This is a genomic window from Dysosmobacter sp. Marseille-Q4140 (assembly GCA_018228705.1).
Classification (GTDB): domain Bacteria; phylum Bacillota; class Clostridia; order Oscillospirales; family Oscillospiraceae; genus Oscillibacter.
In genome coordinates this window covers 623,489-854,174 of record CP073694.1, presented here as the reverse complement: position 1 = coordinate 854,174, position 230,686 = coordinate 623,489, and the positions used below count along the sequence as shown (strand labels likewise).

Annotated in this window: 221 protein-coding genes, 4 tRNA genes and 5 pseudogenes (2 of these 230 cut by a window edge); 177 read left to right on the top strand and 53 right to left on the bottom strand. The window is 56.0% G+C overall.

Going from position 1 to position 230,686, the window contains the following annotated elements; all coding sequences use genetic code 11:
- The 5 genes from KFE19_04180 to KFE19_04160 form a co-directional block, all read right to left on the bottom strand.
- Positions 1 to 975, bottom strand: partial view of a phosphoribosylformylglycinamidine cyclo-ligase gene (locus KFE19_04180; protein ID QUO38712.1) — the 5' portion only. 63 nt of this gene lie to the left of the window's left edge; 975 of the gene's 1,038 nt are visible here — the first part of the coding sequence; the start codon lies at positions 973 to 975; its stop codon lies off the left edge, out of view.
- Between the two features lie 77 nt (positions 976 to 1,052).
- Complete coding sequence (locus KFE19_04175) at positions 1,053 to 2,474, bottom strand: amidophosphoribosyltransferase (GenBank protein ID QUO38711.1); 1,422 nt, start codon at positions 2,472 to 2,474, stop codon at positions 1,053 to 1,055.
- A gap of 3 nt (positions 2,475 to 2,477) precedes the next feature.
- Positions 2,478 to 3,191, bottom strand: a complete 714-nt coding sequence (locus KFE19_04170; GenBank protein QUO38710.1) for a phosphoribosylaminoimidazolesuccinocarboxamide synthase — start codon at positions 3,189 to 3,191, stop codon at positions 2,478 to 2,480.
- 49 nt (positions 3,192 to 3,240) lie between these two features.
- A complete protein-coding gene (purE, locus tag KFE19_04165; GenBank protein QUO38709.1) occupies positions 3,241 to 3,738 on the bottom strand; it encodes a 5-(carboxyamino)imidazole ribonucleotide mutase in 498 nt (165 codons plus the stop codon).
- Positions 3,739 to 3,753: 15 nt separating this feature from the next.
- A complete protein-coding gene (locus KFE19_04160; GenBank protein ID QUO38708.1) occupies positions 3,754 to 4,479 on the bottom strand; it encodes a GntR family transcriptional regulator in 726 nt (241 codons plus the stop codon).
- 196 nt (positions 4,480 to 4,675) lie between these two features.
- Between KFE19_04160 and KFE19_04155 the strand changes: the two genes are divergently transcribed.
- Positions 4,676 to 5,722, top strand: coding sequence for a hydroxyacid dehydrogenase (locus KFE19_04155; protein QUO38707.1), 1,047 nt, complete (start codon positions 4,676 to 4,678; stop codon positions 5,720 to 5,722).
- 100 nt (positions 5,723 to 5,822) lie between these two features.
- Here KFE19_04155 and KFE19_04150 read toward each other — a convergent pair whose 3' ends face one another.
- The 3 genes from KFE19_04150 to KFE19_04140 form a co-directional block, all read right to left on the bottom strand.
- On the bottom strand, positions 5,823 to 6,731 hold the full coding sequence (locus KFE19_04150) for an FAD-dependent oxidoreductase (protein ID QUO38706.1): 909 nt from the start codon (positions 6,729 to 6,731) through the stop codon (positions 5,823 to 5,825).
- Between the two features lie 66 nt (positions 6,732 to 6,797).
- Complete coding sequence (locus tag KFE19_04145) at positions 6,798 to 9,191, bottom strand: ribonucleoside triphosphate reductase (protein ID QUO38705.1); 2,394 nt, start codon at positions 9,189 to 9,191, stop codon at positions 6,798 to 6,800.
- Positions 9,192 to 9,339: 148 nt separating this feature from the next.
- Positions 9,340 to 10,053 (bottom strand): anaerobic ribonucleoside-triphosphate reductase activating protein, encoded by a 714-nt coding sequence (locus KFE19_04140; GenBank protein QUO39518.1) that lies wholly within the window; start codon positions 10,051 to 10,053, stop codon positions 9,340 to 9,342.
- Between the two features lie 325 nt (positions 10,054 to 10,378).
- On the opposite strand from KFE19_04140, the gene KFE19_04135 reads away from it, so the two are divergent.
- Positions 10,379 to 11,209 carry a C39 family peptidase gene (locus tag KFE19_04135; protein ID QUO38704.1) on the top strand — a complete coding sequence of 277 codons (831 nt, stop codon included), beginning with the start codon at positions 10,379 to 10,381 and terminating at the stop codon, positions 11,207 to 11,209.
- Positions 11,210 to 11,303: 94 nt separating this feature from the next.
- Here KFE19_04135 and KFE19_04130 read toward each other — a convergent pair whose 3' ends face one another.
- Positions 11,304 to 12,173 (bottom strand): DegV family protein, encoded by an 870-nt coding sequence (locus KFE19_04130; protein ID QUO38703.1) that lies wholly within the window; start codon positions 12,171 to 12,173, stop codon positions 11,304 to 11,306.
- Positions 12,174 to 12,468: 295 nt separating this feature from the next.
- Here KFE19_04130 and KFE19_04125 point away from each other — a divergent pair, with 295 nt between their 5' ends.
- Entirely contained in the window at positions 12,469 to 13,257 is a 789-nt protein-coding gene (locus KFE19_04125) for a TIM barrel protein (GenBank protein ID QUO38702.1), read from the top strand.
- Positions 13,258 to 13,322: 65 nt separating this feature from the next.
- On the opposite strand, the gene KFE19_04120 is transcribed toward KFE19_04125, so the two are convergent.
- The 3 genes from KFE19_04120 to KFE19_04110 all read right to left on the bottom strand — a co-directional run bounded on the left by KFE19_04120 (position 13,323) and on the right by KFE19_04110 (position 15,982).
- Positions 13,323 to 14,117 carry a hypothetical protein gene (locus KFE19_04120; GenBank protein ID QUO38701.1) on the bottom strand — a complete coding sequence of 265 codons (795 nt, stop codon included), beginning with the start codon at positions 14,115 to 14,117 and terminating at the stop codon, positions 13,323 to 13,325.
- Positions 14,118 to 14,413: 296 nt separating this feature from the next.
- The gene (locus KFE19_04115; GenBank protein QUO38700.1) at positions 14,414 to 15,763 is read right to left on the bottom strand and encodes a DUF4417 domain-containing protein; all 1,350 of its coding nucleotides are present in this window, start codon (positions 15,761 to 15,763) and stop codon (positions 14,414 to 14,416) included.
- A 143-nt stretch (positions 15,764 to 15,906) separates the two neighbouring features.
- A tRNA-Pro gene (locus KFE19_04110) sits at positions 15,907 to 15,982 on the bottom strand.
- 188 nt (positions 15,983 to 16,170) lie between these two features.
- Between KFE19_04110 and KFE19_04105 the strand changes: the two genes are divergently transcribed.
- Together KFE19_04105 and KFE19_04100 are read left to right on the top strand one after the other, a co-directional pair.
- Positions 16,171 to 16,258: transfer RNA gene (locus KFE19_04105), tRNA-Ser, on the top strand.
- Between the two features lie 16 nt (positions 16,259 to 16,274).
- Positions 16,275 to 16,367 (top strand) — tRNA-Ser (locus KFE19_04100).
- A 663-nt stretch (positions 16,368 to 17,030) separates the two neighbouring features.
- On the opposite strand, the gene KFE19_04095 is transcribed toward KFE19_04100, so the two are convergent.
- Positions 17,031 to 17,474, bottom strand: coding sequence for a hypothetical protein (locus KFE19_04095; GenBank protein QUO38699.1), 444 nt, complete (start codon positions 17,472 to 17,474; stop codon positions 17,031 to 17,033).
- On the bottom strand, positions 17,467 to 18,990 hold the full coding sequence (locus tag KFE19_04090; protein ID QUO38698.1) for a DNA methylase: 1,524 nt from the start codon (positions 18,988 to 18,990) through the stop codon (positions 17,467 to 17,469). The genes KFE19_04095 and KFE19_04090 overlap by 8 nt, the downstream gene beginning before the upstream one ends.
- A 117-nt stretch (positions 18,991 to 19,107) precedes the next feature.
- Between KFE19_04090 and KFE19_04085 the strand changes: the two genes are divergently transcribed.
- Entirely contained in the window at positions 19,108 to 20,325 is a 1,218-nt protein-coding gene (locus tag KFE19_04085) for an antirestriction protein ArdA (protein QUO38697.1), read from the top strand.
- 185 nt (positions 20,326 to 20,510) lie between these two features.
- Here KFE19_04085 and KFE19_04080 read toward each other — a convergent pair whose 3' ends face one another.
- Entirely contained in the window at positions 20,511 to 21,740 is a 1,230-nt protein-coding gene (locus KFE19_04080) for a hypothetical protein (GenBank protein QUO38696.1), read from the bottom strand.
- A 229-nt stretch (positions 21,741 to 21,969) separates the two neighbouring features.
- On the opposite strand from KFE19_04080, the gene KFE19_04075 reads away from it, so the two are divergent.
- The 16 genes from KFE19_04075 (at position 21,970) to KFE19_04000 (ending at position 34,138) form a co-directional block, all read left to right on the top strand.
- Positions 21,970 to 23,019, top strand: a complete 1,050-nt coding sequence (locus KFE19_04075) for a hypothetical protein (protein QUO38695.1) — start codon at positions 21,970 to 21,972, stop codon at positions 23,017 to 23,019.
- Complete coding sequence (locus KFE19_04070) at positions 23,016 to 23,999, top strand: DUF4314 domain-containing protein (protein ID QUO38694.1); 984 nt, start codon at positions 23,016 to 23,018, stop codon at positions 23,997 to 23,999. The genes KFE19_04075 and KFE19_04070 overlap by 4 nt, the downstream gene beginning before the upstream one ends.
- A gap of 32 nt (positions 24,000 to 24,031) precedes the next feature.
- Positions 24,032 to 25,222: a hypothetical protein gene (locus tag KFE19_04065; GenBank protein QUO38693.1), complete on the top strand. Its 1,191-nt coding sequence runs from the start codon at positions 24,032 to 24,034 to the stop codon at positions 25,220 to 25,222.
- A gap of 3 nt (positions 25,223 to 25,225) precedes the next feature.
- The gene (locus KFE19_04060; GenBank protein QUO38692.1) at positions 25,226 to 26,326 is read left to right on the top strand and encodes a hypothetical protein; all 1,101 of its coding nucleotides are present in this window, start codon (positions 25,226 to 25,228) and stop codon (positions 26,324 to 26,326) included.
- A gap of 24 nt (positions 26,327 to 26,350) precedes the next feature.
- Entirely contained in the window at positions 26,351 to 26,821 is a 471-nt protein-coding gene (locus KFE19_04055; protein ID QUO38691.1) for a DUF4313 domain-containing protein, read from the top strand.
- A 121-nt stretch (positions 26,822 to 26,942) separates the two neighbouring features.
- Complete coding sequence (locus KFE19_04050) at positions 26,943 to 27,257, top strand: hypothetical protein (protein QUO38690.1); 315 nt, start codon at positions 26,943 to 26,945, stop codon at positions 27,255 to 27,257.
- Complete coding sequence (locus KFE19_04045) at positions 27,238 to 28,230, top strand: DNA adenine methylase (protein ID QUO38689.1); 993 nt, start codon at positions 27,238 to 27,240, stop codon at positions 28,228 to 28,230. Before KFE19_04050 ends, KFE19_04045 begins: the two co-directional genes overlap by 20 nt.
- 58 nt (positions 28,231 to 28,288) lie before the next feature.
- On the top strand, positions 28,289 to 28,666 hold the full coding sequence (locus KFE19_04040) for a hypothetical protein (protein ID QUO38688.1): 378 nt from the start codon (positions 28,289 to 28,291) through the stop codon (positions 28,664 to 28,666).
- Positions 28,656 to 29,444 (top strand): DUF3849 domain-containing protein, encoded by a 789-nt coding sequence (locus tag KFE19_04035; protein QUO38687.1) that lies wholly within the window; start codon positions 28,656 to 28,658, stop codon positions 29,442 to 29,444. The genes KFE19_04040 and KFE19_04035 overlap by 11 nt, the downstream gene beginning before the upstream one ends.
- A gap of 8 nt (positions 29,445 to 29,452) precedes the next feature.
- Complete coding sequence (locus tag KFE19_04030) at positions 29,453 to 30,091, top strand: hypothetical protein (protein QUO38686.1); 639 nt, start codon at positions 29,453 to 29,455, stop codon at positions 30,089 to 30,091.
- Positions 30,092 to 30,094: 3 nt separating this feature from the next.
- The gene (locus tag KFE19_04025; protein ID QUO38685.1) at positions 30,095 to 30,451 is read left to right on the top strand and encodes a SpoVG family protein; all 357 of its coding nucleotides are present in this window, start codon (positions 30,095 to 30,097) and stop codon (positions 30,449 to 30,451) included.
- Positions 30,452 to 30,459: 8 nt separating this feature from the next.
- Entirely contained in the window at positions 30,460 to 31,371 is a 912-nt protein-coding gene (locus KFE19_04020) for a cell wall anchor protein (protein ID QUO38684.1), read from the top strand.
- A gap of 73 nt (positions 31,372 to 31,444) precedes the next feature.
- Complete coding sequence (locus KFE19_04015; protein QUO38683.1) at positions 31,445 to 32,242, top strand: class D sortase; 798 nt, start codon at positions 31,445 to 31,447, stop codon at positions 32,240 to 32,242.
- A gap of 393 nt (positions 32,243 to 32,635) precedes the next feature.
- Entirely contained in the window at positions 32,636 to 33,409 is a 774-nt protein-coding gene (locus KFE19_04010) for a CAP domain-containing protein (GenBank protein ID QUO38682.1), read from the top strand.
- Positions 33,410 to 33,480: 71 nt separating this feature from the next.
- Complete coding sequence (locus tag KFE19_04005) at positions 33,481 to 33,807, top strand: nucleotidyltransferase domain-containing protein (GenBank protein QUO38681.1); 327 nt, start codon at positions 33,481 to 33,483, stop codon at positions 33,805 to 33,807.
- Positions 33,797 to 34,138 carry a DUF86 domain-containing protein gene (locus KFE19_04000; protein ID QUO38680.1) on the top strand — a complete coding sequence of 114 codons (342 nt, stop codon included), beginning with the start codon at positions 33,797 to 33,799 and terminating at the stop codon, positions 34,136 to 34,138. Before KFE19_04005 ends, KFE19_04000 begins: the two co-directional genes overlap by 11 nt.
- Positions 34,139 to 34,177: 39 nt before the next feature.
- Here KFE19_04000 and KFE19_03995 read toward each other — a convergent pair whose 3' ends face one another.
- Positions 34,178 to 34,843 (bottom strand): hypothetical protein, encoded by a 666-nt coding sequence (locus tag KFE19_03995; protein QUO38679.1) that lies wholly within the window; start codon positions 34,841 to 34,843, stop codon positions 34,178 to 34,180.
- 170 nt (positions 34,844 to 35,013) lie between these two features.
- Here KFE19_03995 and KFE19_03990 point away from each other — a divergent pair, with 170 nt between their 5' ends.
- The 24 genes and pseudogenes from KFE19_03990 (at position 35,014) to KFE19_03875 (ending at position 60,251) form a co-directional block, all read left to right on the top strand.
- On the top strand, positions 35,014 to 39,783 hold the full coding sequence (locus tag KFE19_03990; GenBank protein ID QUO38678.1) for a hypothetical protein: 4,770 nt from the start codon (positions 35,014 to 35,016) through the stop codon (positions 39,781 to 39,783).
- Positions 39,784 to 39,842: 59 nt separating this feature from the next.
- Complete coding sequence (locus KFE19_03985; GenBank protein QUO38677.1) at positions 39,843 to 40,178, top strand: DUF3852 domain-containing protein; 336 nt, start codon at positions 39,843 to 39,845, stop codon at positions 40,176 to 40,178.
- Between the two features lie 83 nt (positions 40,179 to 40,261).
- The gene (locus KFE19_03980) at positions 40,262 to 41,167 is read left to right on the top strand and encodes a hypothetical protein (protein ID QUO38676.1); all 906 of its coding nucleotides are present in this window, start codon (positions 40,262 to 40,264) and stop codon (positions 41,165 to 41,167) included.
- A 294-nt stretch (positions 41,168 to 41,461) separates the two neighbouring features.
- Complete coding sequence (locus KFE19_03975; GenBank protein QUO38675.1) at positions 41,462 to 41,647, top strand: hypothetical protein; 186 nt, start codon at positions 41,462 to 41,464, stop codon at positions 41,645 to 41,647.
- 64 nt (positions 41,648 to 41,711) lie between these two features.
- Positions 41,712 to 41,975, top strand: a complete 264-nt coding sequence (locus tag KFE19_03970; GenBank protein ID QUO39517.1) for a hypothetical protein — start codon at positions 41,712 to 41,714, stop codon at positions 41,973 to 41,975.
- On the top strand, positions 41,972 to 42,571 hold the full coding sequence (locus KFE19_03965) for a hypothetical protein (GenBank protein ID QUO38674.1): 600 nt from the start codon (positions 41,972 to 41,974) through the stop codon (positions 42,569 to 42,571). The genes KFE19_03970 and KFE19_03965 overlap by 4 nt, the downstream gene beginning before the upstream one ends.
- A pseudogene (locus KFE19_03960) lies at positions 42,564 to 44,381 on the top strand (type VI secretion protein). Before KFE19_03965 ends, KFE19_03960 begins: the two are co-directional and overlap by 8 nt.
- 59 nt (positions 44,382 to 44,440) lie before the next feature.
- On the top strand, positions 44,441 to 45,283 hold the full coding sequence (locus tag KFE19_03955; protein ID QUO38673.1) for a hypothetical protein: 843 nt from the start codon (positions 44,441 to 44,443) through the stop codon (positions 45,281 to 45,283).
- Entirely contained in the window at positions 45,238 to 46,434 is a 1,197-nt protein-coding gene (locus KFE19_03950; protein QUO38672.1) for a hypothetical protein, read from the top strand. Before KFE19_03955 ends, KFE19_03950 begins: the two co-directional genes overlap by 46 nt.
- Before the next feature lie 22 nt (positions 46,435 to 46,456).
- Positions 46,457 to 46,723, top strand: coding sequence for a hypothetical protein (locus KFE19_03945; protein ID QUO38671.1), 267 nt, complete (start codon positions 46,457 to 46,459; stop codon positions 46,721 to 46,723).
- The gene (locus KFE19_03940) at positions 46,716 to 47,081 is read left to right on the top strand and encodes a DUF3846 domain-containing protein (GenBank protein QUO38670.1); all 366 of its coding nucleotides are present in this window, start codon (positions 46,716 to 46,718) and stop codon (positions 47,079 to 47,081) included. The genes KFE19_03945 and KFE19_03940 overlap by 8 nt, the downstream gene beginning before the upstream one ends.
- Positions 47,082 to 47,099: 18 nt before the next feature.
- Complete coding sequence (locus tag KFE19_03935) at positions 47,100 to 47,834, top strand: hypothetical protein (GenBank protein ID QUO38669.1); 735 nt, start codon at positions 47,100 to 47,102, stop codon at positions 47,832 to 47,834.
- A complete protein-coding gene (locus tag KFE19_03930) occupies positions 47,831 to 48,931 on the top strand; it encodes a hypothetical protein (GenBank protein QUO38668.1) in 1,101 nt (366 codons plus the stop codon). Before KFE19_03935 ends, KFE19_03930 begins: the two co-directional genes overlap by 4 nt.
- A gap of 374 nt (positions 48,932 to 49,305) precedes the next feature.
- Positions 49,306 to 49,743, top strand: coding sequence for a hypothetical protein (locus KFE19_03925; GenBank protein ID QUO38667.1), 438 nt, complete (start codon positions 49,306 to 49,308; stop codon positions 49,741 to 49,743).
- Complete coding sequence (locus KFE19_03920; GenBank protein QUO38666.1) at positions 49,725 to 51,743, top strand: SEL1-like repeat protein; 2,019 nt, start codon at positions 49,725 to 49,727, stop codon at positions 51,741 to 51,743. Before KFE19_03925 ends, KFE19_03920 begins: the two co-directional genes overlap by 19 nt.
- Before the next feature lie 18 nt (positions 51,744 to 51,761).
- On the top strand, positions 51,762 to 52,688 hold the full coding sequence (locus KFE19_03915) for a DUF3991 and TOPRIM domain-containing protein (GenBank protein QUO38665.1): 927 nt from the start codon (positions 51,762 to 51,764) through the stop codon (positions 52,686 to 52,688).
- Between the two features lie 38 nt (positions 52,689 to 52,726).
- Positions 52,727 to 54,484 (top strand): type IV secretory system conjugative DNA transfer family protein, encoded by a 1,758-nt coding sequence (locus KFE19_03910; protein QUO39516.1) that lies wholly within the window; start codon positions 52,727 to 52,729, stop codon positions 54,482 to 54,484.
- Positions 54,481 to 54,738, top strand: a complete 258-nt coding sequence (locus KFE19_03905) for a helix-turn-helix domain-containing protein (protein ID QUO38664.1) — start codon at positions 54,481 to 54,483, stop codon at positions 54,736 to 54,738. Before KFE19_03910 ends, KFE19_03905 begins: the two co-directional genes overlap by 4 nt.
- 263 nt (positions 54,739 to 55,001) lie before the next feature.
- Positions 55,002 to 55,532 carry an XRE family transcriptional regulator gene (locus tag KFE19_03900; protein ID QUO38663.1) on the top strand — a complete coding sequence of 177 codons (531 nt, stop codon included), beginning with the start codon at positions 55,002 to 55,004 and terminating at the stop codon, positions 55,530 to 55,532.
- A gap of 360 nt (positions 55,533 to 55,892) precedes the next feature.
- Positions 55,893 to 56,834, top strand: coding sequence for a hypothetical protein (locus KFE19_03895; GenBank protein ID QUO38662.1), 942 nt, complete (start codon positions 55,893 to 55,895; stop codon positions 56,832 to 56,834).
- 53 nt (positions 56,835 to 56,887) lie between these two features.
- Complete coding sequence (locus KFE19_03890) at positions 56,888 to 57,055, top strand: hypothetical protein (GenBank protein QUO38661.1); 168 nt, start codon at positions 56,888 to 56,890, stop codon at positions 57,053 to 57,055.
- Positions 57,056 to 57,093: 38 nt separating this feature from the next.
- Positions 57,094 to 57,801, top strand: coding sequence for an ABC transporter ATP-binding protein (locus KFE19_03885; GenBank protein QUO38660.1), 708 nt, complete (start codon positions 57,094 to 57,096; stop codon positions 57,799 to 57,801).
- Positions 57,794 to 59,365 (top strand): hypothetical protein, encoded by a 1,572-nt coding sequence (locus KFE19_03880; GenBank protein QUO38659.1) that lies wholly within the window; start codon positions 57,794 to 57,796, stop codon positions 59,363 to 59,365. The genes KFE19_03885 and KFE19_03880 overlap by 8 nt, the downstream gene beginning before the upstream one ends.
- A gap of 586 nt (positions 59,366 to 59,951) precedes the next feature.
- Positions 59,952 to 60,251 carry a hypothetical protein gene (locus tag KFE19_03875; protein ID QUO38658.1) on the top strand — a complete coding sequence of 100 codons (300 nt, stop codon included), beginning with the start codon at positions 59,952 to 59,954 and terminating at the stop codon, positions 60,249 to 60,251.
- 67 nt (positions 60,252 to 60,318) lie between these two features.
- Here the strand turns inward: KFE19_03875 and KFE19_03870 are convergent, their stop codons facing one another.
- From KFE19_03870 to KFE19_03860, 3 genes are all read right to left on the bottom strand, one after another.
- The gene (locus KFE19_03870; protein QUO39515.1) at positions 60,319 to 60,654 is read right to left on the bottom strand and encodes a helix-turn-helix transcriptional regulator; all 336 of its coding nucleotides are present in this window, start codon (positions 60,652 to 60,654) and stop codon (positions 60,319 to 60,321) included.
- Between the two features lie 154 nt (positions 60,655 to 60,808).
- On the bottom strand, positions 60,809 to 61,381 hold the full coding sequence (locus KFE19_03865; GenBank protein ID QUO38657.1) for a DUF1273 family protein: 573 nt from the start codon (positions 61,379 to 61,381) through the stop codon (positions 60,809 to 60,811).
- Between the two features lie 125 nt (positions 61,382 to 61,506).
- Positions 61,507 to 61,842, bottom strand: a complete 336-nt coding sequence (locus KFE19_03860; protein QUO38656.1) for a helix-turn-helix transcriptional regulator — start codon at positions 61,840 to 61,842, stop codon at positions 61,507 to 61,509.
- Between the two features lie 464 nt (positions 61,843 to 62,306).
- Here KFE19_03860 and KFE19_03855 point away from each other — a divergent pair, with 464 nt between their 5' ends.
- The 67 genes and pseudogenes from KFE19_03855 (at position 62,307) to KFE19_03525 (ending at position 116,501) form a co-directional block, all read left to right on the top strand.
- Complete coding sequence (locus KFE19_03855; protein ID QUO38655.1) at positions 62,307 to 63,422, top strand: hypothetical protein; 1,116 nt, start codon at positions 62,307 to 62,309, stop codon at positions 63,420 to 63,422.
- A 14-nt stretch (positions 63,423 to 63,436) separates the two neighbouring features.
- The gene (locus KFE19_03850) at positions 63,437 to 64,819 is read left to right on the top strand and encodes a hypothetical protein (GenBank protein QUO38654.1); all 1,383 of its coding nucleotides are present in this window, start codon (positions 63,437 to 63,439) and stop codon (positions 64,817 to 64,819) included.
- Positions 64,820 to 64,829: 10 nt separating this feature from the next.
- Complete coding sequence (locus tag KFE19_03845) at positions 64,830 to 65,672, top strand: DUF2262 domain-containing protein (protein QUO38653.1); 843 nt, start codon at positions 64,830 to 64,832, stop codon at positions 65,670 to 65,672.
- Positions 65,673 to 65,690: 18 nt separating this feature from the next.
- The gene (locus KFE19_03840; GenBank protein ID QUO38652.1) at positions 65,691 to 65,915 is read left to right on the top strand and encodes an immunity 17 family protein; all 225 of its coding nucleotides are present in this window, start codon (positions 65,691 to 65,693) and stop codon (positions 65,913 to 65,915) included.
- A gap of 12 nt (positions 65,916 to 65,927) precedes the next feature.
- Positions 65,928 to 66,467, top strand: a complete 540-nt coding sequence (locus tag KFE19_03835; GenBank protein ID QUO38651.1) for a hypothetical protein — start codon at positions 65,928 to 65,930, stop codon at positions 66,465 to 66,467.
- 41 nt (positions 66,468 to 66,508) lie between these two features.
- Positions 66,509 to 66,721 carry a hypothetical protein gene (locus KFE19_03830; protein QUO38650.1) on the top strand — a complete coding sequence of 71 codons (213 nt, stop codon included), beginning with the start codon at positions 66,509 to 66,511 and terminating at the stop codon, positions 66,719 to 66,721.
- On the top strand, positions 66,718 to 67,113 hold the full coding sequence (locus KFE19_03825) for a hypothetical protein (GenBank protein ID QUO38649.1): 396 nt from the start codon (positions 66,718 to 66,720) through the stop codon (positions 67,111 to 67,113). The genes KFE19_03830 and KFE19_03825 overlap by 4 nt, the downstream gene beginning before the upstream one ends.
- Complete coding sequence (locus KFE19_03820; protein ID QUO38648.1) at positions 67,104 to 67,691, top strand: hypothetical protein; 588 nt, start codon at positions 67,104 to 67,106, stop codon at positions 67,689 to 67,691. The genes KFE19_03825 and KFE19_03820 overlap by 10 nt, the downstream gene beginning before the upstream one ends.
- 12 nt (positions 67,692 to 67,703) lie before the next feature.
- Entirely contained in the window at positions 67,704 to 67,874 is a 171-nt protein-coding gene (locus tag KFE19_03815) for a hypothetical protein (GenBank protein QUO38647.1), read from the top strand.
- A 92-nt stretch (positions 67,875 to 67,966) separates the two neighbouring features.
- Positions 67,967 to 68,611 carry a hypothetical protein gene (locus tag KFE19_03810; protein QUO38646.1) on the top strand — a complete coding sequence of 215 codons (645 nt, stop codon included), beginning with the start codon at positions 67,967 to 67,969 and terminating at the stop codon, positions 68,609 to 68,611.
- A 112-nt stretch (positions 68,612 to 68,723) separates the two neighbouring features.
- The gene (locus KFE19_03805) at positions 68,724 to 69,866 is read left to right on the top strand and encodes a hypothetical protein (protein QUO38645.1); all 1,143 of its coding nucleotides are present in this window, start codon (positions 68,724 to 68,726) and stop codon (positions 69,864 to 69,866) included.
- Positions 69,867 to 69,892: 26 nt separating this feature from the next.
- Positions 69,893 to 70,972, top strand: a complete 1,080-nt coding sequence (locus tag KFE19_03800) for an ankyrin repeat domain-containing protein (protein QUO38644.1) — start codon at positions 69,893 to 69,895, stop codon at positions 70,970 to 70,972.
- 4 nt (positions 70,973 to 70,976) lie between these two features.
- Positions 70,977 to 71,597, top strand: coding sequence for a hypothetical protein (locus KFE19_03795; protein ID QUO38643.1), 621 nt, complete (start codon positions 70,977 to 70,979; stop codon positions 71,595 to 71,597).
- A gap of 13 nt (positions 71,598 to 71,610) precedes the next feature.
- Positions 71,611 to 72,201 carry a hypothetical protein gene (locus KFE19_03790; GenBank protein ID QUO38642.1) on the top strand — a complete coding sequence of 197 codons (591 nt, stop codon included), beginning with the start codon at positions 71,611 to 71,613 and terminating at the stop codon, positions 72,199 to 72,201.
- 14 nt (positions 72,202 to 72,215) lie between these two features.
- On the top strand, positions 72,216 to 73,055 hold the full coding sequence (locus KFE19_03785; protein QUO38641.1) for a DUF2262 domain-containing protein: 840 nt from the start codon (positions 72,216 to 72,218) through the stop codon (positions 73,053 to 73,055).
- Between the two features lie 10 nt (positions 73,056 to 73,065).
- Entirely contained in the window at positions 73,066 to 73,428 is a 363-nt protein-coding gene (locus tag KFE19_03780) for a hypothetical protein (protein ID QUO38640.1), read from the top strand.
- Between the two features lie 12 nt (positions 73,429 to 73,440).
- Positions 73,441 to 73,944: a DUF2004 domain-containing protein gene (locus KFE19_03775; protein ID QUO38639.1), complete on the top strand. Its 504-nt coding sequence runs from the start codon at positions 73,441 to 73,443 to the stop codon at positions 73,942 to 73,944.
- Entirely contained in the window at positions 73,934 to 74,371 is a 438-nt protein-coding gene (locus KFE19_03770; protein ID QUO38638.1) for a hypothetical protein, read from the top strand. The genes KFE19_03775 and KFE19_03770 overlap by 11 nt, the downstream gene beginning before the upstream one ends.
- Before the next feature lie 32 nt (positions 74,372 to 74,403).
- Positions 74,404 to 74,958 (top strand): SUKH-3 domain-containing protein, encoded by a 555-nt coding sequence (locus tag KFE19_03765; GenBank protein ID QUO38637.1) that lies wholly within the window; start codon positions 74,404 to 74,406, stop codon positions 74,956 to 74,958.
- The gene (locus tag KFE19_03760; protein QUO38636.1) at positions 74,955 to 75,959 is read left to right on the top strand and encodes a DKNYY domain-containing protein; all 1,005 of its coding nucleotides are present in this window, start codon (positions 74,955 to 74,957) and stop codon (positions 75,957 to 75,959) included. The genes KFE19_03765 and KFE19_03760 overlap by 4 nt, the downstream gene beginning before the upstream one ends.
- Before the next feature lie 16 nt (positions 75,960 to 75,975).
- The gene (locus KFE19_03755) at positions 75,976 to 76,521 is read left to right on the top strand and encodes a hypothetical protein (GenBank protein QUO38635.1); all 546 of its coding nucleotides are present in this window, start codon (positions 75,976 to 75,978) and stop codon (positions 76,519 to 76,521) included.
- Positions 76,522 to 76,537: 16 nt separating this feature from the next.
- Positions 76,538 to 76,864 (top strand): hypothetical protein, encoded by a 327-nt coding sequence (locus KFE19_03750; GenBank protein ID QUO38634.1) that lies wholly within the window; start codon positions 76,538 to 76,540, stop codon positions 76,862 to 76,864.
- A 341-nt stretch (positions 76,865 to 77,205) separates the two neighbouring features.
- Positions 77,206 to 77,988: pseudogene (locus KFE19_03745) on the top strand (DUF4241 domain-containing protein).
- Positions 77,989 to 78,002: 14 nt separating this feature from the next.
- Positions 78,003 to 78,962 (top strand): RhsIA family immunity protein, encoded by a 960-nt coding sequence (locus KFE19_03740; protein ID QUO38633.1) that lies wholly within the window; start codon positions 78,003 to 78,005, stop codon positions 78,960 to 78,962.
- Positions 78,963 to 78,970: 8 nt separating this feature from the next.
- Positions 78,971 to 79,225 carry a hypothetical protein gene (locus KFE19_03735; GenBank protein QUO38632.1) on the top strand — a complete coding sequence of 85 codons (255 nt, stop codon included), beginning with the start codon at positions 78,971 to 78,973 and terminating at the stop codon, positions 79,223 to 79,225.
- Entirely contained in the window at positions 79,222 to 80,703 is a 1,482-nt protein-coding gene (locus KFE19_03730) for a hypothetical protein (GenBank protein ID QUO38631.1), read from the top strand. Before KFE19_03735 ends, KFE19_03730 begins: the two co-directional genes overlap by 4 nt.
- A 12-nt stretch (positions 80,704 to 80,715) precedes the next feature.
- On the top strand, positions 80,716 to 81,315 hold the full coding sequence (locus KFE19_03725; protein QUO38630.1) for a hypothetical protein: 600 nt from the start codon (positions 80,716 to 80,718) through the stop codon (positions 81,313 to 81,315).
- 31 nt (positions 81,316 to 81,346) lie between these two features.
- Positions 81,347 to 81,946 (top strand): hypothetical protein, encoded by a 600-nt coding sequence (locus tag KFE19_03720; GenBank protein ID QUO38629.1) that lies wholly within the window; start codon positions 81,347 to 81,349, stop codon positions 81,944 to 81,946.
- Positions 81,947 to 81,956: 10 nt separating this feature from the next.
- The gene (locus KFE19_03715; GenBank protein ID QUO38628.1) at positions 81,957 to 82,826 is read left to right on the top strand and encodes an NADAR family protein; all 870 of its coding nucleotides are present in this window, start codon (positions 81,957 to 81,959) and stop codon (positions 82,824 to 82,826) included.
- The gene (locus tag KFE19_03710; GenBank protein ID QUO39514.1) at positions 82,823 to 83,272 is read left to right on the top strand and encodes a C_GCAxxG_C_C family protein; all 450 of its coding nucleotides are present in this window, start codon (positions 82,823 to 82,825) and stop codon (positions 83,270 to 83,272) included. The genes KFE19_03715 and KFE19_03710 overlap by 4 nt, the downstream gene beginning before the upstream one ends.
- Positions 83,273 to 83,295: 23 nt before the next feature.
- Entirely contained in the window at positions 83,296 to 84,012 is a 717-nt protein-coding gene (locus KFE19_03705) for a hypothetical protein (GenBank protein ID QUO38627.1), read from the top strand.
- 15 nt (positions 84,013 to 84,027) lie between these two features.
- Positions 84,028 to 84,978 (top strand): hypothetical protein, encoded by a 951-nt coding sequence (locus KFE19_03700; protein QUO38626.1) that lies wholly within the window; start codon positions 84,028 to 84,030, stop codon positions 84,976 to 84,978.
- Positions 84,975 to 85,670 carry a hypothetical protein gene (locus KFE19_03695; GenBank protein QUO38625.1) on the top strand — a complete coding sequence of 232 codons (696 nt, stop codon included), beginning with the start codon at positions 84,975 to 84,977 and terminating at the stop codon, positions 85,668 to 85,670. The genes KFE19_03700 and KFE19_03695 overlap by 4 nt, the downstream gene beginning before the upstream one ends.
- A gap of 9 nt (positions 85,671 to 85,679) precedes the next feature.
- Positions 85,680 to 86,345, top strand: a complete 666-nt coding sequence (locus KFE19_03690; GenBank protein ID QUO38624.1) for a hypothetical protein — start codon at positions 85,680 to 85,682, stop codon at positions 86,343 to 86,345.
- Positions 86,342 to 87,031, top strand: coding sequence for a hypothetical protein (locus KFE19_03685; GenBank protein ID QUO38623.1), 690 nt, complete (start codon positions 86,342 to 86,344; stop codon positions 87,029 to 87,031). The genes KFE19_03690 and KFE19_03685 overlap by 4 nt, the downstream gene beginning before the upstream one ends.
- A 16-nt stretch (positions 87,032 to 87,047) precedes the next feature.
- Positions 87,048 to 87,617: an RNA 2'-phosphotransferase gene (locus KFE19_03680; GenBank protein QUO38622.1), complete on the top strand. Its 570-nt coding sequence runs from the start codon at positions 87,048 to 87,050 to the stop codon at positions 87,615 to 87,617.
- A 127-nt stretch (positions 87,618 to 87,744) separates the two neighbouring features.
- A complete protein-coding gene (locus KFE19_03675; GenBank protein QUO38621.1) occupies positions 87,745 to 88,593 on the top strand; it encodes a hypothetical protein in 849 nt (282 codons plus the stop codon).
- 19 nt (positions 88,594 to 88,612) lie between these two features.
- The gene (locus KFE19_03670; protein QUO38620.1) at positions 88,613 to 88,963 is read left to right on the top strand and encodes a hypothetical protein; all 351 of its coding nucleotides are present in this window, start codon (positions 88,613 to 88,615) and stop codon (positions 88,961 to 88,963) included.
- A 15-nt stretch (positions 88,964 to 88,978) separates the two neighbouring features.
- Positions 88,979 to 94,570 carry a DUF2185 domain-containing protein gene (locus KFE19_03665; protein ID QUO38619.1) on the top strand — a complete coding sequence of 1,864 codons (5,592 nt, stop codon included), beginning with the start codon at positions 88,979 to 88,981 and terminating at the stop codon, positions 94,568 to 94,570.
- Between the two features lie 15 nt (positions 94,571 to 94,585).
- The gene (locus KFE19_03660) at positions 94,586 to 95,449 is read left to right on the top strand and encodes a CbrC family protein (GenBank protein QUO38618.1); all 864 of its coding nucleotides are present in this window, start codon (positions 94,586 to 94,588) and stop codon (positions 95,447 to 95,449) included.
- Positions 95,450 to 95,477: 28 nt separating this feature from the next.
- Positions 95,478 to 95,756, top strand: coding sequence for a hypothetical protein (locus KFE19_03655; GenBank protein QUO39513.1), 279 nt, complete (start codon positions 95,478 to 95,480; stop codon positions 95,754 to 95,756).
- Positions 95,753 to 96,865, top strand: coding sequence for a hypothetical protein (locus KFE19_03650; GenBank protein ID QUO38617.1), 1,113 nt, complete (start codon positions 95,753 to 95,755; stop codon positions 96,863 to 96,865). Before KFE19_03655 ends, KFE19_03650 begins: the two co-directional genes overlap by 4 nt.
- 53 nt (positions 96,866 to 96,918) lie before the next feature.
- Positions 96,919 to 97,308: a hypothetical protein gene (locus tag KFE19_03645; GenBank protein QUO38616.1), complete on the top strand. Its 390-nt coding sequence runs from the start codon at positions 96,919 to 96,921 to the stop codon at positions 97,306 to 97,308.
- A 36-nt stretch (positions 97,309 to 97,344) separates the two neighbouring features.
- Complete coding sequence (locus KFE19_03640; GenBank protein QUO38615.1) at positions 97,345 to 98,094, top strand: SMI1/KNR4 family protein; 750 nt, start codon at positions 97,345 to 97,347, stop codon at positions 98,092 to 98,094.
- Positions 98,095 to 98,148: 54 nt separating this feature from the next.
- The gene (locus KFE19_03635) at positions 98,149 to 98,499 is read left to right on the top strand and encodes a hypothetical protein (GenBank protein ID QUO38614.1); all 351 of its coding nucleotides are present in this window, start codon (positions 98,149 to 98,151) and stop codon (positions 98,497 to 98,499) included.
- A gap of 67 nt (positions 98,500 to 98,566) precedes the next feature.
- Positions 98,567 to 99,082, top strand: a complete 516-nt coding sequence (locus KFE19_03630) for a hypothetical protein (GenBank protein ID QUO38613.1) — start codon at positions 98,567 to 98,569, stop codon at positions 99,080 to 99,082.
- 18 nt (positions 99,083 to 99,100) lie between these two features.
- Entirely contained in the window at positions 99,101 to 99,460 is a 360-nt protein-coding gene (locus KFE19_03625) for a hypothetical protein (GenBank protein ID QUO38612.1), read from the top strand.
- Between the two features lie 35 nt (positions 99,461 to 99,495).
- Complete coding sequence (locus tag KFE19_03620; protein QUO38611.1) at positions 99,496 to 100,704, top strand: RtcB family protein; 1,209 nt, start codon at positions 99,496 to 99,498, stop codon at positions 100,702 to 100,704.
- Between the two features lie 18 nt (positions 100,705 to 100,722).
- A complete protein-coding gene (locus KFE19_03615) occupies positions 100,723 to 101,076 on the top strand; it encodes a hypothetical protein (protein ID QUO38610.1) in 354 nt (117 codons plus the stop codon).
- Entirely contained in the window at positions 101,067 to 101,372 is a 306-nt protein-coding gene (locus KFE19_03610) for a barstar family protein (protein QUO38609.1), read from the top strand. The genes KFE19_03615 and KFE19_03610 overlap by 10 nt, the downstream gene beginning before the upstream one ends.
- Positions 101,373 to 101,396: 24 nt before the next feature.
- Positions 101,397 to 102,176: a hypothetical protein gene (locus KFE19_03605; protein ID QUO38608.1), complete on the top strand. Its 780-nt coding sequence runs from the start codon at positions 101,397 to 101,399 to the stop codon at positions 102,174 to 102,176.
- Between the two features lie 11 nt (positions 102,177 to 102,187).
- A complete protein-coding gene (locus KFE19_03600) occupies positions 102,188 to 102,901 on the top strand; it encodes a hypothetical protein (protein QUO38607.1) in 714 nt (237 codons plus the stop codon).
- Positions 102,902 to 103,015: 114 nt separating this feature from the next.
- Complete coding sequence (locus KFE19_03595; GenBank protein ID QUO38606.1) at positions 103,016 to 103,891, top strand: spondin; 876 nt, start codon at positions 103,016 to 103,018, stop codon at positions 103,889 to 103,891.
- Entirely contained in the window at positions 103,888 to 104,766 is an 879-nt protein-coding gene (locus tag KFE19_03590) for a DUF4261 domain-containing protein (GenBank protein QUO38605.1), read from the top strand. The genes KFE19_03595 and KFE19_03590 overlap by 4 nt, the downstream gene beginning before the upstream one ends.
- 113 nt (positions 104,767 to 104,879) lie before the next feature.
- Positions 104,880 to 105,842, top strand: coding sequence for a WYL domain-containing protein (locus tag KFE19_03585; GenBank protein QUO38604.1), 963 nt, complete (start codon positions 104,880 to 104,882; stop codon positions 105,840 to 105,842).
- A gap of 138 nt (positions 105,843 to 105,980) precedes the next feature.
- On the top strand, positions 105,981 to 106,340 hold the full coding sequence (locus KFE19_03580) for a helix-turn-helix domain-containing protein (protein ID QUO38603.1): 360 nt from the start codon (positions 105,981 to 105,983) through the stop codon (positions 106,338 to 106,340).
- 14 nt (positions 106,341 to 106,354) lie between these two features.
- Positions 106,355 to 106,969 (top strand): ImmA/IrrE family metallo-endopeptidase, encoded by a 615-nt coding sequence (locus KFE19_03575; protein QUO38602.1) that lies wholly within the window; start codon positions 106,355 to 106,357, stop codon positions 106,967 to 106,969.
- Between the two features lie 111 nt (positions 106,970 to 107,080).
- A complete protein-coding gene (locus tag KFE19_03570) occupies positions 107,081 to 107,623 on the top strand; it encodes a hypothetical protein (GenBank protein QUO38601.1) in 543 nt (180 codons plus the stop codon).
- Between the two features lie 316 nt (positions 107,624 to 107,939).
- Positions 107,940 to 108,380, top strand: a complete 441-nt coding sequence (locus KFE19_03565; GenBank protein QUO38600.1) for a sigma-70 family RNA polymerase sigma factor — start codon at positions 107,940 to 107,942, stop codon at positions 108,378 to 108,380.
- Positions 108,381 to 109,045: 665 nt separating this feature from the next.
- Entirely contained in the window at positions 109,046 to 109,189 is a 144-nt protein-coding gene (locus KFE19_03560; GenBank protein QUO38599.1) for a hypothetical protein, read from the top strand.
- 87 nt (positions 109,190 to 109,276) lie between these two features.
- The gene (locus tag KFE19_03555; GenBank protein ID QUO38598.1) at positions 109,277 to 110,878 is read left to right on the top strand and encodes a recombinase family protein; all 1,602 of its coding nucleotides are present in this window, start codon (positions 109,277 to 109,279) and stop codon (positions 110,876 to 110,878) included.
- Positions 110,878 to 111,627, top strand: coding sequence for a recombinase family protein (locus tag KFE19_03550; protein QUO38597.1), 750 nt, complete (start codon positions 110,878 to 110,880; stop codon positions 111,625 to 111,627). Before KFE19_03555 ends, KFE19_03550 begins: the two co-directional genes overlap by 1 nt.
- Positions 111,624 to 113,273, top strand: a complete 1,650-nt coding sequence (locus KFE19_03545) for a recombinase family protein (protein QUO38596.1) — start codon at positions 111,624 to 111,626, stop codon at positions 113,271 to 113,273. The genes KFE19_03550 and KFE19_03545 overlap by 4 nt, the downstream gene beginning before the upstream one ends.
- Positions 113,270 to 114,019, top strand: a complete 750-nt coding sequence (locus tag KFE19_03540; GenBank protein QUO38595.1) for a metallophosphoesterase — start codon at positions 113,270 to 113,272, stop codon at positions 114,017 to 114,019. The genes KFE19_03545 and KFE19_03540 overlap by 4 nt, the downstream gene beginning before the upstream one ends.
- A gap of 94 nt (positions 114,020 to 114,113) precedes the next feature.
- Positions 114,114 to 114,524: pseudogene (locus KFE19_03535) on the top strand (hypothetical protein).
- 67 nt (positions 114,525 to 114,591) lie between these two features.
- Positions 114,592 to 115,068, top strand: coding sequence for a low molecular weight phosphotyrosine protein phosphatase (locus KFE19_03530; protein ID QUO38594.1), 477 nt, complete (start codon positions 114,592 to 114,594; stop codon positions 115,066 to 115,068).
- Positions 115,065 to 116,501 (top strand): hypothetical protein, encoded by a 1,437-nt coding sequence (locus KFE19_03525; protein QUO38593.1) that lies wholly within the window; start codon positions 115,065 to 115,067, stop codon positions 116,499 to 116,501. The genes KFE19_03530 and KFE19_03525 overlap by 4 nt, the downstream gene beginning before the upstream one ends.
- A 119-nt stretch (positions 116,502 to 116,620) precedes the next feature.
- Here KFE19_03525 and KFE19_03520 read toward each other — a convergent pair whose 3' ends face one another.
- The 5 genes from KFE19_03520 to KFE19_03500 all read right to left on the bottom strand — a co-directional run bounded on the left by KFE19_03520 (position 116,621) and on the right by KFE19_03500 (position 121,930).
- On the bottom strand, positions 116,621 to 117,838 hold the full coding sequence (locus KFE19_03520; protein ID QUO38592.1) for a VWA domain-containing protein: 1,218 nt from the start codon (positions 117,836 to 117,838) through the stop codon (positions 116,621 to 116,623).
- A gap of 3 nt (positions 117,839 to 117,841) precedes the next feature.
- Positions 117,842 to 118,654, bottom strand: coding sequence for a MoxR family ATPase (locus tag KFE19_03515; GenBank protein QUO38591.1), 813 nt, complete (start codon positions 118,652 to 118,654; stop codon positions 117,842 to 117,844).
- 153 nt (positions 118,655 to 118,807) lie between these two features.
- Positions 118,808 to 119,917 (bottom strand): electron transfer flavoprotein subunit alpha/FixB family protein, encoded by a 1,110-nt coding sequence (locus KFE19_03510; protein QUO38590.1) that lies wholly within the window; start codon positions 119,915 to 119,917, stop codon positions 118,808 to 118,810.
- Positions 119,918 to 119,934: 17 nt separating this feature from the next.
- Entirely contained in the window at positions 119,935 to 120,735 is an 801-nt protein-coding gene (locus tag KFE19_03505) for an electron transfer flavoprotein subunit beta/FixA family protein (GenBank protein QUO38589.1), read from the bottom strand.
- 16 nt (positions 120,736 to 120,751) lie between these two features.
- Positions 120,752 to 121,930 (bottom strand): acyl-CoA dehydrogenase family protein, encoded by a 1,179-nt coding sequence (locus KFE19_03500; protein ID QUO38588.1) that lies wholly within the window; start codon positions 121,928 to 121,930, stop codon positions 120,752 to 120,754.
- 242 nt (positions 121,931 to 122,172) lie between these two features.
- Here KFE19_03500 and KFE19_03495 point away from each other — a divergent pair, with 242 nt between their 5' ends.
- The gene (locus tag KFE19_03495; GenBank protein ID QUO38587.1) at positions 122,173 to 124,056 is read left to right on the top strand and encodes a sigma 54-interacting transcriptional regulator; all 1,884 of its coding nucleotides are present in this window, start codon (positions 122,173 to 122,175) and stop codon (positions 124,054 to 124,056) included.
- 56 nt (positions 124,057 to 124,112) lie between these two features.
- Here the strand turns inward: KFE19_03495 and KFE19_03490 are convergent, their stop codons facing one another.
- From KFE19_03490 to KFE19_03480, 3 genes are all read right to left on the bottom strand, one after another.
- Positions 124,113 to 125,429: a GntP family permease gene (locus KFE19_03490; GenBank protein ID QUO38586.1), complete on the bottom strand. Its 1,317-nt coding sequence runs from the start codon at positions 125,427 to 125,429 to the stop codon at positions 124,113 to 124,115.
- A 76-nt stretch (positions 125,430 to 125,505) separates the two neighbouring features.
- Entirely contained in the window at positions 125,506 to 126,717 is a 1,212-nt protein-coding gene (locus KFE19_03485; protein QUO38585.1) for a CoA transferase, read from the bottom strand.
- 43 nt (positions 126,718 to 126,760) lie between these two features.
- Positions 126,761 to 127,543 (bottom strand): enoyl-CoA hydratase/isomerase family protein, encoded by a 783-nt coding sequence (locus KFE19_03480; protein ID QUO38584.1) that lies wholly within the window; start codon positions 127,541 to 127,543, stop codon positions 126,761 to 126,763.
- A 442-nt stretch (positions 127,544 to 127,985) separates the two neighbouring features.
- Here KFE19_03480 and KFE19_03475 point away from each other — a divergent pair, with 442 nt between their 5' ends.
- The 3 genes from KFE19_03475 (at position 127,986) to KFE19_03465 (ending at position 131,430) form a co-directional block, all read left to right on the top strand.
- On the top strand, positions 127,986 to 129,605 hold the full coding sequence (locus KFE19_03475) for an AMP-binding protein (GenBank protein ID QUO38583.1): 1,620 nt from the start codon (positions 127,986 to 127,988) through the stop codon (positions 129,603 to 129,605).
- Between the two features lie 45 nt (positions 129,606 to 129,650).
- A complete protein-coding gene (locus KFE19_03470) occupies positions 129,651 to 130,634 on the top strand; it encodes an MBL fold metallo-hydrolase (protein QUO38582.1) in 984 nt (327 codons plus the stop codon).
- Between the two features lie 64 nt (positions 130,635 to 130,698).
- Positions 130,699 to 131,430, top strand: a complete 732-nt coding sequence (locus KFE19_03465; protein QUO38581.1) for a DUF554 domain-containing protein — start codon at positions 130,699 to 130,701, stop codon at positions 131,428 to 131,430.
- A 97-nt stretch (positions 131,431 to 131,527) separates the two neighbouring features.
- On the opposite strand, the gene KFE19_03460 is transcribed toward KFE19_03465, so the two are convergent.
- The 3 genes from KFE19_03460 to KFE19_03450 all read right to left on the bottom strand — a co-directional run bounded on the left by KFE19_03460 (position 131,528) and on the right by KFE19_03450 (position 135,635).
- Entirely contained in the window at positions 131,528 to 133,354 is a 1,827-nt protein-coding gene (locus tag KFE19_03460; GenBank protein ID QUO39512.1) for an ABC transporter ATP-binding protein, read from the bottom strand.
- 74 nt (positions 133,355 to 133,428) lie between these two features.
- Positions 133,429 to 135,168 carry an ABC transporter ATP-binding protein gene (locus KFE19_03455; GenBank protein ID QUO38580.1) on the bottom strand — a complete coding sequence of 580 codons (1,740 nt, stop codon included), beginning with the start codon at positions 135,166 to 135,168 and terminating at the stop codon, positions 133,429 to 133,431.
- Positions 135,165 to 135,635 carry a MarR family transcriptional regulator gene (locus KFE19_03450; protein ID QUO38579.1) on the bottom strand — a complete coding sequence of 157 codons (471 nt, stop codon included), beginning with the start codon at positions 135,633 to 135,635 and terminating at the stop codon, positions 135,165 to 135,167. The genes KFE19_03455 and KFE19_03450 overlap by 4 nt, the downstream gene beginning before the upstream one ends.
- Before the next feature lie 169 nt (positions 135,636 to 135,804).
- Between KFE19_03450 and KFE19_03445 the strand changes: the two genes are divergently transcribed.
- Complete coding sequence (locus KFE19_03445; GenBank protein QUO38578.1) at positions 135,805 to 136,689, top strand: LysR family transcriptional regulator; 885 nt, start codon at positions 135,805 to 135,807, stop codon at positions 136,687 to 136,689.
- Between the two features lie 67 nt (positions 136,690 to 136,756).
- Here KFE19_03445 and KFE19_03440 read toward each other — a convergent pair whose 3' ends face one another.
- The 3 genes from KFE19_03440 to KFE19_03430 all read right to left on the bottom strand — a co-directional run bounded on the left by KFE19_03440 (position 136,757) and on the right by KFE19_03430 (position 139,460).
- Entirely contained in the window at positions 136,757 to 137,497 is a 741-nt protein-coding gene (locus KFE19_03440; GenBank protein ID QUO38577.1) for an amino acid ABC transporter ATP-binding protein, read from the bottom strand.
- Between the two features lies 1 nt (position 137,498).
- Positions 137,499 to 138,407 (bottom strand): amino acid ABC transporter permease, encoded by a 909-nt coding sequence (locus KFE19_03435; GenBank protein ID QUO38576.1) that lies wholly within the window; start codon positions 138,405 to 138,407, stop codon positions 137,499 to 137,501.
- Between the two features lie 135 nt (positions 138,408 to 138,542).
- Positions 138,543 to 139,460 (bottom strand): transporter substrate-binding domain-containing protein, encoded by a 918-nt coding sequence (locus tag KFE19_03430; GenBank protein QUO38575.1) that lies wholly within the window; start codon positions 139,458 to 139,460, stop codon positions 138,543 to 138,545.
- 516 nt (positions 139,461 to 139,976) lie between these two features.
- Between KFE19_03430 and KFE19_03425 the strand changes: the two genes are divergently transcribed.
- Positions 139,977 to 140,519, top strand: coding sequence for a phosphatase PAP2 family protein (locus tag KFE19_03425; protein ID QUO38574.1), 543 nt, complete (start codon positions 139,977 to 139,979; stop codon positions 140,517 to 140,519).
- Positions 140,520 to 140,567: 48 nt separating this feature from the next.
- Here the strand turns inward: KFE19_03425 and KFE19_03420 are convergent, their stop codons facing one another.
- Complete coding sequence (locus KFE19_03420) at positions 140,568 to 140,954, bottom strand: hypothetical protein (protein QUO38573.1); 387 nt, start codon at positions 140,952 to 140,954, stop codon at positions 140,568 to 140,570.
- Positions 140,955 to 141,041: 87 nt separating this feature from the next.
- On the bottom strand, positions 141,042 to 141,566 hold the full coding sequence (locus KFE19_03415) for a hypothetical protein (protein QUO38572.1): 525 nt from the start codon (positions 141,564 to 141,566) through the stop codon (positions 141,042 to 141,044).
- A 129-nt stretch (positions 141,567 to 141,695) separates the two neighbouring features.
- Between KFE19_03415 and polA the strand changes: the two genes are divergently transcribed.
- From polA to KFE19_03360, 11 genes and pseudogenes are all read left to right on the top strand, one after another.
- Complete coding sequence (polA, locus tag KFE19_03410; GenBank protein ID QUO38571.1) at positions 141,696 to 144,350, top strand: DNA polymerase I; 2,655 nt, start codon at positions 141,696 to 141,698, stop codon at positions 144,348 to 144,350.
- On the top strand, positions 144,347 to 144,847 hold the full coding sequence (locus KFE19_03405; protein ID QUO38570.1) for an AAA family ATPase: 501 nt from the start codon (positions 144,347 to 144,349) through the stop codon (positions 144,845 to 144,847). Before polA ends, KFE19_03405 begins: the two co-directional genes overlap by 4 nt.
- The gene (locus KFE19_03400; GenBank protein QUO38569.1) at positions 144,844 to 145,716 is read left to right on the top strand and encodes a DMT family transporter; all 873 of its coding nucleotides are present in this window, start codon (positions 144,844 to 144,846) and stop codon (positions 145,714 to 145,716) included. The genes KFE19_03405 and KFE19_03400 overlap by 4 nt, the downstream gene beginning before the upstream one ends.
- Positions 145,713 to 146,216 (top strand): ribosomal protein S18-alanine N-acetyltransferase, encoded by a 504-nt coding sequence (gene rimI / locus KFE19_03395; GenBank protein ID QUO38568.1) that lies wholly within the window; start codon positions 145,713 to 145,715, stop codon positions 146,214 to 146,216. Before KFE19_03400 ends, rimI begins: the two co-directional genes overlap by 4 nt.
- Positions 146,170 to 146,763: a GNAT family N-acetyltransferase gene (locus KFE19_03390; protein ID QUO38567.1), complete on the top strand. Its 594-nt coding sequence runs from the start codon at positions 146,170 to 146,172 to the stop codon at positions 146,761 to 146,763. Before rimI ends, KFE19_03390 begins: the two co-directional genes overlap by 47 nt.
- Before the next feature lie 15 nt (positions 146,764 to 146,778).
- Complete coding sequence (gene tsaD / locus KFE19_03385; GenBank protein QUO38566.1) at positions 146,779 to 147,786, top strand: tRNA (adenosine(37)-N6)-threonylcarbamoyltransferase complex transferase subunit TsaD; 1,008 nt, start codon at positions 146,779 to 146,781, stop codon at positions 147,784 to 147,786.
- A 644-nt stretch (positions 147,787 to 148,430) separates the two neighbouring features.
- A tRNA-Thr gene (locus KFE19_03380) sits at positions 148,431 to 148,506 on the top strand.
- Between the two features lie 706 nt (positions 148,507 to 149,212).
- Positions 149,213 to 149,377: pseudogene (locus KFE19_03375) on the top strand (sigma-70 family RNA polymerase sigma factor).
- 399 nt (positions 149,378 to 149,776) lie between these two features.
- On the top strand, positions 149,777 to 151,033 hold the full coding sequence (locus KFE19_03370) for an S-layer homology domain-containing protein (GenBank protein ID QUO38565.1): 1,257 nt from the start codon (positions 149,777 to 149,779) through the stop codon (positions 151,031 to 151,033).
- Between the two features lie 61 nt (positions 151,034 to 151,094).
- Complete coding sequence (locus KFE19_03365; protein ID QUO38564.1) at positions 151,095 to 151,334, top strand: helix-turn-helix domain-containing protein; 240 nt, start codon at positions 151,095 to 151,097, stop codon at positions 151,332 to 151,334.
- A gap of 236 nt (positions 151,335 to 151,570) precedes the next feature.
- Positions 151,571 to 151,810 (top strand): hypothetical protein, encoded by a 240-nt coding sequence (locus KFE19_03360; GenBank protein QUO38563.1) that lies wholly within the window; start codon positions 151,571 to 151,573, stop codon positions 151,808 to 151,810.
- 110 nt (positions 151,811 to 151,920) lie between these two features.
- Here KFE19_03360 and KFE19_03355 read toward each other — a convergent pair whose 3' ends face one another.
- Both KFE19_03355 and KFE19_03350 read right to left on the bottom strand, forming a co-directional pair.
- Positions 151,921 to 156,471, bottom strand: a complete 4,551-nt coding sequence (locus KFE19_03355; GenBank protein ID QUO38562.1) for a leucine-rich repeat protein — start codon at positions 156,469 to 156,471, stop codon at positions 151,921 to 151,923.
- A gap of 29 nt (positions 156,472 to 156,500) precedes the next feature.
- Positions 156,501 to 157,970: a helix-turn-helix domain-containing protein gene (locus KFE19_03350; GenBank protein ID QUO38561.1), complete on the bottom strand. Its 1,470-nt coding sequence runs from the start codon at positions 157,968 to 157,970 to the stop codon at positions 156,501 to 156,503.
- A gap of 897 nt (positions 157,971 to 158,867) precedes the next feature.
- Here KFE19_03350 and KFE19_03345 point away from each other — a divergent pair.
- The 18 genes and pseudogenes from KFE19_03345 (at position 158,868) to KFE19_03260 (ending at position 179,056) form a co-directional block, all read left to right on the top strand.
- Positions 158,868 to 159,767 (top strand): helix-turn-helix domain-containing protein, encoded by a 900-nt coding sequence (locus KFE19_03345; GenBank protein QUO38560.1) that lies wholly within the window; start codon positions 158,868 to 158,870, stop codon positions 159,765 to 159,767.
- 5 nt (positions 159,768 to 159,772) lie between these two features.
- Positions 159,773 to 160,255 carry a PcfB family protein gene (locus tag KFE19_03340; GenBank protein QUO38559.1) on the top strand — a complete coding sequence of 161 codons (483 nt, stop codon included), beginning with the start codon at positions 159,773 to 159,775 and terminating at the stop codon, positions 160,253 to 160,255.
- Positions 160,252 to 160,557, top strand: coding sequence for a conjugal transfer protein TraG (locus KFE19_03335; protein QUO38558.1), 306 nt, complete (start codon positions 160,252 to 160,254; stop codon positions 160,555 to 160,557). The genes KFE19_03340 and KFE19_03335 overlap by 4 nt, the downstream gene beginning before the upstream one ends.
- A 23-nt stretch (positions 160,558 to 160,580) precedes the next feature.
- Positions 160,581 to 162,455, top strand: coding sequence for a recombinase family protein (locus tag KFE19_03330; GenBank protein ID QUO38557.1), 1,875 nt, complete (start codon positions 160,581 to 160,583; stop codon positions 162,453 to 162,455).
- Positions 162,456 to 162,533: 78 nt separating this feature from the next.
- A complete protein-coding gene (locus tag KFE19_03325) occupies positions 162,534 to 162,728 on the top strand; it encodes a transposon-encoded TnpW family protein (GenBank protein QUO38556.1) in 195 nt (64 codons plus the stop codon).
- A gap of 133 nt (positions 162,729 to 162,861) precedes the next feature.
- Positions 162,862 to 163,158 (top strand): hypothetical protein, encoded by a 297-nt coding sequence (locus KFE19_03320; protein QUO38555.1) that lies wholly within the window; start codon positions 162,862 to 162,864, stop codon positions 163,156 to 163,158.
- Positions 163,159 to 163,343: 185 nt separating this feature from the next.
- Complete coding sequence (locus KFE19_03315; protein ID QUO38554.1) at positions 163,344 to 164,177, top strand: methyltransferase domain-containing protein; 834 nt, start codon at positions 163,344 to 163,346, stop codon at positions 164,175 to 164,177.
- Between the two features lie 131 nt (positions 164,178 to 164,308).
- A complete protein-coding gene (locus KFE19_03310) occupies positions 164,309 to 164,605 on the top strand; it encodes a DUF3847 domain-containing protein (GenBank protein ID QUO38553.1) in 297 nt (98 codons plus the stop codon).
- Positions 164,606 to 164,846: 241 nt separating this feature from the next.
- On the top strand, positions 164,847 to 166,355 hold the full coding sequence (locus KFE19_03305) for a MobA/MobL family protein (GenBank protein QUO39511.1): 1,509 nt from the start codon (positions 164,847 to 164,849) through the stop codon (positions 166,353 to 166,355).
- Between the two features lie 518 nt (positions 166,356 to 166,873).
- Positions 166,874 to 168,775, top strand: a complete 1,902-nt coding sequence (locus KFE19_03300; protein ID QUO39510.1) for an AAA family ATPase — start codon at positions 166,874 to 166,876, stop codon at positions 168,773 to 168,775.
- Positions 168,776 to 168,917: 142 nt separating this feature from the next.
- Positions 168,918 to 169,262: pseudogene (locus KFE19_03295) on the top strand (type IV secretory system conjugative DNA transfer family protein).
- A 26-nt stretch (positions 169,263 to 169,288) separates the two neighbouring features.
- Positions 169,289 to 170,215, top strand: a complete 927-nt coding sequence (locus tag KFE19_03290; protein QUO38552.1) for a sugar phosphate isomerase/epimerase — start codon at positions 169,289 to 169,291, stop codon at positions 170,213 to 170,215.
- A gap of 1,484 nt (positions 170,216 to 171,699) precedes the next feature.
- Positions 171,700 to 172,395 (top strand): VanR-ABDEGLN family response regulator transcription factor, encoded by a 696-nt coding sequence (vanR, locus tag KFE19_03285; GenBank protein ID QUO38551.1) that lies wholly within the window; start codon positions 171,700 to 171,702, stop codon positions 172,393 to 172,395.
- 79 nt (positions 172,396 to 172,474) lie between these two features.
- The gene (locus tag KFE19_03280; GenBank protein QUO39509.1) at positions 172,475 to 173,503 is read left to right on the top strand and encodes a HAMP domain-containing histidine kinase; all 1,029 of its coding nucleotides are present in this window, start codon (positions 172,475 to 172,477) and stop codon (positions 173,501 to 173,503) included.
- Between the two features lie 130 nt (positions 173,504 to 173,633).
- The gene (gene vanG / locus KFE19_03275) at positions 173,634 to 174,674 is read left to right on the top strand and encodes a D-alanine--D-serine ligase VanG (protein QUO38550.1); all 1,041 of its coding nucleotides are present in this window, start codon (positions 173,634 to 173,636) and stop codon (positions 174,672 to 174,674) included.
- A complete protein-coding gene (locus KFE19_03270) occupies positions 174,671 to 175,411 on the top strand; it encodes a M15 family metallopeptidase (protein ID QUO38549.1) in 741 nt (246 codons plus the stop codon). The genes vanG and KFE19_03270 overlap by 4 nt, the downstream gene beginning before the upstream one ends.
- On the top strand, positions 175,408 to 177,489 hold the full coding sequence (gene vanT, locus KFE19_03265) for a serine racemase VanT catalytic subunit (GenBank protein ID QUO38548.1): 2,082 nt from the start codon (positions 175,408 to 175,410) through the stop codon (positions 177,487 to 177,489). Before KFE19_03270 ends, vanT begins: the two co-directional genes overlap by 4 nt.
- A gap of 886 nt (positions 177,490 to 178,375) precedes the next feature.
- Entirely contained in the window at positions 178,376 to 179,056 is a 681-nt protein-coding gene (locus KFE19_03260) for a GntR family transcriptional regulator (GenBank protein ID QUO38547.1), read from the top strand.
- 161 nt (positions 179,057 to 179,217) lie between these two features.
- Here the strand turns inward: KFE19_03260 and KFE19_03255 are convergent, their stop codons facing one another.
- The 5 genes from KFE19_03255 to KFE19_03235 form a co-directional block, all read right to left on the bottom strand.
- On the bottom strand, positions 179,218 to 180,393 hold the full coding sequence (locus KFE19_03255) for a 4-hydroxybutyrate dehydrogenase (GenBank protein ID QUO38546.1): 1,176 nt from the start codon (positions 180,391 to 180,393) through the stop codon (positions 179,218 to 179,220).
- Positions 180,394 to 180,506: 113 nt separating this feature from the next.
- On the bottom strand, positions 180,507 to 181,901 hold the full coding sequence (gene lpdA / locus KFE19_03250) for a dihydrolipoyl dehydrogenase (protein ID QUO38545.1): 1,395 nt from the start codon (positions 181,899 to 181,901) through the stop codon (positions 180,507 to 180,509).
- Between the two features lie 10 nt (positions 181,902 to 181,911).
- Positions 181,912 to 183,633 carry a 2-oxo acid dehydrogenase subunit E2 gene (locus KFE19_03245; GenBank protein ID QUO38544.1) on the bottom strand — a complete coding sequence of 574 codons (1,722 nt, stop codon included), beginning with the start codon at positions 183,631 to 183,633 and terminating at the stop codon, positions 181,912 to 181,914.
- Positions 183,634 to 183,651: 18 nt separating this feature from the next.
- Positions 183,652 to 184,623, bottom strand: a complete 972-nt coding sequence (locus KFE19_03240) for an alpha-ketoacid dehydrogenase subunit beta (protein ID QUO38543.1) — start codon at positions 184,621 to 184,623, stop codon at positions 183,652 to 183,654.
- Positions 184,624 to 184,645: 22 nt separating this feature from the next.
- Positions 184,646 to 185,611: a thiamine pyrophosphate-dependent dehydrogenase E1 component subunit alpha gene (locus KFE19_03235; GenBank protein ID QUO38542.1), complete on the bottom strand. Its 966-nt coding sequence runs from the start codon at positions 185,609 to 185,611 to the stop codon at positions 184,646 to 184,648.
- Positions 185,612 to 186,124: 513 nt separating this feature from the next.
- Here KFE19_03235 and KFE19_03230 point away from each other — a divergent pair.
- From KFE19_03230 to KFE19_03180, 11 genes are all read left to right on the top strand, one after another.
- The gene (locus tag KFE19_03230; protein ID QUO38541.1) at positions 186,125 to 186,886 is read left to right on the top strand and encodes an SDR family oxidoreductase; all 762 of its coding nucleotides are present in this window, start codon (positions 186,125 to 186,127) and stop codon (positions 186,884 to 186,886) included.
- A 287-nt stretch (positions 186,887 to 187,173) separates the two neighbouring features.
- Complete coding sequence (locus tag KFE19_03225; GenBank protein QUO38540.1) at positions 187,174 to 188,406, top strand: ABC transporter substrate-binding protein; 1,233 nt, start codon at positions 187,174 to 187,176, stop codon at positions 188,404 to 188,406.
- Positions 188,407 to 188,497: 91 nt separating this feature from the next.
- Positions 188,498 to 189,376 (top strand): branched-chain amino acid ABC transporter permease, encoded by an 879-nt coding sequence (locus tag KFE19_03220; protein QUO38539.1) that lies wholly within the window; start codon positions 188,498 to 188,500, stop codon positions 189,374 to 189,376.
- Between the two features lie 19 nt (positions 189,377 to 189,395).
- Positions 189,396 to 190,379 carry a branched-chain amino acid ABC transporter permease gene (locus KFE19_03215; GenBank protein ID QUO38538.1) on the top strand — a complete coding sequence of 328 codons (984 nt, stop codon included), beginning with the start codon at positions 189,396 to 189,398 and terminating at the stop codon, positions 190,377 to 190,379.
- A complete protein-coding gene (locus KFE19_03210) occupies positions 190,366 to 191,121 on the top strand; it encodes an ABC transporter ATP-binding protein (protein QUO38537.1) in 756 nt (251 codons plus the stop codon). The genes KFE19_03215 and KFE19_03210 overlap by 14 nt, the downstream gene beginning before the upstream one ends.
- A complete protein-coding gene (locus KFE19_03205) occupies positions 191,121 to 191,846 on the top strand; it encodes an ABC transporter ATP-binding protein (protein ID QUO38536.1) in 726 nt (241 codons plus the stop codon). Before KFE19_03210 ends, KFE19_03205 begins: the two co-directional genes overlap by 1 nt.
- Positions 191,847 to 191,965: 119 nt before the next feature.
- Complete coding sequence (locus KFE19_03200) at positions 191,966 to 193,039, top strand: hypothetical protein (protein ID QUO38535.1); 1,074 nt, start codon at positions 191,966 to 191,968, stop codon at positions 193,037 to 193,039.
- A gap of 203 nt (positions 193,040 to 193,242) precedes the next feature.
- On the top strand, positions 193,243 to 194,772 hold the full coding sequence (locus KFE19_03195; protein QUO38534.1) for a hypothetical protein: 1,530 nt from the start codon (positions 193,243 to 193,245) through the stop codon (positions 194,770 to 194,772).
- 14 nt (positions 194,773 to 194,786) lie between these two features.
- Positions 194,787 to 195,830 carry an alcohol dehydrogenase catalytic domain-containing protein gene (locus tag KFE19_03190; protein ID QUO38533.1) on the top strand — a complete coding sequence of 348 codons (1,044 nt, stop codon included), beginning with the start codon at positions 194,787 to 194,789 and terminating at the stop codon, positions 195,828 to 195,830.
- Positions 195,831 to 195,976: 146 nt separating this feature from the next.
- On the top strand, positions 195,977 to 197,035 hold the full coding sequence (locus KFE19_03185; protein ID QUO38532.1) for an alcohol dehydrogenase catalytic domain-containing protein: 1,059 nt from the start codon (positions 195,977 to 195,979) through the stop codon (positions 197,033 to 197,035).
- Positions 197,022 to 197,897 (top strand): sugar phosphate isomerase/epimerase, encoded by an 876-nt coding sequence (locus KFE19_03180; GenBank protein ID QUO38531.1) that lies wholly within the window; start codon positions 197,022 to 197,024, stop codon positions 197,895 to 197,897. The genes KFE19_03185 and KFE19_03180 overlap by 14 nt, the downstream gene beginning before the upstream one ends.
- Positions 197,898 to 198,579: 682 nt before the next feature.
- Here the strand turns inward: KFE19_03180 and KFE19_03175 are convergent.
- Genes KFE19_03175 through KFE19_03165 form a run of 3 tightly spaced genes read right to left on the bottom strand, consistent with a single transcriptional unit; the run spans position 198,580 to position 202,249 of the window.
- A complete protein-coding gene (locus KFE19_03175; GenBank protein QUO38530.1) occupies positions 198,580 to 200,706 on the bottom strand; it encodes an ABC transporter permease in 2,127 nt (708 codons plus the stop codon).
- 4 nt (positions 200,707 to 200,710) lie between these two features.
- Complete coding sequence (locus tag KFE19_03170; GenBank protein QUO38529.1) at positions 200,711 to 201,454, bottom strand: ABC transporter ATP-binding protein; 744 nt, start codon at positions 201,452 to 201,454, stop codon at positions 200,711 to 200,713.
- Between the two features lie 21 nt (positions 201,455 to 201,475).
- Positions 201,476 to 202,249, bottom strand: a complete 774-nt coding sequence (locus KFE19_03165) for a fimbrial assembly protein (GenBank protein ID QUO38528.1) — start codon at positions 202,247 to 202,249, stop codon at positions 201,476 to 201,478.
- A gap of 251 nt (positions 202,250 to 202,500) precedes the next feature.
- Here KFE19_03165 and KFE19_03160 point away from each other — a divergent pair, with 251 nt between their 5' ends.
- From KFE19_03160 to KFE19_03140, 5 genes are all read left to right on the top strand, one after another.
- Positions 202,501 to 203,214: a response regulator transcription factor gene (locus tag KFE19_03160; GenBank protein QUO38527.1), complete on the top strand. Its 714-nt coding sequence runs from the start codon at positions 202,501 to 202,503 to the stop codon at positions 203,212 to 203,214.
- Between the two features lie 3 nt (positions 203,215 to 203,217).
- A complete protein-coding gene (locus KFE19_03155) occupies positions 203,218 to 204,489 on the top strand; it encodes a sensor histidine kinase (protein ID QUO38526.1) in 1,272 nt (423 codons plus the stop codon).
- Positions 204,490 to 204,799: 310 nt separating this feature from the next.
- Positions 204,800 to 205,162 (top strand): BlaI/MecI/CopY family transcriptional regulator, encoded by a 363-nt coding sequence (locus KFE19_03150; GenBank protein ID QUO38525.1) that lies wholly within the window; start codon positions 204,800 to 204,802, stop codon positions 205,160 to 205,162.
- Between the two features lie 3 nt (positions 205,163 to 205,165).
- Positions 205,166 to 206,638, top strand: a complete 1,473-nt coding sequence (locus tag KFE19_03145; GenBank protein ID QUO38524.1) for a hypothetical protein — start codon at positions 205,166 to 205,168, stop codon at positions 206,636 to 206,638.
- A complete protein-coding gene (locus tag KFE19_03140; protein QUO38523.1) occupies positions 206,614 to 207,516 on the top strand; it encodes a hypothetical protein in 903 nt (300 codons plus the stop codon). The genes KFE19_03145 and KFE19_03140 overlap by 25 nt, the downstream gene beginning before the upstream one ends.
- A gap of 257 nt (positions 207,517 to 207,773) precedes the next feature.
- Here KFE19_03140 and KFE19_03135 read toward each other — a convergent pair whose 3' ends face one another.
- Entirely contained in the window at positions 207,774 to 208,688 is a 915-nt protein-coding gene (locus KFE19_03135; GenBank protein ID QUO38522.1) for a LysR family transcriptional regulator, read from the bottom strand.
- A 231-nt stretch (positions 208,689 to 208,919) separates the two neighbouring features.
- On the opposite strand from KFE19_03135, the gene KFE19_03130 reads away from it, so the two are divergent.
- The 9 genes from KFE19_03130 (at position 208,920) to KFE19_03090 (ending at position 218,355) form a co-directional block, all read left to right on the top strand.
- Entirely contained in the window at positions 208,920 to 209,771 is an 852-nt protein-coding gene (locus KFE19_03130; protein QUO38521.1) for an FMN-binding protein, read from the top strand.
- 251 nt (positions 209,772 to 210,022) lie between these two features.
- A complete protein-coding gene (locus KFE19_03125) occupies positions 210,023 to 211,402 on the top strand; it encodes a glutathione ABC transporter substrate-binding protein (protein QUO38520.1) in 1,380 nt (459 codons plus the stop codon).
- 88 nt (positions 211,403 to 211,490) lie between these two features.
- Positions 211,491 to 212,429, top strand: coding sequence for an ABC transporter permease (locus KFE19_03120; protein QUO38519.1), 939 nt, complete (start codon positions 211,491 to 211,493; stop codon positions 212,427 to 212,429).
- 4 nt (positions 212,430 to 212,433) lie between these two features.
- Positions 212,434 to 213,309, top strand: coding sequence for an ABC transporter permease (locus KFE19_03115; GenBank protein QUO38518.1), 876 nt, complete (start codon positions 212,434 to 212,436; stop codon positions 213,307 to 213,309).
- Between the two features lie 34 nt (positions 213,310 to 213,343).
- Positions 213,344 to 214,399, top strand: coding sequence for an ABC transporter ATP-binding protein (locus KFE19_03110; GenBank protein ID QUO39508.1), 1,056 nt, complete (start codon positions 213,344 to 213,346; stop codon positions 214,397 to 214,399).
- Positions 214,389 to 215,378 carry an ATP-binding cassette domain-containing protein gene (locus KFE19_03105; protein ID QUO38517.1) on the top strand — a complete coding sequence of 330 codons (990 nt, stop codon included), beginning with the start codon at positions 214,389 to 214,391 and terminating at the stop codon, positions 215,376 to 215,378. Before KFE19_03110 ends, KFE19_03105 begins: the two co-directional genes overlap by 11 nt.
- A 48-nt stretch (positions 215,379 to 215,426) precedes the next feature.
- Positions 215,427 to 216,422, top strand: a complete 996-nt coding sequence (locus KFE19_03100; GenBank protein QUO38516.1) for a hypothetical protein — start codon at positions 215,427 to 215,429, stop codon at positions 216,420 to 216,422.
- A gap of 13 nt (positions 216,423 to 216,435) precedes the next feature.
- Entirely contained in the window at positions 216,436 to 217,377 is a 942-nt protein-coding gene (locus tag KFE19_03095; protein QUO38515.1) for an FMN-binding protein, read from the top strand.
- A gap of 33 nt (positions 217,378 to 217,410) precedes the next feature.
- Complete coding sequence (locus KFE19_03090) at positions 217,411 to 218,355, top strand: FAD:protein FMN transferase (protein ID QUO38514.1); 945 nt, start codon at positions 217,411 to 217,413, stop codon at positions 218,353 to 218,355.
- A gap of 369 nt (positions 218,356 to 218,724) precedes the next feature.
- On the opposite strand, the gene KFE19_03085 is transcribed toward KFE19_03090, so the two are convergent.
- The 5 genes from KFE19_03085 to KFE19_03065 all read right to left on the bottom strand — a co-directional run bounded on the left by KFE19_03085 (position 218,725) and on the right by KFE19_03065 (position 222,764).
- Positions 218,725 to 219,144: a DUF3298 domain-containing protein gene (locus KFE19_03085; GenBank protein ID QUO38513.1), complete on the bottom strand. Its 420-nt coding sequence runs from the start codon at positions 219,142 to 219,144 to the stop codon at positions 218,725 to 218,727.
- A gap of 228 nt (positions 219,145 to 219,372) precedes the next feature.
- Positions 219,373 to 220,008 (bottom strand): hypothetical protein, encoded by a 636-nt coding sequence (locus KFE19_03080; GenBank protein QUO38512.1) that lies wholly within the window; start codon positions 220,006 to 220,008, stop codon positions 219,373 to 219,375.
- The gene (locus KFE19_03075; protein ID QUO38511.1) at positions 220,005 to 221,405 is read right to left on the bottom strand and encodes a HAMP domain-containing histidine kinase; all 1,401 of its coding nucleotides are present in this window, start codon (positions 221,403 to 221,405) and stop codon (positions 220,005 to 220,007) included. The genes KFE19_03080 and KFE19_03075 overlap by 4 nt, the downstream gene beginning before the upstream one ends.
- 4 nt (positions 221,406 to 221,409) lie before the next feature.
- Complete coding sequence (locus KFE19_03070) at positions 221,410 to 222,066, bottom strand: response regulator transcription factor (GenBank protein QUO38510.1); 657 nt, start codon at positions 222,064 to 222,066, stop codon at positions 221,410 to 221,412.
- A gap of 137 nt (positions 222,067 to 222,203) precedes the next feature.
- On the bottom strand, positions 222,204 to 222,764 hold the full coding sequence (locus tag KFE19_03065) for a hypothetical protein (GenBank protein ID QUO38509.1): 561 nt from the start codon (positions 222,762 to 222,764) through the stop codon (positions 222,204 to 222,206).
- 219 nt (positions 222,765 to 222,983) lie between these two features.
- Here KFE19_03065 and KFE19_03060 point away from each other — a divergent pair, with 219 nt between their 5' ends.
- Positions 222,984 to 223,865, top strand: coding sequence for a M15 family metallopeptidase (locus KFE19_03060; GenBank protein ID QUO39507.1), 882 nt, complete (start codon positions 222,984 to 222,986; stop codon positions 223,863 to 223,865).
- A 130-nt stretch (positions 223,866 to 223,995) separates the two neighbouring features.
- Here KFE19_03060 and megL read toward each other — a convergent pair whose 3' ends face one another.
- The gene (gene megL / locus KFE19_03055) at positions 223,996 to 225,189 is read right to left on the bottom strand and encodes a methionine gamma-lyase (protein QUO38508.1); all 1,194 of its coding nucleotides are present in this window, start codon (positions 225,187 to 225,189) and stop codon (positions 223,996 to 223,998) included.
- A 355-nt stretch (positions 225,190 to 225,544) separates the two neighbouring features.
- On the opposite strand from megL, the gene KFE19_03050 reads away from it, so the two are divergent.
- Positions 225,545 to 226,510, top strand: a complete 966-nt coding sequence (locus tag KFE19_03050) for a LysR family transcriptional regulator (GenBank protein ID QUO38507.1) — start codon at positions 225,545 to 225,547, stop codon at positions 226,508 to 226,510.
- 66 nt (positions 226,511 to 226,576) lie between these two features.
- On the opposite strand, the gene KFE19_03045 is transcribed toward KFE19_03050, so the two are convergent.
- Complete coding sequence (locus KFE19_03045; protein ID QUO38506.1) at positions 226,577 to 228,004, bottom strand: Na+/H+ antiporter NhaC family protein; 1,428 nt, start codon at positions 228,002 to 228,004, stop codon at positions 226,577 to 226,579.
- Between the two features lie 729 nt (positions 228,005 to 228,733).
- On the opposite strand from KFE19_03045, the gene KFE19_03040 reads away from it, so the two are divergent.
- Together KFE19_03040 and KFE19_03035 are read left to right on the top strand one after the other, a co-directional pair.
- Positions 228,734 to 230,044 (top strand): MATE family efflux transporter, encoded by a 1,311-nt coding sequence (locus KFE19_03040; GenBank protein QUO39506.1) that lies wholly within the window; start codon positions 228,734 to 228,736, stop codon positions 230,042 to 230,044.
- Positions 230,045 to 230,506: 462 nt separating this feature from the next.
- A protein-coding gene (locus KFE19_03035) for a response regulator (GenBank protein ID QUO38505.1) crosses the window boundary here: on the top strand, positions 230,507 to 230,686 show its 5' end (the start). 885 nt of this gene lie beyond the right edge of the window; 180 of the gene's 1,065 nt are visible here — the first part of the coding sequence; it begins with the start codon at positions 230,507 to 230,509; its stop codon lies off the right edge, out of view.

Sequence of the window (230,686 nt, the reverse complement as noted above, 5' to 3'; positions counted from 1 at the left end):
TCCCTCACGCAGGGCGGAGAGGGCCTTGTCGGCGCTGGCGGCGGAGGCAATGACCACCATGCCCACGCCGCAGTTGAAGGTGTTGAACAGATCCCGCTCCGGGATATCCCCCATCCGCTGGAGCATGGGGAAGATGGGGGGGATCCGCAGGGCGGCTTTCTCGATCCTGGCGGTGAGCCCGTCGGGCAGGCACCGGGGGATGTTCTCGTAGAAGCCGCCGCCGGTGATGTGGCTGATGCCGTGGATCTCCGCCGCGGCCAGAGCCGCCAGCACGGGTTTGACGTAGATGCGGGTGGGGGTCAGCAGGGCCTCGCCCAGGGTCGTCCCCAGCTCGCCGCAGTAGGCGCCCAGGTCGGCGTGCTCCACGTCAAAGACCTTCCGCACCAGGGAGTAGCCGTTGGAGTGGAGGCCGGAGGAGGGCAGGGCCAAAATCACGTCGCCGGGCTTCATGGCGCTGTGGTCGACGATCTTGGCCTTGTCCACGATGCCGACGGAGAAGCCCGCCAGGTCGTAGTCGTCGGCGGCCATGACGCCGGGGTGCTCGGCGGTCTCGCCGCCGATCAGGGCGCAGCCCGCCTGGACGCAGCCCTCCGCCACGCCGGCGACCAGGGACGCCACCTTCTCCGGCTCGTTTTTGCCGATGGCGATGTAGTCCAGGAAAAACAGGGGTTTTGCACCGCAGCAGACGATGTCGTTGACGCACATGGCCACGCAGTCGATGCCCACGGTGTCGTGCTTATCCATCAGCTGGGCGATGCGCTGCTTGGTGCCCACGCCGTCGGTGCCGGAGACCAGCACCGGCTCCGCCATGCCGGCAAGATCCGGGGCGAACAGCCCGCCGAAGCCCCCAATGCCGGAGACCACGCCGGGGATCACCGTGCGGTCCACATGGGCCTTCATCAGCCGCACGCCCTCGTAGCCGGCCTCGATGTTCACGCCGGCGGCGGCGTAGGACGCAGAATGGGAGTTTTCCATCTCTTCAACCTCCAAATGAGTGGGTATTAGAAATCAGGTGCCGGGAATTTTAAATTTTGGAAAAACTGCCTCGGCCGTTACTCCTTGCCGGTCCAGCAGTAGGTACAGATCTTCTCACGATCGATGCCGATGGCTTCCAGCAGTCCCTCCAGGGACTGATAGCCCAGGGAGTCGAAGCCCAGCTGCCGGCAGATGGTTTTCAGCAGGCACTGGCCCCGCTCGGTGGAGGCGTCGGCATACTCCTCCAGGTGCTGCTGGCCCTCGTCGCCCTCCAGCTCTTGAATGGTGCGGCGGGACAGCAGGTCCATGTCGGAGTTGCTGCGGGAGAAGTTCAGGTACTTGCAGCCGTACATGATGGGCGGGCAGGCGGAGCGCATATGGACCTCCGCCGCGCCGCTGGCGTAGAGAAATTCCACCGTCTCCCGCAGCTGGGTGCCACGGACGATGGAGTCGTCCACGAACAGCAGCTTCTTACCCTCGATCAGCTCAGGGACGGGGATCTGCTTCATCTTGGCCACCTGGTTGCGCACGTCCTGGCTGGTGGGCATGAAGGACCGGGGCCAGGTGGGGGTGTACTTGACGAAGGGCCGGGCAAAGGGCTTGCCGCTGCGGTTGGCGAAGCCGATGGCGTGGGGCACGCCGGAGTCCGGCACGCCGGCCACATAGTCCACCTTGGGCAGCATCCCCCGGGCCACCTCGTCCCGGGCCATGATCTCGCCGTTGCGGTAGCGCATGACCTCCACGTTGACGCCCTCGTAGTTGGAGTTGGGGTAGCCGTAGTAGGTCCAGAGGAAGGCACAGATCCGCATCTGCTCCCCGGCGGGGGACAAGGACTCACAGCCGTCGGCGGTGATCTTCACGATCTCCCGGGGGCCCAGCTCATAGGCAGTCTGATAGCCCAGCTTCTGGTAGGCGAAGGATTCGAAGGAGACGCAGCAGCCGTCCTCGTTCCGGCCGATCAGCACCGGCAGGCGACCCAGCTTGTCCCGGGCGGCGATGATGCCGTCCGGTGTCAGCAGCAAAATGGTGGCGGAGCCGTCGATGAGATCCTGGGCGTGGCGGATGCCGTCCACCAGGGAGTCCGCCTGGTTGATGAGGGCGGCGATCAGCTCCGACTCATTGACCTTGCCGTTGCTCTGCGCCATGAACTGGTGGCCGTGGTGGGAGAAGTACTTTTCCACCAGGGCGTCCGCATTGTTGATGATGCCCACGGTGGTGATGGCGTACAGGCCCAGGTGAGACCGCACCAGCAGGGGCTGGGGGTCCGTGTCGGAGATGCAGCCGATGCCGCTGCACCCGTGGAACTCCGTCAGGTCCGCCTCGAATTTGGTGCGGAAGGGGGTGTTCTCGATGTTGTGGATCTGCCGCTGGAAGCCGGCGGCCGGGTCGTAGATGGCCATGCCGCCCCGGCGGGTGCCCAGGTGGGAGTGGTAGTCCGTGCCGAAGAACACGTCCAGCACGCAGTCCCGCCTGGAGATCGCGCCGAAAAAGCCGCCCATGGATTACTTGTCCCCCATGAGGCGGCGCATGACCTCCTCATAGGCCTCCTCGGCGCCGCCCAGATCCCGGCGGAAACGGTCCTTGTCCAGCTTCTCGTGGGTCTTTTCGTCCCACAGGCGGCAGGTGTCGGGGCTGATCTCGTCGGCCAGGACGATGGTCCCGTCGGCGGTCTTGCCGAATTCCAGCTTGAAGTCCACCAGATCAATGCCGATCTCCTTCATGAAGCCCTTGAGCAGGTCGTTGACGGCGAAGGCGTATTTCTTGATGAGATCGATCTCCTCTTTCGTGGCCAGCTTCAGCGCCAGGGCGTGGTATTCGTTGAGCAGGGGATCGCCCAGCTCGTCGTTCTTGTAGGAGAACTCGATGGTGGGCGCGTCGAATACGATGCCCTCCTCCACGCCGTACCGCTTGGCGAAGGAGCCGGCGGAGATGTTGCGGATGATGACCTCCAGGGGGACGATGGAGACCTTTTTCACCAGGGTCTCCCGGTCGCTGAGCTCCTCCACGAAGTGGGTGGGGACGCCCTGGGCCTCCAGACGGCGCATGAGGTTGTTGGTCATGCGGTTGTTGATGGCGCCCTTACCGGCGATGGTGCCCTTTTTCAGGCCGTTGAACGCGGTGGCGTCGTCCTTGTAGGACACGATGAACAGCTCGGGATCGTCGGTGCGGAACACCTTTTTGGCCTTGCCCTCATAGACCTGCTCTAACTTCTGCATGGTGGTAGTCCTCCTGTTTGATATATAATAAATCGTGTTTGACCGTCTCTTATTTCCGCTCCAGCTCCTCCTGGAGCCGGGCTTCCTTCTCCGCGATCTGGCGGGCCATGGCGGCGCGCTCCGCCTCCAGCCGCTCCGCCAGGGCGGCGTCCTCTACCGCCAGGATCTGGGCGGCCAGGACGGCAGCGTTTTTGGCGCCGTTCAGCGCCACGGTGGCCACGGGGATGCCGCTGGGCATCTGGACCGTGGCCAGCAGGGCGTCCAGGCCGTCCATGGCCCCGCCCTTCATGGGGATGCCGATGACCGGCAGCGTGGTGTTGGCGGCAAAGGCGCCGGCCAAATGGGCCGCCATGCCGGCAGCGCAGATGACGGCGCCAAAGCCCTCCGCCCGGGCGTTTTTGGCGAACAGTGCCGCCTGGCCGGGGGTGCGGTGGGCGCTGAGGATATGGGCCTCAAAGGGGATGCCAAGGGCCTCCAGCTGGGCGCAGGCGCCCTTGACGACGGGCCAGTCGGAGTCGGAGCCCATGATAACGGCAACTTTTTTCATGTGACGGGACCCTCCTTACAGCTTTTTGCGCAGGACCGTGTGACGGAAGAAGCCGTCGGCGAAATACTCCTGGGAGCAGAACACCGGCTTGCCGTCGATGTCGAAGTCCACCTCGTCCATATACAGAACCGGTGCGCCGACGCTGATCTGCAAAGTCTCCGCCAGGGTGGCGTCCGCCGTGATGGGCTTCAGGTCCGTCAGGTCCAGATAGGGGTAGATGCCGCAGAAGCGCTGCAAGAAGTGGAAGATGGGCAGTTTCAGGTCCTGGATGGTGTAATTGCCCCGCACCAGAGACTTGTCCACCACGTCCTCGCAGTAGATGGCGGGGCGGCCGTCGGCGGTGCACAGGCGGGCCACGCGGATCACGGGCGCTCCCTCTTCAATGGCCAGCTGCCGGGCGATCTTGGCGTCGGCGGTGCCTTCGGACACCCGCACGAAGGCCACCTCCGCCCGGTAGCCGCTCTGGCGGATCATGTCCAGGAACTCCACCTCGATGTCCATGCGGGCAGTGGCATCCAGCACATGGCGGTTGATGATGGTGCCCACGCCGTGGCGGCGGGTGATGAAGCCCTCCCGCTCCAGGGAGGCCAGAATGTCCCGCAGCTGGGTACGGCTGATACCCAGCTTTTCCGCCAGGACGCTCTCGCGGGGCAGGCGTTCGCTGTTGGCGTAGGCGCCCTCCTTCATGGCGGAGAGCAGCTGGAGCCGGATGGTCTTGGACTGGGACGGCTGCGTACTCATAAGCTCACCTCAATTTCAGTATGAAAAGGTAGTACTATTAAAGGTCGTACCTTATTGTACCGAATTTGCAGCCTTGCCGCAATAGACAAAATGGACAAGTTCGCCGCCGCCTTTTCCGCCGGGACTTGTAGAGCCTGGAACTGTGTTTTGAGTGGACCGGAAAAAATCTCCGCAGAAAAAGAATTTGTGGTATGATATGATAAGAAAAAATACCGCCCCGGCGGCGCCGGAGACGGAACAGAACAAGGAGGAGACGCCGTTGAAGATCGTGATTTTAGGCGCGGAAGCCCGTTACCGCCGGTATCTGCCGGACCTGCCCTTTGCCAGGGCCCAGGAGCCGGTGTATCTGGACAAGGACAGCACCGAGGAGCAGATCCTCGCCGCCGCACCGGACGCGGAGGCGCTGTTCGTGGACGCCATCACGCCGGTGAGCGGCGCTCTCATGGAGCGGATGCCCCGCCTGCGGCTGATCCACTCCGAGGGCGTGGCTTTTGACAGGATCGACCTGGCTGCCGCCCGGGCCCGGGGCATCGACGTGTGCAACAACAAGGGCTGCAATGCTGCTGCCGTGGCGGAGCAGACCGTTTTGCTGATGCTGATGCTGCTGCGCCATGCTCTGGAGGGGGACCGGATGGTCCGCCAGGGCCGCCAGATGGAGATGAAGGAGCGCTCCATGGTGGAGGGCATCACGGAGCTGGGGGCCTGCCGGGTGGGCCTGGTGGGCTTTGGAGACATTGCCAAGGCCACGGCGGCGCGGCTGGCGGCCTTCGGCTGCGAGATCTGCTACTATACGCCCCATCGCCGCGCACCGGAGGAAGAGGCCCGCTGGGGTGTCACCTACCTGCCTCTGGAGGAGCTGGCGGAGCGCTGCGACATCGTGAGCCTCCACTGTGCCGTGACGGATCAGACCCGGAACATGGTGGACGAGGCCTTCCTGGCGCGCATGAAGCCCACGGCGTATCTCATCAACACCGGCCGGGGGGACCTGGTGGACAATCTGGCCCTGCGCCGGGTGTTGGAGGAGGGCCGCGTCGCCGGGGCGGGCCTGGACACCCTGGCGCCGGAGCCGGTGCCGGCGGACCACCCCCTGGTGGACCTGCCCCCTGAGCTCCGGGACCGGGTGGTGCTCTCGCCCCATCTGGGCGGCATCACCGAGGGGGCGTTCCGCCGCAGCCACCTGCACATGTGGCGCGACGCGGAGCGGGTGGCCGCCGGGGAGAAGCCGGACAACATCGTCAACTGAGGGAGCGGGTGCCGGCGCGGTGTCATTTCCCGGGAAAGAAAAAAGGCGGAGGATCGGCCCTATGGGCGATCCTCCGCTTGTTTTGAGAAATCTTGCTTGTTCAGTGCCTCTCACACCAGGCGCAGGCGGCCAGGGCCGCCACGGCTCCGTCGGCGCAGGCGGTGGTCAGCTGCCGGACGGCCTTGGCCCGGCAGTCCCCGGCCACGAACACACCGGGGGCGGCGGTGCGGCAGTCCTCCCCGGCGGGCAGGAAGCCGTCGGCCCCCGTGAGACCCAGTGCCGCGGCCAGGGCCGTCTGGGGCTGCTGGCCCACGGCCTGGAACAGCCCGTCCACCGCCAGCTCCGACTCCGCGCCGGTGGCCGTATCCCGGAGGGCCAGGCCCGTCAGGGCCGTTTCGCCCCGCAGAGCGGTGATGACCGTGTTCATCCGCAGCGTCACATTGGCCCGCTTGGCCAGGGCCTCTGCCAGGATGGGATCACCCCGGAAGGCGTCCCGCCGGTGGACCACCGTCACGTGGCGGCACAGGTCCGAAAGGAACAGGGCGTCCTGGAGGGCGGTGTTGCCGCCGCCGGCCACGGCCACGTCCTTACCGGCGAAGAAGGCCCCGTCGCACACGGCGCAGAAGGACATGCCGCCTAAGGTCTCCTCCCCGGGCAGGCCCAATGTCCGGTGCTTCATGCCGGTGGCCAGAACCAGGGCGGAGGCGGTGTAGGCGCCGTAGTCGGTGGTGACGGAGTGGGGCGCGCCGGTCCGGATGGAGAGGACCTCCTCCAGCTCCACCCGGGCCCCCAGGGCCTCCGCCTGGGAGAACAGCCGCTCCGCCAGCTCCGCGCCGGAGACGCCGTAGCAGCCGGGGAAGTTGTCCACCCGGGGAGAGGCGGCGATCTGCCCGCCGAAGGCCTCCTTTTCCAGCACCAGCACGGACTTGCCCGCCCGGCGGGCGTAGATGGCGGCGGTGAGCCCGGCGGGGCCGCCGCCCACGATGACGATGTCAAAGTGTTCGTTCATACAGATCACCTGATAGAGAAGAATGAAAAAGGAGGGACCGGGGGTCCCTCCTTTTGGATTTTGTGCTTACGCGTGGGTGGCGGCAAACTTCTTGATGACGGAGGCGTTCACCAGCTTCTCCACCTGATCGCCGTGGCGGACGATCAGGGTGGGGGCCTGCTGGATGCCGTACCGGCTCACCAGGTCCATGTGCTCGCTGACGTCCATCACCTGGTAGCGCAGGCCCGCCTTCTCCAGCTCGCTCTTGGCAATCTTGCAGTTGGGGCAGGTCTTGGTGGTGAAGAGGAACAGCTCGTCCTCAGCGCCGGGGACAGAGGCGGATACGGCGGGCGCGGTCTCGGCGGCGCCGGCGCTCTCCCGGTCGCACAGGCGGCGGCCCTCCAGACGGGAGTTCTCCACTTCATACTCCCTGCGGTCCTTGAACTCCTGGACCTTGCCGTCGTTCCAGTTCTGGACGGGGCGGTAGTAGCCGGTGATTCGGCTCCAGACCTCGGTGGCCTTGCCGCATTTCGGGCAGGTGAAGTGCTCGCCGGAGATGTAGCCGTGGTCCTGACAGATGGAGTAGGTGGGGGACATGGTGTAGTAGGGCAGCTTGAAGTTCTCCGCGATCTTGCGGACCAGATTGGCGGCCGCCTTCCAGTCCGGCAGCTTCTCGCCCAGGAAGGCGTGGAACACGGTGCCGGAGGTGTAGAGGGTCTGCAGCTCGTCCTGAATGGCCAGGGCGTCAAAGATGTCGGTGGTGTAGCCCACGGGCAGGTGAGAGCTGTTGGTGTAGTACGGCGTGTCGCCGGGGTTCTTGGCGGCGGTGATGATGTCGGGGTACTTCTCCACGTCGTGCTTGGCCAGACGGTAGGTGGTGGATTCCGCGGGGGTGGCCTCCAGGTTATAGAGGTCGCCGTACATCTCCTGGTAGTCGCTCAGGCGCTCGCGCATGTGGTTGAGCACGTCCTTGGCAAAGGCCTGGGTCTCGGGGTGGGTCAGGTCCTTGCGCAGCCACTTGGCGTTGAGGCCCACCTCGTTCATACCGATCAGGCCGATGGTGGAGAAGTGGTTATCAAAGGTGCCCAGATAATATTTGGTGTAGGGATACAGGCCCGCCTCCATCAGGCGGGTGATGACAGTGCGCTTGGTCTTGAGGCTCCGGGCCGCCACGTCCATGATGTGGTCCAGGCGCTCATAGAACTCCTCGGGAGTCTGGGACAGGTACGCGATCCGGGGCAGGTTGATGGTGACCACGCCCACGGAGCCGGTGGACTCGCCGGAGCCGAAGTAGCCGCCGGACTTCTTGCGCAGCTCCCGCAGGTCCAGCCGCAGGCGGCAGCACATGCTGCGCACGTCGGAGGGCTCCATGTCGGAGTTGATGTAGTTGGAGAAGTAGGGGGTGCCGTACTTGGCGGTCATCTCAAAGAGGAGCCGGTTATTTTCAGTGTCGGACCAGTCGAAGTCCTTGGTGATGGAGTAGGTGGGGATGGGATACTGAAAGCCCCGGCCATCGGCGTCGCCCTCGGTCATGATCTCGATGAAGGCCTTGTTGACCATGTCCATCTCTTTTTTGCAGTCACCGTAGGTGAAGTCCTGCTCCTTGCCGCCCACGATGGCCGGCAGGTTCTCCAGATCCTTGGGGACGGTCCAGTCCAGGGTGATGTTGGAGAAGGGCGCCTGGGTGCCCCAGCGGGAGGGGGTGTTCACGCCGAAGACGAAGGACTGGATGCACTGCTTGACTTCCTTCTGGGAGAGGTTATCCACCTTGACGAAGGGAGCAAGGTACGTGTCAAAGGAGCTGAACGCCTGGGCGCCGGCCCACTCGTTCTGCATGATCCCTAAGAAGTTCACCATCTGGTTGCACAGGGTGGACAAGTGGCTGGCAGGGGTGGAGTTGATCTTGCCGGGGATGCCCAGGCCCTGCTGGATCAGCTGCTTGAGGCTCCAGCCGGCGCAGTAGCCGGTGAGCATGGAGAGGTCGTGGAGGTGGATATCGCCGTCCTTGTGGGCTCTGGCGATCTCCTCATCGTAAATCTCGCTGAGCCAGTAGTTGGCGGTGATGGCGCCGGAGTTGGAGAGGATCAGGCCGCCCACGGAGTAGGTGACGGTGGAGTTCTCCTTCACGCGCCAGTCGTTGATCTTCACATAGTTGTCCACCAGCTCCTTGTAGTCCAGCATGGTGGAGTTGAGGTTGCGGATCTTCTCCCGCTGCTTGCGGTAGAGGATGTAGGCCTTGGCCACATCGGCATAGCCGGCCTGGCTGAGCACATCCTCCACGCTGTCCTGGATCTGTTCCACAGAGACCTTGCCGTCATGGATCTTGTCCTGATAGTCCGCAGTCACCCGGAGGGCCAGCAGGTCGATGATGTCCGGGTTATATTCCTTATGAGTGGCCTCAAAAGCCTTGGTAATGGCCGCGCTGATCTTGGCGAGATTGAATTCCGCGACCTGACCGTCTCTTTTCACAACTTGATACATGAAGGTCCCCTGCTTTCTCTTTGAATTACACACCTACGGAGCCGTGCGCCCCGCGAAATCCATTGTACCACACGCTGTGGTAAAGTCAATGGAGGAAACCACAATATCTTGTGATGTCTTTCGTAGGAATCCACAAAGGAAACCAGAGTCACTCCACGCCCCGCAGCTCCGCCCGGGGCAGGAAGGGACGGAGGCTCTCAGAAAGAGCCGCCATTTCGACATCGCTGAACCCATGACAGCCGCCGGCGATCAGATTGCCGGAATCCACGAATTTCTGAAGGAAGAACCGGGGCGTCTGACCCTCCGGGAAAAAGCCTGCCACCCAGCGGCCCATGGCGGCCAGGTCCTCCGCCGTGTGGAGCTCCCGCACCAGTGTGGTGCGCAGCTCGAAGTCCACGCCGCTGCCGATGAGCAGCCTCAGGCTCTCCTCCACCGGGCCGGCGTCCAGCCCCGGCACGCCGCAGGTCTCGCCGTATCGCGCCGGGCAGTTCTTGATGTCCATAGCCACATAGTCTGCCAGCCCCCGGTCCAGGATCTCCTTCAGGGCCTGGGGATAGAAGCCGTTGGTGTCCAGCTTCACGGCGAAGCCCATGTCCCGCACTGCCGCCAGAAAATCCGCTGCGCCGGGGTGCAGCAGCGGCTCCCCGCCGGAGAGGACCACCCCGTCCAGAAGCCCCCGGCGCGTGCTCAGAAAGTTCAGCACGTCCTGCTCCGTCAGAGCAGGGCTCTCTGCCAGCCGCGTTACCAGCAGGGCATTGTGACAGAATGGGCACCGCAGATTACAGCCGCCAGTGAACACCGTGGCTGCCAGCTTTCCCGGATAGTCCACCATGGATAGTTTTTGCAGTCCGCAGATCCGCACGTTCCTCTCCTCCTTGACCTGCTCCAGATTACAAGATGTTGTTATTGTAAACTTTAAAAAACACAATAGGAAGTGGTGGTTGCAACAAAAGCCAAATAAAGAGGCCCGCCGCGGGAGGAGCGCCTCCCGGATGGCGGCGGAGTGGCCGCCGCAGGCAGGTGCCGGGTATGTTGCAATCTGCATGATTTTTCCTCCTTTTGCCGGCAAAAAACCGGCGCTTCCCCATCTTGAACAGGGGGGAGCGTGTTCTTATAATAAAGCCAATGCGCGCCCCGGCGGGGCGCGTAAAATCGGACGGGGGAATACCCCGAAAAGGAGATCGAAAATGAAAAAAACAGTCACCCTGGCGCTGACCCTGCTGATGCTGACCGGAATTCTCTCCGGCTGCGCCACTGACACACCGGCTGACAATGCCGAGGACACCACTGCGGCCGATGCCGCACAGACCCAGAGCACTGGGAATTTCACCGATGAAATGAAGATCCCCTACGCCATCGATCTGTCCGAAGAGGACGGGGCGGACAGCGTGGAGCGCGCCGGCGACCATGCCGACTCTCCCTACTTTGCCCATCCCGACGTGTACAACATGGAATCCACGGACACCCTGACCGTTCTGTCTCATTTCAAGACCCAGCAGCAGACCAGCGAGTGGTCCTGCGGTGTCACCTCCGCCCTGATGGTGCTGGAGTGGTATGACCGGCTGGGCGAGTGGAACGAGGAGAGCCTGGCCGCCCTGCGCCATTCCCTGGACAGCACGGAACTGGAGGGCTATCCCGGCACCACATTAAAGCAGGCCATGGACATCTTCGAGGGCGTGGGCGGTTTTGATATGATCACCACTTACGACTATCCCGACGGCATCTGGATGGAGGACATCCAGGGCTGGCTGGCGGAAGGCAAGCCGGTCATGATCGCCTGGAACGACTGGGGCGGACACTGGCAGATCATCATTGGCTACGACACCATGGGCACCGAGACGCAGCAGGACGATGTGTTCATCGTGGCCGATCCCTATGATACCACCGACCACAATCAGGACGGCTACGGCTTCTACCCCGCGGAGCGGCTGATGTACAACTTTACCATGTACGGCGCTTTCCCCGAGGAGGAGGGCGGCAGCGACATGCTGTTCCTGGTAGCCAGTCCCGCGGCGTAACCGCCGGATCGGAGACGAGCGCCAAAAAAGAGACCGCCGCCGGCACAGAAAACACTCTGTGCCGGCGGCGGTTTTTTCGGAAATAAGGAGCGGTTCAGAAGTCCTCCAGCACCTGGACCGCGGCGCCCAGAACTCCGTCGCCGATGTAGACGCTGAGCGTGCCGTCCATCTCTCCGTTCCACAGGTGATCGAAGTCCGGCAGGGCGGCGGCCAGCCGGGCCCGCAGGTCCAGCATCGCCTCCGGTGCGCCGCCGTTGGCCACGGCCAGATTATACCGCTTTCCGCCGTCCAGGGCCTGCTCTGTCAGTTCCACCAGCTTGGAGATCACCTGCTGGCGGCCCCGGACCTTGGCTACGGAACGCAGCTGTCCGTCGGCGGCGAAGGTGAGAAGGGGCTTGATCTGCAGCATGGTCCCCGCTACGGCGGTGATCTTGCCGATGCGGCCGCCCTTTTGCAGGTATTCCAGGGTGTCCACCGAGAAGAAGGGGTGGGTGTTCCGGATCAGGGAGGGGACCCGCCGCTGCGTCAGATCCTCCCAGGAGGCACCGGCGCGGATGTCCTCCGCCAGCTGCAAAATGGTCATGCCCACCCCCAGAGAGCCGCTGACGGAGTCATAGACCCGGACGCACAGGTCCCGCCGCTCCTCGGCCAGGAGCCGCACCATGTTGTAGGTGCCGGAGAGGCCGCCGGAGAGCATTACGGCAATGACGCCGTCGTAACCCTCCGCCGCAATGGCGTCCAGGGCGTCGGAGATATCCTGTCCCGTGGGCAGAGAGGTATGGGGCAATTCACCCTCCCGCAGGCGGCGGTAGATGTCCCGGGCGCGGATATCCACGCCGTCGCGGAACTCGCCGTCCCGGCAGCGGATGCGCAGCGGTACGATCCGGATATGGTGCTCCGCAGCGGCCTGGGGGGTCAGATCCGCACAGGAGTCGGTCAACAGGGCAATTTTATGGGGCGTCATCGTTCCATCTCCAAATCTTATTCGGCTCCGTTGTAAGCTGTCGGCGGCGCACGACGAGATACGGTCCACTGCGCCGCGAAAACTGTCGCATCCGCCTATGAAAGGCGGCTGGACAATGCAGATATATCGGTCTGATGCATCTTGTCATAAGACCTGCGTATCAGATGAAATAATCCCGACAGGATACAGTATACCGGAAACCCGGGAAAAAAATCAAGAGGAGATTGCAGAAAAGCCGCATGCACTTGACAAGAGCGGCTGCCTTGTGTAGGGTGAGGAAAAGGGGGCGTGGAATATGAAAAAATGGAGACGGTCGGCCTGCATCGAGACGCTGTACGGAGAACTGCCCTTCCTGGAGCGGTTCCGGGCGGCCCGGGAGGACGGGTTTGACGCCGTGGAGTTCTGGAGCTGGACCGACAAGGATCTGCCGGCAGTGAAGGCGGAGGCACAGGCGGCGGGTATCGCCGTCTGTGCGTTTGACGGGGACGCGGAACTATCCCTGGTGGATCCGGACCAGCGGCAGGCGTATTTGGCGTTTTTGGAGCGCTCGCTGGAGGCGGCCCGGTTCCTGGGAGCGGCCGGCCTTACCATCCACTCCAACGGTCTGGGAGAGGGCGGCCAGGTTCTGCGGGACTACCGGGAGTTGTCCCATACGGTGAAGCTGTGCGCCCTGTACGGCGGACTGGAACAGTGTGCCGCCCTGGGGGAGAAATGGGGCGTGACGCTGAGTCTGGAGCCGCTGAATGTGGTGACGGACCACCCCGGCAACTTCCTGACCCACACCCAGATGGCCGCGGAGCTGGTCCGGCTGATCGGTTCTCCCCGGCTGCGGGTGCTGTACGACGTGTACCATATGCAGCTCAACGAGGGCTGCCTCTGCGAGACCATAGCCCGGTACGGGGATACCTTCGGCCATGTCCACGTAGCGGATGCGCCGGGCCGCCACGAGCCCGGCACCGGCGAGATCTGTTACCGGCGGGTGTACGACGCCCTGGAGGAAGCCGGGTACGACGGCCTCCTGGGCTACGAGCTGTTCCCTGCGGCGGACACGGCAGCGGCGGTCCGGGCCATCATGGGCGAGTGACGGCGGGGGGGCCGGATATCAAAACAGCGGCGGGAGCATCCGGACCGATGCTCCCGCCGCTGTTTTTAGAAAAGGGCCTGCAGGGCGCCCAACACCAGGAGATGGGCCGGATAGTACACATAGAAGAACCATTTGGAAAAGGCGTTCCCGGCTCCGCGCCGCCCCTTGTAAAGGGACAGCAGCAGGATGGGGATGAATGCGCCCGCGTTTTCGATGGTATATGCGTAGTACTCCGTATCTATATAGAATACATGGTCGTAAAACAATCCGAAAAAGGGCGTTGTCAGCAAAGTGAGGACGTCCATGCCCAGCAGGACGACCAAGCAGTATGCGAAGGCCTGGTGCTTGAAGTTTCCGTGAAAATAGTCCAGCACAAGGATCATGAGGATGCCTGTGCAGCCCCAGTCCGCCGGGACGCAGAGAATGACCAGAGCAGTGATCAGCAGTACCTTGGCGGCCGGGTTTTGGATCCGCGTGCTTCTCCGGATCCGGATGCTCAGAACGCCCAGAAAGATCGTGTAGATGACGTTCGGACGCATAAAGGAAGCGTCCGCCAGGCTGCCGCCGTATCGGAAATACAGAAACGGGAGCCAGCTGACGGCGGCAAACGCGGCCAGCCGGAAGAGGTACTTACGGACACTGCGTGTGTGATGGTAGCCCTCGACCGCGGAAAAGAACATGACGGGACCGGTTATCCTGCCGATGATGTGCATGAGAATGGCGGGGGCGGTCCCACTGGGGACGAAGGCAAAGGCGATATGGTCGATGGTCATGGCAAGGATCGCGATGTACTTCAGGCTGTTCAGGGAGAGCCCTCTGTCCGCCGGTGCCTGCGGCGGTGCGGTGTGCAGATCGGTCATGAAGTTCCTCCGTTATGATATGCAGAAATACGTCAGGTTCCCGCACATTATAACATGAGAGAAAACGGAGCATTCCTTAAGAGTTTCTTAATCAAACGAAAAAGAGCAGGCGGAAAGCCGCCCGCAGATTCAGCGCTCGATCACAACGATAGAGTGGGAGTTATCTCCGCCTGCAAAAGGAAAACAAAAAATCGGAGTATCCCGAAGGATACTCCGATTGGTCCGAGTGTAATTATAGGACTTGGAAAAATCCGGTCATATCAATGGTTTTAACGCAGCAAGCAAGAGGTTTTATCTTAAACTGACCGAAATACAACAGTAACCTTCGTGATGATATCCCGCAACTGGCAAGAGCCTACATCATATGCAAGGATATCTCCAGATGTTGCAAAAGATCGCTCTGTTTCCTGAATCCCACTGTGGGAAATATAAATTCTTCCATTACGATGGGTAATACTGTAATGAACTCCATTCCAAAGAAATTCCACTTCTCCATGCCATCTCATGCAGGTTTGGAAATCACTTATAGTGGTAAAACGATTTTGCTCCAAGGAATTGGAGGGGACAATCGTGTTTTTCATATAAAACCTTCTTTCAAAGCTCTTAAACTCAGGCGCGCCGCCGGGATAATTGATTGGAGGCTGTGGATCAGGAAAACCAGCGGGATTATCCCAATTGATGAGATGATCGTGTGGATTTGTATGTGCCCAAGGTTGCTTGTGGTCAGTATAATGCCTTTCCAGCGCCGCTCGACCATCGCTTCCAATTTTTGTATCGACACGATAGCCGTTCTTGTATGTTGTTTTAATTTCTCCTGGTTCACCAAGGAAACGCTGGTCATCAGGCTTATTAGGACTGGGTTTCCATCCCCCGCCGTATGCACTTCCGCCGCCTTTTCCAGTTAGGTACGGCTCTATTGTATCACGATTCCCGCTTGATGAGCTACCAATTTTAAAGGCATCTAAATCTTCACGATGGAAACTTCGTTCATAGTTCATATACCGCCAGGAACTACGTTCATAATCCACATCAATGATATTACCTTGCATTTCGGGAAACGGTGTATTGTAGCAAATAATTTTTTCCGGCTCAATGCGCCGCAGCATCTCGTTGTATCCTGCCATGAACCATTCTTTCTGGTCACAGCGGTTGTCATGCTCTGAGGCCATATAAGTGGAGACAGCAACAACACTTCCTTTTTCAATCCCTTCAAAGCAGAAATCAAACGTGGATTCATCTCCCCAGTTGACGGTCGGAATGACCCGGAGCCCTTTGGATGCCCAGTAAGCGCCGCACCAGCGATTACGAAATACATTGTAGAGCTGCATAACAGGTGCCATCTCCAGGTACAGGCTGAAATCCGGCGACAGCACCGCACGGTAGCGGGAGAGTTTTTCAATGTCGTTGTCTGGATTCTTCCAGACCCGCTCAAAGCGATAGTCATATAGGAAGAAGTGTACCATGCGGTCGAGGTGATTCTGGTCCTCCAGATGGGTTTTGTCAAAACCGATCAACAAAAGATCATCAAAGTCTCCGGGACTTTCTTGGAACTTGGGAATGATGGGGATTTTTAACTTTCCTTTGCCGGGAAACTGGTTGCGAAGCAGTGTTTGACTGGTTCGGTAGTTGTAGTTTTCTTCGGTCATATGGACCCTCCTGTATGTAGTAAGGAACAAGTCCTTCTGCATACAGGCCCCCAAACAACGAAAGTCGCACATTTCTGTGCCACAACATAAGAAAATTTACAAATTGGCAACAAAAAATCGGAGTATCCCGAAGGATACTCCGATGGTCCGAGTGGCGAGACTTGAACTCACGACCCCTTGACCCCCAGTCAAGTGCGCTACCAACTGCGCTACACCCGGATATTCTCTTGTGCTGTACTTGTTGAAGTCAGCTTACATATACTAGCATAGCAAAAAAGAAAATGCAAGCTTTTTTTTGAAAAAATAAAAAATTTTAGGAGAGCCGAATCCAGAAATTTTTGGTTGACAAATAGCGGGGGGTTTGGTATCATACTAAAAGTGTTCGGACAGAGGGCTGAAATCACTATGGAGAGATGTCCGAGCGGTTGAAGGAACCGGTCTTGAAAACCGGCGAGGCGAAAGTCTCCGTGGGTTCGAATCCCACTCTCTCCGCCAAACTTTATATGGATCTGCAGAAGTACCCAAGAGGCCGAAGGGGCTCCCCTGCTAAGGGAGTAGGCTGGATAAAACCGGCGCGAGGGTTCAAATCCCTCCTTCTGCGCCATCAAGCCGCAACAATCTAGATCTCCTGGCCTGTAGGCTTAGGGTATCAGAGTGTTGCGGCTTTTTTTCTTTCAAAAAATAGCTTTTTTCCCAATAGATCGCTTGACGCGTTTTCAAGGTACTGGGGGGACTTGAACAGCGTTTTTGATGGAAGAAAGGCTAATTCTCAAGCCAGCGCCCTTTTTGAGAGCAAAAAGGGCGCTATTTTTTTCAAAAATCATATACAAATATTATGGCGCCGGATTGGTGGTTTCAGAGAATCACCTGTCCGGCGCCCTTTTTCATTTCAAGAGGAACAGGAAGTCCAAAAGGGAGGTGTTGCCTGGCAGAAACGTAGATGCGTAAAGCATGTATCAAAAAGGAGGAGCAAGACAAATGAAAAAATGTAGCAGTCATGGGAAAAAGGGCGCCGCAATCTCCGTCTCCAAGAGTCTGCCGCAAAAGAATTCAATCTGTAGATATCATGTCACCTTTAAACCTAGACACCCTAGAAGACCCAGGCAACGAGAAATCAAGGAGCAAAAGCCGATTTGCCGGAAGTTTACTCGATGCGAGGGCTGCCCCTATCCTGCCCATGGTTTCCTGTGCTGGGGAGAAGATGGCCGTTGTCTTCGGACGATTCTGGAAAGATCCAATTTGCAGAAAACGTAAACGGAGGCAATGCCTATAGGTCAAAGTCCATTCCCTTTTCAAGGAAAGAGAAGCAAGCTCCGTCGAGGGCGGCGATTGCTTCAATCGGAATTTGCGATCCATCCATCATGACCAGAAAGTTTTCACTGAGGAGAAACTTTCGAACAATACCGCTTGTGGTTCTGTATGTGCCACCAGCCTTTCGGCTATCCGGAAGAAAATATGTAATCGTCACCTCCGGTTGCTGGGGCATGAGCTCCAGAAGAAGCCGGAGTTTTTCATTGAGTTCTGCTTTGACGGATTCGTCCAATTCGGCCTTCTGGTCAGTCAGACGAGTTGTCTCCTGAATGAGGGCATCGTAGCCAACCAGGGCTGCAAAGGGAGCGAATTGCGCTGCCCGGTTTTGTATGGGCATTGCCGGCTGAACAGTGGAAGTATGGTGTGACAAGTTCAAAAGGTCATCGTATTCGCTACTCATGGTGCCCTCCCACCTGGCGGTTCCGTTCTATGGCGGTGGCGCCATCCTCCAGGTTCATTCCTTTGAGGATCGCGTTCTTTCCGTACTTTTTCTTGATGTCCAGCATAGCAGCTTGAATCTTTTTCTCACGAGTTAGAGCGGCTTCCCGGTGCATGTGTGTCTCTGCCGAAGGTCCGAAGTTCGAAAACAAATCCAGCTGCTCACAGCTGCAGTCATCCTCCACGCTGCCAGCGGACCGAACCCGGACTGCGGTGAGGTTGAGACGCCTGATCAGCAAACCCTGGTCCACGACCCGATCAAAAAGGCCGGAAGCCGCGCGGATGAGAGCTTTAGCAGAGGAGGTCTCAATTTCCAGATCGGCGGTTCCGTGGGCATGTTTGGGGATCTCCCGGCCATAAGGATCTCTGGTGACAGCCCCATGATACCGCCTCCGACGTTCTGGGTCCTGCAGATTTTCCCGGTCATATCCCACGGTCAATGTCAGCTGCTTGGTCACCAGCCCCTTATCCACCAGGTCCAGAGCAAGCTGGTCCGCCATTTCAGATACGACCAGCCTGGCCTTGGAAAAGGAATACGGCTCCTGCAGTACCTGGCCGGAGCCGATGCTGTTGAACTCCGGTTTGTAAGCCTTGATGTCTGCAATGGTGCAGGGCTCCCAGCCCCAGGCATGGTCGATCAGCAGTTCTGCATTGACTCCAAAGAGCTGGTACAGCATTTTCTCGTTGTAGTAATCCGTTGGTTTCCCGACCGAACAGCGGGCAATATCTCCCATGGTATACAGGCCATGGGCCTCAAGTTTCTTGGCATATCCGTGCCCCACCCGCCAGAAGTCGGTAAGCGGGCGGTGATCCCAGAGCAGCCGGCGGTAGGTGAACTCATTGAGCTGTGCAACGCGGACGCCGTTTTGATCCGGCTTGATGTGCTTTGCCATGATGTCCATGGCCACTTTACAAAGATAGAGATTTGGTCCGATACCGGCAGTTGCGGTGATCCCCACCGTGTGAAGCACATCCAGGATCATCTTCCGAGCCAGTTCCCTTGGTGTAAGGCCATAAGTGCCCAGATAGTTAGTGATGTCCATAAACACTTCGTCGATGGAGTAAGGATGGATATCCTCCGGCGCGATATATTTGAGATAGACCTCAAAGACGCGGGCGCTGTAGTCCATATAGAGCTTCATGCGCGGCGGAGCAATCAGGTAGTCCAGCGCCAGCTCCGGGTGAGCCTTTAATTCCGGATCATTGGTGGATGAGCCAGCAAATGTGCGGCCGGGTGCTTTCCGCAGCCGCTCCGCGTTCACCTGCTTTACCCTCTCCACGACCTCGAAAAGCCGCGCCCGGCCGGAAATGCCGTAGGCTTTAAGAGCCGGAGTCACAGCGAGGCAGATGGTCTTTTCCGTGCGGGAAAGATCTGCCACAACGAGGTTGGTGGTGAGGGGATCGAGGCCCCGTTCCACGCACTCAACGGAGGCATAGAAAGACTTCAAGTCAATTGCAAGATATACCTTATCAGCCACGGATCATCCCCTCCTTTTCCTTCTCTGCTGTTCTGCCACTATTGTAGAATAGAACAAGTGTTCTATTCAAGAGGGGAAAGGATGGGAAATCATATTTGAAAGTTCAGGAGGAAAAGCATGATACAAACCGTAGTCAGCAACGCAAGCGCACCGGAATACGGACAGGCCACCATTTCCTTCCCAATCAGGGAAGAGGACTATCCCAATGTGGTTAATATGCTCCAGAGCATGGGCCTGGGAGATCCGGTGGAGCGGGACTGCCGGGTGGATGAGGTCTGCGGAGACTGGCCGATCCTCAAGCGGCTGGAGAAAGTGGCGATTAACCTCGATGAGATGGACTACCTCGCCAAAAGGCTGGACAGCTTTGACGCGCAGGAAAAGGCAAAATTCCAGGCGGCCGCCGTCAAATACGGACTGTTCGATATGAGGCATCTGATCGACCTGACGTTCTGCTGCGAGGAGACAACGGTGATCACTGACTTCTCTGATCTGGAGAAGGTCGGCCGCCGCCATTTCCTGGATGTGAACGGCGGCTCCGCCTCCAGCGAAGAGCTGGAGAACGTGGACGGATATGAAACTGCACTGCTGCTGATCGGCGACGGTGACGGAACCATCACACCGTATGGCGTGATTTACGACAACGGGATGCAGCTCCGCCCTGTCTATGATGGGCGGAATTTCCCCCTGTATCAAGATGGGGACAGTGTCTTTCTGCTGGGCCTGACCCATAAATCGGACCCCGACATGAATCCCCCAACTACATGGCTTTTCCTTCCCACCTGCAGGGAGCGTCTGGAGAGGACGCTTAGAAGAGGCGGCTATGAGAGTGAGGACGATATCCATATTCGCCTCTCCCAAAGTACTGCGCCCAACGAAATTGATTCCCGCCTGGATGTGGAGCACGAGTCTCTGAACAATCTGAATAAGCTGGCAAGCGCCATTGTACTGCTGGATGTTGACCAGGGGGCAAAGCTTGAAGCGGTTGTTCAGATGGCAAATCCGAGGTCGGCAACGGAGATGACCACTCTGGCCCAAAACCTGGATCTGTTCAATTTTGTCCCCGGCATCCATTCTCCGAGAGAATATGGCGAGTTCATGATCCGGGAGTCCGGACACTTCGACTTGGACGAAGATCTGGTGCATTTTATCGACTATGAGGCATACGGACAAAAGCAGATCAACGCTGAAGGCGGCGTTTTCAAAAATCGGGGCTACGTTGCTTTTCGAGGAGAAAGTAGGGGAGACAATATAATAAAAGAGGTGATGAAGCAAGCCTCAGCAGAACCACAAGAGCATCTACAAACAGGTCTACGTTTACATTTTAAAGGCCGGTAAAATGCTAAAAGATGTCCTGCAGAATCAAGAGGATTCTGAAGGACACCTTTTACTTGCGAAAGATTGGAGAATTCAGTTTTGACGTAATGACAGGATGCGTAAGTATTTCTCTAAAGATGATTATTTTGATCGCCACGCATTTCTGATGCCGACACTGAGCGGATAGATTACATATTGTTCTCTTTTTATATGGAGGACCCTGCAGTCCAATTCAAGTTCACAGCAGATGTAAATCCGAACTCTTTTAAAATTTCCTGTATGCGATCAGTACTTATAGGTTCCTCCCAGTAACGCGGATCTTTCGACGAAACACTGTTTTTAAACGGTCCTTGGTAGAAGGAATAGGAAGCTCCTATTTCCAGCTTTCCAATCATCCAGGCATTCCCTGTTTGATCGTTGAACTGCCCATCTTTAAAGTTACCTACATAAAGGGTACGAACAGTCCCATCCTCAAAGAATTTCACAAAATATGCATCGCCTGAATCATCATTGTATTGTCCATCAGAAATTTCTCCGCAGTAATAACCCTCTAATGTAGAGGTGATTTGAGCGGAAAATTCATCAACGTTAAGAATATCATCGGGCTCCACATTATCCAGACTAAAGGACTTTGCATAATCATCAGAACGAAAATAACGATATGTTTCGCCAGTACTGAAGCCATCTTCGACTTTCCGTTCTGAGATGACCCATACATCTTCTCCACTCGTTACAGTATCAGGGAATGCCTGCTTACAGGAGAGAAGCGTTCCGCCGTCATACATGGCATCCGTTATTAGTTGCAAGACATTTCCGTCATAAATGTTGACGATACATCTTCCGTCCCAATTCCCTGCTGAATCTAGCTGGCCGTAGAAGTATACTTCATTCCCGTTTTCCGTATAGGGAAGCAGGAGCGGCTGTTCCGCAACCTCAGCGGCTGTATATTCCCGCTCAGGATTACTGGCGCTATAGACTACATAACTCATGGCACTGATCTGAGGGGATTCACTGGAGTATGGAGCATCTACGCCATCGTAGGTGCTGGTAATTGCACTGGCGAAAAAAACTGTAGGACGGTAATCAAAAACTTTCACACTGAGTGCCGTAATGATCTCCTTGACAGATGACATGTCATCGGAAAAAGAGTCCATGTCTTGGGACACTTGATGGATTTCTTCACGTAAAGAAGATTCCAAAGAGCTAATTTGAGTATTTTGAGCATCGATCTTGTCGGTTAAATAATCGATGTCATTTCGCAAGGTATTGATATAACATACAACAGCAACGAGGCAGCCTAATATTGTCACGATGCCTACTATGCGTTCAACCCATTTCCATATGTTTTGTATTGTGCTAAGGCCACCCTTTTTCTTTTTGCTCATATACCATTCACTTCCAAAGTGATTCCAAAGAATACTTTTTTCTGCCATCATCTTACAAGATTCTCCTCATAATGTCAATTAAACACATTAAATTCGATAATGAACAAGCGTGACCTACTTTTAGTTTATCAGCACGGTTGGGAAAAATTTACTGAATTGTGATGAAAAATATTGGGTTATATAAGCAAGGAAAAATAAATCAACAAGAAAATCTACTAGCTATTCCATCCTAATAATGGTATGTTGTGAACTTACCAAGAAACAAAAGGAGATGAAAGGAATGAAACAGAAGCCTGCCCAGCAGAGCAAATTGAATATTCAGCTGAGGCCCGCTTCCGTTGAGGAGGCGGGCCTTTTCTATTCCCAGATGGAAGAAGGTGAAGATCGTTCCCTTGGTACCGTTGGCCATCTGAGGATGGACTTCGGCCACGGGGGCCAGGAGTTCTGGAGCAGCTGGTGGCAACACAATGGGGATCACTTCAATACCCCGGAGTTTCGGGAGGAACTCCAGATGGTCGTGGACGAACTGCGCCGCAGCGGTCCTCTCAGGGATCTAAAGACCATGCGGTCCTATTGCGACGGACATGGCGGTGCCATCGAGGATAAGGGCGCCACCTGCGGCTACATTGCGGAAACGGAGCACTACCGCTACTGCCTGCGCTGCACCCCGCTGCCGGGCCATTATCAGGGCTATCTTTACTGTTACGACCTGCGCCAGCAGCGAATGACGCAAAAGGAGGCGCTGGTAGGCCGGGTGACCTATGCCAGCGGTGAGGAACAGACCTTCACAGATGCTCAAAAATACCTGGGCACCATTCGGGAGGAACTTCCGTATCAGGCTACCACCGGTTTCCGCTATGAGACGCTGACGGATGATCCCGCGGTGCGGAAAGCAGTGGATGATCTCCTGCTGGATTTTGCAGGAGAGGATAATCCCCGGCGGGACTGTAATTACGGTTTGACGGAGGTCGGGAAACAGGCGCTCCGGGATGCCGCCGATCCCGAACGTCTCCATACCTACGCCTGGTTCGTGATGACAGACTGCAATACGCCGGATGAGCAGATCCACCGGGACTTGACGCTGGAGGAGGCGGTCCGCCGCTATCGGGACAGCACCCGATCGGAAAAGCGGCTGGGCGTTACAAAAGACGGTGTTGCTACTGTCGACTTCCTCCGGGAAGCGAATGGAGAGCAGGTATTCTTCGAGGATCACATGCGAATGGAAAGCTTTCGAAATGACCCGGAGATCTTTGAGGCGGTACAGATGCTTCACCGTGAGCTGGAGCGGAGCGCCCCGGTACGGGGCATGGTACTAGGAGGTATGAAATGATTCAAAGAGAATGGCTTACATTCCTGCGGGAGCAGTATCCCGCCGGATGCCGGGTACGGCTCAGTGAAATGAAGGACGATCCGATGCCCATCCAACCTGGGAGTATGGGTACATTGGACTGTATTGACGATGCCGGCCAGTTCCATGTCCGTTGGGACGACGGCAGGGGGTTGGCTCTGATCATTGGCGTAGACCGATTCCAAGTCATGCCTCCGGAGACCCAGACAGTCAAATTCTATATGCCGCTGACGGCGGAGTTCTTCGGCTATGACGACTGGGGCGACCGCGAGGAATATGGGTCTGACCTGAACGGCAGAGATCTGCGGGGCTATGAGGCCGAGATTCGAACAGCCTTAGTGGGCAATCGAATGCCGGAGGAGACAGACCGCGGGATGATGCACTGGTATGACAAACAGGACAGAGTCAACGATAAGGTCCAGTCTGCGATCTTCGATGTGGAAAATCGGGATGGTCAGCTCTGGGGTATTGCAGAGTGCAAAGTGGTTGGGACGCTGACACCGGAGGAAAAAGAAACTCTGGCGGATTTCATCACCGGACAGGCATCCGACGGCTGGGGAGAGGGCTTTGAGCAAAGAGAGATCGAGGTGGACGACGGTGTCCTGAATGTGCATCTCTGGAACAACGGAAATTGGACCATCCTGACAGAGGAAGAAAAATTCTCTCCCGACTCCCTCACCCAGCTCCCTGATATGTGCTGGTCTGTCCTGCCGGGGGAAGGGACGCTAATCTGTATCAAGAAGGGCGAACACGGGTACTTCCCCAGCAAATGGTCCTCCGGTGACAGGGCCCAGAACCGTCATTTGGCGGACTATAACAACCGGCGACGGGGCATTACCCCGGCTCAGGAGCAGGCAATGCTTGCAGGAAGCATGCACGGCTGGGATATTCCCATGGCTGATCCTGTGGTCCAGGAGCGAATCTTGGGCGCAAAGAACAGCCTGGAAATGAAGGGGCCGTGAGTCTCTTAATCAGTTAAAAGGAGGAAGTTGAATTGAGTGAGAAAGTATTTGGTGTCTATCTCGCAAAGGAGGACCCGGCGAGCGATGCCTATGCCAAGCTGGATCTTCCTGCCCAGCCCTGGGAGCTGCTGGATGCCCTGGACAAGCTGCACTTGCAGGAGGGCGACCGCCTCTACCTGGAGATCGACGACTACTATGATTTCGAGGAACTGGCGACGGTCTTACGGGACCAGGAGGACAGCCTCGCGGAGCTGAATGATCTGGCAGAGCGCCTCACCCGGCTCAATGATGTGCAATGCGCGGCCCTGCAGGGCCTGATCCAAATGGAAACCACCAAAAGCGGAGGCGAGATCAGCGTCACCCGACTCCGGGACCTGACCGAGAGCACGGATTGCTGCCATGTCGTGCCGGAGGCCCTCAATGACAGCCAGCTGGGGAGATTTTATGCGGAGAACGGCTTTGTGCCGGAGGTGGAAGGGATATCAGACACCGTGTTCGAGCTGCTGGACTTCGCGGCCATCGGCCTGCGGGCCCGGAAGGAGGAGAGCGGCGTCTTCACGCGGAAAGGATATGTCCTCCAGAACAGCGATCTCAAGCAGGCACCTTCGGTACCCGGAGAGATCACGGAGCCGGACTACATGGTCCTGCTAGAAGTGGCCGGGAGGCAGGGCGATGGACCTGCACAGGACAGCGCAGGTCCGATCCTGGTCAAGCTGCCGGCGGCGCCGGAAGAACTGGAGGCAGCGGTGAAGCGCCTGAATGTTGCTTCCTCACAGGAACTGTGGTGGCGATGTATCGACTGTGTGATCCCGGAGATGCGGGATACGGTCTCATCGGCCAGTGAGATCAAAGTAGTCAACCGTTTTGCGCAGACGGTGGCTGCCATGCCCCAGGGGCAGCGGAAAATGTACAAAGCTGTGCTGGAGGGCCTGCGGTGCAACAATCTGCCAGCTGCTATCGCACAGGCGGATACGTTGAATGCGTATACGCTCAACGAAGAAATATATTCTCCCTCTGAATTTGCGAAGGAGAAAATCCGGTCCATCATGGATGAGGCCATGGTGGATCAGGTCCTGACAAACCTCAATCTGTATCGTTACGGAGAAACTCTGATGGAATCGGAACACTGTATCCAGACCGGTTATGGCCTGCTCCAGCGCCGGGATGAACGGGAACTCCGTGTCCAGGACAAACAAATCGGGATGAAAGAAATGAGGCGATGAAAGATGAACCAAAAGCAAGAGGCCCTCCTGGGGCTTCCATTGACCAATGCGGAGAGGGAGTGGCTGACAGATCGACTAGAGACCCTTTCTGTAAAGGAGAGCTATCAGTTGTCCGCGGCGCTCATGCGGTCCGGGAGACTGCAGGAGCTGGTGGGAAAAAGCAGAGATGAACTGCAAGCTACCGTGCTGCGGATGAAGCCGGACGTAGCCGTGGAGGCGATCAACGGCCTGATGACACTGCACGATTATGAGGTCTGCTACCCGGCAGGCAGCTATGATGCCCTGGGACGGTTCTTCCTGCAATATGAAAGCGGCGCCCCCAGGGAGACCCTGCCCTTCGTAGACCTGGACCAGCTGGGCAGGCGTTATGAGGATCTCCATCCCGGGCTTTTCATCGGCGACAGCTATGTGGTCTATCCCACAAAGGAGCCGGAGCAACACTATACCGGCCACAACCTGGCGGAACTGGACGATTCGGACTGGAGCGTCCGGCTAAAGATCGCCTCTCCTGAGAAACCGGATGGGGTCTGGGTCCGGCTGCCGGATTATTCCATGGTGAATGATGACAAGGCGGATGAGGTGGAACTGGCTCTACTGGGCCTGAAAGTCGACACCATTCAGGACTGTACATTGCTGGATGCCCGCTGTATCCTCCCGGAGGTGGAGGACTTGGTGAGCGAATACCATGAACTGGCGGATCTCATCTATGATGGCAATGACCTGGGCTTCCTGCTGGATGAGCAGGGCCAGGGGATGCCGCACTTCAACGAGAAGTTCCATGCCGCCCTGGCCTATGAAAAATGCACCCGACTGGGTGCGGCGCTGGACATCGCACAGAACCTCCGATGCTATGACTTCGTGCCGAAGGAGGAGGTAGAGTCCTTCACCGAAAAGTATCTGGAGTCCAGGGGGATCGAAGCGGGACACATGAGCCTGCTCTCCGAATGTATGGACCGGGAGAGCTACGGAAGATACCTGCTGGCCCAGCAGGGCTATCAGCAGCATGCGGCCAGCGGCAGCTTCATCCGGCGGAATCAGCTGGACTTCTGCTATGAGCGCAGCCAGCCGCCGACACAGCAAGCGCATTTCGAGATGAAACTCTAACCACAAAACAGAGGAGGAACCATAATGCCTACATTCCAAATTACGGATTGCTTTGGAGAACAGGTCACCTTGCAGCCCCGGTTGGGACTGTATTCCGTCACGGATTTTACGGGACAGGAAATGCCGGGACTGGCCATCATCCTGGACCGGCTGGGCAGTACGCCTGAGGAGACGGAGCAGTATGCCGTGCTGACGACCTCCTTCGGAGAGTTCATCGGCGCCAAAGACTGCGCGTACATTGACACCAATAACTGCTATTTTGCCCCGCAGCTTCTGGAGCAGGGCTTTGCTGAGAATACTGGGCTGACAAAAAGCAGTGGATTTTGCCAATACCCACTGTGGCACTTCAAGGAGGATTTCCTCCGAGAGATTGGCGGCGAAGTCTATGAGCAGTATGCCAACTGTTTTCAATCCTATATGCATACGGGTCCGTTTGGGGGGCCTGAACCTGTGGAAGAACCGATGAATCAGATGGGAGGGATGAAGATGAAGTAATCGAAAGGGAATCGTCAAAACAGTAAATTCAAGATCAGGGGCCGTTTTCCCGAGTGGGGCAGCGGCACCCTCTTTTTTTGCATCCTTTTTCGGGAAGACAAGCCTCGGAAAGGAGAAACATATGATGGAAGAACTGCTGCTGAATTATTTGAAAGTGGCCTGCAGAGGGAGGGAATTTTGTGCGAGCAGCACAGAACTGGGGCGGGCCATTGGTGTTGGAAGAAAGGCGATACAAAAACTTGTGAGTCGGCTGCGGCGAAAGAAAAAGCCAATTTGCAGCACCAACAGCGGCTACTTCTATGCGAAGACAGCCCAGGATATTATCAGAACCATCGAAATGCTCCAGAGAATGATAGACGGGCTACAGGCGGACATTCAAGGCTTGAAAGCATGTCTCGCTGAATGCTACATCACGGATGGTGGGCACGATGGCTAAGCCCCCTTTTCCGTGGGTTGGAAGTAAAAGGAAATTGCTGCAATTCATCTTCCAACTGCTTCCCTCAGACATACAAAATTATATTGAACCATTTGGCGGAAGCGGTGCGGTCATTCTGGAAATGCGTGCCAGTTCAAAGAGGAGAGATGTTTACAACGACCTCAACCGTAACCTGACGAACTTTTTTGTGTGCCTGCGGGATAAAACCAATGCCCTTCTGCGGGAACTCAAGTTTCTCCCAATCCAGTCCAGATGGCTGTTCGAAGTGTACAAGCTCTTCCTGGCACATGAAGAAATCCACTGGAAGGTCTATGAAAAGAACATCCGGGAGGAAATTCAAATACTGGAAGACCGGACATGCTTTACAGAAGAACAGGCGGAGGAGCTGCGCCCGATTTACGATCAGAAGCTGGAAAACTTCGATGTGGAACGTGCAGCGATGTTTTATAAATGCATTCGTGGCAGCTACAGCGCAACCGTCTCCTCTTTTGGATCAAAAGCACTGCGGCTCTTCAATTTCCTGTATCTTCTCAAACCGGCGGCAAAGCGCCTGGAAGATGTCGTGATCGAGAATAAGAATGCCATTACTCTGATCAAGGACGAGAAGCGACCTGGAACATTCTTTTATTGTGACCCACCGTATTTTGAAGCTGAGAACCTGTATGAGGTCAAAATGAACAAGCGTTTCCATGTTCGGCTCTGGATGGCATTGAGCAGTAGCGATGGACGATTTCTGCTCTCTTACAACGATTGTCCGTTCATCCGCCAGCTCTACAAAAACTATTATATTCTGGCTGTGACCCGGAACAATCCGCTTAAACATCAGGCCGATGCCACCTATGAAGAACTGTTTATCACAAATTATGATCCAGCGCCATATCTCAATGTCCAATTGAGTTGTTTTGAGCGAATAACCAGATCGAAGGGTGAATTGGTCCTGATCCATACTCCGGTAAACCAAAAAGCGGCATAGGCAGAAAAAACAGCCGTCAACGCTTCCAAACATTTCATTTTATAGGAGGAATACCACTATGACAAATACTCTTCTTTTTCGTGACCCCGGCAAAAATAAACAGGTGATTCCCGGCGCGGTAATGGGAATGGCCGGTCTGGAACAAGCGGAATGTCTGCGCATTCATGCCGAAGGGGGCCACATTCTGATCAGTGATTCTGATCTTACCCCCAGAGAAAAAGTGAATCTCATCACACAGCTGTATAAAGATATTGCGGCTTTGTGCAAGCAACTGGTAGATGCCAGCAACAAGATCAGCGGGGAGTTCCTTTTGAAGAATGATCCGTTGAGCGAGGTGGACGAGGACATCGTGGCGGACTTGATTTGCATGGGTGCAGATGAAGATCGCCTGCGTGTCCTGCTAATGGATGAGATGGAAACGCAGGATGAAGAATGAAACATATCTCTACAGAGGGAGTCTGGCGGATGCCCAGCAGTTTGATCAGGTATCCCTCTGGCGGGCCAGTTACCAGGCAAATGTCGCCTGTAAAGCGGCCATAGAGGCAAGTATTCGCAAGGGCTTTGATGGAATGTACCTGAAGGAAGGCTGCGTTCAGGATGTCCTGGAGGAATACGGCTTCAAGCGAGTTGGCCGGGTGCTGGCCAATACCGTTCGGGAGAAACTGTGGGACGGCCGGTTCAGCCAGACCAACAAGGAGTGGGCGCGCTGCCAGATGATCCCGCCTGATCCTGAACATAACTGTGATTTCATCGTAGGAAGCCATCCGGCAGTGCTGGATGGCTTTTTGAATGAAGTCCGTGCAGAGTTTCAGAAGCTGAACCTTTTCGGGCCGGAGCACTGCCACCCTGATTCCTACGCAGAATTGGACTACACGGGAAAGGTGCTGGTCCTCAGCGCCGATACCTTAAAAGAAGCCTATTGGTCGCAGGAAAATCAGCTCTGGTATGCCCATGACGGATTTGGCTGCCAGCCCCATGCCATTGGCCGGTCTATCCGCTGTACCTGTCTTGGAGACGGAGAGGAAACACGCTGGAACCGTACGGATTTTACTGGCGTTCTCAAGGATGAGTTCCTGCCGGACTGGGCCTCCGAAAAGCTGAAAGAGCTTACTGGGCAGAAAAATCTGGGCTTACGGGAAACGATAGAGACCTCTGGCAGGGAACAGTATCCCTCCAAAGGGCCTACGCTTCCTGATCACCCAACCATGAAATGAGGTGCATGATGAGCATTTCCTATTACACCATGGATGACGCCGGAAGAAGAAAGCCCCCTTCTGCAAAGCAGAGTGTGGTGGAGCAGTTCCATAATCTGAGCGACGCATTGGCTCGATATCGTGAGCTGCCGGAAACAGGTGAAAAGACTCTGGGAATGGTCGACGGTATCCGCGCACTGGAATTGGTACGCTGTGTACCGCTGTTTCCCACAGACCGGGAAGGAGAAAGCATTCTCTCATCGGATCCGCGGAAACATGAGTTTTGGGCCAAACGGCCAGAGGCGATTCTGGCGATGGAAACCTGTAAGCGAATGCTGAGGCTTCGGTACATGACCCAGGGGATCATCCGCGTCCCGATCCCCGATGCAGAGGAACTGCCGAAGGAATTGAAGGGTAAGCGGTTGTGGATGAAGGACCCTCATGACGATCCAAAGACCGCGATTGAAAGAGTCCGAGTGATCGGTAAGGGACTCATGTTGCCGGAAGTCCTGCATGAGGAAGCCAATCCACCCCACCTGGTCTTTGAGTATTGGGTCAACTTGCTCACATCCGATGGTGCATACGACTTCCGCTCCATGCAGCCCTGGATGTTTGAACAGCTGGCTCAGCAAACATTGGCCCAGATGAAAGATGAAGAGGAGGAATGAGTGATGAGTCGGAGTCCCCAAAAAGAAGCAGCTCCCAGTTACGAGCAGCTCCCTGTGCAGATCCACGTAAAGATCTACCCCGCCAAGAAGAAGGGCGGACCCTTGGCCTTCGCGTCAGTCAATCTGAACGGATGCTTTGCGGTGCAGGGGATCAAGATCCTGGACAGCAAGAACGGTCCCTTTGTTTCCATGCCCAGCCGAAAGGTTGGTACGAAATACATGGATTACTGTTTCCCCTGCACCTCAGACTTCAAGCGTACATTTGATGAAGCGGTCCTGGAAGCCTACCGCCTGGAGATGCACCGGACCCAGAAGCAGCAGAACGGCCCGACGATGGGCGGAATGAATATGAAGGGGTGAAATACATCATGAAGAAATTGTTTACCATTTGTGCCGCGGTACTGTGTCTGACTGCCGCATTGACTCCGGCGGCCATGGCCGCCGAAACCCCGGAGGTCCAGGTGTGCTACCCTACATCGGTGACCCAGAGCGAGGATGGCAGTGAGATTCGAAAGATCTATGACCTGTCGCCGGAGGATGATCCCTTGGGAATTTCCCGCTCGGATTTTGAGCAGGACGGGTATCACTACACGCTGACAGATTTGCTCAAGCAGGAGCTCCCGGAGCATGAGGAACGCCAGCACACAGAGACGGTCTCGCTCCAGAGCGACAAAAAGGATATGGAATCCGTGCTGGCCCTGTTGCCCCAGGAAAAGGAGTTTGTGACAGAGGACGGTATGATCGGGACTCTGGAACTCCAGCTCAGTACGGTGCAGGTTGAAGTATCCGGATACGGCAGTTCCACCAAGAAAGTGACCGCCACCCGGTCTTATCCCAATCTGGTGAATCAGGATACCGCCAATATCCCTAAGACCATCACGGACAATGGCCGCACGCTGACGCTGGAGACCCTTCAGTGGCAGACAGACAACACCGCTTCTCTGGATGGATATGCCCTGGGTGACCGATTCACTGCGGTAGCTACTTATACCGGAAGTGCTACCAGCAGTTACGTGAAGGGGTATACGGTGACCGCGGACTACACCGGGACCGTCTCCCGCATTGCATTGGACCGAGTTCGGTATGTGGCCATCTTCGAGGGCGCTCCCATCCAGCCGCTGGCAGGAACTGAAGACAGCGGCGTAGGTCAGTTCAACTGGGGTGCTGTGCTGCTTCCGTTTGGGATCGTGGCGGCTGTCGGCGTAGGGATCGGTGCGGCGGTCTTCTTCCGTCGGCGCAGTGAAGCGGTGGAGGTCGAGAATGAAGAGCAGTCCCAGTAAGTAAACGTCAAATCAGCGTCTCAGAAGCTGAACAGGAAAACAGAGTTCCAAACTGGAACAGAAAGGAGAACGTATGAAAAAAGTATGGAGCGTCTTGCTCACTGTCTGCCTGATGGCAGGCATGACCATCCAGGCCGGCGCCCTGGAATACACTATCGACGCCCCCGGCGACCCTGACTATGGAAAGCCCACGTCCATTGAACCTGTGATCACGGCAGATGGAGGCGCCGCGGTCAATGAAGACCGCAGCAAGAATGCGGCGGTGATTCCACCCACGTTCGGCAGCCCCAGCGCCTATACCCCCAACACCGGCACGTACCTGACGCCCAATCTGGCTCCCGGCAGTATGGCAGCCACCGGTGCCGTCATCAACGGGGGATCTGCGGTGATTGTCACACCTGGGACTCCCGTCACCAGTTCGCCCTCCTCCGGCAGCTCTTCGTCCTCCGGCACCGTCGGCTATACCGAGGTGACGAAAGATCTCTATTATTCCGGTGGGTATCTCGCAACACTGAAGATCCCTGCCCTTGATCTCTCGGTAAAGGTCTATCAGGGAACAGACAGCGCTACGCTCCGCAAGGGTGTTGGACACTTCGAGGAAACTTCTATTTGGAGCGGAAATACGGCGCTGGCAGCACATAACCGAGGCGTCAATGACTATTTTGGAGAGATTCATACACTGGACATCGGGGACAAGATCCAGTACACCACAAAGCTGGGCACCCGAACCTATCGGGTGACTTCTGTGGAGAAGGTCTCTGAAACGGATCGGAGCAGCCTCACGCCGACCACGGAAAACTGCCTGACCCTCTATACCTGCGTCCGGAATCAAAGTGCATATCGCTGGTGTGTCCGGGCGGTGGAAGTGTGATGGTCAACCTGCTTCATTTTCAGGCTTTGTTTTTCCACAATCATCAATGGCTTTCCTCCTCATTCTTCGATATGATGAAAGGACAAAAGGACCGGCATGACGGTCCGCGAGTTCCTTGAAGCCCATCCCGATGCGGATCTGGATCTGTCAATCCCGGCAGGCCGAATCTATTTGGATGCTGCGGGTAGGAGGCGAATAGAGAGCGGCAGGCCAATAATTGCTGATAGCGGCAGCCTCAAAACCGCAACTTATGTACAGGCGGATGAACTGCTGAAACAGGTGGTCTGCTCCGCCTATCAGACCCACGGCCTGTGGCGGGTGTCTGCTACAAAAGATCACCGCGTCGGGAAAGCGGCCAGGTACTGGCCCAAGTTCAAGATGAGGAGGTAAGCGATGAAGAACAGAGGGAAAAACATTGGCCTGCTGTTGACGGGTATGGCAGCGGGAGCAGCCCTGTGCGGCGGCGCCTATGCCGCGGGAATCGTGGCCCAGCCCACTTGGCAGCCCATCTTCGTAGATGGACAGCAGGTGGAGATGGAGGCGTATAACATCAACGGCAACAACTATGTCAAGCTCCGGGACATCGGAAAGGAGGTGGGCTTCAACGTCTATTGGCAGAACGGAGTTCAGGTAGATAGCGATGCGGACTATACAGGTGAACCTCCGACATCCCCAGAGCCGGCTGCACCTGATGCTGCATCCGCGAACACGAAGGATCTGGATACGGTGAAACAGGAAATTGTGGACCTCACCAATGTTCTTCGGAAGGAACATGGCTTGGATGCATTGGGAACCGACGACCTCCTGATGCAGGCTGCACAGGTTCGTGCAGAGGAAATGGCTGCTACAGGATGCTATTCTCATGTGAGACCAGACGGAACGAAATACTACACTGTGACAGACTGCAGTCAGACCACGGAGAACATTCACCGGATCAATCAGGAATGGTTGACAGCCATTGGAAAAACGCTTGCGGAAGCGGCAGTGGATGATTGGGCTGCCTCGCAGGGGCACCTGGATCACATGCTGAGCGATACGGTATATATGGTGGGGGTCGGAATTGCCGAGGGAACAAATGCCGCAGGAGAGCCGTGCTGGTATTGTGTGCAGGAATTCTGCCCCAATGGCTATACAATCTCCTGGGTGGATGGACAGGCCATCTCCTGACTGAATGTTGGAAAAGCATAGACAGCGCATGGATTGGTGGGTATAATATAAAAAAGAGGAGGTGGTCAAAGGTGGTCTATCATGTCGATGAAATCCGCCAAATCGTTGCGCCGATTGCAAACAAGTATCACCTGAAGGCGGTCTACCTCTTTGGGTCCTACGCCAGAGGAACTGCCACGGAGAGCAGCGATATTGACTTGCTGATTGATACCTCCGGTACCGAGCTAAAGAGCCTGTTTGCACTGGGGGCGCTATACTGTGATCTGGAAAATGCGCTGCATAAGCCCATTGATCTCATTACAGTCAGTTCCCTGGAACAAAAGACTCAAATGCAGGGTGACCTGCAATTCCGGGAGACCATCAATCAGGAAAGGGTGAGTATATTCGATGCTGCCTGACTTACAGCGTATCCAGCACATTTTGGATTACTGCAGAGCTATTGAGAAGACAGTTCAGCGGTATGGAAACAGCTTTGAGATTTTTGATCAGGATGAGGATTTCCAACGTTCGATTTCGTTCAGCATTCTGCAAATCGGAGAGTTGAGCGGAGGCCTGTCTGAAGAATATCGGAAGAAGACCAGCAACCGTGTTCAATGGGGACCAATCAAAGGAATGCGGAATATGGTGGCACACAGCTATGGCAGCATGGACCGCCAAATCATTTGGGAGACTGCGATTGTGGACATTCCCACCTTAAAACAGTTTTGTGAAGAACAGCTTGAAGAATAAGAGGGAGCAGGCAGAAGCCTGCTCCCTTTGATTCAAAAATCATGAATCTTTGCAGTATCGGTTGAGTCCGCAGTTATAAAGAGCTGCCATGCGAGGCTCCAGTACGGGAATTTGCTCTTCATCCTCGTCGGTTTGCAGAAACCAGTAATCTCCATCTGTTCGCAGACCCTGGGCCAAATCCTTCAGAGTATAGACATCCATCTGGATACTACCTCTTTTCCATATGGACAGGATATAGGGGACATCCACATCGGATGGAGAATCAATGATAGCGAGGTTCAGCTCTGCAATAAAGGCGCCGCTGAACACCTGATCGATCTGTGCATCCTCAAAATCGCTGTCGGCAAAAGCCTCCACAGCCTCCGCCAAATCGGTGTTGTTCCAGACTGGAGCAATCACATAACTGTTTTTCAGATTGACTTGTTTCTTTCCCACGGGCTGAAAATCCGAGATGGGGATCAACTCATCAAGGGAAAAAGGTGCCGTTTTTGTTTTGGGTAAAAAGATCCTGGATGCGCTGTCAGCAGCCATGCTACCGGCCAATGCACGGATCGCCCAATCCAGGAACACATCGAAATTTCGTCCGGAATCCCGGCAGCGATGAAGCGCCTGGTTTTGAAATTTAGAAAACGTTTCATAGTCTGTCAGTGCCATGGGGGGAAGCGGGCTTTCCCACAGATCTTTCATGGGGGAGAAATTGAACATGGATGCCTCCTGATTCGACTGAAATCGACCTCCATTCTACCACAGCAGTCAGCAAGAAACAATGCGGAGCCGCACATCCTGTGCGTGCTTTTCAATGCCGTCCCAATAAGGGACGGCTCTTTTTTGTGTTCCAATTCACTCGAAATTTTTTATAGGCCGTGACAGGGGGGATGCAGCGGCCTTTCGAGTGGGCTGCCCGCCTGTCACGTGCGGAAAGGGCACTTATGAAAAAGAAACTCGTATCCCTTTTTCTGACCCTGCTGACTATTTTGTCACTGTTCCCAACAGCGGCTTTTGCAGCAGAGTCCACCGGCGTTGGGATCACGCCGGTGACGGACCCAAACCTCTGGACGACCCGCCTGACCGCATCCGGCCAGACATACAGCTACCGGCCGCCTACCGCAGCAGGCAGACAGCTCTATTGTATGGACCTTGGTTATTCCTATCGTTATGGAACGGAGTCCTTCCTCAAGTCTTATACCTACCGCTCTGCCACCGGCACAGACGCTGATGCGCTCTGGAGTGAAATGGTCGCCAAGACTGGCCTTGGTGAGATGGATGCGGTCACGCAGGAGAACGTCAAGTGGATGATGTCCTATATTGCGGACTACACCGGCGAGATCCCCGGCAGTCTGTTCATGGCGTTGCAGACTTATATCTGGGACAACCAGAGCGACAAGTCCGCGGGCGGTGACCCTTCCGGCGACATCGATGCCGGCGGCTTCGCCAATCAGGATACCTACGACCAGTATGTGGGGTATTACAACTGGCTCCTGGGTCAGAAAGCCAACGAGGATGCGGAATTGCAGGCACAGGTAGAGGAATACGCTGAACAAGGTATCCAGGCCTCCATTGTGGAGGATAACAGCTCCAAATGGGCGGTCCTGGCAACCTCCAGCGTCTCCGGCCGACAGGCATTTGCGGCTTATCATTCTACACGAAAAGTAATTACCAATGATAACCCACAGCCTGGTGACCCTGACGATCCCCCGGTCGCTGGGGATGGCGACATCACCTTTAAGAAGGTGCAGGCAGGAACAGACCGGGGCCTGGATGGCGCCGTCTATAACATCTATCGGGACGGTCAGATCGTTGGCAGCGATGTGACGTCCAATGGGGGAATCATCGAGGTAAACGATGTTACCAAGGGACTGTGGACCTTCGTGGAGCGAGAGGCTCCGGAGGGCTTCGCGCTGGACCCTACGCCCCACAGTGTCTATGTGGATGTCACCGATGGAGACAAGCAGTACACTGTCACAGCGGAGGATGAGGAACTCCCTAATTTGGAAATCATCAAAACGGACGCACTTTCCGGAGAACCAGTCCCCAATACGGTGATTTCTGTCAAATCCGTAACCGGCAGCTATTCTACCTCCGTGTCCACAGGAAAAGACGGAACAGCCACGCTGGAATCTCTGCCCGCCGGTGTTTACGTTCTGCGCGAGGAATCGGTTCCGTCGCCTTACGTTCTCTGCCATACCGAGCAGACTGTGGCACTCCGACCCGGAAAGACCACGGAAGCCCGGTTCCAGGACTACCAGAAACCGGGCCTTGAGATTTTGAAGAAAAACATTGCCGATAACAGCCCCATCGAGGGTGTGACCTACAAAATTGAACAGATCGATGGCGACTACTCCACCTCCGCCACCACGGACGAGCAGGGCCGTATTTTCCTGGAGGTGCCTGTGGGCAGCTATGAGATCACAGAGGTGAACGTACCCTCGAATGTGATCCTCTGCGATATTCCCCAGACCATTTCCCTTGAGGCGGGCGGAACACAGACGGTCACGTTCTTCAACGCCGTCAAACCCTCCCTGACCATTCTGAAGCGCAATTCGGTGACGAAAGATCCTCTGGAAGATACACGCTTCCACATCTACTATGGCAGCGATCACACCGAAACCGGAGAGATGCACGATCTGGGCACCTACTATACCGACTCTGACGGCAAAATCGTTCTCACCGATATCAACCGAGGATGGTATAAGGTGGTGGAGGAGGAACCCAGCACAGGATTCTCCATCCAGGGGGACGGCGTTTACGAATTCTATCTGGAAGGCGGCGCCAGCAAGGAACTGGTTGTGGACAACGTACCTCTGTCAGCATTGGTCGTTTATAAGTACGATTCAAAGACAGGAGCCGCCCTCGAAGGAGCGCGCTTTGAACTGCGTTATCTCAGCGGCGAGACATCCGGTACCGGCGGCACGGTGATCGGAACCTACACCACGTCGGCCAATGGCTCCTTTACTGTTACGGGACTTCGTGAGGGCATATATATCTGTCAGGAACTGGAAAGCCCGGACGGCCATATCATTGATTCGGAACCCCAGACCGTCTATATCTCCGGCAAGGACCAGGACGTGGTGACGCTGCGCTTCGGCAATGCGCCTCTGGGCTCTCTGCTGATCACGAAGGTCAGCAATGACGATAAGCATGAGCCGCTTTCTGATGTGGAATTCCTGGTGACCGACAGTGCCGGAAACTATCTCGGCAACGCCAACGGGAAGTATACGACCAATAGCGCAGGCGAGATCCTGATCGACGGCATTACTCCTGGAACCACGGTGGTGGTACGGGAAATTCGAGCAAAAACAGGCTATCTCCTGGACGGCACTCCCCAGTCTGCCCTGATCAAAAGCGGAGAAACCGCTCGTCTGGAGTTCCGAAATGCTCCTGCCGGCACGCTGATCATTCAGAAGAACAGCAGCGGAGCAGGCCATGAGCCGCTGGAGGGCGTGGAGTTCAAGGTGACATACGCAGACGGAAGCTTCGTGGCGGACGAGTATGGGCAGCTTTCCTCCAACGGTCTCTACTACACAGATAAAAACGGTCAGATCAAGATTACCGGTGTAGTCGGCACATTGGTGGTCACTGAGACTGCCACCATCCCCGGCTACACCATTGATCCGGCTACCCAAAGCCAGACAGTGGTCGTTCATCCAAATGACACGCAGACCTTGCATTTTTACAACACGCCTCAGACAACTCTGGTGCTCCAGAAATTCATTTCCGGGACGAAGAACGAGCCTCTGCCCGGCGTGGAATTCCTGGTGACGGATTCTTCCGGCGCAGTGGTAGGCCCCAATAACGGTGTCTATACCACCGGGGCAGATGGAAGAGTGGTCATTTCCGGCTTAACGCCCGGCACCACCGTCACCGCGCGGGAGACCAAAACAGCGGAGGGATATGTGCTGGATGGCACGCCTCAGAGTATCCTCATCAAGGAGGGTGAGGTCCAGACCCTGACCTTCTGGAACGAGCTTGCCGGGACCATTGTCATCCGAAAGCTGAATTCTGTGACGAAGGAGCCTTTGGCCGGTGTTGAATTTGAATTGACCTACGCGGATGGCAGCTATGTGGATGATGCCAATGGGCATCTTTCAAGCCTGGGTCTTTACACCACAGATGCCAATGGTGAGATCCGTATCTCCGGCATCACCGGGACAATCGTGGTAAAAGAGACCAAGACAATTGATGGATATACCATTGATCCGGCCACTCAGATGCAGACCGTGACCGTTAATCCCGAAGACACGCAGACGTTGACGTTTTACAATGATCCCATCGGCGGTGTGGAGGTCGTCAAGGTGGATGCGGACAAACAGACAAAGCGTCTGGCCAATGCCACCTTTGAGATCCGCAGGATGGATGACTCGTTGGTGGACACTGTGACCACCGATGAAAATGGCCGGGTATTTTTGCCTTTGGAGGACGGGGCCTATTATGGCGTTGAAATCCATGCACCGGAAGGCTTCAAACTGGATGATACCCCGCATTATTTTGAGGTGAAGAACGGGAAAACCACGATCCTGACCGTATCCAACCGTGCAATCTCCGGCATCCTCATCCACAAAACGGACAGTACCACTGGGGAAGGACTCTACGGTGTCTCTTTCATCCTGTATGACAGCACTAATAAGCCTATCGGCCAGTACACCAGCGACGATAGAGGCTATGTCTACATCGAGGATCTGGAGAGTGGCCGCTACTACTTGCGGGAGCTGGAAAATGAAGGCTATGTGCCGGATACCGAGCGGAAAACAGTCTATGTGAGATCCGGCCAGACGACGCTGGTGGAGTGGGAGAATACCCCCATCACCGGTCAGATCCAGATCACAAAAACCTCTGCGGACTACAACAGCATGAACGGCTGGCCTGCAGGGACGCCGATCCCCAACACGGAATTTGAGATCTACAACTATCGGACCGGTAATCTGGTGGATACCATCGTTACAGATAAGAATGGCGTAGCGATTTCCAAACCTCTGCCGTTGGGCCGATATAAAATTGTGGAATCCCGCTCTGCGGATTTTTACGGGCTGGATAAGACTCCCATTGAGGCGGAGATCGAGTTTGCCGGGCAGATCGTCAAGACGGCCATGACCAACAAGAGCCTGTATACCAATGTCAGCATCAAGAAGACCGGATATGTGGAAGCGGTCCCTGGTCAGATGCTGCGGTATGATTTTACCGGTATCGCCAACAATTCCACTACAGCCTTGGAGTCTTTCTACTGGAGAGACACCTTGCCTACCTTTGCGGCGCTGAACAAAATCGTGACTGGAACCTACAACGTACCCGGCAACTACAAGATCGTTTACAAGACCAACTACAGCGGCGACAACTGGCGGGTACTGGCGGATGATCTCAGCACTCAGCAGAACTACGTGCTGGATGTGTCCCCCGCAGTGCTGGGCCTCGGTTCCGGTGAGCGGGTGACGGAGTTCATGGTGTCCTTCGGAATCGTGCCCTCGAATTTCCGGCAGGTGGAGGCGCCGGTGGTATACTGTATCGCCAGCAAGTGGCTGACCGGCGGCAGCCAGGTGGTCAACCAGGCAGACGTCGGCGGCGTCCATAATGGACAATGGATCATGGCCACCTCCCGATGGGTGACCACGATTTACAAAGCCTCCCAGCCTCTGCCTCGGACTGGATATTAAAAACTTCATGACACAGAGCGCCGCCCATACGGGCGGCGCTCTCCTATTTGGAGGTGCGTATGAAAACCAAAAAACTGCTTTTTCTTGCCGCGACATTGGCCCTTCTGATTGCCGTTTGTGGTTCCACTGCCTTCGCGGCGGAGGGCGATGTGGCGGGTGCGATTGAGGAGACATGGGATGCGGCATCTGACCAGATCAAAACGGTCGTCGATAATGTGGTATTTCCTGCGCTGGACATGATTCTCGCAATCGCGTTCTTTGTCAAGCTGGGAAGTGCGTACTTTGATTATCGAAAAGGGCATCAGTTTGAGTGGGCAGGGCCCGCCATCCTGCTGGCCTGCCTGATCTTCTGCTTAACAGCACCAAAATATATCTGGGGGATCGTTGGAATGTGAAATTGATTAAGGGGCCGCACGATCCTGCGGCCCCTGCGTCGTATGATGGTGCGTCCCATTAGAGAGTGAGGTGACACCAGAAGTTGTTTATTTGGGATTTTGTAGCTGCCACTGTCATGGATAACCTTGTGGACTGGTTTTATGGTCAGATTGTCGGCTTCCTCGGGAACTTCTTTTCCCAGATGGGGAATATGGGTGTGGAGCTGTTTGATCTGGCATGGGTCCAGGCCATTGTTCTGTTTTTTTCCCGCCTTGCCTGGGCCCTGTTCGGGGTGAGTGTCGTTGTCTCATGCTTTCAGTTTGGCATTATGTATGTCAGCGGCGGGCGGGGGAATCTCCAGCAGACTGCGTTGAGTATTATCAAAGGGTTTCTGGCGGTGTCCCTTTTCACGATTGCCCCAGTTCGTCTTTATGCACTCTCCGTCTCTCTGCAAGGTACATTTTCTGCCGGGATCACGGGCTATGGCACCAGCATCGGAGAAGTGGGACAGGAGATCGTGGAGGAGCTGAGTGAAATCGATACCCTCTCTGAAATGCTGAACAACTCCTATTTCGGATTGGGCGTGCTGACAAGCTCCTTCATGATCCTGTTCTGTATCATTCTGATGACATACGCAGTAGTAAAGGTGTTCTTTGCAAATCTCAAGCGGGGAGGCATTCTGCTGATCCAGATTGCAGTGGGAAGCCTTTATATGTTTTCCATTCCGCGAGGTTACACAGACGGATTCGTGCAGTGGATCAAGCAGGTCATAGGGCTTTGCCTGACGGCGTTTTTGCAGTCCACCATCCTGGTAGCGGGGCTGATGGTGTTTAAAGACAATGCTTTGCTGGGCCTGGGCCTGATGCTATCAGCCGGCGAGGTGCCCCGCATTGCGGGCACGTTCGGCCTGGACACCACTACACATGCCAACATCATGTCCGCGGTCTATACGGCACAAACAGCTGTCAATGCCACCAGAATGGTCGCACAGGCGGTGACAGGAACATGAAAGGACTGCTATATGTCAGCAGTGGACCGGGAGAAGGTGGGTAGTTAATATGCTTCCAAATAACAAAATTGTTGTTCGTTATTGTCAATAGCTTTTTCATCTTTATTCGAGTATTGTTTGCTTGCAAAAAAACGAAGGAGTGAAGTTATGGATGGCGAAATGACAAACCTGTGTGTAAAAATTCCAAAGCCCGTACGAAAGCAGATCCAAGACCGACAGGATGCCAGAGGCTGTACAGTAGATGTCTACATGAATTGGATGATTGAAACATTTTTCAGAATGGAGGATCGGATCATGAAATTAGAACAGAGCGAACAGACGGATGTAAAAACTTTCTCCTTCCAGGTGCCGACGGAGCTGGTGGACCCCTTCAAGGAGTATCTGCGGAAGCGTCATCTCAAGCAAAGAGAGTTTTTCCTGGACTGCATCCAGCGGGCCATCGCAGAAGACGCAGAGCCCAAAACCACCGAAGAACAATAAGAAACAGGAATCAGCGCCGCCGGTAGGATATTGGCGGCGCTGATTGTTTGAAGGGAGCAATTTCATGTTTATTTACCCTGAAAATCTAAAGGCAAAGCCTAAGTTGTGGCTCTGGCAGCTGAGGGATATCTCCATCATCGGCATCTGCCTGATCCTCTCTGCTCTTGCACTGGCCCAGGGCATCGGGATGGCGCCGCTGGTGCTGACGTTCCTCTATGCCTTTCTGGCCATTCAGGTGGAAGATGCCAGTATTCTGGATTTCCTGCGGAAAGCAGCGTGCTTCCTGTTTTTGCAGCAACAATTTTATGAATGGAGGCTGGACCGATGAAAGGGATTCTCGCGCGGCTGGACAAAAGGAAAGAGGTCCAGCGGCATCAATCCACCCGGCAGCTCACGGGGATTTCCAGCATCACCGATCATGGGGTATCCACCCCTTACGGTGATTATACGTTTTTCTTGATCCGCCCGGATAACCTCTCCGTCCTCTCAGAAGATGCCATCCGGCAGCGGGTCGGCAATCTGGCAAACCTGATCAGCAATCGAGACGAGGTGACGCTTCTGGCATTGGATTCCCGTGCGTCATTCCTGCGCAACAAGCTGTTCTATCAGGCCCGGCTGGAGGAGGAAACGGAACCGGCGATCCGTCGGCTGCTGCAGTTGGATCTGGAGTATCTGGATGAGATCCAGGCATCTTCCGCATCCAAGCGGGAATTTGTGATCGCCCTGCGTGTGACGGAGAAAGAGGGCCATGATCCGGTGGTCCTGCATCAGATGGAAAAGAGCATTTCCAATGAAAATATCCCGGTCCGATTGGCGGAGCGGGAGGATATCAAGCGGCTGTTGTCGGTGTATTACCTGAATGATGCGGCGGTGATCGCTGTGGAGGATGTGGATGGAGAACAGGCGGTGATCATGCGTGGCTAAGAAAATACAGAAGAAAAAAAGAAAGGCCGCTGCGAAAGCTCCGGCGCCCCGGCCGAAGGAGTTCCTGGATATGATCGCCCCCGCAGCGGTCAAATTCAATACCGAGAACTATGTTTTCGGCACTACCTGTCGCAGTACCATGGCCCTGAAAGGATACCCGCCCACCACGGAGGACCTGGCTCTCCTGTATCGCCTCAGTGAGATGAGCGGCGTCAATATCCGACTGACAGCCCGAAAGCTGGCGGATGGCGAGGAGGATGCCATCATCCAGGCCAGCAGCAACAAAAATCGGATGGAACTGGGGGCCACCAAGATGAAGCAGAGTGTGGTGGCAGAGGCCACACTGGAAGATGTGCGGGGAATGCTGCTCAAGCAGCGCAATGAGCGGGAAGCGCTCTTATCTTGTACCGTATTCGTGGAATTGGTCGCAAAGAGCATGGATGAGCTGCAATCCCTGAAGGGGACGGTCTCCTCTATGCTCAGCCGGAGCAGACTGCAGGCAGACCCCTTGTTTCTCTGCCAGCTCAAGGGATTTCAGTCTGTCAATCCCGTCGGCAGGAATGTGCTGGGGGCGTATGTGGAGCGGGTCCTTCCCGCAACCAGCATCGCCAATCTCTATCCCATCAGCTATTCCGGCAAAGCGGACCCGCACGGATTCTACATTGGCCATGAGAAATATGGTTCCAATGTGTTCGTGGACCTGGATCAAAAGGAGGGCGACAAGACCAGCGGCAGCGCCACGATCCTGGGTAACTCCGGCCAGGGCAAAACTTACCTGCTCCAGCTCCTGCTTTGCAACGTGCTGGAGGCGGGGAAGAGAGTGATCTGTCTGGACTCTGAACATGAGCTGGAAGATTTCTGTATGAATCTGGGGGGAAGCTATCTGGACCTTCTGAGCGGTCAGTACCGGATCAATCTGCTGGAACCCCGCCGCTGGGACGACGGGACGGGAGAGGATGACCCGGAGGCTCCGCCGGCATTCCGTGGAACGCTTCTGTCCCAGCATACCTCGTTCCTCCGTGACATTTTCCGGGTCTACAAGGACTTCGACACACCTCACATTGATACATTGGAGATCATGGTGGAGCGGCTCTATCAGAAGTGGGGGATCTCAGATGACACGGACTTCTCCCGACTGCGGCCCACGGACTACCCGATCCTTTCCGATTTGTATCAGCTTCTCGAGGATGCATACAACCACTACGATGACAACGGTCTCCATCAGCTCTATACGGCGGAGATCCTCCGGGACCTGCTGCTGGGATTGCACTCCATGTGCAAGGGGGCGGACTCCCGGTTTTTTAACGGCCATACCAATATCCAGTCCGCCCGCTTTCTGGTGTTCGGCGTGAAGGCACTGGATGATGTAGCCCAGAACCTGCGGGACACCATGCTGTTCAGCATCCTCTCCTACATGTCCGGCCAGCTCCTGACTGCGGGCAATTCCGTGGCCACCATCGACGAGCTGTACCTGTGGCTCAACAATCCCACCGCCATCACGTATATTCGCAATGCGCTGAAACGGGTGAGAAAGCGGGAGTCCGCCCTGATTCTCGCCACGCAGAATCTGGAGGACTTCGATCAGCCTGGGATTCGGGAGATGACCCGGCCGCTGTTCGCCATCCCTACGCACCAGTTTTATTTCAATGCAGGCGTTGTGGATCAGCAATTCTATATGCGGAATCTCCAGCTGCAGTCCTTTGAATATGAGATCATCAAAAATGCCAAGAGGGGAGAGTGTCTGTACCGCTGCGGTACGGACCGCCACATTCTGAAAGTGGTGGCGCCGGAGTACAAGGCAAGACTGTTCAAGAGGCAGGAGACAGGACAAAACCCGTCTCGAAACCAGCAGGAAGAGGCGGTGCCAAAATGATTATCGTAGGCTATGGCGGGGGAACAGACAGCAAGGCGATGCTGGTTGGCCTGTGGCAGCGACGCATTCCTGTGGACCTGATCCTTTTTTCTGACCCCGGCGGGGAGCAGCCCCATACCTATTGGTATCTCCGGATCATGGATCATTGGCTCCGAACGCATGGAATGCCGCCCATCACCCGTGTATGGTATCGGGACTGTCTTGGCCGGCGGCAGACTCTGGAGCAGGAGTGCCTGCGGTCAAAGTCGCTTCCCTCCATCGCGTATGGGCACAAGAAGTGCTCACAAAAGTACAAGATCGCGCCTCAGGACAGGTTCTGCAATCACTACCCTCCTTGTCTGGAAACCTGGAGTCGCGGTGAGCGTGTGGTTAAGATGATCGGGTATGACGCTGGGGAAGCCCGACGGAGGGAGGGGGCCAGAGAGCATGACCTGGCTGATAAAAAGTATCAAAAGGAATATCCTTTGATGGAGTGGGGCTGGCACAGGGATGATTGTGTACAGGCCATCCAGGACGCGGGGCTTCCCTTACCGGGGAAGTCCTCTTGCTTTTTCTGCCCCTCCATGAAGAAGCGGGAGATCCGGGCGCTCTACCATCAGTACCCGGACCTGCTGGAACGAGCCTTGGCAATGGAGGACAATGCCAGGCCAAGTCTCATCACAGTAAAAGGACTGGGCCGGGATTTTGCATGGCGGGACTTTATTGTATCCGATCAGGCGCAGCTGGCGCTGCCGGATGCCTTTGTCCCGGAGGAACGGCCCTGCTCCTGTGAAATGGAAGGAGGTGACCTTCAATGGCAGGACCCGCGATCCTTGCCGCAAAAGCAGCGCTGCTCCTGAGTGACGAGCAGGCCAGGAAGCGGATCGGATACGCTGTTGCCGCAATCTTTGTTCCGCTGATCCTGGTGGTGGCATTTTTGCTGTCCCTGCTCTCCGGGACCACACAGCATAACAACGCTGTGGTGGATCTGGTGTTCAACGGAGGCCCCGTACCCACGACCATGAGCACGGAGTATACCGCCCAAGTGCATGCTATGCAGGACTGCCTGGGAGCTCTGGACAACGCGGTGGCGGAGGTCAACAGTCAGATGGAGTCCGGCACGCTGGACGGCGCCATGGTCAAAGCCACTTTTTTCTCTCTGTGTTTCGGCGGCGAGAACCCCAACCTGTCTGCGGGAGAAGCCCGCGCATTTGCGGATTGCTTTGTTCGGTATGAGACGCGGACCCGAACAGTGGCTTCCGGCTCGGACCCGAACACTGGGGAGACGATATACACAGAGGAAACATACACCGTGGCGATCGCTGTGGACTTGGATACCGCCTATGAAAAACTCGCGGATGCCGGATATCCGGTGACGGAGGATCTGGAGGCCAATGCCAGAGCGGTCTACGATCGGATCGCCTACGGTGCCGACGGAGATTACACCGGCGAGATCGAGTATGGCGGGGCCAGGATAACGGAGCTGGATGTCTCACAGTTCGCGGACCCGAACACCAAGAATGCCGAGGATCTGGTGGTCTATGTGACCCATGCATGGGAATCTGGCTGGGGCTATGTCTGGGGGACCTTCGGCCAGACGCTGACAGAGTCGCTCTTCGAGTCCAAGCTTCGACAGTACCCGGAGGGCGTGGGCAACTATGAGGAGTTCATTCGCTCCAACTGGCTGGGAGGCCGGACTGCGGACTGCGTGGGCCTGATCAAAGGGTATGGGTGGCTGGACGCAGATGCGCTCACCATCCGATATGGAACCAACGGGATGCCGGACATCGGTGCGGATGCCATGTACCGCAACGCAAAGGTGAAGGGGAGCATTGACACCATCCCGGAGGTTCCGGGTCTCGCTGTCTGGCACAGCGGACACATCGGCGTCTACATTGGCAATGGGCAGGTCATTGAGGCTATGGGTACCAAGTACGGTGTCGTCAAGACGCAGCTCAGCCAACGCAACTGGACTGCATGGTTGGAGATCCCATATATCAGCTATGACTGAGGAAAGGAGCTGACGAGCAGATATGGAAAAGGTCAGTATCGAGTTGTCCTTTGAGGCGGACAAGCTGGAGGCATTGGAATACTGCCTGCAAAAGGAGCGGACTACAGTGAAAAAGAAGATGGCAGAGTCGCTCCAGCAACTCTATGAGGAGAAGGTGCCGGAGGCAGTGCGGGAGTACCTGGAGCGGAAAAATCCACCCGCTGCCAGGCCCAGGCGTCCCCGGCCTCAAAAAGAAATAAAGAAGGAGGAAGCTCCTATTGAACCGGGAGCGGAACAGCATCATGAATGAAAATGAGATCACCGTATTGAAGGTGGAGCCTGGCAAGGCGCCTGAGCAGATTACCATTCCCAACACACTGAGAGCCATGCAGGAGCTGGTGGGCGGTCACATTGAGATCGTTGATTATCAGGGGGCATGCCTGGTGTGTAACGAGGAAGGGAAACTGCTGGGGCTGGAGCCGAATCGAAGGGTCGGCCAGGACGTGATCGCGGGAACGTTCTTCCTGGCAAACAGCGACCTCGAGGGGAACCTCTGCTCTTTGAGTCAGGAGGACCTCGCCCACTTCCAGCAGCAGTTTGCGCAGCCGGAGGCCCTCACGCAGAAGGACGTGCAGGATGCATTCGGCTTCAGGATCATCAGAATGTGATACATAATGGAGGTACCCATGGATCAATATGAATTTCAGCGGGAGCTTGACGAGGTTCTCCCTTCGCCTGACCCGCAGCTGGCGAAAAGGCTGATCGACTTTGCGGAGGAGAACGAGATCGTCTTCTATGAGGAGTATCTGGCGAGCCTGCGGTTCGTTGCAAATAATTTCGGGCAGGATACCCTGGCGAGCATCCCGAAGATGATTGACGAACAAAATATGATCCTGCCGGATGAAATGGTGGCCGCTGCAATTTGCGTACAGGGCGGCGTTCCGGTAGATCAGGTACAGCAGATGGCCTATGAAGGATGGCTCATGGGATTTTTTAATGCGCGCAGGGTTGACAATGGAGCACTCAGCCCGCTGGCGGTCTGCTCGATTCAAGATCATGGCAGGGAGGAGAAATTCTGTACCACGTACTTCGGTTCCTTCTCTCCGGGCGATGCACTCCACCGCGCGGTGGAGTATGCAGGACAGCACGACACCACCACGGCCTTTGCGCTGAAGAACCTCACGGCGGATTTGCAGGTGGATGTCGATGCGCCATCGGGAAGGAGAATCCTGGACCAGCGCAGGCCGAGCTTGATCCGAGCAATGGAAAGTGCCTTTGCACAGTGTCCGGCGGTGGCAGCGAAGATTACCTTCGATACCGACCAACGGGAAGTGACCGTGGACTATAACCCGCTCTGGCTGGAGCGGCAGAAGATGACCGGCCTGCGGATGGGCGGCATGGAGGGAGGAATGAAACGATGAGTGGGTCTGTGGAACTGGACCTCTGGCTGAATGAGTATGAGGAGGCGGCGTTGAGCGATGCCCTCAAGGAAAAGGGCTTAACCGTGACGGAGTATCTGCAGCAGCAAGTGGACAAAGCCTACGAGGAGATGGTCCCCTCTGATGTTCGGGCTCAGGTAGCGCGCAGGATTGAAGAGGAGAAGGCAGCAGATCATGCAAAATGGGAAGCATCCAGACACTTCGCTATCTTCCACATCAAAGAACATGGAGAGGAAACTCGTTTCCTTATCAACAATAGTATCGAGTTTCTGGATGCCGGTTGTCTCCTCCGAAACTATGTCCGGTCCATGCAGGACCAGCCCAGTCAAGGCAAGAGCTTTGCGTATTCGTTTCGGAAGCGCGTGGATCTGACTCCCGCTGAATTCGAAGCATACGTGGATGAGCGGTTCACCAACTCTGGCCGGGTGACAGGTGCATTCGATATCGATCTGGATCAGGGAACCTTCTCCGCTGTACATATCGACAAGGGGTGGCAGACATACGCGGCCAAGGATGTGTGCAGCGCTGCCTATTTCGCATTCCGCAAACAAAGACGGACGAATTCTGACCGTTGGCGGATCTTCCTGGACCGACTGGACGGCAAGGAGCTCCGGTGTGAAATGGAGCAGGCCAAGGTGGAGGAGCCACAGGTGCTGTGCGGCAGCAGGCGGCTCAAACCCTTCGAGATCTCGTTTGATGGAGAGATCAGTGAGTACGGTCATGTCCTGAATTTCTACATGCCGGCAGTGTTCGATCCGGACGCTGTGTTCGGGACAAGCGTGACGAGTATGGAGAACGACGACTATGTGAACGTCTATGCGGAATACGATCTGCGGACTGGCGAGGTGTGTCCTGCATTGCAGGTGACGCTGTGCCGAGGCGACGGCTCCAACGACGACTGCATCTATCCACTCAACGAGGATGAGCGTGGCTGGCTGCTGCGGAAGATGGATGCATACTGCCAGCAGGAGATGGAGATGCCGCTGGCGGATGTCCGAAAACAGTGGCAGGAGGAGATGAAGCAGGTTCAGTCGGCGCCCAAGCCCAAGGGGCCGGAGCTGCAGATGAAAGGACCATGATACTGGCCCTGCGCGAGAGGCTCCTTCTGACCGATGGTCAGCCTTCCCCTTTGCTAGGCCCTGTCGGGCCCTGTGCAGCCGAGAAAGCCCTGGGGTGAGGTAAGGGGACCTGCTGGGGCTCAATGCCCTGTTTGGAACGGTTTTCAGGGGCGTTTGGCCCCCTGAGAGCCGGCCGAAAAAAGTACTAGATAAAGGACCGCCGTGGTAAACACGGCGGTCCGGCCACAAAGCCCCGCAGTGCGGGGCTTTCAGCGATTTGGACACCGCCGTCGGTTTTCGGGCTTTCCGATTTTTACAGCGGTGGTGGATTTCAAAAATGCCGGTGTTTCAAGGCTTTGACTGCCTTTTTCACCGCCGTGGTAAAAGGAGATGCTATGGAAGAAGAAAAACGAATCAAAATCACAGTTTGGCTGAAACCGGGCCTTGTCAGCCGTATGGATGGCTGGTTGGAATCGGACAACTGCAAGAGTCGGGGTGAGTTCACGGAGAAGGCTCTCCGGTTCTATATGGGGTATCTGGCATCGGAGGATACCTCCGAGTTTTTGTCCCACGCTCTGGTGGACACACTTCGCGGGATTGTGGCCGACAACGCCAACCGTCTCCGCAGTCTGATTTTCAAGTGGTGTGTGGAAATGAATATGATGGGACATACCATCGCCGCGCACTTCCATACGGCCCCCATCAACCGCCGCGAGCTGCGCGGCTATGCCGTGGACGAAGTGATGCGCACCAATGGTCAGATCAGCTTCGACGATGCGCTGGATCAGCAGCGCCGGTTGGAAGATGACGGCACATGGCACGGATCGTATTGATCGCGCCCTATCTCAAGGGTGGTAGGGATGCGGCGCATCTCGCTCACCGAATGCGATACGTCGCCACAAGAGAAGGAGTGGAGCTGCTGACAGATCAGCACGGCGGATTCCCTGCCACGAAAAAACAGCAGGCATATATCGGGCGTCTCCTCCGCACCTTCCCAGAGGCTGAGGACCTGCTGGAGTATGACGACTACCGGGATCAGCCAACGAGAGAACGAGCCAATGAGTTCATCCGTCAAGTGCGGGAGAGCTTCGTGGAGTCCCTGGATCAGCGGGAAAACTTCCTGGACTACATTGCTCATCGACCCGGCGTCCAGCTGTCGGGTGAACACGGCCTGTGGGACGCGCGTGGGAAGGTGCATAATCTCGCGGCTGCAGTCCGGGAGGTGGCGGAGCATCCCGGTAATGTGTGGACGCCGGTGATCGCACTGCGCCGGGAAGACGCAGAGCGATTGAGTTATGATAACGCCGCCAACTGGCAGGCGCTGGTCAACGCGAACATCTGCGATATTGCCCACGCTTTCAAGATCCACCCGGACCACCTCCGGTGGTATGCGGCCTTTCACCAGAAGGAGAAAAGCGTCCATATCCACATGGTGGTATTCTCCACTGATCCCCAAGAGGGGTATCTCACAAAGCAGGGCATCCGGCAGCTTAAGTCAGTATTCGCCCGGCAGATCTACCGTCAGGAGCTCATCAGTGTCTATGAGGAGCAGACGATGTGGCGGGATCAGCTTGGAAAGGAAGCGGCGAACGCCATGGTGGAATCCATCCGGCAGATGGCCAGCGGCACCATCCAGAACAAGCGGCTGGAAAAGCTGACGTTGGAGCTGGACGAGCAGCTCCGTCACGTCAAAGGGAAAAAGGTCTATGGCTACCTACCGCCCGATGTGAAGCTCACGGTGGATCAGATCGTTGAGGAGCTGGCCCAGGACCCGCATGTCTCCCATGCCTATGAGCTCTGGCAGCAGTTGCGGGAGAAAGTCCTCAGCACATATTCGAAGGACCTCCCGCCGCGCCTTCCGCTGTCCGCACAGAAGGAATTCAAGAGCGTGCGCAACATGGTCATCCGGGAGACGCTGCGGATGTCGAAGGAGCTGGTCCAGTCAGAGTCAGATGAGATCGCAGGTGAGATCGAGCCAGATGTCACGGGGACGGAGAAGCCGAAGAAAGATGACAGCGAAGCGCCGTCCCTGTTCAGCAGGGAACGGCGGTATTGGACAGCCAAAAAATACCTCCGCGGCAGTGACACCACACCGCCGGATTACGAGCGCGCGTACCGTCTTCTTCTGCTGGAGGCCAAGGATGGAAACGCCCAGGCCATGTGTGACCTAGGCCATATCTACCGTGAGGGCCTTCTGCCGGACAGTGATCCCGACCCGGAAAAGGCGCGGGAGTGGTATGCAAAGGCGCTGGCAGTCTTCCGGGAAAAGGAGCAGGCGATGCCCAGCAGCCAGACAGAGTATCGGATTGCAAGGCTGTATGCCAACGGCCTCGGTGTGGAGGCAGACGATGCGGAGGCGGAACACTGGTTCCGGCTGGCTGTCGAAAAGGAGAATCCCTTCGCGCAGAATGCCCTGGCCGCTCTGCTGCTCAAGCAGGGAAAGCCGGAGGAGGCTGCGCACTGGCTGGAGCGCGCGGCAAAGCAAGGAAATCCAGCGGCGCAGTATGCCCTGGGCAGACTGCATCTGCTGGGGACCGGCGTCCTGCATGACCGGGATCTTGCCATGGAGCTGCTGGGCCGGGCCGCCGCACAGGGGGACAGCCGCGCCGAGGCACTGACGAAGGAGCCGGAACGGGTGCCCTTCCTGCCAGCGGCGATGGCAGTCACCAGGATGCTCCACCACATGAGCCGGATCTTCGAGCACAACTGCAAACAGGATCAGGTCTTTCAGGGACTCCAGATCGACCGGAAGCGGTGGCGGGAGCTGCAGGAACTGCGGATCGCTATGGGCCACATGCCGGATGATCATGAGGAGCCCCGCATGAATTTCTAAGAGAGGAGGAATCTCCATATGGGGACCTTTGTTTATTTCACAGAGGAACAGAAACGACAGGCAAATGATGTGGATCTGGAGGCGTACCTGCTCCGGAGGGGAGAGAAGCTGCTCCCCTCTGGACGGGAAAAACGCCTGGCGTCAGATCGTAGCATCACGATTCGCGGCAACGAGTGGTTCGACCATGAGGCACAGGCCGGTGGGCATCCGATTGACTTTCTCCGCATCCACTACAACATGTCCTTTCCGGAGGCGATGCGGGAACTGATAGGCGGGAATTTCGGACAGGAGCTTCCGACGGCGAAGAAGAAAGATGTGCAGTCGAAGCCGTTTGCCTTGCCTCCGGAAAACGCAAATATGCGGCGAACTTTTGCATATCTGCTCCGGCGGCGCCATATTGACCGGGCTGTGCTGATCGAGTTTGTGAGAGCCAGGCTGCTCTATGAGGATGCAGATCATCACAACGCCGTATTCGTGGGCAGGGACGAAAATGGCACTGCAAAGCACGCGCACATGCGCAGCACCAATAGCTGGGGCGATCCCTTCCGCCTGAACGTGGAGGGGTGTGATCCCAGATACAGCTTTCACTATGACGGTAAGGATGGGCGTCTCTATGTGTTTGAGGCGCCCATTGATTTATTGTCGTACATCTCCCTACACCCAGACCGTTGGCAGGATCATAGCTATGTGGCCTGCTGTGGTACATCCGCCATTCCGGTGATTACGTGCCTGGATCGGATGGCGCGGCCGGAGGAGGTGGTGCTGTGCCTGGACAATGACGAGGCTGGCCATAAAGCCTGCCGGCGGATGGAGAAGCAGCTCACGGAAAAATACAATGTCACGATCCGGCGGGAGATTTCCGCTGAGAAGGATTGGAATGACGACCTCTGCGCTATGTCTCAGGATCGCTCACCGGAAATGATGATGGGGGCGATGAGCAGGTGAACGAAAGCGCATGGACCCTGATCGGCTTTGCTGTTGTCATGGTGATTGTGATTGCCGGACTGTCTATGATCTCCCAGCACTACACCTTGAACATCAAAAGCCGCACTGTGGGCGATGGGCAGCACGGGACAGCGCGATGGGCGACCAAGCAGGAGATCCAACGTACCTATCACTTGGTGCGCTATGATCCACAGGCTTGGCGCAGAGGAAAAGACCTGCCAAAGGTACAGGGCATCATCGCAGGCAGCGTGGGGAGGAACCCGACTCCCATCGAGTTCAAGATCAGAAAGAAAAAAATCACCATTCATGTGGAGCGGCTCGCTCTCCAGAAGCACAAATGCATGAAGGCGATTGTGGATGGAGACGACATCCACTGTCTGATGATCGGTGCCAGCGGCGCCGGTAAAACAGCTTATTTTTTGTATCCTAATCTGGAATACACCTGTGCCACGGGAATGAGCTTTCTAGCCCTGGACAGCAAGGGAGATTTGGCTAGGAACTACGCAACCATTGCCAAAAAATACTACGGTTACAAAATCTCCATCATTGACCTACGGAACCCTACGCGATCGGATGGAGACAGTCTCCTGACGCTGATCAACCGATATTCAGACAAAGCGAGGGCGGAGCCGGACAATTGGGGATATAAGGCCAAGGCAGAAAAGTATGCGAAGATCCTTGCAAAGACGATCATCAATCAAGGCGGTGAATCTGGGCAATTTGGTGAGAACGCATATTTTTACGATGCCGCAGAAGGCGCTCTTGCTGCCATGACGCTGCTCCTGTCGGAATTCCTCCCCCCTAAAAAGGGCGAGGCCGATGTGCGGCACATCATCTCGGTATTTAAGCTGACACAGGATCTTCTGGCGCCCAGCCAATTTAACCAGGAGAAAAATGGATTCCAGGCGCTCATGGATCTGCTCCCACCGACGCACAAGGCAAGATGGCTGGCGGGCTCTGCCCTCAACGCCTCGGACCAGACCATGGCATCCGTCATGTCCACGATCCTGTCCCGTCTCAATGCGTTCCTGGATACCGAGATGGAGCAGATACTCTGTTTTGATAACTCCATTGATGCGGAGACCTTTGCCTCGGAAAGATGTGCGATTTTTTTGATCCTGCCGGAAGAAGATCGGACGAAAAACTTCATGGCGACACTCATGATTCAGAACCTATCCAACGAGCTGTTTGCCATTGCGGATAGGAATGAAGGAAAGCTGAAGAACCGAGTCGTGTTTTTCTGTGACGAGTTCGGTACCATGCCGCCATTCGATGTCATGGCACTGTTCTCAGCTGGCCGATCCCGGAAGCTGACGATGGTGCCCATCATTCAGAGCGTCGCGCAGCTGGAGGACAACTATAAGAAAACGGGCAGCGAAATCCTGATCGATAACTGCCAGCTGACGGTTGCCGGCGGCTTTACCCCTCAAAGCGAAACTGCGGAGTCTGTGTCTCGTGCCTTGGGAAACCGCACAGTCCTCTCCGGCAGTGTTTCCAGAGGAAAAAATGATCCCAGCCAGTCGCTGCAGATGATGGAGCGACCACTGATGTCACCGGATGAATTGAAGTCCATTCCGAAGGGGCATTTCATCGTGATGAAAACCGGTACCCATCCTATGCAGACAAGGCTGCCTCTCTTCCTGGACTGGGGCATCACATTCGACGAACCTTACCAAATGCCGGAGAGAGCCAATCGTAAAATTGCCTATGCCAATAAGGAGGACCTGGTCAACAGCATCATGGCCAGCAGGTCAGGCCGCGGGATCTATAACACCAAGCGGGAGGGGATGATATGAGCTATTTCGATGTGGTCTATGCGGACCATGAGCTGTCTCCCCGTGCCAAAACGGTCTGTATGTATCTCCACGACCGCGCTAACAAGGAGGGAGAGAGCTGGTATGCCATCAATACCATCGCATCAGATCTTGGTCTATCCCGCTCCACAGTGAAACGTGCCCTTGGCGATCTTGTTCACCAGGGGCGCGTAGAGAAAAAACCACGGTATCGAAAAAACGGTGGCTGTACCTCCAACCTCTATCGGCTGCTGTGAAAAAGAGCGCATCCCCCGCCAAGGGGGGATTGCGCTCATTAGCTGGACCGGGGGCCGGGTCATCATGGCCCACCCAGAAGACCCAATAGAAGGTACGATTATATTCAGAGGATAACAACATGGGTAAGATGTGAATTTCTGATAAAAGTTCCCAGCTTAATGAGAGAAGGGATATCCAAATAGGAAGTTGAGGAACGGCAATTGCTTTTCTTGCTAGAACCACATATAATGCACTTAGATTTTGCATTTGTGAGGTTCTGGCTATGGGGAGAGTATCTACGAAAGAGAATAAGAATATCTACCAGACTACACGCGAAGCACTACGCCTGACCCGTGAAGCTGCCGGCGAACTTTTGGAGACCATCCCGCCGGAGCGTATTGAAAAGATCGAGAACGAGCGGTCCCTGCCCCACCCGGACGAGGTGCTGACCATGGCGGACAAGTACAAACAGCCGGGGCTGTGCAACTACTACTGCGCCAACCAGTGCCCTATCGGGCAGGAGTATGTGCCGGAGGTGCAGATCAAGGACCTCTCCCAGATTGTTTTGGAGATGCTGGCTTCCCTCAACTCTATGAATCGGCGTAAGGAACGGCTAATCGAGATCACTGCCGACGGAGTCATCAGCGATGATGAGCTGGAGGACTTTATCCACATCCGAGAAGAGCTGGAGCGTATATCAATCGCGGTGGAGACACTGCAGCTGTGGTCGGAGCGGATGCTGGCCACTGGCGCCATCAATGCTGAGCAGTATGAGGCCTATGAGCGCCGACGGGCAGAGCGGGGGAGGAATTGAGTCGGGTATTTTGCTGCGGCAGTGAAAATAGCGCACCTTAATTTGCCAATCCGATGCTGGAAGCTGCATGGGCGGGATGTTAGAATACCATCAAACAGAGAGAGCAGACGCTCCTGTGAAGTTTCCGCAGCGAGGTGACAGCGATGGATACGAAAACGAGACTCCTGGCAATCAGATTGATGGAGAACCTCCGGAGAAATCCCGCTTATGCCCGGACATTGGGCGTTCAGGTGTCCTTAAAGAGATCCGCCTGAAGGGACGGCTCCCGTTCCAATCCAGCGGCTGAGGGCTTCACAGTTAGGTGAAGCCCTCTTTTACAAAGAGAAGCTGTGCATAAGGAAGGGAAAGGAGCAACAAGGGATGAACTACTATGACCAGCAACTGAAAGAACTGCTCGCCGAATGTGCCCGCAAGAAGAAATTGGAGGCCACGGCTGCCGAACTGCGGCACCAGCGTGATACCTACACTGCAAGGGCGGAGGAACTGAAACAGACCATGCAGGAGGAGCAGGCTGATGTTGACCGGCTGGAGGGCCGGAGTCTGGCCGCCTTCTTCTACAATGTCGTTGGCAAAATGGATGAGAATCTGTCGAAAGAGCGGCAGGAGGCCTATGCGGCCCGGGTACAGTATGACACCGCGGTCCGGGAACTGGCTGGCGTGGAGGAGGACCTGGGCAGATGCCAGGCGGAGCTGGACACGCTGGGCGACTGCGAGACTCGGTACGCTGCGCTGCTTCGGGAGAAGACTGAGGCGGTCAAAGCCGCCGGCGGCGCCGTGGCGGAGCAGATCCTGGGGTTAGAAGAGCGTTCTGCGTATCTGGAGAGCCAGGAGCGGGAACTGCAGGAGGCATCCGCTGCCGGACAGAACGCCCTGGCAACAACTGACCAGATCCTGGAGAGCCTGAACAGTGCAGAGAACTGGGGAACCTGGGACCTGGTGGGCGGCGGCCTGATCGCCGACCTTGCCAAGCACAGTCGGCTGGATGAAGCCCAGGCGTCAGTGGAATATCTGCAGTCGCAGCTGCGGTCCTTCCGAACAGAACTGGCTGACGTGACAATCAGCGCCGATTTCCAGGTCAATATTGATGGCTTCCTCCGAGTGGCCGACTACGTGTTTGATGGCATCTTCGCTGACTGGGCGGTGCTGGATCGAATCAATCAGGCCCAGGTGCAGGTAGAGAACACCCGGGCACAGATCTGTGCGGTCTTGGACTACCTGCGGCAGATGACGAATCAGGCGGAACAAGATGGGGCTGGACTGCGGCAGGAGATTGAGAGGCTGGTAAGAAGCGTGCCCATGTAGTGAAATAGGCCGAATGACTTTGGAAATAAAAGAGAATAAGGAGCAAGACGAGTATGGATGATGCCGGCGCGCAGGCGCCCCAGCTGCTCTGGATCAACTGGACGGCCCATGTGGTGTCCTTCCACCAAGAGGAAGGGTTTGAGACGGTGACATTTCCTGACCACGACACCATGCTGGCTTATGTGTTCCAGAAGACCTCAAACGGCTTTCGCATCCAGTGAGGCCATTAGAGAAAGAATCACACAGTTAGGAGTAACCTATGAAATTTGTCATTGAGCACTTGTCTAAAAATTTTGAACAAAAAGAAGTCTTGAAAGACATTGGCTTTACCTTTGAGGAGGGGAGAATCTACGGGCTTCTGGGCCGAAACGGCGCTGGTAAGACGACGCTCTTCAACTGCCTGAACCGGGACATCAAGGCTGACAGCGGCAGTTTCTATCTGGAGGAGGACGGAGTTCGACGAGAAGTGGCGGCGGAGGACATTGGGTATGTTCTTTCCACGCCCACTGTGCCGGAGTTCCTCACCGGCCGTGAGTTTCTCAAATTCTTTATGGAAATTAACGCCGATTCTATTCGGGATCCAAAGTCACTGGACGAGTACTTTGATGAAATGAGCATTGCTCCAGAGGATCGGGACAAGCTTCTGAAGGACTATTCCCACGGCATGAAGAACAAGATGCAGATGCTTGTCAACATCATTGCGCAGCCGAATGTTCTGCTTCTGGACGAGCCGCTGACTTCCTTAGACGTGGTGGTGGCCGAGGAGATGAAAAACCTGCTCCGGTCACTGAAGGACGGGCGGGTCACCATTTTCTCCACCCACATCCTAGACCTGGCATTAGATCTGTGCGACGAAATCGTGCTGCTCAGCCATGGGGAGCTTGAAGTGGTGGAGAAGTCTAACCTGGATGACCAGGAGTTCAAGGAGAAGATCATTTCGGCACTGAAAGAGGAGAGTCATGCTTAAAACACTGCGAATCTCATTCGCCCTGAAGAATACATACCGGGTCAACGGCATCCTACACTCCCTCAAACAGATTCCGCTTTTGAAGCGGCTCCTGCCCGAGACCCTCTACCGAGTCCGGGGGCTGAAGATCTTTGCCAATGTGCTCTCAGTATTGTGGGAGATCGTATCTATTTTCCTGTGGAAGTTCCTGTACTTCATCACCATGGTCTTTGGAGTGGGTCTCCTCTATGAACGGGTACCGAAGGACGCTGGTTTCCTGCATATCCTGCTCTTTCTGACGATGATTGGCTCATACATGAATACCAACATCTTCAACCCCACCCGGGATAAGTACTACGCCATGATCCTTTTGCGGATGAACGCCCGAGACTATACCCTGACCAACTACGGCTATGCGCTGGCGAAGGTCGTGGTCGGGTTCTTACCCATCACTATACTGTTCGGCCTGAACCGCGGCGCCCCGCTGTGGTTGTGTCTGCTGATCCCGTTCTGTGTGGTCGGTGTGAAGATCACGGTAGCTGCCGACTCCCTGCGGGACTATGAGAAGCACGGCTATGTCCGTAACGAGAACAACCTGCAGAAGATAGCCTGGCTGCTGACGGCGCTCCTGCTGGCGCTTGCCTATGTGCCGCCCGCCATGGGATTTGTCCTGCCGCTCTGGGCTTCGGCAGCGCTGTTCCTGGTCTGGATTCCAGCCGGCCTTCTGAGCTTTAGGCGAGTGGTGGCCTTCCGCTTCTACCGGGAGATGAATCAGGAACTGCTTGTCTCGATCCCGGGCCAGATGGATAAAGCCAGATCGGCGGTTAAGACGGCGAATGAGAAGAAAATCACCGCCGACACATCCATCACCAGCCAGAAGAAGGGCTTTGAGTATCTCAACGACCTGTTTGTCAAACGGCACCGGAAGATCCTCTGGAAATCCGCCCTGCGAATCGCTTATGTTTGCACATTCCTCACTTGTGGTGTGGTGCTGCTTATGATCATACAGCCGGGCACTAAGGGGGATATCAACGACATGGTCATGACATGGCTTCCTTACTTTGCATTCATCATGTATATCCTGAACCGGGGAACTGGCTTCACACAGGCGCTGTTTATGAACTGTGATCACAGTCTGTTGACCTACTCATTCTATAAGCGCCCGGGGTTTGTGCTCAAGCTGTTTCAGATCCGCTTGAGGGAAATCATGAAGGTCAATGCAGTTCCGGCGCTGGTGATTGGATTCGGCCTCGCACTGATCCTCTATGTCTCCGGCGGGACAGACAACCCCCTCAACTATGTGGTGCTGGTGGTCACGATCCTCGCTATGAGCGCCTTTTTCTCCATCCATTACCTGACCATCTACTACCTGCTTCAGCCCTATACAGCTGGAACAGAGATGAAGAGCGGGACCTATCGCATCGTGATGATCCTCACCTATGTGGTATGCTATGCCATGATGAACCTCCGGCTGCCGATTCTGGTGTTCGGTGTGGCGTGTATTGCCTTCTGTGTGGTTTATTCCATTGTGGCCAGTATCCTGGTCTATCGTTTCGCACCGCAGACTTTCCGGCTTCGGACTTAAAATAAGCACTCTCGTTAAATAGGAGAGCGGGGGAGTCGTGCTCAATAGCACGGCTCCCCCGCTTTTTATTTCCTGGGGTATCCTGATACTTTCCTCAGAATTGCTTGCTACCATTGTGGCAGCATCAATAAAGGGAAGATTGCGATCTTTAGCTGGACCGGGGTCTGGGTCATCATGGCCCATCCAGAAGGCCCATTAGAAGGTACGGTTATATTCAGAGGATAACAACTACATGGGGTAGGAAAAGCTTAGATCCGCATCTCGGCAAGCAGCTCCCAATAATCAGAGGAAGAATAATAGGGGGTGAGATAATCATCCTCCACGACTTGATTCGCCTGTGAGAAGGTTTCTGTTCGCTCCTGCTGGTTCTCCATATGCAATCGCCTCTCATTCGCCCTCAGTGAAACCGATTATATCACTTCCAGCAAGAAAGCGCAACCCGTTGGAGCTGAATCGGCGAATCGATCTAGATATTGGGTGAGGGTAGGGGTACGATGAATCTTAAATTTCTGATAACTCGACTGGCGTTTGATAGCTTCCGCTGCTGGAATGTGATAATGTGTGTCGCTGAAAAGGAGGCGATTATGTGAATGACTATATGCAAGCCCTGCACCGGAGATTCTTCAAAGAGCCGGAGCTGAAAGAACTCAAGGAGGAGATCGAGAGTGTTCGTCTCAGCTTAAAAGCTGGGATGAGTAGAGATGACCGGGAAAAGCTGCTGAAAATGATAGACCTTTGTGTCGAATTACAAGATGAAATATCCCTGGAATCCTTCAGGTCTGGCTTTCAATTGGCTCTCGGTATCGTAAGTGAACTCCGACCCTACTGCTTTGATGAGGATGAGGAGGAGCGAGCTTACAATGCTTCTCGAGATGGTGAATTGTAAAAATAGATGTGATCCCTTGATACAGGATCACATCCATTTTTGAATGTTTATGACGACGAATAACAGTTTATCGTTTGCCTCGTGTGGAATGCTGAATCAACACGGAGACCACATCTTCAATCATCATGCGATCTTTTGGAGAGACTTTGGACAGCTCTTCTTGCAATATAGATGTTTTAATTCGGTATCCCTCATCAAGAACATCGCATAAAACCATGTCAGCAGAAGTGGAAAGAGCATTCAAAATGTCAATAAGAGTTTCGAGAGATGGGATTTTTTCTCCACGCTCCAGAGCGCCAATATAGTTTGTGCTTAGGCCCGTCATCTCTGCTAAATCTTCTTGGCGAAGTTCTCTTAAGTGACGGAACTTGCGTATGTTTCTCCCTATGGACTCAAGCTCCATCATGATACCTCCTATAAGTATTGCTGTATCACTGATAGTATAAGTTGAGCCAAAAGAAGTATACACAAACAAATAGCGTTGAAAACATACCAATAGTGTTGATAAAATGGCGCAAGTATTTTATAATCCACTTATAAGCAGAGGGGGGACACAATTAGTTGTCAATATGGACGGAAAGGGTATTGGGATCTAGAATCCATACAGGTTTCCCTGTTGCTCGAGCATACGACACAGTCATTCCGGTACCACTGGGGCTACCATTCCAAACAGCAAGAATAACGTCTGCATGGTCAACCATATATCGGTTTCTCTTCTGCATACAATCTTTTGAATAGTGCTTTTGAAGCATCGTTTCCTTGTCACAGTTTGCTGCAATTCGAAAGTACCTATTCCGATATGCTTCACTCCATTTTGTTGCCTGTGTTTCACAGGGAATCGCACATTCAAGGGTAATGCTTGGGTACTGTGATTTTAGGTTCAGAACAATTTCCGCTGCATACATGTCTATCCCCAATGCCATTCCTGTGATGAAATGAGTTACATCATTGTTGGAGATTAATTGGATAATTGTTTTTTCCAGTTCCTTCTTCAACAGCATACAACGCATGTCTGACTCACAATAACCAAATGGGAGACTTTGTGGACGGTGCCCCGAGAATGCACATGTTTTTCCTTGTGGATTTGAGTTGCATTTTTGAACTTCATTTCTAATAATTCCATCGCTCATAAAATTGATTACACCACCTATGTATTAGAGTTATAGTATATGACGCTAATCCATAGTATAGCATATAAAAAAAGGAAGAAACAGGGCTGCAAGAATTCCCTGCAGCCCTGCGAATAATCATATATTCAATTTGGATTGTGTTTTGCTTGGGCGATAAGAAATTCTAAGGTTTCAAGAATCCTTTGTTTGTCCTTGGGTGAAAGTTGATCAAGATCCTCTGAGAGCCTGGTAGTTCGGTATTTTGTGGAATGAACAATTACATCACAAAAAATCGCATCAGCAGAGGTTTCAAGGCCATTTATAATCCTTATCAACTTGTCATAACGGGGAAATGCGGCCCCTCTTTCGATGGTTGAAATATAGTTGGTTGTTAAACCAATCTTTTCTGCAAACTGGTCCTGGGTCAAACCGAGTTTTTCGCGTGACTGTTTAATCCTTTCCCCGATCCGCTTATCAATCATCTTGGAAGACTACCGCTCCTTTCTGTGATGATACGATTTAGTATAAAGATTAGCGGCACATCAATACAGATACGTTAATACATAGACTGTGGATTAGCGAATTATAATTGAAGAAAGTTTTTTGAATAAGGCTCAATAGTAAACAAAACGTAAATTTGGCTCACCAACATAAATAAGCCTTTCGGGGCACGTTTCAATATGATATAATTTATTCGAGTTATGCCCCTTGTCGGAATGGCGCTTGGGCATGACCATAAATCAAGAGGGTACATAATGAGGAGAATGACAACGCAGTTAATTACTGCATCTTTGATATATGAGGAAATTATCTTGTCTGTTGAGGAAACCACATCTGGCAGTAGATGTGGCTCCTCTCTCGCGGCCTTTTCACGCCTTGCGTCAGCCTGTCCAAGTGACAGGGTGTCGCAGGGCGTTTTTCTATCTTTGGAAAGGAGTCAAAGAATATGAGACTGAAGTACACCTGCCCCGGCTGTGGGACACCCTTGGGCTATGAGGGATTGTGCTGGAAATGCAAATCTGAACAGGAGCGAAAGGCTGCTCTTGCCTGGACACCGGAACAAATCATAGAGAAGCAGAGAAACCTGATCCAGAACATCCAGCAGCTGGCTGATATGAAGGACCCGGAGTTCGCCGACTTCTGGCAGCTGCTGGGGTACCATGATGCCATCACCCCGGAGATTCAGCGGGCGGCACTGGCCGCAGAGGTGTTCTGGCCGTGTGAAATCTATTATCACGCTCCCGCCGATGTGCGGGATGGTCTGATTCATGCGCTGTTGTCTGCGGAATATTCCAGCGCGGCTTCCAACCTGATGAGTTGCCTTGCTATGCAGGGAGATGACAAGGCAATGGAGACGCTGCTGGAGCTGGAGCGAAATCCCCAGCCCTGGCGCAAGGGCCTCTATGTGGACCCATCCAGCTATGCACAGATCGGCGGCTGGACCTTCGACAAGGAGGGCCAGAAAATCCAACTCAACTTCGATACCTGCTATCCTATGGTCAAAGGAACCACCGGCGAGAAATCTCCCGTCCGCATTGGCCGGGCAAGGGAGGACACATGCCCCCACTGTGGCGGGCGCATGGTGGACATGCTGGTATTGGACGGCCGGGATGAGCGGCTCCGGTTCCTGGGACTGGACGGCATCCTGACCGCCACCTGCTGCCCCAGCTGTGTGGGATTTCTCAAAGACCCCGCCTTCAACCGGTTCACCCTGGATGGCGGCGTGGAGGTCTTCCCTTCCGAGCTCTTTGACGGGGCGGAGAAGACGGATTGCTATGTCAGTCCTGAGGACTACAAGGCCCTTACCGAAAATCCCTTTGTGCTTGGCAAGACGCCGGTGCCTCTGTTTTACGGCGCGGCCTGCCAGGATGTGAACACCATCGGCGGCTTTGCCAACTGGGTGCAGGACGCGGAATATACGACCTGCCCCCACTGCGGGAAACCTATGAAATATCTGGCCCAGATTCAGTGGGATACGGTGTTTGACTGTGCGGAGGGCACGCTCTATGTGGAGTTCTGCCCAGACTGCCACATCGTATCCATGCAGCACCAGCAGACCTGAGAGGAGACCTTACCATGAGTTTGCCAAAGCGTGACGGCGTGCATGACCGCTACTATCTGATCCACAAGCCAGACACTTCCCCAGAGGTGCTGGCGGAGGCGGATCTCTGCATTCAGGATGTGCTGAACGGCACCGCCCGTGAAAATCACTCCGCCTACCCGACTGTTGTGCGAAATCACAACGGGACACCGTTTCTTCCGGATCAGCTGCTGGAGCGGTATCTGACCGGGTTGCCGTTGAAGGAATTTCCCTGCGAGGATGCAGTTTCCCTCTGCGATGCCATGCGGCGACTGGTGGGCTGGCAGGAGATCCGCTATAAGTTGGAGAAGTACATAGAAAAGCAGGTGCAGGAACGCTACTTCCTTGTGGGAGAGCGGGAAGATGGTTTTACCGTCTTTCCGCCCTGCACAATGCAGCCGGAATTGCGCCCGGAGGATGTGGATGAAGGTCTACTGCGCTTTGCCTGCTATGTGGCTATCTGCCATACCGTGTACGGGCAGAGTTTTGAATCCCTCACCACTGAACACATTCTCGGCCTGGTTTCCCAGCTTCGCCCAGATATGGTGAAGCAGCTGAAAACAGCCGGCAGCGGCAAATTACCAAAGGACATCCAGCAACGTAAGACGGAGCATTTCACCGCATCGGCCAATGATGCGTTTGCTACTATCCGCATCACCGCCAGGGACTCCTCCCAGGAGTGCTATGGTGAAATCCTGGACTACCTGTGCGCGGTGCTGGAGCAGGAGGAATTCCCCCGCAGTTACTCGGTGGAGTTCAGAGGAAAGGAGAAAATCTATCTGCCCATTCCCGGCTTGCCCAAGAAAGGAGTCAATCAGCTCTTTGCCTGCGCTGTGCAGCACCCCAATCTGCATCCAGCTATGGAGCGATACGCTCGTCTGGCTATGCGGGAGTTTGAGTGGTACCAAAACCTTGCGGACGAAGCCTGTGCTATGCCTGGCACCTTTGCCGTGTTCGCCCTGGGACTGGAAGGGCCGAAGTGGTGGCGGCTGGTGTGCGATTACCTGGATCGATGTGATGACGAGCACTCCTCTTTGCAGGAGAAGTTCCTGCATATTCTGTTCAAGCAGTACGGGTTCACTGCCCAGTCCCTGCCGGTGCTGGTCCACGGAGTACAGTCCATGCAGAATCTGAAGCCCGCAAAGGAGTTCCGCGCCCTGATCGCCAATGAGGAGAGCCTGGATGCTCTGCTGGAGATCAAAGGGCATCTGGAATATTACCTGCCGGAAGAATCCGGCAATGACAAAAGGGCGCTGGCCTACCTGTGGCGTGACGTGCTCTGGGCCATCTGGGGCCCGTCCTCCGAAAACGGTGGCAGCAAGGTCATCGAGTCGGCGCCGAAGGAACTGAAGGAGAAATACCAGCAAGTATTTGCGTAAGGAGAACGCCATGAAGAAGAGAACGGTCAAGGACTTTATTGCCCGATACGCATCAGACGACGAGGAAAAGCTGGTGCTGATCCAGAGCGGCACCAGCGCAGACAAAACCTTTCTGGATACTTTCTGGACGGCACATACCCATGCCCTCGCCATGGCGGATGTCCAGACCGGACAGGTGATCTCCGGCCGATGCTACCTGACCTGGCCGCTGACGGACAAGGAACGGGAAGCCAGCGACTATTCCAAGCGGTTTGCCAAGGGCCAGATCTACCGGATCAAGGCCCGCGGCTGGAAAGGTGATGCCCTCAACGAACCCCAGTGGTATGTCACGGAGGTGCTGGAGGAAGGCGTACCCTGTCCGGCACTGGAGGAGATTTGGGCGGAGTACACAAAGCCCATTCTTCTGGAGGACGAAGTGCTGGGGACCCTCACGCTGGATCGTGAAATGAGTATGTTCAACGGGACTTGCCGGTGGATGGGAGAAGACGTCCAGATCTCACTGGATGTGGAGATTGAAAAGAAAGCGTCCTGGACCCGCGTCACCAATGTGATGAAGAAACTGGTGGCAGATCAGGAAGTCTGGGATAAGTCCCTGCGGACGATGGCTGCCCAGAAGCTCACTGCCCAGGCCAACGAATGGCTGGCGGACAATGACCAGACTGACCGAGATCCGGAGAAAGCCCCCATCACGGAGGATGAGTTCGCCCGGCGCATCCTGCTCACCGAGTTTACAGTATCCCCTGGTGGGCGTTTTACCGCCTGGTATGAAGACGACGATATGTTCTGGGGCCATGTGATCACTGTGGATGGAACGCTGAAAAAAGGCCCCGTTGACGCTGATATACAGGGATAAGCAGAGGAGGAAACTTAAATGAACGGTGAGCAGATCACAGCTTTTTTACAGGCACACTGGGAGTGGGTGACTTTGATCATGGGCATTGTGTCCGTGGCTGGCTCAATTCTGAATTGGAACTGGATGTGCGACCCCACCGGTAAGCCGGACTCTCACCGCTATGGCCGCGGCTCCAGGCGGGTGATCTTCTTCCTACTGGGAATCGTGCTGATTGTGACCAGCATCATGTCCTGGGTGCTGTAAGGAGGACGAACGATGAGCGAAAAATATCCTACCTGGCTCACCGGCCATGTGAAGGAGTGGGCACAGAAACGCCTGCCCACCGTGACATTGTGTTCTACCACTGGCAATGAACTGCTGGAGGTTTGGTACTACGGTGACCTGTTGACCTTAAACGCAGAACCACAGCTATATATTGTTCCCAGTTATTTCGCTCCCGAACTTGTGGCGGCCCGTGACCCGGCCAGCGGCGAGGAGTTCGTGATCTTTGATGGCGGGCGGCATGGCTACGACAATATGTTCTGCGAAGAACATGATCCATCCGAGCTGGAACACCGTCCCCTCAAGCGGTATGAGATCCCCGCCTCCAAGCTGGTGCTGGAGCTGGGGTACAGCGTGGATTACGAGGACGAAAAAGAAGATTTCGAACCGGATGAGGCGGATACTGTGGAACTGATCAATGGCGAGCGTATGCCTTGGGAACAGGTCAAGCGGGACGGCATCGACTATATCGCACTTTACTATGTGAACGAGGAAGGAAAACAAGTCCAGATTTTGGACGCAGAGCTGGCGTAAGTACAGCTACTCTATCCTTTGCTAATCCGAGGAGGTGCCCCATGACCCAAGAAGAACAGATCCGCCTCTATCGGCTGATGGAAAAGCTCAACTGTTTTTTCCACCAAGAGATGCACTACCTGGATCGGGAGACGGCAGAAAAGATTGCGCGGGAGTGTTACCCGGAGATTCCGGATTTTACATACGACATTTTATGGAACGACCTGCCCAAAGAGGTCCAGGAGCAGCTCATGGACGAGGAGGAATCCCTGTGAGTACACTGATTTGTTCTTTTGATGGCCTGCACGACAACAGAGTCCTGCGCTACTGCGCTGACTTTGAAGCCCACACACTGCACATGGATACCCAGTCCGAGACCGGAGAGAAAGTATCCGTTCGCTTCACCGGCCTGCTGGCCCACTGGTTTGAAAATGTGATTCAGGACAACATCCTCTTCGGCATGGACGAGATCACCGTGGACAGGTTTTTCCAGCAGTACAAAGACCTGCTGGGCGGGACCATCTCTTACGGCTTTCCCGCCTGCTGCAGCATCGAGGAACTGCGGAAGCGCATGGAACGGGAGCACATCCGGGTATTTGTCATCGACTCTTCCCTTGGGCTGTGCGGATTTGTACTGGCTCAGGAGGTGGAACTGCAATGTCCATAACTGCCTATAAAGTGGAAGCCGTCGGTCATGACCGAACCGGCAAGGACTTCGGTTATGTGAATATCATGTACCGATACGGCAACGAGAAGTCCTGTCCCCGGCCAGATCAATGTGAAAAGATGGAGGTCATGTGGGCGGACGAGAGCGTCTATGGGCCGCCTGCTCCTGGCAGCAAGGTGGGCGACTTTATACAGACATGGCTGATGGGCTCCTGGGACTGCGGAGTATTTACCCACCGGGAGATTGCCCAGCGGCTCATGGATACCTTCACCGGTCTGAAGATCAAGGAACTGGCGTGGTTTGAGAACCCCAGAGAAAAGACTCTGAAAAATGGTAAACCGCGTGCGCGCCGGGCCAAGTGGCTGCCGGACCGGGAGGTGGATCTGGTCTACCTCTATTCCGACCGCTATCTTGACGCCAGAAATCCCTCTCCCGCCGAAACCGACTTCTTCACCGTCACAAGGATGGATGCCTGGGGCGTGAGCACCTGGTTCATGTGTACCACAGAAGCCGCCGAGAAGCTGATTGCCATGAATTACGACAATCTGGCCGTCAAGGAGACCACCATTGTGGGATAGGAAATCACTGCTATGAAAAAGTTATTGCTGGTACTTTCTATTCTCTTAACAATCCTGACCTTTGCTGGTGCGTTCTATGTATTCCTATCAAACGGAACAGCAAATGCAGGTTATGCAGCAGTACCGATGTTGTTTGCGATTGTGTGCATTGGCGGATACAGAGCATACAAAAATAAAGAGTAATTGATAATATAGATGATGAGGTTAGAACAACTGCCCTCCAAGGGCGTAAAGCGAGAAAAAGCCATTCTGGAGCTGGACGAGGTGAAAATAGCATGACACGGCAGGAGCAGAAGGCAGTCAAGGAATTAAGCGCGATGATTTCCAAAAACCTAAAAGTAGTTGCCGGAGAGCATGGCTTCAAAGTGGTTTCAGACTGCGCCTATAAGGTCCTGGGTGATTTCTTATATGAAGTGTTTCTATCTGCGCCCCCTGTCCGGCGTGGTACTGCCATAAGAGCAGTCGTTTCCACAAAGCCATGCGTCATTGACAATGTCTTTTGGGATGTATATGAAATGGGTGAGGTAGCCCGGAAGAAACCATTTAGTTTCCATATCACAGCGGCACATTCCCCTTCCGCTCATATCATCCAGGAAATGGAACTACCTGTCCCCACGGTGGACGCAGCAACCTTGGTCATGAATGAGGCGTTTTGTCGGTTTAACAAGTCCATTCAAGACCATAATAGCCGCTGCAGTACAGTCTCCGACTTCAAAGCGGAGATTCTCCATGATACTGCGCCGGCCGCACGATTGAATGTCGTACTGTGTGAAATCGCAGAAGGGAATTTCCGCCAGGCAATGCTCCTTGCAGAAAAGGAGCTGGAAAACGAACCTTATGGCCTATTTAATACAGTAACCGATGGCGGGATAAAGAGCATATACGATTATGTGAAAGAGTTTTGCCAGAAAAAGCAGTAAGTATATGCGGTCGTTTATTCGGCCGAGCCGGAAACTGCCAGGAAGCGGATTGCCATGGGTTACGACAATCTGGCCGTCAAGGAAACCACCATTGTGGGATAGGAGAAAATGAATGATGACTTTGGAACAACTGCCTCCCAAGGGCGTAAAGCGAGAACAGGCCATTTTGGAGCTGGGCAAGGATGAAGCAAACGGCGAACTGCTGTTCCAGCTTGTGAATACAGAAAAGGGCAAATGCAAAACGGCTGCTCAGAAGGCTTTGGCGCAGCTGGAGTATGCCCCTGCTGCCCCACTGTGGGCCAAACTGGTCAAGGGCAAATGGATGGGCAGCAATATCATGTCGGATGCCTGTTCCGACTGTGTATCGGAGCAGATTGCCCCAGTTATTCTGAAGACCCTCTCCCAGCTGCTGGACGAGGGGGACACAAAGCCGCTGGATATCGAACAACTGAACTTCTGTTTCCATTTGATGTTGGGGAAAGCCTCGCCTAAAATGCTGGAGGTCTACCGCTTCCTGGCGGAAAACACCCAGCGGATCGCCCAGCTGAAACGCACACCTGTTTATTCTGATGATGATTGTACCTCCTGGTGGATTACGGACGGGCTTCGCATTTGGGATGCCACACCAAAGGAAAAAGAGAAAATTCCCGCTGTGGTGCTGACCGCCTCCCTGATCCGCAACCCGGATGAGCGACTGCAAGCATTGGCTGATGAACTGAATGAACACTATGGCGGCAGCTGGCTGATGCCGGTCTTTATGAAGGCGATCATCACCCAGCCCAAGGAGCAGGTGTACGAGACCTATTCACCCCTTCTGGATACGCCGCAAAAAGGCTATTTGTTCCATGCGCTGGGAATGCTCCATTACCGCTGTTATCCGGAAGACTGGACCTATGAACGCCTGGGCCCGGATGGAATGATCGCTCTGATTTTCTGGGGGGATTATAGCTATGGAACCTATGACACAAGGTTTATGATTGAACGCTATGTGGATCTGGATGAGCGGTGGCTCTTTGATTTGGCCAAGGACCCGGAGGGCCGCAAACCTACGGTGACATGGCAGACCTACAACCGGGGCGGTGTGCTATATGGAAGCTACGACGAAATGTTCATCAGCCTGCTGCCCCTCAAGGTGGAGAACCCGGAACTGAAGCGCGTTCTGTGGGACTATTTCCGCATCCGTAGCCAGAAAAAGAAGGTGGCTAAGAGCATCACTGTTTACAAAGACGCTGCTGAGCGGTTCGGGGATGAATGAGTACAAGTCGAGAAAGCAGGTGCCTTATGTACCAAATTGCATATATTGGCCGCTGGGAGACCCTCCCGGAAACGGCTGCCGCCATCTGTGACCATGACACTCCCAAGCTGGAGGCGCTGCTCCAGGGCGGTCTGGATTTAGATGTTCCCATCCAGCTCAGCGAATACATCAAGCTGATGCCATTGGAGATCGCGGTTTTTCGGAATGATGTGCCCATGATCCACTTCCTGCTGGAGCATGGAGCTGATCCCGGTCTGGCAGAGGAACAGCCCCTGCTGCTCACCGCCGCCCGCTGTTGTGGGCCAGAGGTGGTGGCACTCTTTGCTGGACAGGCCGCAAAACTCAGCCCGAAGCAGAAAGAGCGGGCCTTCCAGGAAGTGCGCTGGGGCAAACGCCCGGAGAATATCCCCGTGCTGGAGAAAGCCGGGATCTCCGTATCCAAGTTTGGCGGCGAGGCATTCCGGGCGGCTGTGTCCGATGGACAGGCCGAGCTTGCCAAACTGCTGCTGGAAAAAGGGGCGGATATCAATTACCACAAACCGGACATGGTGTTCCCTTATGCCTCCACCCCCGTTACCGAGGCCGCCCGCTCTAACAATTTTCCCATGGTGCGCTGGCTGGTGGAGCAGGGAGCCGACATCACCATTGCTGACAAATACGGCGACCGGCCTTACACCGTGGTGGTGCAGAACAAGAATCAGGAGCTGGCCCACTACCTGAAGGCCTTGGAACCGGAGGAATGGCACAACGAGCAGGAAAAGATCCGGCAGCTCATGCCCTACAAACTGCCCGCCAAGCTGGTGGAATACTTGAAGACCGGCCCCCTGCGGCTGGAGTTCCCGGATCAGAAATGGGTGAAGTGGGCGGAGCTCTACTCCTTCATGGATGTGCAGGAGATGACCTGGAAACGGAAGAAGCTGCTCTCCCTGATGGTGCAGATGGACAACTACAGCGACTATCTGCTGCTGTGGAGCCCCAGGGACAAAAAGCTGTGGTATCTGGACATAGAGCATGAGGAATTCCACCCTCTGGCCAAATGGGATGACTTCATCGCAGATCCCGGACGGTATCTGAACGGGATGATCGAGGGTGAGTTTGAGGAGTAAAGCCATGACATCAATAGACTTTCTGAACAAGGTACATAAAAACCTGGACTCGCAGGAATACAGCCTCTCTTATTCTCCGGCCAAGTCCAAGAATTATATGCTGTACTGCAATGGCAACTTTATCGGAGGCCTGTTCGATGAGGAACTGTGCTTCGTCTACGCCGACAGCGTGAGTGAGCTGTTGGGACAGCCGGAACCCGTCTATCGCGGATACTCCAGCACCGCCCAGCACAGGATGCTGGTGATCCCGGAGGAACACTGGGCAAAGGCGCTGAAACTGCTCTATGCCGAGAAATTTGACTGGAGCCGTTTGGTGTACGACATCACCTACACCAGCATTGGCGCGGCTGTGGTGGAGGACTTTTACGACGAGAATGTGGTGTTTCTGCGCTTCTGCTTTGAAAAGGAGCTGCTGAAAAAGAACCCTCTGGACCGGCATGGCCGTATCCTGCAGATGGTCTATCTCAATCAGGATCTGACAGAAGCGGGCAAATATCTGTTCCCCAGACTGATGCAGAAGTTTCTCGTTTTTACAGATCGCAAAGGAAAAACCAGTCTTGAAACCATGCTGAAACGGTGGTACACCGCGCTGGAGAAGGAATACCGCAGCCAGACGGCGGGATAAGGAGGGCGGCAACATGACAGAAGAAAACAGAACCTACATCACCCATCTCAAAGTCACGGATGTCCCGTGGCACCGGCTCACCACCGCCTATGGCCGGGGGACGGAGTTTCCCGCCCACCTGGCTGTGCTGGAGCAGATGCGTGATTTGGCGTCCGTCAAAGAGTCTCTCTATGAGCTTACCACCAACATGGAGCACCAGAGTACCCTGTGGCACGCTACCCCCTTTGGCATGGTGTTCCTGTGCCGAATTCTGGAGAAGGCCCTCGCAGACAGCGGGCAGAACCCCGCAGCCCATTTCCTGGCCGGGGAGCTGCTGGACTTCTTCTCCTGCATCCTCCAGTGCTTCCACGACGGGGATGAGATGGAGCACGCCGAGGCGCTGCCGCTGTTCTCCAATCTGCTGAAGGAAGAATATCTGTGGTCGGAGGAATACGACGAGGAAGAAGATGAGATGCGCTACGAGGAGAACGAGGTTTTCCCCGATGACCTGTTCTACAGCTTCTATTACTACTCCTGGCAAGCAGTGAAAGCCTACCAGGATGTATTGGAGCAAGTCCCGGCAGAGTTTGCCAAGCCCGCTGCCGAGGTGCTGGAACTGCTGTAAAGGAGGCTGCACATATGTTTGAAGAATTCTATGAGATGTACGAGCCCGAGGAGCAGGAAGTGGTCGCTCTGATCAATCGCTGCATTGGGGGCGGATATAACTGGAAAGGCAACTTTTGGGAAATGACCGTTGTGACGCTGGGTATCGTGTTCTGTGACACTGGCAAGGTCAGCACCAAAGAGGAGCGACTGGATTGGCCGGTCATCGAGGAGGAACGCAATAGCGACAAGGGCTGGGGACGCTTTGGCAAGGAGCAGATCTGTCGCCTGAAGATCCGCCGGATGAAAGAAGAACGGGCAAAAGATCTGGTGGTGCGCCCCTGGTGTATCTCCGAGATAGTCAATGCCCATGAGGACTGCCCGGAACTTCAGGCCGTTCTGGACGAGTACCACAAGCCGGTGGTGATCCAGGACCAGGTGCTGGGAGAACTGACGCTGGACAAGGACTATGATACCTTCGAGGGCGAAATCCAGTGGTGCGGAAAGGATGTGAGCCTTTCTCTGGAGGTCAATGCTGAGAGCAAGCCATCCTGGACCCGTGCCCGCAGTGCCGCCAAGAAGCTGCTGGCCGACTGTGAAACCTGGGACAAAGCCATGCGGGAGCTTGCAGCAAAGAACCTGACCGAACTGGCTAACAACTGGCTTTCCCAGGATGAGGAAAACCCCCGCGATCCGGAAACAGACCCCATCACAGAGGAAGAACTTACCCGGCGGATCAGCCTGACGAGCCTGTCCGTCACCTCCGGCGGCAGCTTCACCGCCTGGTTTGACTGCGACGAGATGTTCACTGACCATGCGGTGACGGTCTACGGCTCCTTGAAAAAGGGCCTCAAAACTGCCAATATTGAGGGGTAAGGAGACGCCTATGAAACTGCATGAGTACTGGCTTGGGCTGCATCCCCTTGATTGGGAATTTTGCTTTATGCCAGTGCAAACCTATAAAAACTTCATCACAGAGCAGTATCATAAAAACCCCGCTTTTTACAATATATCAGCGGGTTCTATTGAGAAGGTATTGGCACACATTGATGCCATTTTATCTGCGGCCATGGAGGATTGGAATAAAACCACGAACCATGCTGCCTTGCGTTGCCCCCCAATGATCTTTCCTCTCCCAAAGGGACAGGAGAGCAATATAGCGGAATTTGCTGTCATTCTCAAAATGGATAATGATGGAGATACAGTAGTCTATTCGCCAATCCCATTACCCCATCTGGAATACCAATGAGGAGGCATCCCTATGAAGCTGAACTGTAAACGCATTGATTTTACATATACCCCCGGCGAAGAAATCTTCAACTTTCCCAAGGAATCGGGACTACCCTTTATCTTCGATGTAGAGGAAGAACTGACCGGCGATCCTGCTGCCATGGATACGGTGGGAAAAATGCTGGATGAGGCGGAGAAATTGGCGGAGAAGGCCAAAGCCGCCATCAAAGCAGCGCTGGCGGACGAGGACAGCCGCTACCATAGCGTTGTGACATTTTTCATGGAGTTCCACCGGGACGATGTAGGCCCGGATATTGCGGCGGAACTTTTTCCGGGAACCGACCCATCCAAGCTGTCCTTTGCCGAGATGGTGGACTTTTTGAAGCTCAAGCGGTTCGGCAGTCTGGTGGATGACGAGATGGATCAACAAGTTTTCATTATGGATCTGTCCTTCAACCCGGAGATCACCGACGAGCTGATGGTAATCTACTTTGACTTGAACAAGGAGATTTTTTGTATCACCCATGAGAGCTGAGGAAAGAGAGTTACCTATGGGAAAAGCGGCTGCTGTTAATACCTGCTTAGGTGTTTTGAAGGGACGGGACTGCCTCTATCTGGACCAGGTGAAACAGGATGCTCTGAACAATCTGACCTTTACGGGAGACATCAATGGCCATCTGGTTTCCCAGCACAGGGACGAAAAAGACTGGTTTCCCTACACACTCACCTTCCGGCAGGTGCTGGCCTATTTTGCCTGTGAATTGGACACCTATGAAAGTCTGGCTGGGACGGAGTATCTGGATGGCAGCTCCTTCGATTTGATCGAGGACAGCACCTGGCTGAAGTCTCTGCCGGTGCGGGAGGACTTTGACAAAGGCATCTATCGGCACTACCGGCTGTTTACATACGATGATGTTTACAACATCATTGCTGTTTCCTATGAGTTTATGGCAGAGTTGTAATTGTCTGAAACCTGGTAATGGAGGTAACCACCATGATCAAAGAACGCATCCCCATTTCCGGCGATCTTAAAAGCAAGGTCAAGCAGCTGATGGAGTACGCCGGATGGCAGGAAGGGCGAAAAGTGGACATCTCCATTGCGGAGAAGTATTACGCCGATCATGGCGTCCCAATGATGAAGACCACCCAGCGGTTTTACCGCAAGTATTTCGGCCTGTGCTGTGAGTGGTATCTGGAGCAGAAAAAACTGAACTGGGCGGCTGACTTCCAATTCGCTTTGTTCCCTTACCTGGTCAACGGGATCAAAAACCATTTGGAAGAAGCCTATTTTCGTGATATGTCCGGCTGTGAGCTGGCGGAAATCGAACAGGCTGCCGGTGAAAAATGCCAGCCTATCGGTCATATCGGCTACTACTACCCGGCGGAGGTTTGGATCTCCGAGTACGGGAAACTGTATGCGAAATATGAGTACCAGGATGAGATTGAGTGCTTTCCAGATGTGTTTGCCCTGATTGAGCGGGATCTGCGGCAGTGCAGATTTGATTCCGCTGCCATGAAAACAGTTGAGGCACTGGACGGAAAACTATGAAACATGACTTTACTATTTGGCGCAATCAAATATTGCAGAATCCGCGGGACATTTCACCGCTGAAATTCGGAATGTCGCAGGATGAGGTCATAGAAATCTTCGGGAATCCCGATGCTGTTTCCACCATGAGAAGTGACGGGAAACCTTTGATCCTCAAATATCATGACATTGAACTGCATTTCGATAGAAAGGCCCCTCATGGGCTCTACTTAGTTTATAGCGACAACGAAATCGAACTGAGCATAACAGATCATCACGAAGAACTGCTGCAGCCGATCACAAACATAGAGCCGGTGGACAACGAATTTTTCCTTCGGGATGGAGCCGTTTATTTCTCTGGCCTATATGAAAACGGCTTGTTGAAGGGTGTTTCGCCCAAAGACTTCTGCTGTTGGCATTACTGGGGCAAATCCTCTACGGCCTGCTTTCTCGGTGGGATTCGCCTGCGTGGAGCAGACCCGGCATCGTTTCGGGTGTTAAACTATGCTTACGCAATGGATAAAACAGCCGTCTACACTACCAGCGGGAGAATCCCAGATGTAGAGCTGGCAGCCTTCCAGGTGTTGGACAATGGCCAGAACGATTCGGGCGCGCCCCAGGGATATGCAAAAGACGGTCATCAGGTCTACTTCCATAATGGGGACGGCAAGATGAAGATCATCAAGGGCGCGGAAGTTTCCTCTTTCCGCTCGTTGGGCGATACCTATTTTGCCAGGGATGAGAAACGAATCTATGCTTACGGTAAGCAGCTTCCCAAGGCGGATCTGCCCTCATGGGAATTGCTCGGTCACTGGTATTCCCATGATGCCAGGCGGGTGTACTACCTCAACCGGGAGATTAAGGGGGCGGATCGGGACAGTTTTACGGTATGCACCCCGCCAGACGCACCACCGCTTGCCGATCATCTGGCCCGTGACAAAAACCATTTTTACCAAAACGATGAGATGATTGAAGAACCGCTGTGGCTGGAAAGGCTGCATGAGTTAAAGCCAGAACAGTAGACGGAGGAATACGGCTATGGATTATTTGAAAGCACTGCGTGATGACCCTGATCTAGCAGAGGAGTTTGATTCCCTTTTTGACTTCTTCCTGCTGGATGAGTTGTCTCCGAGGGATGAGGCGGACGGCCGAGCAACCTTCACACTGCCCGGCATGGCTTTTGCCAGAGATGGCTCCGGCGGAGAATACCACCTGTTGGAAGATGGCTCCATCGGCTATTACAGCAGCGAAGGTGAGGCAGGCCGTCTGGCTGAGAGCATGGATGACCTTTTTTCACTGATTGTGAGCTGCATCTGCTGGCACGACTGCTGTGACGCAAAGGAGTATGCGGACTCCAAAACACTGGAGGAATACGGACAGAGGCAGCGCAACATCAACTTGGAAGATATGGATATGGACAGCTGGCGGCGGGTAGCTGATGCTCTCGGCATCCCTACCAATGAGCCGCTGGCACCGGTTCTGGAGCGATTCCGCAAAGCAACACAGCGCCAGCCTCTGTATCAGTGTATTTTCCATGAGGATGATGGCAGCCTGACCGAATCATACGGCCTGATGTTTGAATGAGAAAGGAGCAATCCCTATGAAAGCATTTGACCCCAATTACAAACTGCTGGACGAGATGTATCAGGACGATTACTATCCTGCCTTTCTGGTGGACAAGGTAAAGGACGAGCTTCAGAAGGTCATCGACCTGCTGGAGAGCGGCGAAACCGACACCGAAGCGGTGCAGGAGACGCTGGACGAGGCGGTCTGCGGCATCAATGATCTCCAGGAGGAGTTTGACGAGAACGACAGCGAGATCGAAACGGTGGCACGGGAATGCATTGCGGAAAATGTGGCCTACATTCTGGCGTGGTTTGGCATCCCCATTGATACCGAGGAGGCCATCCGGGAAAGGGACTGGTGACGACGATGTCCATTGAAAATATGTTTGGCGACCTGGGTAAGATCGACATTCTGGCGGAAAAACCCGAAACAAAGGAAGTTTTGATGGTCCTCGTCTGCAACGGTTTCATTGACGGCTCCCCGGAAACGCAGAAGGCCCTGCTCGACAAGATGGAGGGCTATCTGAACCACACCCAGAGTGAGGAGTTTCAAAAGGAATATGGGGACTGGTCCGTGATTTTGCGTGTGACCCTTGGCCAGAAGCCGGATGAGCGCATCCTGGCCCTGCTCAGCAAGTGCCCTGCGTGGGCGGCGGACTACGGTGTAAAACTGGAAATTGAAATTGGAGGAAAACAGGTCCGCATTGTAGAGAGCTGACTTATCCTCAAACCAAATCAACAGGAGGAAACTACCATGCCGACTGCCGAATGGCTGAACAAATACGAATCCATCAAGGAAAAACTCTCCTGCAAAGCTGACTTAGACGCTCATTTCACAGAGAAAGTGATTGGGAATAGGGAAGTGGCTGTGCTGGACATTGGTGCCGTCCATTTCCCCACCGGGACGATTTTCGCCTGCGATCCGCTGGTGGAGCTGGAGGACACGCCGCCCTTTATACAGACCATTCCTGCCGGGACTTATCCGGTAAAGATCTGCGTGGTGCCCAGTGAGAAATACGGCGACCGCTACGCCTGCGTCAAGGTGGAGATCAGCCGGGAAAGGCCTGTCCGCTATGAGCTGGGCATGACCGGCAAAGAGGATCTGGACGAGGAACTGGGCGAGGACGATTATTTTGGCTTTGGCGTAGACGCCGGGATGGGCTGCGTTGCGGACATCCAGACCCAGGCGGCCTTCAAGACATACTGGGCCAAGCGGCTGGAGGAAGACCCGGACATCGACCCCTACAACGACCTGTTCTGCGATCTTCTGGAGGAAAACGCCAAAGCCCACCCCAAATATCAGGGAGACTGCGGCGACTGGCTCAACTGGACGGTGCCTGACACGGACTGCAATCTGCCCATCTTTGCCTCTGGCTGGGGGGACGGCTACTATCCGGTCTACTTCGGCTATGACGCAAAAGGTGAAATCTGCGCCGTGTATGTGCGCTTCATCAACATTGAAGCCAGCTACAAGGAGCAGGCGTAAGGAGGGAAACAGCGATGGCATGGCCAAAACGGGCGCGGACAGTGAACTGGGAGAGCGGTGTCCTGACCTTAGACGGAGAAAAGCAATTTGAAGTCCCGGAGCTAACCGCAGAGATCATGGAGCAGCTGGCCGCTTACACCCTGGTGGGCTTTCATGTGAAAGGCTATCCGGTGACCGATGAACTGCTTGCCCCCTTTGCCGGGCATAAAAGCATGGCCAACTTCGGGGTGGAGGACGGTGCGCTCACCGACGCCTGTTTCCCTGTTTTTTCCGCTATGCCCAAGCTGCGCTATCTGCTGCTGGACGGCAATGCCGCCATCCGCGGCAGCGGTCTGTCCGCCCTGCAAGGCTGCAAGCTGGACCTTCTGACCCTCAACCGCACCGGGCTGGATGATGCCGGTCTGCTCCAGGCGGCCTCCATCCCCAAACTCTCCCACATCCAGATCGACCATACCGCCGTTACCTATGAGGGCCTGCTGGCCATCGCCGGCAACAGCCGCATCGAGCCGGTGGCCCATGTGCAATTCACCAAGGAGCAGATGGAACACTTCTCCCAGCTCCAGCGGGAAAAGGCCAAAAAGCCCGTCCAGCTGGATGAACAGGCTGCGGCGGAATGCCGCAGGGTGTTGTCCGCTTTCTTTGCGGAAATGACAGAATGGGAGCAGTACATGGAGCAGGCCGGGTTTGAAGATGCCGAGGCTGTGCCCCGCCTGCTGGCGATCTGGGAGAAGTATGTGAGCGAAAAGCCCCGTTCGGGCTATCGGCCTCTGGGCCTCTCATACAGTGCCCAGGGCACCTACAACGGGGAAGAATTCCTTGACGCGGAGCAGATCACTAAGAACAAGCTCTACATCTACACCAGAGAGAAAAACACGGGCTTTGACCGTCGTTTCCTCATGAAGCGTGTGGGCGAGGGCTGGATGATCGACGGGATTCAGGAGCGGCTGGACGGCTGGCAGCGAACAGGATTGTGAGGCATTACATGGCTTGGGAATATGAAACCGTTGGCCCAGACGGTCAATGCAAATTGTTCGGTGTGAATATTTTTGACTACGACTGGCAAACCACCGGAAAGCGAGTAAAAGTCCAAGACCCGATCTATCACCAAGACCATACCTTCGAGGTCTGGCAGGTAGAGATTGACGGGCAGATCCACCGCTTTGCTGCTGGAGAGTTCTCCAACTGCGTATGGGGATTCTATCTGGAAAGAACGGATGAGAGGAGCGTGGCGCCATGAAAGTCAGCGCCGGAGAGGTCTATACGGTCTACAACCAATACCTGAAACGCTACACCGCCTGTCAGGTGGCCTATATTGCGCCGCCGGACACGGTGAGTGAGCAGCCCTGGGCGGTGGTCCTCTCTCTGGACTGGGCGGGTGACGCCCCTCTGACCGCGGAGGAACTGCCCCATCTCCGCCCGCTCTACAAGGACTTCATGTACTGGCCCCGTGACCTTCATCTGCTGCGGGTGCCGGTGGAGGTCCCGCCCCAGTATAAGCTGGTGGGCACACTTCAGCCCTTCACCGACCAGCCCTGCCGCTCCTACGGCGGCTGGAGTGACGGCTATGATGTGTACCTCCAGATCCGGTGGCAGGCCATCCCGGAGGAACGGCGGCGGGCCTTCAAGGAGGCCATAGAAAGCGACGGGCAAACGGAGATCGGCGGTATCCCGCTGAAGGTCAACAGTCATCGGGTGATGGATCAGTACGCGCCATTCAATTCGGCGCTGGAACTAAAGGCGCTGCCCTGCCTCTCCGACCTTACCTGCGAGCGGTGGCACCCAGATCTGCTGGAGTATTTGCGGGAAACCCCTTTCGTTGATGAAGTGACTTTGCTGAACCACGGTCAGAGGACGCTTGATCTGCGGGGCACCAGCATCAGAAAGCTGATGCTGGACATGACCGGGCTGGAGGAGCTGTGGTTGTGTGAGGGAACGGAGCAGCTCCTATTCCAGAACAAGGGGCCGGACGCCTGTGCAATCCATGCCCCCGAAGATGGCAGCGGTTTGACCCTCCAATTTATCGGGGAATACCGCCCACACACGGAACTGCCGAACCTACGGGGGCTGCATGGCATCGAGCTGAAGGACTTTGATTTGACCGGACTGGCTGCTGTCCATCCCCACCTGAAGGAACTGCGGCTCTGGGGCGCGCCGGGAAACCTGGGGAACTTCTCCGCCGTGGGAGGGTTCCGGGAACTGACGAACCTCTCCACCTTCGACCTGTTCGGCTTCGGCGCAGCTGACATCCCCACCCCGGAGCAGATGCCGGAGCTTCGCTGGTTCTGGATGACCAGCCTGCCGGAGACGGCGGCAAAAGCGGCAAAGCAGCTCTGGAAAAGCAAGCCGGGAATGGATCTGCGGATCACTAAGGCCCGGAAACCGGAGTGGCTGGCGCAAAACCTGGACAATCCCTTCCGGGGCTGGGACGGTGCGGAGCATATCCCTGCTTCTGCTGCGAAAAAGGCAGCCAATCAATATCGAAAGACTCGTTCCCAGCTGATGAAGCTGGCCGCTGAGCCAGGTGAGGACGCCCAGCCCCAGGCACTGGATGCGGTGGCAGCCTATACCCAGACCTTCAACAAGATGGGCTTTATCGAAACCGAGGAGCGGGATGAAATCTATATGGCCCTGCGGGGTATCCTGGATGCCCTGCCAGGCGATGCGCTCCAGAAAGATGCCCTAATTGAACACTTTGATCATGTGCGAGATTTTTGAAAGGGGCATCACATGAGTTACACGAAATTCAGCAAGGCAGTGACCAAGTGGCTGAAAGCCAATGGCCTGCCCTGCTATGGAACAGCCTATGATAGCCCCGAAGAAACAAAAGCCCGGCTGGACGCATGGATGTGCGGGAGCAAAGAGATACTGCGCCAGTGGATCACAGATAAGCGTTACTGTGAACTGATCTCCTGCGCCCACGGAGGCTGGTATCAGGATGATGTAATTTTTGAGCCCTTGGCTGAACATTTTGTGGCGAACCACCTGTTTGATGAACTGCGGTTTCTCTGCGAACGCGGCATCCGTTTTTCTGCGGAAGATATGCTGGCCACCATTAAATCTGAGAAAGAGGAGCATGGGGCGCTTGATATAGAAACAATTCGGTCTATCGATGTTCCAAGCTATGTGTCAGGCCGCAGTTATTCCCATTTGGGGGAAATCGCAAAATACAGGAAACGGGCGCTGGATCAGATTATCCGCTATACAGGCTATCTGGAGCAAATCCATGCGCCTGCGGAGTATTTGGAACAGGTAAATGTCCTGCAAGAGAGCGTTTCGGATCTGACAATCAAAACAAAAGATTTGAGACCATTTCGATTTCGGCTGTGAAAGTAATTACCTGAAAGGAGTGTGTGGGCGCATGAGCCGAATCGTTGATGAACCCTATTTCACCCACAGTGCCTACAGCGCCTTCACCACCGGCATCCAGGTAAAATGCCCCAAGTGCCATGGCGCGGGTGTGGTGACAGCGGATGAGGATGACGCCTATTTCCGCTGCTTGAGCTGCGGCCACCGGATGACGCAGGATCGGACGGTCTACCGCTATGATGTCCATAACCAATGCAGGAACTGCGGCAGGTACTATCGGGTGGATATTGAAGATGAGGCAAAGCAGCGCTTTCCCGTCCTCCATGTGGCCTGTCCCTATTGCGGGGCAACCATGCCGGGCGCGGTACACAAAACGGCGGAGGCTTTCTCCTATGGCGCGGAGATTCAGGGCGGCAAGGACCCCTGGTTCGGCCTGGAACTGTGGTTTTTGACCTCATTCCAGGGTAAACCAGTCTGGGCCCTAAACCGGGAACACCTTGCCTATCTGATCGACTATCTCAGCGCCGACCTGCGGGAAAAGCCATCGGGTAGCCAGAAAAAGACTCAGGCCGACCATCTCCCCACCTTCATGAAAACCGCAAAGAACCGGGAGCGGATCGTGAAGCTGCTGAAGAAGCTGCAAGAGAAATGAGGAAAACAATATGGCACTACAAGATAAGAAAATCATGCCTCCCCCTTGGCTGGCCCACCGGGAGATCGAGCGATACTCCATTGGCTGGCGCATGGGCTATGGGGAGGATTACATAGACCGATTTGGCGATTGGCTGGACACCCTCTCCCCGGAGGAGCGGACGGAATACCGCACTCTCTTTCCCGAGCCGGTGACCTGGAGGGGCTGGTGGGATGACGAGGACAGCAGCGAGGTACTGGAGCATGGTGACTTTTGGGTGGATGCGTGGCAGCCGGAAGGCCAGCCAAAGTACACCCGCCAGTGGCTCCAGCAGGAGTTTGCCGCCGGGCGGAAGCGGGAGCTGTGCCTGTTCTGGGGCCATCAGCTATCCGAGGACGGCCAGCTGACAAAAAGCTGCCTCAGCCAGTGGTGGATGGAGGACTTCTATACGACGGCTGACTCCTACCTCTGCATGGAGCAGTATATGATGGCTGCCAAGGCCGAGCTGTTCGGCGACAAAGAGATCCGGGACCAGATTTTGAAATGCAGCGACCAAAAGCAGATCAAGGCTCTGGGCCGCAAGGTGCGGGGCTTTGAGCAGAAGGTATGGGACAAGTTCAAGTACGCCATTGTGCTGCTTGGCAACTGGCACAAATTCAGCCAGAACCGCGAACTGCGGGAGTTTCTCCTTTCCACCGGGGACAGCGTGCTGGTGGAGGCCAGCCCCTATGATGCCATCTGGGGAATCCGCCTTGCGGCCAGCTCCCCGGAGGCCCAGGACCCGATGAAGTGGCGGGGACAAAACCTGCTGGGCTTTGCGCTGATGGAGGTGCGGGACGAGCTGCGCAGAGTGACACAGAATGAAATGCTTTGCGATTGGAGTATGGTATGGCAACAATGAAACTCTATGAACTGGTCAACCACTACCACATCGGCACGGAACTGACCTGCGCCGAGGCGATGTTCATGGCCTGCAATGAATATTACCATCTGAATTTGTCCGAGGAGACCCGGAAGATGTTCTCTGTCATGGGCCTTGGGATGCAGACCGAGCAGTCTTGCTGCGGCGCCTTCACCGTGGCGGTGGGGATCATTGGGCTGATGACCGCAAAAGAGGGCCAGACAGATGTGAACAACATGGAAGGCTACCAGATGATTGCTGAATTGACGGAGTTTATGCTGGGCTTCTATGGAACGCTCCACTGTGTCGAGCTGCAAAGGCTGGAGATCGTGGGCTACGAAAACCCCTGCCACGCCATTGTGGAGGCGCTGGCCAAAAAGCTGGAGGAACTGCTGGCGGGCCGAAGGATCTTCCGCCCGGTAAACGGAGGACAACTGGGCTGCTGATGTGCCGGGAAGCGAGGGATTACATGAAAGACTTTTCCCAATACGGAAACAGACCGGACGACCAGTGGGAGATGCTGCCCTGGATACCCGATCCGCGTCCGCCCTTCAAAATCTGGGTGAAGCCGGAGCAGATCGCGCCATTCTTTCTCATTCCCCACCACCCCTATGCAATCTCCCTTCTGCTGAAAATCAGCGACGGATTCCGGGTAGAAGAATTCTGCCGGCTGGGGCTGACCGGCAGCAGCGGAGACTGGGAACGGCTGGTCCGGGGTGTGATCCGGGAGTTCGAGGAAGGCAACAGCGGCGAGGATCTGTTTCACTTCGACTCCGACGAGGATGTGTTCTGTGTCTACTCCCAATACATCGACGATTTGATGATGCTGGCCAAAATGATCCGAGTAGCCTGTGCCGATGAAAAAGCGATGCGGACTTATCTTGGCAAGATCGAGTACATCAAGCTCTTTTGGGAGGGCGCACCGGAGGGTGAACCATCGGTCATCCTCTATGAAGTGGATACCGAAAATGAGCGGCTGGCCCTCCGCTCCATCGACATCTTTGCAGATTGCCGCACCCGTAACATCCCTGACCTTTACGACGGCGCCATCGAGATCACGCCGATCCCCACCGTGGTGGAGTTGAACGCCCATGTCTGGGGCGAGGAGTTCCATGCCTGTGTAATAGAGAAAGCAGAATTTGAGTCCATCTGGGAAACTCACACCTATGATGGAGCGATAAAGTGACCAGGAGGAGTCCCAATGAACAAATCCTTAAAAGCAAAAAATCTGCCGTTGTTCTCCATCATTGACCTGGACCAGCTGCGCCGGGAAAACCATCTGGAGGGCACAGAAGTGACAGACTTTTTCACGGCAAGGGATGGAAAAGTCTATCTTCTCATGGAACAGCCGTCCGAAACACAGGGTAAGGACTGGCTCAGCACTCCTTCCACCTATACCGCAGTGGAGATCCAGCTGGATTGGGCGGAACAGCGGGTGCTGGAAACGACGCTGTTTCCTCTTGGCCTCTTGAAGTTCCAGTTCCATTATTTGCGGCCCGCAGGTGACCACTTCCTCCTGCTGGGGGCAAGATGCGCCTATCGGGAAAGCGGCCCCGACCAGAACGCCTGGATCGTCAGCCGGGACGGAGCTGTGCTGTCCCGTTTCTGCCTGGGGGATGGCATTCAAGACTGTGTGGTAAAAAAAGATGGCACCATCATTACCAGCTACTTTGACGAAGGTGTATTTGGTAATTACGGTTGGGATGAACCTCTGGGCGCTTGCGGCCTGATTGCATGGACATCGGGGGGAACTCCTCTCTGGAAGAATGAGAAGTATTCCATCTATGACTGCTATGCCATCAGCCTGGACGAAGAAGAAAACCTGTGGTTCTATTATTACGATGAATTCCAGCTGGTGCGGACGAACTTCAAAGAGGATCTTGTGTTTGAACTGCCAATCGAAGGAAGCGGAGCTTTTTCTGTTGCCCCGTCCGGCAATGCCTTCCTGTTTCAAGGCGGATACCAGCAACGGGACAAATTCTACTTCCTTACCGCTCATGGTGATCACCTTGGGCAAAAACAGGAGGCTATTCCCACCTGTGACGGAAACAAGGTCGCTGTGGAGCAGTGCAGCCTGCTTCGCAGCCAGATGCTGTTCCTCGGAAAAAACGGTGTTCTCTATGGCGGGGTACTTGGTAAAAGCGAGGAATGACAATGGTTGAGATCAATCGTGTCTGGCTCAATGTGGATACAGACACCAACAAAATCACACTATTCGGCCGCCCCCGTGTATCCATCCGTGTGGATGAGTACATTTGGAGTTTGATCGAAGAACATATCGTGAAGCCCCATAAGCTCATGCGCAGCGAAAAGCATAGGTATCTGCTGAAAATTGCCTTTGGCCGATTTGATCCGGTGCGGCACCGATATTATCCGCTTTCCCCGTACAACGGGCAGCTTCGGGAAGGCGTCAAGCCGGACAGCGCAAACGGATGGTATCCCCGTGAGGACTTTGCAGACGCTGCGGAACGCGCCACCTGGTTCTCTCCCGATAAAATCTGGACAAACTGCGGCAACAAGGTTCTGGATGTGAATGTTGATGCCGCCAATGTGAGCGAGAGCATCACCCCCAGAGAATACGCAGACTTGCTGTTCGATGGGATTGGGGCAGCACTGGTGTTTAACTTCAAAAGGCTCAAGCGCGAGGAGCTTGATGGGCTGAAACCCAAGATCGACTGGAGCATGGTAGAGAGTTTTCCCTTTCCAGCACCCTTTGAGGAGCAACGGTACATTGGGGACGAGGGCAAAATTCATGTGTATTCCTGGGATGGCCGGCAGGAAACGAACCTTGTAGGCCCTTATTCTGTGCGGGATTTATATCTGGACCATTTCGGAAAATTGTGAGGTGAGCACATGGCAAAGGGCATTCGTGAACGCCTACTGGAGCAGGCAATAAAGTTCCATCAATGGCAGGAAGCCACTTATCCCGGCAAAACCAGCGAGGAACTCGGCGGTGAGTGGGAAGTCGATTATCCATACTGGAATGATACTTACAGTGCCTTTTGCCATGTGTTGACCCAAATGGATGCAGAAACGGCAGACAGCGTCCTACTGGATGAGATGGTCTATCTGATCGCCAGGGACAACGAAGCGGAGGGGTTTATACAGGAGACCACTTCCCATCGCCAATGGTTCGAGTGCCTCTGCCGCAGGGCCGCAGCCTCCAATGAGAGTGAGGCCAAGTGGCAGTTTGCCGCTTATCTGCCAGAATGTCCGTGCAGCCAGGAAGTCAAAGACAAGATCCTGGACTTCGCAAAGGACCCCAATGAATATGTGAGCCGGCGGGCGCTTTTAGCGATGCCCGCTCTGCGTCCTGACTGTGTGGAACAGTTCGCTCCGCTGTTCTGGGAGCGGAACTGTTATTCCCTCGAATTACAGGAATACCAGCGGATCGCGGTTCTGGTCTCGCTGGATGCCATCCATTCCGGCCTGCTTCCACAATACTTGGAGCAGGCCAAGCAGGATGGCCGGCGCTATCTGCTGGGACACGCAGAAAGGATCGAAGGAGGACTACTGTGAACGAAAATTTATTCCGCACCCAATTCGATCAACTGGAAACCACCGAGAAACAGGCGCTGATGGAAAGCCTGGCTGCTCGTTATGATATGACTTTTCTTGGTCTACATACCTTTGACCGCTGGGGCCAGAACTGTACCACCGGCATATTTGAGAAAGATGGCCGGGAGTTTGCCTGGAGCGACCTTGACAGCCTTACTATGCACCAGTCAGCCCGCATTGAGCGGACGGAAAAGGGCTTTCAGATCTGTATCTATAACCGCACTGATTACGATGAACTTCTTGCCGGGCTGGAAAAGCAGGGACTCTCGCTGCCTACGGCGGACGAGTGGGCCTATCTGTGCGGCGGCAGGTGCCGCACCCTGTTCCCCTGGGGAGATGGAATGGACTACTCCATGCACCTGCACCACTTCGAAAGCCCGGAGGATGAGGACAAGCCCTTCGATATGGAGGAGCCCAACTTCTTCGGCCTGTCCATTGCCTATGACCCATATATGCGGGAGGTTGTGAAGGCCGAGCAGTTTACCACCTGCGGCGGTGATGGCGGGCGCAGCATCTGCGGCGGACTTGGAATTTTCCTCGGTTTCTTGCCCTGTTCGCCCCACTGCAAGCCGGAAGTGCAGGAGGACAAGGAACTGAACGGCGACTATGACTTCTACCGGCCCATTATCCGAGTGGAGTCAATTTGAGAATACGGAGGGCAACATGAGAGAAACAACACCCGATCTCACAAGGATCAGCAAATATATCAGTTTGATCCTTCGGCACAAGCCGGAGGTCATTGGAATCCAGTTGGATGCCCACGGCTGGGCGGATGTCAATGCGCTGCTGGCGGGTATCAGCAGGAAATATCCCATCAACCGGGCCATTCTGGAGGAAATCGTGGGTCGTGATGAAAAGCAGCGATATTCCTTCAGCGAGGACGGGACAAAAATCCGGGCCAACCAGGGGCACTCTGTCCAGGTGGATGTGGAACTCCCCGTGACTGAACCACCGGAGACGCTGTACCACGGAACGGCCCGGCGGTTTGCTGCCTCCATCGAGGCCCAGGGCCTGCTCCCCCAGAGCCGCCTGTATGTTCATCTTTCACCGGATCAGGAAACAGCGGAGAAAGTTGGGCGCCGGCACGGAGAACCTGTGATCTATCTGGTGGATGCCGGACAGATGCACCGGGACGGATATTGCTTTTATTTGTCCGCCAATGGAGTCTGGCTGACAAAGGTGGTTCCTGCGACCTACCTGAAACGCTTGGAGGATAGATTGACACCGAATTGACCTATCCCACCGTTATGGTTGTAGAAAGTAATTTGCAACCGGAGGGAGAAGGAAAGCCTGGACACCCGGCTGTGGGGCCGGTGTGGAACCTACTACTTACAGAAAAAAGACTGAAGGAGGCGTCGACATGGATGTCGTGAAACTTCCCAAGAAAGTCCGCATGGTCTGCTATGAGATCATGGATGGCAGGGAGGAGGCCCTGGATACTCTGGAATCCTTTGCCGATAAATACCCCCATCAGGTAGCAGCTGTCAAGGCCGAGGTCGCCTATTTCAACCTGGACTATGAAAAGGCGCTGGCTTTGGATCTGACCACCCTTCCCTGGCTGGAGGAGTGGTATTACAGCAATGTGAGCGATGAGCACATGATCGCCATGACGGTGGCGGCCATCCGGCTCCACCGGGAGCAGGAGCTGATGGAGGCGCTGACGAAGGAACAGGCGCGCATCCGGGCTGAGAATGGCCTCCCCCAGCGGGATCGGTTCTGTGACATCCTGATGGACTACCTCAAGCGGGGCGTTATGCCCTTTGCGGACAACGACAAGAACTACCCCTACCATGAACCGGAGGAACCTCAAACGAAGGAGCAGCTCTGGGCAAAGCTGGTGGAACAGAATAAAAAGCTCTCGCCGGACGATCCCGATGCCAGGCGGAAGCTCTATAACCACTGCTGTATGTTCGGAACCGCCAGGGATGCCGTAGATCTCTTTGAGGAGATCCAGGGCGTGCCCATGGCTGACTCCTCCTATCGGGACGCAATCGCCCGTTATTTCTATCTGGGGCAGCGGGAAAAGGCGCTGCAGACAGCGGAGCGGTTGGCAACATCGCGGCTGTGGGCGGTTGCCGGTCCGACGCAGGTGCGTCCCATGTCCTTCTTTGAGGACCCGAATCTGCGGGAGTTTTTGCTGGAGCCGGAATCCCTCCGGCGCATCCGCGAGGCTGCCTTCATTGATGACGGGAGCTTGATCCGGAAATAAAGGGAATGGAGGATCTGCCATGAGCAAGGAGCTGGAACTGTATAAAGCATTTATTGACGGCCTTGTGGAGCGGAAAGACAGCATGACGGCCCTGTGGGTCAAAGGTGATGGCTTTCCCAAGACGGAGGACAACAAGGCGAAGAATGATCTTCTCGCCACACTGACACCGGAGCAGAAAGATGTGCTGGCCGAGATGCTTCAGGACGAACATATTGCGGGTATCCACGATACCCTTGCATATATCAATGAGATGATGGATCTGGAGGGGCTGGAGCTTCATCAGGACGGTGAATCCTATCCCAACGACTATTTTGAGAGCCTGCACTATGACTTCATCAGCCGTTGTGACGGAGATGAGTGGCCGGAATAAAAGGAGGCGTGACAGATGTATATCAAAAAATACTGGGGCAACTTTATCGGAGGCTCGGACGACAGCCTGAACCTTGTGTCATTTTTGGAAGACCTGAAGAAAGAAGAAATCCCCCTCAGCGAGATTTTTATCAAGATCGGGCTGGACAAGCAGAACTGGGACTTCCGCCAGACTGTGGAGTATCTGGAGTTCACCCACTCCAGTGGTGTTGAAATGGACTTCCACTTCGCCATTGATGTGGTCACCGACCTGGCCGCCATCCTGCTGGAGTGCAGTATCAGCGGCAGTGTAAACCTTCAGGATCTGGACGAGTACAACACCCCCGCCCGCCGTATCCGCATCACCGCCACGCCAGAGGAACATGACGCCATGAACAAGGCACTGGCGGATTTTGCCCAGAATCCGCAGGAATATGACCTCAGTGAGATGATGGACGACGAGGAGATCCAGGAGATGGCTCGGGATGTGGAGGCGCTGCGGAAGGAACTGTACGAGTCCGCTGGCCGCAACCGGGACTACCATGTGAAAGCGGAGGATGTGAAACCTCTACTCTCTGACTGGAAGGGTGCCGATGGCTGCATTGCCACCAACCGCATCACGGTGGAGGGCTGCAAGGTCGGCTACTGCTACCGGGAGAAGCCGGACGGCGACTGGGACAGCGGCTGGCGCTTCACCGCCGGTGATGAGAGTGACGAGTACATGGACGACCCCAACAGCGCCGGGATCTACGGTCTCAACACCATCTGCAACGACGATCCCGACATCATCCTTCTGCTGAACACCCCCGCCCCATGTGCCTTTGAGCGGGATGAGCATGGCGTGTTCCAGCAGATCAAAGACTGGAAACCGGATGAGGACGAGGAGGACCCGGATATGGATATTTTACAGCAGTGCCAGAAGTGGAATGAAAACAGCGAGTACCAGAAGATCATCGACGCGTTGGAGGCTATTCCTGCCCAGGAGCGCACCCCGGAGATGGACAGCGAGCTGGCCCGGGCTTACAACAATCTGGGGGCACCTTCCAACCGTGCATTGCTCAAAAAGGCCATCGCTCTCTTGAAACCCCATGAGGAATACTTCGAGGGAGACCACTGCTGGAACTTCCGCATGGGTTACTCTTACTTTTATCTGGATCAGGAGGGCCGTGCCCTGCGATACTTTGAAAAGGCATTGGAGGCCCGCCCTGGTGACGAGGACACCATGGAGCTGATCGACTGGTGCAAGAAGGGCATTTCTCTGCCTCAGTTCTCGCAGTGCTTCCGGGAGCGGACAGAGAACTGGTGGGAGACCTTTGCCGAAATGGAAGGGTCACTGCGCCAAATGATGGACGACGACAAAGACCACACCCGCGGCGCCGAAATCGTGGCCCAAATGGAAGGGGCTTTGAACCAGGTCTTTGATGAGATCTCTTTCGAGATGGGCTTCAACGGCGAGAAGTACGAGCTGATCCTCACCCCGGAGGGTGACAAGGTCAAGCTGTTTGAGCTGGTCTACTTCCAGAAGCACGCCTCCAAGGAGGTGCTGGAGCACTGGAACATCCTTGTGGGCCGTCAGCCCATCCGAAACATCGGCCTTCGCACCGACGATGGCTGGGACATCTCTGGAGATGATGTGCAGATCTGGCTGGAGGAACAGGGTGAAAACAGCTTCGCCATCTCCGCCTACTGTGAAAAACTGCTGCCCATGCTCCGGGAGGCGGAAGGCCGAGTCTGGTGGATGCTCACCACCCTCACCGACCAAGTGCTGGGCGAGATCCCCCACATGAGATATATAGACAGCTTTGATGTGCTGGAGGAACCCAAGGCAGAGCCGTCCATGCTTATGTCCCAGCTTCCCGACGCTCTGAAGGAGCGGGGCCTGGAACTCTCCACCGATCCGGAAGCCTATCTGGAGAGCTATCTTGGCTACGAAATGAAACCCAATGAAGACCCCGACGCCGATTGGCGGCTGGATGTGATGGTCGGCTCCACTTGCTGTGCGCCCTTGATCAACGGCTATCTGAATGCCGACAATGACTTCATGGACGCACTCCATGCCGACGGCGCAGTGGCGGGCTTCTTCTGCTATCCCCTGGATACCCTGCGGGAGGAAGAAGGATCGGAGAAGATCTTTGACTTCCGGGACAAGCTGGAAGAAGTGTTTACCACCGGCGACAGCCCGGAGATCCTCACCCTCACCGGCGGAGCCACCGGCCTCTTCTGCGGCTATGTGGACTTCATTGCCTGGGACATCCAAACGGCGCTCCAGATGGCAAAGAAGTTCTTCGAGAACAGCGACATCCCCTGGGCCAGTTTCCACACCTTCCGTCGGGAAGCAGGTACTGTGAACCTGAAAACGCCGCCCGAGGAGGAGCCGGACGATGAGGATCAGGTCCCCGAGCTGGACGAGACGCTGACGGGCATGGAGGATATCCCTTACACCCCGCAGAACGAAGAAGAATTCTTCGCACAGATCGAGCAGTGGAACGACGAGGACGAGTACACCCGCTGCATCCAGGCATTGAATGCCATCCCGGAGGATTGGCGGAACTACCGCATTGCCTACGCCATGGCACGGGCGCTGGAGAACTATGCCATCATTGGGGACCACGACGAGGGTACCCCTAACTATAAGGTAGATAAGGCCCTGCGCCGAGCCATCGAGGTACTGGAGTCCGTCCAGGAGGAGGGCCAAAACAAGGCGGAGTGGAATATGCGGATGGCGTATGCCTATCAGTATCTCTATGGTCAGGAGGAAAAGGCCATCCCCTACGCCCAGCGGTGGGCGGAGCTGGACCCGGAAGACGAGGATGCCCCGACGGTGATTCAGGAGTGCCAGAAGGAGATCGCGAAGCGGGCCGAGGCAGAGGCCGAGAATGAGAGTGACCACACAGGCGTCTTCACCGGCTTTGTGCTGCTGTCCAAGGCAGAATGGGACAAAGAGCAGTTCATCCGGGACATGAAGGAAAAATGGAACATCGCCGTGGAGGAATACGACGCCAGTGAGGAGAAGGACGACGACGCGCTGGTATTCGAAGTAGGCGATATGCTCGCCGCCGTCAGCCTGGCGACCTATCCTATCCCCGGCGGCGAGGCCGAGGCCAACGCGGAAAACAACTATATGTGGGAGGATGCAGTCAAGGTTGCTAAGGAGCATTGTGCCCACTTGATGGTAGCAGTGCTGGGCAAAGAGGAAGATCTGCTGGAAAAGGGCAAGCTCTATACCAAACTGGTGGCTACCTGCTGCCGCCAGAAATATGCCACCGGCATCTACACCAGCGGCGTGGTGTTTGAGCCCCGGTTCTATGAGGGCTTTGCCGACATGATGCGCAGCGGCGATCTGCCCATCTTCAACTGGATCTGGTTTGGCCTCTGGCGGGATGAGCATGGCATGAATGGCTATACCTACGGTATGGATGTGTTCGGCAAGGACGAGATGGAGGTGCTGGGTGCCGACGCCGATCCGGGTGACCTGCGGGACTTTTTGGCCAGCCTTGTGTCCTATGTGCTGGAGAATGATGTGGAACTCCTCGACGGGGAGACCATCGGATTCTCGGCAGATGACAAGCATACCATCACCCGCAGCCCTGGCATCGGACTGCCGGAAGAGCAGATGACCCTGAAAATCTCCTGGGCGTCATCGGGCGGTGACCCTGACGATGATGACGATGACCCGGACGGTGAAGCGCCCGAGAATGAAGAAACCGGTGTTCCCGAGGTCTACACCGAGGAAGAAATGGAAGCCGTCGAGGGGCACATCCAGCAGTATTTCGGCAAGTACGAGAATGTGTTCCATGAACTTTCTTCCCCGGACATCCATGTGGACATCTGCGTGGTGCCGCCCTCCGAGGAGCGTGACTACTACACCCTGGTCACCATGGGCATGGGCGCCCACCGGATGAATGTGCCGGAGGAACTGGCCGAATACAAGCTGGAGCGGGCGGAGCTGGCCATCGCACTGCCGGGGAACTGGAAGCTGAAGCATGAGGATCTGAAGGATGAGCGGTGGTATTGGCCTATCCGCCTGCTGAAAACCATGGCCCGCCTGCCCATTGTCAGCGATACCTGGCTGGGCTTTGGCCATACCATGGACAATGAGGATGACTTTGCAAAAGACACAAAGCTGTGCGCCGCCATTCTGACCGGTCCCCAGGACACTGAAGATGGCAGCGAGGTCTGCATCCTGCCGAGTGGCGAGGAGGTCAACTTCTATCAGGTGATCCCTCTCTACCGGGATGAATTGGAATATAAGCTGGCCCATGACGCGGACGCCCTGCTGGACAAAATGAACGGCATCAGCTTTGTGGTGGAGCCTGACCGTCAGGATGCTATCACTCGTGGCACCCTTTCCAATGATGATTTTGACGGTGAGATGGACGATGCCTCCTATCATATCGAGAGCATTGAGGAGAAGGGGCTGCCCATCGACCCCATCAATGCCTACAACCATATGGCCATCTACTTGCGTTGGTGCATGGAGCATGATTTGATGGGCGAGGACTTCCTGAAAGAATACGGTGAAGTGGCCAAGCAGGTCAAAGCCGACCCTGCCAGCGTGGACCTGCGGGCATTCATCCAGAATGAGTTGGATGGCTGCTTGTTCTCTGTGCTATTCAATCAGCAAGGCCGTGCTTTTGCAGGCTATTACTATGGAGAGGGCGACAGCCCCTACTATCCTGCCGATGTTGATGACAACGCCCTCCGCTTCTTCGGCCCGGAACGGTATCACTCCAATGAGTTCCAAGATGAAGCCTACCTGTTTATCCCCTTTGACGAGGACTACTACCAGGCCATGGCAAAGGTGATCGAGGAACGCTTCACCAACTGGCAGGGACAGGACTTCGACGAGGACACGCTGGAACCCTCCGAACTGGCTGAGGCGTTGATGGAGTATCTGGACTGTGAATGCACCTATTTCCCCTCCATGAAGGACGATGATCCCATCATGTCGGCATACAGCTATGCCAAACGGGAAAGTGTCAAAGAAGGCTTTGTGCCGGTGCTCATCAAGGCGGATGACGAAACGCTGTTGGAGTGTCTGGTGATGAACGCCGACCCGGAGAATGATTCGGACTTTTACGAATTTGACCTCAAAACTGTAATGGAGTACCGGAAAAAGATACTCTCTGCCCCCGTCAAGGACGGAAAGGCGGTTTTGGAGGAATTGACCGGCCAGCGCAAGGAAGAAGCCGAGGATGACGATATGGACTGGGAGGAGGAGATCCTGGGCGAGATGGAGGGCGGAGAACCCAACGACCGCTTCTCCAGCTACTGGGATGATGATACGGAGATGACCTATCCGCTTATCCTGGCCAAGATCCCGGTGAAGAATCCCTGGGAGATCTTCGCATACCTGCCCTTCGGAAACTGGAACGACTGTCCCGACACACCGGACCTGATGGCTGCGGCCAAATACTGGTTCGAGCAGTACGGCGCAGTTCCTGCCGCCATGAGCCACGATGAGCTGGAGTTCCTGCTTCCGGCCCCCGTCCCCAAGGAGAAGGCCATGGATGTGGCGGTAGAACTGTATGGCTTCTGCCCGGATCTGGATCAGAATGAGGATGGAAGCATTGGCTCCTTGGCAGATGCCCTGTGGCAGTCCACCGTCTGGTACTTCTGGTGGGATTGATGGGAGATTGTGACCATGAACGAATATCTGAAGGAATACATTGAACTCCAAAAACAGTTTCGAGAGACAAAAGGAAATCCAGACAGTGTCCGCGCGCTCTATACCTTCAAGGAGAAACTGGAGCTATCGGAAGACAAACAGGCCAAGGAGGTGCTGGTGGATGTGTATGATCTGCTGGACTTCAAGAAGGATGCCTACGAACTGCTCTGCCAAATCGGAAATCGTTCCGATAAAAAAACACTCAAGCGGCTGGGCACGCTGAAGGAATATGCGGAAAACTGGGGCAATCATTATGCTCTCCCCAAGCCCAAAACGCTGGAGGAAAAGCAGAAAGAGAAGGAGCGGCAGGCTCGGCTGGGCCTGCCCACCTTCCGGTATCACCCCAATCCGCTGGAAACCGGCGCTTTTGAGGAGTCCGCGGATGGCGTTGCCTGCGACTGCTGCGGCAAGACGACCCATATTTTCTATACAGGCCCCTTTTACGCTGTGGAGGATATTGAGTGTCTGTGCCCGGAGTGTATCTCCAGCGGCGAGGCGGCCCGGAAATATGACGGCAGCTTCCAGGACGATTGCTCCGTGGACGATGGCGTGGAGGACCCGGCCCGACTGGACGAGCTGATCCACCGCACGCCTGGCTACTGTGGCTGGCAGCAGGAATACTGGCGCGCCCACTGCGGCGACTACTGCGCCTATCTGGGCCATGTGGGTGCCAGAGAACTGCGGGCGCTGGGTGTGCTGGAGGATGTGCTGGACGATCCAATGTGGGATGACGAACATAAGGAAATGATTCAGAAATCCGTCAATGGCGGGCATCTGCAATGCTATCTGTTCCAGTGCCTCCACTGCGGGAAGCACCTGGTTTGGATGGATTTTGATTGAGGAGTTTTCAAAAGGTGGGATACAAGCGATGAAACCCAAAACACTGACCATTCAACTGAATGATGAACAACTGCCCATCCTTCCGGTAGAGCCGGAAGCCCACCTCTCCTTTACCACTCATGCCGATGGAAATGAATTGGAGCTAACGGGAAACCGGGCGGGGCTGCTCCTGTTGGCGAAAGCCGCTTTGGGAATGGCAGAAACCGTTCGTGAGGATGGATTCCATATCCATTTGGATGACCTCTATAGCATCAACTCCGAGGGAAAAAGCATCCTGATCCGAAAGGAGGAACGGCCAAAACCATGATTGAAAAAACCTTCCTCAACCCCGCCACAAATAAGCAGTGGCGGATTGAAATTGACGGACATACCATCCGAACCTGCTTGAATGGCGGGAAGGTCAAGGAGATCCTGTGCGACTCCGTCTTCCAGGTCAAGAGCAAGACTGCCAGCGCCATGATGAGCCAAATGCGGAAAGGATTTGTCTATCAGAATCCGGATGCCGCTGTTGGGCAGGCGCGGTGCCATCGGTTTGTCGGCAAGGACAGCAACGGCTTTATGCCCTTGGCTGCCGCCCTCACACGGGACGACTTCTTCCTGACGAGGGTGGTCGGAGATTTTGAGGACGAAACCCTCTATCACTTCGATGGCAGCGGGGAGATCTTCGAAACAGTTCCCCTGGGTGCAAAGAGAATGACCTATGAGCAGGTTCTCTGCCCCAATGACACCCTTCTTCTGAATAACAGCTATCTTCTCCAGCAGTTCTCACTCCGCACCCATGAAATCACACCCTTTGCCAACAAGAAAAACAGCATGAAGACCATGCTGGATGTCAGCGGCGACCTGGCCCTGTGGTACACGGGCGAGGAGATTGTTGTCTTTGACTTTGGCAGCAACACAGAGGTGTGGCGGGAAACGGTAAAATGCAAGAAGTCAAAAGACCCGAATTTTGCCTATTACTGCTTCGGGATGCTCTCTCCCCGGCAGAGCAAAGCGGCCTACCGCGTCACCGAGGGTGAGTATGTGCTGGTCGATCTGAAGTCCGCCCAAAAAGTGGTGATTCCCAATGAGGGCTGGCATCCCTTCTTCTCTCCGGATGACCAGTGCTTCTCAGTGGGCGGCAGGTTCTATCTGACCCAGACCGGAGAGGAGATGGACAATCCTTTCCCATTTTCTGTCCGGCAGGGGCTGAGTTTTTCGGATACCTGTACAGTGAGGACAAGGGGCAGCCTGATGGCCGTTCAGCAGGATCGTGGCAGCTCCCCCATAGAGCTGTGGGATACCGGAAGCGGCCAGCTGCTGGCCACCATTGACGACCCCTTTGTGGTGCGGCAGGTGAATTTTGCCTTTACCAAGAGCGGACTTGTCCTGCACACCGATTACGGGGCCATGAGCATCTATTCCTGCGCCCTCTGAAACGGAGAAATGAACTATATTTATTTTTACGATGAGAAAATGAAGGGGGCACAATGAACTTTAGCGAAGCAATGCAAATGCTTGGAACCAAGTTGCAAGGAAAGTACGGGCATTTAGGATTCAAGTATAAAAAATCCGACAAAACACTTACGAGGCACAGTAAAAATTACACCTATATGATTGCGTTTTCCTCATTCGGCGGGAACACAAAGGATAGCATAAGCATAGAGGTTTGCTATATAATCAACACCCGTCCATACGACCCTTATGGTTATGCCAAACCAGACATCAACACACAACCGCTGTTTTACAGTTTAAGAGACAATGAAATATATCTTGATATAGGAAATGAAGAAAAGATTTACAATGCCTTTGAGGTTGTTTGTCAATGGATGGATAAAATACTGATTCCAAAAATGAATGAGCTTTGTGCTACCGAGTAATGTGGAAGTGATGGCGGAGAAAGAGCGTGGACACCCATGAACAAAGAATCATTGACAGAAAAACTCCTGGACTTGGCTGAGGGACGGGAAACACCTGAAACCTGGCAGAACTGGTGGGACGAACATGAGACGGAGTTGGAAGCCCTGCTGAGTCGGGGTGAATTTCTGAAACTGAAGCCCTGCCGACACGGTTTTCAGTGGGTCCCGGTGTTTGGCAGCCAAAAGGGAGCCATCGCCATTCTGGAAAAGAGCGGCTTAGCATTTGAAGCCAGCAATCTCTACCAGGAGCGGTATCTGGCCGAACTGGACGCTTTCTGCAAGGAGCAGGAGCGAGTGCAGCGGGAAAAGCAAAAGGAATTCAAGGCCAGCCACCCGGAGCTGTTTGGCCGATACCCCAAGTTCTCCAAGGCGCTGGCAAAGGTGCTGGACACCTCTGATGAGATCAAGCCTGCCGCCACGGAGGAGCAGATTGGGAATCAAGAAAGCGTGCTGGACTTCACGCTCCCGTCCCAGGTGAGGGAGTTTTTCCTGCTGACCGCAGGCATCCAGGCATCCACAGGCGTGATCCTTTCCCTTTCCGGGATGTTTGATCTGACCATCCATGGAGAGAGGTATTGTGTGCTGGGCGAGTTCTGGAAAGAAGCGGACGGCGACCAGCTCCTGCTCCGCCCCGGAGAGGAAACCATCTGGTACTACGCCCATGAGCAGGACAAGGTAAAGCGCCTCTGCAATGATATGACAGAACTGCTGGAGAAGAAACTGGCGAGGTATCTCAATGAGCAATAAAAACAGCGCGGCGGTTGAGAGCTGAACTGTAAATGGATGAAGGAAAAATGAACAATGACATTAGAAGAAATGTTCTGTGATCTGTACGATAAATATGGTAAGGATTTTAACTGGTATCTGCTTCCCCTCACACAGGCGGACGGAGCATTTGTCGTTGAACTAAACAAAGAAATAGGACAAGGCCACTTCTTATCCGGCAAAAAAATCCGGGCGGTTGCGAAGTGTGATTCCAATGATGATGTGCTATATGTTGTCAGAAGCGGAATAGGAAGGGACATCTACTATATGTTCCATTTGACTTACTCAGCACATAATGCGGACGGATTTCCCCGGTATGTGGAGTTTACAGATCTATTTGCAGTAAAAGAATTTATAGAACGATCATATATCGAGGATTGTATGTAATCTTTAAATTTTAATCAATTGGGAAGTTTACCTTACCCGCAGCCACAGCCGAAAGGAGGCGGTCGCTATGCCAACTTGGAGCGGAATCCGGAACAAGCTGGAAAATGATTACCTGTGCCCGGCGCTCCGGGGCCACATCCAGTATTTTGCCACCAGTTACAGCAAAAGCGCTGACCATGAGGGCCGGGCAGCCATTCGCATGGACGGTGTGGAAGTGCTGCGGAGCAACTACTACACCTATTTTGAGAATGTGTGGACAAAATTTCATCACCTGCGGTCCACAACGCTGAAAGATTGCGACTCCGCAAAAGAGGCCATCAACCAGGCTCATGCCTTTGCGCTGGAGCAGGGCACCTTTGACCAAAAGGTGTTCTATGAGGCGTTTGGTATCTTTGACAACCAGAGCATTGAGAAAAGCCTTGTCAGCGAGAATCCTCTTGTCCGCATCTTTGCCCTCCTGGACCGCAGGCTGGGAAAGCGCCGCCTGCTGGCTTTGGAGGAATCCATGGAGCAGGAGCTGGACTGGGTGCGGGCTTTCTATGTGATCCGGATGCAGGCAGAAGGGCTGATGGAAAAAGAATAACATACAGGAGGAACCACTATGTCACAGATCGCATCCTTTTTTCTTCTCAAAGACGGCCGGCGGCAGGAACTGTCCAACGGCGACTGCTCCGGCGCGGTCTATATGGCCATCTGGGACTGGTGTGAGAGCGAACTGGATCTGGATGTCCGTTTTCCTGCTCCCCAGACGGAGGACACCCTGGACTGTGCTCTGCTGGAGGGAGAGTTAGCGTCTAAACTGCTGGCAGTTCTGCGGGAGCAGGACCTCCCGGAGCTGGCCGCTGAAATTGCCCCAGACTGGGATCTGACCACCCAGGCGGTACAAAGCGGACTTGAAACGCTGCGCTCCCATCTGGAACTGGTGCAGGACAACGCTGGCCTGCTGTATGAAATGACTTGACGGGGCCATGCCCCATAGAATATTGCGAGGAAACCATGATCGAAATCAAAGGAAAATACAACGAGGCCAAGATTTTCACCGATGTGGTGGACAGCGCCTCCATCGCACAGGTTCAGGAACTGTGCAACCAAGAATTTACGGCGGGCAGCCGTATCCGGCTCATGCCCGACATCCACGCCGGGGCAGGCTGCACCATCGGCACCACCATGACCATCACCGACAAGGTGGTGCCCAATCTGGTGGGTGTGGACATTGGGTGCGGTATGGAAACCACCCGCATCCGGGAGGGCCGGCTGGAACTTCAGAAGCTGGACAAGCTGATCTATGAGAAGATCCCCTCCGGCTTCTCCATACGGGATAAGGCCCACCGCTATCTCGATGAGATCGACCTGAGCGAACTGTGCTGCGCCCGCCATGTGGATCTCCTCCGGGCAGAAAAAAGCATCGGCACTCTGGGTGGCGGGAACCACTTCATTGAGGTAGACAAGGACGACGAAGGGAATCTCTATATTGTGGTCCACTCTGGCAGCCGTCATCTGGGCGTGGAGGTGGCCGGCTACTATCAGGAGGCGGGCTACAAGGTGCTCAACCGTACCGACGATGCCTCCCTGCAGGCGCTGGTGGCTCAGATGAAGGCAGAGGGCCGGGAGAATGAAATCCAGAAAGAACTGAAGAAACTGAAAAACATCAAGCAAACTAACATCCCCAAAGCTCTCGCTTATGTGTCCGGAGAATTGTTTGAGCAGTATATCCACGACATGAAGATCGTCCAGCACTTCGCCATGCTTAACCGGCAGGCCATGATGGATGAGATCATCAAAGGCATGAAGCTCCATGTGGAGGAACAGTTTACCACTATCCATAACTACATCGACACCGATGCCATGATCCTGCGGAAAGGGGCTGTGTCCGCCAAAGAGGGCGAGCAGCTGCTCATCCCCATCAATATGCGGGACGGGAGCCTGCTCTGTGTGGGCAAGGGTAACGAGGACTGGAACTGCTCCGCTCCCCACGGCGCCGGCCGCCTGATGAGCCGGGCGGACGCCAAACAGTCCTTCACGGTATCTGAATTCAAAAAGCAGATGTCAGAGGTCTACACCACCTCGGTGAGCAAGGCCACCTTGGATGAGTGCCCTATGGCCTATAAGGGGATGCAGGATATTCTGGACAACATCGGCCCCACGGCGGAGGTGAGGAGGATCATCCGCCCCATCTACAACTTTAAGGCCGGGGATGAGGATTAAAAAACGGAGAGAAATACCATGGTGAGAGATGGGATTGTGTTCAAAGATGAGGATGGTCAGGTCATATTCAACCAGTACAGCTTCTGTGAATTGGTGAAGCACCTGCTGGTGGAGCTGGTAGGGATCTCCTATGAGGAAGCCTCCCAGACAGTGGAACGCTCACCGCTGGCAGAGCCAGTGACCGATGCCTTGGGAGTGGCGATATTCAGCCATGACTTGCCTTATTACTGGGCTATGTGTTTCTACTATGGGAACGGTTACTGGTGGGAAAAGGGTATTCCAGCGCAGCCAGAGGATATGGATGCCTATGAATCTTTGGAAAAGAAAATTATGGAGAAATACCACTTAAAGGAGCCGTTTATATGGACATGAGAGAGATGTTCACCATCGACGGCCGCCGTTTTTCTAACATGGCCGGGTTTTATGACGAAGTGGAGCGGGTATTTACCTTTGGTTTGGACCGGAAGATCGGTCGGAACCTGAACGCTTTCAACGATATTCTCCGGGGCGGTTTTGGGCGGCATGAGTATGGACAACCCATCCACATCCAGTGGCTGGCCTATGAAAAAAGCGTCCGTAATCTCGGAAAAGAGAATATGGACACCATTGTGGAAATCATTTTGGATACAGACCATTCCGGGCACGACTGTACCCTGGAACGGCTTTGATCAAGCAGAAAAGGAGGCATCACGATGGGACTTGACATCTACGCCGGAACATTGACCCGGTACTATTCTCACAACTGGAAAACTGTTGTTCAGCAGTGGGCAGAGGAAAATGGATGGGGCTTTCAAAAAATCACGCCGGATGGAGAAGCTGCTGATAACGAGGAAGAAATGTCCCCAGCTGAGGTCCAGGCTGCAGTGGAGAACTGGCGGGATCAGATCTTGAGCGCCATTTCTCAACCGGGCCAGCCCCCCTACACCCCCTGGCCGGAAGATAATGAGAAGCCCTATTACACCGACAAGCCGGATTGGGATGCCTTCGGCGCTATGCTGCTGGTGGCTGCCTGCCATACATACAATGAGCCGGTGCCTTCCACTGTGGAGAAGGACTGGAACTTCGGGGAGCATCCCCTGGTCGCCCGTCTTGCATCGGACGAGGAGCGGGTGTGGTCCCTGTTCCGTGGGGCTACCTGGTGGCTGCCTCTGGCTGATGCCTTCTTCTTTCAAGCGCCTCTTCCCACTGATGATCGGGCGATGATCGCCACACTGGGCGGACTGCGGAAGGAACTGGAGAAGCTGAACCAGCTGGCATGGCAGGCCGCTGAGGATACCATCCTTGGTTGGGCGGATACGGAAGGGTACCCGGTAGACGGGACCGTAGGCCCGGACGGACAGTACAGCAAGGCGGACATCCCGGAACACACCCAGTATGAGACCCAATCCCTGGCCAAGTTCGCCTTCTCCATGTTCTGGCGGGCCATGCGGTTTGCCGAGGAACAGCAGGTGCCCATCTTGCTTGATTACTAAGGAGGACTTTTATGGGATACGATGTAAGTTTTCACCCGATCTCGCCAGACGAAATACAGGAATTGTATTTTACTCCCCTAACCTGGATACAGCAGGGACAGGAAGAAAAGGTTCTGGCCCTTGCCGCGCAGCATGGAATCGAGGATTTCTATGCAGAAAAGTATCTGGACACCCTGCGGGTTGGGGCAGAGACAGAACCGGACGAGCTGTTTGATAAAAGCCATGGTTTTTATATTGCGGTGGTCCAGGGATTTTTCCGGGACTACTATTATACCAGAGGGAGCAGTTTCTCCTTCCTGATGGAGGAAAAGCCGGAATATGCCCGGTACTTCACCCCCTGGGCGCAGGTGGTGCCCACTGCCTTACCCAACCCGGCAAAGAACCAGATCATTGAAAACTACTGCTCCGGCGTGTACCTATCTCCAGATCAGGTTTTGCAGATTCTCCGGGATCTGGAGCAGGAACCAAAGGTACTGGAAGATCTGGAGAAACATTGGAGCGATGGGCAGTTTGCTGTTCTGAAAAAGGCTCTTACTGCTGCGGCTGAATTGGGTACTGGTCTGCTGGAAGCCACCGAAGTAGTGGAACCGAATCCCCTTCACCCGAACGAAAGCACATGTTACTCCAACCTGTTCCACTGTGATCGTGATGGGGTGTATCTCTATATCGACATGGCTATGAAACAGATCGCCCAAGCAATGGAGCAAAATAAGTCCGACCCGTGACGGCAGAAAATGAATCGTGAATGAGATGGTTTGTGCCTCTGTTTCCCTGCTCCATATTTGATTTGCAAATGACCGCTGAATCCCAGAAAAAGTTTTTGCAAGGAGGTGGAGACTATGGAACAAAAACGCCCGGCAGATATATTTCAGGAGCTTTTGGACTACCTGTGGAACGGCCTGGGCCTGGAGGAAAAGGGCTGGAAGCGGCTGAAAAAAGGCGACTTCAAAAAGAAAACGAAAAACGGGCTGACCTATCAGATCTGGTTTGACCGGAGCCGCTACAACTACATAGACTACGAAATCGGCCATGGAAATGTGGAGGTGGGCTTCACCTGTATCATAAAGCAGGGAGATGATCGGCTCTACTCTTTCATAATAGAACCGACAACAGGCGGTTCATTCTTTCGGATGCTGACAAAGGATCTGCGGCTGGACACCGGGCTGCTGGACACCTTCCTGCCCCTGATCAAAGCCAACTACCTCGATTTTATCGACTGCTTTGAAGTAGACCCGACAGCGGCGCTCCAGACGGTCTGTGCCCCCTTTACCCAGCCAGAGGATTACAGCTGGTACATCTATGTGCGGGAACCGATGGTGGAACGGTATGGAACAGCGGAACAGCTGGAGAAGTACCGACGTCAGGTGGAATTGCGCGGAACGCCGGAGCATAAAGCAAAGAACGGGATGGGCTCGATGTTGTTCCATCTCTCCCACGCCAATGATGTGGATCAAGCCTGGGCCTCAAGCCGCACCAGAGAGGAACTGGACCAGGTGGTGGAACCCTTTGTGCAGGCCAAGCGGCAGACAGGACAGTGGACACAGGAGGATGAGGCGGGCTATCAGCTCTATCGGCAGGAAGCAGATCCGAAGAAGCGCACCTTTCGGGTATGGTATCTCATCGCCAATCCCCGGGGCCTGCCGAAAGAGTTTGTCCAGAAAGAACTGGAGTTCCGGTGGAAGCTGTTCCCGGAGAAGAAGGAGGAAAGTAAATGAGCAATAAAGTGTTCCAGCAGAACCTGGATGACAAAAAAGGCCCTCAGCCCGGCGGCCCCTATCTCATTCAGATGCTGTTCAAAGAGCCGGTGGACATGCCGGACAGGGATGAGATGACCGCTGTGATGGAAAAGCACATCGGTGCTGTAGAGTGTTTCTGCCGTGATAAAAAGATGGTCGGCTTTGCCGCCCTGGATCATATCGCGGAATTTCAGGACGGCAAATGCCCGGTGCAGCTGATGGTGATGAAATGCGACAAGTTCAAGGGCAAAGGCTTTGACGCCTTCCTGATGAGCCAGATGTGGGACTGCCAGGAGGACCGAGAGCGGATCTTTCGGGAGTGCCGGTACCAGGTGGTGGCCACCGATATGCTGGCTGCGGCGCTTCCGGCGCTGGAGCGGGCCAACCTGGATGCCGACTTCGTGGAGGCTCTGGCGGAACTGTATCCCACCTGTGAGGCGTTCTATTTCCAGAACTGCGGCAAACTGTTTCTGGCGGAGGATGTGCGCTCCCATCAGATTGAGGGCCCGGATCGGTTCATCCGCTTTGGCGTCAATGTCCGATTCTTCAACATTGAGGGCACTGAGGATATGCTTATCGACACAGTGGGCATGAGCACCCTGTTTCTGCCGGATCTCCAGTACCACTTCCACGGCATGGACCCCAACTGGGTGGTAAACCACGCCTACAATGTGGCGTCCTATATTCTGGCCAATGACAACCCCATTCAGGATGGGGAAACCGTAGATGGTGTGGAGAACGGACAGATGAGCCGGGAGTTCCAGTGGAAGTGCCAGTATGAGGACGCCCTGATCCAGCCACCCAGAGGGGTGCTGGACATCAATATGGGAGAATATGCTGCGGGGCAGCGGTAAAATGTGAGTGTAAGCCTATTGTGTGATATGATACTGTTGTGATTATCAATATTGGGTTGTGCATCGCCAAAGGTCAGAACAGTAGTGTGCTTCAATAACTGGAGGACATAGCTATGCAAAAACAAAATAGCATTAGAGTTTTAGTGTTGCTGAGATACCTTTATCTGAGAACAGATGAAGAACATCCTGCCACCATTGCTGACATGTTGGATTACCTTAAAGGAAAGGGCATCCATGCGGTGCGACAAACGGTGTATGGAGATCTTCAAGACCTCATTGCATCTGGGATCGATGTGGTGGTGATTAAAAGCACTCAGAACCAGTATTTTATTGGCGCACGGCTGTTTGAATACCCTGAATTAAAGATGCTCACAGATGCGGTTGCATCCTCCAAGGTAATATCAGCAGATAAAACGAACGAGCTTATTCAAAAGCTCTGTCGGCTGACCAGTGAGTCAGAGGCCGAAAAGCTCCAGCGTCTGGCTGCGATTTCAAGCCGAATTAAGCCACATAACGAAAAGGTCTATTACATCATCGACGGTATCCAAAATGCCATATTGGAGAGTCATCAAATCCAATTTCAGTATTATGAGTACACCCCCCAAAAAGAGCGGATTCTCAAACATGATGGCTATTTCTATAAGCTGGACCCCTACGCTCTGGAATGGAAAAACGATCACTACTACCTGATTGGATATTCCCATAAGCATCATGGAATGGCGCACTTCCGTGTAGATCGTCTGGCCGGAGTAGAAATTCTGGAATCCACATACATCCCTCAGCCTGATTTCGATGTGGCTGACTACAGCAATAAGATGATTGATATGTTTGCAGCCGATCACACAGTCTGTGTCGAACTTCTCTGCGAGAATCGCTTTATGAAGACCATTGTGGATTATTATGGAGAAACAGCGGCAACATATCCATACGATAGCAACCATTTTGTGACCAAAGTCGAGGTGAACCCAAGCGGAACCTTTTATGGTTGGGTATTTAAATTCATGGGAGGAATCAAGATCATTGCTCCACAGGAATGTGTGGAGGAGATGGCGCGGGTTGCTCATGAATTCCTATAACAGAGGGGTGAGGTGTTATATATTTTTAACACCTTACCCCTCTACTTTTTTTATCCCTTGCGTAGAACATTTGTTCTAATTATAATATAGATAAGATGTTCGCATCCAAGCGAACCAACCACAAAGGGGGAAAGCAATATGACCTTTGGGGCTTTTATCAGTACAAGACGAAAAGAGTCCAGACTGAATCTCCGTGATACTGCCAAGCATCTTGGAATTGCCTATGGGTACCTCTGCGATATCGAACAGGGGCGTCGCCCGGCTCCAGAGGGGAAATTTGTAGAGCGCATATCCTCTTTTCTTGAATTGAGCAAAGAGGAACATGAAATGCTTCTGGATTTAGCCGCAGATTCCAGGCAGACTGTCCCAGCGGATCTGCCAGATTATATCCGAAAGCACGATATAGTTCGGGCAGCCCTGAGAGTTGCGAAAGAAGTAGATGCTACAGATGAGGAATGGGCAGCATTTATGGAAATGCTGATAAACCGCCAAAGTTAAGGAGGGGGATTTCCTTGTATGTTCCGAAGTACCGATTGGAGGCAATTGAAACCATCGGGCGGAAGATCCTACAGGAGTATGATCGCGCCTTGCTGGAAGGCCCTCCCCAAGCGATTCCAATCGAGACAATCATTGAAACGAAGTTTAATTTGATTCTGGAGTACCATTCCCTTCGAAAAAACGGAAGCGTTCTTGGAGAAACGATTTTTGATGATGGAGCCGCCATTTTGTATGACCAAGCAGAGAAACGATATCGTTTGATTGCTGTTAAAGCAGGAACTATTTTAGTGGATGATCGGCTCTGTGCGGACAGGCTTCTTGGTAGAATGCGATTTACTTGCGCCCATGAACTTGGTCACTGGGTTCTCCATCAGAAATTGTACTCTGGAACTGGAGATGTAGCAGCCTATGAAGGGAAAACATCCTCAGATGAAAGCCATGGCCTGATTGAGCGACAAGCTGATGCATTGGCAACGGCACTCTTAATGCCTATCCCTCAAATCAAAAAGTGCTTTTACCGTCTATGCCCAGGAAAAAGCGAGGAACAGCTAATTGCGGAGATGGCTCAGATCTTCCAAGTTTCCAAGCAGGCTATACAAATTCGACTGGAGTCTCATAATTTGCTGTAAGCACGTATGGTCCGGCCCTCTGTTGCAAGAGGGCCTCCACCCCTAAAAGTAATATAGTTTGATGCTATGCGTTTTGTTCGCACTCCAGCGAACATGAAAGGAGGAGATAGCATGAGGAGAGAGAGCGTCACTGTCCAGAAGTGCAAGAAACAGATGGCCTCCCTTGGATTTGACAGTCAACTGGCGTACCATCGGGTAAAGCTGATCTTGAAAATATACCGAGATGTGGTATGGGTTCTCAGTGAGCGAGCTGAGGAGCTACACGAATACGCATGGGAGCTTGGAAATCGGGATGCCGACGCTGGCCTCTGCTATCTGGAAAACTTCGCCCCAGATATTGACCTCCAAGAATTTGAGGAGAAGGTCTGCTGCGTAATGGAGAGCCGCATGTTGGTCGATGTGATTGATAGAGCTCTACTTCGCCTGAAACGATATCCGGATCGTGGCGAGCTTTATTATGAGATACTGGTCAAGCAGTTTATTCACCGCTTCAATAGCACAGAGAAAGAACTGCTGGATGAGTTAAATATAGAGCGAAGCGTCTTCTATGATCGCAAACGAGAGGCTCTTTTCCTGTTTTCTGTCTGCCTTTTTGGATACGCAGTTCCAGAACTTCAGGAAGAAATGGAAGTGCCCCGACGATTTCCCGACTAATTCCCGATGAAAAACCGACCCAATCCCTACTCCCTTCCGACTTTGCTCCTGCTATACTCGGTACAGTGGCAGGTATGCACAAAAATGAATAGGTCAAGTCATTAGAGGCTCCAGACGCTGAAAAGCATCTGGGGCCTCTTTGTTCCTGCCGCAATATGGCGGCAGGAAATAACCGGGGGTACAGGAATGTGCCTCCGGTCTTTTTCTGCCCGGTACCAGGAGGGCCGGCGTGGGCTGGGAGGCTTATATAGCTAAGTACCCCTGATTTCAAGATTTTGATTTTTCATCAAAATTTTGAAATCAGGAGGGAAGGCAAATGGATGCCAATTCCGAGTATATCCTTATAGTTTTTAATACTTGTACGCAGAAATATGAAGAAGTCACTGTATCTGCGGAGGTTTATCGCACATATAACAGGACAAACTGGAATATCAGAGACAACAATGATAGTTTTTTCGCCCACGAAATTCAGCTGAGCTCCTTGATCGGAGCTCAGGACTGTGGATATGAAAATTTCCACGAGTTTATCGATGCTGTAAATACCCCAGAAAATATTATTCTCAAACCATTGGAAAAAAAGACCCTGTACCATGCAATCTCGACCCTGTCTGTCGCAGATCAGGCACTGGTGCAGGGCATATTTTTTGAGGGTCAGGGTGAAGTTGAATATTCAAAAAAATTGGGTATTTCACAGCCTGCAGTACATAAACGAAAGGTTCGTATTCTAAGATATCTCAAAAAAGTTTTAGAAAAATAAGTTTGGAGGGTTATAAAAACGCCTACTTCTTCCCCTATACAAGTGAGAAGGAAGTTATTCTCACTTGCTCTTTGAAAATAGAATATCCGGCAACAGGGATACGTCCGTTGATGAGAGGGCCCCCGAGAGGGAGGCCAGAGCGACGCTGGAGGATGCGCCAAGACCACCTGTGGATATATAAGTGGATCGACACGAAAAAAATATTACCCTGAGTTCGATTGCTTCGACCGCTATTAATCCATCAAAGACGGCCAAATAAGGTGCAGAGCGGTTCCCATCTGTCCACAAAGCAGCCTGTGGCGGGCTGTTTCGCATTGCGACTGGGTTTACCCAGCCCGACCCTCATCAACAATCTAGTAATGATACTCCTGCCCATAATAAAAACCAGTTTTTGGGGGCAGCTCGGAGAGATCCTCGGAGGGGTGCGATTCCCGTGACGCGCGCCAGCGCGGTCCGTCTGTTGCTGCCATGGCTCGGGAAGTAGTGTCGAATAGAGCCAGTAGGTACAGCGCAGTGCTGTACGTGAAGAAACAAAATGAGGCTGCCCCAGAACAATGGAACGCCGTATTGTTCTCCAAAATTATCTGGGGCAGCCTCTAAATTAATTTATTACTACCAGAGAAGGGGCAAGATCCCTTTGCCTTTAGCATAGGAAGGAGTACCGGATGGATGTCAATATCAATTACCTGGGGCTGATGAATATGCTCCAGACCCTGAAAGATGCGGGACTCATCAGCAAAACAGAGGCACAGCGAATTGCAGCTCGACTCAAAGTGGATGTCGGTGCAGATATAGTTATTTTCATATAATTATTTCAAATTTACTCGTCTCTTTTGAATATGGCTATTTAGCCAGACGTGTGGTAGTGTGTATTGCTGAAAAGAGGGGGTGGAATCATGAGGAAAGAACGCAACACCGTCGGATCGCTGGCGTTGGAACAAGGGCCGAGGGTGATTGCTATCCCGCCTGTCAGCCAGGAAAAAACACGAAAGCTGCGGGTAGCTGCCTATGCTCGTGTCAGCAGTGATTCTGAAGACCAGCTCCACTCCTTTGCAGCCCAGACTACCCACTATACGGAGCTGATACACCAGAACCCTGACTGGGAGTTTGTTGATGTATATGCCGACAAAGGAATCACAGGGACTTCTGCGGAAAAAAGAGATGATTTCCAGCGGCTGTTGGCAGACTGCCGCCGAGGCCGAATCGACAAAATACTGGTCAAGTCTTCCTCTCGGTTTGCAAGAAACGCCAAAGAAAGCCTGGAGGCTGTTCGAGAACTGAAAGCACTGGGGATTGCGGTCTGCTTCGAAGAAGACAAGATTGACACCTCTAAATTATCCGGCGAACTTTTGACGGCCATCTTTGCGATGCTTGCGCAGAAGGAAAGCGAGGCTATCTCCGAACGGATGCGATGGAGCTATCAGGTGAGGATGAAAGCCGGGAAGTTCATAACCTGCAATGCACCGCTTGGTTATGATTTGGTGGACGGGAAACTAGAAATCAATGAAAACGAAGCGGAAGTCGTTCGGCACATTTTCCAGCAATACTTGTCAGGTCAAAGCTTGGAAAGTATAGCAAAAGACCTCACCCGATATGGAGTTCCTACAAGAGCAGGTGGGCCTTGCTGGGGAATGACCGCAGTCGGCTATATTCTGAGCAATGAAAAATATGTCGGAGATTCACTGCTCCAAAAATCATATACAACAAAGACCCTTCCACATCGAATCGTTAAGAACAATGGAAAATATCCTCAATACTACATTCAAAACTCGCATCCCGCTATCATTGAACGAAATACGTTTGAAATGGTGCAAAATCTTCTGGAGAGGCGAAGGGAGGCTTTGCATCCGCATTCTCAAGGAAAGTATGTGTTTACCGGGAAAATAATCTGTCAGACATGCGGTTCTACATTTAAGAGAAAGAGCATTGATGGAACATCAGTCTGCTGGATTTGTCAAACGCACAACCGCTACCCTGAACGTTGCCAGACTGCTCGGCTTCCCGAACAGCAGATAAAGGCGGCGTTCTTGTGTATGTACTATAAACTCCGCCATCAGGGGATCAATATTCTTAAGCAGCTCCTCAAGGATCTCCAGGCAGCCCGAGAGGCAAGAATGCTATGGAGTATGGACATTGTAAAACTGAATGACAGAATCGCAGACATTATCAGTCAGGATCGACTTCTGGCCCAGCTGAAACAGCAAGGGCTTGTCGATCCTGATCTCTTTATATCACGACGCGACAGGTTGGCTGAACAGCTCCGCACCGCAAAGCTGGAAAAAGAGCGACTGCTGGAGGCTGAGGAGGATCAGACGATCCAACAGACCTTGGCTATTATGGATGCTCTGGAATCTGGGCCGGATCTCCTTGCAGAGTTCGATGAGGAGCTGTTCAGCGAGCTTGTAGAAAAAATCATCGTGGAAAAAGAAGGGCGACTGCGGTTCCACCTCATCAATGGATTGGAGCTCACGGAACAGATAGAAAGGACGGTGCGGTGATGGCAACTAACCGAAAGCAGCCCTTTGGTTACCGGATCGTATGTGGGGAGATCGTACCGCATGAAAGTGAAGCCGCGACGGTTCAATGGATCTTTGCAACATATCTTGCGGGGGCCTCTTACAGTACCTTGGTGGGAGCTCTTCAGGAGCGGGGCGTCCCCTATGATACCGGAAAGCCGTGGAATAAGAATATGGTGGCCCGTATTCTAGAAGACAGGAGGTACATTGGAGAGGGAGGGTTCCCCCAGATCCTGAAGCAAGAACAATTTAATGCGTCACAGGTCTCCAAACAGGAACGAGTACCACCCCGCCACCAGACCCCGGCGCAAAAAGAACTGCGGCGCCTGTGTGGAAGTACTCCTCCCTCCTGGGTGGAAGGACAGGTGCTGGGACTCCTGAACGGTTTGATTGAGAACCCCGATATGATCTCCTGCACAGCGGACGCGGAGGAAGAATCGGAGGTAGGCGCGCTCCGGCGACAACTGGATGACGCACTCCATTCCCCGCCGGTGGAGGAAGCGCAGATCCGCTCTATGGCAGTGCATCTGGCAGTGCTGCGGTTAAATGCAATCGGAGTGGAGGAATATGAAACCAAACGTCTGCAAAGCCTGTTTCGAGCGCAGAATCTCATGATGGAACTGGACCGAGAAATGCTTCATGAGAGTGTCCGGAAAGTCACATTCGTCGATGGAGTAGTCAGTGTCTTGCTGAAAAACCAACAAATACTGAAAGGAGAAGCTGTGAAATGAAGGAGATCGCTCCGAATGTCATTATGATCCCCCCAAAGGAGGAAACGGCTCAAGAGAAAGAGCGTAAGCGGAATTTGCGGGTGGCAGCCTACTGCCGAGTGTCTACCGACGATGAAGAGCAGCTTTCCAGTTATGAAAATCAGCGTGACTACTATACCGACAAAATCATGAATGAACCGGGCTGGACGATGGTTGATGTGTTCGCAGATGAGGGAAAGACTGGGACCTCGACCTGTTCACGCAAGGACTTCCTGCGGATGATCAGGCAATGCCGACAGGGAAAAATCGACATGATCCTGACAAAGTCAGTCTCACGATTTGCCCGGAACACTGTGGATACGCTCAACTTCACGCGGGAACTGCGAAACCTGGGGATTCCGGTTATCTTTGAGGAGCAGAATATCAACTCCATCTATCCGGAGAGCGAATTCCTCATCACGCTCTACGGCGCATTTGCTCAGTCCGAAAGTGAGAACACCAGTTCCCGCGTCACCTGGGGGATCAGACAGGCCATGCGTTCTGGTCACGCGCACCTGCATTATAAATGGCTGCTGGGATATGAGCGCGGGCCGGATGGGAAGGCCGTGATCATTCCGGAGCAGGCGGAGACCGTCCGTTTCATCTACCAGCGGTACTTGGCGGGCGATACCCTTCGTACCATCAAAGCGGCCCTTGAAGAAAAAGGCTGCTTGACTGTCACGGGAAAGACAGAGTGGACCCCTGCCCGTATTCAGAGCATTCTGACCAATGAGAAATACTGCGGTGACGCATTGCTGCAGAAAACCTTCATCCAGGACTGTATCAGCAAAAAGGTCATTCAAAACACGGGACAGCTCCCCAAGTATCTCATCCAAAACCATCATCCGGCCATCATCAGCCGTGAGGAGTTCGATGCTGTGCAGCTGGAGCTTGCCCGCCGGCGTGCCCGCACCGGAGGGAATAAAAAGAGTGCGCCAACGGGCCGGTGTAAATACAGCGGTAAGTACATACTCAGCAACCTGCTATTCTGCGGCGAGTGCGGAACTGCTTACCGGCGATGTGTCTGGCAACGAAAGGGATATCAGCGTGTGGTGTGGCGGTGCATCAGCCGGATAACCTACGGAACAAAATACTGTAAGCACTCCGTTACTATTGATGAAGATCTGCTAAAGCAAGCAATTTTAACTGCTGTCAACCGCGTGATGGCCAGTCAGGAGGATCTGACAGACAAATTAATCAGTGCTATGAGGGAGGAACTGCTGACCATCCCCGGCGAAGGCTTAAGCCTTTCCGATATCGACCGGGCTTTAGAGAATTTGGCAAACCAGTTCGATCAGCTGCTGAAAGAAGCTTCCCTCTCTGCTGATAGTTCAGAGAATGCAGAGCAATTCCGGCGCATCTCCACCGCCATGTCCGAATTGAAAGAGCGTCGAGCGCAAATAGAGAAACTCCACCGAGAAAATGAGCAGATGTATCGTCGGACTAAGGCTGCAGAGGCAGCATTGCCGGCTGCTTCGGCGGAAATTACAGAGTGGAAAGAAGATGTACTCTATCAACTGCTGGAAAAGGTGACTGTACTGGATGAGGCGCGAATCAAAGTGACGTTTCGCAGCGGCGTGGAAATTGAACAGGCATTGGAAAAAGACGAGAGGAGTGTGACGGCATGAGTGTTTATGCCACGGGAGACTGCCACGGAACCTTCCGCCGGTTTGGTCGAAAATACTTCCCGGAACGAGCCAACATGTCCCGTGACGACTTCGTTATTATCTGTGGTGACTTCGGAGGCCTCTGGGAAAGTTCTGAGGAGGAAAACTATTGGCTGGACTGGCTGAATGACAAGCCCTGGACCACCCTATGGGTGGATGGAAACCACGAGAACTTCACGCTGCTTTCAGAATTCCCACTTGAGATGTGGCATGGAGGAATGGTGCATCGGATACGGCCCAACATCCTGCACCTCATGCGAGGACATGTGTTTGAACTTCAGGGATATACCTTCTTCACCATGGGCGGGGCCAAGAGCCATGATGTGGAGGATGGAATTCTGGACTCAAAGGCACCAGACTTCGAAACCCGGCGTATGATGCTCGAGATTATGGGGCGGCGCAGATACCGAGTGTTAGGACAGTCCTGGTGGCCAGAGGAGCTCCCTTCGAAAGACGAGTATACTAGGGCTCGACAAAACCTGGACAAACACGATTGGGCAGTGGACTACATCATCACTCACTGTGCCCCAACTGATCTCGCCATAGCAATCAACCGTTACAATAAGGCAGATCCGCTTACGGATTTCCTTCAAGAGATTCAGGAAAAGGCCCGGTACCATTACTGGCTGTTCGGTCACTACCACGGCAATCAAGCAATCGACAATAAACATATCCTGCTCTGGGAACAGATCGTGCAGGTCATATAGAATCACAGCAAAGAGAAGTGTGGCAGTGCAATGCCGCATTTCTCTTTGCTGTGATCTACGGAATAAGGCGCATGGCGTCAGAAAGGAGAAGTCCATGAACATCCGGAAGCCCATTGATTACAGTGCGATGTATACTGGTTTGGATCAGGCACTGGAAAGAAACCTGCCACAGATGGAGCTGTATCTCGAAATCGGGAAACTGGTCAGCGCCAGAAAGGAAAAAGGAGCGGCAGTGGCAGCAGCAGAGTATCTTGCGGTCAAGTGTCCCGACAACTCGGGCTTTTCACCTCGGAACCTCCGTCGGATGCGGGACTTTTTCCGGACCTATGAAACTGCACCCGACATTCTGAAGGAGGCTCTCCTGATTGGGTGGACGCAGAATGTGGTTATCATGGAGGCAGGCCTGTCCATGGATCAGCGGCATTGGTATCTTCGAGCTGTTTTGCAGTTCGGATGGTCAAAGGCGGAGCTTCTGCGGCAGATTAGCGAACCCGCGCATGAGAAAATGAATCTCGACGTTTCGACCGGCACATGTTATACTGACGTTGACAAACAGAAACAGGAGAGACAGGATGACGAGGATTCTTTTTGTGTGTCACGGCAATATTTGCAGGAGTCCGATGGCCGAGTATGTCATGAAAAATCTGGTGAAAAAGGCTGCGATGGGGCATTTGTTTCACATTGCCTCAGCTGCAACCAGTCGGGAAGAAATCGGCAATCCGGTCTATCCTCCGGCCCAGAAGAAACTGGCGGAGCATGGAATCTCCTGTACCGGCCACGCTGCCCGACAGTTGACCAGTTGCGACTATGCAGATTACGATTTGCTGATCGGTATGGACCAGGCCAATGTCCACAATATGCGGCGCATTTTCTGTGGCGACCCAGCGGAGAAGATCCATCTGTTGATGGAGTATGCTGGCCAACCAGGCCAAGAGGTTGCCGATCCATGGTACACCAGAGACTTCGAGGCAACTTGGAGAGATGTGTCGGTGGGCTGCCAAGGGCTGCTTGATTACTTGGGATTGGCTCTGGGGGGTGCTGTAGAATGAAGAGACCAGAGCGACTGGTCGGATTTGTTTCTTATGAAGAGTATACTTTCCCTTTTGAATTTGATGAGAGGGAGTTTAAAGTAAATCTGTATCCTCCGAATCGGGAAGTTTGGAGGCGATATTCTTCTGGGGCACTTACGCTGGAACGACTGCAGCAAACAATAGAGTCATCTAATGAGTGGATTTCAAATCGAGAATTATCAGGAAGAACCAGTGAGGGATATCGCATTACTTTCTGGGTATCCAATAACTACAGTTCCTATCATGGGTTTTTGAGCTTCCCTGTTGCTTGGTATTTTATTTGGGAAGAAAGATATTCAAGTGAAGCAATTGATGGTTTTCGTATACGAGGACCAGAAATTGATGCGTTCTTTCCTCCGGAATCAGTGTTTGAATATGACATTCAACCAGCAAAAGACAGTATCCGGGCTAAGAAGATTACTTTATCAGCAGAATGCCAAAATGAGGTGGACGGAGGCAAGTTTCTTCTTTCAGACGGTCTCACTGCTGAAATTAAACTTCATTCCTATGCATCTGTTGTGCGAGCACAGAATCCCATGACATCACAGAGTTATATGACGCTTCAGTTTTCGAAAACAGAAGCTCTCCCTGGCTTGCTGAATGCGTATGAGCAACTCTGGCGTTTTTTTATGTATGTCACCGGTCGGGCAAATGTTTCTTTAGACAATGTCGAGGTTTTTGCCTATAATCAAGAAAGAAAACGAGATTTTTTTGCCTGGCTTTGTTGCCGCCCACGATTTACAGGAGAAACGAATAAAAAAGCCAAGGACGAAATCATTGATTTTTCGATCTTGGGAACAAAATCGGCGGATTTGTTGAATGTAATTTCTGCTGGCCTGCTTGATTACGAATATCTTCCGCGCTGTATTGATGAAAAACGCTCCTACTCTGTTAGCCGGTTTATCATGATTCTGGCCGCTTTTGAACGGGAGTTCCGTAATATCTACGGGATAGATGCAGGGAGGTCGGAACCCTTTGTAAAAGTAAAAACAGAGGTTGTCCAACTAATGGAGAATTTCTGTGACGAGAAAACTGGGAAAGAAAGGGAATACGCAGCGGATCTCCTAAATGGAATTAAAAATTTTAGTTTAGGCTATTGGTTCAATGTAAAGTATGCGCTTATTGACTGTCGTGAAATCATGGAGGCGTTTACTCTCCGAAAATATGGAACGCCGCAAAAACCGTATAAGGCATTGGCTGAAGAAATTGGTCGTCGTGTTGGCAAACTGAGGAATGATCTTGCACATGATAAGTTGAATTGGGACTTTGAAGCTGTTCAAATCAGTGATATTCAAGTTGTAGAAGAGCTCATCTACTCAATTCGGCTAAAAAATATTGGACTAGAGCCTGATAAAGCTAGACGGGCAATTCAAAAGTTATTTCAAGAAAAAAACATACAGATAAAACTGTGAGTTTGAACTTAACCGCTGGAAAGAAATCAGATTTATGAAAAAATGGGAAATCTAGATTGTAGCGGTTACACACGCGCCCGCAAGGATTTCCTTGCGGGCGCGTTTTTTCCGTCCGGGACTCACTGTCCGGCGGCCTTGGAGGGCCGCTTTGCCATCAGGCGCTTGATCCCGGCCTCCAGCCCGTCCACCGACAGGTCGAACATGGGAAAGATCCCTGCCAGCTGTAAGTGGGTCTGGGACCAGAAATCCCGGCGGGCGGGATAGGGCTCCGGGTTCAGCCAGACCAGATAGGGGAAGTGGGACTGGAGCCGCTGGAGCCACTCCAGCCCGGGCCGCTCGTAGGCACCGTTGCGCCAGTTGTAGGTGGGGGCGTTGAGCTCATAGGGGTTCATAGCGGCATCGCCCACGATGATGACCTTGTAGCTGCTGTCAAAGTTCTGGAGGACCCACTCCGTGGCCACGGCACTGTCGTAGCGCAGGGAGGGCTGGGTATACAGCTCCGAGTAGACGCAGTTGTGGAAGTAGAAGGTGTGGAGTTCCTTGAAGTGGTTGGACTTGGTGGCCGCCTGGAACAGCGTGGCGCAGAGGGTGCTGTAATATTCCATGGAGCCGCCGGAGTCCATCAGCAGCAGGACCTTGATGGCGTTCTTGCGGGGCTTGCGGTAGCGGATCCGCAGGGAGCCGGCGTTGTCGCAGGTGTCGCGGATGGTGGCGTCCACATCCACCTCCTTCTCGCCGCTGCTGGCCTGGACGGACAGCTGCCGCAGCAGCCGGAAGGCCAGCTGGAACTGCCGGGGGTCCAGGGTGTCGTCCTTGCGGAAGTCTCGGAACCGCCGGTCCCCGGCCACCGACATGGCAGTGCGGTGGCGGCTCTGGCCGCCGATGCGGATGCCGTTGGGGTGCCAGCCGCTGTTGCCGAAGGGGGAGCGGCCCTGGGTGCCCACCCAGTAATTGCCGCCGTTGTGCTCCTCGGTCTGCTCCTTCAGCCGCTCCTCCAGCATCCGCAGCAGCTCCTCCAGGGTTTCATCCGGGAAGCCCAGGGACTGCAGCTCCTCGATGGTGCGGCGCAGGTCCTCGGAGGGGTGGTTCAGCCAGTCCAGCAGCTCCGGCGGCAGTTCGCCGCTGAAGGGCACGTCCTTGAAAAACTCCAGAAACACCTGATCGAAGCGGTCGAAGTCCGCCTCATTCTTCACCAGCAGCGCCCGGCAGAGGTGGTAGAAGCCCGTGAGGCTGGAGCGGTGGAGGCCCTTCTCCAGAGCCTCCAGCAGGGTGAGCCACTCGTTGATGGACACGGCCAGGCCACGCTGCCGCAGCAGGTAGAAAAATGCGGTGAACATGGCTTATCGCAGCTCCCTCTGCAGTGTCCGCAGGTCCTTGTCCTTTTTCAGCAGCACGCCGGCGAAGGGGATCTCCCGGGTGATCCGCTCCGGCGCGATCCCGCCGGCCACCAGGGCCCGCAGCCAGTCCACTAGCTCCGAGGTGCTGGGCTTCTTCTCGATTTGCCGCAGCTCCCGGACCCAGTAGAAGGCGGCCAGGGCCTGCCGGACCAGGGCGTCCTCCAGCCGGCCGAAGTGGACGCGGAGGATCTCCTCCATCTGCTGCTGGTCCGGGAACTCAATATAGTGGAACACGCACCGGCGCAAAAAGGCGTCCGGCAGCTCTTTTTCCGCATTGGAGGTGATGATGACGATGGGGCGCTGTTTGGCCCGGACCGTCTCCTTGGTCTCCGGGATATAGAACTCCATCTGATCCAGCTCCCAGAGCAGGTCGTTGGGAAACTCGATGTCGGCCTTGTCGATCTCGTCGATCAGGAGGACCACCTGCTCCTGAGCCTGAAAGGCCTCGCCCAGCTTGCCCAGCTTGATGTAGCGGGCCACGTCATCCACGCCGTGGGTGCCGAACTGGCTGTCGTAGAGCCGCTGGACCACGTCGTAGACGTACAGGCCGTCCTGGGCCTTGGTGGTGGACTTCACGTTCCAGATGATGAGCTGCTTGCCCAGGGCGTCGGCGATGGCCTGGGCAAGCATGGTCTTGCCGGTGCCGGGTTCGCCCTTGATGAGCAGGGGCTTGCTGAGGGTGATGGCGATATTGACGGCGCTCATCAGCTCGGGGGAGGCCACGTATTGACTGCTTCCTTTGAACATCATATTCATATGAAAGATACCTCTGTGGAATAAGATCGTGCCCGATGCCGGGCACAGAGTAGAGTATACCACAAGATCCCGCCAGTGAGAAGGCGCAGGATCCGGCAAAAAAGGGCCATGGGGCAGAAGTCCGCATGGCCCTTTTTCCAGGTGGGGGGAAATTTACTTGGCAGCCTTGGCGGCCTTAATGGCCTCGATCAGCATGGGAGTGACCTTGAACAGGTCGCCGCAGATGCCGTAGTCGGCGATCTCGAAGATGGGAGCGGTGTCGTTCTTGTTCACCGCGATGATGCACTCGGAGTCCTGCATGCCGGCCTTGTGCTGGATGGCGCCGGAAATGCCCAGAGCGATGTACACCTTCGGATGCACGGTCTTGCCGGTCTGGCCCACCTGATGGTCGGCAGACAGCCAGCCGGAGTCGATGGTGGCACGGGAGCCGCCCACGACGCCGCCCAGCACCTCAGCCAGCTCCTCAGCCAGCTTGATGCCGCCCTCGACATCCTTGCTGATGCCGCGGCCAACGGACACGATGTAGTCGGCGCCGATCAGGTCCACCAGCTTCTTGGCGGCCTTGACCACCTCGGTGACCTCGGTGTGGATGTCGGCCTCGGTCAGGGAGAAGGCGGGCTTGACGATCTCGCAGGCGTCGGCCTTGGCCTGATCGAAGGGGTTCTTCTTCATGACGCCCGGACGCACCGTCGCCATGCAGGGACGGAAGCGGGGGCAGATGATGGTGGCCATCAGGTGACCGCCGAAAGCGGGACGGGTCATCTTCAGGTTCCGGTCCTCCATGTCCCACTTGGTGTTGTCCACGTCCAGAGTGGAGGACTCACGCAGGAACTGGATGTAGTTGGCCACATCCACGTCCAGGTGGGTGCAGTCAGCGCACAGGCCGGTGTGCAGACGGGCGGCGCAGCGGGGGCCCAGGTCACGGCCGATATTGGTGGCGCCGATCAGGAAGGCCTCGGGCTTCATCTCCTCGATGACGTCGCAGATGACCTTGGCATAGGCGTCGGTGTTGTACACGGCCAGCAGCGGACTCTCGCACACGATCACCTTGTCGGCGCCGTAGCCGCCCAGCTCCTTGGCAACGTTCTCGATCCCCTCGCCGCCCAGCAGCAGGCCGCACAGGTTCACGCCCAGCTCGTTGGCCAGGTCGCGGCCCTTGGAGATCAGCTCGAAATCGGTGGGCATCAGCTTGCCCTCGCGCTGCTCACAGAACACCCATACGTCCTTGAAAGCAGCGATATCAGCACTGTTGAAATTAGACATCGTTTCTCTCCCCCTTCTCAGATGATGTGCTTCTTGGCCAGGATCTCAGCCAGCTGCTCGCAGGTGGCCTTGTCCGCACCTTCTAACATCTGTCCGGCACCCTTCTGGGGCGGGGTGAAGCTCTTGAAGATGTTGGTGGGAGAGCCCTTCAGGCCGATGGTGGTGGCGTCGATCAGAGGATCGTCCTTCAGGGTCTCATAGTTGTAGGTCTCCAGAGGCTTGCTGTACGCACGGTAAATGTCCACCACGTTCATCAGGCGGGGCTCGTTGAGCTCCTTGACGCAGGTCAGCAGGCAGGGCGTCCGGACCTTGATGGTCATGTAGCCGTCCTCCAGCATGCGCTTGACGGTGACGGTGTCGCCGTCCTTCTGGATGTCGGCGGCATAGGTGACCTGGGGCAGGTGCAGCTTCTCGGCGATCTGGGGACCGACCTGAGCGGTGTCACCGTCGATGGCCTGCCGGCCGCACATGACGATATCGTCGGCCTCCACGCCGATCTTGTTGATGGCGGCGGCCAGGATCTGGGAGGTGGCGTAGGTGTCGGAGCCGCCGAACTCGCGGGCGGACACCAGAACGGCCTCGTCGGCGCCCATGGCCAGAGCCTCACGCAGCATGCCGGCAGCGGGGGCGGGACCCATGGTGACCACGACGACCTTGCAGCCAGTGGCGTCCTTCAGCTTCAGGGCGGCCTCCAGGGCGTTCATGTCGTCGGGGTTGGTGATGGTCTGCATAGACGCACGGTTCAGCGTACCGTCGGGATTCACCGCCACCTTGCCGGAGGTATCGGGTACCTGCTTGATGGAAACAATGATCTTCATTTTGTCTGATACCTCCTTATTTCTTCTTCTCCGTTTTCTTGGGGGGACGGGGGATCAGGTGGTTGGCAATGACCACCTTCTGGATCTCAGAGGAGCCCTCGTAGATCTCGGTGATCTTGATATCCCGGTACATCCGCTCCAGGGGATAGTCGTGCATGTAGCCGTAGCCGCCGTGGATCTGCAGGGCGGAGTTGACCACCTCGCGGCCAAACTTGGTGGCGTAGAGCTTGGCCATGGAGGCCTCCTTGCTGAAGGGCAGCCCCTGCTGCTCCATCCAGGCGGCCCGATAGACCAGCAGACGGGACATATCCAGCTTGGTGGCCATCTCCGCCAGTTCCCAGGCGAGGCCTTGGTTGGCGTTGATGGGCTTGCCGAACTGCTTGCGCTCACCGGAGTAGGTCAGCGCCCGCTGGAAGGCGGCGGTGGCCACACCCAGCGCCTGGGCGCCGGTGCCGATGCGGGCCGCGTCCAGAGTGCCCAGGGCAAACTTCATCATCTTGCCGCAGCCGGCCGGGCCGCCCAGCATCCGGCTGGCGGGAACGCGGACGTCCTCGAAGATCAGCTCCGTGGTGGGCAGGCCCCGCAGGCCCATCTTGTTTTCGATCTTGCCCACGCTGACGCCGGGGGCGTCGGCGTCCACGATAAAGCCGTTGAAGCCCCGCTCGCCGGCCTTGGTGTCGGCAATGGCAACCACCAGGTGGTATTTGGCGATGTTTCCGGCGGTGATGAAGCACTTGGTCCCGTTGAGGATGTAGTCGTCGCCGTCCCGGACGGAGGTGGTGTGGATGCCAGTGGCGTCGGAGCCTGCGTCCGGCTCCGTCAGGCAGAAGCTGCCGATCACGCCGTCGTTGAGCACCTGGGGGATGAACTCCATCTTCTGCTCCTCGGTGCCGAACTTCTCAATGAAAGCGGGGAAGCCGTTGGCCAGCAGGGCATAAGTGGCGCCGTGAGTGAGGCTGGCCTTGGACAGCTCCTCAATGACGATCATCTCGCCGATGGCGTCGTGGCCGGTGCCGCCGTATTGTTCACCGTGGTTGACCCGCAGAAGGCCCACCTCGGCCATTTTCTTCCAGGTGTCGTGGAGGAACTCGTGCGTTTCATCCAACTCCGCGGCCTCCGGTTCGCAGTACTGCGCGGCGAACTGCGCGGCCATTTTGCGGAGGAGCTCCTGCTCTTTCGTCAAATTGAAATCCATTGTATCATCCTTTCCTTAAGGTCGAGTTGCGGGGGGCAATCAACAACAATTAGATAAGCAATTATTGTGCCGAAATCTTTCTGTGAGTAAATTTGATGCGAGATGCCTGTGCCGCCTGTGCTTGGCAGCGCTCCCTGACACGTTTTCGTTGCACGGTGACACCAAGTGTGATACAATTTGTATCATTCGGGTGTAACCATGGCCCAGATCGTGGAGAGGAGGCATATTCCGTGGAGGATCATATGCCGAATAAACAAGCCGGTACAGAGCAGTTCACAGCACCCAAGCTGGTGCCGGAAGCGGAGTTTAAAGAGATAAAGGCGGAGTCCGTCAAGATCTATGCCTATGCCAACCGGGTCCTGACAAAGGCCTGCGCGGAGCAGGAGATCAAGAGCTGGGGCTTTGCGCTGTTTGATCAGCACGGCTGCCTTTTGAAGCTGTATGGACCTGCCGGTTATCTGGAGTGGTGCCGGGAAAGAGGGATCTGTGTGCGCAGCTGCTGGGACAGGGCGTCCTTTGGCAGGAACGCCATATCCCTGGGACTGGAGCAGAGATGTCCGCTTCTTTCGGCGGGAGAGGAAAACGAGAGCCCGCTGCTGCGGAGCGCCTCGATTTTTTTTGAACCGCTGCTGCTGGAGAGGAGTGAAAACTCCGCTGATTATGAACTGCTGGGCGGTATCGCGGCCATCTCTCCGGTAGAGGAACCTGTGGCGGAGCGGAAGCTGATCTGTACCGCCCTTGCCAATGACATTGAACTGCACATGTTCATGGCCAGTGAACTCTATGCGCTGTATTTTCAGGAGCCCAAGGGCCTGATCAACATTGACATCAATGTGGTTACGGGAAATCCCCATATTCTCTACCACAACGAGCAGGTTTTCCGCATCCTGGGGATCCCCTATGAGAATCTCTACTTCAAGAAGGCGGAGACCCTGTTCGATCCGCTGCCGCAGAATCAGGAGTTCTGGGACATCATCCGGAACAAGCGGACGGTGGAGGATCAGCTGATTCCCCTGACCATCCATGGCAAGCAGAATACTTACCTGGTGTCCACGGTGGCGTATCAGCAGCGGCATCTGGGACTTGGAGGCGTGCGGTTTTTCCTGTCGTCTCCCCGGGAGCTGTCCAGCCACGTGGCGCGGCATATTGGCAATAACGCCGTGTACTCGTTTTCCAACATCCTGGGGAACAGCTTTGCCATGCAGCGGTGCATCGCACGGGCCAAATCCATTGCCCACAGCGACAGCAATGTGATGATCACCGGCGAGAGCGGCGTGGGTAAGGACGTGTTCGCCCAGGCCATCCATAATGCCAGCCAGCGCAGGGACAGCCCCTTTATCGTGCTCAACTGCGCCGCCTATCCCCGGGATCTGCTGGCCAGCGAGCTGTTCGGCTACGACGGCGGAGCCTACACCGGGGCGAAAAAGACCGGAAACCTGGGAAAATTCGAGCTGGCTGACACGGGGACCATCTTTCTCGATGAGATCGGCGACATGCCGCTGGATCTGCAGGTGATGCTTCTGCGGGTCATCGAGCAGAAGAATTTCATGCGGATCGGCAGCAGTATTGTCCGCAGCGTGGATGTGAAGATCATCTCCGCCACCAACGCCGATCTCCATACCATGGTGGAAAAGCGGACCTTCCGGCCGGATCTGTATTTCCGGCTGTGTACGCTCAATCTCCAGCTGCCGCCGCTGCGGGACCGGGGCGGAGACATCATCCTGCTGGCGGAGCACTTCATTGACGCCATCACCGCCCGCCTCCAGATGGGAACCCGAAAGGTCCTTTCAGAGGAGGCCAAGGAGCTGATGCTGCGGCTGCCCTGGCACGGCAATGTCCGGGAGCTGCAAAACGTCATGGAGCGGGTGGTCCAGCTGGTTCCCAGCCAGGTCATCACGCCTCAGGATCTGGAGCTGTGCCTGGACTTTGTGGGTACAGGCAGGACCGCCGTGACGGCGGCCTCTCCGCCGCCTGCAAGGGCGACCCAGGGCCGGCACGTCACCCGGGAGGATATCCTGCGGGCGCTGGAGGAGAACCGATACAACCGGACCATGGCCGCCGCCGCGCTGGGGATCTCCCGCAAGACCTTCTACCGCAAGCTGGAAGAATTTCAAATCGAATTGTGAGTGAGGGAAGAGAGCTGCCGCCTGACAGCTCTCTTCCCTGTTTGCATGGGGAGGTGTTACGGCAGGTTGGGGAACAGCGTGAAGAGGACCACGCCGACGGCCGTGGCGATCAGCGGAGTGACCACGGTCAGCCAGAACACGGGCATGTAGGCGTCCTTGTGGGTCTCGCCGCAGACGCCGTTGATGACGGTGACCACGAAGCCGTTGTGGGGCATGGAGTCCAGGCCGGAGGAGGCAATCATCATCATGCGGTGCAGGACGTTGACGTTGATGCCCATGCCGTCCACGAAGATGGGCTTGAGGATGGGGGCCGCGATGCCCAGGCCGCCGGAGCCGGAACCGCAGATGCCGGCGATGATGGTCGTGGCCAGAGCCACAGCCACCAGCGGGGGGCCGGGGATGTTCTCAATGGCGTTGCACAGGACCGGGAAGCCGACGGCAGCCTTGACCACGGAGCCAAAGCCAACCACGGCGGAGGTATTGGCGGCGGCGGAGACGGCGTTCTTGATGCCGTTGCCCATCAGGTCCAGAGGCTTGGCGTCGGGGGTCTTGTATTTGTGGAGCATGATGTAGGCCAGGGCGGCGCCGATGCACACGCCGAAGGCGGTGGGGCAGATGGCGGTGCCGTCGATCTTGATGTTGATGAGGATCAGGGAGAGGGCCAGGGGGATCAGGGCCACCCAGCCGTTGGGGCAGACGGCAGCGTCGTCAAACTTGTCGGTGTCCTTGGCTACAAAGTGCTCGCCGTTGGCCCAGGCGTGCTTGACCATGACCTTCAGCATCACAACGCCCACCACCAGGGTGACGGCGGTGCAGATGAAGCCCACGGTGGCGCCGGCCATCAGAGAGGTGCCCAGGGCGTTTTGCAGCACCACGTTGCCGACCTGGGGGTTGCCGGGGCCGATGGCGGAGAAGGTGCAGCAGGCGAACACGATGACGCCGGGGATAAAGCGGCGGGGGATGTCTGCCTCACGGTAGATCTCCAGCGCGATGGGGAACACGGCAAAGCACACCACGAAGCCGGCAATGCCGCCGTAAGTCAGGATACCGATGGCCAGAGGTACGGCGATGATGGCCGCGCCCTTGCCCAGACCTCTGATGATCAGGCGGGCGATGGCCTTGGCGCCGTTGGTCTTTTCATAGACCTGGCCCATCAGGGCGCCGGCCACAAAGATCAGGAAGTTGCTGCCGAAGAAGCCGGTGAAGCCGCTCATGTAGTCTGTCTGCAGAGCGTCGTACAGGCCGATCTGGCCGGTGATAGCCACCAGCAGGGAGCTTGCGATGGCGGCGATGAAGATGTTCACGCCCTTCATGACCAGGAAGGACAGCAGTGCCAGTGCTGCGATCATACCGATAATACTTACGATTTCCATAAACACCCTTCTTTCTCTGTTGTTCCACGATGGAAGAAATCCAAAATGGAGGGGGGACCGCAGAAATAGACGCGGCTCAGCGGGTACGGACGACGCCCTCCGCCGCCCAGGCGGCGATTACGTCGTCGCTGTAGCCCAGCTCGTGCATCAGTTCCACGGAGTGCTCGCCCAGCAGGGGGGCGTTGCGGTGAGCGATCTGATCCGGCTGACCGAATTTGACGGGGGTGGAGACAATCAGATCCTTGGTGCCGTCCCGGTTTTCATACTCGTAGACGTAGTTGTTGGCCAGGGCCTGCTCATCGCGGATGGTGTCGCGGATATGGTTGATGCGGTCATGGGCGATGTCGCCTTCGGTCAGAAGGGCATCCCACTCGGCGTAGTCCTTGGTCAGGAAAATGGGGTCCAAAATTTCCATAAGCTCGGCCTTATGGCTGCGCATGTTGACCTCTGTGTTGAAGCGCTCATCGTTCACCAGGTCCTCACGGCCCACCACCTTGCAGAAGGAGGCGTAGTATCTCTCATAGTTCGGCACGGAAATCATCATCCAGGTGCCGTCCTTGCACTGGTAGGTGTTGCGCAGGGGGCTGTCGGGATCCAGCCGGGTCTTGGGCCAGTGGTTGCCGTGATATTCGGCCTGCATGATGGCGGCGTTGTCCCAGATGGCCTGGCCGTACAGGGAGACCATCACCTTTTCGCCCTTGCCGGTCTTGGCTTGCTGCAGCAGGCAGGCGGCGCAGGCACCGGCCAGGGTGCCGGCGGTGCCGAAGTCGCCCAGGGCGAAGGGAGGCGTCAGAGGAACGGCGCCGTTTTCGCACAGATCGATCATGGCGCCGGAGCGAGCCCAGAAGGCCACGGTGTCGAAGCCGGGATTATTGGCTACGGGACCCTCGGTGCCGAAGCCGGTCAGGATGCCCCAGATGATGTGGGGATGGCGGGCGGACATGGCCTCGTAGTCCAGGCCCAGCTTGGTCAGCGCCTTGAGGCGGTAGTTGGAGATGAAGATGTTGGCGGTGGCCAGCAGCTTGTCCATGACCTCCATGCCGCGGGGATCCTTCAGGTTCAGGGGAATGCCGCGCTTGTTGCCGTCCTTGAGCTCCTCATGGGGATTCTGCTCCTCGTCGGCACGCATGCCCAAGGTCAGGCCGGTGAAGCGGCCGTTCTCGCCGTCCAGGGGCTCGATCTTGATGACATCGGCGCCCCAGTCGGCCAGCATCTTGCCGGCGGCGGGACCGGCGCCCGCCACGGTGAAGTCCACCACGCGGATACCTTTCAGGGGAGTATTGGTCATTGGGATTACCTCCTTAAAATAATGAGAGAAATGATCGGTGTGATTATTTGCCCTGGAACACCGGGGGACGCTTCTCGAAGAAGGACTTCAGGCCCTCCTTGGCATCCTCTGTGTCGGCCAGCATCCCATTGAGCTCAGCCTCGTACCGCAGGCCTGCGGCGAAGCTCATGTCCAGTCCCTGATCCACCAGAGACTTGCAGGCGGCGATGGCCACGGGACCGTTTTTAATGATGCTCTTCATCAGGTTTTCGGTCTCCTCCATCAAAGACTCCTGGGGAACCAGCCGGTCAGCCAGCCCAATGCGGTAGGCTTCGTCGGCCCGGACCTTCCGGGCGGTGAACAGCAGGTCCTTGGCGACAGAGGGGCCGCACAGCCGGGCCAGGCGCTGGGTGCCGCCGTAGCAGGGGGCCACGCCCAGATCGCTCTCAGGAACGCCGAAAACGGCCTTCTCACCGGCCACTCGCAGATCGCAGGCCAGGGCCAGCTCCGTGCCGCCGCCCAGCGCGTAGCCGTTGACAGCCGCGATGACAGGCTTGGGCAGAGCCTCCAGTTTGTTCATCAGCTCCTGACCGTGGAGAGACATCTGCTTGGTCTCGGCGCCGGTGCGGTCGGTGGTCAGCTCAGACAGGTCAGTGCCCGCCATGAAGGCGCGCCCGGAGCCGGTGACGATCAGGCCGCGGAGAGAGCTGTCGGTCTCCATCACATGGATGACGTCCTCCAGTTCCTCCTTCATGCGGCTGCTCAGCGCGTTGAGCTTCTCCGGCTTGTTGAAGGTCAGAATGGCGTAACCCTCTTTGACCTCAAAAATGATGTCCTGGTATTCCATCTTACTCGTCCTTTCTGCTTTGATGTTTTTTTAACAAAGCTGTTTGCCGATTATTGTAGCAAAAATAATACCAATCTGTCCCCGTCAGCGCTTTTGGAAGGGGTGTCTGGAGGGGCGGAAGTCCGGCAAACACCGCTGAGAGAAGGATTGGGAGAGAGAAAAAAATTATTTTGCACAAGGGTCCTTGGAAAAACTGGAAAAAATATGGTCGAATGTGTCGAAAAATCGGGAACAAAGTGTGTCGCAAAGACGCAGACTGTGACACACTTTGTATCGAGACACGGATTTTGTATCATGAAGAGGTCACATGGCAGATGCACTCCGCCGGTTAAGCAGCAGGCGCGGAGAGGGAAGCCGTGGGTCTGAGGCGGAAATGGTATGTTTTTTGCTTGACAATTAGAAGGTGCCATTCCGGCACCGAACTGTCAAAGGGGGAACATCCATGCTGGTGACCGAACTTTTGAAAAACAACGCGCGCCTCTACCCGGACCAGGAGGCCCTGGTAGCCGTGGAGACAGGGGCGGTGGTGCCGTTTGACGAAGCGGCTTACCGTGCGGCGCGGCGCTGCGTCACCTGGTCGCAATTCAACGGGATCGCAAACCAGGTGGCCAATTATTACCGCGCCCAGGGGCTCGGCCCCGGAAGCAAGGTGGCGATCCTGCTGATGAATTGTCTGGAGTGGCTGCCGCTGTATTTCGGGATTTTGAAAGCCGGGGCTGTGGCGGTGCCGCTGAACTTCCGGTATACAAGTGCGGACATCGTGCGGAACGCGGCTTTTGTGGAGGCGGAGGCGCTGGTCTTCGGCACTTACAGCGAGCCGGCAGTCACCGCAGCTCTGCCTGCGCTGACCGGCGTTCGCTCCTTTATTTATTTGGGAGAGGCGGACCGGTGTCCAGCCTATGCACAGACCTGGGAGGCGTGCATTTCCCGGGCGGATGAGACAGAGCCCGCGCAGGTGCCTGCGCCGGAGCAGGACGCCGCCATCTATTTCTCCTCCGGCACCACCGGCGCGCCCAAGGCGGTGGTGTATACCCACCGGACGCTGGAGGGCGCCTGCCTGATGGAGCACGGCAACCACCACCAGACCCACGGAGATGTGTTTATCTGTATCCCGCCGCTGTATCATGTGGGCGCAAAGCTCCATTGGACAGGGAATTTGCTGATGGGAGCCAAAGGCGTCCTGCTGATGGGCTTCCGGGTGGAGCCCTTCTTTGAGACCATGTGGCGGGAGGGCGTGACCATCGCCTTTTTGCTGCTGCCGTGGGTCCAGGATATCCTGTTCTCCCTGGACAGCGGTACTTTGGATCCGGGCCGCTATGACCTGGCGGCCTGGCGGATGCTCCATATGGGCGCCCAGCCCATCCCTCCCTCCGTGGTCCGGCGGATCCAGGCGGCCTTCCCGCAGCTGGACTGCGAGGTCAGCTACGGACTGACGGAGGCGGGCGGTCCGGGCTGCCTCAACCTCAGCGCGGACCGGATGGACAAGCTGGGTTCCGTGGGTGTTCCCACTTCCGGCTGGGAGGCGAGGATTGTGGACCCCCGCGGAGCGGATGTGCCCGCCGGGGAGATCGGCCAGCTGCTGCTGCGCAGCGACCATATGATGCGCTGCTATTACCGGGATCCGGATACCACGGCCGCAGCGCTGGAGGGCGGCTGGCTGCACACCGGGGATCTGGCCAGGACCGACGGGGACGGCTTTTACTACATCGTCGGCCGGATGAAGGACATCATCATCTCCGGCGGCGAAAACATCTATCCCGTCCAGATCGAGGATTTCATCCGGACCCATGAGGCGGTGGAGGATGTTGCGGTATTCGGCCTGTGCGACTGCCGGCTGGGCGAGGCGGTGGCGGCGCAGATCCAGCTCAAACCCGGCAGTACCTGCTCAGAGGAGGAGATGCGGGAATTCTGCGCCCGCCTGCCCCGCTATCAGCGGCCCGGCCGGTTCTTTTTCGGAGAGGTCCCGCGGAATCCCACGGGAAAGATCGACAAGGTTGCTCTGCGAAAGAAGTACTCGCCGCCGCATCCCTTTTCCTCCCATGCCCCGGCGGAGAAGGCCTGAGCGAGCACAGACGGAAGGAGGGCGGCCGTTCCGGCCGGAAGGACGATGGCGGAGCGCTTGGCAACCAATCTCTGGCGGCTGGATATCCCGCTGGAGGGGAATCCCCTGAAAAACCTGAACAGCTATCTGATCACCGGCGGAGAGCGGAGCCTCCTGATCGACACCGGCTTCCGCCAGGACAGCTGCCGGAGGGCCCTGACGGACCAGCTGGCGGAGACGGGGGTGGACCGGGAGACCCTGGATATGTTCCTCACCCATCTCCACAGCGACCACACCGGTCTGGCCCCTGACTTTGTGGGCGCCGGTGGGCGCATTTACATCAGCGAGACCGACGGCGCCGGTCTCCGTCTGGGCTTGACAGACGGCTACTGGCGGGATATGTATGAGGAGTATGTGAGAGAGGGCTTTCCCCGGGAGGAGATCGACCGGCTGTGGCTGGCCAATCCTGCCCAGGGGGCGGCGCCCCGGAACTGGAGCGCGGGATGCGTCACCCTGCGGGACGGAGACCGGCTCTCCTACGGCGGCGTCACCCTGCGGTGCATCCTGACTCCGGGGCACACGCCGGGACATATGTGCCTCTACGGGGAGGAGCCCCGCTGGCTGTTCTCCGGCGACCACGTGCTGTTCCACATCACGCCCAATATCTGCCGCTGGCAGTCCATGCCGGACGCCCTGGGCAGCTATCTGGAGAGCCTGGAGAAGCTGCGGGGCCTTCCGGCGGAGCGGCTGCTGCCCGGCCACCGGAAGGAGACGGGAGACCTGGATACGCGGATCGGGCAGCTGGAGGAGCACCACCGGCACCGGCTGAATGAGGTCCTGGACATCGTTGGGTCGGCGCCGGGGCGGACGGCCTACGAGATCGCCGGCCGGATGCGCTGGAGCATCCGCTCCACCTGGCGGGAGTTTCCCGTCCAGCAGAAATTTTTTGCACTGGGAGAGTGTCTGGCCCATCTGGATTACCTGGAGCGCCGCGGGCGGATCTGCCGGCGGGAACGGGACGGGTTGATCCGGTACAGCCTTCTCCCGTGATCCCCGCGGGAAGGAAGCTGGCGCTTGCCCCCGATGGGGCGACGAATGGAAAAGGAGAGAGAGTATGGTTGGAATCGTAGTCAATGTGCTGGCGGTGGCCCTGGGCGGTGTCCTGGGGACGCTGTTCAAAAAGAGGATGTCCACGGAGTTCACCACCATGCTGAACCTGGTGTTCGGCGTGTGCGCCATGGGCATGGGCATCAGCTCTGTGGTGATGATGGTCAATATGCCGGCGGTGATCCTGGCGGTGGTGGTGGGCACCGGGCTGGGCCTGTCCTGCAAGCTGGGCCGGCTGATCAGCCGGGGCGGAGAATTGATGGAGCGGCCCATCGGAAAGCTGCTGGGGAACAGCGGCGGGAGCTCCGGTATGAGCCGGGAGGAGTTTTTGTCCCTGCTGGTGACGGCCATCGTGCTGTTCTGTTCCAGCGGAACGGGGATCTACGGCTGCCTGGACGCGGGGATGACCGGCAGCAGCACCATCCTGCTGTCCAAGTCCGTGCTGGACCTCTTCACGGCCATGGTGTTCGCCTGCAGCCTGGGCGCGGTGGTGGCTGTAGTGGCAGTGCCCCAGTTCATCATCTTTTTGCTGCTGTTCCTGGCGGCCAAGGCCATCTACCCCCTGACCACGCCGGATATGATCGCCGATTTCAAGGCCTGCGGCGGCTTTTTGCTGATCGCCACGGGCTTCCGCATCGCCAAGATCCGGGAGTTTCCCATTGCGGACATGCTGCCGGCCATGGTGCTGGTCATGCCGCTGAGCGCACTGTGGACCCAGTTTATCACGCCGCTGCTGTAAAAAAGCGGAAACTTGTCAGATGTGCTGGTATATAGACGAGGCAAAAAAGCGCGGCCCGGTCCCTTTTGGGACCGGGCCGCGCTTTGCGGTGTGCCCGTCAGGCGGATTCCTCCGCCGGATGTCCGGTGTAGAGTTGGTAGTACCTGCCCTTCTTTTCGATGAGCTCGTCGTGGGTGCCCCGCTCGATGATGCGGCCCTGCTCCATGACCATGATGCAGTCGGCGTTGCGGACCGTGGAGAGCCGGTGGGCGATGACGAAGGTGGTCCGGCCGTACATGAGGGCGTCCATGCCGTCCTGGACCAGCTTCTCCGTCCGGGTGTCGATGGAGCTGGTGGCCTCGTCCAGGATCAGCACCGGCGGGTCTGCCACGGCAGCCCTGGCAATGGCGATCAGCTGCCGCTGGCCCTGGGAGAGGTTGGCGCCGTCTCCGGTGAGCTGGGTGTCGTAGCCGTCGGGCAGACGGCGGATAAAGCCGTCTGCGTTGGCCAGACGGGCGGCGGCGATGCACTCCTCGTCCGTGGCGTCCAGATTGCCGTAGCGGATGTTCTCCATGACCGTGCCGGTGAAGAGGTGGGTGTCCTGGAGGACGATGCCCAGGGACCGGCGCAGATCCGGCTTTTTGATCTTATTGATGTTGATGCCGTCGTAGCGGATCTTGCCGTCGGCGATGTCGTAGAAGCGGTTGATGAGGTTGGTGATGGTGGTCTTGCCGGCGCCGGTGGCGCCCACGAAGGCGATCTTCTGACCGGGTTTGGCCCAGAGGCTGATGTCGTGGAGGACCAGCTTGTTTTCGTCATAGCCGAAGTCCACGCCGTCAAAGACCACGCCGCCCTCCAGCTTGGTGTAGGTGACGGTGCCGTCGGCCTGGTGGGGGTGCTTCCAGGCCCAGACGTTGGTGCGCTCCGCGGACTCGCTCATCTGCCCGTCGGCGCCCTCCTTGGCGTTGACCAGCTCCACATAGCCCTGGTCCGTCTCCGGCTCCTGGTCCATCAGGTCGAAGACCCGGGCGGCGCCGGCCGCGGCGGTGACCACGAAGTTCACCTGCTGGCTCACCTGGGTAATGGGCTGGGTGAAGCTCTTGTTGAGGCCCACGAAGGTGATGACGGTGCCCAGGGTCACGCCGGCCAGGCCGTTGATGCCCAGGACGGCGCCCACAATGGCCACCAGGGCGTAGCTGAGCCAGCCGATGTTGGCGTTGATGGGCATGAGGAGGTTGGCGTAGCGGTTGGCCTTGTCGGCGCTCTGTCGCAGGGCCTCGTTGACCTTGTGGAAGTCCGCCATGGCGGCCTCCTCGTGGCAAAAGACCTTGACCACCTTCTGGCCGTCCAGCATCTCCTCGATGAAGCCGTCCACCAGGCCCAGGTTTTTCTGCTGCTGGATGTAGTACTTTCCCGACAGCCGGGACAGCGACGCGGTCACCAGCAGCATGACAACGGCGGTGAGAACGGAGATCACGGTCAGCAGAGGGTTCAGCACCAGCATGGTGATGAGGGTGGCGATCATGGTGACGCCGGAGTTGATGACCTGGGGGATGCTCTGACCCATCAGCTGGCGCAGGGTGTCCACGTCGTTGGTGTAGACGGACATGATGTCGCCGTGGGCGTGGGTGTCGAAGTACTTGATGGGCAGGGCCTCCATTTTCCGGAAGAGGTCCTGGCGCAGGTGCAGCATGGTGCCCTGGCCGATGGTGACCATCAGGCGGTCGTAGGCGTAGGCCGCCAGGATGCCCACCGCCATCAGGCAGGCCAGGCGGATCAGGGCGGCGGCCAGGCCGCTGAAATCAGTGCTGCCGCCGGAGAGCATGGGCACCACGTAGTCGTCCACCAGAGTCTGGGGGAAGGTGGCGGCGACCACAGTGGCCGCAGCGGAGAGCAGGATGCTGCACACCACCAGGGCAAAGGGCAGCTTGTAGTAGCGGAACATATACCGCAGGACCCGGTTCAGCACGGCGCCGGGCCCCCGGCGGGAAACCGTTTCGTTCACAATGATTCCTCCTTTCAGGCGGGCTGGTCAAAGTCGCCGCCGCCCTTGACCTGGGAGTCGTGGATCTCCCGGTAGATGGCGTTGGACTTGAGCAGGTTCTCGTGGGTGTCAAAGCCGTCGATCCGGCCGCCGTCCAGCACCAGGATCCGGTCCGCATGCTCCACGCTGGAGATCCGCTGGGCGATGATGAGCGTGGTGGTGCCGGGGATCTTCTGAGTAAAGGCGGTCTGGATCCGGGCGTCGGTGGCGGTGTCCACGGCGGAGGTGGAGTCATCCAGGATCAGCACCTTGGGGTGCTTCAGCAGGGCCCGGGCGATGCACAGCCGCTGCTTCTGGCCGCCGGAGACATTGGCGCCGCCCCGCTCGATGCGGGTGTGGTAGCCGTCGGGGAAGCGGTCGATGAACTCGTCGGCGCAGGCGGCCCGGCAGGCCTCCACGCACGCCTCCTCCGTGGCGTCGGGATCGCCCCAGCGGAGATTGTCCAGAATGGTGCCGGAGAAGAGGGTGTTCTTCTGCAGCACCACGGCCACCTGATTCCGCAGGACCTCCGTGTCGTAGCGGCGTACGTCCACGCCGCCCACCTTCACGGCGCCCTCGTCCACGTCGTACAGGCGGCAGATCAGGTTCACCAGGCTGCTCTTGCCGGAGCCGGTGCCGCCGATGATGCCGATGGTCTCGCCGGAGCGGATGTGGAGGTCGATGTCGGTCAGGGCGTTTTTGCCGCTGCCGTGCTTGTAGGAGAAGGTGACGTGGTCGAAGTCGATGGACCCGTCGGCCACCTCCGTCACCGCCTCGTCCGGCTGGCGCAGGTCCGCCCGCTCATTGAGCACCTCGCTGATGCGGCGGACGCTGGCGGCGGACATGGAGATCATCACCACCACCATGGACAGCATCATCAGGCTCATCAGCAGGCTCATGACGTAGCTGAACAGGCTGGTCAGCTCGCCGGAGGTCATGGAGCCGCCCACGATGAAGCGGGAGCCCAGCCAGGAGACCATGATGATGCAGAAGTACACCGCCGTCATCATGGCGGGGTTGTTGAAGGCCAGCAACCCCTCGGCCTTCACCGACAGGTCCCGCAGGACCTTGGCGGCCCGGGAGAACTTCTCGTTCTCGTGGTCCTCCCGGACGAAGGCCTTCACCACCCGGATGGCGGAGACGTTCTCCTGGACGCTGGCGTTCAGATCGTCGTACCGGCGGAACACCTGGGTGAAGATCCGCAGGGTGACCGCCATGATGGACCCCAGCACCACCACCAGGAACACCACGGCGATGAGGAAGGTGAGGCTCAGCGTGGGGCTGATGAGCAGGCACATCACATAGCTGAACACCAAAGTCAGCGGCGAGCGGACCGCAATGCGAATCACCATCATGAAGGCGTTCTGCACGTTGGTGATGTCGGTGGTCATGCGGGTCACCAGGCCCGGCACGCTGAACTTGTCGATGTTGGAGAAGGAGAAGGTTTGGATGTTGGCGTAGATGGCCTCCCGGAGATTGGCGGCCAGGCCCGCCGAGGCGCTGGCGGCGTACCGTCCGGCGGCGGCGCCGAACACCAGCCCCAGAAAGGCCAGGCCTACCATGACGGCGCCGTAGCGGTAGACGGCGGAGAGGTCGCCGGCCTCCAGGCCCCGGTCGATGATCAGAGCGGTGATGAAGGGCAGCAGGATGTCCATGGCCACCTCCAGGGTACACAGGCCAATGCACAGCAGGGCGTCCCGCTTAAAGCGCCCCAGCTGCCGCAGTACAGTTTTCACGATGTTGCGTCCTCCTTTTCGCGTTGTTCCCGCAGGGTCAAGAGACTGTCCAGCATTTTTCTCTGGAGCCGGGACAGGGTGTCCAGCTCCTCCTGGCTCAGCCGGCCGCACAGCCGCGCCTGCATCCGGGCTATGGTTGCCTCCAAGCCTGGTCCTATCCGCCGTCCCTCCTCGGTGCCGAAGAGGAGCTTGCGCCGGTCGTCCCCGTCGCAGGGGGCCGAGCGGATGTAGCCCTTGGCCCGCAGCCGCTTCAGCATCCCGGACAGGGTGCCCATGGAGTAGCCGAACTCCCGGTGGATGTCGGTCAGGGAGGTGCCCCGGTCCGAGTGACGCAGGATATAGAGCAGGATGTAGGCCTGGACGGAGGTGAGGCCCGTGTGGGCCAGACAGTGGTTGCCGTACTGTTCAATCTGGATGCAGATCCACCGGTTCTCCCGCAGGAGCCGGCGCTGTTCCGCCGCAGTCATGTGCTCGCCTCTTTTCCAATCGTTAGGAACGAAAGTATTTCGTACCGTACTGTTTATACCACGGTATGGCTTGCCTGTGAAATTCAAATATGCTATATTCTATAAAAGACGTTTATCGTTTACCCGGTTTCTTCCAGATGGGAGCCGGGGACGGAGGAGGTGCGGACCAGTGAATACCACCCAGCTGGAGTGCTTTATGGCGGTGGCGAATTTTCTGAATTTCTCACGGGCGGCGGAGCATCTGAAGATCACGCAGCCCGCCGTCAGCCATCAGATCAACGCCCTGGAGGACGAGCTGGGGGTGAAGCTGTTCCACCGGACCAGCAAGAGCGTCCGGCTGACCCAGGAGGGCTTTTGGTTCACCCAGTACGCCGGGGAGATCCTGAAGCTGGAGGATATCTCCAGGGCCCGGATGAAGGAGGCCCGCCAGACCCCAAGGCGGCTGCTGATCGGCTGCCGCAACAGCGCGGAGCTGCGGATGCTGCGGCCAACTCTGTGCCGTCTGCGGCAGGAGCTGCCGGATCTGCTGCCGGTGCTGCGGATGATCCCCTTCGACTCCCTGGAAAACCTCCTGGCGGAGGGGGAGGTGGATCTGATCTTCTCCTTCCGGGAGACCGCGCCCCAGCGGGCCCGGTATCGGGAGCTGGCCCGCTGTCCGGTTGTGTGCGCCTGCGCGCCGGACCACCCCCTGGCCGGGCGGGAGCAGGTGGCTCTGGAAGAGCTGCACCGGGCGGGGCGCATTGCTGTTTGCCGCCCGCCCATCTGTCCCCAGGCGATCTTCCGCTTCCAGAGCCAGGCCATAGGAGAACGGGAGACGGACCAGATCCTCTTCTGCGACCACCAGGAGGCCATGGAGGTCCTGGCGGAGACCGGCTACGCCTTCGCTGTGACGGCGGACTATCCTCATGCCCGCCTGCCGGGCCTGCGGTATATTCCCATTCCCGAATGCCGGGCGCTGTCCTTCGGGGCGGTATACCTGCCGGAGGGAGGCTCCCCGGCGCTGCGGCGGTTTGTGGAGCTGCTGCGGCAGACTATGGCGGAGGATCCGGCCTGACACCAAAAAAAGCGCCCCCGTCTGCCGAAATCCCGGCAGACGGGGGCGCTTGCTGTATTTGGGAGATTCAGTTCTTGCGGAAACGGGAGAGGAAGTCCCGGGTCTCCTGGCGCTGAGGGTTGCCGAATACGTCGGCAGGAGTGCCCTCCTCGCAGATGACGCCCTGGTTCATGTAGACCACATGGCTGCTGACGTCCCGGGCAAAGGCCATCTCGTGGGTCACCACCAGCATGGTCATGCCCTCCTGGGCCAGGGCCTTCATGACGTCCAGCACCTCGCCCACCATCTCCGGGTCCAGAGCGGAGGTGGGCTCGTCGAACAGCAGCACCTCCGGCTCCATGGCCAGGGCCCGGGCGATGGCTACCCGCTGCTTCTGGCCGCCGGAGATCTGCCGGGGCTTGGCGTTGATGTAGGGGGCCATGCCCACTTGGGTGAGATAGCGCATGGCGTTGTCCCGGGCGTCGGACTTGTTCTTCTTCAGCACCTTCACCTGGCCCACCATGCAGTTTTCCAGCACCGTCATGTTGTTGAAGAGGTTGAAGGACTGAAACACCATGCCCACATGGGAGCGGTACTGGGCGGCGTTGACGCCCCGGCTGGCCACATTCCGGCCATGGTAGAGGATCTCGCCGCTGGTGGGTGTCTCCAGCAGGTTGATGCACCGCAGCAGGGTGGACTTACCGGAGCCGGAGGCGCCGATGATGCTGGTCACGTCACCCTTGGCCACGGAGAAATCGATGTCCCGCAGCACCTCATGGGAGCCGAAGGACTTGCTCAGATGCCGGATCTCCAAAATCATATCGTTCATATCAGCGATCCCCCCTGCTCCGTCCGTGTTTGAGTTCCTGACGAGTCCGCTCCCGATGCTCCGCGTCCAGCTGCTGCTGTTCCTGCTGGGTCTCCAGGTGCCGCTCGTCAAAGGGCGTGCCCCGGTCCGGATGGTTGTACGTCCCGGCGGCCATGGTCAGCTGGTCGTCCTGGACCAGCTCGTAGTCGCTGCTGCCGTCCATGCGCCGCTCCACCCACCGCAGCAGGAAGGAGGCGATCAGCGTCATGGTCAGGTAGCCGACCATCTCGATGGTGGCGGAGGGGAAGTACAGGTAGGTGGCGCCCACGGCGCCCCGGTGGGCGGCGAAGAACTCCGTGAAGGAGATGATGAACATGACGGAGGAGTCTTTGATGTTGATGATGAGGTTGTTGCCGATCTGAGGCATGATGTTGCGGATGGCCTGGGGCAGGATGACAGAGGTCATGGTCTGCACGTGGGTCATGCCGATGGCCTTGGCGCCCTCGGTCTGGCCGGGGTCGATGGAGATGATGCCGCCGCGGACAGATTCGGCCATGTAGGCGCCGGTGTTGATGGACACCACCAGGATCGCCGCCGCCCACACGCTGGGCCACTGGACCGCGTTGTTGGTGAAATAGGGCAGGCCGTAGTAGATGAACACCGCCTGGAGCATCATGGGCGTGCCGCGGAAGACCTCCACGTAGATCCGCACGATGGCCCGGATCAGCTTGATGACAAAGCGCTTGACGGGCGGGTCGTTCTTGGCGCAGGGGATGGTGTTCAAAATGCCGCAGACAAGGCCGATGATGCAGCCGATGGCTGTGGCCACCAGGGCCAGGACAATGGTGTTCCTGATGCCGTTGAGATAGTCGCCGCCGCACCGCTGCCAGAGCTTGACGATGTCGGCGCCCAGTTGTACGAATCGATCCATGAGGGAGGGCTCCCTTCCTTTTTAATATGATGTGTGAGGCGCATCGGAGGAGGGGCCGGGAAGCGGTCCCCCCTCCGACGGGTCTCGAGGCGGGGGACGCGCAGACGTCCCCCGCCTCGGGGATCAGCGTTGGGCTCAGCCCTCGCTCAGGGGCTGGATGGCGATGGCCTCGTCCATCATGGCGTTGAAGTCATCCACGGTCATGGTGGAGAGCACGCTGTCGATGGCGTCCTTGAGGACGGTATTGCCCTTCATCACGGACACACCGATGTTGATGTCGCCCTCGTCGGCGGCAAAGTTGTCGTCAGAGTCGGTAAAGTCCAGGATCTTCATGTCGGGATAGGCGGCCACGGCGCCCATGGCGGTGGGCATGTCGGTGCAGATGAAGTCCACGGTGCCGGTCTCCAGGGCCATCAGCATGGCGGGAGCGGTCTCGGCGGCGGGCTGGATCTGGGCGCCCTCGATCTGGGGCAGCATGGAGTCGTACCAGATAGTGGCGATCTGAGCGGTGCAGGAGCCGCCGGAGAGATCGCTGATGCCCTGGGCGCCGGCAAAGGCGCTGTCGGACTTGGTGACGCAGACGATGGAGGCGTAGTAGTAGGGGCCGGCGAAGTCCACCTGCTCCATGCGGTCGGCGGTCATGGACTGACCGGCGATGACGGCGTCATAGATGCCGGACTGGACGCCGGGCACCAGAGAGTCCCAGTCGGTGCGGACCACTTCCAGCTCCCAGCCGTTGGCCTCGCAGATCTTCTTGGCCATCATCACGTCGTAGCCGTTGGCGAACTCGCTGGAGTCCTTGATGGGCACGGCGCCGTTGGAGTCGTCGCTCTGGGTCCAGTTGTAGGGGGCGTAGGCGCACTCCATGGCGATGGTCAGCACGCCGTCCTCCACGCCGGAGGCGATCTCACCGGTCTCGGTGCCGGTCTCAGAACTGGTTTCAGTCTCGGCGTCAGCGGTGGTGTCCTCAGCGGCAGTGTCGCCGCTGCCGCCGCAGGCGGCCAGGGACAGGGTCATGGCCAGGGCCATGAGCAGGGTCAAAAACTTCTTCATTTCAATCACCTTTCCAATTTCCGGATTTTGCGGCGGCGGGACGCGCCGTCTCCTCCGCTGCCGCCGTGGGGGAGGGGACGAAAAAATGGACCGCTCTGTCAAGCGGTCCATGGAGAAGGCGGAATGACGCAGTGATTCCGACGACAGCCATTGATAGCGCTTCACAAAGGTTTGTGACAGTCCGGCGGGTCTTTCCCGACGGCCCAGCACCCCGGACCCAGGCAGGTCCGAAGCACTTCGGCGATGTCCCCTTTTCCCTGCGGCGGCTGCCTGGCCTTGCCGTGGGGTACTGATGGACCTCGCGCCTCTATCTCAGCGATCCAATTTTGAGGGTATCCTATCATGTTCCGGAGGCGGTGTCAACTGCCATTGCCGGCAAAGATGCAAAATTTGTATATTCTGCGGCGAAATTTCCCTATGCGTGCCGGTGGGGCTGTGCTATAATAACCGCAATCTGCGCGGATTTTGACCGCAGCCCGGCCTTCTTGCGCCGGGAATTGGGAAAGGAGAGAGGATATGCAGGCGGTGGAGCTTGCCATTCTGGACTGGATCCAGCAGACGCTGCGATGCGGCTTTCTGGACGCAGTGCTGCCCGCGATCACCCGGCTCAGCGACCACGGGGAGATCTGGATTTTGCTGGCGGCGGTGCTGCTGCTGACAAAAAAATACCGCTGGGCGGGGGCCTGCGTGGCATTGGCTCTGGTGCTGGACCTGGCGGTGTGCAACGGCTTTTTAAAGCCCTTGGTGGGCCGCGTTCGGCCCTGCGCGGTGAATACCGCCGTGGACCTGCTGGTCCCGCCGCCGGGGGACGCCTCCTTCCCTTCGGGTCACACCGCGGCCTCCTTCACGGCGGTGACGGCCCTGTGGCTGGCGGGCGGCGTGCCCAGGTGGCTGCGGTGGGCGGCCCTGGCCCTGGCGGTAGTGATCGCCCTGTCCCGGCTCTACCTCTACGTCCACTGGCCCACCGATGTGCTGGGCGGCGCGCTGTTGGGCGCGGTGCTGGGCTGGGCCGGCGCCCGGATCACGGCAGCGGCCCGGAGGAAGCTGGCCAGGACATAAAGGAAAAAAGACGAGAGATGCCCAAATGTCGGGTATCTCTCATCTTTTTCAGCATTCCGGGTGTTCCTCACCCTCCGGGGTCCGGAGGAACTTCTTCACAGCGAAGATGGCCGCCACGGCAGCCACGCCCAGCAGCGTATCCAACGCGCCGCTGTGGCTGATGATCATCTGCCGGACGATGGTGAACAGCAGCACGTCGATGACGGCTGCGGCGGAGTGCAGCGCCAGCATCTTGACGAACTCCAGCCCCATCACCAGCAGCAGAGCGCTGGAGAAGAAATTCCCCAGGCTGAAGGACGCGGGTTCGGTCAGCAGGGCCTTGCCGGTGTTCCACAGCAGCAGCGCGCCGCCGCAGACGATCACCGCCAGGATGACGGCCGCCACCGCCAGCTCCAGAGCCCGGGCGGCTTTGAGAATGGTATTGTGGTGTTTCATGGTCTCTCCTTTGCGGGGCCCGACGGGCGGGCCGTGCTGGATACAGTGTACCAGAAATCCGCCGTTCGTCAAGACGGGGCCCGGCGGTCAGCGGACGGCCTCCAGAATGGGCAGCAGGGCGCCGCTGTCGAAAAAGTCTACCGCCTTTCCGTAGGTCTCCAGGATCCCCCGGGTCTCGGCGGTCTGCTTTTCCGCAGGAAGGCGGCTGACCTGCCGGTACAGCATGGCCATCATGGCCCGGTGCCGGAGGCTCAGGCGGCTGTAATCGATGCCGCCCCGCAGGTGGAACAGGATGGCGCGGTCCCAGACGCGCTGCGGCACCTGGCGGCGGAGCGAGCGCCGGATGGAGCGGATGTTCTCCGGGTCCGACACGTCGGCCAGGCCCACGGTGACGATGACCATGGCGGTGTCCGGCGGCAGCGCCGCGGCGGTCTGCCGCAGGCCCTTGACCCCGCCTGCGTACAACCCGCCGAAGTAAATGACTCGCTCGCAGGCGGACAGGTCCGCACCGTCCCCGAAGCTAGCCGCGGGGAAACCTGTCATGCGGGAAAACGCCTCCGCGTATCGTCTGGCAGAGCCGTACTGGCTGCCGTACAGGATCACACTGCCCATGATTAACCCTCCACACGTTCTGTTCTCCGGCATTGTACCATGTCCGGAAGCGTGCCGCAATGCCTTGCGCTGGGGCGCCGGATGGGGTATACTATAATATCTGTGAAATTCCAATGGGGAGGCGCACATATGAAGCTCATGGTCATCGACGGCAACAGCATCCTGAACCGGGCCTACTACGGCATCCGGCCGCTCACCACCCGGGACGGGCTGTACACCCACGCCGTGTTCGGCTTTTTCACCACGCTGCTGCGGCTGCGGGAGGAGGAGCAGCCCGACGCAGTGTGTGTCACCTTCGATGTCCACGCCCCCACCTTCCGCCACACGGCGGACGCCGCCTACAAGGCCACCCGCAAGCCCATGCCCGAGGAGCTGCGGGTCCAGGTGCCGGTTTTGAAGGAGGCCCTGGACGCGCTGAACATCCCCCGCTACGAGCTGGCGGGCTGGGAGGCCGACGACCTGATCGGAACCATCTCCCGCAGGTGCGAGGCGGACGGCTGGGACTGCGTGGTGGTCACCGGCGACAAGGACAGCCTCCAGCTCATCACCGATCACACCAAGGTGAAGCTGGTCTCCACCCGCATGGGGCAGACCACCACCAAGGACATGACCCCCGAGACCTTCCGGGAGCAATATGGCTTCGATCCCATCCACATGATCGACCTCAAGGCCCTCATGGGGGACAGCTCCGACAACATCCCCGGCGTCCCCGGCGTGGGGGAAAAGACCGCCATGGATCTCATCCAGAAGTATGTCAGCATCGACGCGCTGTATGCCGCCATGCCGGATGTGGAGGCCAAGCCCGCCGCGATCAAGAAGCTGGCGGCGGGGGAGGAGGCCGCCCGGCACTCCTACTGGTTGGCTACCATCGTCACCGATGCGCCGCTGGACTTCCGCCCCCAGGACAACCTGGTCCGCGCTCCCGGGCCGGAGGCGTACCCACTGTTTTTGCGGCTGGAGTTCACCAAGCTCATCGAAAAGCTGGGCCTGACGGCGGAGGCGGCGCCGGAAGCGGCGCAGGCGCCCGCGGACTTCACCGTGACCGTGGAGCAGGTGGCGGAGCCCGGACAGGCGGAAAAACTGCTGGACCTCTGGCGGCAGGCGGACCATGTGTCGCTGCTGGCCCTGCCGGACCTGACCGGCGTGTCGGTGGTCTGCGGGACCGGGGCGGACAGCGCCGTGACGGCGGAGCTGTTCTTTGACAAGTACCAGGGGGACTGGAACGCCCTGCTGGGCGCCCTATTCTCCGCTGATATCAGGAAAGTTTCCCACAATGTGAAGGACCTGATGGGCCTGCTGCTGGAAAACGGACTTCCCGCTGAGGGCTTCGTGTTCGACACGGCCCTGGCGGCCTATCTGCTGGACGCCACGGCGGGCAGCTACGATCTCCAGCGGCTGTACGTGGCCTATTTCAACGCGGAGCTGCCTAAGCCGGCGTACCTGGACAAGGACGCCTTCTCCCTGCTGGGGGACGCGGCCGCCGCGGAGGCCAGCTTCGACAGCTACGCCGCCGCCGTGGACGGCCTGTACCAGGCGTTGGCGCCCAGGCTCCGGGAGAAGGGGCTCTGGGAGCTGTTTGAGACGGCGGAGCTGCCGCTGTGCCGGGTACTGGCGGAGATGGAGCGGACCGGCTGCCGGGTGGACAAGGGGGCTCTGGTGGCCTTCGGGGAGATGCTCTCCGCCCGCATCGCCGCCCAGGAGAAGGCCGTCTACGACATGGCCGGTGAGGAATTCAACATCAACTCCCCCAAGCAGCTGGGCCAGATCCTCTTCGGCAAGCTGGGCCTGCCCCACGGGAAAAAGACCAAGACCGGCTGGTCCACCAACGCCGATGTGCTGGAAAAGCTCCGCTACGAGGCCCCTATCGTGGGGGCGGTGCTGGAGTACCGGCAGTTCGCCAAGCTGAAATCCACCTACGCCGACGGCCTTCTGAAAGCGCTGGATAGCGACGGCCGGATCCGCACCTCCTTCCAGATGACGGTGACGGCCACCGGGCGCCTCAGTTCCACGGAGCCCAACCTCCAGAACATCCCCACCCGGACGGACCTGGGCAGCGAGATCCGGAGGATGTTCATTCCCGCCGAGGGCTGTGTCCTGGTGGACGCGGACTACTCCCAGATCGAGCTGCGGCTCCTGGCCCACATCTCCGGCGACGAGGCCATGCGCTCCGCCTTCCTCTCCGGCGGGGATTTCCACGCCGAGACGGCGGCCAAGGTGTTCCACGTGGACCCGGCCGACGTGACCGCAGAGATGCGCCGCCGGGCAAAGGCGGTGAACTTCGGCATCGTCTACGGCATCTCCGCATTCTCCCTGAGCCAGGACATCGGCGTCACCGTGGCCGAGGCCAAGGACTATATGGAGGCGTACTTCGCCACCTTCCCCGGCGTGCGCCGGTACATGGACGCCGTGGTGGAAAAGGCCAAGGAGACCGGCTATGTGGAGACCATCTTCCACCGGCGGCGGGAGCTGCCGGAGCTGAAATCCTCCAACTTCAATCTCCGCTCCTTCGGCGAGCGGGTGGCGCTGAACATGCCCATCCAGGGCACGGCGGCGGACATCATGAAGCTGGCCATGATCGCCGTGTGGAAGCGGCTGAAGGCGGAGCACCCCGCCGCCCGGCTGGTGCTCCAGGTCCACGACGAGCTGATCGTGGAGTGCCCCGAGGCCGAGGCGGAGGCTGTGGCCCGTGCCGTGGAGGAGGAGATGGAGCGGGTGGTTTCCCTCTCCGTGCCCCTGACGGCGGAGGCCCACTGGGGCCGCAACTGGCTGGAGGCCAAGGGATGAAGCGTCTGTATCTCATCGGCGGGCCCATGGGTGTGGGCAAGACGGCCGCCTGCCGGTGTTTACAAAAGAGGCTGGAGCGCAGCGTGTTCCTGGACGGGGACTGGTGCTGGGACGCCCATCCCTTCCAGGTGACGGAGGAGACGAAGGCCATGGTGCTGGACAACATCGCCCATGTACTGAACAACTTCCTCCGCTGCTCCGCCTATGACCATGTGCTCTTCTGCTGGGTATTGCACCGGCGGGAGATCTGGGAGGAGCTGCTGTCCCGGCTGGACACGGGCGGCTGCGCCGTGGTAAAGACCGCGCTGACCTGTTCCCCGGAGGCCCTGACGGCCCGGGTGGAGAGGGACATGGCTGCCGGACTGCGTGCCCCGGACGCTTTGGAGCGGAGCCTCGCCTACCTGCCGCTGTACGGCGCCCTGGGCGTCCGGCTGCTGGACACCACTGCCCTGACGTCGGAGGAGACCGCCTCCGCGATCCTGGAGGCGGCGGGATGAAAAAGCTGGTGATTTTACTGGGTGTGGCGGGGGCGTCCCTCTCCGCCGTGTTCACCCGCTGGTCCACGGCCCCGGCCCTGGTGCTGGCGCTGTGCCGCATGGCCCTCTCCGCCGCCATCATGGCCGTTCCGGTCCTGGTCCGGCGGCGGGAGCTGGCGGCCCTGACCCGCCGGGACGTGGCGCTGTGCCTGGTCAGCGGAGTGTTTCTGGGTCTCCATTTCACCGCCTACTTCGCGGCTCTGGAGCGGACCTCCATCGCCGCGGCGGTGGTGCTGGTGGATACGGAGGCGCTGTTCGTGGCCCTGGCCTCCGCGGCGGTGCTGGGCCAGCGGCTGCCGGGAAAGGCCTGGGCCGCCGTGGCACTGGCCTTCTGCGGTGCGGCCGTGGTGGCCATGGGGGACAGCGCCGGAGGCGGCGCCCTGACGGGGGACCTGATCGCCCTGTCCGGCGCGGCCGCGGTGGCGGTCTACACCATGATCGGCGCGGTCTGCCGCCGGAGACTGTCCACGGAGGTGTACACCTTCCTGGTGTATCTGTCCGCGTCGGCCTCGCTGCTGGCGGCGGCTCTTATGAGCGGCACGCCGGTGACGGGTCACGGCGGCGTCAACTTCCTGACGGCCCTGGGCATGGCGGTGTGCTGCACCCTGCTGGGCCACAACGTGTTCAGCTGGGGGCTCAAGTACCTGCCCGCGGCCTTTATCTCCACCGCCAAGCTGCTAGAGCCGGTGCTGGCGGCGGTGTGGGGCCTGCTGATCTTCGGCGAGCGCCCCGGCGGGGCCACCCTTCTGTGCGGCGCCGCCGTCGTGGGCGGCATCGCCCTGTACATCCGTGCCTCGGCGTCGCCGGAGGCGGAAAGGAATCAACAATGAGACAAGCAATGCACGTGCGGGTGGTGCCCATGACGGCGGACCACCTGGATGAGATCGCGGAGCTGGAGCGGATCTGCTTCCCGGACCCCTGGTCCCGGAACATGCTGGCAGAGGAGCTGGACAACGCCCTGTCCGCCTTTCTGGTGGCCCTGGATGATGCGGGCCGGGTGGCCGGGTATGCCGGGCTCCAGGTGGTGCTGGACGAGGGCACCATCACCAACATCGCCGTACGGCCGGAGTACCGCCGCCAGGGCGTGGCACACCAGCTGCTGGATGTGTTTTTGAACTTTGCCCGGGGCAACCGCCTGGCCTTTTTGACCCTGGAGGTCCGCGCCTCCAACTACGGGGCCATCGCCCTGTACGGGGAGCTGGGCTTCCGGTCCGTGGGCCGGCGGAAGAACTACTACGAGCATCCCCGGGAGGATGCCATCATCATGACGAAGGAGTTTGACTATGGAACTGAGACTGCCGAATCTGGAGCAGCTGGAGATGTTGTATGAGCGGGACCTTCGGGTTTCCTTTCCTGCGGCGGAGCTGAAGCCGCTGCACATTATCCGCCGGATGCTGGATGATGGGGTCTATCGCCCCTGGTGTCTGTTTGACGGGGACAAGATCATCGGAGAGTGCTTTTTGTGGCTGGGGGAGCCCGGCTGGGCGTTGCTGGACTATCTGTGCGTGAGCCCTGCTTACCGCAACGGAGGGACCGGCGCACTGATTCTGGAGAAAATGCAGGAGAAGGAGCGGGGAACCGTGATCCTCGGAGAGAGCGAGGAACCTCGTTTTGCGCCGGACCCGGCTATGGCGGAACGGCGCCTTGGCTTTTACGACCGCAATGGCGCCCGGATTGCCGGATATGATACGGAGATGTTCGGCGTGCCGTACAAAACTCTGTACTGGTCGGCGGAGCCGCTGCCTGATCAGCAGCTTATGGAGGCGCACAGAACGATTTATCTGCGCAGGTTCTCCCCGGAGAAATATGCGAAATACGTCCGCATTCCCCGGCAGCCTGATGCAGCGCCGCTGGATAAAGTGGCATGGAACGAATGAGGAGATGACGAAACCATGAAGATCCTGGCTTTTGAGTCCTCCTGCGACGAGACCGCCGTGGCGGTGGTGGAAAATGGGCGTACGGTCCTCTCTGACGCCATTGCCTCCCAGGCAGATATGCACGCGCTGTACGGCGGCGTGGTGCCCGAGATCGCATCCCGCAAGCACGTGGAGGCGATCTGCGCCCTGACAGAGCAGGCCCTGCGGGACGCGGGCTGCACCCGTTCGGACATCGACGCCGTGGCCGTCACTTACGCCCCGGGCCTCATCGGCGCCGTGCTGGTGGGACTGAGCTTTGCCAAGTCTGTGGCCTGCGCCCTGGGGGTACCTCTGATCCCGGTTCACCATGTCCGGGGCCACATCGCCGCCAACTATCTGGCCTTTCCGGAGCTGGAGCCGCCTTTCCTGGCTCTGGCCATCTCCGGCGGCAACACGCTGATCGTGGACGTGCGGGATTACACGGATATGGAGATCCTGGGGTCCACCCGGGATGACGCGGCGGGGGAGTGCTTTGATAAGGCAGCCCGGGTGCTGGGCCTGCCCTATCCCGGCGGCGCCCCCATGGATGCCCTGGCCAAGCAGTCTCAGGGCGGCGTGTACCATCTGCCCCACGCCCATGTGGACGGGGCGGAGCTGGACATGAGTTTTTCCGGACTGAAAACGGCGGTGGTGAACCTGGCCCACCACGCCCAGCAGGTGGGGGAGGAACTGGACCGGGCGGCCCTGGCCCGGGATTTTGCCCAGGCTGTCAGCGACACTCTGGTGCCCCGGGCCATGGAAGCAGCCCGCCGGAGCGGCCGTACCATCATTGCCGCCGCTGGCGGCGTAGCGGCAAACTCCGTGATCCGGGGAGACTTGGAGCGGGCCTGCGCCAAAGCGGGGTACAAGCTGTATCTGCCGCCCCTGCGGCTGTGCGGCGACAACGGCGCCATGATCGGCGCCCAGGGGTACTATGAGTACTTGGCGGGCCACACGGCGGGCATGGAATTGAACGCCTATGCCACCCGGGACATCTCCGAATAAAACAGGCGGCCGTTTGGCCGCTTGTTTTTTTGCCCGGAACGGCAGCCGGAAAAGACAGAATTCCTGCTTTTTTTGCAGACCATTCGAAAAAGCGATGCAAAAAAAGAGATGTCCAGAGGAAAATGAAAAAGAATATGGAGAAAGTCAAAAGGCAAAAAATCTTATGTAAAATAATTGGCAATTTTCTAGAAGGAGAACAAAGGGATAGAGAGAATTCCATATTTTAGAAAAAATTGAAAATTATATTGAAAATAAAAGAAAAATTAAATGTTGAAAACCTGGTGGAAAATGTGAATAACTCGTTGTAGTGCCTGGTTATTTAAAAAATTATGTAAATGTAATTTGATGGAAAAAGCAAAGAGAATAGAAAAAATGATCGGGAAAAACCACAAAAAACGTCGACTGAAACAGGGTAAAACAGGCGCTTTCATGGGAAGGGATCGGTGCTTTTCTCTGTGAAAGAACAAAAAATCTACAAAATGACAGAGGGAAAATTGCAGGAAAACCTTCAAAAATACGATTTGTAATCAAAAGGAGGCGGGATTTGCGGAACCAGCGGCCCGGGAAATAGGTGTTGACGCTACGTGTAAAATATGCTATACTTTCCTTCGCCTAAAAGTGCCTCCGCTTAAATGAATATTGATGCTAGTGTAGCTCAGTCGGTAGAGCAGCTGATTCGTAATCAGCAGGTCAGGTGTTCGAGTCACCCCACTAGCTCCATCAAGCCGCAACAATCTGAATCTCCTAGCCTGTAAGCTTAGGGTATCAGAGTGTTGCGGCTTTTTTTATTTCAAAAATGGTTTTTCCAATAAATCGCCTGACGCTTTTTCATGGAACTGGGGGGGACTTGAACAGCGTTTATGATGGTATCAAGGTCGGTTTGAATGCCGATGCCTTTTTTGAGAGCTAAAAGGGCGCTGTTTTTTGAAAATTCATATACAAATATTACGGCACGGCGCCGAATTGGTGGTTTCAGAGAATCACCGATCCGGTGCCCCTTTTCATTTCAAAGAGAACTACGTAGTCAAAAAGGGGGATGCTGTCTGCCGGAAACATGGATGCACAAAGCACGGCGGATGCACAAAGCACGTATCAAAAAATAGGAGTGAGACCAATGAAAAAATGCAGCAGTGGCTGGAAAAAGAGCGCCGCAATCTCCGCATCTAAGAGTCCGCAAAAGCGCTCAATCCGCAGATATGTGAATAAAGAGGATCTGGTCAACAGCATCTTGGCCAGCAGGTCGGGCGGCGTCTATAAAACCCCGAGGGAAGGGAGGAAATGAGCGATTTTGATGCGGTGTATGTGGACCACGAGTTGTCTCCCCACACCGAGACAGTCTGTATGAGTTTTTAAATCAAATATAACAAAAAACTTTTTGAGACTGGTGTTGTTCGTTGCATTTCCTTTAAAAAGTGCTACGTTGACCGAGGTTTTCTCCGCTTTGCCGCAGAGGTCGCAGAGCATTTTGATTTTGCACTGCACTCTGGAACTGGCAAACGGCGAGATCGGCAGTCTCGTTGGGGTGTCCCGGAGCGCCGTTCAGCGGCACCGAACGAAGGCTCTGCAGGAGCTGCGCCGGACGGACTGTTGAAGAAGCAACGAAAAGGCCGCTGTTTCATCTTGTTTGAATGCTCCAGAAGTCAGTCAAGATCGGGGCGCCGCGCAGACCACAGACATCAGCCCTCCAGGCCCGACGCACGGCTGGAGCATTTTCCCAGTATGGGTTGACAACGGTCCCGGCCTGTGATATTTTGTAACTATATCGCGATAATCCTTTAAATCGTTAAATTTGTGCATGAATACGTCCGAGCGCAGCGGCATCCGGCCGTCTCCTGTTCCCCGAACGTCCATGTAAAAGCGGTGGAGATGCTGCCTGCATCCCCGCCGCTTTCTGCGCACAGGCGCCTTCGCGGCGGCCGCCCCGGTCCCTGGCCTGATCATGGGTTCCATGTTCGGTATAAAAATGGACAAAGAGAGGAAGCGATGTACCATGAAAACCCGCGTTTTATCCCTGCTGACTGCCTTGTGTCTCTGCGCCGCTCTCGGCACCTCGGCCTTCGCCGCCCAGGACCTGACCAAGAATCAGATCTGGGTCTACGACGGACAGAGCGTGAGCGATGACATCTGCTATCACAATATGGACGAGGATTCCAGCGGCAAGGGCTGGAGTTGGTCTGCTGCCACTCAGACTCTGACCCTCAGCGGCTTCGAGGGCTGCTTCAACGTCCACGCGCTTGGGAGCACCGTGAAGGCCACCGTGTACCTGACGCCGGGCACCACGAACACCATTACCCAGGGCGTCACCATGTGGGTCGGATACGGCTATGACATCAGCACCCTGGCCATCCGGGGGACCGGCAGCCTGGACGTCTGGGGCTCCGTCGACTGTACCTACCTGGACATCCAGGATGCCACTGTGACCGTCGGCAGTACAGTCCCTCGCCTGATCATGCGCAGCGGCTCCTTGACGGCCCGGGGCATCTCTTACAATGATCTGGATGCCGTGAGCGAAGAGGCCTACTACGGCGGCAGCGTAAAGCTGGATAACCAGGGCTTCCCCGCGTTCTGGTATACAACGGAGCAGACGGCTCTCTCGCCCTATTCCAAGGTGCCCGCCACCGACAAGGACGGTACGCCTCTGATTTTCGGTATCTACCAGGATATAGGCGGTATGTCCTTCCAGGGCTACGGCTATGCCGACGGCACCCCGGCCACCACCGCCGTCATCGGCGGCAGCACGGCTGCCCCCACCGGCTTTACCGACGTGGCCGCCGATGCCTACTACGCCGACGCCGTGGCCTGGGCCGTAAAAGAGGGCATCACCAACGGCACCACCGCCACCACCTTCAGCCCCAACCAGACCTGCACCAGGGGTCAGATCATCACCTTCCTGTGGCGAGCCGCCGGGGCGCCGAATCGCGGCATCGATGATAACTTCACCGACGTGGCCGACAGCGCCTACTATGCCTACGCCACCCGCTGGGCCAAGGAGAACGGCCTGGCCAGCGGCGACACGTTCTCCCCGAATGCGCCCTGTACCCGGGAGATGGCTGTGGAGTTCATGTGGCGCTACAGCGGAAGCCCCAGCGCCCCTGACGCCGGCTTTACCGATGTGACCTCTGATGCCGTGGACTGGGCGGTGGATGCCGGTGTGACCAACGGCACCAGCAGCACCGCCTTCTCTCCGGAGCGGACCTGCACCCGCGGTCAGATCGTCACCTTCCTCTACCGCGGTTTCGCCGAGTGATCTCTCATGTTTCCCCCGCTGCCCTTTCAGGGGGAAACACCACGGGACAGTAAAAAAAGAGTTGCGGTCTCAGACCTGTGCCTGTACGGTGGAAGAGATCGCAGCGATCCTTCCCATCGGGCGGTCATCCGCCTGTGCGCTGGTCAAGAAAGGGCTCTTCAAGCGTGTACGCATCGGCACGGCCATCCGGATCTCCGGGAGGTCCTTTGGACGAGTGACTGGAGCAATTGTAATACAGAGGAGCGCACCATGGCGAGGCTGTGGCGCGCTCCTCTGCATGATAGCCAAACTCTTTGTTTAAAAGTGAAGAATGAACCTATCCGGTATTTAACCCCTCTCTTCGATATCATATCGAAAGGAACTTTACGAAGAAGTCTGGAACATATCCATAGTAGGTGTATCCCCTAATATGGTATCCCATATGCCGGATGTCCAGCAAAAATTTTGGATGATTTTGGGAAAATGCGGCACTTTATGTCGGATGATGTACTTAAACCAGCTATGCTCCCGATCATTATCTGAATAAGAAGAGAGACGATGAAGGAACAAATTATAAATCTGTTTTTGGCAGTTGTCATGATGCTGGGGTTGCTCCCGACTGCGGCAGTGGCCTACACCGGTTCACAGAAAGTGGGGTACACCGTGACCGGCGCGGCCAATCTGGCTGATCTGCTGTTCAGCCTGGCCCCAGCCCAACACTATCCCATGGCTCTTTCCAAAACGCCCGTTGTGTTTTTGGCTTTCCAAAGATCCTCTATCTTGTTTACAGTGACGTGAATTTTGAGTGTTTCGTCCTTGTAGATGTCTGTCCCGGCAGGTGCTCCCACACAAAAAGCACCCGGCGCCCTCTCGGACGCCGGGGGTTGATTCGCTTGGAATTTTGCCGTTTAGGCCAGCCAGCGGTACAGCATTACCGCCAGCTGGGCGCGGGTGGAAGGACCGGTGGGATTGAGCAGGTCGTCGGAGGTGCCGGTGATGATGCCTTGGCCCACGGCCCAGTTCATGGCCTGGACGGCATAGCTGCTCACGTTTTGTGCGTCGGGGAACCTGGAGAGGTTTTCCTCCATCGTCACGGCCGTCATGCCGTTTTGCACCGCGTACCGGTACAGGAGGGCCGCCAACTGCTGGCGGCTGACGGGGCTGCCGGGATTTGTCCCGTCGGAGATCCCGTTTGCCACCGCCCAGGCCTTGGCTGCCGCCATGTCGGCGGGTTTGGCCCCAGCCATCCGGGCCAGGATCATCCACACCTGCTGGCGGCTGACGGTGCCGCCGGGAGCAAAGGTGGAAACAGAAGTTCCCCGCATATAACCGCTACTGCTGGCCCATTCGATTTCTGTGTATGCCCAATAATCGGCAGGCACGTCGGCATAGGTGGGGCCGGATTCCGGAATGGCTGCCCCACTGGAGGAAGATCCGCTAGAGGAAGAACCGCCGGAAGAGGAGCCACCGGAGGAAGGACCGCTGGATGTACCGGCATCGCTGTCGATCTCGGGAGCGGTGGAACCGTTGCCGGTGACGGACACCGTGCCGCTAGAGACGATTTGGGTCCAGGTGGGATCCTCTGTAGTGTCTTTGCCGTCGTCGTAGGTGACGGTGATGGTGCCCTGTCCGACGCCGGTGAGGTCCACGGTCTGCGTTCCAGGGTCATAGGTCAGGGAGGCGGACGCCCCTTCGGCACAGGAGCCCTGGAACGTGACGCGGACCAGAGTGTCGCCGTCATTGGGGTAGTACTCGCAGGAGAGCTCCACCGCCTCGCCGGAGGCTTGGGCTTGGGTGACCTCGCCGTCCGTCAGACGGAACGTGCCGGTCTCGGCCTGGCGGATGGTATAGGAGGCATAGTCGTCCGCCAGGGAGACCTCTGCGTCCGAGGTTAGCTCCTCCAGAATGACTGCTCCGCTACCAGAGAGCCAGCAGGTGGTGGACGGTGCCCCTGCGGTGCCCGCGCCAGCGTCGTTTGCAATCATAGAGACGGGGATTGCGAGAAGGTTGTGGGTGGTCAGGTTGACTTGTTCCTTGGCGTTGAGCAGTGCGAATTCGGAAGCCGTGATATTGAGGGAGGGACTGGACGGATCTAAAAAGGTGATGGTACTGGAATTGCCGATATAATTATTGCCGGCTTCCACATAGTTCCAGAGTGATTCATCCGGTGTGTCGGGATTCTGAATGCGGATCGTTTTCGGCTGGAGGGGAAACGAATTCTCATAGAGGGTGATCAGCAGATACTCTGCCTCCAGTACTTTCTCGTATTGATAATCGTAGGCGCAGACAGCATGAATGACGCCGTTTCTGCCTTTCATGTAGATCAGTGGCATACAGCCCTCTCCGCGCTTGTAGCGGTCGATGGCTTCCACCAGATCGGCATAGTCGCCGTAATGATCCTTCAGCTGCTGCTGTACAGACGGATAGTGCTGGAGAACATGTGAAATCTTGATCAGTTCGTCAGCGGTCATGTCGGCGTAGGGGCGATCTTCCAAACGGCTGGGGACGCCCTCCAGGGTATCATCTTTCTGGACCTGGTCTAAGGCCACACAGCCGAAGAGGGAGACCGGGATCTCACCGGCATTGATGAGGGAGGCGGTCAGGGCCATACCGAAGCAAAGTCCGTCGCTGCCCAGGCCTTCGGGAAGTTTGTCTTTGAGCAGCTTTGCCTTGACTTTTCCGAGCAGGGAGGAAACTAGGTCATAGGGGATATTGGAACTGTAATTTGCAAAGGACCATTGCTGAATATGGGAGGCGGTGAGGGTGGCCCGGGCCAGCACTTCCCCGCCGCCGCTGAGGTATACGTTGACCGTATCGTTGGGCGAGACAGCGGCAGAGAGGTGCTGTGCGTCTACATAAACTTCCAATTGACGCTGTGAGGGATAGGCGGTGAGCCCCACTACGGAAAAAAGACGCTCTCCGGAGGCATAGGCGGTGAGATGACCGGCGAAGGGGGCCGTCTGTAATGTCTCATCCACATCCCCCAGAAGGTCTCCGTGCTCTGCGATCAGCTTTTCCCAGTCGGCCGTGCTCAGGGTCAGGTAGTATGTAGCAGGGCTATAGAGGGGAACAAAGCTGCTGGAAGGGGCATTTGGGGTGACAATATCTACGGACGCAAATTCCGGGATATGCTCGACGCTGCCCACGCCGTAGAACCCGTCCGTGCAGGTGATGAGGGCAAAGCGAAGATCCTGGTTGCCCTCTTCGGCAATATTGATCTCGTCCCAGGCGGCGCAGGTGCTGTTGTAGGTCACCTTCTCCAGGCTGGCGCACTCTTCAAAGGCGCAGATGTCCACGGAGCGCATGCTCTTGGGCATTTCCAGGGAGCGCAGCCGGGTGCAGCGGGAGAAGGCGTACTTTCCGATGCTGGTGACCCCCTCGGGAATGGCCAGCTCTGCCATGGCGGCGCAGTCGCGGAAGGTATATGGGGCGATGGAGGTGACGCTCTGGGGGATGGTCACCGCCGTCAAAACGGTACAGCCGGAGAAAGCGGACTTCTCAATGGTCTTGACGCTCTCCGGCAGGGAAATCGTCTCCAGAGCCGTACAGCCTGAGAAGGCCTGTTCCCCGATGGAGGTGACGCCGGCGGGGACAGTGAGCCCCGTCAGGTTTTCGCAGTTGTAAAACACCCAGCCGGGAATTTTGGTCAGGCCGGCGGACAGGCGCGCCCGGGTCATGGGGCAGCCGGAAAAGGCATACACACCCAGCGCTGTGACCGTATCGGGCAAAGAGAGTTCCACCAGGCCGGCGCCCTCAAAGGCACTCTCGCCGATCGAGGTAAGGCCGCTTGGGAAGGACAGGCTGGGCAGGTTGGAGCAATTGTAAAAGGCCTCGTCTCCCACGGATTTCACACTGCTGGACATTAATAGGGCAAAAAGATCAGTGCATTCATAGAATGCCCTTTCCCCCACGGAGATGATGGCCTCTCCCATGGTCACAGACTCCAGCTGATTGCACCCCGAGAACAACTCCGGAGCGATGCGGTCCAGAGTCGAAGGCAGAGAGATCGCTTCCAGCTGATCGCAGTCTAAAAACGCGCCGCAGCCCAGGCTGGTGATGCTGTCGGGCAGGTACACATTGGTGAACTGGCAGCCCCAAAAGGCGTAATCACCGATGGTTTCCGTGCCGTCGGGCACCTCCATGGCGGACAGGGGGCAGCCCAAAAAGGCGGCATTCCCGATGGAGAGGAGCTGACTGCCCTCTTCAAAGGTTGCGTTTTCCAAGGCGGTGCAGTCTGCAAAGGCGTTGTCCTGGATCTCCCGGACCGAACTTGGGATTTCCACCTGCGTCAGTATAGGCGAGCAGGAATAGGCGTATTCGCCGATCACCTTCGGCTGTATAAGCAGGGATTCCGCGTAGTCCGGTGCGGTAGTCCACTCGCTGGGCCGGTAATATCTGGGGCGGGTGTGGAGGAGCGTCTTGTCGATATTGTAGAGCTGTCCGCATACACTGGTGTAATACTGGTTTCCGGGCTCGACGAAGATGCCCACGGCGGCGGTGCAGAAGGCGCCGGGACCGATCTCCTGCACGCTGGCGGGCACCGGGATAAATCGCATGGCGGGGTTCTCCTCCTCTGTGCCATTGAAAAAGGCCCCTTCCCCGATGGACAAAAGCCCGCTGTTGGGGGTGATTTCTGTGTAGCGGTTTTCAGAGAAGGCAAAGGCACCAATGGTCTTCACGCTGTCGGGGAGCGTCAGATCAAAGGATTCCGCTTCGGCGTTGGCTGTCGTGGCGTGGAAGGCGTACATCCCGATCTGCGTAACGCCTGCGGGAATGGATACCACGCCCAGGGCGGGGTTCTCCGCCAGGGCGAAGTCCCCGATGGCCGTCAGGGTCGACGGCAGAGTGATGGATTCCAGATCAAAGTCATAAAAGGCGCCGACGGCCAGGGAGGTGATGCCCTCTCCGATGACTACACTGGAAAACGCTGCCGGCTCGGCGTCGAGCTCCTGGGAGATGTAATAGTCTATGCTCCATGGGTAAGGGACGAAGCTGACGCCGTCATTGGTGTGGTTAATGGTGTACTCCGGGGAAAGGTCGCAGGAAAATGCATCTGCCTCATCCATGGGGCCTTCGCCGGACAAAGACAGTATCCCGTCCTTGATCGACCAGGTGATGTTGTCTCCCCAGGTGCCCGCGTACAGGGTACCCGTGGCGTTGGCAGACAGCAGCGCGGCAGCAGGCACTTCCTCGATAGCGGGCTCGTCCTCAGTGGCAGGCTCACCCTCAGCGGCGGGGTCTTCCTCAGCGGCGGGCTCGTCCTCAGCGGCAGGCTCACCCTCAGCGGCAGGCTCACCTTCAGCGGCGGGGTCTTCCTCAGCAGCGGGTTCCTCCTCGGGGACGAATTCCTCAGCGGCGGGAGAGCCTTCCGCCGCTGCTGTGGGGACGATCCCCCCCAGCGGGGTACACAGTCCCAGTATCAGGGCAAAGGTTGTGATCCAGCACCAGATCTTCTTCATATCCATCTTCCTTTCTTGGTGTGCTTGTGTCAGATTGTGCATTGTATTTCGCTCTGGGCCAGCTGCTCCAGAACCTCTGCGGTCTCCTGGGCGCTGAGCACCTGCGGATCGCTGGGCAGGTGGGTGACCCACCCGTGGAAGGCCCGGCACAGGTTGGGCTCCCGGATTTGGATGGAGCAGAAGCCGTCCTGAAGGGGAAATCGCTTCGTGGTGAAAAAGCCGATGCCGGAGCGGCGGGAGGTGGTCATACTCAGGTAGTCCGGGAAGCTCCCGGTCTCCAGAATGCGTCCGGTGATGTCACCGCTTCGGATATGCCCAGCCAGGGCCAGCATCAGCTGCCGCCGCTGCTCCGGCGGGAAGGGGGCCACAAAGGCGACGGGGAAATCGTCCAGAGATCCGGTGGCCTGGAACCGCTCCAGTCCGCTGCGGGTGAAGATGGTATAGAACTGCTCCGCCGTCCGCAGGCGGCCGAACCGCTTTTGCGCCACGGCCTCCAGCCGGTCGTAGAAGGGGAGCTCTGGCCGCAGGTACCGGCCGATGGTGGCCTCGTCGTAGAACCGGCCGAAGCAGGGCTGGTCCATGACCATGTAGAAGCCGTCTGCATCGGTCGACGCGTCGTAGGACTCCAGGATCTCCACCGGGTCGGCCGTGTACTGGATCAGGGGGCGGCACCGCTCCAGCAGGGACTGGAAATGACGGTGGTATTGCTCCACCTGGTCTGTGCCCCGCAGCAGCATGGCCTGGGAGCCGTCTTCCGACAGGCACACCGCGCAGCTGTGGGTCACCAGAAAATAGGGGAAGGGGTCGGTGTACCGGGCGGCGATGCTGTCGTAGTAGTAATAGGGGTGATAGTTCCGTTTGGACAGCAGGCAGATGGGCAGGACCCGGCAGAAGCACTCCAGATTGTGCAGATTGATGTCCTCCGCCGCTCCGGAGGCGTCGAAGGCGATGATCTGTCGGACCTGCGCCCCCATGCGGCCATCCAGATACCGGCGCAGCAGCTCGTCGCTCAGGAAGATGTCCGAGGGCGGGACGGTCAACTCCACCCGGGCGTCCGGCCGGGTCAGCTCCTGAGAGAGGATCATCCGCAGCAGAGGATGGACGTTGGAGGCGCCGGAAAAGATGGAGCGTGGTCCGGCATAGCCGTCCAGATCCAGCAGCAGGCGGCTTTCCTCAAAGGCGGGAGCGGTGAAGTCCAGCCGGGCCAGGTTGGAAAACAGCCTGCCTACGATCTCCCGGGACTGCCGGAGGCCTTCTTTTTCAAACTGGGCGTCGTAATAAGACCGCAGCCGCCGCTCCTCCCCGGGAGTCAGGCGCAGGTGGTAGATCAGATCGTCCAGAGCGGCATAGGGCAGCACTCGCTGCCCCGTCAGCGTTTTGGACAGGGCCGTCCGCTCCACCCCGGACAGCCGGGACAGGGCCGACACGGTCAGACCCTTGGCCTGCAGCAAATCACGCAGGTATTGACTGAACAGCTGCATATCGCGCACCTCGCTCAAAGCAAAAATTGTAAGTAATTGTAATATAGCATACCTCCCGCGAAAAGGGTGTGCAAGAACCGTGCGGATTTTCTGCACATGCGCAAGCACATCCTTCTTTGAAGAGACAGACGGTCATATTGGGAGCGGAAAAAGGCTTTGAAATTACCTGAGGGGCGTGGGAGGACAGAGCAGGAAAACCTTGCATCAAAGAATTTGGGACCCCGAGGACCATACTCACGCCGCGCCCTACACCTTCGAACAGGCGGGAAGAAGCGGAACTAAAAAAACTCCCTGACCTGCTGATTTTTGATGAAAAACGCCTTTAAACCCTTGCACTGCAATGGATTGACGCTGGAATGGGTTTCGTAATCAGCAGGACAGGTGCTCGAGTCACCCTGCTAGCTCCATCAAGCCGCAACAATCTGAATCTCCTAGCCTGTAAACTTAGGGTATCAGAGTGTTGCGGCTTTTTTTCTGAAAATCAAGCCAAAATCTGATTATCCCTTGAAAACACTGTATCCACGGGCATTTCAGACAGGTCAAAACCATCTCATTTACTACGATTTTACTACTGTTGAGTGAGCCTTGACACGCTGAAAGACCACGAAATGCCAAGATACGGGTACAGTACCCGTCAATCGGGGCCTCCGCCCCGTGACCATATAACTGAATACAGACCGGCCATCTGCCGGGGCAACGCCATGGGTAACACAAACCTGTGGCGTTTTTTTATGCCCTGCCGGGGGCACGCAAAACTGTATAAAAACGGGTGGGAAATCCCCTGTTTTTTCGCCTGTGGGCGGCGCAAATGAAGCCGCCCATATCCTTTCCCTTATGGGAGGCCGGGCGGTGATATGGGGGCGTAACCCCGCCGAAACGAACACTTTTCAAAACCGAAGGAAGGAGGTATCCAATATGGCGGTATTCCGCATTGAGAAAACCCGCGATTACACGGTGATGTCCAACCATCACCTGCGGGACAAGTCGCTCTCGCTGAAAGCGAAGGGCCTTCTCTCCCTCATGCTCTCCCTGCCGGAGGAGTGGGACTATACCACCAAGGGGCTGGCCCGGATCTGCAAGGATGGCGTTGACAGTATCTGCGCCGGGGTGCGGGAGCTGGAGGAACACGGCTATGTGATCCGCCAGCGGGTCCGCAACCCCAACGGCCAGCTCGGCGCCATCGAGTACACCATCCTGGAGCAGCCCAGACCGCCGGAACCAAAACCGCAAAAACCTGAACGGGAAAATCCAGTCTTGGATAATCCTGAACAGGCTTCCCCTGTCTTGGAAGAACCTGAACAGGGAAACCCCGCACAATTAAATACTAATAGATCAAGTAAAGAAAAATCAAAAAAAGATCTATCAAGTACGGAAGGATCAAATCCTGTCCAATCAATCCCCCAACCCCCCAGGGGCTCGGACCGGAAAGGACGGGACCGGATGCGGGAACGGGAAAGCTATCGGGAATTGATTTTGGAGAACATCGAGTATGACTGCCTCATCCAGAACCACCGCCTTGACCGTGACCGCCTGGACGAGCTGGTGGAGCTCATGGTGGACACGGTGTGCTCCAACCGGGAGATGATCCGTATCGCCGGGGACGACTACCCGGCGGAGGTGGTCAAGTCCCGGTTCCTGAAGCTGAACAGTTCCCACATCGAGTATGTGCTGGACCGGATGCGGGAGAACACCACCTATGTCCGCAATATCAAGAAATACCTGCTGGCCGCTTTGTATAACGCCCCGGCCACCATCGACAGCTACTACACTTCCCTGGTGAGCCACGATATGTACGGCGGCGGAGATCGGAGGTGATGTGAGTGCAGGAAGAAATCACCCAGGGCGTGGTCTCTCTTTCGGTGGAGACCGGCAAGATGACGGCGGACCTGCTCCAAAAGGCTGTGAAAAAGGTGCTGGAGGAGATGCAGAAGAAGCCCTCCCAGCGCAGCTTACACCAGGGAAAACAGACCCTGCACCAGCTCAAACAGCATGGGGCCTCCCTGACCAACATCGAGATCACGGAGCAGAACATCAAGGCGTTTTCGGCGGTGGCGAAGAAGTATGACATCGACTATGCCCTGAAGAAGGACCCCACAACCGACCCACCGCACTACTATGTGTTCTTCAAGGCGAAGGACAAAGACCAGCTCCAGCCGGCCTTCAAGGAGTTCACCGCCATGACTCTGGGCCGGGAGAAGCGCCCCACCATCCGGGAGCGGCTGGCCCAGGCCCAGGAACAGTCCAGGACCAAACACCGGGAACGGGAGAAGGTCAAGGCCAAGGACCGGGAGGTGGCGCGATGACCGACAAGGTGAAAAAGCAGATCATCCTCAACCTCCCATATCTCATCTTTGTGTATCTCTTTGACAAGCTCTGCCAGGGGGTGCGGCTGGCGCCTGGGGCGGACGCCTCGGAGAAGCTGCTCCATATCGGGCAGGGCTTTTCGGCGGCCTTTGCCAGCCTGGCGCCCAGTTTCCATCTGCTGGACCTGTGCGTGGGCGCCGCCGGCGCGGTGCTGATCCGGCTGGCGGTCTACTCCAAAGGCAAGAACGCGAAGAAATACCGCCGGGGGATCGAGTACGGCAGCGCCCGCTGGAGTGCATAATTTTAAGTGTAAAGGAAGCCTATATGGACGCACAGGAGGTTATGCACATGACTGATTATAGTAAAATTACAGCCCTTTACTCCCGCCTTTCCGTGGGCGACGAGGACAGGGACGGCGGTGAGAGTAACTCGATACAGAACCAAAAAATCTTTTTGGAGAACTACGCCAGAGGGCAGCACTTAACCAATATCCGGCACTACATTGACGATGACGAAAGCGGCAGATTTTTTGACCGTTCTGCCTACTCCCGCATGATGGACGATGTAGAGAACGGGAAAATCGGTGTCTGCATTATGAAAGACCTGACACGCTGGGGGCGTGACTATCTCCAAGTCGGCAATGCGATGGAGATATTCAGACGGAACAATGTGCGCTTTATCGCAGTCAACAACGGGATAGACAGCGAAAAGCCCGATACATTGGAGTTTGCGCCCTTTATCAACATCATGTCGGAGTGGTACGCAAAGGACATCAGCAAGAAAGTAAAGACCGGCATTAAGACGAAGGGCATGAGTGGAAAGCCGATTGCCACCGAAGCCCCCTATGGCTATGTCAAATCCCCGGACAACAAGGATTTTTGGATTATCGACGAGGAAGCCGCCGGAGTTGTTCGTTTGATTTTTCGCCTGTTTCTGGACGGAAAAAACCGAAACCAAATTGCCGTATATCTCACGCAGGCGCAAATCCCAACGCCCACATTCTACATGAAAGAGCGCGGGCGGGGAACCTGTAAAAACAGGGCGCTCAATGAGGCCAACCGCTATAAGTGGAACAAAGCCACCCTGACCCATATCCTCACACGGCAGGAGTATTGCGGTGATGTTGTCAACTTCAAGACCACAAAGCACTTCCGCGACAAGCGGAACCACTATGTAGACCGGAGCCAATGGCAGATAACCGAAAATGTGCATGAGCCGATTATTGACCGCACCGACTTTGAAACCGTACAGCGGATTTTGGAAAATGCGCCCGTCAAACGCCCCAACGGGGACGGGGAAATCCACCCTTTGTCGGGCTTGCTTTTCTGTAAGGATTGCGGTGCGAAAATGCACATTCGCATAGATTATCGGAATGGCGGCAAGCGTCATGTTGCCTATTGCAGCGAGTACCACAAGGGAAAAGCCAAAAACCCCAAATGCAATTCCCCGCACATCATTGACGCGGATTTGCTCATGCAGACCATCGCGGAAGTGCTGAAGAAAATCGAGGACTATTCTATCAGCAACTGGGCGGAATTTGAAGCCTTAGTGAAAAAGAACCTTGCCATGCAGCAGACCGACAAGACCAAGAAACAGCAGAAGCGTATCCCGCAAATCACGACGCGCCTTGAACAGATTGACAAGGTGCTGAACAAGCTCTATGAGGACAACGCCCTCGGCACGATCCCGCAAGACCGCTATGAGCAAATGTCGCAGAAGTATTCAGAAGAATACTATGCGCTGAAAGCGGAGCTTGCCGAGCTGCAAGAGCAGCTATCCGCTTTTGAGAACGCGGGCGGACGGGCGCAGAAGTTTTTGAAGCTGACGGAACGCTACGCTGCCTTTACCGACCTGACCCCCGCCATTCTCAACGAGTTTATCAGCCGGATTGAAGTGCATGAGCGCGACAAGAAAAGGGCAAAACAAGCCATTCAGCACATCGGGATATATTTCAACTATATCGGCAAATTTGAGAACGAAGTGACACAGCTTACAGAGCCAACGGAGCAGGAAATCCGGCAAATGCGGGAGAAAATCGAGGAAGCCCAAAAGGAAAAGAGCCGCGCCTACCACCGGCAGTATTCAAGGGAGTACCGGGCGCGTAACCTTGAAAAGCGACGGGAGTATGACCGCATGAAAGCACGGGAATACCGGGCAAAGAAAAAGGCACAGGAAGCCGCCGCAGCACCCGCACAGTAAAACCGAATACTGACAACCAAGAGGGATTTTCCGGGCTACGGGAAATCCCTCTTTTGCACCCAGAGAAAGGAGCCGCCTATGGCAGAACAGAACGGGACACCTCAATCCCCCGACAGTGTTATCACGACACAGAGGGACGGACAGACCATCGTTGCGGAGTTGTTTTTCAACCACAGCGGCACAGAAACATTCCGCGACAAGCTGCTCAAAGTGATACTTGCCGACAGCTTGCAGGACGGTCAAGAGCCGGAAAAAACGAAAATCACGCGATAGGAACCGCCCGGACGAAGAATGGTTCGCCGGGGCGGTTTCTATTTGAAAATCCCCATTTTCCCCAAGTCAAGAGCCGGAGAAAACACCCGAAAAATGCCCCTATTGCGTAACAGGGGCGCAGAAAGGAGAGTTTATGCGAACAGGGCTTCCCAAGCAAAAAAAGACCACAGACATCTGGTTTGATGAGAAAGACCCGTTGATCCATATCCGTACCCACAATACCGACTTGAAGAAGCGGCTTGCCGCCTATGCCGAGCAGCACCCCGATGTGTGCCGCCAGACCGACGCAGACCCGGAAACGGGCTGCATGGAGTTTGACATTGAGAAAGGCCGCTTCTCTTTCCGTCTGACCGCCCCATACAGCGAGGAACGGCGGGAAGCGGCGCGGCGGTACGCCAGAGAGAGCAACGCCGCCGACAGGCTGAAATAGAGTGGAAATGTTCATAGTTTTGTGCTATACTTTTTCTAAAAGCAGAGTAATACTGCGGAATTGATTGGAGGACAACACAATGGTTACATTCATGAGATTAAGATAAAACCGCGAGTTATGTTGCGGTTATCCGTACTGCATAACTCGCTTATTGAAGCAGAGATGTAATTACGGAGGAAAAACAAATGAATAATAATTTATCACGCTTTGCAGACAGCAAGGTTTATTTTCAATGCCCAATTTGCACAAAATCAATGGATATACAAGGCAATAGCCTAATTTGTAGACATGGACATTGCTTTGATATTTCAAGATATGGGTATGTAAATTTGTTGTTAAAATCATCGCCCAAAACCAACTACAGCAAGCGGTCTTTTGACAACCGGCACCAAATTTTGGAGTATGGCATGTATGATGTTGTGTTGGAGAAAATCATACAGTTTATTTCTGATACGCCATCTATAAGAAACATTTTAGATGTTGGTTGCGGCGAGGGTTTCTATGCAAGGCAGATACAGCAAAGAACAGAACGAAACATCTTTGCTTTTGACTTGTCAAGGGAGGCAATACAGATTGCATCAAAAAAAGACAAGCGCAAAGCAGTGAAGTGGTTTGTTACTGACTTATCAAAAATCCCTTTGAAAGACGGAAGTATGGATTGTATTTTAGACATATTTTCGCCTGCACACTACAAAGAATTTCAGCGATTGCTATCTCCTAACGGATATGTTGTGAAAGTAATTCCTACGAAAAATCATTTGAGGGAAATTAGGACTAAAGTGCAAGCACACTTGAAAAATCCAGATTATTCAAATGAGTCTGTCGTTGAATATTTTGAGAAATATCTTAAAACCATTTCAAGAGAAACGGTTTCAGCCACCGTACAGTTGTCATCAGAACAAAGAATGTCGTTTATTGAAATGACGCCGCTTCTCTTTTGCGTTGAAAAAGATTGCGTTGATTGGTGTACTCTCACACATTTGACAATCGAAGCTGATGTTTTAATAGGAATGTATTAAAGGGCGTATTGATATTTAATATTCCCATTTATTGAGCAGAACGGAGTAAACCAAACACCCTAATCAAAAGGACAGCCGAGGAAATCGACTGTCCTTTTTCTATGCCGACAGGTAGAAAGGAGTGACCACCCATGACGAAACCGAGAGAAAAAAACCGCGAGGAATTGCAAGCCGAGATTGAGGACGGGAAGAAGAAAATCCGGCAGCTTGAAAACCGGGAAAAGGTGTTGCGGCAAAAGTTATCCCAAGAGGAACGCAGGACGCGCAGCCATCGGCTGATCGTCCGGGGTGCGGTCTTTGAGAGCATTGTGCCGGAAGCCAAGACCATGACCGACGAGGAAGCCGCCGCCTTTCTCCGGCTTGCCTTGACGAGCGAGGAAGCGCGGGCTTATCTGAAAAAACGCACCAAGGGCGGGAAAAGCGAATAATCCCTTTGGCACAAAGGGCGCACTTATACACCCTTACGGGTGCGTGCGCTCTGCCGAGGGCTTGTCGGCACAGAGAGAAAGCCGCTTGCTTCCCTCTCTGACCGACATTGGCGGCTTTGCCGCAACAAGGGGCTGCACCCCTTGCGCCGCTTACGCGGCTATCCCTGCACACCCACAAAAACAGTACACCCGCCGTTGGCGTCTGTACCATTTTTGCGGGTTTTATTATCCTATCCGGGAGGTGATACCCATAGCCATCTACCATTGTAATATCAGCATTGTCAGCCGGGGCAAGGGCAAATCAGCCGTTGCCGCAGCCGCCTACCGAAGCGGCGAAAAGTTGACAAATGAGTGGGACGGAATGACCCACGACTACACCCGCAAAGGCGGTGTTGTCCATACGGAAATCCTATTGCCGCCCCATGCCCCGCCCTCTTTCTCTGACCGCGCTACCCTATGGAACAGTGTGGAGCTTTACGAGAAAACCGGGAACGCCCAGCTTGCCAGAGAGATTGACGCAGCACTCCCCATAGAATTATCCAGAGAGGAACAGATCCGGCTTGTCCGGGAATACTGTTCCTCTCAATTTGTTTCCAGAGGAATGTGCGTTGATTTTGCCATTCACGACACCGACAGCGGCAACCCCCATTGTCATATCATGCTTACTATGCGCCCCCTTGACGAGCGCGGCGCATGGGCGGCGAAGTCCAAAAAGGAATATGACATTGACGAGAACGGCGAGCGCATACGCTTACCAAGCGGCAGATACAAGACACACAAAGTTGACCTCACAGGCTGGAACGACAAGGGCAACGCGCTTTTATGGCGCAAGGCATGGGCGGATATTTCAAATGCCTACCTTGAACGCGCCGGACGCCCGGAGCGTATCGACCACCGCAGTAACGCCGAGCGCGGCATTGACGAGCTGCCTACCGTCCACATGGGCGTAGCGGCTTGTCAAATGGAGAAGAAAGGCATAGCCACCGAGAAAGGCGAGCTGAACCGGAATATCCAAAAGGCAAACCGCCTTATCCGGGAAATCCGGGCGCAGATTGGAAAGCTCAAAGAATGGATTGGCGAACTGTTCAAGGCGCGGGAAAACGCCCCGGAGCAGCCCCCGCAATCCCCCGGCCTTGCAAATCTGCTGATGAAGTATTTAAGCGTTCAGAGAGAAAAGAGCCGGAAGTATTCGCAAAGTTGGCAAAGGCAGCACGCCGCCGATGAACTGAAAACCGTTGCAAAGGCAGTAGGCTATCTTTCCGAGCATGGCATTTCCACCCTTGCGGAGCTGGACGCTACCCTTTCCTCTGTCAGCGACCAAGCCGACGCTATCCGGGCGGGCATGAAAACCGCCGAGAAGCGCATGAAAGAATTACAAAAGCTGATTGAATACGGGAAGAACTACACCGAGTACAAGCCCATTCACGACGAGCTGAAAAAGCTGAAAAATGGCTGGACGAGCAAGCGCGACAAGTACGAGGAAGCCCACCGCGCCGAGTTGACCCTATGGAACGCAGCGAGCCGCTATCTCCATGCAAATCTGCCGAAAGGGACAAAGACCTTGCCTATCTCTGAATGGGAAAAAGAGTACGCCACTCTCAGCGGGCAGAGAACAGCGGAATATACCAAGCTGAAAGAAACCCGCGCCGAGGTTGCCGAACTGCACAATATCCGCAAGTGCGTTGATATTGCGCTGAAAGCCGACCAGCCGGAGCAGACCCGCGCCAAGCGGCATGAACAGGAGCGATAAGGAAAAGGACGGGCAAGCTGTCCAGCTTGTCCGTCCTAAATGCTTTCCGATAAACCGGGATTTGCTTTTACCATTGTAGCTTACATTTACCAGAGGCACTCCTAAATTCCCAACGCAGATAATATCTGCTCTTTCCATCTAAGGCTATTGTACCGGATGGAGAGTGTTCATTGAGTTTTAATATGGGGTGCTTCTTCTTATCCAGCAAAAGGACCTCTATATTCCCTTTCGACAATTGTGTATCTAACAAAAATGAATATGTCCTGCTCTCGTAAAATCTTCCCATGTGCCTAACCCATCCAGTACAAGAATCCAGGGTAACCCTATCTCCGTTTTTGCCAGGCACAAACACAAATAAAATCGCTCTTATACATTTTGTTGTCGCAATTGCCCCCAAATAGTATGGAAATCCCTTAAAAATCATATATCGCACCATCTTTATGATAACTTCCAATTTGTTGTTTTTATTATACTTAGAAACTATGAACAATTCAACCGAAGAAAGCGAGGTATCAACCATGTATTACACCCAAGAACAGATAAACCGGGCGAACCAAGCCGACCTTGTTTCTTTCCTGCAATCACAGGGCGAGCAGCTTACCCGCGCCGGGAATGAATACCGCTGGAAACGGCACGACAGCTTGACCGTCCGGGGAAACAAATGGTACAGGCACAGCCAGAGCAAGGGCGGCGGCCCCGTTGATTTTGTCATGGAGTTTTTCGGCAAGAGCTTCACCGAAGCCGTGGAACTTCTCACAGGAGAAAAGGGAGCCGCACCGCCGCCGGACAGACCTTGCCACGCGTCCCTTTCCGACTTCCGGCTACCGCCCCCAAACAACGACAACAGAATAGCGAGGAACTACCTCACAGCAGCCCGCCGCATTGATGATGATGTGACGGGCTTTTTCTTTGCCCGCGGCGATATTTACGAGGACGCAGCCCACCACAACGCCGTATTTGTGGGGCGGGACGAGGACGGAATACCGCGCTACGCCCACAGCAAGGGAACGGCGGGAAACTTCCGGTTTGATGTGAAAGGCAGCGACAAAGCCTTTAATTTCTGCTACCGAGGCGAGGGTGACAGGCTTTTTGTCTTTGAAGCCCCCGTTGACCTGCTCTCTTTCCTCTGCCTGTTCAAAAAGGCGTGGCAGAAGCAGAGCTATTTGTCATTGGGCGGCGTGGGAGAAAAAGCCCTGTTGCGTTTCCTCTCTGACCGCCCGAACATCAAGACCGTTTACCTCTGCCTTGACAGCGACCAAGCCGGAAACGACGCTTGCAGCCGCCTTGCGGAGCTTGTGCCGGAGGGCTTGACCGTCCACCGCCTTGTGCCGCTTTACAAGGACTGGAACGAGGTATTGCAGCACCGGGCAGAAATCACAGACGGGAAGTATATCCGGGAAGCGGTTTACGGATTGAAAGAACCGCCGCAGGAAGAAACCGTCGAGATTATCCGCATGAGCGAGGTTGACACACAGACCGTTGAATGGCTATGGGAGCCGTATATCCCTTTTGGGAAAGTAACCATTGTGCAAGGCAACCCCGGCGAGGGCAAGACCACCTTTGCCCTACGCCTTGCCGCCGCCTGCACCACCGGGGGAACGCTGCCGGGAATGAAGCCCTTGCCGCCATTCCAAGTGATTTACCAGACCGCCGAGGACGGGCTGGGCGATACCGTCAAGCCCCGCTTGATAGAAGCCGAAGCCGACCTTGACCGCGTGCTTGTGATTGATGAAGCCAAACGGGAGCTTACCCTCTCCGACGAGCGCATAGAAAAGGCAATCACGCAGAACGGGGCGCGGTTGATTATCCTTGACCCCATACAGGCGTACATGGGCGAAAAGACCGACATGAACAGGGCAAACGAAGTGCGCCCCATGTTCCGCCGCCTTGCCGATGTTGCCGAGCGTACCGGGTGCGCCGTTATCCTTATCGGACACTTGAACAAAGCCGCCGGAGGACAGAGCGCATACCGGGGCTTAGGTTCTATTGACTTCCGCGCCGCAGCAAGGAGCGTCCTGCTGATCGGGCGCGTGAAGCGGGAGCCGAATGTGCGCGTTATCGTCCATGACAAATCTTCCCTTGCGCCGGAGGGCAAGCCCGTTGCCTTTTGCCTTGACCCGGAAACAGGCTTTTCATGGATAGGCGAATATGACATAACCGCCGACGAGCTGCTATCCGGCGCGGGCGGGAACACCGCCACCAAGACCGAGCAAGCCGAGAAGCTGATACTTGACCTGCTTGCAGACGGGAAAGAACTTGCCAGCGAGGACATTGTAAAGGCCGCAGCCGAAGCCGGAATATCCGAGAGGACGGTACAGAACGCCAAGCGCAACATGGGCGGTATTTTAGGCGCAAGGCGTGTCGGCGGTCAATGGTATAACTTCATCAAGAAGAAGCAGCCACCCGAACCCGCAAGCTGAAAGTGCAAAACGCAGACCCTTTGCACTTTGCACTTTCGCACTTTCACAAGAATTTGCGTCAATAACTCAAAAAAGCACTTGACAAAACGCTTCATGGGGCACCCAGGCCGACATCGCCCCTTACATGGACAAGGATTTTTTCAACAACATCCCCATGACCCAGACGGAGCGGATCACCATGTCGAGCCGCCCCAAGGAGCCCAAGTACGCCAGGAACAAGAATATTTTGGTCATCGGCGGTTCCGGCAGCGGAAAGACAAGGTTCTTTGTCAAGCCTTCGCTCCTCCAGTGCCATTCTTCGTATGTGGTCACCGATCCGAAGGGGACGATATTATGCGAGGTAGGGGCTCTCCTGGAGCGCAAGGGATTTGTTGTACGGTATTATCGCCAACGGCATGAACATGCTTGGGATTTCTCCATACTGGCAAAACGTAGTAAAGGGAGCCGTGATTGTGATCTCTGTTATTTTGGATACCAGAAAGAATAGCAAAAAGTCGTAATGGGGAGAAAAATATGAACTTATCGTTGCTTACAGAAGGATTTGGTTCTGATAGTGAGTATGTTTTTGGACTAGCAAACAAACATCGGTACACGGCGGTTGAGATTGCCACCTGTAACTGGTGTGGAGATCCTCCCATAGATATGGACGAGCTGATTTCCAGTGCTGTTGCCAGAGAACATTTGAAGGAAAGCCTCAAACGGCACAATTTGACCATCTGTGCGTTGAATTGCTCCGGCAATCAGTTGGCGCCAGGCGAACGTGGTAGAAGCCATGCGGAAAATGTTTTGAAAACATTTCGCTGTGCAGAAAAGCTGGGAGTTCAGAAAATTGTTATGATGTCCGGCCTACCCGGGGGCGGCCCAAAGGACGAGTACAGCAACTGGGTTGTGGCCTCATGGCCGGAGGAAACCCAGGAAATACTGAACTATCAGTGGGAAGTTACTCTGGCCTATTGGGAGAAAACAGTCCGGCAGGCGAAGGAATGTGGCATTCAAAAAATCGCGTTGGAGAATCATCCATATCAAATGGTTTACAATGTGGAAACACTACTGAAACTTCGCAATGCGGTTGACCCTCTTATCGGTATGAACGTAGATCCAAGCCATTGTTTCTGGATGGGGGGAGATCCCATTATGATGTTGCGGGCATTGGGGCCTGCCATTCATCACATTCATGCCAAAGATGCGAGAATTGAGCCCTATGTAGCAGGTATCAACGGACTGCTGGAATCAAAGCCTATCGACTATTGCGCTACCAGAGCTTGGAATTACGCCACTGTTGGTTATGGACACGGCCTTGGTTGGTGGAAGCGCTTTTTTGCCGAGGCACAGATCATGGGGTATGATGGAGCAGTTAGCGTTGAAATTGAGGACAAAACTATGAGCAGTGAGATCGCATTGAAGAAAGCTACCGAGATTTTAAGACAGGCCGTGATCTGAGGTTTGCTGTCACTTAAATGAGAATAAAACACGATTTTTTCGAAAAAACCATCATTCAAACCGCTTAAGTTGGGCATTGATAATTTTGGGTATATTCCAAAAGGAGTTTTGAAACAGTTAGAAAAGATAGAATATGGGCTGAGAAATTATACTCTCAGTCCATATTTTATTAATATTAAAAAATGGGTTAACCATTTCTTTTGAAGTATGACTGACAAGATAGACCTAGGATATTTTCTTATAGTCTCAGCGCTGATGCGGAACAGCCGGAAGCGATGGATGCTTTCCTGACCGACAAATAAGGCGGAGGGGTGTTATCCCCCTGCATCGCTGGCCATTGTGACTGGGAGGTGATCGCTTTGCGAGCACCTCCCTTTATCTAGTACTTTTTTGGCTGGCAAAAATCACCGGATTTACCCCTCAAAACCGCCATTAGTTCCATCTCCCATGCTGTTTCCCCTCTGGAGATACCCTCGAAAAACTTCTTCGTCAACCTCCGTCCACACAGGCCGCACAAGGCCCGCGGCCTCCTCAGCGTGCCGGAAATGTTGTCCCTCCGCCAAAGCCTTGCACTCCCCTTCACAGGCAGTGGACCTCCCGCCGGGGGCGGGCCGTTCTGACCACCCAGATGGCGGCCGCCCTATGCTCCGCATTGGTGCTGACAGCCGTCAATCTTGTGGTTTATACTGTTCCCTTCCTGGCGCAGAAGCCTCTGCGGTTTCGCGATTGCGGCCTGGGCGGGATCTGGGCTTGGGGCTCACCCTGGTTCGACTGGACTTACGGGACCTATCTCGTGGTGCTGGCGGGACTGATCCTGGCGCTGTCCCTGGCGGCTGCCGGCCTCACGGTGTTCCTCTCTCAGTGTGCAGCGGCAGCTATATCGCCATGCTGCTCAAGGCTCTGCCTCTGTTTGCGGCGGTGGGAGCGGTGCTGGGCAGCTGACTTCTGGATCGGCCCTTCTGCTTTCGGCGAGTCTGGGAGAACGGTCCCTGGATGCCGAGAGGGACGGAGACGGCGGTGGCTGCCGGACTTTTGACGGTCAGTATCATTCTCTGCGTGGTGACATGCTGCGGCCAGAGAAAACGCGAGCTGATTTAAACAAGCGCGTTTCAGCAAGCCTCTGATCCGCTGATTTTAAAAAACGCCTGAAAGCACTTGGGCCGCAGTGGATAGAAAGCAGAATGGGCATTGTAATCAACAGGATCTTTGTGGGACTTTTGAATTTCTAAACTGGTGAGCTTGTTCAGTCCGATGCTTCCGGAGGGGAACCGTATGCCGCGCGGTTCTCCTCTTAGCTGTATCCCGCCGGTGAGGAGCGGCGCGGGGGGGGATGCTGCTCAATTTGGCCCCGCAGACACTTTGCCGGGATGTGTCCCTTGGGATGTGAGACATCGGGATGTACATGGCGTTTTTCTGTGGCTTCTCTTTTAAGGCATATCGTGTTATAATATTTCTCACATTTTTTATGGGAGAAAGGAACTGCTATGAGTGTAGATGTTCTGGTGGTGGACGATGAGACTGCCATCGCGGATCTGGTAGAGCTCTGCCTCAGCAACGAGGGCTATACCGTCCACAAATTCTATACCGCCGCCGACGCCCTGGCCTGTGTGCGGCGGACCCGGCTGGACCTGGCCATCCTGGACGTGATGCTGCCGGACATGGATGGCTTCACCCTATGTCAGAAGATCCGGGAGGAGCATCTGTTTCCCATCGTGATGCTGACTGCCCGGGTGGAGGACATGGACAAGATCATGGGCCTTACTCTGGGGGCCGACGACTATATCACAAAGCCCTTCAATCCCCTGGAGCTGGTGGCCCGGGTGAAGACCCAACTGCGGCGGTACCTCCGCTATAACTCCGGTGAGGCAGCGGCCCGGGAAACAGCGGAATATGATTTCCAGGGCCTCCAGATCTCCCAAACCACCCATAAGTGCACCCTTTACGGTGAGGAGCTGGCTCTGACGCCTCTGGAGTTCTCCATCCTCTGGTACCTGTGCCGGAAGCGGGGACAGGTGGTCTCCAGTGAGGAGCTGTTCGAGGCGGTGTGGGGCGAGGCCTATATGGACAGCAACAATACCGTCATGAGCCACATTGCCCGGCTGCGGGAGAAGATGCACGAGCCCAGCCGGAAGCCGAAATTCATCAAAACCGTCTGGGGAGTGGGGTATACCATTGAGTAAGCGAACACGATATAAAGGCCTCTCCGAGCAGGGACGCAGCCGGGCCCGGCGGGCCTGGGGGATCTATCTTCTGGCGCTGATGGCCTGGGTGGCGGTGGTGCTTCTGCTGGCCTTTCTGGGATTGCTGGTGTGCAGTTCCTTTACCTGGTACAGCGGCCCCCTTTATCAGCTGCTGACCTGGGTGCGGGACAATATCGTCTTGGTCTGCACCTTTGTGGTGCTGGTGGGATGGGTGTTCATCAGCTACTTCTTCGTGGCCCGGCCCGTGGCTCAACTGGAGGCCCTGACCGACGCCGCCGAGCAGCTGGCCAGGCCCACGGAGGAGCGCATCGTATTGCCGGAAGCCCTGGCGGAGGCGGAGGTCCAGCTCAACGCCGCCCGGGAGCAGGCCCTTCGGGATGCCCGGGCCGCCAAAGACGCCGAGCAGCGGAAAAACGATCTGGTGGTGTATCTGGCCCACGACCTGAAAACGCCCCTCACCAGCGTCATCGGTTACCTGACGCTGCTGCGGGACGAGCCCCAGATCTCGCCGGAGCTGCGGGCGCGGTATACCGGGATCGCCCTGGACAAGGCGGAACGGCTGGAGGACCTCATCAACGAGTTCTTCGACATCACCCGCTTCAACCTCTCCCATATCGAACTGGAAACGCGGCCCACGGACCTTGTCCGAATGGTCCAGCAGGTCGCCAGCGAATTCGCTCCCCAACTGGCGGAGGCGCACCTCACCTGCCGCCTGGTGCTGCCGGGGAAGCTGGTGTGCCCCTGCGACCCGGACAAGCTGGCCCGGGTCCTGGACAACCTGCTGCGCAACGCCTGCCATTACAGCCTCCCGGACACGGAAGTCACCGTCACCGGTCGGGCGGAGGGAGACCGGGCTGTCCTGGCCTTTGCCAACCGGGGGGCGGACATTCCGCCGGAAAAGCTGGCGCGCCTCTTCGAGCGGTTCTTCCGTCTGGACAGCGCCCGCTCCTCTGCCTCCGGCGGCGCGGGGCTGGGCCTGGCCATCGCCAAGGAGATCGTGGAGCTCCACGGGGGCACCATCACCGCCCGCAGTTCCGGCGGGGTGACTTCCTTCACCGTCACCCTGCCCCTGGAGACGGCGCCGTAAGAAAATCACAAGAATTTCACAGGGATCTCGCAGGAACTTCACAGGAAAAGCAGAATACTCCCGCCGCCTTGCTTTGGTACCATCAGCGTATCAAAGCAAGGCGGTTTTCCGCTTTCGGGAGGTATTTTGCATGAAAACGATTTTGGTACTGTTCGGCGGCTGTTCCACGGAGCACGAGGTCTCCCTCCAGTCCGCCTATGGTGTGCTCACCCACATGGACCCCAGCCGCTATACGCCTCTGCCGGTGGGCATCACCCGGGAGGGACGATGGCTGTGGTATGCCGGTCCCCTGGAGCATCTGACGGACGGCACCTGGGAGAGCCGGCCGGAAGCCGTTCCCTGTACCTTGTCGCTGGACCGGGGGGCTGGCCGCCTGCTGGTGCTGGACGGCTCCGGCGGCAGCCTGACCTTCGACACAGCCTTTCCCATCCTCCACGGAAAAAACGGAGAGGACGGCACGGCGCAGGGCCTGCTGGAACTGACCGGTGTGCCTCTGATCGGCTGCGGAGCATTGTCCAGCGCCCTGTGCATGGACAAGGACCGGGCCCATAAGCTGGCGGCCCTGGCCGGAGTCCGGGTGCCCGGGAGCATCCTGTTCCGCCGGGGAGCGGACTTCCACCGGATCGCTGCTGCGGCGGAAGGACTGGGCTATCCGCTGTTCGTCAAGCCTGTCCGGGCCGGCTCCTCCTTCGGCGTCAGCCGGGTGGATAGCCCGGAGCGGCTGGCTGCGGCGTTGGAGGCCGCTTTCGCCCATGACCGGGAGATCCTGCTGGAGGAGGCGGTGCCGGGCTTCGAGGTGGGCTGCGCCGTTCTGGGAAACGACGCCCTGACTGTGGGGGCCGTGGACGAGATCGAGCTGTCTCAGGGCTTTTTTAACTACGAGGAGAAGTACACCCTCAAGACCTCCGCCATCCACTGTCCCGCCCGGATCTCCCCAGAGCAGGCGGCGCGGATCCAGGAGACCGCCAAAGTGATCTATCGGGCTCTGGACTGCCGGGTTTTTGCCCGGGTGGATTTGTTCCTGACGCCGGAGGGGGAGATCATCTTCAACGAGGTCAACACCATCCCCGGCTTCACGCCTCACAGCCGCTACCCCAGCATGATGGCTGCCGCGGGCTGGGGGTTCACCACACTGGTCAGCCGGATCATTGAATTGGGGGTGGAAGCATGAGGACGGTCATCCTCCACCGGCGGCAGGTGTTTCAGGGACCGCTGCTGGTCATCAACCGGGACCATCCCCTCCGCTCCGCCCCGGCGGACCTGGCGGCGCCGGACAGCCTGCATCCCCATATTCTTCTGGAACGCCGCACCGCCCGGCTGCTGGCCGCCTGCATCCAGAGTGTGGGCGGTCAGGGCGAAATCGTGCTGGTCTCCGGCTGGCGCAGCCAGGCGGAGCAGCAGGCCATCTGGGACGATACCCTGGCGGAGAGCGACGCCGACTTCACCCGGAAATACGTGGCCCTCCCTGGGTGCAGCGAGCACCAGAGCGGCCTTGCCATCGATCTGGGGAAGGCCGCCGGACACATCGATTTCATCCGCCCCGCCTTTCCCTACGACGGTGTCTGCGGCGCCTTTCGCCGCGCGGCGGCGAAATACGGATTCATCGAGCGGTATCAGCGGGGCAAGGAGGACGTTACCGGCATTGCCCGGGAGCCCTGGCACTTCCGCTATGTGGGCACGCCCCACGCTTTGCTGATGGATGCCAACGGACTGTGCCTGGAGGAATACCCGGATTTCCTGCGGCAGCGGCAGCGCAGCTGCCCCTTGCCCGGCGGCCAACTGGCCCAGGTGTTTTATGTGCCCTGCGCCGGGGAGGAGACGGAGGTCCAGCTGCCGGAGGGCTGCTGCCAGGTCTCCGGGGACAATATCGGCGGCTTCATTGTCACCGCCTGGGGGTGCCCCGCATGAAGATGGAAAAGCGGGCGGCGCTGGACTGGGCCAGGCTGGCCGCGGCGGTACTGGTGGTGTGCAACCACACCTCACCCCTGTCCTCCTTTACCGCCGCCGGCGACTTTTTCCTGACGAGGGTGCTGGCCCGGCTGGCGGTGCCGCTGTTTTTGATGATCAGCGGGTATTTCCTGGAGTGGACCGGCTGGCGGTCCGTCCGGCGCTTGCTGAAAAAGACGATGGCCCTCTATGCCGCCGCGGCGGCGCTGTACCTGCCCCTGAACCTCTACGCCGGGCAGGTGACGCCGGATCTTTTCCGAAAGCTCGTGACCGACGGCTCCTTCTATCACCTGTGGTATTTTCCGGCCCTCCTGCTGGGTGTGCCTATCGCAAAAGGGATCCGCCGCCTGGGACTTCGGGCGGGCCTGGCGGTGGCAGAGGTGCTGTATCTGATCGGCCTGGGCGGCGACAGCTATTATGGCCTTGCAATGCGGCTCCCCGGTGCGGAGAGCCTGTATGGAGCCGTTTTTCAGGTGTTTACCTACACCCGGAACGGCCTGTTCTATGTGCCGCTGTTTCTCCTGCTGGGTGCGGCGGGAGTGCGGTTTTCCCGGCGGACGGCCGCGCTGGGGACCCTGGCCGGTCTGGCCCTTATGACTGCCGAGGCCTTCCGGCTGCGGAGCCTGGGCGTCCAGCGCCATGACAGCATGTACCTTGCGCTGCCCTTGGTGATGGGATGCCTTTTCGCCTGGCTGCTGGCGGTGAACGGCGGACAGCGGCGGGAACTGCGGCATCTGTCCGCCCTGGTCTACCTGCTGCATCCGTGGTGCATCGTGCTGGTCCGGGGCGCTGCCGGAGCACTGGGGTGGGAATGCTGGCTGGTGGAAAACAGCCTGATCCACTTCACTGCCGCTGCATTGCTGACATTTGCCCTGTCCGGCCTGGTCCTGACACTGCGTCCCCGGCCGCTCCGGCCCATGGCCCGGGCTTGGCGGGAGATCGACCTGGACGCGCTGGCACACAACGCTGCCGTACTGCGAAAGTGCCTGTCCCCGGGGCAGGAACTGATGGCGGTGGTCAAGGCGGACGCCTACGGCCACGGGGCGGCGCAGACCGCCCGGCGGCTGCAGCGGACAGGGGTCCGGGCCTTCGCCGTGGCCTGCCTCAGCGAGGGCATTGCCCTGCGGAAGGCGGGGATCCGGGGAACTATTTTGATCCTGGGCTGGACGGACCCAAAAGATACCCCGCTGCTGCGCCGCTGGCGCCTGACCCAGACCGTGGCGGACGAGGCTCACGGCCATGCCCTGGCGGCCCGGGGACCTGTCCGCGTCCACTTGGGCCTGGACACCGGCATGCACCGGCTGGGCGTCCCGGCGGCGGATCGGGAGGCCCTGGGCCGGTTGTTTCGGGAGAAGAATCTGCGCATTGACGGGGTGTTCTCCCACCTGTGCGTCTCCGACAGCCTGGAAAAGGGCGATGAGGACTATACCCAACGGCAGCTGGACGGTTTCTACCAGGCGGTGGACTGGCTTCGCTCCTCCGGCTATGACCCCGGTGCCGTCCATATCCAGTCCAGCTACGGCCTTTTGAATTTGCCGCCCCAGCCCTGCCGGTATCTGCGCGCGGGAATCATCCTCTACGGCGTACCCAGCGATGGCTCGCCCACAGCCGCCTGGCCGGATCTGCGTCCGGTGCTGTCCCTGCGGGCCCGGGTGGCCTCGGTGCGGCATCTGGCGGCCGGAGAGGGGGCGGGCTATGGATTGGTGTTCCGCGCGGAGAGGGACACGGCCATGGCAGTGGTTACCATCGGCTACGGAGACGGCCTGCCCCGCCAGCTGCCTCAAAGGGGCGGAGAGGCTCTGGTCCGGGGCTGCCGGTGCCCCATGGTGGGGCGGATGTGCATGGATCAGCTGTTTCTGGATGTGACGGAGGTGCCTGGGGTCCGCCCTGGAGATGTGGTGACCCTGATTGGCCGCGACGGCGGCCAGGAGATCACCGCTTGGGAAATTGCTGAACGCTGTGGTACCATTACCAACGAACTGCTCTCATCTCTGAGTCCTCGGCTGAGTTTGCTGAGCGGTCGGTGCGATTGCATGTGAAAGTAATCGCTCTTTTCTGAGGGCGGGGTCGCTTTGGGAAGGCCGGTCTTTTGCCGTGCTGTCTGCGTTCTCTGGTGCGCATAAGAAGCCCCCGGCACAAGGGTGCCGGGGGCTTCTTATGTTGAAATTAAGGCGGGGTGATGGACTGCCGGCGTTTTTGGGCAGACCCGTCTGCCCCGGACGAGTGGAATAGACCGAGTATAGTTATCCTTATAAAATGATTAAGGAATACGCGCTGAGCAACTGCATGTCGATCGACTCACGTATACCGTAAATTATTATAATTAAATATGGCTTAATTGAAAGAACAAAAGTCTGTCGGATATTGCGTACGCGTTAAACATATTTTGTTGAATGCCCAAGAGCGCTTATTCCTTCAATCAGAAAAACTTTTCAGCCCTTTAGACGAATCCGAGCACAGATCTTGACCACTGCAGCACTTCAAGAATATGGCTTTCTACAGAGTTTAATAAATAAAAAGAGTAGCCGTTTTTGTAACGTTAGAACTCTTTTCATACAGAGAAAAGATTGACCAAAAACATTTCTTCTTCGAAAAGTACGTGCTTCTTTGCCAAAATTGAAGGTTTTTGCTCTTTTGATATGGCGATTGTTATAATGTAAAAATACAAAACCCTAAGCCGATTTTCTGATATGGCCTGCATTGTAGATGTTGCGATGTGGAAAGAGGTCCCTTGAGACTGGCTTTTATTAGTTTAGTAATTTAGCAAGATAAAACTATTGGATTGGCCGCTTAAAATTATATATGGAATTTTATATATAATTTTCCAAAAGTTGACGAAATAAAACAAAAAGATTATAATAATAAAAAAATGCAATCACTCCGGGAATTTTGCCGGCACAGCCCGGAATGGAAGGGGCGATTATCTTGGGCCATGAAAATAGCAGCTTAGGATTCTCTTACCGGAGAGTTTTTCGGGAAGAGGTCCGTAATGCAATTCGTGAGGCAATTTTTTCCAGAGAACTAAAGCCGGGGGACCGTGTTATTGAGACGTACTGGGCTAAAGAATTAGGAGTATCTCAGGGGCCAGTCCGTGAGGCAATTCGAGATCTGGAAGCTATGGGGCTTGTAGAGACGGTCCCATTTAAGGGGTCGCGAGTTCGTTTCCTAACAGAGAAAGATATTCGGGATAACTATAGTGTCCGTATTTGCTTAGAGTCTAAGAGTATTCGGGATGTAATTAATTGCCTAAATGATAAAGAGATACAGGAACTGGAAGAAGAACTTCAAAAAATTGTGAATTCAATGAAAGTATCCGCAGATGAAGGAGACTTGCGGACATTTACAGAACAAGATGCAGCATTTCATCGGGTTATTATTAACGCTACAGGAAACCATGTCCTTTTGCGATTCTATGAGCAATGTAATATGCGCAATTGGTTTATGTTTTCTGCACTTACTGATGCAAAAAGCTTGAAGAAGTTACAAGCAGGACATCAGGAGTTAGTAAATGCTATAAAAAAAAGAAATCTCAAAGAGGCTACAGCAACACTCGAGGAACATTTAACGAATTTGATGGATAGTTTTATTAGAGGAGTAGAAGATTAAATTAGCAGTTTAGATTTAGTGAAGAATAGTATTATTTTTTGTGATTGCGTCTTATTGCAGGATTAAAAATATAATTAAAAAAGGAAATGAGTTCAGGAAACTATGGGATATAGGTTCCTGAACTCATTTTGTTCTAATACATAAATATCAGGCTATGTAATTTAGAAGCACTTGCGATAGATGGCCTCTTCGCTCTCGAGGTCGAAGGGATAGTAGGCGTTGGTCATGAGGCGCTGCTGGTTGGCCTCCACAGACTGGGGGAAGGCCTTGAAGTCGGCCTCGGTGAAGCCGCAGTCGCGCAGGGGACGCAGGGGCAGGATGCGCTGGAGCAGGGCGTTCATCTCGGGGATGGCGTCCTCCACCTTGCAGCCCAGGATCTTGGCCACCAGCTCCTTGAACTTCATGATCTCGCCGGTGGGGTTCTTCTCGTCATAGTAGTCCATGATGGCGCCGAAGAGCATATAGTTGCTCTCGCCGTGGGGCACGTGATAGGTGCCGCCCAAGGGGAAGCTCATGCCGTGGACAGGGCCGCAGCCGGCCTTCAGGAAGGCGATGCCGGCGTAGAAGGAGGCGGTCACGAACTCCAGCATATAGTCGAACCGGGCGTCGGGACCCTTCTCGTCGATCAGCTTGAACCCCTTGAGGATCATGTCCATGGCTTTCTCGCTGAACAGCTCGGAGGTGATGGTCTTGCGGTGGGGGCTCAGGAAGGACTCAGTGGCGTGGACCAGAGCGTCGATGGCGGAGCAGGCGAAGGGCTTGTAGGGCAGGGTCCGCAGCAGGTCGGGGATCAGGCACACCTTGTTGGGGATGATGTCGTCGGAGACCAATCCCAGCTTGGTCTCGCCGCCGGTCAGCACGCCGTCCTTCTCGTCCTTGACGATGGCCACGGAGATGTTGGTGCACTCACTGCCGGTACCGCATGTGGTGGGGATGGCGATGACGTCCTTCTCATGGATCACGGGGAAGCGCTTGAAGTACAGGTTGTGGACCGTGTCGGGGCGCTTGCAGCCCAGCAGCTTGCACAGGTCCATGATGGCGCCGCCGCCCACGGCGATGACGCGGTCATAGCTGTCGTAGGGGATGGCGTCGTACATGATCTGGATCATTTCCTCGCTGGGCTCGCCGGCGCCGAACTTCTCCTGGAACACGTAGTTGCACTTCAACCCTAGGTCCTTCATGAAGGGGGTGTAGATGAACTCGTTGGTCAGCACCACGTCCCGCTCGTTCAGATCGAACTCCTTGGCCATGTCGGCGAAGGTCTGGAACTTGTACACGGTGGGCGCGAAGATGATCTCTCTCTTATCGGCCATCAGGGCAGCGGAAAAAGCATCCATATCTGGTTCTCCTTTTCAAATAAAGTTAGAATGTGCTCCGGCGACCACAGAGGCCGCCGAGGCAGGATGTAAATATCGATCAAGGTCAATGGAAGGGTAAAAAGGAAGTGCCATTACTTGTGAGATTTGGGAGTATTGACGCAATTCCCGTAGCAGACATGAGCTGCCTCCATCACCGCCTCGCTGACAGTGGGATGGGGATGGACGGTGTGCCCGATCTCAGCCACGGTGCCCTCACACTCCATGACGGCGGCCACCTCGGCGGCCAGGTCCGTGGCCCGGGGGCCGATCACATGGAATCCCAGGATCTCATCCGTGGCTTTGTCATAGACGAATTTGGCAAAGCCCTTATTTTCCCCCATTGTGAGTGCTTTGCCGTTGCCGGAAAGGCTGAAGGTACCCGTTCCGATCTCTCGGCCGGTTGCCCGGGCCTGTTCCTCCGTGAGCCCCACCATGGCGGTCTCCGGATTACAGTACACGCAGGAGGGAATCCGGTTGTAATTGAGTTGCTTGCAGGGCTTGCCAGCGATATGGTCCGCCACCAGCAGACCTTGGGCGGAGGCCACATGGGCCAGTTGCATCTTACCGTTGATGTCACCGATGGCGTAGATGCCGGGGACATTGGTGCGGCACAGGCCGTCCACATCGACAAAGCCCTTGCGGTCCATATGGACGCCCAGCTTTTCTAGGCCAATGCCCTTGGTGTTGGGGGTGCGTCCGCCGGCCATCAGCACCACGTCACCTTCCACGGAGCCCTTGGTGCCATCCTTGACGGCGGCGTAGTTGACCTTAAGACCCGGCTCAATGGACTCCACCCGGACGCCCAGCACCAGCTCCACGCCGCAGCGCTTGAGTTCCGCTTCCACGAAGTCGGTGATGTCCTTGTCCAGAGGGCCCAGTACCCGGTCCAGCATCTCCACGATGGTGACCGGCACGCCAAGACGATAGAAGAAGGTGGCAAACTCCACGCCGATAACGCCGCCGCCCACAATGATGATGTGCTTGGGGCACGTGGTCATGTTCAGCAGACCGGTGGAATCCACCACGCCGGGCAGGTCCACACCAGGAACGGGGATTCGGGCGGGGCTGGAGCCGGTGGCCACGATCAGGTGGTCGCACTTGAGGATCTCACCATTGGCGAGCTCCACGGTGTTTCGGTCCGCCAGGGTGGCGTGGCTTGCGAAAACGGTGACGCCGTGGTTCTTCTCCAGGAAGGCCACGCCGTTGCTCAGTTGCTTGGCTACGGCATTTTTCCGCTCGATGATCTTGGCGTAATCGAAGGTCAGCTCTCCCGCGTTGACCCCGAAGGGGGCGCCGTTTTTGGCGTCGTGATAGATGTCGGCGGAGTGCAGGAGGGTCTTGGTGGGGATACAGCCCCGATTCAGGCAGGTACCGCCCAGCTCCGCCTCCTCCACCAGAGCAGTCTTCAGGCCGTTCTGGCTGAGGCGGATGGCACACTCATAGCCGCCGGGGCCGCCGCCCACAACGACCGCGTCAAATTTCTGCATACGCGCCTCCTTAAATCAGCAGCACGGGATTTTGCAGATAGTTCTTCACCTTCTGCAGGAATTTGGCGGCTTCGGCACCGTCGATGATCCGGTGATCGTAGCTCAGGCACAGGGCGCACATGGACTTGATGACCACTTGGTCCTCGCCTTCCTCGCCGGTGACCACGACTGGCGTCTTGGAGATCTTGCCGACGGCCAGAATGGCGGACTCCGGGGGGTTGATGATGGCCACAAAGTCGTCCAGGTCGAACATACCCAGGGACGACACCGTAAAGGTGCCGCCATGATAGTCGGCATCCGTCAGCTTGCCGTCCCGGGCCTTCTCAATCAGCTCCGCGGACTTGGCGGCGATGCCGGTGAGGCCGATGATATCGGCGTCCTTGATGACCGGGACGATCAGCCCGCCGGGGACGGAAACGGCAGTGCCCACGTTGACATAGTCGTGATAGAGAATGCTGTTGCCGTCCACACTGGCGTTGATGATGGGCATATCGGTCAGGGCCTTGGCGCAGGCGCGGACGATGATATCGTTGTAGGAGACCTTGATGCCAAGCGCCTTGTACTGGTTCCGCAGAGCCACCACGGCGGTCATGTCCACCACCATGCGGTGGTTGGTTTGAGCGTTGACCTGCTTGCTGGCCAGCATGTTCTTCATGACGGCCCTGCGCATGCCGGTCATTTTCTCCGTATGGGTGCCCCGGGTCATCTGGCCGGCGGGGGCGGTTGTCTCCGCTGCAATTTCCGGTGCGGTGACTGCAGGCGCAGTGACCGCTGTAGGTGCTGCACCGGGCAGATCGGCGGTGGTGATCTTACCGTTTACACCGGTGCCGGTGACGCCGGACAGGTCGATGCCTTGGGCTTTGGCAACGTTGGCAGCAAGAGGCGTGACAGGGGGCCTGTTTGCGATGTAGCCCATGACATCCCGGTCAATGATGTAGTCATCAGGGCCGGTGGCGGGAACGCAGGCCAGATCCACGCCATTTTCCTCTGCATGCAGACGGGCGCGGGGAGAAGCCCAGATTTTGCCGTTGGGGTCGCGGAGAGGAACAGCGGCGGGAGCTGCGGAGGTGGTCGCAGGAGCAGGAGATGCAGTTGCGGCTGTGGGACCGGTACTTCCTGTAAAGCCGGACACATCGGTACCGGCCTCTCCGACAATGGCGATGGGCTGGGTGATGGGGACGGTCTCTCCCGCAGGGTGCAGGATCTTCAGCAGTGTGCCGGAGACTTCAGCATCCATGGTAATGGTCAGTTTGTCGGTTTCCATTTCAAAAAGGGGCTTGCCAGCGATGACCTGCTCGCCTTCCTTTACCAGCCACTTGGTAATGGTGCCCTCCTCCATCATTAGGCCCTGTTTGGGCATGATGACCAGGGAAGCAGAGGCAGGCAGCTCTGAAGGAGCGGTGGAAGCTGCGGCCGCATCAGATGCAGGCGTAGCAGGAACGGCAACAGGAACGGCTGCCGGGGCGGTGCCCAGAAGAGCGGAAATGTCCTCGCCCGGCGTGCCGACAACGGCGATGGGCTGGGTGATGGGGACGGTATCTCCCGCAGGGTGCAGGATCTTCAGCAGTGTGCCGGAAACCTCGGCGTTCATGGTGATGGTCAGCTTGTCTGTTTCCATTTCGAAAAAGGGCTGTCCGGTGACCACCTCATCGCCTTCCTGTTTCAGCCATCTTGTAATGGTACCTTCTTCCATCATCAGACCCTGTTTGGGCATAATTACGATAGAAGCCATAGTGGAAGCTCCTTTCTCTCAGCGGTACATGGCGGCCTTGCAGGCGTCCGTAATGTCCTGCACGCTGGGGATGACCGCAGCCTCCAAGCCGGGGTTGAAGGGCAGGGGGCAGGCTTTGGCACCGATGTGGACAGGAGCAGCGTCCAGATAACGGAACACACGCTTGCCGATCTCGGAAACCACCTGAGCACCCCAGCCGCAGTTCTGGTGCGCCTCGTGGACCACCACCAGGCGACCGGTTTTTTTGACGCTGTCCGCCACGGTGTCGTAGTCAAAGGGAACCAGGGTCCGGGGATCGATGACCTCGGCGGAGATGCCTTCCTTGGCCAGTTCGTCGGCCGCCTGGAGTGCGCGGCTCACGTACAGCAAATTGGCCACAATGGTCACATCAGAACCCTCCCGCTTGATATCGGCTTTGCCGAAGGGGATCATGAACTCAGGGTCGTCGGGTACCTCGCCCTTGGTGATGTACAGCGCCTTGTGCTCGAAGAAACAGACGGGATTGTCGTCCCGAATGGCGGTGCGCAGCAAACCGGCGGCCTCGGCAGGCGTGGAGGGACAAACCACCTTCAGACCGGGAATGTGCATGAAAATGGTCTCCAGGGACTGAGAGTGGGTGGCGGCATTGCCGCGGCCGGTGCCCTGCTGGCTGCGAAGGACCATGGGAATCTTGGCGTTTCCGCCGAAGACGTAGCGGGTTTTGGCCATCTGGTTGAAGATCTGATCAGCCGCCACGAAGGCAAAGTCCCAGTACATCAGCTCTGCCACGGGACGCATACCAGCGCAGGCAGCGCCCAGAGCTGCGCCTACGATGGCAGATTCAGAGATAGGGGTATTACGGATGCGGTCTGTACCAAATTCCTTGTAGAGATCTCGTGTTGTGCCAAACACACCACCCAGCTTTTCCACGTCTTCGCCCATGACAAAAACTTTTTCGTCTCTGCGCATTTCTTCTTGAATCACTTTACGAATCGCCTGTGCATAAGTCATGTTAGCCACTGTTTTCGCCCCCTTAGCCTTCATAAAACACATCATCTAAAACATGGGCAGGGTCGGGTTCCGGACTGCTCATGGCAAAATCAACCGCTTTGGCCATCTTTTCGGCAACAGCAATATCAATGTCATCTAATTCTTTTTTTGTACACAGCTTGTGCTTGGTCAAATACATATGGAAAAGTTTGATAGGATCTTTCTTTTCTTTCCATTCTTCTACTTCTTCGCGAGTGCGATAAGGTTCGGGATCGCCGGTCCAGTGACCTCGCCAGCGATAGGTTTTGCACTCGATGATGGAAGGCCCCTCTCCTCTTAATGCGCGTTCTTTTGCACGGGCAAAGGCTTCGTATACAGCTACGACGTCGTTGCCGTCCACTGTCTCTCCGGAAATGCCGTAGGCGGTGCTGCGGATGGAGATATCTTTTACGGAGGTAGATTGCCAGACGGGCACGGTCATACCAAATTGGTTGTTCTCTACCACATAGATACAAGGAAGTTTCCAAACAGCTGCCAGGTTGATGGACTCGTGGAAAGTGCCTTGATTGCTGGCGCCGTCACCAAAAAAAGCCACTGCCACATGGGGCTTGTTTTGCATCTTCAGAGCCAAAGCTCCGCCGGTGGCAATGGGAATACCACCACCCACGATGGCGTTGGCCCCCAGATTTCCCTTGGAGAAGTCGGCAATGTGCATAGACCCGCTACGGCCCTTACAGTAACCGGTTGCTTTGCCCATCAACTCTGCTAAAGCCCGATCCAATTCGGCTCCCTTAGCAATGCAGTGGCCGTGGCCTCGATGAGTGGATGCAATAAGGTCTTCATCTGTCAATTGAGAGCATACACCAGCGGCCACGGCTTCCTCGCCGGTATATAGGTGGACAGATCCCCGCAACTTATTTTCTGTAAAAAGTGTCCATGCTGTTTCCTCAAAACTGCGAATTTCATTCATTTTTTGATAAATCCACAGCCCTGTTTTGCGGTTGATCATACAGATTGGCACCTCCAAATTGTTTGATTTCTTGAATTGCATATCCATATATTTTTTTTGGATACACCTATAAAATTAGTTTAGCACAAAAAAACAGATTATCAATAATTGATAATCTGTTTTTTTAAACAATTTTTTTTGCATGCTGTTGTCTAAAAAGTAGAAGAAAAACGGAAGGTATCCATTATTAGTTGAAATAGTAAAGCAAAAAATAAAATATTATATGCTTAAAAATAAAAGAAAAAACATAAAATAACATGTTTTTAAAACAATTGAGAAAAATATTAGCAAAGACAATACACAAAAAAGACTAGGTGAAAATATCTAACAAAAAGGAAAAATACTTGACGAAAGATGTAATTATGTGCTAATCTCATAATGTCAATAATTAATAATCTATTAAAAATAATAATGATAGGAACTAAAAACGCCATGTATATTGCTATAATTTAAGTACTGGATAGATACTTTTTCATTCCTGATGAAAGATTAATAGCAAAGGAGGAGTGGGAAATGAAGCTTACAAATAGAGTTGCGTTGGTAACAGGAAGTAGTCGCGGCATTGGTAGGAGCATTGTAGATCTTTTTGCGGAAAATGGCGCTACGGTAATTGTAAATGCAACCAAACAAGAGGAAGTGGAGAAAGCGGTCCTGGAGCTGCGCGCAAAAGGTTTTTCAGCGTATGCTTGCGTATGTGATGTGACAGATAGGAATGCATTAGAGTTATCTTTAAAAGAAGTTCAGCAACAGAGTGGTAAGGTTTCCATTTTGGTAAACAATGTCGGAATATCTCCCAAGAAAAATGGGAAAAGGGTTCCTGTTCATGAAATGGACCCACATGAATGGGATAGGGTAGTGGATGTGAACTTTACGAGTATGTTCAACTGCTGCCACCTTCTTATTCCCAATATGCTGGAGTTGGGATATGGAAAGATCATCAATATTTCCTCTTTGTCCGCAAGACAGTATACATGGTTTACTTCTTCACATTATATAGCGACAAAGGCAGCAGTCATCGGTTTTACCCATGCTTTAAGCGGAGAGCTTTGCTCCTATGGAATCAACTGTAATTGCATTGCCCCAGGAAGAGCATGGACAGATCTTACCCGTACTCTGCCAGAAGAAGTGAATCTTGCAATTGCGGAGACGATTCCGGTTAAAAGACTTGCTGAATGTGAAGAAATTGCAAATGTAGCACTGTTTTTGGCCAGTGAGGAGTCCTCGTACATTCATGGGGCAACGATAGACGTTAACGGTGGATGTTTTATGAATTGATTTCCCAAAAGAAAACACTTTACTTCCATGTCCCAAGCGTATAAGAAACCGTACAAGTAGAGCATATATAAAATTTTAAAAAATCGATTATCATTTATAAATATTTATTTACCTTGAAAAAGAGAGGGATAGTAATTATCCCTGTATGCATCCAGAAAATATTTTCCCCTCATTTTAAGTTGCAGGACTGAAAGAAGGTCATTTATGGGCACTTAGTTGTTTTCGGAGGTAGATTTACTGCACTTTCGTAAACGGCGTGCAAAATAAGAAATGGAGGAAAGGTACAAATGAAGAAGATGAAGAGATTTGCGAGTCTGCTTTTGACGGCAATGATGCTGCTGACCTTGGTCGCATGCGGTGGTGAGAATACTACTACCGAAAGCAGCGATGGTGATACCGAAAATTCGGATGATGTCATTGTTTTGGGATGTTATCAACCGCTGACCGGAAATAATGCGATCCAGGGTGAGGGTGCCAAGAACTCCGTTGACCTCTATGTGAAAGAATTGAATGCAAAGGGTGGATGGTTTGGCAAGCAGATCAAAGTTGTCCACTATGATGACGGTGCTGACCCTGAGGAGGCCGTCAAATGTGTGACGAAGCTTATCGAATCCGATAAGATTGATCTGTGTGTGGGTTCTATTATTTCCAGCTGTCTGCTGGCGTCTGGCGCTGCGCTGAACGAGAATGAGATTCCTACCATGGGCACCGGCTTGTCTCCTACTTGGATGGCTGAGGGCTGGGATTATTTCTTCCGTGCATGCTTGAACACAGCCTATTCCATTCCTTCTCTCATTGAGACCATGGACCAGCTGGGGTTTGAGTCTGTTGCTATCTTTGAGGGACAGGATGACTATGGCGTTTCTGCTGGTAAAAGCATGCGGGAAGCCTGCGAAGCTGCTGGAAAGACTGTCACGACCACTGAAAACTATGTGACGGGTGATACTGATTTTTCTGGTCAGATTGCAAAAATCATCAACACGGATCCTGACTGCGTGTTCCTGGGTGTTCTGTCTGGTGATGCAGGTAATATCATCAAGCAGTTCCGGCAGTTTGGCTATAACGGTATTATCTTTTACTCTGAAACGCTGACTCAGGATGTTATCAATGTCGCTGGTGATGCTGTTAATCATGTTATCTTCAAGTATCCTTACATTACTTACCAGGATGCTGAGGATTGCACGGATCCCTTTATGAAAGAGTTCCTGGAGAAATATGAGGCCGAATATGGCTTCCTGCCGAAGGGCGATGCGACCTATCGTGGATGGGATGCCATGATTGTGCTCGATGCCGCTGTTCAAGCTGCCGGTTCTACCGATGGTGCCGCTGTGAGAGAGGCATTACTGAATCTGAGTGATGTTCAGGGTCTGGCTGGTACATTTGATTTTACTGTTACCGGTGATGGTGAGGGCCTGCATGACTTCGCTAGTTGGGTTGTGGTTGACGGCGACAGCATTAAACTCGATGACTGGTTCGGCAGCGATGACTATAATGCCTATGCTGCGGAGCAGGGTTGGTAAATATTTGTAAACAACAAGGGTTTTATGGTGGGGGCATTCTGTTTCATTGTGGGATGCCCCCACTATTCTATAAAGAGGAAAGGCGCGGAATATGCTACTGACTTTGATTATTGCAGGCTTATGCTTAGGCAGCATCTACGGCCTTATCGCCTTGGGATATAGTTTGATTTATAAGGCCTCTGGCCTGATGAACATGGCGATGGGCGATTTGCTGACCCTGGGAGCATTCTTGGGTGTTACATTTGCTAGGGTTCTGGGTTTTCCGTTTTTTGTGGCGCTTGCTTTGACAATGGTCATTATGTTTTTCTTGGGAATTGTCATTGAAAGAGGAGCTATTCGGATTATTCTCAATAAGACAAATAACAATGTTACGTTTGTTCTGCTGGCGACCATTGCCATTTCTTATATCATTCGAAATGGCGCCCAGTTTATTTGGGGAACGCAGCAATGGAACTTTCCAAAGATTATTGAAGGATACTCTGGCGTTAAAATCGCAGGTAAAGTCATTCAAGTGGAAAACATCGTTTGTATTGTAGTTACTGCTGCATGTATGCTGCTGCTGCACTTTTTTATGAGTAAGACTCGATTTGGAACTGCAATGCGCGCGGCTGCATTGGATCCGCTTGCAGCGAAGAGCTGCGGAATCAATGTTTCTCTGACAACTGGTGTGACTTGGGGTATTGCTTCAGGCATAGCTGCTTTGGGTGGAATTCTAATTGGACCTATGTACGGAGTCTATACAACTCTAGGAGCAGGTCTGGGAAGAAAGGGATTCGCTTCCGCGGTTTCCGGCGGATACGGAAATATGTACGGAGCAATTGTAGGCGGCGTATTGGTTGGTATAGTCGAAACCCTGATTGCTGGCTATGTGACTTCCAAATATAAAGATATGTTTACGTATGGCATGCTCCTCCTGTTCTTGTTTGTCAAGCCGACAGGCCTGTTTAACGAGAAAGCTCTGCAGGACTGATGGTAAGGAGGTATAGACCGTGGAAAAGTTAAAAAAAATGAAGAAAAGTGACGGCGTAAAAGCTGTTATCGCCCTGATCGTGCTGTTGTTCCCCTTGCTTGTAAGCGGGCTTTCCAGCGCCAGCTATTTTGTGCTGCTTGGCTGCTTTATTTTAGTGTATATTTTGGCTGCCTCCGGACTTGATATTTTGTTTGGATACTGCGGGCAAATTTCGTTGGGACATGCTGGCTTTTTCGCGATCGGAGCGTATGGAGCAGCCATTCTTGATAAAAGCTGCGGAGTACCGCAATTATTGAGCATTTTGTTGGCTTGTGTGCTTGCGGTTATAGTTGCTGCGGTAATTGCATTTCCCGCGACAAAGCTGCGGTTTCATTTTCTTTCCCTTGCTACGATTGCTTTTGGCGAAATCATGTATTCTTTTATTTCGGCGTCGCCGAACAATATCACTGGAAATTTCGTCGGTTATTTTCCGAATGAATTGAATTTGTTTGGCTTTGCAGTAGATAGTTATACCAAATTCTATTACATAGGATTGGTGCTGGCAGTGGTCTGCCTGCTCATCAAACGAAATTTGGTGGCGTCCAAAACCGGCAGAGCAATGATTGCAATCCGCGAAAATGTAGTTGCCGCTGGCGGGATGGGAATTAATGTTCGCCGTTACAAAATGACTGCATTCTGTACCAGTGCGTTTTTTGTTGCATTCTCTGGCGCTATGTATGCATATCTCGTGAGATACATTAATCCATCCACCTTTATTTTTGACCAATCTGTTATGTTCTTGATTATGTTGCTGTTTGGCGGTAGTGGAACACTGTGGGGACCTGTTCTGGGTGTCATTATTGTTCAGTTGATTAATGAAGGCCTCCGGGAGTTTGCACAGTATCAGACTTTGTTCTATGGCGTATTTATCCTAGCGGTTGTTCTCTTTATGCCGAGCGGATTAGTCAACTTGAGATTTGGCCACAAACGAAAGAGCGAGGTGATCAAGAATGCTGAAGATTGAACATTTGAACCTCAGCTTCGGCGGCCTGAAAGCCACCAATGATATTTGCATGCATGTTAAACCAAACCAAATTACGGCACTTATTGGTCCCAACGGTGCGGGCAAGACAACACTTTTTAATCAGATTACGGGAGTATACAAGCCTGATTCTGGTCAAATATGGTTCAATGGCGTTCGAATTGATGGGAAAAAGCCATATCAAATCAATGACGCCGGCATTTCCAGAACGTATCAAGTGATTAATTTGTTCCGGAAAATGAGCGTTTTGGAAAATGTTCAGGTTGGCATGCACACCCGTCTGAAAAGTAATTATTGGAAAAATCTAATTCATACTAAGTCCATGCGCATAGAAGAAGCGGCGTCCTTAGAAAGAGCCTATGAATTGCTGGACTTTGTTGGACTGACGGAGCATGCCAAAGATCAGGCGGGCAGCCTTTCGTATGGTAAGCAGCGTCTGCTGGAGATTATTCGCGGCATGGCGAATGATCCGAAGCTGATTTTGTTAGACGAGCCGGCGGCGGGTATGAACTCGGCGGAGAAAGAAGACCTGAATGTGTTGATCCGAAGGATCATCGACAGAGGGATTACCGTGCTCGTTGTTGAACACGACATGAAATTGGTCATGGATGTTGCTGATGAGATTTATGTAATTGAGTCGGGAACCAATTTGGCAAACGGAACGCCAAAGGAAATCCAAAGCCATCCTGAAGTAATTAGGGCATATTTGGGGGGGGATGACTGATGGCAAAGCTGCTGGAACTGCACGATTTTCACTATTACTATGGAAATATTCATGCGGTTAAAGGGATAGACCTCTATGTGGATGAAGGAGAAATCGTTACGATTATCGGCTCTAATGGAGCCGGAAAATCCACAACACTGAAGACCATTTCGGGTTTGACTGATGCCCGTGGTATTCGAGGTGAGATCCTTTTAGCGGGTGAGAACATTGTGGGAATCGGTGGACATAAGATCGCCGGAAAAGGAATTATGCAGGTGTTGGAAGGGCGACATGTGTTCTCTCAGCTCTCTGTATATGAAAATATGATGATGGGCGCATTTTTGCGGAAGGACAGTAAAAATATTAAGCATGATGTAGAGAGCCTCTACAAACGGTTCCCGCGCCTTGAGGAACGGAAAAATCAGTTGGCCGGTACGCTGTCGGGTGGCGAACAGCAGATGCTGGCGATTGCGCGTGCCATGATTAACCATCCACGGATTTTGCTGATGGATGAGCCCTCTCTTGGTTTGGCTCCTCTTATTGTCAACGAGATATTTGAGGCAATCAAGCAAATCAGCAGGGAAGATGGTACAACAATCCTGCTGGTTGAGCAGAATTCTAAAATTGCCTTGAGTACGGCGAAGAGAGGGTATGTTCTGCAGACCGGCGAGATTGTCATGACCGGAAACTGCGAGGATCTGCTGAATGACGAAGGTGTGCAGGCGGCCTACTTGGGAAGTGCCTGATCTTGTGATGGGAGAGCAAGTTTCTGTAACTCTGAGAGAGGCACGAGTGCTGTAATCTTTATATCTGCGGGATGAGTTTATAGAAGTACTTTCAGCAGAACAAGAGCTCGCAGCTTCATTTGACTGATGAAGAAAGGAACGAGGTAATGAATTATCTCCAATGGTTGACAAGTGAGACGCCCACTAGGTTCTGGCATGACTCTGCCATTCCGGCAGAAATCGATGCAGCTATCCAAAATGGTGCGCTTGGTGTTACAACAAATCCAGTTCTCACCTATAAAACATTACAGGCGGTGCCGGAGTTTTGGCAGCCGGAAGTTGATAAAATCCCAAAAGACCTGGAACCTGCCGAGCGAGCAGAAGCATTATTGAAGATGGTCGCTGTTTATGCGGCAAATAAATTTCACGATATTTACCGGAAAACGCGGGGGGAGAATGGATATGCCTTGGGGCAGTTGGATCCAACAATTTGCAATGATACGGAAAAAATGATTGCCCAGGGTCTCCGTTACGCGTCTTGGGCTGAGAATATTTCTGTAAAAACGCCTTCGATTATGTCTGCACTTCCGCTGGTGGAAGAATTGGCTTCTCGTGGCATTGCGGTTTGTACAACGTTGAATTTCTCTGTTTCCCAGGCGATGGCTGTTGGTGAAGCATATATGCGTGGACGGGCAAAGGCGATGAAAGCCGGAATTCAACCAAAGCCAATTTTTGTAGTTCAGCAGGGGGGACGCCTTGACGAATATTTGCTTGAGGTTGCAAAAGATAATCGAATTGATATAGACCCTGCGGTGATTCAAAATGCCGGAAACGCGATTTGTAAAAAAGTTTATACATTATTTAAAAAGCGTGGTATTCCGGCGAAGGTCATGCCGGCAGGATTGCGCGGGGTTCATCATCTCACTTCCATGGCCGGTGCAGATATGACGTTTTCCCTTCAAGCCCGTATCCAACAGATGGTTATTGAAGCGGATCCTGAGCGGGTGTGCCATATTGATGAAGAGATTCCTGAGCAAATTATTCGGGAGTTGTACAAGATTCCGGAGTTCGTTCGGGCTTATGAGGAAGGCGGACTGAAACCGGAGGAGTTCCTGTCCTTCGGCGTAACACAGAAAACGCTTTCCCAGTTTCTGTGGACTGGCTGGATCCCCCTGGAGACGTATCAGGCGGCGGACTCTAAGCGGTGGTTTTGATTCAGATAGTTTGGGTAGAAAGAGATATCAGGTTTTCTTAGATACATCGGTGTGTCGGCGATTTTCACAACTGTGCTTTGCCTCACGTTTTGTATCAACCGAGATAAGCGTGGGCACAACAGCCGCCCACGCTTATCTTTTTATCTTTGGTGCAAAACTAAAACGGCACAGGGATAATTTCACTAAGAGAGGCTTGGATTTATATGGATTTTTCTTTTTTTCAAAAGCAATTTAAAATCTATCCGGACTCTATAAACAGTATTGGAACAGATATCTGCTTTATGATCGATGCCGGAGAAAGGGATCAGCTATGCATTGTTGGTGATTCCAGGCGATATCCCGGGGAACGTCATAGCCATGATGGAAATACATACTGGCTCAGTGAACTGGACCACGACACGGCAAAGTTCTTGCGGAAGCATTTTTCATTCTGCGTGCCCGTCCCCGTTCTTGATAGACACTCAACATTTGGCGTTGGGGATCGGCTGGGTTTAGCCGGGGAAGGCCATCTTCGGGTATTTAAGGAGTACCAAATGATGCCGGTACTGGCACAACAGTCTGTTCGGGAAATGACACTCACTCACCGGACAATGGATGATGTGATTGACAGTGCTACGTTTTCTGTTTTCCGTGAAGGCTACCGCGGCGGATTCGGTGCGGATGGAGACCATTTAAAGCATTTGGAAGAAGTTCGGGAGGCCATTGCCCATGGCTATACCATGATCACATTGGATTGCAGTGACCATATCGATAATGAAGCAGCTATTCTGACGGATGAGGAGATCTCGGCAAGATGCGAAGTCGATCCGGAACTGCGGGAGCGATATCTGACCCATTCATTTGCCGTGAGTGCTCATACGATTCTAAAGTATGATCTGTGTACATTACGACGGATTGTGGCTGTATATGGAAACGCCATTGAATTTATCAATAAGGTATATTTCGATTGCATTGCTTCCCATGCATCAGAGGTGAACTTTGAAATTTCCATTGATGAAACATTGACGGTGACATCCCCGCTGGACCACTTTTTCGTTACGAATGAACTGAGACTCCGAGGAATCCGCTTTTCCACCATTGCGCCTCGCTTCAGCGGAGAGTTTCAAAAGGGAATCGATTATATCGGAGACCATGAGACACTTCGAAAAGAAGTCAGATCCCATAATGATATTGCAAGGTTCTTTGGGTATAAGCTAAGTATCCACTCCGGCAGCGATAAATTTTCGGTTTTCCCCATTATTGGGAAGGAGACTGAAGGATTTTTCCATGTTAAGACATCTGGAACGAGTTGGCTGGAGGCGCTTCGGGTGCTGGCAAAATGTGAGCCAGTGCTGTTTAAGGAGATTTGGGATGTTGCAGTTACTACATTTGAGGAAAACAGAAAAAACTACCATGTCACTCCTGACTTGTCTACTATCCCGGATTTGAATGACCTGTCGGAAAAAGCACTATGCACTTTACTGGATAATGCGGCTTCCAGGCAGGTGTTGCACATAGCATATGGGAAGATTTTGGAGGATAAAGGCTTAAAACGGCGCTTGTATCAAGCAATTCGTAAGCACCGGTGGGAATATAGCGAGATGCTGTACCATCACATTGGCCGACATGCCCAAACATTGGGAGTCTGCCACATAGGTGATTTGAAATTGGGCGAACAGCATGCACCGACGAGGGGCGAAAAAACTGCTGGAGTAGGAATGGAATGTTCGCTAGGCATGTCTCAATGCATTTGAGGGGTGACAGAATAGTGAAAGGATTAGTAAAATTTGCCGTTGGCCAAGATGGCCTTGCGCTGCAGGAGATCCCTGAGCCGATTCCTAAGGAAGGAGAACTGAAAGTCAAAGTGCTGGCCGCCGGTATTTGCGGCAGTGATATCCATGCTTATTTTGATGAAAGGTATCTGGAGATGCCCGTGGTTTTAGGGCATGAGTTTGTCGGACAGGTAACAGAGACCTGCGGGGACACAAAAAATATTAAAGTGGGAGACTGGGTTACAGCATTGCCCGCTTGCTATAGCTGCAACGAATGTGTGTATTGTAAAAAGGGCTTGGTCACTTTATGTAGGGACCGCAGATCCATAGGATCTTATGATGACGGGGCTATGGCAAATTATGTGGTGGTTCCTGCCCGATACAGTTATAAATTGCCGGAGACTGCGAAGACTCTGCAGGAAAAGAAGCTGTATGCTCTGGCAGAACCTTTCTGCTGTATTGTACGAGGCGTTTATGAGCGCATCACTGTGCATACCGGCGATGTAGCCGTCGTCAGCGGCCCGGGGCCTATGGGCTTGATGGCGGCTCAGCTGCTGAAGTCCAGAGGAGCATATGTCATCGTTTCGGGTCTGCCTGTTGACCAAGAAAAATTACAGCTGGCATTAGAACTGGGGGCAGATGAAGTCGTTACAAGTTTCGAGATGCTCAAAAGAGCGGTTTACAAGAGAAATCCGTATGGAGCAGATATTACTTGTGATTGTACAGGGGTGGCGGTATCTCTGGATAACTGCATCAAAATAGTTGCACCCAATGGCGTACACCTGCAGATTGGCTGCTGGGGCGGGCCTGTAGAAGTGGATCTAAATCAGCTTTTCTTAAAAGAGGCAAACTATATCACAACAAATTCAACGGCAACCACCTCCTGGGAAATCGGAATGAGACTGATGGCAGAGGGGAAAGTGAACCTTGCACCGTTGATGAATATGGAGGTGCCTCTTGAAAAATGGAAAGAGGGGTTTGAAGCTGCTATCCATAAGGAGAAATATAAAATTGTTCTACTGCCGGACAATCAATTTTAGGATAGCTTGTGAGACATGGAGCCATTTCTATAAGCTGGGCGAGTTCAACGAAATGTGATGGGTATAATGGTTTGTGCCTGCGGGGAAATGTCCTATACAGGTGCTGACAAATCTGCTTGCAAATGCTGAATTGGGGAGAGATACATATGAAAAACACTTGCGCGATCCTTGCGGGAAAAGAACAGTTTCAGTTCATAGACGAAGACTTTAAAGTCAACGGGACTCCCTTGGTAAAAGTGACGCATGTGGGTATCTGTGGTACGGATACTGAGTGGTGGAAACATGGGGAGGAGCATATTGGACAGGTGATGGGTCACGAGTTTTCAGGGGTGATCGTTGATCCGGGTACCAGTGATTTCAAGGAAGGCGACCGCGTAGCAGGCTATACGCAGAATATCTATCATGAATTCTGTGGCCATTGCCCGGATTGCTTGGCTGGAAATTTTGAGGCTTGTCGTAACCGTAAAGTCTATACCTGGAAAGGCGGAGAGATGAGCCATCCAGGGGCTTACAGCAGATATACTACTTGGTTTTCCAACAGTTTTTTCAAGCTCCCTGAAACTGTTTCCAATGAAGAGGGAGCCTTGCTAGAGCCGTTAGCTGTTTCTCTGCATGCGGTTGTTAGGACTGGAATTAAGCCAAATGATAAAGTGCTGATTCTGGGAGGCGGGATCCAGGGCTGCGGGGCTGCCGAGTGGGCGAGATCCTTCGGCGCTGGGACGATTGCGATTACAGAAATTGTGCCGGAGAAAATCGATGTGATTCGCAGCTTTAATTGCTGCGACTACGTACTGAAAGCAGATGATCCTGATCTTTTTGAGCAATATCAGGAAATATCGAAAGGCGGATTTGATGTGGTCCTGGATTGCTGCGCAGCATCTTCCGCTGTGAATGGGGCTCTGGAGCACGCATTCAAGCCTGACCCGCGGGCGAGAAAGCGACTGACGTCGATTGCGTACTGTCCTGAAATGAAAATCAACCATGCTGCGTTTGTCCTCAAAGAAGTGGTATGGAACGGGACAAAAGGCCATTTCCCGGACGAGTTTGAAACTGTGCTCCGCTTAGCTGCAAATAAAAAGGTGAACATTCAGAAATTCGTTACCAAGAAAATTCCTTTTTCCAAATTGCAGCAAGGATTTGAAGAACTGAAAGTTACCGGAGGTACACCCGGTAAGGCAATGATCGTTATGGATGAAACTGTATAAACAGACGGGCGAGGAGAAAACTGTGAACAAAAATTTTAAATTTGGACTGTCTATTGCAACGGAACCGCTTTCACTGTCTGCTCCGGTGGTATACAGAGATGAGATTCACAATGTTATCCGCAAAGCAAAGATGCTGGGATATGATGGAATTGAACTGCAGCTTCGGGATGCCCATAAGGTAGATGTATGCGCCTATCAGAGGGCGTGTGAAGCTGAAGGAATGGAAATTTGCGCAATTGCAACTGGACTGGAATATTCGCTGAACGGCCTCTCCATGATTGATGATGATGAAGAGAAAAGGGCTGAAATGCGGCGGCGACTATTTTATGATGTGGAATTAGCGGAGGCGTTTGATTGTCCGGTCATCATTGGATGTGTCCGAGGAAATATTCCGGATGGAGGAGACCGGGCAGTTTATATGGACCGCTTTAAAACAGAATTGTGCCTGCTGAGTGAAAAAGCAAAAAAGCACGGGGTTACAATTGTCCTGGAAGCAATTAATTTTTATGTAAATAATTATTTGAACTCTGTGATAGAGACATGTGATTTTATTGACTCGCTTCAGCGGGATAACATAAAAATACACATCGATACCCATCATATGGCTATCGAAGAGACGGATATAGAGATGGCTACCCGGTATGCTGGAAAAAGAGTGGGGTATGTTCACTTCGCAGAGAATAATCGAAAGTATCCAGGGGCTGGAGGTATTGACTTTTTAAAGATAATGAAGATTTTGAAGAAGCAAAAATATATGGGCTATATTACATTGGAAATCTTGCCGCTTCCTGATGAGGATACATGCGCTAGAAGGGGGATAGAATATTTACATAAGGCGGAGGAATTAATGTCGATTCAATAAAATGCTACGGTACATATTGGGAAAAGTGCACTGCGCAAAAAATGAAAAATTAAGTGATAGGATTGGCTCACATATCAAAGTCAAGTTACAATTTTGGAGCTTTTTAGTGTTAATTTGACCTTAAAAATAGAGGAATGTATGGGAAATGCTATTCACTTACATATTGCAATAGGTATTATTAATGAGAGAGAATGGGAATAGGAAACTAATATAAGGCGGGCCTATACGTAGAGCCCCGGCGTCCATAGGACGCCGGGGCTCATACGTTTGGAGAGAGGTTAAGCGCGAAATTGCTTTCATGAATAGATGGAGGATTACAAACTATCAGAATCTGAAAACGACTTGCCATAGAAACTTGAGATCTTATAGCTTACAGAAAATGTAACTGTATTTAGCCTTGCAAATGTGTAACGGCAGTGATAGCTCTAGATTTTAGCAGAGTGCTTGGCAACCTAAAATCCTGGGGGCTGGGTTTATAATTCGGGTGGGTAATACGACATACCACAATAATATAATGGCGCGAAAGACGGGGAATCTGCGACATTTTGTAAGCATAATTGTACTGGCACAAATAGCAAAGGAGGGAAATGGACGAAAGGTCTCACCGTTGTTCTATTCATATTATAGACGTCAAGCGAAAAAGACGTGGTGCAGAGCTGTTTTTGGAAATGGCGTAGGATTACTATAAATAAATACCCAATTTGCGGCAGACGCTGCGGCGGGTGAGGCGATAGACTCCGTAGAGCCCCACAGACACAATCAGGACCAGAAGCAGGCAGCTGCCAAGCCCGGCGGCCTCTCCTGCGGTCAGACGGCTGTCGTTGAAATACATGATCATGATGTAGAATCCGTAGATCAAGGCGGTGCCGGTCACCGCGGGAACCAGAAACACCCGGCGTACCTGGCTGCGGGCAGAACGAAACAGATATTCCCTTGACGCGCCCAGGTGACGCAGGTCGTCATACACTTGCCGGCTGGTGATGGCGATAGTGAGGCAGCGGGTAAAGGCGATGACGATGACGGCGGCAAAGCACACAATGGCGATAAAGAGAAAGAGCACCAGGAATACCGCCGTAGTCTTGACGAAGTCCGCCTTGTCCAGTACCCGGAACTGGGGCATGTACTGCCAGTAGATCCGGAAGTTGGAGCTGTCCCTCTGGCCGTAGTCGATGGGAGTAAAGCCATATTTTTCGCAGGTCTCCGGGTCCAGAAAGTACTCCCCGGTCTCAGTCAGCTCAATCTCCCGCACAATGGGATCGAAGCTGTCATACAGCGCGACTTCCGGACCGGAGCAGTCCACGATCTCATAAAAGAGGGCCTTGGCGAAGCCATAGGTCTCCTCGTCGTTTTCTACGTTGAAGAATACCATCTCCTCCCGCCAGTCGTCGGGGAGGCCGCGGGTCATCTCCTCGTAGTCGGCGTCGTCCACCACATAGCGGCCAAAGAGGAGGTCATTGCGCAGGTCCTCCGCCATGGTCACCCGCCAGCGATGCCCGGTGATGGGGTTGGTGACCAGGGTGACCTCTCCGCCGAAAATACCTTGGCCGTCGCCAGTGGCATCCATGATCCCCGCGATTTCCCCGGGCCGCAGGTACAGATCTTCTCCGGTAAGGGCGTTGTAGGCGGACTCGGAGAGGAAAAGGTCGGATTCGGCCTGCTCATAGTAAACGCTCTCCCAAGTGGTGCCCAGAGTTCCTTCGGTTTCCACATGTCTGGTTCCGTCCACTGCCAGCCGGGCCATGGGGGCCTGGGTCCAAGAGGCAATGGCAACGCCATATTCCTCCGCCAGAGAGCGGACCTCGTCCTCCTGAGGAATGTCCTGGTCGGCGCGGAAGTGATAGGCATAGTCCACCGGCCGGGCATCATAGCTCATCATAGTGCCGGTGCCCAGCATGGGGGCGTAAAAGGAGGCGAAGTAGGCCCCGGCGATGAGCACGGTCATCACAAGCATGTTCCGCACTGTCTGGCGGCCCTGAAAACGCATCTGGGATACGGAGATGATGTCCTTGTACCTGCGTCGACTGCCGCCCCAGCCGTTGGCTACGGTGTGGAGCAAAATCATATACAGCCCCGCCAGCGCGGGCAGGTAGAAAACGGCGGTGAGGCCCTCCGGAGGATACCAGTGGAGACCACGGATGAACACCGCCGGGGCGATATAGCCACAGAAGCCGCCCACAGCCGCCAGGACGATACCCGTCCAGCCGTACCAGCGCTTTACCGCCCGGATGGGCTCCGAGGTGTGGGATTCCTGAACCACGTCGATGATGTTGGTCCTGCGGATGGAGCGGCCCCCCAGAAAGAAGAGCATAGCGGTCACATAGGCCGCAAAGGCCAAGGCATAGGTGTAGGCTGCCGGGTCAAAGGAGAGATCCATCTCCTCTGTATCCACCACCAGAGCTCGGAATACCTGCCAGAGTCCCCAGGCCAGAGGCTTGCCCAAAATGGCACCAACGGCGCAGGAGCCAACGGCGATGGCTGCCAGATCCCTTTGCAGCTCCGCCTTCAGCTGCCGGCGGGAGGCTCCCAGCGCCAGAAACACACCGGTCTCCCGGGATTTCTGCCGGAAGAACAGTCCGGCGGCGTAAGTGGTGAACACGGCGCAGCCAATGACCGCCAGGACGAACACCATCATCACCTGCTTGCGGCTGTCGCCCCCCTCCGGCAGCACCGAGAGAATGGTGGGGGAGCGCATTATGCACACATAGGCGGTGATCAGCAATACCGAGAAAAAGCAGCAGCCGCTCAGCAGGGCGTACTGTCCCTTGTTTTTCCGCCGCAGGGCGGCGTACACTTGAGTAAATGTCCGCATCGTCTCACTCCTTACCCATGTCCCGGATGGCTTGGAGCAGCTGATCCTGAAAAGCGCTCCGTTCCAGGGAGCCCTTCTCCAGGATCCTCCACACCACGCCGTCCCGGAGGATCACCACCCGGTCGCAGAAGGAGGCGGCGAAGGAGTCGTGGGTCACCATGAAGATGGTGGCTTCCAGAACGGACCTGGCCTGCTCAAAGGAGCGGATCACCGCCCGGGAGGACTTGGAATCCAGGTTTCCCGTGGGTTCGTCGGCCAGGATCAGCAGGGGGTGGTTGATGAGGGCTCTGGCCACGGCGGTGCGCTGCTTCTCGCCGCCGGAGATCTCCGCCGGGTACTTGTCCCGGATGGCGGAGATGCCGAACACGTCGCACAGCTGGTCCGCCCGGGCCTCCGTCATGGCGGAGACGGCACCGCCGATGATGGCGGGCAGGAGAATGTTCTCCCGGACGGTAAGGCCGTCCAGCAGCAGGAAATCCTGGAACACAAAGCCCAGCTGTCGGTTGCGCACCTGGGCCAGGGCATCTTCATCCAGCCGGGCCAGCTCCGTGTTGCCCAGCAAGATGCTACCGGCGTCCGAGGGGATGTAGCAGGAGATGCAGTTCAAAAGGGTGGTTTTGCCGGACCCGGAGGGGCCCATGACCGCCACGAACTCCCCCTTGTCCACCTCCAGGGAAACGCCCTTGAGCACTTCGTAAGTGTTTTTTCCCACCTGGTAGGATTTGCGCAGGTCTTTTACTGTCAGCATATTGGTCATTCCTTTCAGAATTCACATGAGATTCCGCACCAGGGCAATGAGCGCCAAGTGGACAGGGTAAAAAGCATAGAAAAACCACTTGTTGATCTTCAGCCGGGACCGCAGGGGCAGGAAAATGAGCGGAGCCGCCAGGATGGCGAAGATGGACCAATCCACGCTCCATCCGCCCACCGCCAGGCACAAGGGGTCCTCCGGCCAGCCGGTCCAGAGAGCCGGAAGATAGCTCAGACAGTAGAGGGCCGCGCCCACCTTGGGATGGTTCCGGCAGAGATAGAAAATCAGCATCAGCTGAATGCCGGTGCCGGAGTAGTCGAAATTCCACCAGCTGACGGCGAAGAACGCCAGGGCAAAGAGCCACCATTTCCGCTCCTTGAGCCCGGCCATGGCCAGGAGGCTCAGGAACAATGTGAAGAAGATGTTCCAGTTGGTGAGGTTCTCCCAGAACGCCGATACCGGGTGGAAGGCCAGGATATAGAAAGGCTGGCTCACCAGGGCGAAGATCCCCAGCCGCAGCAGGTACTTCTTCACACTCCGGGTGTACAGCAGACCCACTGTCAGGCAGTAGCAGAAGATGGGGAAAGCCAGCCGTCCGATCCAGCGAAAAATGCCGATCTCCGGGAAGAAGGCGCCGCCGATGTGGTCGATCAGCATGGAGACGATGGCGATGAGCTTCAAAAGGTCCGTATCCAGGTTGGTTTTCAGCCGTGGGCCCTCCTGGGGCAGCACTGGCGGGGTGGTGAGAACGCTCCAGACCCTGGAGCGGGGGGTGGTGATGGTGTTGGTCATGTTGTGTCCCTCCTTGTTGGCACCAGCTTACCGCGGCGGGATGACCGCCGCAAACGGGGCCGTCATTCCCGGCAGGCAGGATGTCAAATTTGGAATGTTTCGCTGCCGGGATGTCATAAACGGCGCGTTTGCCGTCAAGTTTGGTTTGGAGAAACGAGGCATTCATGGTAAAATAGCCCCAGCGCCGGGCTGGTGAGGCCCGCAAAAAGGCCCCGCCCAAAGGCGGGGCCTGAGAAGAAGGAGGGAAACGGATGCTGCGCATCGGCATCTGCGATGATGTTTACGACGCCCGGCTGGTGCTTCGCTCTGCCCTGGAGCGGGTGCTGGAGCGGCGGCGGATAGAGGGGCAGTTTTTTGAGTTCTCCTCCGGCGAGGGACTGCTCCGCTGGCTGGGGCATCACGCCGGGGAACTGGACCTGGTGTTTCTGGACATGGAGATGGGGGAGCTGGACGGCATGGAGACCGCCCGGCGGCTCCGGGCCGCGGACGGCGGGCTCCAGATGGTGTTCGTCACCGGCTATGCCGACCATGTCTTTGACGGGTACAGCGTGGGGGCCCTGGGATATCTGATGAAGCCGCCCAAGGCGGAACAGCTGGAGGAGGTGCTGGACCGGGCCCAGGCGGCGCTGTACCGGGAGCTGGACCGGGCCTACGTCTGCCGCAGCGGCGACACCCACTACCGCATCCCTATCGGCAATATTTTATACTTCGTCTCCGACCGGCGGCAGGTGAAGTGTGTCACGTCAGGGCGGGAGTACACCTTTTACGGCAAACTGGATGCCGTAGCGGCGGAGGTGGGAAGCGGCTTCGTCCGGCTCCACCAGCGGTATCTGGTCCGGGCGGCGGCGGTGGACCGGGTGGAGGGCAGCGAGGCGGTGCTGACCGACGGCACCCGTCTGCCCATCAGCCGCTCCTGCCTGTTTGATGCCCTGCTGGCCCTGACCCGGGCAGAGCTGGAGGAATAGGAAATGGGAGAACGATTCCTGGAATTTCTGCGGCAGCTGCTGCAAGGCGGGCTCTGGTACGTTCTGGCTCTGTTCAATGGGTATGTGATCTGCCGGCTGTCCGTGCCCTTCCTCTCTATGCGGAAAAGATGGTGGTGGCGGGTCATTCTGCTGCTTCTTTTTACCGGCAGCAGCGGCATGGTGATCTGGGTGGGGGACCCCAACCTGCTCTACACCCTGCCGGTCTTTCTGGCGGTGTTCTTCCTGTGCACCCGGGGCGACCGGGTGGGCAGGCTCGCCATGAGCCTGATCGTGTTCTGCCTGGTGATGTCGGTGTGCGCTCTGCTGGACACCTACCTGGGGGATCTGGACGACTATGACGTCGTGACCCGGCTGGCCCGGCCGGTGGTGTTCGGGGGACTGTACCTTCTGCTGCGGCGCCGTCTGCCGGCAGAGCCGGTGACATTGTCGTCCCGGCTGTGGCGCCTGGCCCTGGGCCTTGCCGCCATGCCCTTCTGTGCCCTGGCGGCGGTAGTGTTGCTGACGTACACGAAATACGACTCCCCTGCGGCATACGTGCAGGCCATGAACCTGGGACTGGTGGTGCTGCCCTTTGTACTGCTGACCTCCGTCATGCTGCTGCGGGCGGTGCTGGTGCTTTCGGACCATGAGAAACTGGAACAGGCCAGCCAGCTGGCCTCGGTGCGGGAGGTCTACTATCAGGGCCTGCGGCAGCAGGAGCGCCAGGTGCGGACGCTGCGCCACGACCTGCGGAACCACCTGACCGTAGTCCGGGGACGGCTGGAGCAGGGGGACACAGCAGGGGCGCTTTCCTACCTGGAAGAGCTCGCCGGCTCCCCGGCTCTGAGCGGCGCCGGGCGGATCTGCGAAAACGATACCGCCAACGCCGTCCTGACCGCCAAGGCGGAGGCTATGCGGCAGGCGGGCCTCACCCCGGACTTCTCCGTGACCCTGCCGGAACAGCTGCCCCTTTCCGATCTGGACCTGACGGCCCTGCTGGGCAACGCTCTGGACAACGCCATGGAGGCGGCGGTCCGGGCGGAGGACAAGACCGTCTCAGTCCGGTGCCGGGTCCAGAAGGGCCTTTTTATGCTGCGGGTGGAAAACGCCCTGGGGGAGGCAGTGGCGCCGGACCTCGCCACCACCAAGGCGGACAAAACCGCCCACGGTCTGGGGCTTCCTGGTATGCGGGAGATCACCGGCCGCTATGGCGGAACTCTGGGGGCCGGTGCGAAAGCCGGACGGTTCGAACTGGTGGCCTGCATACCGGTCTAGGCGGAAAGCGTGGGGACTGAATGCGTTGGAGAATCCCTCCTTGGCGGCGCGAATGCGCGTTGTGCGGATGACCGGATGAAACGGCTCGGGAACGACTTTGAAAATGGTTGGCCAGGGAGCTTTTGCCGGATAGACAACAGGATTTGCAGTGCGCCGGACGGAAAAGAGGGACTGTCCGGCGCACTGTATTTGCCTCAAGTTTCTCTCTCGCTCTTGACAGCGGCATGCGGCTTGACAAATGCGGTCTACTTGTGATAGACTTCCTTCAAAAGATAGGTCTATTATCAATAGACTTGAAAGGGGGATCGGTATGGATGAAATGAAACTGGGGATGATTGAGAGCCGCTTTGCGGAATTGATCTGGAGCCACGAGCCTCTGACTTCCGGAGAACTGGTGAAGTTGTGCCGGGAGGAATTGGCGTGGAAAAAGTCCACCACCTACACGGTGCTGAAAAAACTCTGCGACCGGGGGCTGTTCCGCAATGATGGCGGCACCGTCACTGCTGCTGTTTCCCGGGAGGAATTCCACGCCATGCAGTCGGAGCGGTTCGTGGAGGAGACCTTCGATGGGTCCTTGCCGGCGTTTCTCGCCGCATTCACCAGCCGGAAGAAGCTGTCCGAGGAGGAGATCACTCAGCTGCAAAGGCTGATCGACCAGAGCCGGGAGGGATGAGTGATGGGAGATTTCCTCGCTTATGAGCTGCTGCCCATCATTTTGAACATGACTCTGACCGCCAGCGTGGTGATCGTTCTGGTCCGTTTGGCCCGGCTGGCCCTGCGGCGGGCGCCTCGGGCCTGTTCTTACGCGCTGTGGCTGGTGGTGCTGTTCCGGCTGCTGTGCCCAGTGTCGTTGACGGCGGGCATCTCCCTGATGGGACTGCTGGATACGCCGGTGACGGAGGTGACAGCCCACACCAGTGCGGCGGCTTATGTACCCCGGGACGTGGTCCATAATCCAGAGCCATCGGTGACACTGCCGGTGCCCGGAGTGGGCGAGGCTATCACGGAGGCTCTGCCTCGGGGGGAGGAGCAGATGGTGGCCGATCCCCTGGAGGCTCCCATGGCCATTGCCACCATCCTTTGGATGACAGGTACGGCTGCCTTGGTGATTTACGGCGTGGCGTCCCTGCTCCGCCTGCGCCGGCGGCTGGTGGGAGCGGTGCCTCTGGAAAAGAGTGTCTACCTGGCGGACCACATCAGCACGCCCTTCGTGCTGGGGCTGGTCCGGCCGAAAATCTATCTGCCTTCCGCCCTGCCGGAGGGGGAGCGGGGGTACATCCTGCTCCATGAGCGCCACCACATCCGGCGGCTGGACCATGTGGTGAAGCTGCTGGCGTTTTTGGCCCTTTGCATTCACTGGTTCAACCCGTTGGTGTGGCTCATGTTCGTGCTGCTGGGCCGGGATATGGAGATGAGCTGCGACGAGGCGGTGATGAAGAAGCTGGGCGAGGCCGTCCGGGCAGACTACTCCGCGTCCCTCCTGCGCTTGGCCACCGGGCGGAAGATCATCGCCGGAGCGCCGCTGGCTTTCGGCGAGGGGGACACCCGGGACCGGGTAAAGAATGTTTTGCGGTGGAAGGAGGCCAAACTCTGGCTGGTGATCCTTTCCGCGGCGGTGGTGGTTGTTCTGGCGGTGGTGTGCGGGACCAACGCTGACAATAAAAGCACGGTCAACACAAAAGCGGTGGGAAACGGTGTGGAAGTGACGATGACGCTGAAAGCGCCGGTTCGCTCTTATGCGGTTTACCAGGAGATCTACCAGGACGGGCGGCTGATTTCAGGTGAGCCGATACTGCTTGAGGGATTTCAGGAGGATGACTGGGATGAGATGTCCCACAGGAGCACCTTTACCCTGCGGGCCCAGTCGTCGGTCCTCCCCTCCGGAGGATTTTCCGGAGAGGTGACTACCTGGTGTGAGGAAAACGGAGCAACGAAAGAGCGGACGGACCAGCTGCCCCGGACTCGGTATACCGGGATGGGCAGTGTGGTAGGCTCCGGCACCCTGCAAGTGGCCCGTCCCAAGCAACCTATTCATTGGACGCGGGGGACAGTGTGGTGCTGTACAGCGTGCTGTTCTCTCAGAAGACGGATGGAGCAATCTGTGTTTACCACGACGGCTGGAGTTTGGCAAAGGTCAATGATACGGTGATCCAGTACCGGCTGGCGATCTCTTCCGAGACTGCAAAGATCTATCAGGATTTGCCGCTGGACCTGGCTCAGATGCTGTATGACCTGCGGGTGGAGACTTTGCGTGATCCGGAGGACTATGGTGCTCAGGCGGCGCTCCGCACGCTGCTGGATGCCATGGGGGCATTTGCCTGCGGGGACTACGAACTGCAGTATTACGACCTGGCAGAGGAACCGCAGTTTTTGACGGCCATGCATACCGGCGCGTACTGGCCTGGCGGTACAAATACTTTCCCACCCTATGCAAAAACAGGAATTGTGATCTGGTATGACGCGGTGACGGACGAGGATGCTTTCCGGACGATGCAGAACGCCGTTCCGGATCTGATGCTGGCTTTGGTTCCGGAGTTGTCAGAGGTCAACATCGGATGCGCCGGGCCTGATGGGACCGCCGGCTATGCGGGCTCCAGCGTTGAAAACGACGCCTATCTCCAGTCTCTGGGGTATGAGAGCTTTGCGGAGGCCGGTAGCTCCGCATCCGGTATTCGTGCCCTCATGGAGCTGTTGGAATGGCCTGAAAGCGATTCGGACAGCCCTGCCGGGGAGTCCGGAAAGCCCCGGCTGACCCTGGAGGATGTGCGAACCCTGTCGGAGAAGGGCGAGAGTCTGTCCTGGGAGGATTTTGAACTATATGACTCCAGAGAGGTTGGATCCGGCCTTTACATACGGGTTTATCCTATTGATAAAACATTCTCTGTCTGGATCGGGAGCTTTACTCCGGGCGAGAAACCTTTGTATATACTTCTGGGTACGGAAAACGACCAGATCGACCTCCGGCGGGAGGACCCGCTCGCCTTTATCCGAAGTTATCAAGCCGTCCGGAGCGGCGCCGGGCAATGAGTGGACTGTCTGACTTAGAGGCTGCTTATCAAATCTGTATGCGGCCTATGAATTGAAAGTTTACAGCGCACCGGGGAGGGCTATGGCCCTCCCCGGTGCGCTGATTTGTGTTCCGGGCTGTCCGTCATTTGGGGGTCAGGCTGTCGGCGGCGCCTGTATCTGCAACTCGCGGAGCAGGCAGAATAACTGTCGGGAGATATCCTGTGTGCGGCATGGCTGGGAGCTGCCACATGGGAGAATGAGAACGTGCGAAGCCGTTATCTGCTGCTGGAATAGCGCCTGTGGAGCTGCTCCTTCAAATAACGGATAAAGTGCTTTTCCTGAGGTCGAAGGGCCAATGTTTGAGAATAAAGGAGGCCCACGGACATGGGGGCGCCATCCGCGATAGGGCGGCAGACACAGTTCAGCCGCTGCGCATCCTTTTCCGGAATACTGATGCCGATGGAAATATAGTTTCCTTTGCAAACGGCGTCAAAGATGGTCCCCCGGTCACAGATATACAGCAGATCTGTGTTTCTGTGGAGGCCGAGGATTTCCAGTGTATCGTCGTGGTCAATATGGGCGTCGGCAATAAAAGGGTATTTTGCCAGATCGTCAATGTAGATATGTTCCGCCGTTGCCAACGGGTGATTTTTTGACATGAAGGCGGTTACCGGGATAGAGTGCTGAAGGATCGTCAGTTCCAGATTGTATTGATCTGCCAGATCCATATATTTGGGGATGATCTGCTCAAACATGACCAAAATGCCCAGGCGGCAGTTGCGCGCCACGATGTTCTTCAGATTTTCCCGCAGACCTGCCTCCAGAAATTTATCATGTGTGCTGTTGTGGTTGGGATAGCGCTGCTTGTAATCAAAAAAGCATTGAAGGACAAACGCGGAGCGGGCACAGACGATGGAAAGACTGTCGTCTTCCGCCATGGCTTCCGGGATATTTTGAATATTGTTTCGTTCTGTGACGATTTTTTCCGCATGGCTCATGAAAACCAGCCCCTCTGGCGTAGGGACAATTCCGCTGGCTGTTCGGTGAAACAGTGAATAGCCGATTTCGTTCTCCACATGTTTGATGATGGAGCTGAGATGAGATTGGGAGATATAGCAATTTCGGGCCGCTTTGTTGACAGATCCGCATTTAAATGCTTCCAAAATATAAGTCAGGTGTTCGGTGTTCATCTGTATCTCGCTCCTTTGCGCAGGGTATCTCAAATTGCGATTGCTTACCAGAGTTTCGTATAATCTGTTTGGACGGCCCCTATGCTATAATGAAACCCGGGAAAAGACAAAAAGGGCTCGCCTTTTGCGCGCTTCGACTATCTTCATTATTATAGTTGTCCCCAATATTGATTTCAAGCCTGGGAAAATGCTTTTCCGGCGGAGCTGGAGAGAAGAAAGGAAGATACAGATATGGCGGAAAAAAAGCGCGAAAAGACAGTGAACATACTGGACCAGTTGTTCTGGACCGTCCAGCCGCCGATGGGACTGGTAAAAGGCGACTATTACCGGGCGGAAAACTGGTTCGCCCCTCATTTCCCCGGAGACAAGGGATACCACGGTATCCTGGAGGTAGTCCGGGAGGATGGGCGGATCCGCATGGTGGAGTTCAACGAGATCAATAACCCCACCTATTACATCAAGCGCTATCAGGGCGTATCCAAGCGGCTGTCGGATTACGGTTTCCTTCAGGCCACCAAGGAGCGAACCGCCAAATCGGGCGTTGTGCTGGTCAATGGCCTGACCCACCTGGAGGCGCAGATGGTGGCGGAAAACCGGCTGACCGGCGAGTTCGATCTGCTGACCGGCGCTTCCAACAGCATCAAGCGGTCTATGCTTCCTCTGGCGCAGGAGATCGCAGAACGGTTGGAAACTCCCTCCGGCCAGCGGTATTACGGCTATGCGGAGCAGGTGGAGCCGGGCGTTACCGGCCGGCTTCAGGTCGTGCTGGAGAGCGGGAAGATCGTTTCTCTGTCATATGATGAGATTTTCGCGGACCGTCAGGAGGACATCCCGGATTCGGAGCTCAAGCCCTATTACCGGCAGTCCAAATATCATTCTCCGGATTATATCTCCACCATTGGCGCCGGGTTTAACAGTATTTTCGACCTGCTGGCACAGCAGGTGGTGCGCACGCAGTCCCTGACGGATCTGACGGGGCTTCCTTTTACAGAGGAACCCAAGCGAGCCAAGGAATGGGACAACTACCTGGCTCTGGCACGGAAGGTGGAAGCTGCGCTGAGATCTGACGGCGTGTGTGGCTGACGGTGTGTGGGAATGTGACTGCCGGAGCGGCGGTTTCATAAATACAACGATCGTATAGGAGGAACACGATGAAAATGAAGAAGAGGATTTTTGCATTGTTCACCGCAATGGTCCTGCTCTGCGGGGCGCTGACAGGCTGCGGCCCGACCGGTTCCAGCACAACCACTCCGAGTGGCTCCGGGGATGCCGATGGCGCTGAAGCCGGCCAAAAGGATACCCTGATTGTTGCTGTCCCTGAGTCGCCTACCTATATGGATCCGATGGTACAGGCGTCCATCGCCACGTTCCGCGTGACGACGCAGATGTTTGACCGGCTGGTCATGCTGGATTACGACATGAATCTGGTGCCTGGTCTGGCTGAGAGCTGGGACGTGGTGGATGAGACCACGACGGTGTTCCATCTGCGCAAGGGTGTCAAATTCCACAACGGCGAGGAGATGACCTCTGAGGATGTCAAATACAGCCTGGAGCGCTGCATGGCAAACCCGGGCGTGAACTACAACTACCTGATCATTGAGAGCATTACCTGCGACGATGATTATACTGTCACCATCAAGACCTCTGAGCCCTTCAACGCTCTGCTGCCCCGCCTGACGCTGGACGCGGCTTCCATCATCTGCAAGAGCGCGGATACCAGCCCGGAGGAGTTCAACAAGAATCCCGTAGGCGCAGGCCCCTTCAAGTTCGTTTCCTGGGAGCTTGGCGGCGATGTGGTGCTGGAGGCGTTTGAGGATTACTGGGGCGGCGCTCCGGCTGTCAAGCGTATCATCTTCCGCACCATCCCTGAGGCCCTCAACCGTACCATCGGTCTGGAGACCGGCGAGGTGGATCTGGCCTATGACCTGGGCATCACTGATTTGGAGAGCCTGGAGGGCAATGACTCCGTCACCACTCTGACCTCTCCCAGCACCACCGTGTGGTATGTGGGCGTGAATGTGCAGAAGGCCCCCTTTGACAACCAGCAGGTCCGCCAGGCCATCGCCTATGCCCTCAATCCTCAGGATTATATCGACCTGGTGTTCAGCGGTGAGGCTACCCCTGCCAACTACACCATGCTGCCTCCCAGCGTGGACGGCTACATTTCCGACTGCTCTTCGTATTCCTACAACGTGGAAAAGGCTAAGGAGCTGCTGTCTGAGGCCGGGTATCCCGACGGCTTCTCCACTACCCTCTGGTGCTCTGACAGCCAGGTGATGCGGGACTCCGCAGTGGTTATTCAGGAGCAGCTGCGCCAGGTGGGCATCGAGGCTGAGGTCAAGACCATGGAGAACGGCCAGTACTACGCCGACACCGGCGAGGGCGCCCACGACATGTTCATTATGTCCAAGACCTCCATTGATCCTGACTCCATGCTGCGCGCCATGTATCACACCGAGGCCTTCGGCCCCTCCGGCAACCGCTCCTTCTGGGCCACGCCTGAGGTGGATGCCATGATCGACGAGGCCAGCACTACCACTGACACCGAGCACGCCATGGAGCTGTACGCGGAGATCCAGCGGATCGTGGCGGACGCCGCTCCCCTGGTTCCTCTGGCTGTTGAGCATCTGAATGCCGGCATGCAGTCCAACGTGAAGGGCTTCGGCCTGTATCCGGGCAAGTCTCACTACATCAACGGCACTTATTTTGAATAAGCGCTTCCGGATATCCGGAACAGCGGGCGGCGGCAGCAGCTGCCGCCCGCTTGTGCAAACTGTGTCACAGAGAAAAGGAGAGTGACAGATGTACCGTTTTATTCTCAAACGGCTGATCATGCTGATCCCTGTGCTGCTGGGCGTCAGTTTCATCGTCTATACGATCATGAGCTTTACGCCTGGCGACCCGGTACAGATGATGCTGGGTGATAACTATTCCGAGGAGGCTTACGCCGCCCTGGAAGAGGAGCTGGGCCTGGATGATCCGTTTTTGGTCCAGTACGGCCGCTATGTGATCAACGCGGTCCAGCTGGATTTTGGGACCTCCTATGATACGGGCAACCCCGTGGCGGCAGAGATCGCCGCCCGGCTGCCGAACACCATTCTGCTCTCTGCCTGCGCCATGCTGTTCGCTATCCTGATCGGCATTCCGCTGGGCGTCATATCTGCCACCCATCAGTATTCGGCAGTGGACAACATCTCCATGGTGGGCGCCTTGTTCGGCGTGTCCATGCCCAACTTCTGGCTGGGATTGATGTTGATCGTGATCTTCGCGGCGGGACTGGGGTGGTTCCCGTCCTCGAACTTTGAGACCTGGGGCGCCCTGGTGCTGCCGGCTATCACCCTCAGTGCGAACTCCCTGGCCATGATCACCCGTATGACGCGCTCGTCCATGCTGGAGACCATCCGGCAGGACTACATCCGTACCGCCCGGGCAAAGGGCCTGAAGGAGAGTGTCATCACCATCCGCCACGCCCTGCGCAACGCCATGATCCCCATTGTTACCACTGTGGGTCTGCAATTCGGCTTTTCTCTGGGCGGTGCTGTGCTGGTGGAGACGGTGTTCTCCTGGCCCGGCATCGGCCGGCTGCTGGTGGATTGTATCAAGCTGAAGGACACCCCTGTGGTGGTGGCCTGTGTGCTGGTGCTGGCCACCATGTTCACCATCATCAACCTGTGCATCGATATTCTGTACGCATTCCTGGATCCCCGTATTCGGGCCCAGTACAAAACGGTAAAGGGGTGAGCGGATGGCTGCGGAAATCAAGAAAAACAAGAAGAAATCCCAGGCGGCCGCGATCTGGCGCCGCTTGAAAAAGAACAAAATGGCCGTGGTGGGACTGGTTATTCTGGCTGTCATTATCCTCCTGGCTATTTTTGCCGACCTGCTGTTTGACTATGAGACCCTGGTGGTCAAGCAGAGCGCGGCGCTGAAGCTCAAGCCCCCCTCTGCCGAGCACTGGCTGGGCACTGACGAGGTGGGCCGGGACATTCTGGCCCGCATCGTCCACGGTGCCCGGATCTCCCTGCCGGTGGCCTTTGTCACCATCGCCATCGCCACCGTGGTGGGCGGCCTGCTGGGCGCTATCGCCGGCTATGGCAGCCGCCGGGTAGATAACGTCATCATGCGCATCATGGACGTCTTTCTGGCGATCCCCAGCATTCTGCTGTCCATCGCCCTGGTGGCGGCCATGGGCACCAGCGTCACCAACATGATGCTGGCCATCAGTATTTCCAATATTCCGCCCTTCGCGCGGATCGTGCGCTCCGCGGTGCTGACCATCAAGAACGAGGAGTACATCGAGGCCGCCCGGGCCATCGGCGCCAGCGACAAGCGCATCATCCTCAAGCACATCCTGCCCAACTGCATGGCCCCTATCATCGTTCAGGCCACGCTGTCCATTGCCGGCTCCATCCTGGCCATTGCCAGCCTGAGCTTCATCGGTTTGGGCATCAGCCCGCCCACGCCGGAGTGGGGCTCCATGCTCAGCACCGGACGGCAGTATTTCCGGGCCGCCTGGTGGGTGTGCGCATTCCCCGGCATCGCCATTATGCTGACCATCCTCTCCTTGAACCTGCTGGGAGACGGTCTGCGGGATGCGCTGGACCCCAAGCTGAAAAACTGAGAAGGGAGGACGCCTTATGGAAGAGAAAACTCGTATGGAAACCCCTCTGCCGGAGAAGGAGCCCGCCCCTCAGACCCAGGAGACGGATGCGCTGCTGGACATCCGCGGTCTGCGGGTGGAATATCACACGGATGAAGATGTGGTCTACGCGGTCAACGGCCTGGATCTGACCATCGCCAAGGGCGAGAGCCTGGGCCTGGTGGGAGAGACCGGCGCCGGTAAGACCACCACGGCCCTTTCGGTCCTGCGTCTGATCGCAGATCCCCCCGGGAAGATCGTGGACGGCGAGATCTGGTTTGAGGGCGAGGATATGCTCCAGGCAAAGCCCGCCCGCCTGCGGGAGATCCGCGGCAGCAAGATCTCCGTGATCTTCCAGGACCCCATGACCAGCCTGAACCCGGTCTACTCCGTGGGCGACCAGATCGCGGAGGTCATCCACCAGCACGAAAAGTGCAGCAAGGAGGAAGGGCGCAGAAAGGCCGGCGATATGCTGGAGATGGTGGGTATTCCCCGCGCCCGCTATGACGAATACCCGCACCAGTTCTCCGGCGGCATGAAGCAGCGGGTGGTCATTGCCATGAGCATCGCCTGTACGCCGGAGCTGATCCTGGCAGATGAGCCCACCACCGCTCTGGACGTTACCATCCAGGCCCAGGTGCTGGAGCTGATGAGCGATCTGAAGGAAAAACTCCGGACCTCGCTGCTGCTGATTACCCACGACCTGGGCGTTGTGGCCCAGGTGTGCGACCGGGTAGCCATCATGTACGCCGGCGAGATCGTGGAGAGCGGCACCATTGCGGAGGTATTTGACTATCCGTATCATCCCTACACCATCGGCCTGTTCGGATCGATTCCGTCTCTGGACAGCACCGCGGAGAAGCTCAAGCCCATTCAGGGCCAGATGCCCGATCCCACGGAGCTGCCGGAGGGCTGTGCCTTCGCCCCCCGGTGTCCCTATGCAACGGACGCCTGCCGTGCCCAAAAGCCGGAAATGACCTCGGTTGGCGGGACCCATCTGGTCCGCTGCCTGGCCCATCAGGGTGTTTTCCAGTCTCCGGAATTGATGGAGGAGGTGCGACATGGAAGATAAGAGCGTGATCCTAGAAGTCCGGGATTTGAAGAAGTACTTCAAGAGTCCCACCGGCACCCTCCATGCGGTGGACGGCGTGAATTTTTCCATCCGAAGGGGAGAGACCCTGGGTCTTGTGGGCGAGTCCGGCTGCGGAAAGTCCACCATCGGCCGGCTGATCCTGGGACTGCATCAGGCCACCAGCGGAGAGATCCTCTTCAACGGCCAGGATATCTGCAAGATGAACAAGCAGAAGCTGCATGACCTGCGGCGGGATCTTCAGATCATTTTCCAGGATCCCTTTTCCTCGCTGAACCCGCGGATGTCCATTGGCGAGATCATCGGGGAGCCCCTGCGGATCCACGGAAAGGTCCGCAGCCGCACGGAGCTGGACGCCGAGGTTGCGCGGCTGATGGACGTGGTGGGCCTGTCGGCGCGCCTGTTCAACGCCTATCCCCATGAGCTGGACGGCGGCCGCCGCCAGCGGGTGGGCATCGCCCGGGCCCTGTCCCTCAAACCCCAGTTCATCGTCTGCGACGAGCCGGTTTCTTCTCTGGACGTGTCCATCCAGGCGCAGGTGCTGAACCTGCTGAAGGACCTGCAGGCGGAATTTGATCTGACGTATCTCTTCATCACCCATGACCTCTCCGTGGTCAAGTTCTTTTCTGACAAGATCGCGGTGATGTATCTGGGCCAGCTGGTGGAGACGGCGGAGTCTGCGGAGCTGTTCCGCAATCCGCTCCATCCCTATTCCCAGGCGCTGCTGTCGGCCATTCCTGTGCCCAGCAGCCGTCAGAAGATGCAGCGGGTAAAGCTCATCGGCGAGCTGCAAAGCCCCATCAACCCGGAGCCCGGCTGCCGCTTTGCCAAGCGGTGCCTGTACGCTCAGGAGGGATGTACCGGCCAGGATCTGGCTCTGAGAGATTTCGGCAGCGGACATTTCTGCGCCTGCTGCCGGGCGGGGGCGCTTCCGGCTGCGGAAAGTGAATCTGCGCAATGATCCTGCCGAGGAAGGCAGAAAATAAATCTTATAAGGAGAACGATTCAAATGATCGACAAGACGAGATGGCTGGGCCTGGGCCCCTGGCATGAGGATAATGAGAGCGAGCTGATCGACTGGACCGTGCAGCCCCAGTACAAGGGCATGGTCAAGGGCGATTATTACCACGCCGAGCTGTATTACAGCGGCCGCTGGGGCGCCAAGGGCCATAAGGGCGAGCTGGAGGTGGTCAAGGACGATGCCGGCAAGATCGCCTATGTGGAGTTCAACGAGACGACTATGGACAACTACTATGTCCGTCACTTCCAGGGACTGAACAAGCGCTATACCGAGTTCCAGTTCTTCCAGGATTTCCATGACAAGCGCCGCAGCGTGAACTATGGCCGTGTCTTGGCCAACGGCTTCAAGTATGTGGAGGATCAGATCCTGGAAAAGCAGGACCTGGACGCCGACTATGATCTGCTGACCGGTGCCTCCTTCTCTATGAAGAACATGATCGGCTTGAAGGATGTCATCTCTGCGCAGATGAAGGATCCCAACCACAAAAAGCAGCGCTACTACGGCTACAATGAGAACTTTGGCTATGGCCTGACAGGCTGGCTGGAAGTTGTTGTGGAGGACGGCAAGATCGTCAAGTGCTTCTACGATGAGATTTTTGCTGACCACACTTCCGAGATCGTTTATGACGATCTGAAGCAGTTCTACCGCCAGTCCAAATATTACTCCTCCACCTATGAGGATCCGTTCCCCTCCGGCTGGGACCGGCACGCATGGCTGGTCTGCTTCAAGGATCTGTCTGACCAGCTGAATGCGAAGGTCTGCCAGACCCAGGATATGTTCGACATCTCCGGCCTGCCCTGCGTGGAGGGCCCGGACATGGGCGTCGTCTGGGACAAGCCCCACAAGGATGACGTGGCGCTGATCTCCAACAGCGACGCGACCGCCCGTTCCGTCACCCGGCCCCGCTCTCCCGTTTGGAACAACTATCTGCGTCTGGCCAAAGTCGTCCATGACGAAATGGTCAAGGACGGCATCCTGAAGTAAGGAGGAACGAACAATGGATAACGCAGGAAAGAAGCCTGTCTGGTCTGTACAGCCCCCCAAGGGGATGCTGAAGGGCGACTACTATCGCATCGAGGAGAGATTCCCGCCCTATTATCCCGGCGTAGAGGGAGAATTCCCCGCCGATCCGGGCCATCTGGGTATCGTGGAAGCGGTGAAGGCCGACGGCAAGCTGATCTTCGTGGAGCTCAACGAGATCACGGCGCCCTCCTATTACAATCACCTCTACCGGGATATCTCCAAGCGCCGTTCCAGCTACAGCTTCTGGCAGTACACCAAGCCCCGCATGCAGAAGGCCGGCTCCGTGCTGACCATGGGCATGCAGTACGTAGAGCAGCAGATGATGGAAAAGCAGAGCCTCAGCGGCGACTTTGACCTGGTGGCCAGCGCCTCCGGCAGTGTGAAGAAGCTGCTGACCTTTGCGGCGAAGCTGGACGCCCAGCTGGACAAGCCCTCCGGCAAGAAGCTGTACAGCTACTCCGAGGACTACGGCTACGGCCTCACCGGCTGGCTGAAGGTGGTGGTAGAGGATGGCAAGATCCTCTCCTGCCGCTTTGACGAGATCTTTGCCGACAATGAGGAGGACATCGTTCATCCGGAGCTGAAGAAGTATTACCGCCAGTCCAAATACGACTGCCCCACCTATGAGGATCCGTTCCCCTCCGGCTGGGACCGTCATGCCTTCCTGGTGGGCTTCCGCACGCAGATGGACAACCTGAACCAGAAGGTCTGCGCCACGCAGAATATGCTGGATCTGACCGGCCTGCCCCATGCGGCCGGCAAGGACATGGGCATGATCTGGGACGATCCCAACCCGGATCGGGAGCATCTGGACATGGATCCCAAGAACCGTCCCATGTATCCTGCCTTCATGAATTACCTGCGCATGGCCAAGGTGGTGCTGGAGGAAATGCGCAAGGACGGCGTTGTGAAGTAAACCGAAGCGGAAAGGGAACACGCTATGGAACATATGCGGGCATTCTTGGCGTATGATACGCTCTGCCGGATCACGGCTGAACTCCCCGATGGAAGCGAGGGCCTGTTGGATCAGTGCGAGGAAGAAGCACACCAGCTGGAACGCACACTCAGTATGTTCGATCCGGAGTCTGAACTGTCCCGCCTGTGCCGTGATATCCGCCCGGGAGAGGAGACGCCGGTTTCCGAGACGCTGCTGCGCTTTCTGGAGCAGAATCTGGAGATCTGCCGCTTGACAGACGGCGCCTTTGATCTGACGGTGGGACCGCTGATCAAGCTGTGGGATTTTCTGGCGGAGCCGCCGCGGGTGCCTACCCCGGAGCAGATCCGGGAGACGCTGGCCCGGGTGGGCTATCAGCACATCCATCTGCACCCCGGGAGCAGCACGGTGTCGTTTGACATCCCGGATGTAGGACTGGATCCCGGTGCTGCGGGCAAGGGATTTGCTCTGGGGCTGACTGTGGACCGTCTCCGCAGGGGCGGCGTACGCCAGGCGGTGCTGGACTATGGTGGGAACCTGTTTGTGATGGGGGCGCGCAGAGGAGAAAACGGAGCGCTCCGGCCATGGAAAGTGGCGATCCGGGACCCGGATGATCCGGGCACGGTGTTTGGATCCGTGGAGCTGATGGATACGGGAATCGCCACATCCTCCTGGTATGAGCACAGCTTTCAAAAGGATGGGGTCATATATCACCATCTTCTGAACCCAAAGACGGGGTATCCCATTCCTCTGACCTTGAAGAGCGTTTCCATCGTGTCCTCCAGACCGGTGTATACGGATCTGCTCTCCACTGCATTTTTTGCCCTTGGCGAGGACCGGGGAAGAGAGCTGGTGGAACAGCTCCGGCGCGATAGCGGGGAAGTCATCGAATATGTTGCCGTGCGGAAAGACGGAAGTGTCGGTGCTTCTGCCGGGGCTTCGTTTGTTTCAATGAAATGAGTTTGGATCGCCCATATTCTGCTGAAAAGCGGAATATGGGCGATCCTTCTGTCGGCGCCGGTGTATGGTGCGGATGATGATTGAAGGGAGGCAGCGTGTGGGTGCCAAAGCTCCCGACTCCTGGTGGAGAGGGGAATGGCTGCGAAGGAATGGGGACGCGGAGCCATTCAAAGGGACGCCCTGGCTGTGGGTCTGCTGCGGCGGCGCCGGTTCCGCCTGCCGCGCACGCCGTGTACCGCTCCGGGCAGCAATTCTTCTCTTGACGGGGCTGGGCGCTCCATGACAGGGGAGCGGTTTGCCGCAGTGGGAGAAGCCTTTCAGACAAACGGAGGCCTCCGGCTTTATGCCGGAGGCCTCCGTGTACATTCCTTATTGGTACAGCTTGGGGACGCGGAAACTCTGCACGCCGTTGGCCTCGTCCGTGACCGTCCCTGCCGGGAAGATGATCACCGGGTTGCCCTCGTCATCCACCTCAAATTCGGTGTTCTCGTCGATGGTAACATAGTCGCTGAGCGGTGCGTTGTCCTCAATGGGGAAGTACCGGACCTCAGGGTCCTTGTCCATGCGGTTGCCCATCTGCATGGTGATGGTCTCTGTCAGATAATCGACATAGTCCTCGCCCAGGAGCGATTCCAGGGTTGGCTCTGTCTGCTCCTCCGCCGCGGGTGCGGCAGTATCCTCTCCGGCTGCCGCCTCTGCGGTGCAGGCGGAAAGAAGCAGCATGGAACATAAAAGCGTCAGCAGCACAAGCATCTGATAGCCGTTTTTCTTCATGGTCGATTCCTCCATTTCTGTTTGTACGGATCTCCGTTCCGGAGACGCTTCCTTCTTGGTATCTTTACTTTACAAGACCCAGGCCGCAAAGTGGCCTCGTTTTTGCATCATTTCGCCATCACCAGTTCTCCGACAGCGGGGCGTCGGAGCTGGAAGCGCGGTCTTCCCTGAAAAGCTTTCCGGAAAAACCCAGCGGTTCTACACAGATACGTCCATACAGGCTTTCTGTGCGGGCGGCGTATATCACAGCCCCCCGGTGCCGTCGATCTCCCATAGCGCAGGGCCGCGCTGCTGCGCCTCGAGCTCCAGACCCTTCAAAAAGCGAAGCCCCAGCTCCTCGGATGAGGGGAGTGCTTTCTTTGCTGAGCGCAGATTGCAGTCGAACCACACCGGAAGACCGGTCTCTTCATCCACCACGATCCAGAAGCTGTCCTGATGGGCAGAGGAGCCCTGCAAATACAGCATACTGACAGATTGATATTCGTCGGAGCGCACATAGACTGCCCGGCTTCCGCCCTGGAAGGTCAGTGCCTCCAGGTCGTAGCCTGCCGGTAAAACACCCCAGTCCGCAAGTGTCTCCACGCTTTGAAAAAATATCTCTTCTGCCTGCTCCGCCGCCTGTGCTCCTGGTGACGGAAGGGGTTGGGAGGTGGAAAACACCTCCAGGTCCGGGTATTGAACGGCCCGCCACAGCAGTTTCAGCTTTTCCGGCAGGGGGATCTCCCGGACAGTCAGATCCTCCTCTGACAGGGATTCTATGTGGACAGCCGCCAGTTCTCCCCGGTCCCGCAGAATGGAGAGCTGCCGCGGCAGCAGTACCGCTGCCAGCACGGCCAGACCGGTCAGGACCGGCAGACCCCATGCTTTGAACGATCTCAACCGCCGTCCCCTCCCTTCAGATCAACGCTGACCCGGGTACCTTTACCCGGAGTGCTCTCGAAGATCAGCGTACCGCCGTGGAGCGCCACGATCCGCTGGCATACGGTCAGACCCAGCCCGGCGCCGCCCTGGGCGCGGGATCTGGATTTGTCCACCATGTAAAAGGGCTCGGTGATCCGGCCCAGGTCCTCCGGGGAGATCCCTCTTCCGTTGTCTGACACTTGGATACGGTAGCCGCCGGCTGTGGGAGCGCCCTCCAGAAGGATGCGGCCCTCTGTGTCCACAGCCTTGCGGGCATTGTCCAGCAGGTTCAGGCACACGGACTCCATCAGATCCGGCTCCAGCTCCGCTGTGCCGGGGGCAGCCCGGACCTCCAGGCGGATGCCCGCCTGTTCCAGCGTCGGCCGCAGGACTGCGCCCACCCGCTCCAAAAAGGGCGCCAGCTCAGTGGGGCGGGGAGAGAAGCTGCCTTTTTCCAGAACGAACAGGTCCAGCAGCCTGCGGGACAGGCTCTCCAGCCGACGCCCCTCCCGGAAGATATGACCGGCGCTCTCCCGTACCAGCTGAAGCTGGGCGGGGCGGGAGAGCAGGAGTTCTGCATAGCCGATGATGGACGTCAGGGGCGTCTTGGTCTCGTGGGCGAAGGCGTGGAGGAAGTCCTCCTGCCGGCGGGCAGTGTCTGTCAGCTCGTCCACGTGCCGCTCCAGCTGCTCCGCCATAAGGTTGAAATCCCGGGAGAGCTGGCCCAGCTCGTCGTCGCTGCTGACAGCTACCCGCCGGGACAGCTCCCCGGCGGCCATCTGCCGCGATGCCTCGGACAGCCGCCCCAAGGGGCGGGTGATCCAGGCGCTGACAGCCAGAGCGGCCAGCGCCGAGGCCAGGATCAGCCCCAGCAGCAGGTAGGAAAATGCGTTGTACTGGGCCTGCCTGGCGGAGAAGAGATCGCCCGCGTCCCGCCAGGTCTCCAGATAGAGCGTTCCGTCCTCCGCCTCCAGGGGACTTGCTGTGTGCAGGTAAAACCGGCTCCCGGCCCGCAGAACCTCCCATCCCAGCTGCGTCTGCGACAGGGAGGAGGTCAGTGCCGATGCGGCGGGCGGGGCGATGCCGGAGAGCGTCTGCCCATCTTCTCTGCTGAGGCGGAAGGAGATGCCGCCGCGGCTGAGGGAGGCGGCGGAGTCCTCGGCCAGCCGGGCTACGTCCGCGTGACTGAAGCTGCGGGAAAACTGCATCTCCCGCAGCAGCATACGCCGGAGGATGGTGTGCTCCGTCACTGCTATTTCCGCCTGAGCGTCCAGCCCGGAGCGGAACTGGCCGTCGATCAGCAAAAAGCCGCTGATGGAGCAGGCCAGGGCCGTCATGGCCACCATGCTGCAAAACAGCTTCCAGAAAAGCCGCAAGACTTCACCCCTCCAATCGGTAGCCTACCTTGTACACCGCCGTCAGCCGCTCTTCCAGGCCCAGCTTCTTCCGCATCCGCTGGACGTGGAGGTCCACGGTGCGGCTGTCCCCCAGATATTCCTCGTTCCACACCCGCTCAAAGATCCGGTCCCGGCACAGGGCGACATTCCTGTTCTGAACGAACAACACCAAAAGGTCAAATTCCTTGGCTGTCAGGGCCACAGGCTGACCAGCCCTGCGGACGATCCGGGCGGCGGGGTCGATCTCGATATCCGGCTCCAGATGCAGGAGCTGTGAGGCCTTACCGCAGCGGCGCAGCACTGTCTCTACCCGGGCCAGCAGCTCCGGCAGGGCGAAGGGCTTGGGCAGGTAGTCCTCGGCACCGCGGCGCAGTCCCCGGACCCGGTCCTCCACCTCACCCCGGGCAGTGAGAAAGATCACGGGCACCTCCAGTGTCTTGCAGTAGTCCAGCAGTTCGTATCCGTCCGCTCCGGGCAGCATGATGTCCAGCAGCGCCAGATCAAAGGGCTCCTGCTCCAGAAGGTCTGCCGCCCGGATCCCGTCCGGCGCCCAGACGCAGCGGTAGCCTGCGTCGGTGAGCACGGTTCGGACCAGATCGGCAATGGGCGCCTCATCCTCGGCTATCAGGATCTTGTTCATGGGCGCACCTCCTTTTTTGATAAGATAGCTTCCTCCCCCATCATTTTTGCATCATGCCCGACGGAGGGCGGCGGACACGCACAGGAAAAAGGCACCCGCCAGAGGCGGGCGCCTTTCCCGCCCTTACGGGGAATGCGTCAGTAGTTGATGCCTACGATGGCGAGGCTGCCCTCGGCCACGCCGAAGACGATGTTGGGGCGGCCGCTGGCGGAGAGAACGAAGCCAGCCTGGCTGGGCTCCAGAGAGGAAATATCCGCTGAGCTGACCTCGGTGAGCAGGTCCTCTGCAAAGACCTGGCTAGGATCAAGAGCGAGGAAATCCTCGCGGGTTTCCACAAACTGCGCATCCTCCGGGAAGCCCACGTAGTTGGGGAACATCATGAGATCCGCCAGCCCCTCCATATCCTTGTCCGCAACGATTGCCTGGATCTTCTGGGCAAAGGCCTCTGCGGCGGCCTGGTCCACGGAGAAATTGTCGGTGTATGTCTGCTCATCGGTTTCCGGCGTCTCTTCAGGCGCAGCCGGTTCGTCGCCCTCCGCCTCTCCGGTTGGAGCCTGGGCGGGCTGCTCGGCCTGTTCGCTCTGCTCGGTGGAGTTCTCCGGAAGCGTTTCGGCGTTCTGGCCGCTTTGGCCGCAGCCGGCCAGCAGCAGGCACAATGCCGCCGTCAGCAGAAATATTTTGCTCAGATGTTTACGCATGGTATATGGTCCTTTCCTTGTTTGGATAGCCGGATTTCCGGCCTTTGTCTTATAGACGAACGGGCGGACAAAAAAGTTTTTCTCCGAAAAGGAAGGCTGCTCACCATGTTCGCGGGAACTTGGGAAGATGATGGGAGTTTGATGCAAAAGAGCGGGGATTTTGCGGGAAAGGACCGGTAGAGTGAAAGGCGAAATTTCATGCTGAAAGGTGTGTCCGCCATGTCCCGGCCCCCAAAAAACGTCCCGTTATCCCGTCCCGCCCCTATCCCGAAGCGGGAATACCATGTGGCCCGACGGACCGGCTCCTCCTGCCGCCGGCGCTGGTACAGAAAATTCCTGCTGCTCCTGCTGGGGCTGGCGCTGTTTTGCGCGGGGTTCGTACTGGGCTCTGCCCGGGCTGCGGAGGAGGAGAACGCAGCCCGGAATATACATATGGAGGAGCCGGCCATCGGGACTACAGACGATCTGCTGCAGCCCAGTTCCGAGGAACAGCAGCCCTCAGGCGGCTGCCTGCCGGAAGGGGAGACGTGGGAGCTGCGGCTGGTGAATGCCGCCCATGTGCTGCCGGAGGATTTTCAGGTGCCGGAGCTGACAGAGCTGTATGGCGGTCACGCCGTGGACAGCCGGGTGTACCCTGCCTTGCAGCGGATGATGGACGACTGCCGGGCGGAGGGGCTGGAGCCGATGATCTGCTCGTCCTACCGCACTCGGGACAAACAGGAGGAGCTGTTCCAAAACAAGATGGACAGTCTTTTGACGCAGGGGTATTCCCGGGAGGATGCCGGGGACGAGGCGGCCCGCTGGGTGGCCCGGCCTGGCACCAGCGAGCATGAGACCGGCCTGGCAGTGGACATTGTGGATACGGGGTATCAGCTGCTGGACCAACGGCAGGAGACCACGCCCGTCCAGCAGTGGCTGATGGACAACTGCGCCGCCTATGGGTTCATCCTCCGGTATCCCACGGATAAAAGCGATCTCACCGGCATCGGCTATGAGCCCTGGCATTACCGCTATGTGGGAGAGGAGGCCGCCCGGACGATCATGGAACAGGGCCTCTGTCTGGAGGAATACCTGGATCGCTGGGCGGGGGAGATGCGCTGATGCCTTTTAGATGGTGCCGGCCGCTTGGGACGGCATGAGATCGGACTGACGCAGGAAACCGCGCCGCAAAACAGCTGTTTTGCGGCGCGGTTTCCCTGTGTGGAAGGGGAGTTCCAAAAATGCAATTCAATCAGACCAGCGTATCCAGGACTGCCTTGAAGTCGGCGATGATGTCCTCGGGATCCTCCAGACCCACGCTGATGCGGACCAGGCCCTCGGAGATGCCGGCGGCTTTCAGCTCCTCGGCGGTGTAGGTGGAGTGGGTCATGGTGGCGGGATGCTCCACCAGCGTCTCGGCGTCGCCCAGGGAGACGGCGATGACGCACAGCTCCAGCTTGTTCAGCGCAGCGGCGGTGGCGGCCTTGTCGGCCTTGAGCTCAATGGAGATCATGCCGCCGGGCAGCTTCATCTGTTTTGCGGCGATCTCGTGGCCGGGGAAGCTGTCCAGGCCGGGATAGTAGACCTTGTCCACCGCCGGGTGGCCGGCGAAGAAGTCCGCCACCTTTCTGGCGTTGGCGCAGTGGCGCTCCATGCGGATGTCCAGGGTCTTCATGCCCCGGGCCATCAGGAAGGCGTTGAAGGGGCTCATGACCGCACCGGTCATGTCCTTCAGACCGAACATACGGCAGGTGCCGATAAAGTCCTTGCTGCCCACCACGACGCCGGCGATGACGTCACCATGGCCGTTTAAGTACTTGGTGGCGCTGTGGACCACCACGTCGGCGCCCAGTTCCAGAGGCCGCTGCAGGTAAGGCGTGCAGAAGGTGTTGTCCACCATGACCTTGATATCGGCGTTGTAGGCGTGGGCGATCTGAGCCACGGCGGCGATGTCCACGATCTTCAGGGTGGGGTTGCAGGGAGTCTCCAGATAGACCACCTTGGTCTTGCTGGTGAGGGCGGCTTTCAGCGCCTCCAGATCGGTCATATCGATAAAGGTGACCTTCACACCGAACTTGCAGATGCCGTGGTTCAGCAGGGCGTAGGTGCAGCCATAGAGGGTGTCGCAGGCCACGATCTCATCGCCGGCCTCCACGCTGCTCCAGATGGCGGTGGAGATGGCACCCATGCCGGAGGCAGTGGCCAGGGCGTCCTCGCCGCCCTCCAGCTCCGCCATCTTGGCCTCCACGATGCCGACGGTGGGGTTGCCGAGGCGGGAATAGATGTAACCGGCTTCCTGACCGGCGAAGCGGGCGCCGCCCTGCTCCACGGTCTCGAACTCAAAGGTGGAGGTCTGATAGATCGGGGCACACAGGGCGCCGGCGTCGTTGGAGACCTTTCCGGTGTGGATCTGACGGGTGGCAAAGCCCAGGTTCTTCTTGTTCATATACGTACCGTCCTTTCTCGGCGACTCGCGCTGTCAGACAGCGTGATGGCTGTTGTTATTCTTTTTCCGCGATTGAATACAGTTTGCTTTTGAAGGGGTAAGTTGAGAAGAGAAGAAGAGCAAAGGGTGTTTTAAATAAAAAACGATGGTATATACAGACAGAAATACTGCAAAGCGAGCATGAGTTTTTGTTGTTTTCAACTATATTCTAGCACGCTCTTTGAAAGAGTGTTAGTACGGTATTTGCGTAATTTGTTCACGCTTTTTTTGATAACTGTTTGACAAGACCAGATCGCTGGAGTATAGTAAAAGCTGGAAGAAAGGGTGGAGGAACACCAGTTATGGGGGGACGCATATGACATTCCAGCAGCTTACATATGTGGTGGAGATCTCCAAGTGCGGATCCATCAATAAGGCTGCCCACAAACTCTTTTTATCGCAGTCCGGCATTTCCACCGCCGTGCGGGAGCTGGAGGAGGAGCTGGGAATCCGCTTTTTCACCCGCAGCAACCGAGGCGTGGAGTTCACGCCGGAGGGCAAGGAATTCCTCAGCTACGCCGTTTCCCTCCTGGAGCAGAAGCAGCGGATCGAGAGCCTGTACGGCGAGGCCTCCGCCGCGGCGGCGCCCGTCCGCTTTTCCGTCTCCACCCAGCGCTATCCCTTCACGGAGGACGCCTTTTTGCGGATGCTTCAGAGCGCTCAGGAAAACCGCTACTGCTTCTCCATCCGGGAGGCCGGTATGGACGCTGTGATCGATGATGTCTATGACCACCGGGCGGATATCGGCGTCATTTTCCTGACGGAACTGACGGAGAAGATTATCCGCCGGCTGCTGGACGCCCGGGAGCTGGAGTTTCACGAGATCGCCGCTGTGTCCCCCTGCATCTATGTTCGCAAGGGGCACCCCCTGGCCAACCGGGACGGCGTGAGTGAGGAGGACCTGGCGGGTTATCCCTACGTGTCTTTTGAGCATAACCAGGGCGTGGGGACGGATTTTTCGGAGGAGTACCAGACGCTTTCCCTGAAAAAGCCCGCTCAGCAGATCAGCGTCAACAACCGTGCCACCATGATGAACGTTTTGGCCAACACCGACGCCTACACCACCGGCAGCGGTCTTTTGGTGGAGCGGCTGACCAGCCAGGCAGTGGTGACCATCCCGCTGGCGGGAAAGACCTGTATGCGCCTTGGCTGGATTCGGCCCCGCAGCAGCAAGATCTCACCCCAGGCCGCCCGGTTTGTCGGGCTTCTGGATCAATCCATCGCGGAGTCCATTGCCTTTACAGAGCGAGTCCACCGATCCCTGTGCCGGAGTGAGGGATAAAGGAGCACGGCACAGCAGAAAAGGGAAAAAACAACGCCGGCCTTTTGGGCCGGCGTTGAAGCGTATTTAGGAATTGGAAGCGGACTCGGCGGTCTCCTGCTCCATGGCGGCCTTCTTGGCGGCCACGCCGGACTCTGCCACATCATATTCCCAGTTCCAGGGATCGCGGCGGCAGACGTTGTCGGCGAAGGGAACAAAGACGGACAGGATGCCCACTGCGGCCAGTACCCAGCAGTACCACAGGTTGGGGATGATTTCCGTGGGGTTCATGGCAATGCCGCAGGCGGTGGTCAGTGTCGCCGCGGACAGCAGCTGAGCGCCGTAGGGAATGATGCCCTGGAACACGCAGGAGAACACGTCCAGCAGGGAGGCGGTGCGGCGGGGATCCACCTGATACTCCCGGCTGATATCCTTGGCCATGCTGCCGGTGAGCACGATGGCAACGGTGTTGTTGGCGGTGGCGCAGTCTGCCAGGGAGACCAGGGCGGCGATGCCCACCTGGGCGGACTTGTTGCCCTTCATCATCTTGCGCAGCATATAGATGAGCCAGGAGATGCCGCCGTTGTGGATGACCAGCTGGGACATACCGCCGCAGAAGAGGGTCAGGAAGAACACTTCGTTCATGCCGGTGAAGCCGGACCAGATATTCTGGGCGAAGCCGAAGATATCCAGGGAGCCGGTGGCCATGCCGATGATACCGGCGGCGAAGATGCCGATGGTCAGCACCAGGAACACATTCATGCCCACCAGAGCCAGAATCAGAACCAGCAGGTACGGCACCACCTTGATGATGCTGTATTCCAGAGCCTCCATGGTGGGAACCACTTCCGGACGGCCCACGATCAGCAGGATGATGATGGTGATAATGGCGGCCGGCAGCGCAATATAGAAGTTCACCCGGAACTTATCGCGCATCTCACAGCCCTGGGAGCGGGTGGCGGCGATGGTGGTGTCGGAGATCATGGAGAGGTTGTCGCCGAACATGGCGCCGCCCACGCAGGCACCCACCATCATGGGGACGCTGAGGCCGCCCTTGTCGGCCAGGCCCACGGCGATGGGAACGATGGCGCTGATGGTGCCCATGGAGGTACCGGTGGCGGTGCCCATGAAAGCGGAGATGATGAACACACCGGCGGTGAGGAAATGAACGGGGACCAGGGACAGGCCCAGATTGACCGTGGCGTCCCGGCCGCCCATGGCGGCGGCCACGCTGGAGAAGGCACCGGCCAGCAGGTAGATGATCAGCATGGTCAGCACGTCCTCATTGGCCGCGCCCTTGGCGAAAATGCGGAACCGCTCGTTGATGGCGCCTTTGGTCATGGCGAATGCCACCAGCACGGCGATGAACATGGCGGTTACGGAGGGGAACTGATAAAAGGCCATTTCCACGCCCTGACTTTGAAGGATGATGCCGGCGCCCAGGTAAATTACCACAAATACCAGGAACGGGATCAGCGCGGTGCCTCTGCCTTTCTTGTTCAAGGTGTTATCCATAATTTTTCTCCTCTACGATTCTGTTTTCCCGTGAACACACCCTCGTTTCGTCTTGTTGCATAAAAATATATAACTTCTTGCCCTTCTCTCTGTGCAAATCATATCATAATCTGCAAGGGAACTGTTAATACCGATTTCAAATAATACATTCCCTGTTTTTTTGATAACAAACTTTGCCGCGCACGCTCCTGACCAGGACTGTCCACGGACGGATACGGAAGAGAATTCTTTTGGGATCCGCAGAAGGAAACGATTACTCCTTTTGTTTCGCTGGTGATTTTGGAACAGTGCCGTTCGCTGGGCAGCAGTGGGACGCTGCCGTATTTGGAAAATGTCATATTTGTACTAGGTATGTTTTGTGCACGGAGCGGCTGGCCTTCGGCGGGCGTTTGGGGAGGGCTTGCGGGGAAAAGCTCTTTCCGCTTGGTATGGGACCTCCGGAAATAAAGAGGCCGCTCCAAACCTGGAAACGGCCTCGGCAAAGCAGGCGGCGGGAAGATACCGCCGGCACATTCGTATCTGTAGAAATTGGAACGGATGGGATGGCAGGTTTACCATTTGTGTGATATGATAAGCAATAAGAAAAATCATCAAAAACGGTGTGCCGGGGAAACATTGGCAGACGGCATGGCCGTGGGAAAGTTCAGGTGTTGTATCGTGCAGGCAAATGCGTCCTCCACCCGGGAGGATATCTTTCAAAACGATCCCATTCCAACCGCGCTGCGGAAAATGATTCTTCCGGCGGTGACCAGCCAGCTGATCGTTCTGATCTACAATATGGCGGACACCTTTTTCGTGGGACAGACCGGCAACCCCTACATGGTGGCGGGAACTTCGCTGATCCTGCCGGTATTCAACCTCACGTTGTGCCTGGCGGGTCTGGCTGGCGTAGGCGGGGGATCCCTGATCTCCCGTCTGCTGGGGCGGGGTGACGAGCGGGAGGCCCGACGGGTGAGCGCTTTTTCCCTGTACCTGGGGTTTGCCGTTTCTGCGTTGCTTGCGGTGTCGGTCGCGGCTTTTATGGATCCTCTTTTGGATTTGCTTGGCGCTGGCGAAAATACGTATCTTTATGCCCGGCAGTACGCCCTGTGCGTGATTGTCGCCGGCGGCGTTCCGACAGTGCTTTCCAATGTGCTGGCCAATCTGATCCGCAGCGTGGGACGCTCCCGGGCGGCCAGCGCCGGGATTATTCTGGGCGGCCTTCTGAATATCGCCCTGGATCCGCTGTTCATGTTTATCCTGATGCCGGAGGGGTATGAGGTGCTGGGAGCGGGGCTTGCCACGTGCCTGTCCAACTGTACTGCCTTCCTCTTTTTCGTGGCGGTGCTGATCCGGATGGGGCGCGGATCGGTGATCTCTGTTTCTCTGAAAGCGGGGCTGCCCCGGCCGGACAGCGTCCGGGCCATTTTCGGTGTGGGGATCCCCTCTGCTGTTGCCACGTTCCTCTTTGACCTGGACTATGTGATCCTGGATAAGCTGATGGTTTCCTATAACGATCTGGCCATGGCTGCCGTGGGGATTGTGCTGAAGGTGGAGCGCTTTCCGCTGAATGTGGGCATCGGTATCTGTCAGGGTATGCTGCCCCTGGTGGCCTACAACTACTCCGCCAGAAACAAACAGCGAATGGAGGATACTATTCGGTTGTCCTGTCGGCTGGGACTGGTCGTCGCGGGAATCAGCATCGCGCTTTATGAGCTGTTCGCTGTTCAGTTTGCCCATCTGTTTATCTCCGATGCCCAGACGGTGGCCCTTGCCTCGCAGTTCCTGCGAATTCGGGTGCTGGCCACGCCGCTGATGTTTTTGAGCTTTTTCACCGTCTATCTGTTCCAGGCCTTTGGGAAGGGCTGGATCTCCCTGTTCCTGGGGACGGTTCGGTGGCTGGTATTCAACATCCCCATGCTGTTTTTGCTCAATCATCTCTTTGGAATGTTCGGCATCGTCTGGTCCCAGGTGACGGCAGATACGCTGACGGTACTGGTGTCCTTCTGCGTGTACCGGAGGTTCCGTCCTGCTGTGGGGGAGCCAACGAAGATTCCGTGATCGGGCCGGATGACCTGCCCGTGAAATATGATCCGCTGCCAAACGCCGGGATGCATACCCCCGGCGTTTGACTGCTTATCCCGCTGCAGGCAGGATGAACATATATCAGCGTCTGGGCGATGGCTGCGTATGCTGAAACTTGGTACATCGCAGCTCAGTCTGCGCAGATGCCGGGAGAGGGCATTGATGCCGTTTGCTTCAGGGCGCCTTTTCTGACGGGAGGCATCTGGTTATGAGCGTGTAGCGGGTCCGGGGAATTTGGCTGCGGCCATACGTTTGCGGGCGGAAAAAAGAAGTGTCTTGTTGAAACCGTCCAGGCCTGATATAATCAATAAAAAAATAGACAGTCGGCGCTGTCTGGAGGTGGAGTCTCCGGATGTGCGGCGCGGTTCCGGCCACGGCCGGAAGGACCCGGGAAGGTTGTTTTTGGGCCCTGGATTCTGTGGAAGCGGGGAGTGTGCGATGATTCCTGATACGATACTGGTGATCGATGACGATGAGATCAACCGGGGAATTTTGGATAACCTCTTTTCTGCCTTTTATCGGGTGGAGGAAGCGGAAAACGGCCGGATCGGTCTGGAGAAGATCCGGACGGACCCGGAGGGCTACTGCGCCGTGCTGCTGGACGTGGTAATGCCTGAG

Coding starts and splice junctions, on each gene's coding strand:
- KFE19_04175 (QUO38711.1), bottom strand. CDS start 2,474: ATGGGCGGCTTTTTCGGCGCGATCTCCAGGCGGGACTGCGTGCTGGAC.
- KFE19_04170 (QUO38710.1), bottom strand. CDS start 3,191: ATGCAGAAGTTAGAGCAGGTCTATGAGGGCAAGGCCAAAAAGGTGTTC.
- purE (QUO38709.1), bottom strand. CDS start 3,738: ATGAAAAAAGTTGCCGTTATCATGGGCTCCGACTCCGACTGGCCCGTC.
- KFE19_04160 (QUO38708.1), bottom strand. CDS start 4,479: ATGAGTACGCAGCCGTCCCAGTCCAAGACCATCCGGCTCCAGCTGCTC.
- KFE19_04155 (QUO38707.1), top strand. CDS start 4,676: ATGATAAGAAAAAATACCGCCCCGGCGGCGCCGGAGACGGAACAGAAC.
- KFE19_04150 (QUO38706.1), bottom strand. CDS start 6,731: ATGAACGAACACTTTGACATCGTCATCGTGGGCGGCGGCCCCGCCGGG.
- KFE19_04145 (QUO38705.1), bottom strand. CDS start 9,191: ATGTATCAAGTTGTGAAAAGAGACGGTCAGGTCGCGGAATTCAATCTC.
- KFE19_04135 (QUO38704.1), top strand. CDS start 10,379: ATGAAAAAAACAGTCACCCTGGCGCTGACCCTGCTGATGCTGACCGGA.
- KFE19_04130 (QUO38703.1), bottom strand. CDS start 12,173: ATGACGCCCCATAAAATTGCCCTGTTGACCGACTCCTGTGCGGATCTG.
- KFE19_04125 (QUO38702.1), top strand. CDS start 12,469: ATGAAAAAATGGAGACGGTCGGCCTGCATCGAGACGCTGTACGGAGAA.
- KFE19_04120 (QUO38701.1), bottom strand. CDS start 14,117: ATGACCGATCTGCACACCGCACCGCCGCAGGCACCGGCGGACAGAGGG.
- KFE19_04115 (QUO38700.1), bottom strand. CDS start 15,763: ATGACCGAAGAAAACTACAACTACCGAACCAGTCAAACACTGCTTCGC.
- KFE19_04095 (QUO38699.1), bottom strand. CDS start 17,474: ATGAGTAGCGAATACGATGACCTTTTGAACTTGTCACACCATACTTCC.
- KFE19_04085 (QUO38697.1), top strand. CDS start 19,108: ATGATACAAACCGTAGTCAGCAACGCAAGCGCACCGGAATACGGACAG.
- KFE19_04080 (QUO38696.1), bottom strand. CDS start 21,740: ATGATGGCAGAAAAAAGTATTCTTTGGAATCACTTTGGAAGTGAATGG.
- KFE19_04075 (QUO38695.1), top strand. CDS start 21,970: ATGAAACAGAAGCCTGCCCAGCAGAGCAAATTGAATATTCAGCTGAGG.
- KFE19_04070 (QUO38694.1), top strand. CDS start 23,016: ATGATTCAAAGAGAATGGCTTACATTCCTGCGGGAGCAGTATCCCGCC.
- KFE19_04060 (QUO38692.1), top strand. CDS start 25,226: ATGAACCAAAAGCAAGAGGCCCTCCTGGGGCTTCCATTGACCAATGCG.
- KFE19_04055 (QUO38691.1), top strand. CDS start 26,351: ATGCCTACATTCCAAATTACGGATTGCTTTGGAGAACAGGTCACCTTG.
- KFE19_04050 (QUO38690.1), top strand. CDS start 26,943: ATGATGGAAGAACTGCTGCTGAATTATTTGAAAGTGGCCTGCAGAGGG.
- KFE19_04045 (QUO38689.1), top strand. CDS start 27,238: ATGGTGGGCACGATGGCTAAGCCCCCTTTTCCGTGGGTTGGAAGTAAA.
- KFE19_04040 (QUO38688.1), top strand. CDS start 28,289: ATGACAAATACTCTTCTTTTTCGTGACCCCGGCAAAAATAAACAGGTG.
- KFE19_04035 (QUO38687.1), top strand. CDS start 28,656: ATGAAGAATGAAACATATCTCTACAGAGGGAGTCTGGCGGATGCCCAG.
- KFE19_04030 (QUO38686.1), top strand. CDS start 29,453: ATGAGCATTTCCTATTACACCATGGATGACGCCGGAAGAAGAAAGCCC.
- KFE19_04025 (QUO38685.1), top strand. CDS start 30,095: ATGAGTCGGAGTCCCCAAAAAGAAGCAGCTCCCAGTTACGAGCAGCTC.
- KFE19_04020 (QUO38684.1), top strand. CDS start 30,460: ATGAAGAAATTGTTTACCATTTGTGCCGCGGTACTGTGTCTGACTGCC.
- KFE19_04015 (QUO38683.1), top strand. CDS start 31,445: ATGAAAAAAGTATGGAGCGTCTTGCTCACTGTCTGCCTGATGGCAGGC.
- KFE19_04010 (QUO38682.1), top strand. CDS start 32,636: ATGAAGAACAGAGGGAAAAACATTGGCCTGCTGTTGACGGGTATGGCA.
- KFE19_04000 (QUO38680.1), top strand. CDS start 33,797: ATGCTGCCTGACTTACAGCGTATCCAGCACATTTTGGATTACTGCAGA.
- KFE19_03995 (QUO38679.1), bottom strand. CDS start 34,843: ATGTTCAATTTCTCCCCCATGAAAGATCTGTGGGAAAGCCCGCTTCCC.
- KFE19_03990 (QUO38678.1), top strand. CDS start 35,014: ATGCAGCGGCCTTTCGAGTGGGCTGCCCGCCTGTCACGTGCGGAAAGG.
- KFE19_03985 (QUO38677.1), top strand. CDS start 39,843: ATGAAAACCAAAAAACTGCTTTTTCTTGCCGCGACATTGGCCCTTCTG.
- KFE19_03975 (QUO38675.1), top strand. CDS start 41,462: ATGAAATTAGAACAGAGCGAACAGACGGATGTAAAAACTTTCTCCTTC.
- KFE19_03970 (QUO39517.1), top strand. CDS start 41,712: ATGTTTATTTACCCTGAAAATCTAAAGGCAAAGCCTAAGTTGTGGCTC.
- KFE19_03965 (QUO38674.1), top strand. CDS start 41,972: ATGAAAGGGATTCTCGCGCGGCTGGACAAAAGGAAAGAGGTCCAGCGG.
- KFE19_03955 (QUO38673.1), top strand. CDS start 44,441: ATGATTATCGTAGGCTATGGCGGGGGAACAGACAGCAAGGCGATGCTG.
- KFE19_03950 (QUO38672.1), top strand. CDS start 45,238: ATGGCAGGACCCGCGATCCTTGCCGCAAAAGCAGCGCTGCTCCTGAGT.
- KFE19_03945 (QUO38671.1), top strand. CDS start 46,457: ATGGAAAAGGTCAGTATCGAGTTGTCCTTTGAGGCGGACAAGCTGGAG.
- KFE19_03940 (QUO38670.1), top strand. CDS start 46,716: ATGAATGAAAATGAGATCACCGTATTGAAGGTGGAGCCTGGCAAGGCG.
- KFE19_03935 (QUO38669.1), top strand. CDS start 47,100: ATGGATCAATATGAATTTCAGCGGGAGCTTGACGAGGTTCTCCCTTCG.
- KFE19_03930 (QUO38668.1), top strand. CDS start 47,831: ATGAGTGGGTCTGTGGAACTGGACCTCTGGCTGAATGAGTATGAGGAG.
- KFE19_03925 (QUO38667.1), top strand. CDS start 49,306: ATGGAAGAAGAAAAACGAATCAAAATCACAGTTTGGCTGAAACCGGGC.
- KFE19_03920 (QUO38666.1), top strand. CDS start 49,725: ATGGCACGGATCGTATTGATCGCGCCCTATCTCAAGGGTGGTAGGGAT.
- KFE19_03915 (QUO38665.1), top strand. CDS start 51,762: ATGGGGACCTTTGTTTATTTCACAGAGGAACAGAAACGACAGGCAAAT.
- KFE19_03910 (QUO39516.1), top strand. CDS start 52,727: ATGGTGATTGTGATTGCCGGACTGTCTATGATCTCCCAGCACTACACC.
- KFE19_03905 (QUO38664.1), top strand. CDS start 54,481: ATGAGCTATTTCGATGTGGTCTATGCGGACCATGAGCTGTCTCCCCGT.
- KFE19_03900 (QUO38663.1), top strand. CDS start 55,002: ATGGGGAGAGTATCTACGAAAGAGAATAAGAATATCTACCAGACTACA.
- KFE19_03895 (QUO38662.1), top strand. CDS start 55,893: ATGAACTACTATGACCAGCAACTGAAAGAACTGCTCGCCGAATGTGCC.
- KFE19_03890 (QUO38661.1), top strand. CDS start 56,888: ATGGATGATGCCGGCGCGCAGGCGCCCCAGCTGCTCTGGATCAACTGG.
- KFE19_03885 (QUO38660.1), top strand. CDS start 57,094: ATGAAATTTGTCATTGAGCACTTGTCTAAAAATTTTGAACAAAAAGAA.
- KFE19_03880 (QUO38659.1), top strand. CDS start 57,794: ATGCTTAAAACACTGCGAATCTCATTCGCCCTGAAGAATACATACCGG.
- KFE19_03870 (QUO39515.1), bottom strand. CDS start 60,654: ATGGAGCTTGAGTCCATAGGGAGAAACATACGCAAGTTCCGTCACTTA.
- KFE19_03865 (QUO38657.1), bottom strand. CDS start 61,381: ATGAGCGATGGAATTATTAGAAATGAAGTTCAAAAATGCAACTCAAAT.
- KFE19_03860 (QUO38656.1), bottom strand. CDS start 61,842: ATGATTGATAAGCGGATCGGGGAAAGGATTAAACAGTCACGCGAAAAA.
- KFE19_03855 (QUO38655.1), top strand. CDS start 62,307: ATGAGACTGAAGTACACCTGCCCCGGCTGTGGGACACCCTTGGGCTAT.
- KFE19_03850 (QUO38654.1), top strand. CDS start 63,437: ATGAGTTTGCCAAAGCGTGACGGCGTGCATGACCGCTACTATCTGATC.
- KFE19_03845 (QUO38653.1), top strand. CDS start 64,830: ATGAAGAAGAGAACGGTCAAGGACTTTATTGCCCGATACGCATCAGAC.
- KFE19_03840 (QUO38652.1), top strand. CDS start 65,691: ATGAACGGTGAGCAGATCACAGCTTTTTTACAGGCACACTGGGAGTGG.
- KFE19_03835 (QUO38651.1), top strand. CDS start 65,928: ATGAGCGAAAAATATCCTACCTGGCTCACCGGCCATGTGAAGGAGTGG.
- KFE19_03830 (QUO38650.1), top strand. CDS start 66,509: ATGACCCAAGAAGAACAGATCCGCCTCTATCGGCTGATGGAAAAGCTC.
- KFE19_03820 (QUO38648.1), top strand. CDS start 67,104: ATGTCCATAACTGCCTATAAAGTGGAAGCCGTCGGTCATGACCGAACC.
- KFE19_03815 (QUO38647.1), top strand. CDS start 67,704: ATGAAAAAGTTATTGCTGGTACTTTCTATTCTCTTAACAATCCTGACC.
- KFE19_03810 (QUO38646.1), top strand. CDS start 67,967: ATGACACGGCAGGAGCAGAAGGCAGTCAAGGAATTAAGCGCGATGATT.
- KFE19_03805 (QUO38645.1), top strand. CDS start 68,724: ATGATGACTTTGGAACAACTGCCTCCCAAGGGCGTAAAGCGAGAACAG.
- KFE19_03800 (QUO38644.1), top strand. CDS start 69,893: ATGTACCAAATTGCATATATTGGCCGCTGGGAGACCCTCCCGGAAACG.
- KFE19_03795 (QUO38643.1), top strand. CDS start 70,977: ATGACATCAATAGACTTTCTGAACAAGGTACATAAAAACCTGGACTCG.
- KFE19_03790 (QUO38642.1), top strand. CDS start 71,611: ATGACAGAAGAAAACAGAACCTACATCACCCATCTCAAAGTCACGGAT.
- KFE19_03785 (QUO38641.1), top strand. CDS start 72,216: ATGTTTGAAGAATTCTATGAGATGTACGAGCCCGAGGAGCAGGAAGTG.
- KFE19_03780 (QUO38640.1), top strand. CDS start 73,066: ATGAAACTGCATGAGTACTGGCTTGGGCTGCATCCCCTTGATTGGGAA.
- KFE19_03775 (QUO38639.1), top strand. CDS start 73,441: ATGAAGCTGAACTGTAAACGCATTGATTTTACATATACCCCCGGCGAA.
- KFE19_03770 (QUO38638.1), top strand. CDS start 73,934: ATGAGAGCTGAGGAAAGAGAGTTACCTATGGGAAAAGCGGCTGCTGTT.
- KFE19_03765 (QUO38637.1), top strand. CDS start 74,404: ATGATCAAAGAACGCATCCCCATTTCCGGCGATCTTAAAAGCAAGGTC.
- KFE19_03760 (QUO38636.1), top strand. CDS start 74,955: ATGAAACATGACTTTACTATTTGGCGCAATCAAATATTGCAGAATCCG.
- KFE19_03755 (QUO38635.1), top strand. CDS start 75,976: ATGGATTATTTGAAAGCACTGCGTGATGACCCTGATCTAGCAGAGGAG.
- KFE19_03750 (QUO38634.1), top strand. CDS start 76,538: ATGAAAGCATTTGACCCCAATTACAAACTGCTGGACGAGATGTATCAG.
- KFE19_03740 (QUO38633.1), top strand. CDS start 78,003: ATGGCATGGCCAAAACGGGCGCGGACAGTGAACTGGGAGAGCGGTGTC.
- KFE19_03735 (QUO38632.1), top strand. CDS start 78,971: ATGGCTTGGGAATATGAAACCGTTGGCCCAGACGGTCAATGCAAATTG.
- KFE19_03730 (QUO38631.1), top strand. CDS start 79,222: ATGAAAGTCAGCGCCGGAGAGGTCTATACGGTCTACAACCAATACCTG.
- KFE19_03725 (QUO38630.1), top strand. CDS start 80,716: ATGAGTTACACGAAATTCAGCAAGGCAGTGACCAAGTGGCTGAAAGCC.
- KFE19_03720 (QUO38629.1), top strand. CDS start 81,347: ATGAGCCGAATCGTTGATGAACCCTATTTCACCCACAGTGCCTACAGC.
- KFE19_03715 (QUO38628.1), top strand. CDS start 81,957: ATGGCACTACAAGATAAGAAAATCATGCCTCCCCCTTGGCTGGCCCAC.
- KFE19_03710 (QUO39514.1), top strand. CDS start 82,823: ATGAAACTCTATGAACTGGTCAACCACTACCACATCGGCACGGAACTG.
- KFE19_03705 (QUO38627.1), top strand. CDS start 83,296: ATGAAAGACTTTTCCCAATACGGAAACAGACCGGACGACCAGTGGGAG.
- KFE19_03700 (QUO38626.1), top strand. CDS start 84,028: ATGAACAAATCCTTAAAAGCAAAAAATCTGCCGTTGTTCTCCATCATT.
- KFE19_03695 (QUO38625.1), top strand. CDS start 84,975: ATGACAATGGTTGAGATCAATCGTGTCTGGCTCAATGTGGATACAGAC.
- KFE19_03690 (QUO38624.1), top strand. CDS start 85,680: ATGGCAAAGGGCATTCGTGAACGCCTACTGGAGCAGGCAATAAAGTTC.
- KFE19_03680 (QUO38622.1), top strand. CDS start 87,048: ATGAGAGAAACAACACCCGATCTCACAAGGATCAGCAAATATATCAGT.
- KFE19_03675 (QUO38621.1), top strand. CDS start 87,745: ATGGATGTCGTGAAACTTCCCAAGAAAGTCCGCATGGTCTGCTATGAG.
- KFE19_03670 (QUO38620.1), top strand. CDS start 88,613: ATGAGCAAGGAGCTGGAACTGTATAAAGCATTTATTGACGGCCTTGTG.
- KFE19_03665 (QUO38619.1), top strand. CDS start 88,979: ATGTATATCAAAAAATACTGGGGCAACTTTATCGGAGGCTCGGACGAC.
- KFE19_03660 (QUO38618.1), top strand. CDS start 94,586: ATGAACGAATATCTGAAGGAATACATTGAACTCCAAAAACAGTTTCGA.
- KFE19_03655 (QUO39513.1), top strand. CDS start 95,478: ATGAAACCCAAAACACTGACCATTCAACTGAATGATGAACAACTGCCC.
- KFE19_03650 (QUO38617.1), top strand. CDS start 95,753: ATGATTGAAAAAACCTTCCTCAACCCCGCCACAAATAAGCAGTGGCGG.
- KFE19_03645 (QUO38616.1), top strand. CDS start 96,919: ATGAACTTTAGCGAAGCAATGCAAATGCTTGGAACCAAGTTGCAAGGA.
- KFE19_03640 (QUO38615.1), top strand. CDS start 97,345: ATGAACAAAGAATCATTGACAGAAAAACTCCTGGACTTGGCTGAGGGA.
- KFE19_03635 (QUO38614.1), top strand. CDS start 98,149: ATGACATTAGAAGAAATGTTCTGTGATCTGTACGATAAATATGGTAAG.
- KFE19_03630 (QUO38613.1), top strand. CDS start 98,567: ATGCCAACTTGGAGCGGAATCCGGAACAAGCTGGAAAATGATTACCTG.
- KFE19_03625 (QUO38612.1), top strand. CDS start 99,101: ATGTCACAGATCGCATCCTTTTTTCTTCTCAAAGACGGCCGGCGGCAG.
- KFE19_03620 (QUO38611.1), top strand. CDS start 99,496: ATGATCGAAATCAAAGGAAAATACAACGAGGCCAAGATTTTCACCGAT.
- KFE19_03615 (QUO38610.1), top strand. CDS start 100,723: ATGGTGAGAGATGGGATTGTGTTCAAAGATGAGGATGGTCAGGTCATA.
- KFE19_03610 (QUO38609.1), top strand. CDS start 101,067: ATGGACATGAGAGAGATGTTCACCATCGACGGCCGCCGTTTTTCTAAC.
- KFE19_03605 (QUO38608.1), top strand. CDS start 101,397: ATGGGACTTGACATCTACGCCGGAACATTGACCCGGTACTATTCTCAC.
- KFE19_03600 (QUO38607.1), top strand. CDS start 102,188: ATGGGATACGATGTAAGTTTTCACCCGATCTCGCCAGACGAAATACAG.
- KFE19_03595 (QUO38606.1), top strand. CDS start 103,016: ATGGAACAAAAACGCCCGGCAGATATATTTCAGGAGCTTTTGGACTAC.
- KFE19_03590 (QUO38605.1), top strand. CDS start 103,888: ATGAGCAATAAAGTGTTCCAGCAGAACCTGGATGACAAAAAAGGCCCT.
- KFE19_03585 (QUO38604.1), top strand. CDS start 104,880: ATGCAAAAACAAAATAGCATTAGAGTTTTAGTGTTGCTGAGATACCTT.
- KFE19_03580 (QUO38603.1), top strand. CDS start 105,981: ATGACCTTTGGGGCTTTTATCAGTACAAGACGAAAAGAGTCCAGACTG.
- KFE19_03570 (QUO38601.1), top strand. CDS start 107,081: ATGAGGAGAGAGAGCGTCACTGTCCAGAAGTGCAAGAAACAGATGGCC.
- KFE19_03565 (QUO38600.1), top strand. CDS start 107,940: ATGGATGCCAATTCCGAGTATATCCTTATAGTTTTTAATACTTGTACG.
- KFE19_03560 (QUO38599.1), top strand. CDS start 109,046: ATGGATGTCAATATCAATTACCTGGGGCTGATGAATATGCTCCAGACC.
- KFE19_03555 (QUO38598.1), top strand. CDS start 109,277: ATGAGGAAAGAACGCAACACCGTCGGATCGCTGGCGTTGGAACAAGGG.
- KFE19_03550 (QUO38597.1), top strand. CDS start 110,878: ATGGCAACTAACCGAAAGCAGCCCTTTGGTTACCGGATCGTATGTGGG.
- KFE19_03545 (QUO38596.1), top strand. CDS start 111,624: ATGAAGGAGATCGCTCCGAATGTCATTATGATCCCCCCAAAGGAGGAA.
- KFE19_03540 (QUO38595.1), top strand. CDS start 113,270: ATGAGTGTTTATGCCACGGGAGACTGCCACGGAACCTTCCGCCGGTTT.
- KFE19_03530 (QUO38594.1), top strand. CDS start 114,592: ATGACGAGGATTCTTTTTGTGTGTCACGGCAATATTTGCAGGAGTCCG.
- KFE19_03525 (QUO38593.1), top strand. CDS start 115,065: ATGAAGAGACCAGAGCGACTGGTCGGATTTGTTTCTTATGAAGAGTAT.
- KFE19_03520 (QUO38592.1), bottom strand. CDS start 117,838: ATGTTCACCGCATTTTTCTACCTGCTGCGGCAGCGTGGCCTGGCCGTG.
- KFE19_03515 (QUO38591.1), bottom strand. CDS start 118,654: ATGAATATGATGTTCAAAGGAAGCAGTCAATACGTGGCCTCCCCCGAG.
- KFE19_03510 (QUO38590.1), bottom strand. CDS start 119,917: ATGTCTAATTTCAACAGTGCTGATATCGCTGCTTTCAAGGACGTATGG.
- KFE19_03505 (QUO38589.1), bottom strand. CDS start 120,735: ATGAAGATCATTGTTTCCATCAAGCAGGTACCCGATACCTCCGGCAAG.
- KFE19_03500 (QUO38588.1), bottom strand. CDS start 121,930: ATGGATTTCAATTTGACGAAAGAGCAGGAGCTCCTCCGCAAAATGGCC.
- KFE19_03495 (QUO38587.1), top strand. CDS start 122,173: ATGCCGAATAAACAAGCCGGTACAGAGCAGTTCACAGCACCCAAGCTG.
- KFE19_03490 (QUO38586.1), bottom strand. CDS start 125,429: ATGGAAATCGTAAGTATTATCGGTATGATCGCAGCACTGGCACTGCTG.
- KFE19_03485 (QUO38585.1), bottom strand. CDS start 126,717: ATGACCAATACTCCCCTGAAAGGTATCCGCGTGGTGGACTTCACCGTG.
- KFE19_03480 (QUO38584.1), bottom strand. CDS start 127,543: ATGGAATACCAGGACATCATTTTTGAGGTCAAAGAGGGTTACGCCATT.
- KFE19_03475 (QUO38583.1), top strand. CDS start 127,986: ATGCTGGTGACCGAACTTTTGAAAAACAACGCGCGCCTCTACCCGGAC.
- KFE19_03470 (QUO38582.1), top strand. CDS start 129,651: ATGGCGGAGCGCTTGGCAACCAATCTCTGGCGGCTGGATATCCCGCTG.
- KFE19_03465 (QUO38581.1), top strand. CDS start 130,699: ATGGTTGGAATCGTAGTCAATGTGCTGGCGGTGGCCCTGGGCGGTGTC.
- KFE19_03460 (QUO39512.1), bottom strand. CDS start 133,354: ATGTTCCGCTACTACAAGCTGCCCTTTGCCCTGGTGGTGTGCAGCATC.
- KFE19_03450 (QUO38579.1), bottom strand. CDS start 135,635: ATGACTGCGGCGGAACAGCGCCGGCTCCTGCGGGAGAACCGGTGGATC.
- KFE19_03440 (QUO38577.1), bottom strand. CDS start 137,497: ATGAACGATATGATTTTGGAGATCCGGCATCTGAGCAAGTCCTTCGGC.
- KFE19_03435 (QUO38576.1), bottom strand. CDS start 138,407: ATGGATCGATTCGTACAACTGGGCGCCGACATCGTCAAGCTCTGGCAG.
- KFE19_03430 (QUO38575.1), bottom strand. CDS start 139,460: ATGAAGAAGTTTTTGACCCTGCTCATGGCCCTGGCCATGACCCTGTCC.
- KFE19_03425 (QUO38574.1), top strand. CDS start 139,977: ATGCAGGCGGTGGAGCTTGCCATTCTGGACTGGATCCAGCAGACGCTG.
- KFE19_03420 (QUO38573.1), bottom strand. CDS start 140,954: ATGAAACACCACAATACCATTCTCAAAGCCGCCCGGGCTCTGGAGCTG.
- KFE19_03415 (QUO38572.1), bottom strand. CDS start 141,566: ATGGGCAGTGTGATCCTGTACGGCAGCCAGTACGGCTCTGCCAGACGA.
- polA (QUO38571.1), top strand. CDS start 141,696: ATGAAGCTCATGGTCATCGACGGCAACAGCATCCTGAACCGGGCCTAC.
- KFE19_03405 (QUO38570.1), top strand. CDS start 144,347: ATGAAGCGTCTGTATCTCATCGGCGGGCCCATGGGTGTGGGCAAGACG.
- KFE19_03400 (QUO38569.1), top strand. CDS start 144,844: ATGAAAAAGCTGGTGATTTTACTGGGTGTGGCGGGGGCGTCCCTCTCC.
- rimI (QUO38568.1), top strand. CDS start 145,713: ATGAGACAAGCAATGCACGTGCGGGTGGTGCCCATGACGGCGGACCAC.
- KFE19_03390 (QUO38567.1), top strand. CDS start 146,170: ATGGAACTGAGACTGCCGAATCTGGAGCAGCTGGAGATGTTGTATGAG.
- tsaD (QUO38566.1), top strand. CDS start 146,779: ATGAAGATCCTGGCTTTTGAGTCCTCCTGCGACGAGACCGCCGTGGCG.
- KFE19_03370 (QUO38565.1), top strand. CDS start 149,777: ATGAAAACCCGCGTTTTATCCCTGCTGACTGCCTTGTGTCTCTGCGCC.
- KFE19_03360 (QUO38563.1), top strand. CDS start 151,571: ATGAAGGAACAAATTATAAATCTGTTTTTGGCAGTTGTCATGATGCTG.
- KFE19_03355 (QUO38562.1), bottom strand. CDS start 156,471: ATGAAGAAGATCTGGTGCTGGATCACAACCTTTGCCCTGATACTGGGA.
- KFE19_03345 (QUO38560.1), top strand. CDS start 158,868: ATGGCGGTATTCCGCATTGAGAAAACCCGCGATTACACGGTGATGTCC.
- KFE19_03335 (QUO38558.1), top strand. CDS start 160,252: ATGACCGACAAGGTGAAAAAGCAGATCATCCTCAACCTCCCATATCTC.
- KFE19_03330 (QUO38557.1), top strand. CDS start 160,581: ATGGACGCACAGGAGGTTATGCACATGACTGATTATAGTAAAATTACA.
- KFE19_03325 (QUO38556.1), top strand. CDS start 162,534: ATGGCAGAACAGAACGGGACACCTCAATCCCCCGACAGTGTTATCACG.
- KFE19_03320 (QUO38555.1), top strand. CDS start 162,862: ATGCGAACAGGGCTTCCCAAGCAAAAAAAGACCACAGACATCTGGTTT.
- KFE19_03315 (QUO38554.1), top strand. CDS start 163,344: ATGAATAATAATTTATCACGCTTTGCAGACAGCAAGGTTTATTTTCAA.
- KFE19_03310 (QUO38553.1), top strand. CDS start 164,309: ATGACGAAACCGAGAGAAAAAAACCGCGAGGAATTGCAAGCCGAGATT.
- KFE19_03300 (QUO39510.1), top strand. CDS start 166,874: ATGTATTACACCCAAGAACAGATAAACCGGGCGAACCAAGCCGACCTT.
- KFE19_03290 (QUO38552.1), top strand. CDS start 169,289: ATGAACTTATCGTTGCTTACAGAAGGATTTGGTTCTGATAGTGAGTAT.
- vanR (QUO38551.1), top strand. CDS start 171,700: ATGAGTGTAGATGTTCTGGTGGTGGACGATGAGACTGCCATCGCGGAT.
- KFE19_03280 (QUO39509.1), top strand. CDS start 172,475: ATGGCCTGGGTGGCGGTGGTGCTTCTGCTGGCCTTTCTGGGATTGCTG.
- vanG (QUO38550.1), top strand. CDS start 173,634: ATGAAAACGATTTTGGTACTGTTCGGCGGCTGTTCCACGGAGCACGAG.
- KFE19_03270 (QUO38549.1), top strand. CDS start 174,671: ATGAGGACGGTCATCCTCCACCGGCGGCAGGTGTTTCAGGGACCGCTG.
- vanT (QUO38548.1), top strand. CDS start 175,408: ATGAAGATGGAAAAGCGGGCGGCGCTGGACTGGGCCAGGCTGGCCGCG.
- KFE19_03255 (QUO38546.1), bottom strand. CDS start 180,393: ATGGATGCTTTTTCCGCTGCCCTGATGGCCGATAAGAGAGAGATCATC.
- lpdA (QUO38545.1), bottom strand. CDS start 181,901: ATGCAGAAATTTGACGCGGTCGTTGTGGGCGGCGGCCCCGGCGGCTAT.
- KFE19_03245 (QUO38544.1), bottom strand. CDS start 183,633: ATGGCTTCTATCGTAATTATGCCCAAACAGGGTCTGATGATGGAAGAA.
- KFE19_03240 (QUO38543.1), bottom strand. CDS start 184,623: ATGACTTATGCACAGGCGATTCGTAAAGTGATTCAAGAAGAAATGCGC.
- KFE19_03235 (QUO38542.1), bottom strand. CDS start 185,611: ATGATCAACCGCAAAACAGGGCTGTGGATTTATCAAAAAATGAATGAA.
- KFE19_03230 (QUO38541.1), top strand. CDS start 186,125: ATGAAGCTTACAAATAGAGTTGCGTTGGTAACAGGAAGTAGTCGCGGC.
- KFE19_03225 (QUO38540.1), top strand. CDS start 187,174: ATGAAGAAGATGAAGAGATTTGCGAGTCTGCTTTTGACGGCAATGATG.
- KFE19_03220 (QUO38539.1), top strand. CDS start 188,498: ATGCTACTGACTTTGATTATTGCAGGCTTATGCTTAGGCAGCATCTAC.
- KFE19_03210 (QUO38537.1), top strand. CDS start 190,366: ATGCTGAAGATTGAACATTTGAACCTCAGCTTCGGCGGCCTGAAAGCC.
- KFE19_03205 (QUO38536.1), top strand. CDS start 191,121: ATGGCAAAGCTGCTGGAACTGCACGATTTTCACTATTACTATGGAAAT.
- KFE19_03195 (QUO38534.1), top strand. CDS start 193,243: ATGGATTTTTCTTTTTTTCAAAAGCAATTTAAAATCTATCCGGACTCT.
- KFE19_03185 (QUO38532.1), top strand. CDS start 195,977: ATGAAAAACACTTGCGCGATCCTTGCGGGAAAAGAACAGTTTCAGTTC.
- KFE19_03180 (QUO38531.1), top strand. CDS start 197,022: ATGAAACTGTATAAACAGACGGGCGAGGAGAAAACTGTGAACAAAAAT.
- KFE19_03175 (QUO38530.1), bottom strand. CDS start 200,706: ATGCGGACATTTACTCAAGTGTACGCCGCCCTGCGGCGGAAAAACAAG.
- KFE19_03170 (QUO38529.1), bottom strand. CDS start 201,454: ATGCTGACAGTAAAAGACCTGCGCAAATCCTACCAGGTGGGAAAAAAC.
- KFE19_03165 (QUO38528.1), bottom strand. CDS start 202,249: ATGACCAACACCATCACCACCCCCCGCTCCAGGGTCTGGAGCGTTCTC.
- KFE19_03160 (QUO38527.1), top strand. CDS start 202,501: ATGCTGCGCATCGGCATCTGCGATGATGTTTACGACGCCCGGCTGGTG.
- KFE19_03155 (QUO38526.1), top strand. CDS start 203,218: ATGGGAGAACGATTCCTGGAATTTCTGCGGCAGCTGCTGCAAGGCGGG.
- KFE19_03150 (QUO38525.1), top strand. CDS start 204,800: ATGGATGAAATGAAACTGGGGATGATTGAGAGCCGCTTTGCGGAATTG.
- KFE19_03145 (QUO38524.1), top strand. CDS start 205,166: ATGGGAGATTTCCTCGCTTATGAGCTGCTGCCCATCATTTTGAACATG.
- KFE19_03135 (QUO38522.1), bottom strand. CDS start 208,688: ATGAACACCGAACACCTGACTTATATTTTGGAAGCATTTAAATGCGGA.
- KFE19_03130 (QUO38521.1), top strand. CDS start 208,920: ATGGCGGAAAAAAAGCGCGAAAAGACAGTGAACATACTGGACCAGTTG.
- KFE19_03125 (QUO38520.1), top strand. CDS start 210,023: ATGGATCCGATGGTACAGGCGTCCATCGCCACGTTCCGCGTGACGACG.
- KFE19_03120 (QUO38519.1), top strand. CDS start 211,491: ATGTACCGTTTTATTCTCAAACGGCTGATCATGCTGATCCCTGTGCTG.
- KFE19_03115 (QUO38518.1), top strand. CDS start 212,434: ATGGCTGCGGAAATCAAGAAAAACAAGAAGAAATCCCAGGCGGCCGCG.
- KFE19_03110 (QUO39508.1), top strand. CDS start 213,344: ATGGAAACCCCTCTGCCGGAGAAGGAGCCCGCCCCTCAGACCCAGGAG.
- KFE19_03105 (QUO38517.1), top strand. CDS start 214,389: ATGGAAGATAAGAGCGTGATCCTAGAAGTCCGGGATTTGAAGAAGTAC.
- KFE19_03100 (QUO38516.1), top strand. CDS start 215,427: ATGATCGACAAGACGAGATGGCTGGGCCTGGGCCCCTGGCATGAGGAT.
- KFE19_03095 (QUO38515.1), top strand. CDS start 216,436: ATGGATAACGCAGGAAAGAAGCCTGTCTGGTCTGTACAGCCCCCCAAG.
- KFE19_03090 (QUO38514.1), top strand. CDS start 217,411: ATGCGGGCATTCTTGGCGTATGATACGCTCTGCCGGATCACGGCTGAA.
- KFE19_03085 (QUO38513.1), bottom strand. CDS start 219,144: ATGGAGGAATCGACCATGAAGAAAAACGGCTATCAGATGCTTGTGCTG.
- KFE19_03070 (QUO38510.1), bottom strand. CDS start 222,066: ATGAACAAGATCCTGATAGCCGAGGATGAGGCGCCCATTGCCGATCTG.
- KFE19_03065 (QUO38509.1), bottom strand. CDS start 222,764: ATGCGTAAACATCTGAGCAAAATATTTCTGCTGACGGCGGCATTGTGC.
- KFE19_03060 (QUO39507.1), top strand. CDS start 222,984: ATGTCCCGGCCCCCAAAAAACGTCCCGTTATCCCGTCCCGCCCCTATC.
- megL (QUO38508.1), bottom strand. CDS start 225,189: ATGAACAAGAAGAACCTGGGCTTTGCCACCCGTCAGATCCACACCGGA.
- KFE19_03050 (QUO38507.1), top strand. CDS start 225,545: ATGACATTCCAGCAGCTTACATATGTGGTGGAGATCTCCAAGTGCGGA.
- KFE19_03045 (QUO38506.1), bottom strand. CDS start 228,004: ATGGATAACACCTTGAACAAGAAAGGCAGAGGCACCGCGCTGATCCCG.
- KFE19_03040 (QUO39506.1), top strand. CDS start 228,734: ATGATTCTTCCGGCGGTGACCAGCCAGCTGATCGTTCTGATCTACAAT.